The organism is Aldersonia sp. NBC_00410 (assembly GCF_026342035.1).
Classification (GTDB): Bacteria; Actinomycetota; Actinomycetes; order Mycobacteriales; family Mycobacteriaceae; genus Aldersonia.
In genome coordinates this window covers 56,839-287,524 of the sequence record NZ_JAPENM010000007.1, presented here as the reverse complement: position 1 = coordinate 287,524, position 230,686 = coordinate 56,839, and the positions used below count along the sequence as shown (strand labels likewise).

Sequence of the window (230,686 nt, the reverse complement as noted above, 5' to 3'; positions counted from 1 at the left end):
GGCTATCGCGACCGGGGCCAGGTGCCCGAGCCGTCGTACCAGGATCCGCGCTACGACGGCTCCTACGCACCACCCGCGCAGCCGGGCGCCGGGTACGGCGGAGACGCCTATTCGCAGCAGCCCGGTTACGCCTATCCCGGCTACAACGCCGGGTACGAGCGCCGCGACTACAACTACAGCCGCGGGTACGACCGCGGCGGCTATTCCTCGGTCTACACCGCGACGCTGCAACTCGACGACGGCAGCGGACGGATGTATCAGCTACGTGAGGGCAGCAACGTGGTCGGGCGCGGCCAGGACGCACACTTCCGGCTACCCGATACCGGCGTCTCACGCCGCCACTTCGAGATCCGCTGGGACGGCCAGGTCGCCATGCTCGGCGACCTCGGATCCACCAACGGGACCTCGGTCAACGGCGCTACCGTGCAGGACTGGCAACTGGCCGACGGCGACGTGATCCGTGCCGGGCATTCCGACATCATCGTGCGGATCGTCTGATTGCCGCCGCCGGTCGGCGCGCGCCTTCGTGCTGCCTCGCGGACCGAAATTTGACCATATTGTCGTGGGACCGCGCCGCCGCGGCGCCCTCAACTTGTCGTGATCGCGATCCCGCAGACCCTATGATGCTGCCAGCACATACACGCTCGGCGAGAATGTGCTTGTTAACCGTCGATATCGGGGTCGACGCGGGAGGAGGTGTACCGCTGCTGTGCAGGGTTTGATCTTGCAGCTCACACGGGCGGGCTTCCTCATCCTCCTCTGGCTGTTCGTGTGGGCGGTGCTGCGCACGCTACGCAGCGACATCTACGCAGCCAGCGGCATGCGCGTGCCCGTCCGGACATCGCGCAGCGCCTCGATGTGGTCGTCGCTGAACCGGCAGAAGGACGCCCGCTACCTCGTGGTTACCCAGGGCTCGCTCGCCGGTACCCGCATCTCGCTGGGCACTCAGCCAGTGCTGATCGGTCGCGCCGACGACTCCACCCTCGTCCTCACCGACGACTACGCCTCGACCCGACACGCCCGGCTCTCGCCACGCGGTTCCGACTGGTACGTCGAGGACCTCGGGTCGACGAACGGCACCTACCTGGACCGCGCGAAAGTGACGACCGCCGTCCGAGTTCCACTCGGCACCCCGGTCCGGGTCGGCAAAACGGTAATCGAGCTTCGGTCGTGACCCTCGTACTCAGGTACGCCGCGCGCAGTGACCGCGGCCTCGTCCGCGCGAACAACGAAGACTCCGTGTATGCGGGCGCCCGGCTGCTCGCCCTCGCCGACGGGATGGGTGGCCACGCCGCGGGCGAGGTCGCCTCGCAGTTGATGATCGCCGCGCTCGCCCATCTCGACGACGACGAACCGGGCGACGATCTGCTGCGCAAGCTCGAGTCGGCCACCTACGAAGGCAATGCCGCGATCGCCGAGCACGTCGAAGCCGAGCCGGAACTCGACGGCATGGGCACGACGCTCACCGCGATACTGTTCGCCGGCCGCAAGCTCGGCCTGGTGCATATCGGCGACTCGCGCGCCTACCTGATGCGCGACGACCAGCTCGCCCAGATCACCCGCGACGACACCTTCGTCCAGTCCCTCGTCGACGAGGGCCGGATCACCGCGGAACAGGCGCACTCCCATCCGCAGCGCTCACTGATCATGCGTGCACTCACCGGCAACGACGTCGAACCGACGCTCACCGTGCGCGAAGCCCGTGCGGGCGACCGGTACCTGCTGTGCTCGGACGGGCTCTCCGACGTGGTCAGTGACGAAACGATCGCGAACGCCCTGCGCGAGGGCGGCCAGGACGAGTGCGCGGACCGGCTCATCGAACTCGCCCTGCGCAGCGGCGGCCCCGACAACGTGACCGTCGTGGTCGCCGACGTCATCGACCTCGACTACGGCCAAAGCCACCCGATCGTGGCGGGCGCCGCCTCCGACGACGAAGAGGAGCCCGGTCCGGCGCCGAACACCGCGGCCGGTCGAGCCGCGGCGCTGCGGCCGCCACCGGCCCAGGCGCCGAAACGCACACCGGTCGAGCCCGAGCCGGAGCCGCCCAAGAGCCACAAGCTGCGCTGGACGCTGGTCTCGCTCGGCGTCGTCGTGCTGCTCGCGATCGCGGCTGCATTCGGACTGAAGATGGTGCGCGGCAACTACTACGTCGGCGACGACGACAACCGCGTCGTGGTCCTACGCGGGATCCCGACCTCGCTGTTCGGCTACTCGTTGCAGGAGGTGCACCTCGTCGGCTGCGTCGACACCGACGGCCACCTCGTCCTCATCGACCCGGATAGCCGGCCGGCGTCGTGCCGCCTCCTGACCGTCGACGACCTGCAACCCACCGCACGCGAACAGGTGCTCTCCGGGCTCCCGTCCGGGGGGCTCGATGACGCGCGGGCCCAGATGGCTCGCCTCGTCGTCGGCGAACTCCTACCGCTGTGTCCGTCCGCGACCAGCACACCGACGACCTCCACCCCGCCGCCTGCGCCGGTCCCGACGACCGGTGAACCGGCGCCGGTACCACCGGCGCCGAGCACAGAAACCGTTCCGCCCGCGCCCCCGGCGACACCCACGCCGACACCCACGCTCGTTCCCGGCCAAAACTGCAGGGAAGCGAACTGATGGCGGACTCGCAATCTCCGTCCACGGGCTCCATACCCAGTCCGCCCGGCGGTTTCGCCCCCGCCCCACGCCCTTCCACCCGCCGCAACGCGGAACTGATGCTCCTCGTATTCGCCGTCCTGATGACCACGCTGTCGCTGGTGCTGGTCGAGGCCAGCCAGGAGCAGGAGCTCACCTGGGACCTGGTCAAATACGCCTCGGCATACGCCGCGCTGTTCGCCGTCGCGCACCTCGCGGTGCGTCGATTCGCGCCGTTCGCCGATCCGCTGCTGCTGCCGATCGTCGCGCTGCTCAACGGGCTCGGGCTGGTGCTCATCCACCGCCTCGACCTGGCCGAGGCGCAGAACGCCCGCTACAACGCCCTGCCGATCCCGTCGCCGGACGCGAACCAGCAGGTGTTGTGGACCGCGCTGGCGCTGATCTGCTTCCTGGCGGTGCTGATCCTGCTCACCGACTACCGGCTGCTCGCGCGCTACGGCTACACCCTCGGTCTGACCGGCCTCGTCCTGCTGGCCATCCCGGCGATGCTGCCCGGCAGCCTGTCCGAAACCAACGGCGCGAAGATCTGGATCCGGTTGCCCGGCTTCAGCGTGCAGCCGGGTGAGTTCGCGAAGATCCTGCTGATCATCTTCTTCGCCTCGGTCCTCGTCGCGCAGCGCGAACTGTTCACCACCGCAGGCAAACACGTGCTCGGCATGGACTTTCCACGGGCCCGCGACCTCGGCCCGATCCTGGTCGCCTGGATCGTCTCGATCGGCGTCCTCGTCTTCGAAAAGGACCTCGGCACGTCCCTGCTGATCTTCGGCACGGTGCTGGTGATGCTCTACATCGCTACCGAACGGATCGGCTGGCTGGTCATCGGCGGCGGGCTGTTGGCGATCGGGTTCTTCTTCGCCTACCAGGCGTTCGGGCACGTGCGGATCCGCGTCGAAACGTGGCTGCACCCGTTCGACGACTACAACAGCACCGGCTATCAGATCTCGCAGTCGCTGTTCGGGCTCGCGACCGGAGGCGTCGCAGGAACCGGCCTGGGCAGCGGCCGGCCGGGCCAGGTGCCGTTCGCCAAAACCGACTTCATCGTCGCCACCATCGGTGAGGAACTCGGCCTGATCGGGCTCGCGGCGGTGCTGATGCTCTACACCGTGCTGATCGTGCGGGGGCTGCGAACTGCCCTCGCCGTGCGCGACAGTTTCGGAAAGCTGCTCGCCGCGGGCCTGTCGTTCACCGTCGCCATCCAGCTGTTCGTGGTCGTCGGCGGCGTCACCAAGCTCATCCCGCTCACCGGCCTCACCACACCGTTCATCTCCTACGGCGGCTCCTCGCTGCTGGCGAACTACATCCTGCTCGCGCTGCTGATCAAGATCTCCGACGCCGCGCGCGCCCCCGCACCGCCGAAGAAGAAAGCACCCGGACCCATCGCCGACGCCCCGACCGAAATGTTGAGGCGAACGTGAACAAACCCCTTCGCCGCGTCGCCATCGCCGTCATGGTCATGGTCGTCGCGCTGCTCGCCAATGCCACCTACGTGCAGGTCATCAAGGCCGACGACCTGCGCGCCGATCCACGCAATTCGCGGGTGCTGCTCGACGAGTACTCCCGCCAGCGCGGGCAGATCTCGGCCGGCGGGCAGATCCTGGCCGTCTCCGTCCCCACCGACGACCGGTACAAGTACCTGCGCACCTATCCGACGAACCCGGTCTCGCCGAGCAGCCCGCTCGCGTACGCCCCGGCCACCGGCTTCTACTCGCTGCAGTACGGCAGCACCGGTCTCGAACGCGCCGAGGACCCGGTCCTCAACGGTTCGGACAACCGGCTGTTCGGGCGCCGGTTCTTCGACCTGTTCTCCGGCCGCGACCCGCGCGGCGGCAACGTCGTCACCACCCTCAACCCCGCGATGCAGCAGGTCGCCTACGACGAACTGACCGCCAAGGGCTACACCGGCTCGGTGGTCGCCATCGAGCCGAGCACGGGCAATATCCTGGCGATGGTGTCGACCCCGAGCTACGACCCGAACCTGCTGTCGAGCCATGACGGTGCCGCGACAACGCAGGCCTGGGATGAGCTCAGCAGCGACCCGGACATGCCGCTGCTCAACCGCGCGATTTCGCAGACCTACCCGCCCGGTTCGACGTTCAAGGTGGTCGTGACCGCCGCCGCGCTGTCCACCGGCGGCAGCCCGGATGAGCAGCTGACCGCGGCACCGACGATCACACTGCCCAACACCTCCACCACCCTGGAGAACTACAACGGCAGCACCTGCGGTGGCGGGGCGACGGCGTCGCTGCGCGAGGCATTCGCACGATCCTGCAACACGGCGTTCGTCGATCTCGGCATCAAGACCGGGGCCTCCGCGCTGTCCGAACAGGCACTCGGGTTCGGCATCGGCGCGTCACCGAGCGGGATCCCGCTGCCGGTGGCGGGTAGCACCGTCGGGTCCATGCCCGACGACGCGGCGCTCGGTCAATCCAGCATCGGGCAGCGCGACGTCGCGCTCTCCCCGTTGCAGAACGCGGTGATCGCCGCGACCGTCGCCAACGGCGGCACCCGGATGGAACCGCATCTGGTGGCGCAGCTGCAGAGCCCCGACCTGACCGCGCTCGCGACCACCACACCGGTCGCCGTCGGCCAGGCGATCCGGCCGGAGGTGGCGTCCACCCTCACCGACCTGATGATCGGCTCGGAGAACAATACGGCCGGGGGTGGCAAGATCCCCGGGGTACAGATCGCGTCGAAAACCGGCACCGCCGAGCATGGGACCGATCCCCGCAACACCCCGCCGCACGCGTGGTACATCGCGTTCGCGCCGGCACAGAACCCGAAGATCGCGCTCGCCGTCCTCGTCGAGAACGGTGGTGACCGCGCGCTCGCGGCAACCGGCGGTTCGGTGGCCGCCCCGATCGGGCGCGCGGTGATCGCGGCCGGATTGCAGGGCGGGTGACATGGCTCCCATCCGGGTAACGAAACGAACACGACCGCGGCGGACGATGCCAATATCAGCGCCGCCAATTTCGACCAGCCGAGCAACAACCCAACCAAGACCGGATACCGACGAGCGGGAGGCGAACAAGTGCTGAACAACGGCGCAGTAATCGCCGACCGCTACCGGCTGCAGCGGTTGATCGCGACCGGCGGCATGGGCCAGGTGTGGGAGGCCACCGACAACCGGCTCGACCGGCGCGTCGCGGTCAAGGTGCTCAAGACCGAGTTCTCGAACGACCCGACGTTCCGGGAACGGTTCCGCGCGGAGGCGCGCACGACCGCCCAGCTGAACCACTCCGGGATCGCGGGCATCTACGACTACGGCGAGACCATCGACCCGCAGGGCGCCGAAACCGCCTACCTGGTGATGGAACTCGTGCGCGGCGAGCCGCTCAACGCGGTGCTCGGCCGGGTCGGCCGACTCTCGATCCCGCATGCGCTCGACATGCTCGAGCAGACCGGTCGGGCACTCGCCGTGGCGCACGAAGCCGGCGTGGTGCATCGCGACGTCAAGCCGGGCAACATCCTCATCACCCCCACCGGCCAGGTGAAGATCACCGACTTCGGCATCGCCAAGGCCGTCGACTCGTCCCCGGTCACCCAGACCGGCATGGTCATGGGCACCGCCCAGTACATCGCCCCCGAGCAGGCCCTCGGCCAGGAAGCGACCGCCGCCAGCGACATCTACTCGCTCGGTGTGGTCGGCTACGAGGCCCTCGCCGGGCAGCGGCCGTTCGTCGGCGACGGTCCGGTCACGGTCGCGATGAAGCATGTCCGCGATGCGCCTGCGCCGATGCCCGAGGACGTGCCCGCGAACATCCGCGAGCTCATCGACATCACGCTGACCAAGGACCCGTCCACCCGGTACTCCGACGGTGCCGAATTCGCCGACGCGGTGGCCGCTGTCCGGGCCGGCCATCGCCCGCCGGCCCCCGGCGGCACTCCCTCGCGGGTGCTGCCACCGGTCGCCAGTACCGCGTTGATGACCGGCCAGACCAATGGATACGCAGCGGAACCGTTCGACGACGACCGGGCCGGCATGACCCCGACCCAGAAGGCCCTTGCCTGGACCGCGGGTGGGTTACTGCTCGCCGCGCTGCTCGTGACGATGTTCCTCGTCCTCGACAACGGCAGCGGTGACCCGACAGCGCCGAGCACGTCCGTCGTGGCACCCCCGACGACCGCCCGGCCGACAACCGCGCAGCAGTTCACCACGACCACCGTCGAGCCCGAACCAACGACCACCACAGAGCCCGAACCGACGACGACCACGCCCGAGCCCACCACAACGACGGTCGAACCGACCACCACGACGTCGAGCGTCCGTGAGGAATCGACGACCACGCGGACGCTCTTCCCGCAGCTGCCGGGCATTCCGACGGTGCCCGGCGCCGCGTACGACGACGAAGTGACCACGACCGAAACCACGACGACGACCACGACGACGACCACGCCGCCCGCGGGACATCGATGACGACCCCGCGCAAGCTCTCCGCCCGCTACGAATTGGGCGAGATCCTGGGCTTCGGCGGGATGTCGGAGGTGCACAAGGCGCGCGACCTACGGCTCGACCGTGACGTGGCGGTCAAGGTGCTGCGCGCCGACCTGGCCCGCGATCCCACCTTCTACCTGCGGTTTCGTCGCGAAGCGCAGAACGCTGCCGCGCTGAATCACCCCGCGATCGTCGCGGTGTTCGACACCGGCGAAGCCGAAACCGGCACCGGTCCGCTGCCGTTCATCGTGATGGAATTCGTCGACGGCGTGACGCTTCGCGACATGGTCCGGCAGAAGGGCCCGATGCCGCCGCGCCGCGCGATGGAGATCATCGCCGACGTGTGCGCCGCCCTCGACTTCAGTCACCGCAAGGGCATCGTGCACCGCGACATGAAGCCGGCCAACATCATGCTCAACCGCGCCGGCGCGGTGAAGGTGATGGACTTCGGTATCGCGCGGGCGATCGCGGACAGCTCGAGCCCGATGACGCAGACCGCGGCCGTGATCGGCACCGCGCAGTACCTCTCGCCCGAGCAGGCCCAGGGCACCGCGGTCGATGCCCGCTCCGACGTCTACTCGGTCGGGTGCGTGCTCTACGAGATCCTCACCGGCGAACCCCCGTTCACCGGCGACTCGCCGGTGGCGGTGGTGTACCAGCACGTCCGCGAGGATCCACGGCTGCCGTCCCTGGTGCACTCCACCGTGCCGCGCGAACTCGACTCGGTCGTGCTCAAGGCGATGAGCAAGAATCCCGCGAACCGCTATCAGAGCGCCGCAGAGATGCGCAGCGACCTCATCCGGGTGCTCGGCGGGCAGAAGCCGGCCGCGCCGATGGTGATGAACGACGAGGACCGCACCACGATCCTCGGGGGGGACACTCCACCGCCGCGCCGCCCGCGCGAGAGCGAGGATGGCGAGGGCGACGAAGGTAAGCACGGCAAACGCCGCCGATACACGATGCTGGCGCTGATCGCGGTCGCCGTGCTCGCCATCGCCGGCGCGGTGCTGTGGCAATCGAGAGGTTCGGTCGACCAGCTCGAGGTGCCCGATCTCACCGGCGCACCCTCCGAACAGGCCCAGTCGCAACTGCAGGACCTCGGTTTCCGCGTCGAAATCCAGCAGAAACCCGATAGCGAGGTGGAAACGGGCATGGTCATCGCCACCCGCCCGCTGGCCGGATCCCGCGCGGACGCGGGCAGCACCGTGATCCTCGAGGTCTCCACCGGACCCAAGCAGGTTCAGGTGCCGAAGCTGACCGGACTCGACCGCGATCAGGCCGCCGCCGCGCTGGAAACCGTCGGATTGCAGCTCGACGACAACGTCGAGCGGCGACCGTCGAGCCCCGTCGATCTGGACAAGGTGATCGACCAGCGCCCGACCCCGGGCGTGAATCTGGACGCCGACAGCCCCGTCGCCATCACGCTCGGCACCGGGCCGGAACAGGTGCGGGTACCCAACGTCGTCGGGCAGAGCATCGAGGTCGCGCAGCCCAATCTCGAGGGCGCGGGCTTCAAGGTGCTCGTCCAGACGACGGTCTCGCAGCGGCCTGCCGGCGAGGTGCTCTCGACCAGCCCGGCCGGCGGCTCCGAGACCGACAAGGGCACCACGGTGACCGTGCGGGTGTCCGACGGCGATCGGATCAGGATGCCGGACCTCGTCGGTCAGACGGTTTCGCAGGCGTTGGCCACCCTGCGCGGCGTGGGCTGGTCGGGCTCGGCGAGCGACCTGCAGCAGACCCCGGAGCGCACCCTCGATCCGGCAGGGGTCGGCAAGGTGCTGACTCAGGCGCAGCCGCCCGGATCCGACGTCGGGCGAAGCGCCGTCATCATGGTCGGCGTCGGCACACTCGGAATTCCGGGCTGAGCCACCCGCTCAGTAGTTGGCGAGCGCGTTCATCTCGGCCTCGAGCGTGCGCACCAACGCATCCGAAGGCCGCTGCCCGCAGACCGCGAGCCAGTTCGCCAGCATCCGGTGCCCGCCCTGGGTCAGCACCGACTCGGGGTGGAACTGCACCCCGTGGATCGGTAGCTCGCGGTGTCGCATCGCCATCACGATGCCGCTCTCGGTGCGGCCGGTGACCTCGAGTTCCGCGGGGATCGTCTCCGGCAGCACCGTCAGCGAGTGGTAGCGAGTCGCGACGAACGGGTCTGGCAATCCGGCCAACACGCCCAGCCCGTCGTGATGCACCCGGCTCGTCTTGCCGTGCAGCAGTTCCGGCGCCCGGTCGACGGTGCCACCGAACACCGCGCCGATGGCCTGGTGACCGAGGCACACGCCGAGCAGCGGCGTCGTGGTCCTCGCACACGCCGACACCAGGTCCATGCTGGCGCCTGCGCGCTGCGGCGTCCCCGGCCCGGGACTGATCAGCACGCCGTCGAATTCTGCCGCGACCGACTCGGGATCGGCGAGCTCGGGCACGTCGTTGCGCCAGACCACGGCGTCCGTGCCGAGCTGGCCCAGGTACTGCACCAGGTTGAACACGAAGCTGTCGTAGTTGTCGACAACGAGAATCCGCATAGACCAAGGGTAGGCGACCCGCGATCTTCGCTTACTGTCCCGCTAGCGCACCGGCTGTCGCTTCGAGCCGGACGCTAGCGCGCCGGCTGTCGCTTCGAGCCGGACGCTAGCGCGCCGGCTGTGCAAACCGCACCGGGCTCGGGTCGGTCTCGGCCGGGACGGTGAGGTCGTCGCGCACCTCGACGGCGAAGCCGAGACCGTACTTTGCCACGTACTGCCGGAACGTGCGCACGCCCGGCTCGGCATCGAGCGCGGCGAGCAGCTTGGTGGGGTCACCGAGCGCAATGAGCCGGTACGGCGGGCTGTAGGTCCGTCCGTGCAGCAACAACGTATTGCCGATGCACCGCGGTGCCGAAGTCCCGACAATCCGCTGGTCCTGCATTCCGATCGCGCTCGCGCCGCCCGCCCACAGCGCGTTGAGCGCGCTTTGCACGTCCTGCTGATGCACCACGAGATCGTCCGGTGTCGCGTCGGCCGGATAGTTTCCGCCCGTGTCGCGGGCGGCGTCGGTGAGCGTCACCACGACGCCGGTGCCGTGTTGCTCCGCGAGCAGCGCGCTGGCCGTGAGGTCGTCCGATTGGGCAAGTAGATCGGCAACCTCGCGATCCGAGGTGGCCACGTCGCGTTGCATTTGCGCCACCCGATCGGCGAGGGCGTCCCGCTCTCGTAGCGCACTGTCCGAGTCGGTCTGCGCGGCGCGCACCAGATCCGACAACCGGCCCGAGTCGCTGCTGCGCAACTCGTTGCCGTGCGAGGCGGTCCGGGTGATCGCGAGCAGCAGTCCGGCCACCACGAGCACCACAAGTACGAGCACTTTCCAGGCGCGCGAGCCGTGCGCCGACCGACCGGTTTCAATCGCACTCGGATCCCCGTCGCGAGCTTCCGGACGGGCCGTCATAGCAGCTACGTTAGCCTTTGAGGGCACGCCGCGATGTGATCGATAGCCCCGCGACCCGTGCCGGGGGACCGCGCGCACGACCGCGTCGCAGCGCTCGAGCAGCCGAAAGGGTGAAGGACGTCATGCCGAAGTCGAAAGTCCGGAAGAAGCCGGACTACAACAACAACGCCGCCAGCCGCACGCCGGTGAAGGTGAAGGCCGGCCCGTCGCCGGTGTGGTACGTCGCGATCATGCTCGGCTTCATGCTGGCCGGCCTGATCTGGTTGATCGTCTACTACCTCGCGGCCGAGCAGATCAGCTGGTTGAACGATCTGGGTGCCTGGAACTTCGCCATCGGCTTCGGTCTCATGGTGATTGGCCTGGTCATGACCATGCGGTGGCGTTGAGCGAGCTCGCGAACCCCAGCCGAATTACACATCTGTCATTCATGCACACTGTGGACTCCGCCTGTGGATAACGCCCATGTCGGGTGATTTCGCACCCGCCGATTCCACAGGTGACCGGCCACCGAGTTGGTCCACGCCGACCACCGCACTCGTCGCGGTACTTGTCGGCGGCGTCGCCCTCTCGGCGGCAGCGCTGCTGGTGGACAACGAACCGGCCGGGCGGCTGCTGATCGGGCTGGCCGCGTTCGGTCTGCTCGTGATCGCCGCCCTGGGGTTTCGTCAGCGGCCACGCCTTGCTGTGGTCGGGGACCGGCCGGCCCGGCTGGCGGTGCGCCGACTGAGTGGCACCGAGAGTTACGAAGCAGGCCAGATCGAGCGGGCACGCGTCGTGCGCTATCCGCGGCTCGGTCGGCGGGTGCCGATGCTCGAACTGGAGGTGCGCCCCGCCGGCGAAACCGCACTCACCGATGGCGCGGCGACCGACACCCGGCTACTGATCTACGGCCGCTGGGACCTCGGAACGGCCCCGGAAGATGTGCTCGACGAGCTGCGGCGGTACGGTCTCGCGCGCCGCGACTAGCTGCGGGTCCCACGTGTGTGATTTCTTCCACACTGTGGATGACAGCTGTGGATAGTTCGCCTGACTACCGACCTTTGCCAAGGCTGGTCATAGACCCAGGTTCTCGCGGATCGTCGCGATCCGAATCACGATCACGATGACGGCGAGCAGCGCCACGGCGCCGAGCGAGGCCCAGCCGATCGCACGCTGACTCGCCGGGCTCCCGCCGGGGTGCAGCCAGCCGGGAACGAAGAGCAGGCCGAGGGCCGCGGCGGTGCCTGCTGCCAGCCCACCCAGGTGGCCCCACAGCGAGATGCCCGGCGTCGCGACGCTGATGACCACGTTGATGACGATGATCGCGACGATCGGTCCCGGGTTCTGACGCAACCGCCACAGCACGATGCCAAGGGCACCGAACAGGCCGAAGATCGCACCCGACGCGCCTGCGGTGACTGCGTTCAACTCGAATGTCATGACCGCGGCGGATCCGCCCAGGATGCTGATGAAGTACACCGCGAGGTACCGGGAGCGGCCGAGCACCCGCTCGACATCACGCCCCACCACCCACAGCGCGAACATATTGACCGCGAGATGCAGCGGTCCGTAATGCAGAAAGCCGCTGCCGACCAGCCGGACAAGCTGGCCGTCGGCGACCGCGGGCGGCCACAGCGCCCAGGCCCGGAACAGCGCCGACCCGCGATCGTTGTCGACGGGGCTGCCTGCCTGGAGCGCCGTGACCGCGAAAACCACGACGTTGATCGCGATCAGCGCGTAGGTGATGACGGGGGTGAACCCGGTCGACATGCTTGCGCCGGCCACCGTGCGAGGTTGCCGGATGGTGCGCGCGCCCGAGCGGACGCAATCCACACACTGGTAGCCGACGGCTGCTTCACGCAGGCACTCCGGGCAGGCCGGACGCCCGCACCGGACACAGGTCAGTGCGGTGGGGCGATCCGGGTGCCGGACGCAACGCGGCATGGGCGGCCCGCCGGGCGGGTAGCCGCCTGGTTGAGTCATTGCGAAACCGTCGTCAGGGAACGAGGAGTCAGGAAATCGTGATGCTGTTGATCACGACCTCGTCCTTCGGCCGGTCGCGACCGTCGACCGAGGTGGTGGCGATCGCGTCGACCACCTTCTGCGACTCCGGGTCGACGACCTCGCCGAAGATCGTGTGTCGCCGGTTCAGGTGCGGGGTTTGCCCGACGGTGATGAAGAACTGCGAACCGTTGGTGCCCGGTCCCGCGTTCGCCATCGCGAGCAGGTAGGGGCGATCGAACTGCAGTTCCGGATGGAACTCGTCATCGAACTGGTAGCCCGGGCCACCTGCGCCGGTTCCGGTCGGGTCGCCACCCTGGATCATGAATCCGGAGATGACCCGGTGGAACACCGCGCCGTCGTAGAACGGGCCGTCGGTGGTGCCGGCGGCATTCTTGGTCGAGTAGTCCTTCGAACCATCGGCGAGGCCGACGAAGTTCGCGACGGTCTTCGGCGCGTGGTTGCCGAACAGAGCGATCTGAATATCGCCGTGGTTGGTGTGCAGCGTTGCCGTAGCGGTCTTGTTGGGGGAAGTCACGCCTTCATCGTGCCATTCCGCCTATCCCGCGCTGCGCCCGATCGGCAGAACCCGCCTCGCCGGGCGTGCTTGGTTTGTGGCGCGCCCGGCTGTGGAAAGGTGGAGACATGGCGCGCAGCAAAGACAAGAACGAGAGATCGTCGGCCGGCAGCTACGCGAGCGCGCTCGGGCGCGCGGGGTCGGGCGCAGTCGATGTCGGCCGCGGCGCGGGCACGTTGGCCCTCCTCGCGACGCGCGACGCCGTGGTCCTCGGTCGCGCAGGCCTCAACAAGACGCTGGCCGTCCGGACCGCCCGCGTCGCCACCCGGCCGGTCCGCAGCACGAAGACCCGCAATCGGCTGATCGCCGGCGGCGTCCTGGTGACGCTGCTCGCCGCCGGCGGGTTCGCGTTCCGCTGGCTGCGCAGCCAGAACGAGCAGCCAGAGCCTGCCGCGGCGCCGCCGTCGGTGCACGACGTGTCGACCAACGGCTCGGCGCCGGCTCGCACCGATGCCACAGCCAAGGGCGCTCAGCCCCGGTAGCTCCAGTTCCCGGTCACTGCACCGAGATCACGATCCGTACTCGTTCTCCGGTCCATTCACGTGCCCTCGGGCACGATGGAGACATGTCCCGCCCGCCCGGTGTCCCGTCGCGCGCATGATGATGCACGCGATCCATCATGTCGGCGCCGTCCTGGCGGCGATCCTCACGATGGGCGCGTTGCTGGGCCGCTCCTGGCAGTACCGCTGCCCGCACGTCGCGGTGCTGCTGTGGCAGGCGGCGGTGGTGTCGTTCGGCATCGGCATGGTCGGCCTGCTACTCGCGGCGGGTCTTTCCCCCGAGCTCGGCGCGCCGGCACCGGCGCTCCGATCGCTGTGGCTGCACGGCACACCGTCGATGCATCCGCTGCGCTGGCTGGCGGTGGTGGCCGGTGTCGCGCTCGCCTGCTGGATCGCCTTCACGGTGGTGGCGTTGGCCTGGGATACCACCCGTCGGCGCATGCGGGTGCGCTCGCTGCTCGCCCTCGTCGGCACCCACGACGCCGCGGTGGACGGCGTCGAAGTGCTGCAGCACCCGGATCTCACGGCCTACTGCGTGCCCGGCTGGCATCCCCGCGTCGTGGTCAGTTCCGGAACGATCGCCACCTTGCGCGCCCCCGAACTGCGCTCGGTGCTCGCCCACGAACGAGCGCATGCACGAGAGCGCCATGATCTGGCGCTGCTGCCAATGGTCGCGGCGTCGCGCACGCTCGGACACTCCCGCCTTGGTCGCGCCATCCGCGCGGAGGTGACGCTGCTGGTGGAGATGTGCGCCGACGAGTCCGCCGCCCGCGAGTGCGGGCGCACCGAACTGGCCCGCGCGCTACGCCGCTTCGGCGACCGGGCCAACAGCGCACCGGGCGGAGCGCTCGGCGCCACGGCGGGGGTGCAGTCGCGCTGCGCCCGTCTCGAGGACCCGCCTGCGCCGCTGCCCGGCATTGCCATCGCGGCGCTGCTGGCGATCGCAGACGCACTGGTCGTGCTGCCGACCGTGTTGCTGCTCGTGCAGCCCTGACCGTTGCTGCGGAGCACAGCTCCGAGCTGCTGCGGAGCACAGCTCCGAGCTGCTGCGGAGCACAGCTCCGAGCTGTTGCGGAGCACAGCTCCGAGCTGTTGCGGAGCACAGCTCCGAGGTCTCAGTCCCGACCGGATGCCAGCTTGGACGGCCACCAGATGAACTTGCCGATATCCGCCGACAGCGCGGGCACCAGCACGCTACGCACGAGGAGGGTGTCGAGCAGCACGCCGAAGGCCACCGCGAACCCGACCTCGGCGAGGAATACCAGCGGCAGTGTGCCGAGCACCGCGAAGGTCGCGGCGAGCACGCATCCCGCGGAGGTGATGACGCCGCCGGTCACCGCGAGGCCCCGGCGGATTCCGTCCCGAGTACCGAACCCGAACGTCTCTTCCCGCACCCGGGTCATCAGGAAGATGTTGTAGTCGATGCCCAGCGCGACCAGGAAGACGAACACGAAGAGCGGAAACGATTGATCGGATCCGGCGAACCCGAAGATGTGCTCGAAGACGAAGGCGCTCACGCCCAGTGCCGCCGCGAAGGACAGCACGACCGACGCGATCAGCAGAATCGGCGCGATCAACGCGCGCAGCAGCAGCGCGAGTACCAGGAAGATCACCGCGAGCACGATCGGAATGATCAGGTTGCGGTCATGAATGGCTGCGGATTGCACGTCCACCGTCTCGGCAGTGCTACCACCGACCAGGACGTCCGCGTTCGGCAGCGCGTGCAACTCCGTGCGGAGGCGCTCGATGGTCTCCGTCGCCTCGGGCGAGTCGTACGGGTCCACCAGGATCGCGTTGACGATAGTCCGGCCGTCGATCGGCTGGACCTGCAACTGCGGCGGCAGGCATCCCGGTGCAGACCCCTCCGGCGGCGCGCCGCCGAACTGCTTGGCCAGGTCGGCGAGCTTCGCAATGTCGGGCTGGATGCATACCGAGCCAGCCGAGTTGGATACGCCCGGATCGCCCTCGGCGACGCGGACAACGTCGTCGACGGCGGCGGCATTGGTGACGATCACGGCTGGTGCGCCGGCGCCGCGATCGAAGTTTGCGTCGTAAAGCTGCTGCCCGACGATGGCTTCGGGCTCGTTGGTGAAGCTCTCCATCGAGGTCAGCCCGCTGGTGTCGAGCATCGAGATGCCGAGTGCGCCGATGAACAGCACCACGGTGGCACCGATCCAGGCCGGTCGGCGCCGATTCACGACCGTGTTGGCGATCCGGCCCCAATAACCGTGCGTGGCTAGGTCGGCCACGTGGTCGGTGCGCGGGATGCGCGGCCAGAACACCCAGCGTCCCACCGCGGCCAGGGCAACCGGCAGGAACGTCATCATCACCAGCACCGTGCACGCAATACCGATGGCCGCAACCGGGCCGAGGCCCTTGTTCGAGTTCAGCTCGGAGAAGGTCAGGCAGAGCAGACCAACCATGACGGTGAGCCCGGATGCGAAAATCGCTGCTGCGCAGCCCTTCCACGCCGCGATCATTGCGTCGAACCGATTGTCGAATTCGTGCAGTTCCTCCCGGTATCGCGCCACGAGCAGCAGCGCGTAGTCGGTGCCGGCGCCGATCACAAGCACCGAGAGGATGCCCTGGCTTTGCCCGTTGAGGGTGATCACGTCGTGCTTGGCGAGGTAGTAGATCACCATCGACGCGATACCGAGGGCGAGTACCGCGGACAGCAACGGGAAGATCCACAACACCGGCGAGCGGTACACCACCAGCAGAATCAAGATCACGACGCCGAGCGCCGCGAGTAGCAGTGGCCCGTCAATGGCGCTGAAGACTTCGATGAAAGCGGCGAGCAGGCCGGCGGGGCCCGCTGGGTACACGCCGAGGCCGTTGTCCTGGCTTACCGCCTGCGTCGCTGCGTCCAACACGGCGGTTTCGGTGGCCGACAGTTCGTCGCCGGTGGTCTCGACCCCGCTCTGTTTGCCGATCAGCGGCACAAGCAGTGAGGCAGTGGTGTTGTCGGCGGAGAATTGTGGGCGCAGCACCCCGGACGCGTCGACGCCCGGCACCGCCATCACCGCCTCCTGCGCCGCGGCGATATCCGCGCGGTCGGCCTCGGTCAGTCCCGAATCACGGTTGAAGACAACGAAACCCGGAACGTTCCGGATCGTGAGGAACTTGTCGGCCTCGGTACTGGCCTTGGTCGACTCCGCCGAGCCCGGTAGGAACGCCGCATTGTCGTTCTTCGACACCTCGGAAAGCTTGGCCTGGAACGAACCGCCGAAGCCACCGAGGAAGAAGACCACGATGGCCACGGCGAGTGCGGTGAATACCGGCCAGCCGCGGCGCGGTCGCGGCGGCTGAGAGCTGTCTCGGCTCGTGCTGTCGACATCGGTGGCTGCGCGGTCCATCGGTGATCTCCCTCGGGTGGTTTGCCGAAAGCCTAGTTCCGTAGCGGGACATCTGGGTTACCCAACCGCCTCGAGCAGAGCGGCCGAATAGCTCAGCGGCTCACTGCCTTCTGGTACCGCTTGATCGCAAGTGGCACGAAGACCACCAGGATCAGCGCCGTCCATAGCAGCGAGGCGAGGATGGCGTTCTGCATCGGCCACGCGTCCGGCACAGGCATCGCAGGGCTGGTATTGCCCATCAGTTCGCGGGTGGCCTGAGTGACTGCCGAAACCGGGTTCCAATTCGCAATGGTCTGCAGCACCGGTGGTAGCTGGCTGGTGTCGACGAAGGTGTTGGCGACGAAGGTGAGCGGGAAGATCACCATGAAGCTCGCGTTGTTGTACACCTCCGGCGTCCGGATCCACAGGCCCACCACCGCCATCACCCACGAGAGCGCGTAGGCAAAGACCAGCAGGAGCGCGAAGCCGCCCAGCGCCTCGAGCGCCGAGGAGTTGATCCGCCACCCGACCAGCAGGCCCGTCAACGACATAACGACGAGGCTGATGACATTGATCAGAACGTCGCTCGAGGTCCGTCCGACCAGTACCGCGGACGGTGCCATTGGCAGCGACCGAAAACGGTCGATGATGCCCTTCTGCATGTCCTCGGCGAGACCGAGGCCCGTCCAGGTGGCGCCGAAGATCACCGTCTGGGTGAAGATGCCCGCGATCAAGTATTCGCGATACGACATTCCGGGGATCTCGATCGAACTGCCGAAGATGTAGGCGAACAGCAGCACGAACATCACCGGCGACAGCAGGGTGAAGACGATGAGGTCCGGGACGCGCTTGATCTTGATCAGGTTGCGTTTGGCGATCGTGGTGCCGTCGGTCGCGGCCATCAGCACGGCGTTCATCGGGTCAGCTCCTTTTCGCGCGAAGTGGCGGCCTCGCCGTCCGATTCCTCGGCCTCCTCGGTACTGCGCCCGGTGAGCGAAAGGAATACGTCGTCGAGGGTGGGCCGGCGCAGGCCGACGTCGTGCAGCTTGATGCCCCGGTCGTTGAGCAGGCCGATGGCGGACACGAGGTCGGCCGATCCCCCGCCGATCGGCACGGTCACGCGTCTGGTTCCGATGTCGGTCTGGATGTCGCCGCAGGCGATCCGGACGAGCGCCTCCCGTGCGGTCTCGAGTTCGGCCGCGTCGGAGACGACGAGTTCGATTCTTTCGCCGCCGACCCGCGCCTTCAGTTCGTCGGCGGTGCCGCGGGCGATGATCGTGCCGCGGTCGATGACGACGATCGAATCCGCCAGCCGTTCGGCCTCCTCCATGTACTGCGTCGTGAGCAGCAACGTCGTGCCGCCTGCGACGAGTGCGGAGATCACTTCCCAGAGGTCGAGCCGGGCGCGCGGGTCCAGACCCGTGGTCGGCTCGTCGAGGAAGAGCACCCGTGGATTGGCGACCAGGGCGCCGGCCAGATCGAGGCGACGGCGCATGCCACCGGAGTAGCCCTTCACCGGGCGATCCCCGGCCTCGACGAGGTCGAACTGTTCGAGCAGCTCGCGGGCGCGGGCCTTACTGCGTTTGACACCCATGTGGTACAGGCGTCCCACCATTTCCAGGTTCTCGAACCCGGTCAGGTACTCGTCGACCGCGGCGTACTGGCCGGACGCTCCGATGTGTTCGCGCAGGGTGCGGGGGTTGGCCACGACGTCGATGCCGGCGACAGTGGCGTGACCGGAATCGGGCACGATCAACGTGGTCAGCACCCGGACGGTGGTGGTCTTGCCGGCGCCGTTCGGGCCGAGCATCGCCAGCACCGAACCCTCCGGCACCGCGAGATCGATCCCGTCGAGCGCAGTTACGTCGCCGTATCGCTTGACCAGGCCTTCGGCGAAGATTGCGTCGGTCATGCCTCGTTCCTCCCGTTCGGGATGCGGACTATGTCTCAAATGCCGTTGTGGTCTCAATGCCTTTGTGGTCTCAATACTGTTCGGATCAGAAGCCGCCGTGGATCAAAGCCGTTGTGGAAGAGACTGCCCGGCAATGCGGTCAATCACTGTCCGCGTTCCGCGCGAATGTCGGATTCGCCGGTTTCCTCTTCGTCAAGCCTCTACTGGAACGTCGAATTGGGCCACTCCTTTTCGACATCTTCCCCTCGGCCACCGACAACCAATTGGACAAATGTGCCCGCCGTGCGGCAGAGGCCGCACGACTCACAGCCAAGGCGAACTGGCCGAATGACAGGACAAACCAGGCAACGTCACGCATCATGGTGGGATCACCGAACTTGGTGCCGGTGGAGTGGGCTGAAACGGGGATCGGACCTGTTTCATCGCTGTGTCTCGGGTCGCCCAGCGAGCACGCGGACGACCATGGCGAGCATCGTGACTGCCTGCTCGTCCCGACCCCGGGCTGCGCCGATCTCCGCACCGGCCGCTCCCGGCTCCCCCACCCCACCTTCCTCCCGAGGTGACCTGCATGCCTTTCCTTCCTCCACGCGTTCTCGGCGGACTGCTCGCCGCCGTCGCGCTCACCGTTCCCGTGGCCTGTAGCGACGATGATTCCGGCACCGAAGCTGCGCCGAACACCTTCTACGGCCCCTCCGAGGACCTCGGCGATGGCACGGTCAGGACTTTCACGACCGTGGACGCCGAGGGAAATCCCACCACCGTCGGTGTGCGATTCTCGGCCGCGAGTATGGACAACCTGACCACCGCGGTCATCACCGATCCGACTGCGCCACCGCCGCCGGGAACGATGATGATGATCGACTTCCCCGATCAAGCGTCCGGCACGGTGTTCAACCACGTGATGGTCGACTGGAACGCGCAGGGCCATCCGCCGGTCGGGGTGTTCGATAAACCGCATTTCGACGTGCACTTCTACATGACCGATATGGCCTCGGTGATGGCGATCAACCCGACGAATCCGGACTTCGCCGCCGAGGCCGCGAATCTTCCTCCGCAACAATATGTCCCGCAGGACTATGTGCCCGACCCCGATGGACCGGTTCCGGTGATGGGAGTGCACATGTTCGACAGCACCGAGGCCGTTGTACCGGGCCAGTACGACTTCACCGAGGTGCTGATCAACGGAGCCTGGAACGGCAACTACACCTTTATCGAACCGATGATCACCCGCGATTACCTGATGACCAAGCCGACCGTGCACGAGGAACTCAAGCAGCCCGAGGCGTTCCAGAAGTCGGGCTACTACCCGACGACCTACGACATCACCTTCGATGAGGAGAACCAGGAGTACGTCATCGCGCTGGGTGGTCTCACCGCGCAAACCGCCTCCTGATCAGTCCGGCAGGAGAGGCACGCTCATCCCCTGATCGCGGCCGAGCAGGGCCGCGCGGGTCACCACTGCCGACCCGAACCGGTCGCGCAGGTCATCCAGCGTGGTGTCGAGTTGGCCGCCGGCATACGGGTCGAACGGCAGCACGAGCTGCACGGCGGTGTCATCGTCGAGGTTGCTCAGCGTCAGCCCGATCAGGGTGATTCCCTTCGTGTGGATGAGCGGCATAGCGTCGGCGAGCAGCCGCCTGGCCGCGATGCGGATCGTTTCCGTGTTCGCAGTCGGCTCGGCGAGCGTGTGCGAGCGGGTCGCGCGGGTGAAATCGTCGAACCGCAACCGCAACACCACGGTTCGGCATACCCGGTGGGCGGCCCTGATACGTTTGCCGAGCCGGTCCGCGGTCCCGTCGAGCATCGCCTCGATTTCGGCGTCCGCACGAAATCGGCGTCCGAGCGCGCGCTGTGACCCGATCGAGCGGCGCCGTCGTCCGGTCTCCACCCGGCGCGGATCCTGGGCCCACGCCAACGCGTACAGGTGTCGGGCCGAGCCGCGGCCGAGGATCGAGACCAGACCGCGCTCACCGAGATGGGCCAGCTGACCGACGGTTGTGATGCCGTGATCGCGCAGCTTCGCGGACGTGACCACACCGACGCCCCACAGTCTTTCCACCGGTAGCGGGTGCAGGAAGTCGAGTTCGCCGCCGGGTGGAACCTCGAGCAGCCCATCGGGTTTCGCGACGGCGCTGGCGACCTTGGCGACGAACTTGGAACAGGCGACCCCGACCGTGATCGGCAGCCCGACCTGTTCGCGGATGTCGTTGCGCAGTTTTGCCGCGATGTCGACGGGATGCCCGGCGATGCGGCGTAACCCGCCCACATCGAGGAACGCTTCGTCGATCGAGATGCCTTCGACGATCGGCGTGGTCTGCTCGAAGACCTCGAATACCGCCTTGCTCGCCTCGGAGTAAGCGGCCATTCGCGGCCGGACGACGACTGCCTGGGGACACAGCTCGAGCGCCTGCCTACCTCCCATCGGGGTGCGCACGCCGTAGGCCTTCGCCTCGTAGCTCGCGGCGAGCACGACTCCGCCGCCGACGATCACCGGCCGGCCACGCAGGCTTGGGTCGTCCCGCTGCTCCACCGAGGCGTAGAACGAGTCGAGGTCGGCATGCAGAATCGTCGCCTCCCCACGCGCGAGGATTCGCTCCCGCCGCTCGCGTGGCTGTCGAACCGGCGGTTCTGCACTCTCGGACACGAACATATGTTCGCATCGGGGTCCGACATGATGGAAGCGCGTTACCGCGTAGGTCGTGACTCCGGGTCTGACTGACGCCCTACTGGGCTGACTTCAAACCTGATCTGTCCGGCCTGCGTTGTGCGCGTCTCGAGGCGTCGTTCCCGAAAGTGGCTGCGATGATGGCCGGCGCCAAGACCGACGTCTTGGCGTTCGCCGCGTTCCCGCGGGCGCATTGGCAGAAGATCTGGTCGAACAATCCGATCGAGCGATTGAACAAGGAAATCAAGCGTCGCGACGATGTCGTGGAAATCTTCCCGAACCCGGCCGCGTTTCTGCCTGGCGACCGCGGTCGTGATCGAAGCCCACGACGAATGGCAAGTGACCCGCCGTTACCTCTCCGAGGTCTCCATAGCCGAACTCGAGAAAGTCATCGCCGCCAAACAACGAGCTGCCGAACCGGTCCGCGGCCAGCGCCAGATCGCCTAGCATTCACCACGACTCGTTGATCACCGGCGTGGTCCACGCCGATCCGAAGTCCACCACTCAGCGGGGCGCTGTCCAGCCCGCGGAACCCTGATTGCACGTGTGAAACATATGGACTCCTGATTGAATTCGTGTTGCAATATCCCCGTACCCGAAAAGTAACCGACCCCAGACGGAGAGAACCTTGTCTCAGAGAACCTTCACGTTTGAAAAGTTCGCTTTTGGCAGCGTTGGGAACGACGTGGGCAGTGCCATTGTTAATCAGGGCAACTCTTCGGGAATCCTGACCCCGTTGGGGCTGTTCCTCCCCGGGTCTGGTTCCTTCGGATTCTAGGTAGGTCGGGACAATTTGTGATGTCAATGGAAGTTGTCCCGGTCGGTATTGGTAAGCCTCTGTGACGGGCGAAGGCCTCCGGTTGTGAAGTGAAGCTGTCGAGAATCCGCTTCATCAAGCAGGAGGCCTTCGTGGCCCACGCTAACGCTGGGTTGACGCAGCGCGCTCGTTTGAACGCTTACTCAGCTCATCGCCGAGCAGGGTTGGACTACCGACCTGCGCCCGGCCCGGCAAGGCAAGAACATCACAATCACCGCCGCTGCCAATCACTTCGGGATCTGGCCCACCGTGATCTCCCGCGCAGCGCCTCGCTATTCGGCTCGACCGGTGTAGAACGCCTCGACCACGCGCTGCGTCGTCAGCTGCCCTGTGATCCAGCCGTACTCGACGGACCACTGGCTCGCCGATTCATCGATACCGCCGCCCTCCGGCGGACCCCAGATCGCCGCATCGCCGGCCGCGTCACAGCTGTAGTAGCCGACGTAGTCGGGATGGGATTCCGGCGCGGACCAAGCACCGCCGACGCGCAGCCGGCATTTGTCGCCGTTGTCGAGCACGAGCCCGATCGGACGCGGGTCCGCCGGTGCAGTGACGGCCGCGATGGCACCGGCGACGGCGTACTCGACGACGGTGTTCGAGAACGGATCGATAAGGCAGAGGGCTTGGCCCGGATCGTCGGCGGCGAAGCAGGTGTCCGCGGCGGCCGCGTTGGGTGTGCACCGAACGATGTCGTCGCTGACGGCGCTCGGCGACGACTCCGGGTACGAGCAGTCGATGGATCCGCCGGTCCTGCCGGGGTCCACCCGCCAGCCGCGCGCAGGAAATCCATCGGCGTCCACCGGCTCGAGCACTGTGGTGCGCGTATCTCGTTCGTGGGCATCGGATTTCGTGCCGTCTTCGGCCACCCCGATTGCGGTTCCGGTGATCACGCGGTCGCCCATTCCGCACCCCGTCAGGCCGGTTGCCAGCAGAGCCAGCACCGCCACGATCGCTCTGCGCATATCCGTGTTTACCACTTGGGTCTCGATGAGTTGGGTTGACAGGCCTGCGACACCGCGCGATACTGAACTTGATGGTTCAGTATAACGATCTCAACGCCTCGTTCGCAGCGCTCGCCGATCCCACCCGACGCGGGATCCTCGAGCATCTGCAGCGGGGACCGGCGTCGATCACCGATCTCGCCGCCCGCTTCGACATGACGCTGACCGGCATGAAGAAGCACGTCAAGCTCCTCGAGGAGGCCGGCATGGTCGAGAGCGAGAAGCAGGGACGGGTGCGGTACTGCCGGCTCGGCGCCAACCCGCTCGACCGCGAGGCGGCGTGGATTCGCGACTACCGGGTCGTCGTACAGGAGCGACTGGATCATCTCGAAAAGTTCCTCGACCGAACGGAGCCAAGCCAATGACCTCGAACAGCGTGACCTCGAACAGCACAACCACGAACAAGGCGGAACTGACCACCCCCGGCGATCGGGACTTCCACGTCGAGCGCACTTTTGCCGCGTCCCGCGACCGCGTCTGGGCTGCCTACACCGAGCCCGAACTGCTCGCGCAGTGGTGGGGCCGTGGCAACCCGCTCGACATCGAAAAGTGGGAGTTCGAGACGGGCGGCCATTGGCGCTTCGTCGAACACCACGACGGCGGCACCGACGGATTCGAGGGCCGTTTCGGCGATATCGACCCGAAGGAACTGATCGAGTTCACCTTCGAATGGGACGGGATGCCCGCGCACCCGTGCCTGGAGACCACACGGTTCGTTGATCTCGGCGACGGACGCACCCAGGTCGTGATCGATGATGTGTTCTTCCTCGCCGAGGAACGCGACGCCATGCTTTCCACCGGAATGGAGGGCGGGATGAACGAGTCCTACGCCGCACTCGACGCCCTGCTCGCGCGAGGGTGACTTGGTCGGTGACCTCCTGGTGACCTCGCGGCCGCTCGCGGAGTACCGGGCGATGTTCGCGCTCACCGACGACGACCTGCGCCGGTCCATGCTCGACTGCGCGGGCGGAGCCGCGTCGTTCACCGCGGAGGTTCGCGGCCTGGGTGGGCAGGCCACCGCGTGCGACCCGTCCTACGCCACCGGCGCCGATGCACTCGCCGAGCTCACGGCTCGGGAAACCCGGCGCGGCAACGACTACGTTCGGGCGCACGCCGATGAGTACGTCTGGACCCATTTCACCGACCCCGACGACCATCTCGCGCAGCGCGCCGACGCGGGCCGGCGGTTCGTCGCCGATTACACCGCCCACCGGGAGCGCTACGTACACGGGTGGTTACCGGAACTTCCCTTCGCGGACAACGCATTCGAGTTGGTTCTGTGCTCGCACTTGCTGTTCAGCTACGCCGACCGGCTCCCGTTCGAGTTCCACCGGGCGGCAATCGCAGAGTTGTCCCGGGTGGCCGAGCGGCAGGTGCGGATCTTCCCGCTCCTGGCGATGGGGCTTCAGCGTTACGAACGACTCGGGGAGCTGCGGGCCGCACTCGCCACAGCGGGCATCGGCACCGAAATTCGTTCGGTCGACTACGAATTCCAGCGTGGTGCCGACGCCATGTTGGTCTGTCGGCCGATCGGGTGCTGAGCCTGCTCAGCCGAAAGCGTAGGAGCTCAACGGGAATCGCTCCGCCTCGCGGAATGCGTTGATCGTCGAGGTGGGTCGCAGGATGACGGCCTCGCCGTGCTTATTGAAGTAATAGCTGCGCGAGGTCTGGCACGACCCGAGGTTGAACACCGAGTCGCCGAGACGCTCGGTCATCCGGTCGAGGAACTCCGCATTGGCGTGCTCGGTCACTTCGAACGTGCCGGCCGCACGGCGTTGCAGTTCGCCGAGCAGTCGGGCAATATGCCGCATCTGCGATTCGATGGTGGTGAAGTAGGACAGCCCACTATAGGAATACGGGCTCGCGAGGGTGAGGAAGTTCGGGAAGTACGGCACCGTGACGCCCTCGAAGGCCTGGAACCGATTGTCACGCCACCACTTTCCGAGATTGCGCCCGTCGCGTCCGATCACCTCGATCGCCGGAAAGTTCACGTCCCACAGATTGAATCCGGTGGCCAGGATCAACGTGTCGATATCGGTGCGCTCCCCGTCCGCGGTGACGACCGCGTCCGGTTCCACCCGATCGATGGTGCCGGTCTCGAGCCGGACGTGCGGTTTGTTGAAAGTGCGAAAGTAGTCGTTCGAGAATGTCGGTCGCTTGCAACCGAAGTCGTAGTCGGGCGTGAGTTTGCGGCGCAGTTCCGGATCACGGACCTGACTCCGCAGGTGTGCCCGGGCGAGCGTGGCCGCACCCTTGTTGAACAGTTTCGCCTGGCGGTAATGCAGCACGCCGGTGACCATCATCGCCTCGAGCAGGCTGGTGTTGACCAACCGTGCTACCCGCTGGGTCAACGGTATTCGCGCGAACATCCGCTGAACAGGGCTCGGGATCGGGCCATCGATCTTCGGCACGACGTAGATGGGTGTTCGTTGGAATACCGTCAGCTCGTCGACGAGTTTCGCGACTTGCGGGACCAGTTGCACCGCAGTCGCGCCGGTGCCGATCAACGCCGCGCGCTTGCCGTGCAGGTCGATGGTGTCGTCCCAGGCCGCGGTATGGATGATCGTGCCGGCGAAGGTATCGATCCCAGGGATGTCCGGGGTGTGCGGCTGCGACAGGAACCCCGTCGCGGTGAGCAGGAAGCGTGCGTTGATCGATTCGCCGCCCTCGACCGATACCACCCAGTGCTCAGCGTCGGCATCCCAGCGCGCGCCCGCTACCGCCGTCGAGAACCGCATGTGCCGACGCAGGTCGTAGGTTTCGGCGACGTGCTCGGCGTAGCGCTTGAGTTCGGCGCCCGGTGCATACAACCGCGACCAGTACGGGTTGGGCTCGAAAGAGTACGAGTACGTCATCGACGCGATGTCCACGGCCAAGCCGGGGTATTTGTTGACGTGCCAGGTCCCGCCGAGATCGGCTTCCCGCTCGACGATCACGAAATCGTCGATACCGAGCCGCTGCAACGCGATCGCCGCGCCCATGCCGCCGAACCCGGCTCCGACGATCACCGCGTCGTGCCGAGTGGAAGTAAGTGTGACGTTTGGTTGCATCATTCTCCCCCTAAAAAGGGAGGCTAGCACCGTCACGGGCCGCTGCCCAGGGTGTTCCGGCCACGAAGGTGGCCATCCTGGCATGGCCGATTCGCAGACAAAACGCCCTATCCGAGTCCGTTCATGAAACGAGATTCGGATAGGGCGCGTCTGTGGAGCCTAGGGGAATCGAACCCCTAACCCCTGCCTTGCAAAGGCAGTGCTCTGCCAATTGAGCTAAGGCCCCTCGAGCCGGTCGAAAGCGATCCGCTCAACCGGTTGTTGCATCGTGCCAGACATCTGCCCCAGTACGCCGCGCGCGTAGCTTCAGCAATCCAGCGGCCACCACACCGACAACGGTGACCACGACGATAAACCTCACTCGCCCAACTTTACTGGTGCGGTCCGGATGCTGCGTCACCGGGGGTTCAGAGATTTTGGTGGGCCTAGGAGGACTTGAACCTCCGACCTCTTCGTTATCAGCGAAGCGCTCTAACCGCCTGAGCTATAGGCCCGTACCGAGTCCCGGTGGCGTGTTCCACCACCCTGGACCGAGGCACGAGATTACCGCACCGGAGTGCGAAGAACCAAAACTGGTCAGTCCGGGTCGGCGAGGGTCACCTGGATCCCGCCGACGAGGTCGGAACACTGGTTGTAGATGAACGACCCGATGGTCGCCAACGCGGTCAGCAGCACCGCGTTGATCAGGCCGACGGCCGCTGCGTATCCGAAGACCTGACCTGCGGAAACGAGCCCACCCGAAGAGCCGTCGGAGACGATGTCGGTGAAGGCGTTGTTCAGCCGCTCCCACACGCCCATGCCGTCGAGCACGACGTAGAGCAGCCCGACCGCGACCATCCAGACCAGAAACAGCGCGGCGGATATGACCAACGACACCTGCAACGTGGTCCACGGGTCGATGCGCCGCAGTTGGACAGTCGCGCGCAGCGGGTCGGGACTGGTCGCCGCAGCCGTTGCCGTGGGCCGGGCGGTCTCGCGCGGCACCGGCTCCGGCTCTGCCGCCATCGGGTGGCGGGCGGTCGACAGGTCGGGCATGTCCTTGGCCAGCTTGGGGCGAACCAGGTTCCGGGTGGGTCCGTCGATCACCGCGGCCTTGGTGCGGTTGACCTGCTTCTGCGCGGCGCGCTCGACGTCGCTCGGTGCGCGCCCCGGTTGAGCCGGACGCGCTGGACGCGTGGTGTCGGACGTGCCATTACTGGCCGATGGGGCTGCCGCTCCCTGCCCCGGCTGCTCCTGCCCGGATGTGGGACGGCCGATGACCGGCGCCCGACCGGGCCGGTGCAGGTTGGTTTGCGGCTCGCGCTGCCACGGCGGCGTCGCGGCGGGTCGCGGGGCCGGCTCCGGCCGGCCGACCTGCGGCATGGCCTCGGTGGGCGGCTGCGCCTCGCGTTCGGGTTGCTGGGGCCCCGCGGTGGTGTCGGTCGTCACCGGCCGTGGCTGCGGCGGGCGCGAACCCGACGGTGCCCCGCGGTTCTGTGCCCGGCGCTGTTCGTCACTCGGCTGGTTCGGAGTGCTCACTTGGACTCCTTGGCTGGGTCGTCGCCGGCGTCGGCGACCTCGTCGGGCTCGTCGGCGTTACGAGCTATCGCGAGCAGAGTGTCACCCTCTCCGAGATTCATCAAACGCACACCCTTGGTCTGTCGGCCGGCCTTGCGGACCTGCTTCGCGGCGGTGCGGATAACACCACCACCCGAGGTGATCGCATAGAGCTCGTCTTCATCGTCGACGATCACCGCACCAACCAGGTTGCCACGCCTCGAGTCGTACTGAATCGTCAACACGCCCTTACCGCCGCGTCCCTGCGCCGTGTACTCGCCGATCGCGGTGCGCTTGGCATACCCGCCGGCAGTCGCGACCAGCAGATACGTATCTGCCCGGACGACGTTCAGCGAAAGCAGCTCGTCGTCCTCGTTGAACCGCATGCCCTGTACGCCCGAGGTGGCCCGGCCCATCGGCCGCAGGACCTCGTCGGTCGCGGAGAACCGGATCGACTGCCCCTTGGCCGAGACCAACAGCAGGTCTTCCTCTGCGGAGCACAGCACGGCACCGACCAGTTCGTCATCCCCGCGCAGATTGATCGCGACGATGCCGCCCGACCGGTTCGAGTCGAAATCGGTGAGCTTGGACTTTTTCACCAGGCCGTTTCGGGTCGCGAGCACCAGGTACGGCGCGTCCTCGTAGGTCTTGATCTTGATGACGCCCTGGATACGCTCATCGGGCTGGAAGGCGAGCAGGTTCGCCACGTGCTGTCCACGCGCGGTGCGACTCGCCTCCGGCAGCTCGTAGGCCTTTGCCCGGTAAACGCGGCCCTTGGTGGTGAAGAACAGCAGCCAGTCGTGGGTGGAGCTGACGAAGAAGTGGCTGACGATGTCGTCCTGCTTGAGACCCGCGCCCTGCACTCCCTTGCCGCCCCGCTTCTGCGAGCGGTACAGATCGGTCCTGGTGCGCTTCGCGTAGCCGGTCTCGGTGATGGTGACGACGACGTCCTCACGAGCGATCAGATCCTCGTCGGCGACATCACCGTCCGCCGGGACGATCCGGGTGCGGCGGTCGTCGCCGAACTTCTCGACAACCTCCTTCAGCTCATCGCGCACGATCGCGCGCTGGCGTTCCGGTTTTTCCAGGATGTCCTTGAGGTCGGCGATCTCGGCCTCGATCTTGGCCAACTCGTCGACGATCTTCTGCCGCTCCAGCGCGGACAACCGGCGCAGCTGCATATCGAGGATCGCGGTGGCCTGAATCTCGTCGATGTCGAGCAGGTCCATCAGCCCGGTCCGTGCGGACTCGGTGTCGGGCGAGCGGCGGATCAACGCGATGACCTCGTCGAGCGCGTCGAGCGCCTTGACCAGGCCGCGCAGGATGTGGGCCCGCTCCTCGGCCTTGCGCAGCAGGTAGCGGGTGCGTCGGATGACGACGTCCAACTGGTGCTCGACGTAGAGCCGGATCATTTGGTCCAGCCGCAGTGTGCGCGGCACGCCGTCGACGATCGAGAGCATGTTCGCGCCGAAGCTGGTCTGCAGCTGGGTGTGCTTGTAAAGGTTGTTCAGCACCACCTTCGCGACCGCGTCGCGCTTGACCGTGACGACGATGCGCATCCCGGCGCGGTCCGAGGACTCGTCGTGGATGTCGGAGATACCGGCGATCTTGCCGTCCTTGACCTGCTCGGCGATCGCATTGATGAAGTTGTCGGTGTTGACCTGGTACGGCAGCTCGGTAATGACGATGGTGGTGCGTCCGCGGCTGTCCTCTTCGATCTCGACGACGCCGCGCATCCGGATGGAGCCGCGACCGGTGGTGTACGCGTCGTGAATGCCCTGGCTTCCGACAATCAGCCCGTAGGTGGGGAAGTCCGGGCCCTTGACCCGCTCCATGCACGCCGCCAGGGTGGCTTCCTCATCGGCCTCGTGATTGTCCAGCGCCCAATAGATCGCCTCGGCGAGTTCGGTGAGGTTGTGCGGTGGAATATTCGTCGCCATACCGACCGCGATGCCGTTGGACCCGTTCATCAACAGGTTCGGCACCCGGCTCGGCAGCACCGTCGGCTCTTGCGAGCGACCGTCGTAGTTGGCAATGAAATCGACTGTCTCGTGGTCGATTTCGCGCAGCATCTCCATCGCGAGCGGAGTCAACCGGCATTCCGTGTACCGCATGGCTGCTGCGCCGTCGTTGCCGCGGGAACCGAAGTTGCCCTGGCCGTCGACGAGCGGATACCGCAGCGACCACGGCTGGGCCATCCGGACCAGGGTGTCGTAGATCGACGCGTCGCCGTGCGGGTGGTAGTTACCCATCGTCTCGGCGACCGGGCGGGCGGACTTCACATAGCCGCGGTCGGGGCGATAGCCGTTGTCGTACATTGCGTAGAGCACCCGGCGGTGCACCGGCTTGAGCCCGTCACGGACGTTGGGCAGCGCACGGCCGACGATCACGCTCATCGCGTAATCGATGTAGCTGTTCTGCATTTCGTTCTGGATGTCGACAGGCTCGATGCGATCGCCCGGGGGGCCCCCAACCGGCGGCAGCGTGGTGTCGGTCATGAATTCTCCTTACCCGCGGGGGCGGAGCCTTCCCGCGGGGATGAAATCGGTGGGCGGAGCCCTCCATGCTTGTCGGGGGGTCCTTGGGGGGCGGAGCCCCCCAAGTGTTCAGACGTCGAGGAAGCGAACGTCCTTGGCATTGCGGGTGATGAAGCTGCGTCGGGCCTCCACGTCCTCACCCATCAGGACCGAGAACAGTTCGTCGGCGGCCGCGGCGTCGTCGAGCGTCACCTGACGCAGCACCCGGACTGCGGGGTCCATCGTGGTCTCCCACAGCTCCTTGGCGTTCATCTCGCCGAGACCCTTGTAGCGCTGCACGCCGTCGTCCTTATTGATCTTCTTGCCTGCGGCGAAGCCGGCTTCGAGCAGGCCGTCGCGTTCACGGTCGGAGTAGGCGAACTCCGGTTCCGTGCGTTGCCATTTGAGCTTGTACAGCGGCGGCTGCGCGAGGTACACGTGACCGTGCTCGACGAGCGGGCGCATGAATCGGAACAGCAGCGTGAGCAGCAGCGTCGAAATGTGCTGACCATCCACGTCGGCGTCGGCCATCAGCACGATCTTGTGATAGCGCAGCTTGGTGATGTCGAACTCGTCGTGGATGCCGGTGCCGAACGCGGTGATGATCGACTGGACCTCGTTGTTCTTGAGCACCCGGTCGATACGTGCCTTCTCGACGTTGATGATCTTTCCGCGCAGCGGCAGGATCGCCTGATACATCGAGTCGCGGCCCGATTTGGCCGAGCCGCCGGCCGAGTCGCCCTCCACGATGTAGATCTCGGACTTGCTCGGCTCCTTCGAGCGGCAGTCGGCCAGCTTGCCGGGCAACCCACCGAGATCGGTCGCGCTCTTGCGCCGGACCAGTTCGCGCGCCTTGCGCGCCGCCATCCGGGCCTGCGCCGAGGACACCGCCTTGTTCACGATGGTCTTCGCGTCCGCAGGATTCGCCTCGAACCAGTGCGCAAGATGCTCGTTGCAGGAGCGCTGCACGAACGACTTGACTTCGGTATTGCCCAGCTTGGTCTTGGTTTGCCCCTCGAACTGCGGCTCGGACACCTTGACGCTCACGATCGCCGCGAGCCCTTCGCGGATGTCGTCGCCGGTGAGCTTGCCGTCCTTCTCCTTGAGCAGCTTCTTCTCGAGCGCGTACTTGTTGACCACTGTTGTCAGGGCTGCACGGAAGCCTTCTTCGTGCGTGCCGCCCTCGTGCGTGTTGATCGTGTTGGCGAAGGTGTGCACCGACTCCGAGTAGCCGGAGTTCCACTGCATGGCCACCTCGAGTTCGTGGCCGGTGCCCTTGCCGGTGAAGCCGACCACCGAGTTGTGGATGGGCGACTTGGTGCGGTTGATGTGCCGGACGAAGTCCTCGAGGCCACCCGGGTAATGGTAGGTCCGAAACTTCACCTTGTGCGGCTTGGCCTCGGCCTCCTGCTCCTCTTCGGCATGGGTTTTCGGCGCCTCGGCCGTCTCGCTGACCACCTCTTCGGTGACGTCGTCCTGCGCGACCCGCTCATCGGTGAAGGTGATCGTCAGCCCGCGGTTGAGGAAGGCCATCTCCTGCAGCCGGCGCGACACGGTCTCGAAGTTGTAGACGGTGGTCTCGAACACGTTCGGATCGGCCCAGAATCGCACCGTGGTGCCGGTGCGCTTCGTCGCCTCGCCCTGGATCAACGTGCCGGGGACCGCGTCCTTGTATTCCTGCGTCCAGTGGTAGCCGTCGTTGTCGATCTCCACCTCGAGCCGGGTCGACAGCGCGTTCACCACCGAGATACCGACACCGTGCAGACCACCCGAGACGGCATAGGAGTCCGAGTCGAACTTGCCACCGGCGTGCAGTTGGGTCATCACGACCTCGACCGTGGGCACGCCCGAGGCATGCATTCCGGTCGGAATGCCACGTCCGTCGTCCACGACCTGGACACCACCGTCGGCGAGCAACGTCACGTCCACCTGCGTGGCGTGGCCCGCCATCGCCTCGTCGACCGAGTTGTCGACTACTTCCCAGACCAGGTGGTGTAAGCCGCGCTCACCGGTGGAACCGATGTACATGCCGGGGCGCTTGCGAACCGCTTCGAGACCCTCGAGAACCGTGATGGACGACGCGCCGTATTCACCCTTCGACCCGTCCTTCTTGCCAGACTTCTGCGCAGCCACTCTCCCCGGTTCTCCTTCTCGACTCGTCCACTTCCCGGCGCCATCGGCACACGACGATCCACGGCGCTCACACGCAGGAAGTTCGGCTCGGCGCCGGTACTCTCCATCTTACTGGTACGTAGGGGTGGTAGCGGCACCTTGACACCCCAAGAAGGTGCCTGACTGCCACACAGACGCGATTTCACGCACGTGGCCGGGACAAGATGTGGGTAAATCGCGCTACCCGCACATCAGCTGGCAACCCGCGCCGGTTGGCTCAGCCGTAGGTATCGCGCGGCCCGCGGCCCGAGACGTGCCGTTCACCCTTGCGCCAACTCGGCGTCGCCGGACCGGTAATGCGCAGCCCGGTCACCAGTCCGTCGCCGACCGCTGCGGCAATCCTCGCCAGAATCTGTGATTGCAACATCCGCAACTGCGTCGCCCAGGCCGTCGACTCCGCGGACACGTGCAGTACTCGCTCGCGTAGCGCGGTGGGAACGCAGTGGCTGGCGACGTCGTCTCCGACCACTGCCGACCACCGACCGAAGACCGTGCCTTCGGCGAACTTGTCCGACCAGCCAGAACTGCGTGCTATCGTCGAGGCGAGATTGCCCAGTGGCTGCGGATCGCGATTATCCGGACCCGGACCCGACCAGCCGCGCGAGCGCCGCACCGGCGCCGCGCGTGCACGCCGGGGCGAGGCATTGCCACGGCCGACGGCCTTGCCGTTCGCGCGGGCCTGCGCCCTGGCCTCCTCGAGCGCACGCCGGGCGATATCGCTGCCCGACGGCGCGGAAGCAGCCGAATCAACAGCCGGATCCTCATCTGCGGAGTTCACCGGGTCACTTCCTCCCGTTCGGATCCTCCATCTGATACGGCACCGTGGTCAGGAGCACCGTCGGTCGCACCGACGAGCCTGGACACACGACCCGTCGCGGTGGCCTCGGCCTCGACACCGATCCGTTTCGCCTCGAGCTCCGCCGGCACATCCTCGGGCACGGCGGCGGTCATCAAAACCTGTTCCGCGCCCACCGCGACGGTAGCCAGAGCGCTACGCCGGCGCCGGTCCAATTCCGCGAACACGTCATCGAGCAACAGTACGGGCTCGGCACCCTCGGTACGCAGCAACTCGAACGACGCGAGTCGCAAAGCCAGTGCGAAAGACCAGGATTCGCCGTGACTGGCGAACCCTTTCGCCCCGGTATCGCCGAGTACCAGCTCGAGATCGTCGCGGTGCGGACCGACGAGGCACACGCCGCGCTCGAGTTCGCGGGGCCGGGCCGCAGCGAGTTCCTGCAGGAACACCGCCTCGAGGAGATCCCGATCGTCGACGGCGGGTTCATGCCCCGGGTCGAGAAACTCCGGCGGCAACGCGGCACCCAGACTGCTGCGGTATCGCACGGTCGCCGACCGGGACTCGGGTGCGATCGAGCGGTACGCGGCGCCTATTTGCGGCTCGAGATCCCCGACCAGCCGCAGCCGCTCGAGCAGCAATTCGGCACCGTGCGCAGCCAGATGCCCGTCCCAGACATCCAGCGTGCTCAGCTCCGTGCCGCCATCGCCGCGGGACCGGCTCGAGCGGCCCGCCGATTTGAGTAGCGCACCGCGCTGCCGCAGGACCCGGTCGTAATCGGCACGTACAGCGGCCAGCCGCGGCCGCCGGGTGGTGGCGAGTTCGTCGAGGAACCGTCGCCGCTCGGCCGGGTCACCACGGACGAGCGCGAGATCCTCCGGGGCGAACAACACGGTCCGCAGAATGCCGAGGATCTCCCGCGGCCGCCGCGCCGGTGATCGGTTGATCCGCGCGCGATTACCGGATCCGCTGTTCAACTCCACCTCGACGGTCAGTTCTCGACCCTCGTTGACCACGGTTGCACCGATCCGGGATTGAACACATCCCTGCCGGATCAGCGGCGCGTCGGCGGCCACTCGATGGCTCGACAGGGCGGCCAGATAGCCGAGCGCCTCGAGCAGATTCGTCTTGCCATTTCCGTTGGCGCCCACGAACACCGTTCGTCCCGGTTCGAGGGCAACATCGAGCTCCGGCCAGGACCGGAAATCCGCGAGCGACAGCCTGCGTACGAACACCGGCCTCAGCCGGGTAGCCGAACCGGCATGAGCAGGTAGGTGTAATCACGATCCGGCGCCGGGAAACTGCCGCCGGCGTCGGGGGTCAGCTCGCCGTCCTCGGGAGCCGACTGCAGCACCGCGGGACGGCTGGGTGTGGTGAACCCGAACGACACCCGCGCGGTGTGCAGTGCGGACAGTCCGTCGTTCAAATACCCCGGGTTGAACGCGATGGTGAGCGGCTCGCCGAAGAACTGCGCCTCGAGCCGTTCCTCGGCCTTACCCGCGTCGTCGCCGCCGGCGGTGAGCCGCAGCCCGTCGGCGGTGAACTCGAGCCGAACCTGTGCGCCACGCTCGGCGACCAGAGCGACACGCTTGATCGCGTCGACCAGCGGGGCCACCTCGACGATTGCCATCGCGGTGTGTTCCTTCGGCAGCAGTTGACGAAACTTCGGGAACTCCGCGTCGAGCAGTCTGGTCGTGGTGCGCCGCCCCTCGTTGACGATGCCGAGCAGACCGTCGCTGCCAATCGACGAACCACTGCCGAGGGCCAACTCGACCGCCGAATCGGAGCTTCCGACAAGTGTTTTCGCGGTCTCGGACAGGGTGCGCGCCGGGATGAGCAGAGCAGCCGACACATCATCGCGGGCCGGATCCCAACTCAGCTTGCGCACCGCAAGGCGGAAGCGGTCGGTAGCGGCGAGTACGACATCGGCGCCCTCGATTTCCACCCGGATGCCGGTGAGCATCGGCAGCGTGTCGTCGCGGCCGGCGGCGACGGAGACCTGGCCGACGGCTTCGGCGAACAGCTCTTGCCCGATGCCACCGGTGCGTTCGGGCAGCGCAGGCAACTGCGGGTAATCCTCGACCGGCATGGTCGGCAGCGAGAACTTCGCACTGCCACAAGTGATCAGGACGCGCGCACCGTCCACCGCGACGTCGACCGGCTTGGCGGGCAGCGACTTGGTGATGTCGGCGAGCAGCCGGCCCGAGACCAGGACCGCACCCGGTCCGGCGACCTCGGCGGCGAGGCGCATCTGCGCCGAAACCTCGTAGTCGAAGCCGGAAACCGACAGGCCTTCCTCGTCGGCGACCAGCAGCACCCCACCGAGCACCGGGACCGGCGGGCGAGACGGAAGGCTGCGCGCCACCCAGGCCACCGCATCCGCGAAATCCTCTCGAGCAACCCGAAACTTCATGCTCGCAGAGTCCATCGGTCGAGGATTCCTCTCGGTCTGGTGTGTGGTTGGCACGCCATCTGGGTAGTCCGGCGATAGCTGCGCTGGACGCGGCACGCCAGGAAGTCTGTCACGCGGCAGACCAACACGCTATGCGTTCGGGCGGGTTGTGCAAAACCGTCCACGCGAGTCTGCGGACGGTCGGTGTGACGAGGATTGGCTGTGCATCGAGGATTGTTCACAGGGCTGTTTTCAATGAGGTTCTCTTAGACAAGACTCACCGTCGTAGTAATAGGTCCTGTGGATTCTGTGGACTGACATCGATTGCGCTGCTCGAGGTGCGTGTCGGCTTGGTGATGGTTTCGTAACAAACTCGAGGACTAATCGTTGTTGTTGTGTATTTCTCGAGGTTACTCGCGGTTTTCCTCGAGTCCATCCCCAATCTGTCCACCTTTTCCACACAGTTATCCACAGGTGTGAATGGCATAGAAATCCCGCCCCGGTGGGCCTCCGGAGCGGGATCGGTTGGGGAGGGTCAGCGTTTCGAGCGCTGCTTGATTCGTGCCGTCAGTTCCTGCACCTGGTCGTACACGCGCCGGCGCTCGGTCATTTCCTTGCGGATCTTCTTGTCGGCATACATCACCGTGGTGTGGTCGCGGCCGAACGTTTGACCGATCTTGGGCAACGACAGGTCGGTGAGCTCGCGGCACAGGTACATCGCGATCTGCCGGGCCTGTGCGAGCGGACGGGCCTTACCGGGGCCACACAGGTCCTCGATCGAGATCTGAAAGTACTCCGCGGTCACGGCCATGATCGTGGCCGCACTGATCTCCACGGTCGACGTGTCCGGAATGAGATCGCGCAACACGATCTCCGCGAGCGTCAGATCCAGCGGTGCACCGTTGAGCGAGGCGAATGCCGTGACCCGGATGAGCGCGCCCTCGAGCTCGCGAATGTTGCGCTCGATCCGGCTCGCGATCAGCTCGAGCACATCGAAGGGAACGTCGAGCCGGTCCATCCGGGCTTTCTTGCCGAGGATGGCGATGCGCGTCTCGAGTTCGGGTGGCTGCACGTCGGTGATCAAGCCCCATTCGAATCGGGTGCGCAGTCGTTCCTCGAGGGTGGTCAGCTGCTTGGGCGGCCGGTCCGAGGACACCACGATCTGCTTGTTCGAATTGTGCAGCGTGTTGAAGGTGTGGAAGAACTCCTCCTGGATGCCTTCCTTGCCTTCGATGAACTGGATGTCGTCGACGAGCAGCACATCGGTCTCGCGATAGCGCCGCTTGAATGCGACCTTGCGGTCGTCACGGAGGCTGTTGATGAAGTCGTTGGTGAATTCCTCGGTGGAGACATACTTCACCCGCATCCCAGGAAACAGCCGCTGCGCATAGTGGCCCGCGGCGTGCAGGAGATGCGTCTTGCCGAGGCCCGACGCACCCCAGACGAACAGTGGGTTGTAGGCCCGTGCCGGGGCTTCGGCGATCGCGACCGCCGCGGCATGCGCAAATCGGTTCGACGCACCGATGACGAAGGTGTCGAAGGTGTACTTGCTGTTCAGGCTGGCCGCGCCGCGATCCGCGGTCTGCGCGGAGGTCGGCGGCTTGCTGAAATACGCCGGCCACGGCTCCTGGACACTGACGATGTCTGTTTCGTCGTCGTCGATGTCGGAGGTCGACGCGGACGCGGCGGACAGTCGGCGCCGTTCCCAATCGGTGGGCGCGGCGAGACCGTCGTCGGGCCCACCGAAGCCAGTGTCGTACGGGCTGCCACCAATGTGCGGGTCGGCGCCGTTGGGCTGGGTCTGGTTGGGTGCGGTCTCGCCCGGAGGCTGCCGACCGTTGGAGCCGTCGGCGCCGTTGAGCGGACGGTAGGAAGCGGCATCGCCGGGTGGTGGGTAGGAGCCGGTACCGGTGGGGTCGGCGCCGTTGGCCGCAGGGTCGGTCTCCGCCGGGTCGGCGGGGGCGACGCGGACGCCGAGGCCTTCGACACTCGAGCCGAGTTGTCGGCCGAGCGAGCGCAGGATCGGTTCACGCAGATCGCGCTCGATCGCCTCCTGCGCCAGCACCGAGGGAACGGACAGCAGCGCAAAACCCTCGACCAGGGACAGCGGTTTGGCCAGGTGCAGCCAGCCACGTTGTGCGCCGGTAACGGGAGAGATGGTGCCGTCGGATGATCCCTTGGTCAGCTCGGCGACGACATCCGGCCATACGTTGGACAGGGCCGGTCGATCGTCTTCCACAGCGCATCCTCCCGGGTCGATCCGCGCGGGATCCCACGCACGTCATCGTTGTCGCTATATCGAGCTTCGCGGCGCGCCGTTGCGCTCGCGACTTCCCCGCCCGGCACAGACGTTTCTGCCGTGGTCATTCCGCAGGCTGCGCGCTCCTGCGGTCGCCCAGGGAACACGAATGATGCCACCTCGACCGTGTCTCCACACAATTATCCACAGATGTGGAAAACGACAGCGCTGTCAGTCGGGGCCGGATTGGGCCCCTTGAACCGACCGCTGCCTGCGGAAATGGTGATGCTGATGTCACGCTTTGAAAATCGGGCCCGCGAGCGGTACCCGAACTCGGGTCAGCAAAGGTACGTACAGTGCCGTTTGACTCCTCGGCGTCGCCGGCGACCGTTACGGTCTCGAGCGCTTCGCGAGAAGATCGTGTCCTGCGGCACACGCATGCAAGCGAACGTAGCAGCGGCACCCGCGATGCGTTGGAAAATCACGGATCGGGTCGAGAAGAGTTCGGCCGGTCGGCCGGGGGTCGGCGCGGAGGCGAGTTTGACCGTGGCTACTGCGTTTCAGTATCCTTCTACGGTCGCCCTTCGATGAGGTGGCCGTTCAGTGCTGACCACGATCGCCGACACAGTCGCGAAGCCGATGCAGCCGTCCGGGCCGAACCGTCGATGGCGGCCAACGATTTCGTCCACCAGCAAGGGTGCCGTCAGGCGCCGATTATCGAGGAGTGTTCACCGTGGCCAAGGGCAAGCGGACGTTCCAGCCGAACAACCGTCGTCGGGCGCGGGTTCATGGCTTCCGTCTCCGGATGCGTACCCGTGCGGGTCGCGCCATCGTCTCTGCGCGTCGCCGCAAGGGCCGCGGCACGCTGACTGCCTGACAAGGCTTCTCGCAAGCTCGGACGCTCGGGTGCTTCCTGAGCCGTATCGGTTGCATCATCACGCAGACTTCTCCCGGACGGTGCGCCGCGGCCAACGGACCGGGAGACGTGATCTCGTCGTGCACGGATTCGATTGTGGAGCCGACGTGTCTGTTTCGCAGCTCCGCTCCGGAGGCCCCCGCTTCGGGTTGATCGTCAGCAAGTCGGTGGGGTCTGCGGTCGTTCGTCACCGCGTGGCCCGCCGACTCCGCCATATTTGCGCCGAGGTCCGGCCCGGTGTCTCCGCCGATGTCGACGTCGTGATTCGCGCGCTGCCCGGATCGGCGCACGCCTCCTCCGATGAGCTGGCCCGACAGCTGCGCAGCGGTCTGGCCAAACTTCGCCTGCTCGAGCCGGGTGTCCTGACATGAGCGCGACCTCGATTGCCGCCGCCGTGCGTGGCCTCCCGGCGCGTACGGTGATATTTGCGATCGAGCTGTACCGAAACTTCGTCTCTCCGTTGCGGCTTCCGACATGTCGGTTCACCCCGACGTGTAGCGAGTACGCGGTGACGGCACTGCACGAATGGGGCCTGGTGCGGGGGTTGTTCCTGACCACCGTTCGGTTGGTCAAATGCGCGCCCTGGCATTCTGGTGGGTGGGATCCGGTTCCCGAACGCGTGGACCGGTCGCAACACCGTCAGTCCGGTGCCTCGCAGAACGCACTCGGCTCGTGCGCCCACACGGGCGTGAATGAACAGAGGAGAACCTAGCGCTGTGCTGGATTTCATCTACTACCCGGTCTCTTGGATCCTGAAGTTCTGGCACATAGTGTTCGGGGCCGTGCCGGGGCTGGGCCCGGACAGCGGCATCGCGTGGGCACTGTCCGTGGTGTTCCTCGTGTTCACGCTGCGCGTGGTTCTCTACTGGCCGTTCGTCAAACAGGTCCGCACGACGCGGCAGATGCAGGAGTTGCAGCCGCAGATCAAGGCGCTGCAGAAGAAGTACGGTTCGGACCGGCAGCGCATGGCGCTCGAGATGCAGAAGCTGCAGCGCGAACACGGCTTCAACCCGATCATGGGCTGTCTCCCGGTGCTGGCGCAGGCACCGGTGTTCATCGGTCTGTTCCACGTGCTGCGCTCGTTCAACCGCACCGGGCATGGGATCGGCCAGCTGGGCATGTCGATCGAGGAGAACGCGAACACGCCGAACTACGCGTTCAGCGTGACCGATGTGCAGTCCTTCCTCGACGCACGGCTGTTCGGTGCCCCGATTTCCGCGGCGATCACCACGCCGAAGGCTCAGCTCATCGCGTTCGGTTTGCCGATCCCGAGCGTCTGGACCATTGCTGTCGTTGCGGTTCCACTGATGGTGATCGCGTCGTTGGCCACGCACTTCAACTCGCGAGCCTCGGTGGCGCGGCAGAGTGCCGCCGCCTCGGCCAACCCGCAGGCCGCGATCATGAACAAGCTGGCGCTGTGGGTGTTCCCACTCGGCGTGCTCGTCGGTGGTCCGTTCCTGATGATCGCGATCCTGCTGTACTGGGTCGCCAACAACATCTGGACCTACGGGCAGCAGCACCTCGTGTTCGGCAGGATCGACCGCGAGGAAGAGGCCAAGAAGCAGGAAGCGCTCGAGCGCCGTGCTTCCAATGCGCCGAAACCCGGCGCCCGACCGACGCAGACGAAAAAGGGTTCCGCTACAGCGGACGAGGACGTGAGTGCCTCGAGCGACGGGGCCGCGGCCGGTGAGGCGAGTGCCTCGAGCGACGGGGCGGCAGCCGCCAAGAAAACGTCACCGAAGAAGGCGCCGGCAAAGGGCGCCCAGGGGCAACGCAAGTCGGGTGGTCAGGCCCGGCCGGGCAACCGCGGGCGGGCGAACCAGAAGAAACGTCGCTGAGCCGCGTCGCCGTGCGGCGGCGGGTGAGGCGTGACGAGAGAAGACGGCTATGACCGAGCAGACCATGACAGACGACGGAGGCGATGAGGCTGTGATTTCGACGGCGGATATGGCGGCGGAGGACGTCGAGTCGGCGGGTGTCGACACCGACGCGAGTGTCGCTGGTGACACCGAGACCGACGCAAGTGTCGGGACGGATATCGACGCGGAAGAAGATCAGGAGGGCGACGCCGAAGACGCGTTGATCGAGGAAGGCGAGATCGCCGGCGACTACCTCGAGCAACTCCTGGATGTCCTCGACTTCGACGGCGACATCGACCTCGATGTCGAGGGTGACCGGGCCGTGGTGAGCATCGACGGTGGCAGCGACCTGACAAAGCTCGTCGGCCGCAAGGGCGAGGTGCTCGACGCATTGCAGGAGCTCACCCGCCTGGCCGTGCAGCAGACCACCGGGGATCGCAGTCGGCTGATGCTGGATGTCGCGGGCTGGCGCGCGAAGCGGCGCGAGGATCTCACTGCGATCGGCCGGGAAGCGGCGGAGCGCGTGCTCGCCGGCGGCGACCGTGAGGTTCTCTCGCCGATGACGCCGTTCGAGCGCAAGATCGTGCACGACGCGGTCGCCGCCGTCGATGGTGTGTCCAGTGAGAGCGAAGGCGCGGAACCGTCGCGTCGAGTCGTTGTCATTCGCGACTGACTGTTATCCCATCCGCTACCCGCGAGTTGTTTCATTCGCCGACGAAGCGTGGCGTGTCATTCGCGGCCCGCGAGTGGAAGTATGAGGAGGCCCCCGGCGGAAGTCCGGGGGCCTTTTCAGTGCTTTCGGGGAAGTCCGGGGGCAGTTCAGTGCTCCCAACGCCGAATTACCCTGATGTGATTTGCGGGGGCCGGTGGGGATGGACGGAGGATGTTTCACGTGGAACCAGACGCAGCGGACCGGCGGCCCCCAGCGAGCGCGACCGCAGTCTTCGGCGATCGCCTCGAGTTGGCGCAACAGTATTGGGACGCCCTGGCGACGGACGGTGTGGTTCGCGGGTTGATCGGTCCTCGGGAGGTTCCCCGGTTGTGGGAGCGTCACATTCTCAACTGTGCAGTCGTGGCAGAGTTGCTGGGCGAGGGCGAAACGGTTGTGGATGTGGGCAGCGGTGCCGGACTGCCCGGTATTCCCCTGGCCATCGCGCGCCCGGACCTTCGGGTGACTCTGGTCGAGCCGTTGCTGCGGCGGACCAAGTTCCTCGTCGAGTTCATCGAAGCGGCGGGGCTGCCCATCGTGGTGGTCCGCGGCCGCGCGGAGCAGCCAGGTGTCGTCAAGGAAGCCGGCGGGGCGGATGCGGCCGTTTCTCGGGCGGTCGCCCCTCTCGGAAAGCTCGCGAAGTGGTGTCTTCCGTTGGTGCACGATCATGGACGGATGCTTGCGCTGAAAGGATCTTCTGCGAGTGAGGAACTCGCGCGCGAGGCTGCTTCCCTAACAGACGCGGGTGCTGGCAAGCTAGAGATACTCGAGTGCGGAGGTGACGTTGTGCCAACGCCGACCATTGTTGTTCGCGCGGAGAGGCTCCCCCGTAGACACCATCGACGGTGACCCAACCGGTCGAGATCAAGATCGTGCTGTGTTCTATCTCGAAGGAGTGATTGATGCCCGACGGTCCCACGGCCGACGTTTCACGTGAAACGAGCGCACCAGGTCCCGAGGAGGGGGCAGAACACGACGACTTCGCGGCCGAATACGGGGACGATCCCTACGACGGCCTTTCCCTCAACGACACCCCGATCGGCGCCGCCGCGCACCGGGCCAGTCAGGTCCTCCACCCGGATTCGGCGACGGACCTACCGAAGCCGACTACTCGCCGGGTGATCACGATCGCCAACCAGAAGGGTGGCGTTGGCAAGACCACCACGGCCGTCAACCTCGCCGCGGCATTGGCGCTGCAGGGGCTCACTGCTCTCGTCATCGATCTCGACCCGCAGGGCAACGCCAGCACGGCACTCGGTGTGGATCACCGCGCGGGCGTCGCCTCGAGCTACGAAATGCTGCTCGGCGAGATCGGGATGGGCGAGGCGATTCAGCAGAGTCCGCACAACGAACGGCTGTTGTGCATTCCAGCCACCATCGACCTCGCCGGTGCAGAGATCGAACTGGTCTCCATGGTGGCGCGGGAAGGCCGACTGAAAACCGCACTCTCCGCCGAGGTCCTCGACGCCCGCGGCGTGGACTTCGTCCTCATCGACTGCCCCCCTTCGCTCGGCCTGCTCACCGTCAACGCGCTCGTCGCGGCAAACGAGGTGTTGATCCCGATCCAATGCGAGTACTACGCCCTCGAGGGCGTAGGGCAGCTACTGCGAAATATCGATTTGGTGCAGTCGCACCTGAACCGCGACCTCCACGTCTCGACCGTGATCCTGACGATGTACGACGGGCGGACCAAGCTCGCCGATCAGGTGGCGGCCGAGGTGCGTGGACACTTCGGCGATATCGTGCTGCGCTCGGTGATCCCGCGCAGCGTGAAGGTCTCCGAGGCACCCGGGTTCGGTACGACGGTGCTTGACTACGACCCCGGTTCACGTGGAGCGATGAGCTATCTCGACGCGGGCCGGGAGTTGGCCGCGCGAACTGCCACAAGTGGTGTGGCGGCAGAGACCGGTGTGGCCGGGCAGTCAGGTGTGGCAGTGGAAAGGGCGTACTGATCGATGAGTCAAACGCGCAAAGGTGGACTCGGCCGTGGACTAGCGGCGCTGATCCCGACTGGTCCGGAATCGCACAGCGGACTGGGCAGAGCGGCGGCGGATGTGGTCATCGGTGTCGAGCGGCACGGTGACCGCTCCGCGGCGGGTAGCACGCTCGTCACGTCCGGCCGGCGGACGAGCTCCGGTGCCGCCGGCGAAGCGGACCTCTCCCCCACCGGTGCCGTGTACCGGGAGATTCCGCCGAACCAGATCGAACCCAACCCGCGTCAGCCACGCCAGGTCTTCGACGAGGAATCGCTCGCCGAGTTGGTGCATTCGATCCGCGAATTCGGCCTCATGCAGCCGATCGTGGTTCGCCGAACGGGTGCCGAGTCGTACCAGATCGTCATGGGCGAACGGCGTTGGCGCGCAGCCCAGGAAGCCGGGCTCTCGGCGATTCCCGCCATCGTTCGGGAGACAACCGACGGCTCGATGCTGCGCGACGCGCTGCTCGAGAACATTCATCGGGTACAGCTCAACCCGCTGGAAGAGGCTGCTGCCTATCAGCAGTTGCTCGAGGAGTTCGAGGTCACCCACGAGGAACTCGCGACCCGACTCGGTCGCTCGCGGCCGGTGGTAACCAACATGATTCGGCTGTTGAAGCTGCCGATCCCGGTGCAACGCCGGGTGGCGGCCGGTGTGTTGTCCGCCGGACACGCGCGGGCACTGCTGTCGCTCGAGGCCGGTGCCGACGCGCAGGAGGCACTGGCAGCGCGCATCGTGGCCGAGGGAATGTCCGTGCGTGCAACCGAGGAGGCGGTGACGCTGGCCAACCGCGCCGACGACACCGACTCGCCAACTCCCGCACGCAGACGACAGATTCAGATGCCTGGTCTCCAGGACGTGGCCGAGCGGCTGTCGAATTCCTTCGATACGCGCGTGACCGTGAGCCTCGGGAAGCGGAAGGGGAAGATTGTGGTGGAGTTCGGGTCGGTCGACGACCTGCAACGAATTATCGCCCTGATGGAGCAAGATCCGCCGAATCTATGAGTGTTTATCCAGGTCCCGACACCCACGGCAATAACGTCACTGTGACAGATCGCTCGAAGGTGTTGTGGCACAAGCCGAGTCGCCGCGGGGCCGCAATCGTGACCGGAGCGTGAGTAGAGCCGTGTCCCTCAGCGTTTCAGCACTGACCCTCGACGGGGTGGACAACCTTCCGATGCATTCTCGGCGATGTCTGTTCTGGGAAGTCGAGCCGAATGTCGCGAATGGCCAGAATGTCTCGGATCCGGTATTCGAAAAGGAAGCCTGGCTGTCCATGGTCATGCTCGAGTGGGGGTCGTGCGGACAGCTCGCGATGAGCGACGGCCGGCCGGCGGGTTGTGCGATCTACTCACCGCCGGGCTCAGTGCCACGAGCGAATCACTTTCCCACCTCGCCGGTGAGCTCGGATGCGGTGCTACTCACCACCCTTCGCCTCGAGGGAGTGGGTGGCACCGGGGCGGCGTTGCACGGCAACGACGCCGACGAGTTGTCACGTCTGCTCGTGCAGGCGGTCATTGCGGATTTGGTGCGCCGGGGTGTGCGCGCCCTCGAGGCATTCGGTAACCGTTCCGACGGTGTGGCAATCGAAACCGCTCCGGATGGCCCGCTCGCGACGGCATCGCGGGAGTGCTCGCCGGAGACCTGCATGATCGGCGCCGACTTCCTCGAGGAGGTGGGATTCGAAGTGGTTGCACCGCACCACCTCTATCCGAGGCTGCGGCTCGAGCTCGACACCGATCACGGATGGAAGGCCGATGTCGAGCACGCACTCGATCAGCTACTCGCCGCGGCCGCCCTCACCGAAGAACGAGTGATGGTCGGATCCTGCTGAAGGGCGGTTATCCCCGAACGGCTCAGCCGCGGTTGATTGCGGCGAGTTCCTCGGCGAGTAGTTCGGCGAATGTGTATGTTCCCGTGGGCTGGTCGTCCTGACCGAGCAGGTACAGCCGCTTGACCGAGATGAGGATCGCCTCGGCGATCACGTCGCGGTAGCGCGGATTGGTCAGGATCTGCGCGTCGTACTCGTTGGTGAGATAACCGATGTCTACCTGGATCGTCGGCATCTTGGTGAGGCGCAGTAGATCCCAAGTGCGGCCGTGCGTGCGGCAGTCCTGCAAGGAAGTTCGAGCCACAACTTCGCGCTGAACGAATCCGGCAAGCACCTGACCGATCATCGAGGCCGAGCCGTGCGAGTTGCCGAAATGGAAGCCGGCGACGCCGTTGGCCAGCGGACTGGCGCTGCGCGCACAACGCAGCGAGATCATCAGGTCGGCATCGAAACCGTTTGCGGTGGAGGCTCGTTCGACGTCATTCGGGTTGGCGTCCCACGGCCGCGAGAGGAACGTCTCCATCCCGGTGGCGGCCATCCGGCCCTCGAGCCGGCTCGCGAGATCCCACAGGATCTCCGACTCGTACATGTCACCGAATTCGGTCGGCACCGAAAGGCCCTTGTCCGGGCCGCCGAGCCCGGGATCGATGACGATCCGCTTGCCGGTGAGCTGCGGGCCGGATCGGTGGACCAACTCCTCTTCCGAAATCCGGTGGGGATTACCGCCGGTGACGCGAGGCCCGAGCAGTTCGAGCGAGCGCAATGTGTCCGGGCCGCAGATGCCGTCCGCGGCCAGACCGATTTCGCGTTGGAAGGCACTGAGCGCGTCGTGGGTGACCGAGCCGAAGAAGCCGTCGATCCGGTCGACATAGAAACCGAGATCCTGCAGGCGTCGTTGCAGCGTGGCGACGTCGTCCCCGTACAGCGGAGCTGACAGCTGGTAGATCAGGGTGCGGGCACCGAGTCGATAGGAGGCTTCCTTGAGAGCGCGGTAGGTCGCGGGACCGACGATGCCGTCTACGAGCAGCCCGCGTTGCTGCTGGAAAGCCCGCACGGCGCTGTCGAGCACGTCATCGAAGAGGGCATCGGTTGCGCGCCAGTAGTCCCCGTTGCCGGTCGCGCCGCCACCGTCGTCGAGGAGACCAAGACCGGACAACGCGCCGCAGACTTCGGCAACGGCGGGGCCTCGATCGCCGCGGCGGAGTCGGTGCATGGGGAGAGCCTTCCTCGACATTGCGGATAGCGAACGGCGGTGCCATTGAACCCGTCGCCGCACGGCACAGGGAAAGATTCTCGCAGAATCGCGCGGATTCCGGAGAATCCGCGCGACTGCGGCGCGGCAATGTTTCCGGTGAACCGACTGACGGTTTCCGGTGAACTCGCTAGAGAATGTCCTCGAGCTCGCGCAACAGGGCTGCCTTGCCCTTGGCACCGACGATTTGCTTCGCAGGCTTGCCCTCGGCGAACAGGATCATGGTCGGGATCGACATGATCTGGTAGTCGCGCGCGATGCTCGGGTTGGCGTCGATGTCGAGCTTCGCGACGGTCAGCTTGGCGGAATGGTCGGCCGCGATCTCTTCGAGGACTGGGGCGACCATCTTGCAGGGACCGCACCAGGTGGCCCAGAAGTCGACGAGCACCGGCTTCTCGCTGGCCAGGACGTCCTGGGCGAACGAGTCGTCGGTCACCGTGATGGTCGCGGATTCGGAGGTCTTGCTATCGGCCACCTTGTGTCTCCTGTTGTTTTCGAATGGTGAGTATGGGGAACGGGATCAGACCCGCACCGAGTCGGCCTCGGCATGGCGAACGGTATTGGCGGTGATATCGCCTCGATCGGAGAGCCAACGCTCTGCGTCGATGGCCGCGGCACAACCGGTGCCTGCGGCGGTGATCGCCTGCCGATAGGTGTGGTCGACGAGGTCACCGGCCGCGAAGACGCCATCGACCGTGGTCGCGGTGGTGGGCGCCTGCACTCGGACGTAACCGGCGTCGTCGATCTCGACCTGGCCCTTGACCAGTTCGCTGCGCGGGTCATGGCCGATCGCGACGAACATGCCGGTCACCTCGAGCGTGCTGCGCTCTCCGGTGCGGGTGTCCTCGAGCTCGACGCCGGTGACGCTGTTCTCGCCGATCACCCTCGTGACGGTGGCGTTGGTGACAAAGCGGATCTTCTCGTTGGCGCGGGCGCGCTCGAGCATGATGCGGGAGGCGCGGAACTCCTCGCGACGATGCACGATCGTCACGCTGCGGGCGAACTTGGTGAGGAAGGTGGCCTCCTCCATCGCCGAGTCCCCACCGCCGATGACGGCGATGTCCTGATCCTTGAAGAAGAAGCCGTCGCAGGTCGCGCAGGCGCTCACGCCGCGGCCGAGCAGCGTCTGCTCGCCGTCGATGCCGAGGTACCGTGCGGCCGCACCCATGGCCAGGATGATCGCGTGCGCTGCGTACTCCTCGCCGGCGACGGTGACGGTCTTGATATCACCGGACAGATCGATGGCCTCCACGTCTTCGGTGCGGATATCCGCACCGAACCGCTTGGCCTGCTCGCGCATCTCTTCCATCAGATCGGGGCCCATGATGCCCGCGCGGAAACCGGGGAAGTTCTCCACCTCGGTGGTGGTCATCAGTGCGCCGCCGAACTGGGTCCCTTCGAACACCAGCGGCTTCAACTCGGCACGCGCGGCGTACACGGCTGCCGTATATCCGGCCGGTCCCGAGCCGACGATGATCAGTTCGTGAACAGGGTTGGTCATACGAGCCTCTCGATGGTTTTGCACGTCAGGGTGTGCTGCTAAGTCTCGGTTCGGTCAACACCAGAGTAAGGCGTGTTGTTCCCCGAGTGGGTACCGGCGTGCGGCCGATCACGCGTGCGTCGTGCCACGGTTTGGCCGTGATGGACGAGGTCAGCGCAGTTCGGAGCGGGCGAGCACGCGCGGATCGTTCGCGCTGCACTCGTTATCGAGAATAAGGGCGGTGATCGAGCCGGAGCGGATACCCCCGACGAGCACGAGTACACCGGCCCGGCCCTGATAGTCGGTGTCGATCGAACCGAGCACGGCACCGGATTCGCCGGCCGCGCCGAGGCATCCCGCAAGGGTCGTCCGATCGCCCAGGCGACCGGCGACCGTATTGCGTCCGAGTGCGGCGAGCATGGTCTCGTGCGAAAGAGCGGGCGTTGCGGTGCCCGCGGGCGGGGCCGCGATGATCGGCGCCGGATCGTGCTCGGACCCGGTCGACAGCACTCCCACGGTGACGATCAGTGGGATCAGGACCGCCGCAGCGGCCGCGGCACCGATTGCCCAGCGGCGCGACGGCCGGCCGGGCGGATTCTTCCTGGTGGAACGGGCGTAGGCGAGCTGGTCGCCCGTGCACATTTCGAGGATGGAGTCGAGTCGCGCCACAATGTCCGCCGGTGCCGGCGCCACGTCGTCATCGTCGTCGATATGGCGCAGCCGCTCGGATACGTCATCGAGGGCGTCGAGCAACCGAAGCGCGTCCGGATCCGCTTTGACGAGAGGCCAAAGCTCCTGCTCGACCTCGGATGGCAGGTTGTGGGCGTGCAGGTCGGCCAGAACATGATCGGGAATCGGGCGCCGAGGCAGCGACACGCTCACGATCACCCCTCTCCGGCGCAGAACGCCCAATTTTCCCTTCAATTTCTAGGACGCGCAATGATCCGGTGCGGTTCCGGAAAATCAGGAGCGATTTTGCGGATCGCGCAGCGGCTCGAGAATGCCGGCCAGTTTCAGGCGGGCGCGCGCACAGCGGCTCTTCACCGTGCCCGCGGGCACGTCGAGCAGGCGCGCCGTCTCGGCGACCGAGAAACCCTCGATGTCCACCGCCACGATTGCGGCCCGCTGATCGGGCGGCAGCATAAACAAGGCTCGGTGGACCACGAGCGACAACTCGAGATCGGCGATCGGATCACGGTCGTCGCGCGGCTCGTCCCCATCGGCGAGCGGCACGGTCGGGCGGACCTTGTTGCGCCGGATCCGATCCAGGCAGGCATTGACCACGATCCGGTGCAGCCAACTGCGCACCGCGGCGTCCGCGCGGAACGAAGCGGCAGTGCGGTGCGCAGACAACAACGCCTCCTGCAGCGCGTCGCCCGCGTCCTCGCGTGAATACGACGTGCGCAATGCGGTCTGCCACAGATGGTCGTAATGGCGGCGCATCAACTCCGCGAACGCGTGTGGATCACCGGAGACGTGTGCGGCAAGGAGTTCGGCGTCGGTCCGCGCGGGCCCGGGAAGATCGGATTCCGCGGTCCGCGGACTCGAGACACGGCGCGACACAGCGCCCAGCGCATGCTCATGCGGCGACACGGTCCCCCCTCCGAGCGCCGCGACGATTACCCCCCAATTGGCATCTGTCGTCGAGGCGGTTCCGGTTCGAACGGACCGCCACATGTCGGCGCGGGCCGATCCTACCGACAACGGGGAGCAGCGAGCAAATTGGCAGTTAACTTGTGGCGGTAAATCCCATGTCCGCGATGCCCGACTGGAACTGTCCACCGCTCGAAGCGAGCGAGGTGATCCACACCAGCACGTACCGGGTCGGCTGGCCGGAGTCGACCGGAATCTGGGTGAGGCCGTTGCCGAGTGTCGCCGTGCCGATGACCTGAGTCTGGTCGAGTGTCGGCGACCGACTCGGCGCCGAGCGAACCTCCACCTTCGTTCCGGGAGTCGGTGAGTTGATCCACACCCCGCTCAGTTTCGAGGCGGTGGGCAAGGTAGCGACGAGACCGACACCGCTCTTGAGGGTCGGGAACTGCTGGAAGTAGGTATCGGTACGCCACACCGTTGCGGCGTTGTTGTCCAGCGTGAGACGTGCAGTGGCAGGACTGTCCGGCGTGCCCTGCGGCGAGAACACCGAGACCTCGCTGGCAGGGACCGGAACGCCCGAGGGTGGGGACGTCTCGCCCGCTGCGGGCGCACCCCCCGCCGGCGCGGGCGCGGTCGCGCTGGTGGTGAGGCCGAGCGCGTTGTCGTCGAAGGTGTCGCTCGACCCGCCGCCGGTCAGCGTGTTCGCCAACCACCAGCCGATCAGCCCGAGTATCAGCACGGCGAGCAGGCCAAGACCGGCCAGTACCAGCAACAGTCGGCTGGACGGACCCTGGTCTTCGGTGCCCGCCGGATCGGCCAGCGTATGACCGGTTTTTGCGCCGGCCGGACGCTGGCCCAAGCGCAGCGCCGGAATCAGATCCGTCTTCTGGTCGACGACGGACGCCTGCTCGAGCACGTGCGCCACGGTCGCGGCGGTACTGACACCGCGGTTGGTGGCCAGTGCGCGCATCGCGACCGCGGAGATCTCGAACGGAACCTCGGGCCGCACCTCGCGGGGCTCGACGGGGTTGCCGTCCGCGCTGCGCTCCGCCTGGCGAAGGCCGCCGATCGTGGAGGGAGCAGGCGGTGCGGCGGTGCCGGTCACCGCCTGCGCTTGCTCGATCGGCCAGCGATCGGTGATCAGCGCATACAACGCCGCGCCGAGACCACGGACATCCGAGGGTGCGGTCGAGTCGGCCAGCGTGGCGGGGAAGGCGAGCACCGCATCGCCCGCCGCGCTGATCCGGATCCGGTCGGGATGGTCGATCGACAGTGCACCGCCGCTGCGATGCGCGAACTCGGCCGCCGCGGCGAGGGTATGGACGGCGCGTGCGGCTCCGATCGGCGACGGCGAGGTCTCGGCCATTTCGCGCAGCGATCGGCCCGGGGTCCACTCGGCCACGACGATGCCGCCCGAAGAACCGCGAACAACATCGAGCACTCGCGCGAGACCGGGCGAGTTGATCCGGCCGAGCCGCAGCGTGCGCGACAGGATCGCCTGCGGTCCGTCATTGCCCTGGTTGTGGCCCGACTTCTGCTCGGCATCGACGAAGGTGAGGGCAACGGCCCGGTCGAGCTTGGTGTCGTGCGCCTGCCAGAAGCGCAGTCCGCGAGCGCCGCCGTGCGGGGCGAGCAGGCGATACCGCCCACCAGCCACCGACGCGCCGGGAACCAGCTTCGGTCCGCGCGGTGGCAGCGCAGCGCGTCCACCGGGCACCCGGACCGGCGGCATCGCGGGCGAGCTGACCGGGATCGAGCCGGTGTCGGTCAGCGGGTCGCCCCGCCGAGGATCGGCAGATTGTTGCCGCCGAGGATCGGCAGATTGTTGCCGCCGAGGATCGGCAGGTCGCTGCCGCTGATCGGCTTGCCCCTGCGGCGCCGGGTCGTCCGCACGCCCGGTGCTCGAGGGGCCGCTGCCGCGTCCGGTGTTCGAGGGGCCGCTGCCGCGGCCGGTGTTCGAAGGGCCGCTGCCGCGGCCGGTCGCCATGATGTCGGTGGAAGCGTTGGCCGTGGCGTCCGAGTCCGAATTACCGGCACTACCGCCGGAATTCGCGTCGTCACTCACCCTTGCTCCTTCTCGCGTCGCCGACCATCCGCGCCCATGGGGACCCGCATGGGAACTGTCTTGTCGAACAGGGTACGGGAACCCCCGATCCCGAGATGGCATCGAAGCACCGGTGCCGAACACCGGTAGAACCATCGTCTCCGCGTCCATGAACGGGTCGTATGCGCGGCTTCGGGCATAAGCGGCGAACTCGTCGGTGTCGGATACGGCATCGGTGGGCGCGCCCGCCTCGTCGTCGCGGCCGCGGCGGAGGAAGCGGCGTTCGATCGCGACAGTCACGGCCACCACCTCGGGCACGCGGGCGACCCGCAGGATGGCAAAGGTGACCGACAGCATGAGGATTCCGTCGAACGCGACCCGCAGCGCCGAACCCGGACCGTGCAGCTGTTCGGAGAGCACTTCCAGCCCGATCAACCGGTCCACCACCAGCATCAGCGCACCGCCGACGATCGAGGCGACCAGCACCAGCCATACGGTCTTGCCGACATTCGCCATCTGCAAGTTGCCCAGGCTGCGGTGCAGCAGATAACCACCGATCGCGGCGCCGACCGCGAAGCTGATGCCGTTGGCGACCCCGAGCAGGCTCACCACCTGGTCGTCGTTGGTGGCCACCACCGGCGCGAGCGCGGACAACGCGATCTTGACCGCGGTGATTCCGATGATGATCCAGGTCGGTGTCCACGCCTGCTCACGCGCATAGAACACCCGCAGGTGAATCAGGACGAGCGCGTACGGAATCAGCGTGAACGCCGACCAGCTCACCGCATGGCCGAGCCGCTCGGCATCGGCGGACCCGAAGTTGCCGTAGCCGTAGAGCGCCTGACCGACCTGCGTCCCGCACAGCGTGAGGAACGTGACGACCGGGACGAGCGTGAGCATGGTGAGTCGGGTCGCGACCGAGAGATCATCGACCACGGCCGGGGTGTCCTCGGCAGCGGCATTGCGGCTGAGCCGCGGCATGATCGCGGTGAGCACGGTGACACCGAGGACGCCGTAGGGCAGCTGCAGCAGAAGCCACGCGTTGTTGTAGATCGCCGGTCCGGCAGCGTCCGCGTGCGAGGAGACCCTGGTCGCGAACACGAACCCAAGCTGGCTGATCAAGACGTAGAGCACGATCGCGACGGCCATCCCGCCGAATTGCCGCAGCCGGGCGTCGAATCCCCACAGCGGCCGCAGGCTGATCCCGGCGCGACGGATGGCCGGCAGCAGGCTCAATGCCTGCGTGATCACGCCGGCGAGCACGCCGAGGCCGAGGACGAGCAGCTTCGGGTCGCTCATCCGCACCGGGTCGAGCGAGATCTCCCCCGGCATGGTCAGGTAGATGCCGAGCACGGCCAGAACGACCACGTTGTTCAGCACCGGCGCCCAGGCGCCGGGCTTGAAGACCTGGCGGGTATTGAGGATCGCCGTGAGCAGCGCGGACAGGCCGTAGAACAGGATCGCGGGCAGCAGCAGGAACGACAACGCCGTGGTGAGTGACGTGTCCACCTTGCCATCGCTGGACAGATAGACGTGCGTCGTCAGCAGCGGCGCCGCGGCCGTGGCGAGCAGCGCCGCGACCGCGAGCAACGTCAGCGCCGCGGTGAACAGCCTGCGCACGAACGCGGCACCGCCGTCCGGATCCTCGCGCTCGGCGCGGACCAGCACCGGCACGACGATCGCGGTGAGCACGGCGCCGAGTACCAGCTCGGCGATCATGTTCGGGATCTGGCTGGCGACGGTGAACGAGCTGGCGACCGCGCCGCCAAGCACGGTGAGCAGCAGCAACTGCTTGAGAAAGCCGGTCATCCGGCTGATCAGTGTCGCGAATGCGATCGATCCGGTGGCGGCGAGTAGTCCGCTCGGACTGTCGGTCGGGGTTGCCGCGGGTTCGTCAGGTGCGGCGGCGGGTGCCGAAGGAGGTGGCGCGGCTGGCTGGGGTTGTGCGGGCGGGGGTTCTGCGGGCGGGGGTTCTGCGGGCGGGGGGCCCGGATAATCGAGCTTGGAGTGCCGACCGCCCGAGCCTGGAGCGCCCATCGGCGCGTTGCGCGGCGGTGCGGCTGCCGGGGGTGGGCCGGTGGGCGGCGCGGTTCGGAGTGGGCGGGCCCCGACCGCAGCGTTGCCGGCGGGGACGAGCGGTTGTCGTGCACGCCCGGGACGGCGCACCGGCCAGGCGACACGTTCCCACGGCGCCGGCGGCGGACGTAGTTGGCGGCTCTGCTGGCCCGGTTCGATCCAGTTCATCGGCGCTCGTAATCGTCGTCGGCGGGATCGGGTTGCCCACGGAAGCGATGCCACAGGCGGCGCCCGGCAAGCAGCAACAGTAACCCGCCCGCGCATCCGGTGACGATCGACAACGCCGGTCCGTAGGCGTTCGACCGCACCGACACCGTGGTCGGCGATCCGAGCGGATGACCGGCAGGCGTGGTCAGTGTGACGTCCACCGCCAGGTTGATCGACTCGCTCGCTTTCGCCGGAACCTGCAGCGTGCGGCTGCCGCTTGCGGGCAGCTGCTGCTCTCCGATATCGGTCACCGACATCGCGGCGGGCGCGTCGATCTTCACCTTGACCCGGATCCCGACCGGCAGGTCGTTGCGCGCGACCAGAAGTAGCGGACTCTGCTCCGAGGCCAGCGTGTAAACCCCGCCCGGCGCGAGCACGGTGACATCGGCGAAGAGATCGTCCAGCGCCCGCGTCGTTGCGGTGATCCGCTGGTCGGCGGCCTGCTGGGCGGTCGCGCGGTTGTCCCGGCGGCCGGACAGGCTGGTGGCGCGCAGGAGATCCTCGCGCAGCGGGGCGAGGAACAGCCGGGGCGTGAGTTCGCGCTGCGGATCCTCTACCAGGGCAGCGCCGAGCGCGTCGATACGGTCGGCCTGCTCGATGACCGCGCCGCGGGTCGAATCGGGTACCGCGTCTCGCACGGCCTGTGCGAGATAGTTGGTTTCGAACGGCTCCGGGCCGACGCCCTGGCCGAGCAGCGTGGTCAGCGGACGTGGGTTGGCCAGATTTGTCTGCAGCAGCAGCGACGCCTCCGCGAGCAGTGCGTCTGCCTCGGTGCGGTCCGCGGTCCAGCGCTGTGGCGGGGCGAACAGCACCGATCGCGGGTGGTTGGGCTGCGGGTTGAGCGCCGTCCAGGTCATCGCCCCGAGCGCGTCCTGTAATCGGGCGGTGCGGGAATCGCCGTCGAGGGCGTAGCGCATCCGTGCCGGGGTGAAGGACGGGGTCTGCGGGTTGGCTCCGACCGCCGCGAGCGCGGTCGCGGCGTAGACGTCGAACGGTGCGGAATGCAGCGGCGGGCCGGAGTTCGATCCATCGGTTTCGGCGGCCGCAACTCCGCCCGATTCGGCGCCCGTCGCGGTCAGTTCGACGAGGTCCGGTGGCACGGCCGGCTCGTCCGATCTGCTCACCGCGTTGCTCGCCAACAACGCAGTGCCGGCGTGCCGGTCCTGCAGCATGGCGGCCGCGTCGTCGTCGATGCTGCCCGAATCCGGCCACACGACGCCGCGGACGGATGGGGCGCCGAGCACGTCGTCCACGATGTCGGGTGCGGCATCGAGCGCAGCGGTCTGCAGCGCGTCGGAGCCGATCGCCTGCAGGCCGACGACGTCGACCTGCGCAAACGGCACTGCGACCGTGCACAGGCTGCCGGCCAGCGCGCGGACCCGGTCGAGCCACTGTGCGGCGGCAGCGGCCCCGGTGCCCTCGTGCGTCGGGGCCTGGGGGTCGGCGGGGTCGTCGGTGACGAGATAGCCGCGGGTCATGCTGCGCACGGTGACGAGCAGGTCCGGATCGACCGCCAGGCAGATGCCGTCCGCGAGGCGACGGCCCATCTCGGAGTTCGGGCCGGTGGCGTACTCGAGGGCCGAGACCAACCCGTCGAGCCGCCCGCCCGCGGCGAGCGAGGTGGCCAGATCGTCGTCCACGAGTCGGACCGGCTGGTCCAGCGAGCCCGGTTGTCCGGCGGCGAGGCGCGGGCGATCCGCGAGCGGCCACAGCATCGTCATCGCCACCGGAGCCGCCGTCGGCGCCGTGACCGCTCGGGTCGCGTCGGGATCGGGCGAGGTCGGCATCGGTGGCAGGCCCAGGACCGGCAGCAGGAAGCGGGCGTCGTCGAGCCGGGCGGCGTCGCCGTATTCGGGGGTGCCGTTGACGTTGAGTAGCAGTGGATAGACGCCGGGCTGCTGAATATCGAGATCGGGCGTGCCTTCCGCCCCGGCGCGCAGCGGCATGGTTAGCCGGAATTGCTTGCTCCGCCCGACGTCGAGATGGTCGGTGACGGTGACGAACTCACCGGCGACCGGAAAGCTCGCTTGGTCGAGCTGCAGCGTGGTCCGAAGCCCGGAGGCCTGCGTGATCGCATCGCCGCGCTGGATCCGCACGTCCACGTCGCTGACCGGGCGATCGCCGACATTGCGGACGGTCGCCTCCACCACGAAGTAGGGCGAGCTCGCTGCGGTGACGGTGGTCGGCGCGACCGAATCGATCGTCAGCGAGAGGAATTCCGGAGCGGCGTCGTCCTCGGGCGCATTCTCGCTCCCTGCGGACTGCGCACTATTCGCGCCGGATGAGGGGCTACCGCCGGTGCCGGATTCGATGTCGACGTTCGGCTGGCGGTGCTGCGATGGTGCCGCGAGTGCGACCCCGGCGCCCGAACCGCCGATCAGTGCGGCCGCCACGAGCATCAGCGCGGACCGCAGGACCAATCCACGCGTCATTCGTTGCCAACACCCCGCTGCGGCGCCGACGATCGGCGCTCGCTCGTGCGGGCTTCGTCCTCGACGCTGGGACTGTTCGTGGCGAAGTCGTCGATCAGCTTGCCTGCGACCTCGGCGAGCCGGCGTTCGTCGGCGTAGGCGAGGCGGGAATCGAGTTCCGTGAGCGGTACCCACGCGACTTCGGTCACCTCGAGGTCCGCGTCGGACAGCTCACCGCCGACATAGCGGAGCAGATAATGGTGCACGGTCTTGTGCACGCGCCTGCCTTCGGTGACGAACCAGTAGTCGATGCTGCCCAGCGAGGCGAGCACGCGGCCCTGGATCCCGGTCTCCTCGGCGACCTCCCGCATCGCGGTCTCCTCCGCGGTTTCGCCGTTCTCGATATGGCCTTTCGGCATCGACCACAGCAATCGGCCGCGGCGGTCGATCCGGCCGATGAGCGCGGCACAGACCTTGTCGCGTGGGCCGTCGAGTCCCTCCAGCACGAGGCCGCCTGCCGAGGTCTCCCGCACGGTACGAAGCTGGGGCTTCTGACCTCCGCCGACCGAACCGCGACGCCGCGCGTGGCGGCGCCGGTTGTTCGCACGTTCGGCCGGAGACACCCGATCAATCCTAGCTGCCCTGGTGGTGGCGCCCCGGGACGCCACACCCGCGCTCGGCGCCGCGCCCCTCGACGGCCAAGTATGCTGGCCACCCGTGGTTGCGCCCTCCGCCCCGATCGACGACGAGCGTCGTACTCGGCTCCTTGCTTCCGCCGCGATCACGTTGCGCCGGCTGTCCGATGTGCTGACCCCGCTCGGTGAACTGTTCGCCGGCCGCGGCTACGAGCTGTATCTCGTCGGTGGCAGCGTCCGCGACGCCGTGCTCGGCCGGCTCGGCACCGATCTCGACTTCACCACCGACGCTCGGCCCGACGAAGTGCTCGCCTTGCTGCGCGGCTGGGCGGACAACCTGTGGGACACCGGCGGTCTCGCGTTCGGCACGGTCAGTGGCGCCAAGGGCGAGCACCAGATCGAGATCACGACCTTCCGCAGCGACGCCTACGACCGGGTGAGCCGCAATCCGGAGGTCCGATTCGGTGACACGCTCGAGCACGACCTGGTGCGCCGCGATTTCACCGTCAATGCGATGGCGGTCCGGCTCGGTAGCGGCGGGACGCAGGAATTCGTCGATCCGCTCGGCGGCATGGAGGCCCTGCTGGCGGGCGTGCTCGATACCCCCGCGGCCCCCGAGGACAGTTTCAATGACGACCCGCTCCGGATGCTGCGCGCGGCGCGGTTCGTCTCGCAGCTCGGCTTCGAGCTCGCGCCTCGGGTCGTCGAGGCGATCGCCGCGATGGCCGGCGAACTCGACCGCATCACCGCGGAGCGGATCCACACCGAGCTCGACAAGCTGATTCTCGGAGCGCACGCGGTGGACGGCGTCGAGGTGCTCTGCCGCACCGGGTTGGCGGCGCAGGTGCTGCCCGAGGTGCCCGCGATGGAGCTCGAGATCGACGAGCATCACCAGCACAAGGACGTCTACCGGCATTCGCTGACGGTGTTGCAGCAGGCCATCGATCTGGAGGACGGCGGCCCGGCCGACGACCCGTCGAAGGTGCCGAGCCCCGACCTGGTGCTGCGCTGGGCGGCGCTGCTGCACGACATCGGCAAGCCGGACACCAAACGCAACGAGGTCGGCGGCGGCGTCAGCTTCCATCACCATGAGGTGGTCGGCGCGAAGTTGGTGCGCCGCCGGATGCGCGCCCTGAAGTATCCGAAGCAGGTCGTCGACGATGTCGCCCAGCTGGTGTTTTTGCATCTGCGCTTCCACGGCTACGGCACCGGACAGTGGACCGACTCGGCGGTGCGCCGCTACATCACGGATGCGGGGCCGCTGCTCCCCCGCCTGCACAAACTGGTGCGAGCGGACTGCACCACCCGAAACAAGCGCCGGGCCGCCGCGCTGCAGGCCACCTACGACGATCTGGAGTTGCGGATCGCCCGGCTGCAGCAGGCCGAGGACCTGGCCAAGGTCCGTCCCGATCTGGACGGCAACGCGATCATGGAGCTGCTCGGAATAGCAGCGGGGCCACAGGTCGGGCAGGCCTGGCGGTTCCTCAAGGAGCTCCGGCTCGACCGGGGTCCGCTGGATCGCGACGAGGCAGAGGCCGCGTTGCTCGAGTGGTGGCAAAACCAGGACAACTGACCAACTCGCGGCCTTACGGCTTGACAGTACTTGCCAGTAGTGAGAGATTTGCAACACGTTTCTCTCACTCTATCGGCAAGGAGGCCGAGCAGTATGAGCGTTGCCGAGTTCCGCACCCCCGCGGCGGAGTCGTCCGTCGATCACCCGGCGCAGGGAGCCGAGCCGCGGCGCCGTGCCATCCAGCCGGGCACCAGGCTGTGGGAGGAGATCGGGCTCGTCACCTTCTCGCTCACCGGTGGCACCGCCTTCCTTTTGCAGACGATGGACCCGACCATCGGCACCGTCGTCGGTGAGCACTCGACTTTCCGCACCGACGCGGTCGGTCGCGCCACCCGCAGCCTCGCGTCCGTGATGACGTGGGTGTACGGCGGGGAGGAAGCCCTCGTCGAAGCGGATCGGCTGCGCACGATGCACGCCACCCTGAACTCCACCGACGAGCAGGGCGTCCGGCACAAGGCGCTGTCCTCGGGCCCATGGGCCTGGGTGCTGCTGACCGGCTCCTACGCCTTCACCGAGGGTGCCCGCTACTTCTCCCGCCGGCCGCTCACCGATCAGGAGAAGGAAGACTATTACCAGGAAAATCTGCAGATCATGCGGAACCTGTACGTCGCGGAGAAGGAGATTCCGCAGACCTATGCCGAGTTCCAGCGCAAGTTCGAGCAGATCGTCGACGAGCGCCTTGTCGCGCACCCGACCGCCTACGACTTCCTGAAGAGCATTGCCGTCGTCCCGCCGCCGCCGAAGCTGCCGCGGGTGTTCCGTCCGGCGTGGCGGGCCGTCACCGGTCCGGTGGGCAAACTGCAGTACTTCGTCACCGTGGGCACCACCCCCGAGCGGGCCCGCGAAAAGCTCGGCTTGGAGTGGAACGAGAAGGACGAACGCAATCTGCGCCGCATCGGCTGGGTCGTCGCGCGCCTCGTGCCGCGCCTGCCGGAGCGGCTGCGCTACCTGCCGATCGCCTACGAGGCACGCAAGGTCGAGCGCGACAAGCAGCGGCTGCACAAGATGCTCGAGTTCCGCCCCATGTAAGTCGACCCCGATGTAGGTCGACGCTGTCCGTGCTACCGAGGAGCTAGACAGTGCAGATAGCGATCGTGTTGTACCCCGGGGTGACGGCGCTGGACGCGATCGGCCCCTACGAGGTGCTGCGCATGTTGCCCGATGCGGATCTCCGGTTCGTCTGGCACGAACCGGGTCCGATCGTCGCGGACAGTGGCGTGCTGGTGCTCGGCGCCACCCACTCGCTGGACGAGACGCCTACCCCGGACATCGTGCTCGTGCCGGGGTCCGGCACCGCGTTCGCGACGGTGGCCACCGACGAGCGGCTGCTCGCCTGGCTGCGACAGGTCCACCGGTCCACGACCTGGACCGTCTCGGTGTGCTCGGGTGCGCTCGTGCTCGGCGGCGCCGGACTCTTGGATGGCCTGTCCGCCACGACGCACTGGCTCGCGCAGCCGGCGCTGATTCCGCTCGGTGCGAAACCGCAACGCTCCGAACGGATCGTGTGCGAAGGAAAGATCGTCACGGCTGCCGGGGCGTCGGCGGGCATCGATCTCGCGCTCTGGCTCGCCGGTGAGATCGCCGGACGCGAACACGCCGAGATGATTCAGCTGACCATCGAGTACGACCCTCGCCCACCTTTCGACGCGGGGCATCCGAGCAAGGCGTCCAAACGAGTCGTCGCGAAGGCGACCACCGAGTCGATGCGGGTCGGTGCCAACCGCGCGCACGCGGTGGCGATTCCGAAGCTGTTGTGGAGCAGTACGATCCGGCGCGTTCGTGCCCGCCGCTGACCTGCTGTGCTGCGGTGTCGGCCGATAGAGCCGGCGCAGGCGGCGTTCAACGAAATGCTCGACCGGATCGACCGGATGGTGGGGCTGATCGAGCTCGCGGTCGGCCCGCTGCTCGCCGTCGAGTCCGGGGTGCCGCGCTACCAGATGGCCAGGCCGGTTCCCGCGGCAATCGCGTTGCGTACCTGCGCGAGGTCGACAGTGCCCGACAGCGACGCCAGGTCGAGGGTGAAACGCACGGTGTCGCCGATCCGGATTGCCCGCACGACCCGGCCGTCGTTCGGCAGTGCAGGCAGCGGCATCGTCCGGGCGGTGAGCAGCGCCGACGGAATCGTCAGCCCCATCCAGGTCGCACGCTTGACTCCGATTCGGAGCAGATCGTTGCGCACGGACGCATCGACGAGCGCGACGAGCCGACGGCGGGTGTGCTCGGCGCGGATCAACCCGGAGTCGTCGACGCTGAGCCTCCATTGCAAACCGTGCCCGTTGAGTCCCGCGATCAGCTCGGCGAGCGGTATTTCGCCGTCGAGGTCGACCTGTTCGGTCTCGAATCGGGTGGCCAGGCTGGGAATGAGCCGAATACCGTGCGCGGTCATGGTGAGGCTGGTGAAGGCGTAGCCGTTCCAGTCCACCGCGGTGAGGTCGGTGTCCGCGCGAAACGATGCCCCGGTGCGCTTGACCCGCAGTGAATCCAGCTGCGCGGACACCGGTTGCCCACGCAGCATCAGGTCGATGCGATGACCGCCGAACCGCCGTGCCACGCCCTCGGAAAGGACGCTGACCAGTACGTCCGGCAACAATGCGGTAGCCGCTCCGGCGCCCAGGGTGGCGACCGGATCGGCCCATTCGGCAGTCTTGGCGAACCATTGGTCCAGCCAGGACCGGCCAAGTCCGGGGGCCTTCACGGCCGCGGACATCGATACGAAGTACCAGTCATGATCGGTGACGACCTTACTTGCCGGGCGGCCCGACGGTGCTTGCGGCCGGACACGTGTCGATTACGAGCGGGTGAATCTCGGAACCGGTGCCGGTGGCACCGCGTCTACCCCGTTATGGAGCTCGAGTACTCGTTCGGCACGGGCGCGGCCGATCCGGTGGCCTGGTTGTCGCCGGTGGATATCGATCTTGGCGAACCCGGCGGGCCGGACGCCGTCGTCGTGGACTTCGACGGTGACGGCCATCGCGACGACGCCATGTGGGACTCGGACGGTGACGGTGTCGCCGATATCGCTGCGCTCGACCTCGACGACGACGGCACCGTGGAACGATATTTCGCGGATTCGGACGGCTCCGGCGTCTGGGGGCACGAGGTGACTGCCCCCGGCTCGGCTCATCCGCATCCGGAGCGGGTCGGACCGGCGCGGGCCGGTACCGAGCGAACCGACGCCGTGTCGCATGAAAACGTCTTTGTCCCAGTCGATTTCGATTCCGACGGTGCGTCCGACGATGCCGTGCTCGATGTCGATCATGACGGCTGCTCCGACGGTGTGCTGATCGGTGCGACCGAGCACGCGGGGTATGCCGCGCTACTGGTGTCACCGACCGTGGCAGTAGTGGACAGGGATGGCGACGGACGGCTCGACGGGGTCGGTCGGCCGGACGAGCCGGGTCTGCTCGGCTGAGCCGAACCGGTTCATCCCACCGGTTTCATCCGGGGGTGCTGCGGCGCGCGTTGAGCGGAATGGCGACGAGTGCGGCGAGGTAGAAGCCGGCTGCCGCGAGGGCAACGCCGCGAGCCCGACCGTCGTCGGGCACGACGAGCGCGGCGCCCGCAAGAGCCGCGACGAAGGCAACGTTGAAGATCGTGTCCTGCAGCGCAAACACCTGTCCCCGTTGCTCATCGGCGATATCGAGCTGCATTGCCGCGTCGCCGGTCAGCTTGATCGTCTGACCGGCCAGGCCCAGGAGCAGGGCCCCGGCAAGCAATGCGGGTTCCGACAGTCGCGCGACGAGCAGAATCTGCACCACGGTTGCCCCGGCCAGCGCCATGCGCACCAACGATGTCCGGCCGGACCTCGGCAGCACCAGTGGCACCAGGACCGCGGCACCGAGCATCCCGACGCCCGCCGCCGCGATCGCCGCGCCGAAGCCGGTCAACCCGGTCGTCACGCCCCCGCCTGTCACATTCGCGGTCGACCGCAGCACCAGGACCATCAGGAGCGTGTCGACGCCGAACACCATTCGGTGCGCGAGGATGCCGATCATCGGGGTGGTCACTCCCGGGGTCCGCCACACCGCGCCGACCCCGCCACGCAGCCCGCCGGCCACAGCCCGCAGGGCACCGCGGACCGTGGCCCGCTCGTCTGCGTTGCCCGCGCCGAGCGATCGCGCGGGGAAGCGTTTCGCGGCGACCGCGCCGACCACCGAGCCGACGGTGCTGCACAGGACCGCGACGGCGGCCGCGCTATCGTCGGTGCCGAGTAGCGCGAGCAGTAGCACGCTTACCCCGGCGCCGAGGGCAGCGAAAGCCGTTGCCGTGGTGGCAAATACGGAGTTGGTCGGGACCAGCCAGCCGAGCGGAACGACATGCGGTAGCGCCGCCGACACCCCGGCGAGCACGAATCGACTGACTCCGACGACCGCGAGCGCCAGCACGAGCAGGACTCCCGACCCGCCGCCGGTGAACAGCCAGATCGCCGTGCCGACGATCAGCACCAGCCGCACCAGGTTGGCCCAGAACAGCACCGCACGGCGATCCCAGCGGTCGAGCAGCGCGCCGGCGAACGGCCCGAGCATCGAGTAGGGCAGCAGCAGCACCGCGAATCCGGCCGCGATCGCGAACGGATCGGTTTCCCGTTCCGGGTTGAACAGGATCGCGCCGCTGAGGGCGGCCTGGAACAGTCCGTCGCCGAACTGGCCGGCGAAGCGGATGGTGGACAGCTTGCCGAGCCCGGGATTCGCCGCGATCGCGGTGGCGATCGTCCGACGCGCTGTCACACCGCAGACGCTAGTTCACGCTGCTCTGGCGACCTGCTGCCACCACTGCACAGTTTCGGCGGCGGCATCGGCAAGCGGGGTCGGTGCGAGACCGAGCAAGCGTTCGCTGTGCGTCGTGTCGAGTACGAACGGATGCGCAAATTGGTAAGCGGTTTCGGCGAGTTCGCGGGTTTCGCCGTGCACCAACCCGACCGCCTCGAGTGCCCACGCCGGGATCGCCGAACTCTTCGGGGCGGTCACGCCGGCGGCGTCGGCGAAGGTTGCGATCAGCTGCCGCTGGGTAACGGCAGGTGCGGTGGGGGCAAGCAGGAAGCTGTTCCACAGCTCGCGAAAGGCTGCGGCGGCAATCATCGCGGCGGCCAGGTCTGGCACGTAGGTGAACGAATGCGGTTGATCGAGGCTGCCGATCACGCGCATGGTCTTGCCGTCGAGGATGGTCGGCACCATCCGCTCACCCGCATGCGCGCCGCGCACCCGTGGGCCGAAGAAATCCGAGGCGGCGACGCTCACCGTCGGCGTGGCGGAGGCCTCCCGCGCGCGCAGCAGTTCGGCACGGACACCGAGCTTTCCGGTGCTCGCGGTGCGCGGGGTCGCTTCTGTCATCGGTCCGTCGACCTTGCCGAAGGAGTACAGGCTCTCCGGGAAGACGACGACCGCGCCGATGCGTCCGGCGGCTGCGAGCACCGTCTGTTCGGTGGCGGGCAACTCGGCGCGCCAGGCCTTCGCCGAGTAGGCCGACCCATGCGTGCAGTGATAGACCGCGACGGAGTCCTCGAGCGCGGGCGCCAGCGCCGCCGGGTCGGCGACATCGACACGCATGCGCTCGACGAGCGGGTGGTCGGGTCCGCTGCCCGAGCGAGTCAGCACGCGCACCCGATGCCCGCGCTCGGCGAGCTGTTCGGCGACGGTCCAGCCGACCGGTCCGGCTCCGGTGACGGTGTGCAGTTCTGTCATGGTGTCCTCCTCGAAACGAAATGTGAGCACTGCTCTCGGTTGGGTCTCAGCTTGCGCGCGGCGACCGCCGTTGTCAAGAGCACTGCTCACTTTTGTTGACAGTGCTCTCCAACGCAGGGATGCTGACCTCCATGACCGAGACACCGCGCGATCGAGCGCGCGCGCAGACGATGGCCGATATCAGTCGGATCGGGCGCGCTCACCTGGCCGAACATGGCGCGGCGGGGCTCTCGCTCCGGGCAGTCGCACGGGATCTGGGCGTCGTGTCGTCGGCGGTTTATCGCTATGTGCGCAGCCGGGACGAGCTGCTGACACTGCTGGTGGTCGACGGATACAACGAGCTCGGCGACGAGGTGGATGCCGCACTGGCCACCATGCCGGAGCACGAGTTCGGGGCCCAATTCCGCGCGGTCGGCCGGACGGTGCGCGACTGGGCGCTGCGTGAACCGGCTCGGTATGCGCTGCTCTTCGGTAGCCCGGTGCCCGGGTACGCCGCGCCGCCGGAACAGACTACCGGCCCGGGCACCCGGGTCATCGTCGCGTTGGTCGGGATCTACGACCGGGCGTGGCGGGCAGGTGCTGTGCAGCTACCTGCCGACGCGCACGCGCCGGCCACACTGGCCGCGAGCCTGGACCGGATCCGCGTCGACCTCGACATCACCGCGCCCGACGAAATGATCACCCGCGGCGTGTTCGCCTGGTCGGCGATTTTCGGCGCAGTGAGCTTCGATGTCTTCGGGCAGTACGGTCCGGGCACCTTCGACGACACCGCAGCGTTGTTCGAACATCACCTCGATGTCCTGGTGCGCGCCCTCGGTATTGGCTGACGATTCCGCGAGCGTCTTCGTGCACGAACCCGGGTCAACGGTGCCATTATGAATCCGTGGCACATGCGGAAGAACCCGAAGATCGCACCGCCCGAGGCGAACGTTGGGACCGCGGTGAGGGGTTGACGGCAGATCAGGCCGTCCGCCCGGGAAGCCTGCTGGTCTCGTCGGCCGAACTGGTCGAACCTTCCTTTCGACGCACCGTCGTCTACGTCATCGAACACAACGACGCCGGCAGTCTCGGTGTTGTGCTGAACCGGCCCAGCGACACCGCTGTGCGCAATGTGCTGCCGCAGTGGTCCGAGCTCGCGGCTCGTCCCAAGTCGCTGTTCGTGGGCGGCCCGGTGAAACGGGACGCGGCACTATGCCTGGCCACCATCCGGATCGGCGCCGACATCACCGACGTCCCTGGGTTGCGTCGCGTCGACGGCCGCGTCGCAATGGTCGATCTGGATTCCGACCCCGAGCAGCTCGCTCCCTACATCGTGGGTGTCCGGGTGTTCGCCGGCTATTCGGGCTGGACCCTCGGGCAGCTCGAGGGTGAACTCGAACGCGACGACTGGATCGTGTTGTCCGCCTTACCCACCGATCTGATCGGACCGCCACGGGTCGATCTCTGGGCAAACGTGCTGCGGCGTCAGCCGCTCCCCCTGGCGTTGCTCGCCACGCACCCGATCGAGGTGGAAAGGAACTAAGCGCATGCTCGCAGCTGTTGTCCATTCATTCAACGAACCACTCGTCGTCGAGGAGATTCCACGACCGACGCCGGGAACACTCGAGGCGCTGGTGCGTGTCGAATACTCCGGTGTCTGCCACACGGACCTGCACGCCGCGCATGGGGATTGGCCGGTCAAGCCGTCGCCGCCGTTCGTACCCGGCCATGAGGGGGTCGGGACGGTCACCGAGGTGGGCGACGGGGTCACCCGGCTGAAGGTTGGCGACAAGGTCGGCAACGCCTGGTTGTGGAGCGCGTGCGGTGAATGCGAGTACTGCGAGACCGGCTGGGAGACGCTCTGCGAAGCCCAGAAGAACGGCGGCTACTCGGTGGACGGATCGTTCGGGCAGTACATGCTCGTCGATTCGCGGTACGCGCCGATCATTCCCGAGGGCGTCGAGATGAGCGCGGTCGGACCGATCCTGTGTGCGGGCGTGACGGTCTACAAGGGCCTGAAGGTGACCGACACCAAACCCGGCGAGTGGGTGCTCATTTCCGGGATCGGCGGTCTCGGCCACATTGCCGTGCAATACGGGATCGCGATGGGCCGGCGGGTCGCCGCGATCGACGTCGATGACGCCAAACTCGACCTCGCCGCCAAGCACGGTGCGGAGGTGACGGTGAACGCAGCCACCTCTGCCGACCCGGCGGCGGAACTGAAGGAGAAGACCGGCGGCGGAGTGCACGGTGCGCTCGTGACGGCGGTCAACGCGCACGCCTTCCCGCAGGCGGTGGGAGGGCTGCGGCGCGGCGGCACGGTGTCGCTGGTCGGTCTGCCGCCCGAGCATTTCCCGCTCGACATCTTCACCACGGTGTTGTTCGGTCTCACGGTTCGCGGCTCGATTGTCGGCACCCGCAAGGACATGACCGAGGCGCTGGATTTCTATGCGCGCGGGAAGATTTCGCCGACCTACAGCACCCGCCGACTCCACGAGATCAACGACATCTTCGGGGAGATGGAAAAGGGGCAGATCGACGGTCGCGTTGTCCTCGACATGGCGAAGTAGCGCGCGAAGACTATTAGTGGGCGAAGGCCTGGGCCGACGAATGCCCACCCTCACCCTTGCGCAGCGCCGCGAGTGAGTCGGCGAATGCCTCGCACAGCAGCCGGCCGAGGTCGGCGCTGAATCCTTCGCGCACGACGATCCGCAGCACCGCGACATCGGTCGCGTTTTCGGGCATCGTGTACGCGGGAACCTGCCAGTCCCGGGCCCGCAGTTCGTGCGAGACGTCGAACACCGTGAAGCCGGTCCCCTCGCGCAAGGCCAGCGAGATCACCGGAATCGCGGAGCCGTCCGTGATCACCTCGATCTCCGGAATCTCGGCGAGCGCGCCACTGATCCGGACGGCGGTGTCGCGCAAGGCTTCCATGATCGCGGTGTAGCCGCCGCGCCCGAGCCGGAGGAAGTTGTAGTACTGACCGACCACCTGATTGCCCGGCCGGGAGAAGTTGAGCGTGAACGTCGGCATGTCGCCGCCGAGATAGTTCACCCGGAACACCAGTTCTTCCGGGAGTTGCTCCTTGTCCCGCCACACCACGAAACCGATTCCGGGATAGGTCAGCCCGTATTTGTGCCCGCTGACATTGATCGAGGCGACGCGAGGCAGCCGGAAATCCCATTCGAGTTCGGGATTCAGGAACGGCACCACGAACCCACCGCTGGCTGCGTCCACATGTACCGGTACATCCGGACCGCCGCTCGCGGCGAGCTCGTCCAGCGTTGCGGCGACCTCCGCGACCGGCTCGAGCTCGCCGGTGAAGGTGGTACCGAGGATCGCGACCACGCCAATGGTGTTCTCGTCCACCGCATCCCGCACCTGCTCCGGGGTGATCGAGTAGCGGCCCTTCGCCATCGGCAGATAGCGCGGCTCCACCTCGAAGTAGCGGCAGAATTTCTCCCACACCACCTGAACATTGCTGCCCAGCACCAGATTCGGCGTACCCGAACCGGCGCCGCGGGCACGCCAACGCCACTTCAACGCGAGTCCGGCGAGCATGACCGCCTCGCTCGAACCGATCGTGGAAACCCCGGTCGCCGAGTTCGGATCGACCGGGTCGAGCCCGGGGGCGTTGAACAGGTCGGCCACCATGTTCACGCAGCGGGACTCGATCGCCGCGGTCGCGGGGTACTCGTCCTTGTCGATCATGTTCTTGTCGAACGTCTCGGCCATCAGCTTTTCGGCGTGCCGGTCCATCCACGTGGTGACGAAGGTGGCGAGGTTCAGCCTCGAACTCCCGTCCAGCATCAGTTCGTCGTGAATGAACTGATAGGCCTGATCGGGATCCATCTCCGACTCCGGTAGCCGCAACGCCGGCACCGGATTTGTCGCGAGCCTGCCCGTGTAGGCAGGAGCCAGAACACCGTCGGGATGCACGAGTCGTTTCACGAGGTAGAGGCTAGCCCGCCCCGCCCGATGGTGCGTGGCGATCCGTCGAGTTGCCGACGCTTGTTCACCCGGCGCACCCGCAGGTAGTTGCGCTGTAAACATTCCGCGGCCCGCGCACCATTACTCCAGTAGAGGCAGGTGAACCGTCCCATCGCGTGTCTCGTTGACGAGTTGGAGGTGAACGGTGCGCACGGACGATGCCGGTCTTTTACAGGCCTTGTACGACCAGCACGCTTCGGTGTTGTGGCGCTATACCTTCAGCTTGGTCGGAGATGCCGGACGTGCGGAGGACATCGTGCAGGAGACACTGCTGCGGGCCTGGCAGCACCCGACGGTGCTGGACCAGTCGAGTGGATCGGCGCGCGGGTGGCTGTTCACCGTCGCCCGCAATCTCGCCTTCGACGAACATCGCAGCGCACGCAGCCGCCGCGAGATCCGGATGGACGCGCCGCCCGAGCAGCCGAGCGCCGACCAGACCGAGCGCGCCGTGGACACCTGGGTGGTCTCCGACGCGCTCGCCACGCTGACCCAGGACCACCGCGACGTGATCGTGCGGTCGTACTACGGCGGGCTCTCCACGGCGCAGATTGCGACCCAGCTCGATATTCCCGAGGGCACCGTGAAGTCCCGGATGCACTACGGAATGCGCGCATTGCGGGCCACGCTGCAGGAGATGGGAGTGTCGAAATGAGACGCGGTGCAGATGGGTTCGGCATCGACGCCGATACCTCATCGACAGGCTCCGATGAATTCGCGACTTGGGACGCGGCGTATGTGCTCGGCGCGCTGACACCGGCCGACCGCCGCCGCTACGAGGGGCATCTGGATGACTGCCCTGCGTGCCGCGCCGCGGTGGGCGAACTGGCCGGACTGCCGGGCATGCTGGCCTTGGTGCCGCGGCAGACGGCGCTCGAAATGCTCGACGACGCCTCGAGTGGCCCGGCAGTGGGCACTACCCCCACCGTGGCCACGGCGCGCAGCACACCTCCGCCGCCGGATGCCTTGATGCACGATCTGGTGGGCCGGACGCGCCGGGAGCGTCGCCGGCGCCGCATGATCGCGATCGGGACCGCGGTCGCGGCCGCCGCCGCCGCGGTGGCCATCGCCGTTCCGCTGGTCGTGGCCGGGAACTCCGAGGACAGTCCGACCGGGACCGCCACGCAACCGGAGGTGGTCGCCTCGCGCACGATGGATCCGCTGGTGTCCACCCCGCTTTCGGCCAACGTCGACCTCATCGACGACGGCGCCGGGGGTTCGCAGGTCAACATGGAATGCCGGTACGCCCCGGGCGGCACGTCGTACACCGGCGAGTACTCGATGTGGATCACCACCAATAGCGGCGTCCAGTCCCATCTGGCCACCTGGACCGCCCAACCCGGCGACGTGATCGAGGCCAGTGCGGCCGTCGACGTGCCGCCCGCCGACATCCAGCAGGTCGACATCCGTGCGACCACCACAAACCAGGTGCTGCTGTCCACCGTCCTGTGAGGACGGCCCGACGGCCGATAAGTCACGCCCGGACTCCGGGCGCAGTGAACCACACCGGTCCCCGTGTCGTATCCACGGACGGGGCGAGCAGAGCCGAATTCAGTTGGAGGAGGTGCCGTGGAATCGACCACGAACAATAACCGCCCACCGCGGGTCGTGGACTATCTCGTGGCGGCGATCGCCACGCTCGGCGTCCGGCACGTCTTCGGTGTCGACGGGGCCAATATCGAGGATGTCTACGACGCGCTGTTCGACGCCGGCCTCGCCGATCCCGACAGCCCGGTAGGGGTGGTCGCCAAGCACGAGTTCGCCGCGGCGACGATGGCCGATGGGTACGCACGCAGCACCTCGGGGATCGGGGTCGTGGTCGCCACTTCGGGTGGTGGCGCGATGAATCTCGTTGCCGGACTTGCAGAGTCGTTCGCCTCCCGAGTTCCGGTGCTTGCGCTCGTCGGGCAGCCGCCGACCACGCTGGAGGGTCAGGGCGCGTTCCAGGACACCAGTGGGCGAGCGGGCACCTTCGATCTCGAGCAGACGCTCGCCACGATGACCCGGTACTGCGCGCGGGTGCATCGCCCCGGCGACATCGCCGAGCATCTCGCCCGCGCGGTGGCGGCGGCACAGCGCGGCGGACCAGCGGTCCTGTTGTTGCCCAAAGATGTTCAGCAGGCGGAATATCGTCCCAGCGCGCCGTTCCGGGCGGCGAAAGCCGCCCACCTGCACGATCTGCATGGCGTCGGCCTGGTCCGCGACACGCTCGCAGCGGGGCACCGCGCGGGCAAGGTCGTGATCATCGCCGGCGATCAAGTGGCTCGCGACGACGCACGCTCCGAGCTGCGACAGCTCGCGGCCGCGCTGGACGCCTCGGTCGGCGTGGCACCCGATGCCAAGGATGTGTACGGCCAGCACGAGCCGGGTTATCGCGGCGTGGCCGGGATCATGGGACATCCCGATCTGCACGAGGCGCTGCGGCACGCGGCGGTGTGTCTGCTCGTCGGCACCAGGATGCCGGTGACCACGCGCGGCGGCCTCGACGAACTGCTCGCCGGCACCGTGGTCACCAGCATTGGGGCCGAGCCGCCGCATATCCGATCCACCCACGCGGTCAGCACCGATCTCGCCGCCGACCTGGCGGAGCTGTCCGCCGCGCTGGCGGACGGGTCGAGCCGGGAGCCGGCCCGTCCGCCGTCAGCGCCGGAGGTGCTGGCGGTCCCGACGGCATCGGGGCCGGGGCTGCGGTACCGCGACGCCGTCGAGGCGATCGCCGCGACGCTGCCGCCGGAGGCGGACGTGTTCGCCGATGCCGGCAACACCGGTGCCGCCGTCGTGCACCATCTGCCGGTTCCGCCGGGCGGACGGTTCGTGGTGGCGCTCGGTATGGGCGGGATGGGCTACGCGTTCGGCGCCGGTATCGGTTCGGCGTTCGCCCGTAGCGCGGGCACCGGCCGGCGCACCTACGTGATCGCCGGTGACGGTGCCTTCTACATGCACGGTATGGAAATCCACACCGCGATCGAACACGACCTGCCGATCACGTTCGTCGTGTTCAACAACAACGCACACGCCATGTGCGTCACCCGCGAGCAGTTGTTCTACCGGGATCGATACAGCTTCAACAGGTTCCGGCCCACTCATATCGGTGAAGGGATTGCCGCGATGTTCCCCGACCTACCCGCCTGCACGGCCGGGACACGCGGCGAGCTCGACCGCGCGTTGCGTGCCGCCGCCGAGTCCCGCGGACCGACCTTCATCGAGGTCGATTGCGACCCCGACGAGATGCCCCCGTTCGCACCGTTTCTGGCTGTGCGCAACGCCGGCTGACCTGCACACCAACCACCAGCAACCCCGAACCCAGGAGAACCCACCGTGACCACCTCCACCGCACTACCCGCACTGACCGACATCCCCCAGGTTCTGCCCGGCGTGATCCGGATCGAGAACGCCGACAAGGACGTTGCCAAGGAGATCATCTTCGACCGGACGCGTTCGGTCTACCCACACGACCAGATGTTCGGCGAGTTCTGCCCGATCAACGCCTACATCGCCGCACCACCGCGCGAGGTGTACGAATACCTTTCGGACACAAGAAGTTTGGAGGAGTGGACCTATAGCCTGCGCGGATTCGTCGAAACCGACGAGCCGGGCCTCTGGGAGTCGTTCGACCGGGTCGGTGGACAGACCAAATGCTACTGCCGCACCGTCGCCAACCCGGACGCGATGACCGTCGACTATCACTGTGCCTGGGATCAGGGCAAGCACCTCTGGATGATCTACCTGATGCGCGTCGTCGATGCACAACTGGTGCTGAACAAGCCCGGCAGCGTGGTGACGTGGGTGAACTGCAAGCACCCGTTCTACGACGAGAACCCCTACCCGGAGACCGCTCCGCCGCAACGGCCGGTGTGGGTGGGCGACGGCTGGGATCTGTTCTACGCCGGCCATCAGATGGAGATGGACAACCTCAAGGCGATCTGCGAGTACCGCGCGGACAACGGCCTGCCGATCAAGCCCGACTGGATGAAGTGAGCGAGAGCCGAATGAACGAGACCAACATGCCCACCATCAGCCTGCTGGACGTGGCGAGCTACCTGCCCGAAAACCGCGTCCCGACGGAGTATTTCACGCAGTTTTCCCGGTCCGAGCGAATGGCGAAGAACGTCATGTTCCGCTCACCGAAGAACCGCCATCACGTCGCGCGCGACGAGACGGCGGTGGACATGGTCGAACGCGCCGCGGCGGGACTGCGCGAACGCCACGGCACCGACACCCTCGCCAACGTCGACGTGCTGCTCACGCACGTGCAGTTGCCCGACAATCCGGTGCTCGGCTGTGGACCCGAGGTCGCCCGGCGGCTCGGTATTCGGCCGGATTGGGTTGTGGACGTGCACAACAGCGGGTGCGCCTCGTTCGTGCACATGATGGCGCTCGCGCAGAAGATCCTGCAGACCACCGATGCCAAGACGGCGATGATCGCGGCGGTGCAAAATGCCGCCGGACCGTCGATGACGCAGAGCGAGATCCGCAAGCTTGCGTTCGCGCCGGTGCCGGGCGACGGCTGCGGCGTCGGTCTGCTGGTGAAGTCGGAGGACGCGCCGATCCTCGGCACGCACTGCCGCACCTATCCGGAGTACGCGGGTGACATGACCTTCGAGGGGGTCGGAGTGCCGGCGGGCGAACCGATTCGTAAATACTGGGAGCCCGGTATCGGCCAGCCCACCATCGGATTCACCGAGTCGAAGATCGCGAAGGTCTTCACCCGCGGCAACCAGCTCGTCCCGGAGGCCGGCTACGCCATGCTGAAGCAGATCGACGCGAAGAGCGGTGACGTCGACCTGCTCGTCACCAATCAGCCGAACCGGTTGTTCCTGCGGAACTGGCACGACGCGCTCGAGATCCCGGCCGAGAAGCACCCGGACACCTTCGACGAGTGCGGAAACCTGTTCGGAGCGGGCATCCCGGTGACGCTGGATACCGAGAACCGGGCGGGCCGGATCCCGAACGGTGCGCTGGTGTTGATGTCGGCGTTCGCGCATGCCGGCGATTTTGCCGGGGCCGCGGCAGTGCGATGGGGAGCCAACGCGGCATGAGCACAGGCACGTTCGACGACACTCGGCCGTACACCAAACCGGTGCAGCAACGGTACGAGCTGGGGTTGAGCGAAAACCCCTACCCGCCACTGCCACCGGTGCTCGATGAGCTGAACCGGATGATGGCGCAGGTGAATCGGTACCCGGAGTTCCTGCCCGAGCAGCTGCCGCGGGTGATCGGGAATCGGATCGGGGTCGGGCCGGAACAGATAGTGGTCGGTGGGGGCGCGACCGGAGTGGCGATGCAGATCATGCAGGCGCTGATCGGATCCGGTGAGGACATGGTGTTCGCCACCCCCACCTTCGACGGCTACCCGATCATGGCCGGGATCGCCGGGGTGCGGGCCACCACCGTCGCCCTCGACGGGTTGGGGCGCCAGGATCTGTGGGCGATGGTCCGGGCGATCGGGCCGCGGACCCGGGTCGCGGTGGTGTGTCGCCCGCACAATCCCACCGGGACGCTGGTCTCGGCAAGCGAACTGCAAGCGTTCCTTGCCGCGGTACCGCGCCGAGTGGTGGTGGTGCTCGACGAGGCCTATGTGGAGTTCCTGCACCCATCGGACACCCTCGACGTGGTCCGCCTGATCCGGCGCTACCCGAATGTGCTTGTGCTGCGTACCTTCTCGAAGGCCTATGGGCTTGCGGGCTTGCGGATCGGCTACGCGGTGGCGGCGCGGGAGCTCGCGGCCCGGATCCGGCGCTGGCAGATCCCATTCGGGATGAACGCGGCGGCGGTGGCCGCGGTGCGTGCCTCCTACGCGGCCGAGGCCGAACTGCGCGAGCGGGTCCGTGCCATCACCACCGAACGCGAACAGCTCGCCGCCACCCTGCGCAGGCTCGGTGTCGTGGTGCCCGAAAGCCACGCCAACTTCCTGTATCTGGACGGGCCAGAGATCGCACCCGCGCTGCGGCGGGCCGGGATCGTCGCGAAGAGCTATCCGAACGGGAGTGCGCGGATCGCGGTCGGCGATCCGGACGCCGGGCGTGCGGTGGTCGCGGCGCTGCTGGAGGAACAGCTCGCCGGGCCGGGCAAGTAGGACCTGCGGTGCGGCGCGCGCTCAGCCGCGCTGCTGGGCCGCAAAAGAGTTGAGTGCGCCGGCAATGGCGTCGGCACGCTCGGAGGTGATGGTCAGCGTCAGGCCGGACGCGGTGCCGATCTCCACCGCGGGCCCGGTCTTGGTGATCACGCCGTAGCGGCCGGGTCCCTTGGCCCGCAGGCCCCAGCCACCGAAATCCTTGAACGCCGCGACGTGGGTGAGCCGCGCGCCGGTGATCTCCTGGAGGTTGAGCTCGAACGAGGTCAGGCCGAAATTGCGCACCCGCACGCCGGCACCGTCCACAGTTATGTCGAAACGCAGCCCGGCCAGGATGAGCACGATGACCGGCAGCGCGATCCACAGCGGCCAGCTGGTGCCGACCGTGGCACAGGCAAGGAGCGCACACCCGATGCCGAGCGCGGCGATGACGACGAGCCCGACCACACCGAAGCCGCCGACGATCTTGATCGGTTGCGCCGGGCCGCGGGGCAACCGGGGGTCCGGCGGGTCGAGCGCGGGCACCCGGATGCGGTAGTCGCGCAGCAGGGCCGCCCCGACCGCGCCGATCGCGAATCCATTGACAATGCCGAGCGCGATCGCGGCGCTCGGTAGCTGGATGTCCTCGCCCGCGACGGCGTCGAGCTGCACCGCCAGGATCGCGACCTGCAGTGTGCTGAGCAGACCGGTCACGGTCAGGCCGGCGACCAGCATGATCCGGCGCCACGTCAGCAACGCCTGCGCGAGCGCCGAGAACGCGGAACAGCCGCCACCGACGAACACAATGGCCAGCGCGAATACCCAGCTGGAGGTCATCGGCTCCGAGTAGTCCTCGGGCCCGGCGCTGCCCCAATGCACGACGATCCGCTCCGGCAGCCGGGATTCCCACAGCAGGGTGAGCAGAAGTCCGCCGGCCGCGGCGAGCAGTGGGAGGACGAGACCGAACGCCACTCCCCAGGGATCGAAGACGCGTCGGGTGGTCACGGGTGTGCAGTCAAGCACAGCATGGACGGCTCGCCGTCGGCCACACGTTCGGTTTGGCGGATCCGGGCTCAGGACGGCTGGCAGGTGTCCTTGAGCGAGCACGCGCCGCAGGAGTTTCCGCAGGCGCCGGCGCCGGCGGAGGCGGTGATCGCCTCGGCGGCGCGATTGCCCAGTGCACTGCCGTTTCCCGCGTTGACGACGGCGCAGACCACCGCGACGACGACGCCGACGGTGGCCAGGATGCCGTCGAAGGCCAGCGCGGCACCGCCACCCACGGCGAGCAGGATGCCCGCGGTGATGGTGGTCGGGGCGGCAATCCGGTTCGCAGCCCGGAAGGCTTCCTCGCTGCGCATGGTGTGCGGCGTGCGGATGCCGACCCAGCGGTTCCGCGGTAGCCGTCCGATCAGGGCCGCGACACCGCATCCGATGGCGGCGACGGACAGGATGAACAAGACAACTGCGACGACGAGCACCGAACCAGGATACGGGGCGCCGCGCAGGCGGCCGAATCGCAGGTGACCATATCGGGTGCAGGTCACACCGCCCCGCCGCCTACCCTGGATACACGAAACTCCCCGCCGAGCAGAGAGACGCGTCGTGCCGAATCCCGAGATGCCCGACTCCACCGTTGTGAGTGACGAGCCGCAGCATCGCTACAACGCGCAACTCGCCGGGCAGATCGAACGCCGGTGGCAGGAGCGCTGGCGCGAGCGCGGGACGTTCGAGGCGCCCAACCCGGTGGGTCCGCTCGCTCCCGCGGACCCGGCTGAAGTACCAGCCGACAAGCTGTTCGTGCAGGACATGTTCCCCTATCCCTCCGGTGCCGGGCTGCACGTCGGGCATCCGCTCGGCTATATCGCCACCGACGTCTTCGCCCGCTTCCATCGCATGCGCGGCCGCAACGTGCTGCACACCCTCGGCTACGACGCGTTCGGCTTGCCGGCCGAGCAGTACGCCGTGCAGACCGGCACGCACCCGCGGATCACGACCGAGGCGAATATCGCGAACATGCAGCGCCAGCTGCAGCGCCTGGGCCTCGGCCACGACCAGCGTCGCTCGGTGGCGACCACCGATCCGGACTTCTACCACTGGACGCAGTGGATCTTCCTGCAGATCTACAACGCCTGGTACGACACCGACCTGAACCGGGCCCGCCGGATCGACGAGCTCGAAGCCGAGTTCGCGGCAGGCACGCGCGCACTACCGGACGGCCGTTCGTGGGACGACCTCGCCGTCGCCGACCGTCGCGCGGTGATCGATTCGTACCGGCTTGTGCAGCAGTCGGTTTCGCTGGTCAACTGGTGCCCCGGGCTGGGCACCGTGCTGGCCAACGAGGAGGTCACCGCCGAGGGCCGCAGCGACCGCGGCAACTTCCCGGTGTTCCGCAAGCAGCTCAAGCAGTGGATGATGCGGATCACCGCCTATGCCGACCGCCTGGTCGACGATCTGGACCACCTGGACTGGCCGGAAAAGGTCAAGACCATGCAGCGCAACTGGATCGGGCGCTCGCACGGTGCGCAGGTGCGGTTCGTCGCCGACGGACACGAGGTCGAGGTGTTCACGACTCGCCCCGACACCCTGTTCGGTGCGACGTACGTCGTGCTCGCACCGGAGCACGAGTTGGTCGACCGGATCGCGGCCGCGCAGTGGCCGGCCGATGTCGATGAGCGCTGGACCTACGGCGCGCCGAGCCCGATCGAGGCAATCGCGGCTTACCGCAAGGACATTGCGGCAAAGTCCGATCTGGAGCGGCAGGAGAACAAGGAGAAGACCGGCGTCTTCCTCGGCGCGTATGCCACGAACCCGGTCAATGGCGCACAGGTCCCTGTGTTCGTCGCCGACTATGTGCTGAGCGGATACGGCACCGGCGCGATCATGGCCGTGCCGGGACACGATCAGCGCGACTGGGAGTTCGCCACCGCGTTCGGCCTACCGATCATCGAGGTCATCTCGGGCGGCGACGTCACCGAGTCGGCGTATTCGGGCGACGGGGCGCTGGTGAACTCCGGCTATCTCGACGGTCTCGGTGTCGACGCCGCCAAGGCGAAGGTGATCGAGCATCTGGAGGCCGACGGGCACGGCACCGGCACCATCCAGTACAAGCTGCGCGACTGGTTGTTCGCGCGACAGCGGTACTGGGGTGAACCGTTCCCGATCGTCTACGACGCCTCGGGTGCGCCGATCGCGCTGCCGGAAACCGAACTGCCGGTGCTGCTTCCCGATGTCGAGGAGTTCGCGCCAGTGTCGTTCGACCCGGACGACGCGGCCTCGGAGCCGTCCCCGCCGTTGGCGAAGGCGAGTGATTGGGTCGATGTCGAACTCGACCTCGGCGACGGCCTGCAGCACTACACCCGCGACACCAACGTGATGCCGCAGTGGGCGGGCAGCTGCTGGTACCAGCTGCGCTACATCGACCCGCACAATCCGGATACGTTCTGCGCCAAGGAGAACGAGGCGTATTGGATGGGGCCGCGGCCGGAGCTGCACGGACCCAACGATCCCGGTGGTCTCGACCTGTACGTCGGCGGCGTCGAGCATGCCGTGCTGCACCTGCTGTATTCGCGGTTCTGGCACAAGGTCCTGTTCGATCTGGGCTTCGTGAGTTCCTGGGAGCCGTACCGCCGGCTGTACAACCAGGGCTATATCCAGGCCTTCGCCTACACCGATTCGCGTGGCTCCTACGTGCCCGCGGAGGAGGTCGTTGAGCAGGATGGCAGGTTCTTCTACAACGGCGCCGAGGTGTTCCAGGAGTACGGCAAGATCGGCAAGTCGCTGAAGAACGCGGTGTCGCCGGACGAGATGTACGACCTGTACGGGGCGGACACGTTCCGGTTCTACGAGATGTCGATGGGTCCGCTGGATCAGTCGCGGCCGTGGGCGACCAAGGACGTTGTCGGCGCGCACCGGTTCCTGCAACGGATCTGGCGGATCGTCGTCGACGAGGAATCGGGCGCGCTGCGGGTCGGCGACGCCGAGCCGTCGGACGAGACGCTGCGCGTGCTGCACAAGACGATCGACGGCGTCACCGCGGATTACACGGCGCTGCGGGACAATACGGCCGGCGCCAAGCTGATCGAGCTGAACAATCACCTCACCAAGCAGTACCCCGACGGTGCGCCGCGGGCCGCGGTGGAACCGCTCGTGCTGATGCTCGCGCCGCTCGCCCCGCACCTTGCCGAGGAGCTGTGGGGACGACTCGGGCACACGACGTCGCTGGCGCACGGACCGTTCCCGGTCGCGGACCCGAAGTATCTCGTGGCCGACACCGTGGAGTACCCGATTCAGGTGAACGGCAAGGTGCGCAGCAAGATCACCGTCCCGGCCGACGCCACCGCAGACGAGGTGGAGGCCCTCGCTCTCGCGGACGAGAAGATCGCCGCCCTGCTCGCAGGCAAGGCGCCGCGCAAGGTGATCGTCGTGCCCGGCCGGATGGTCAACGTCGTCGCCTGATCTGCCCGCGGCCCCTTCTCGGCGAAACTGGAACGTGTTACATTTCGCCGAGAGGAGGCCCACAACCATGCCATCAGCTGACCAGATCCGCACCGTCGTCGAGCAGTACGTGAAGCTCGTAGGCGCAGGCGCAACCGAGGAAATCGTCAACCTGTACGCGCCCGATGCGGTCGTCGAAGACCCGATCGGCACCGAGCCGCGGCACGGGCACCAGGCGATTCGCGAGTTCTACCAGATCCTCGAGCCGCTCGAAAAGGAAACCGAGCTGCTGACGACCCGGATCGGTGGCAATGTCGCCGCGTTCTGGTTCCGCCTGTCCACGAAGGCCGGCGAGCAGACCATGAACCTGGCCCCGATCGACATCATGGAGTTCGACGAGGACGCCAAGATCACCAGCATGAAGGCGGTCTGGAGCGCGGAGGACTTGGAGCTGGTCTGACCGTGCAGGTCAGCGGCCCGCCGGGCCTTCGTTGTGCAGCGGTCATACGCGCGGAATCGAGTAGTGCACTACGCGCGTCATGACCGCCGCGCCGCTCTAGCGTCGCGGACATGGCAATCACCGTGCTCAGCGACCTTGCGATCGACGCGCGTCTTAGGTACTACCGGCTCTCGAGTGGCGCTATCGGCTGGAATCCGGGTGTCAATGTCCTGCTGCCCACTGGCTACGACGGCGACCAAAAGCGCTACCCGGTCCTCTACCTCATGCACGGCGGAAACGAGGATTTTCGAACCTTCGACATGGTGCACGACATTCGTGCGCTGACCGTCGGCAAACCCATCATCATCGTGATGCCCGACGGTGGACGGGCCGGCTGGTACTCCGACCCGGTCTCGTTCAATCCGGTTTTCGGCCTGCGCAACTGGGAAACGTTTCACATAACCGAGCTGATCCCGTGGATAACCGACACCTTTCGGACCTTCGACAACTGCGATGGCCGTGCCGTTGCGGGCTTCTCGATGGGTGGCTTCGGCGCACTGAAGTACATGGCGAAGTATCCCGGCCTGTTCGCTTCGGTCAGCGCACACTCCGGGCCCGCCAGTCTGCGCCGCAATTTCGGGGTCGTCGCCAATTGGGCGAACGCAACGTCCTCGGTCCTCGAACTCGGCGGCGGCATGGTCTACGGCATGCCATGGGACGGTGCACGAATCACGGCCGACGATCCGGTCGACAACATCGGTTCCTACCAAGGCAAGCGAATCTTCCTGGTCGCCGGCGACAGTCCGAACCCGTTCGACGTATTCAGCCTCCTCAACGAGCTCGAAGTCCGCGGCGGACAGGACGACTTCGTCGCCAAGCTCGGGGCGGCGGGCATCGCACCCGTCGTTCGCCGGGTGCCCGGGGGGCACGAATTTCGTCACGAACTATTCAAAGACGACCTCGACGGCATCATCGACCACCTCACTGCGGCGGCCTGATTCGGTGGGTTTATCCCAGGATCATCGATCAGGAATCGAGAAGCATCGCCGATCCCACTGCTCCTACCGTGGACCGCATGACAACGACAATCGAGTACATCACCCTCGAAGTGGCCGATATCGATTCGGCGAAGCGGTTCTACGACAGGGCTTTCGGCCTGGGCGATCTGCTCCGGTTCCGTGCGTCGACCGCACCGACATCCGGGTTTCGCGGCTGCGTGCTCTCACTCGTCGTCGCCGATTCGGCGGTCGTCGACTCGTTCCTTGGGCCGGCTATCGAGGCCGGGGCGAAGGAGATCAAGCCCGCCAAGAAGTCGTTCTGGGGCTACGGCGGGGTGATCGAGGCACCGGACGGAACGATCTGGAAGGTCGCCACGTCGAAGAAGAAGCCCACCGGCGCACCGCTGCGGGTCACCGACGACGTCGTCCTCCTTCTGGGCGCCGACGACGTGGCGGCGAGCAAACAGTTCTACATCGAGCACGGTTTCGAGGTGGCAAAGAGCTACGGCCGCAAGTACGTCCAGTTCACGCAGCCGGCCCAGGGGATCACACTCGGCCTTTACGGGCGCAAGGGCCTGGCGAAGGACGCCGGTGTCGATATCGAGGGAAGCGGCTCGCACCGACTCGTCATAGGCGCCGGGAACTCGGCGACCACCGATCCCGACGGCTTCGGCTTCCAGGCTGCGACCTCGCCGAACTGATCGGCCCGCCTGCCCTCACGCGCATATGCCGTACGGCAGCAGATCGAGATGGTCTCCCAGCCATGCGGCAACTCGGTCGAGGATCGCGATACCGTCGGCGAAGTTCCCCGACTCCGGCTCGACGGCCACCGTCACCGCACTCTGCCCCTGCGGTGCGCTGAGGACGGCGAGCTGCCGCACCAGGTATTTGCCGTCCTCGCCCGGCCCCCAGCCGGCCTTCGACACGGCGCCGTCGATTCGCGCGAGTCCCCATTGCTGGTCCGGGATCAACGTGGCCATCCGCGCGGTGACCGCGTCGGCTCCGGGCAGGCACGGCAGGTGTGCGGTGAACAGCGCCTGCGCGGCCAGGCTCCATTCGGTCTGACCGAACGCGGTGAACTCCGGGCGGACCCGTTCGGACTGGACGTGTGTGGTGCTGTCCCCCGACTCGGCGAGTACCGCTCCGACGGCCTGCGCGGCGGTCGGCGGATCCCCGAGCAGCGACCAAAGACCCTCGGCTGCAGCATTATCGGACGCCATGATGGCCGAATCCGCGAGTGATGCGGCCGATTCACCGTTGGCGCGAAGCGCCGCGAGTGCGAGCGGAACCTTGATCGTCGACCAGGCGACACCAGTGCTCCACGCCCCCGCCACGGTCGCTGTCGAGCCACCGACCGGCGCGACCGCGATGCCCACCACCCCCGGCAGCGACGGCTCCAGCTGAGCGAAGCCGTCCACCACCGGTTGTGACACGAACGCACTCGTGGACGGCGTGGCGGGCGGTGTCGCCACGGCGGTCGTGGGCGGCACCGGCTCCGGATCGGTGGTGCACCCCGTCAACGCAAGCAATGCGGCAATCGTTGCGAAAAGCCAAACCCGCGTAGCGTTTCGGTCAGTACAGATGGACGACCGCACCATTTCCCCCGGTGCAGGTGACCAACCGTCCCGACGGTGCGCACGACATCGTGTACGACTGTCCGGTCACCGGGCTGATCGCGACGACCTGCCGCGGTTGCGAACTCGGCGGGCCACCGGCGTTGTACGCGTTGCGGACCTCCTCGGCGAACGGACATGAGGTGACCGTGTTGCCGATCGCCGACTTGGTGAGCGCTCCGCCGCCCGACCCGGCGCACGGGGTTGCACCGGCAGGCAAGGCCGCGGGTGGTGCACTGCTCGGTGTGGGCGCCGTCGCGGTCGCTCGGTTGGGCTGCGCGGACTGTGTGGTCGTCGTCTGTGCGGTGTTGTCGTTGTCATTGTTGGTTCCGGTGAAGAGCAGCCACACGACCACGCCCGTGAGCGCCAGCAGTGCGACGACGAGAGCGCCGATCAGCACCGGGAACACCACCGAGCGGCGCCGTGGTGGTTCGGCGTAGACCGGCGGCTGGGACTGCGGGGGTGGCGATGGCGGCCACGCCGCGGTCGGTGGCTCGGGGGCCGCGGACCAGGCGTGCGGCTCCGGTTCCATCGGCGGGGGCGGTGGGGGCGGTGGGGGCGGGACAGACGCCGACGGTGCCGGCAGCGCATGGCGGGCGGCCCGCGCGAAATCACCGGCGGTGGGGAACCGATCGCCCGGAGCGGTCGCCACACCGCGCTCGATGACCTGCCCGAACGCCGACGTCCCGCCTGCGGGCGAGGCCGGACCCGGCGGTTTACCGGTGATCGCCTCGTGCAGCACACACGCCAGCGCGTACACATCGGCGCTCGGCGTGGCCGCGGCTCCGGGCGTGTACTCGGGAGGTGGGTATGCCGGTGTGCCGGTGCTCGCGCCCGACCCGTCGGGCAGCAGACCGAAATCCGTCACCTGCCAGAAGCCACTGCGGGTGAGCAGCAGGTTCGCCGGTTTCACGTCGCCGTGCACGAGACCTGCGGCATGCGCGGCGTCGAGCGCGGTGGCCACCTGCTCGATCGCTGCGACCGCCTGCTCGACCGACATCGGCCCCTGGGTGGCGAGCAGCCGACGCAGGTCGTGACCCTCGACCCGCTCCATCTCCAGGAAGAGCACGTCGTCGCCGATCGCACCCCAATCGTGAATCGGCACCACGTGCGGCTCCGGGAGTCGGGCCGCGATGTCATTTGCCCGGTGGAACTGCCCGCGGTAGGCGGGGTCGGCAGCGAGGTCCGGCGACATCAGCTTGACCGCGACCACCTGCTCGGTCGCGACATCGCCTGCCTCGTACACCGTGCCGAGCCGCCCGGTGCCGAGCAGTTCGCGGAGCTGATAGTTTCCGACCCGGGAGCCGACGCGTTCCGCGGGTGACTCGTCGTCCATCGGCACTCCTCCGCGCTGGTTGGGGAACCAGGTTAATCGACCGGCGTGTCGGTTTCGCAGCGCGGCAGCGGCGGATTCAGGCGATGGCCCGCCTGGCATAGGCACGAACGTCGGCGTCGACGTCGGAGCCGGCCGATTCCAGCGCAGCGCGCACGCTCGGATCGTGGCGCCACTGCGCGAGCGTGAGCACCGCCGCCTTGCGCACGTCGAGGTGCGGATCGCCCAGCGCGTCCGTCAGCGGATCCGCCGCGAGACCGACGACCGAGCCGGCGAATCCGCGGGCGGCGCCCTGGCGTACCTGCCAGGCCGACTCGCGCAGCGCCGCGGCCAGCGCCGCGGCATCCTCGTCGGCACAACCGACCCCGGCGAACGCGGCGAAGGCGGCCGCGCGCACAAGCGGATCGCGGTCCAGGGTGAGCCCGCGAATCGACTCGACCCCACCGCGTCCGATCGTGGCCAGCCCCTGCGCCACCGCGATGCGAACTTCGCGATTCTCGTCATCGGCGATCGCAGCCAACGACTCCCAGTCGTCGAGCGACACCAGCGCGCGGGCCCCCTCGATGCGGACGCGATGATCCGGATCGACGGTCGCCTTCGCGAACAGGCCCGGGGTACCGGCGTGCAGCGCGCGCAGCACGTCGATGACCACCGCCCGTACCACCGGATCGGCGGCGTCGGCGTGCTCGGCCAGTCCCCCTGCCGAGGGCAGCACCTCGACGAGTTCACGCAGCGCCTCGGCGGCACGCAGCCGCACCACCGGGTCCGAATCCTGTAGTGCCGCAACCAGTGGTTGGGCCCAGCCGTCCGGGGTGCCCTCGGTCAGCACGGAGACCGCGGTCGCGCGGACACCGGGGTCCGGGTCGCCGAGATAGGGCGCCAACTCGGCCAGGATCGGCGAATCGAGTGCGAGCAGGGCGACGATGCGTGGTGACGGTGGCGGCACCGATGCACCCGCCGGCCGCACTCGCGCAGGTGCTTCCGGCGCGCGCCCACTGTGCACGTGCGGTGTCTCGACCGGAATGGGGTGCTGCTCCCCCGACGGGAGATCGTCGAGGCCGGGTACCGGCACGAAATACGGCGCCACCGGGCGCTTCAGGAACTCCATCGACCCGTCCGCACCGCGACGCAGGTTGAGGTGGTAGCGCCATTCCTCGTCGTTGCGCTCGGGTAGGTCGGCCCGGTCGTGGTAGAGCCCCCACCGAGACTCGGTGCGGGTCAGGGACGATCGGGCCGCCATCTCCGCGCAGTCGCGAATGAACGTCACCTCGGCGCAGCGCATCAGCTCGTGCGGTGTCGCGGCGCCCATCTCGCCGATCTCGTCGCGCATCCGATCGAACGTCTCCACCGCAATGGCGAGCTTGTTGGCCGTCTTCGGCGGCGCGACATAGTCGTTGACGAACCGGCGCAACTTGTATTCGACCTGTGGCTGCGGCGGCCCGGCCGGGTTGCGCAGCGGACGGTAGATCAGCTCGTGCGCATCGGCGAGCTGATCGGCCGGCAGATCGTCCGGCGCGGCAAGATCGGCAACTGTCGACGCGGCGTGCTCGCCGGCCAGATCGCCGTATACGAACGCACCGATCATGTAGTTGTGCGGCACGCAGGCGAGATCCCCGGCGGCGTACAGGCCGGGCACCGTCGTCCGCGCATGCTCGTCCACCCACACGCCGGACGCAGAATGCCCACTGCACAAGCCGATCTCGGAGATATGCATCTCGATGTCATGGGTTCGGTAGTCGTGTCCGCGGTTGCTGTGGAACGTGCCCCGGGTCGGCCGCTCCGTGGTGTGCAGAATGCCCTCCAGCGTGTCGAGGGTCTCCGGCGGCAGATGCGACACCTTCAAATAGATTGGACCACGGGCTGATTCGATCTCCTGTTTGACCTCGGCCATCATCTGACCGGACCAGTAATCGGAGTCGACGAACCGCTCACCGAGCGCGTTGACCTGGTAGCCGCCGAAAGGATTGGCGACGTAGGCGCATGCCGGACCGTTGTAATCCTTGATCAGCGGGTTGATCTGAAAGCATTCGATCCCGCTCAGTTCCGCCCCGGCGTGATAGGCCATCGCGTAGCCGTCACCCGCGTTCGTCGGATTCTCGTAGGTGCCGTAGAGATAGCCCGACGCGGGCAGGCCGAGGCGCCCGCACGGGCCGGTCGCGAGAATCACCGTCTTCGCACCGACCGCTACGTATTCACCGGTGCGGGTATTCAGCGCCGCGGCACCTACGGCCCGGCCGTCTCGGGTCAGCACGCGTACCGGCATGAGCCGGTTCTCGATCCGGATCCGCTCGCGCATCTTGCGTTGCCGCAAAACGCGATACAGCGCCTTCTTCACGTCCTTGCCTTCGGGCATGGGCAGCACATACGAACCCGAGCGATGCACCCGGCGCACGGCGTACTCGCCGTACTCGTCCTTCTCGAACTTGACGCCGTAGCGCTCGAGTCGTTGCACCATCGCGAAGCCGCGCGTGGCGGTCTGATAGATGGTGCGCTGGTTGACGATTCCGTCGTTGGCCCGGGTGATCTCGGCGACGTAGTCCTCGGGTTCGGCCTTGCCGGGAATGACCGCGTTGTTGACGCCGTCCATGCCCATCGCCAGCGCGCCGGAGTGGCGCACGTGCGCCTTCTCCAGCAGCAGCACATCCGCGCCGTGCTCTGCCGCGGTGAGTGCGGCCATGGTGCCCGCGGTGCCGCCACCGATGACGAGCACGTCGCAATCCATGCGGACCGTGTCGGCGAGGTCGGGGATGTGCATTCAGTTCTCCAGAGCAGCAAGTAGTTCGCGTCGCACGGCGGTCCGGTCGAGCACCGTGCGCGGGGTGGGGACATCGAGCACGGCACGCAGTGGGTGACCCGCGCGCCCGAGGACGGCGACCCGGTCACCGAGCAGCAGTGCCTCGTCGACGTCGTGGGTCACGAACACGACGGTGGTCGGATGCGCGCGCCAGGTGTCGATCAATAGCCGCTGCATGGTCGCGCGGGTCTGGGTGTCGAGTGCGCCGAACGGCTCGTCCATCATCGCGGCTCGGGGCGCGCCGGCCAGCCCGCGAGCGAGCTGAACCCGCTGCCGCATCCCGCCGGACAGACTCTTCGGCAGGTAGTCACCGAAACCGGTGAGCCCGACCTCGTCGATCCAGCGCTCGGCGGCGGCACGGCGATCGTGGCGAGGGATCCCGCGCAGTTTCAGTGCCAGATCGATATTGGACCGAACGGTGCGCCACGGCAGCAGCGCATTGTCCTGGAAGACCACGGCCCGATCGCGAGAGGTGGTTGTCACGGGTTCCTCGTCGGCCAGCACCCGGCCCGCATCGGGTGCGAGCAGTCCGGCCAACGCACGCAGCACGGTCGACTTGCCACATCCGGACGGTCCGGTGAGGACGAGGATTTCACCGGGCCGGACGTCCAGGCTCAGGTCCCGAACCACGGGTTCGCCGGTGTAGGACAGCGTGACCCGGTCGAGTTGCAGACGCAGCCCGGTGCTGAGGGCGGTGGTCATCGAGTGGCCTCCTGGACTCGCGGCAGCCATCGGGTCGCTCGCCGGCCGACGAGTTCGACCGCGGCGGAAGTGAGGAAGCCGAGGATGCCGATGGTGATGATGCCGACGAACACCCCCGGATAGTCGACGATGGTGTAGGCCTGCCAGGTGCGGTACCCGACACCGAGTCGGCCGGAGATCATTTCGGCGGAGATGACGCAGATCCACGCGACGCCCATGCCGACGGACAGGCCGCCGAACACGCCAGGCAGGCTGCCGGGCAGCACGACGCGGAACAGCACGTCCCAACGGCCGCCGCCGAGTGTCCGCACCGAGTCCTCCCACAGTGTCGGCAGTGCGTGCACGGCGTGCCGGGTGCTGACCATGATCGGGAAGAACGCGGCGAGGAAGGTGATGAAGACGATGCCTGCCTCATCGGACGGGAACACCAGGATTGCCACCGGGACGACCGCGATGGCCGGGATCGGTCGGGCCAACTCGGCGAGCGGGCCGAACGTGTCGGCGAACAGACCCGACCTGGCCAATGCGATACCCGCGGAGATGCCCACCACGGCAGCGATTCCGAAGCCGGTGAGGATCCGGATCAGCGACTGGCCGAGATCCATCCAGTACAGGTCGGTACCGAGCTGCTGCCCGAACGCGTCGAGCACGTCGGTAACCGTCGGCAGTGTGTCGAACCGCAGCCAGAGGCGCACATCGTTGGCGGTCAGCAACTGCCACGCGACGATTGCCGTGGCGACCGAAGTCAGCCGGATGGCGCGCGAGCGCCAGACCGAACGACCGGACCTGCGGCGCAGCGGCTCCACCGGAGCGGTCTGTACCGCCCCGTCGGCGCCGGTGAGCGTCGCGGTCATGGCCGGACCTCCGCGACGGCCTGGTCGTAGCCGACGATGGTCCCGCCGGGATGCTGCGTCAGGTACCGCTGCGCCGCCGCCTCGGTCGTGAAGGGCACGAACTGTGCCTTTGGTCGCTCCGCAGGCTCCGCTCCTGTCTCCGTGTCCTTGACCCAGACCGCCTTGTCCGCGAACCAGCGGGTGCCGAGCTCGGCATCGAGGACGTAGGCCGCGCGCTCCGTCTTCCCCGCCGTCCGAGCAGTCTTCACCGCACTCAGCAGCGCGGTCGGATTCTCGACGGGCTGGGTGGTGTCCGCGCCGTCGAGCCACAGCTCGTTTCCGGAACCGGTGGTGAGGTTGCCGGTCTCGGCGACCGCTGCCGCGTAGTCGTCGCCACGCTCCGCGAACACCTTCTGCAGCGGCTCGTCGTTCACGAACGTATCGATGTTCAGCTCGGCGAAATCGCCGATCGACTTCAGGTACTGCACATCGCCTTTGAAGGCTTCGATCAGGCTCGGCTTGAGCGTGGTGTCGAAAGATGTGCCGCCGGGGCCGTTGTAGAGGTAGACCACCTCGGGCGGCAGACCCGAACCGTCGGCGACGAGTTGCGCTGCCTCGAGCGGCTTCTCGTGGATGAACTCGGTGGCGTCCGCCTGTGCCTGCAGAAACGCGTCGAGCACCTCGGGATGCTGGGCGGTGTAGTCCTCGCGGGCCACGACACCGTGGAAGGTGGGCACGTTCAGCTCGGCGCCGTCGTAGAGCAGCTTCGCCTTGTCCTGGAAGACGAGCAATCCCGGCCAGGCGACGAACTGCGAAAGAGCGGCGACCTGACCGGATTCCAGGGCGGAGGCACCGACCTGTGGTTGCTGGTTGAGCACCTCGACGCCGTTGGCGGGGTCGATACCGTTGCGGCTCAATGCCTGCACCAGCGTGCCGTGGCCGGCGGAGCCGACACTGGCCGAGACCTTCTGCCCGGCCAGGTCACTTAATTGCCGCGCCGGTGAGTTCGGTGCGACGACAACCATATTGAGTGCGCCTTTGGGGTTGTACCCGGTGACGGAGACGAACTCGGTCTTCGAGCGCTCGTTGGCCTGCGTGCGGGAACCGTTGATGAGCAGCGGGTAGTCGCCCATCGAGCCGATGTCGATCTTCTCCGCGACCATCTGCGCTGTGATCGGGGCGCCGGTGTCGTAGTCCTGCCACTCCACCTGATATTTCGGGCCACCGTCGTCGGTGAGCTGCTGCAGCCGTTGCTCCAGGTAACCCTGCGCCTTCAGCAGCGTTCCTGCGGTGACGGTGTTGATGGTCTTGGACTGGTAGCCGACGACGACCCGGACGGAATCGGCGGAACCGGTGTCCTCCAGCGAGCAACCGGCCAGCGCGAGGGACGCGATCAATGCAAGGGGGACAACGCTTTTTAGGGCAGTGTGTTTCATGGTTTCCTCGGTGCCTTCAGCGAATCAGATACGGCATGTTGACGGTGACCGCACCGGTCGGGCACCGCGCGGCGCACGGCCCGCAGTACCAGCACTCGTCGACGTGCATGAACGCCTTGCCGTTGTCCGGGTTGATGGCCAGCGAGTCGAGCGGGCAGATATCCACGCAGAGCGTGCAGCCTTCGATGCACAGTGACTCGTCGATCGTGACGGGGACGTCGGCGCGCTGGTTGACCAGTGCCATCAGGTGAGCTCCCAACTCGTGGTGTCGCGAATAAGACTGCTGCGCATGGTGACTCGGTCGCCGCGCATGCGGATGTATTCGAGGTCGACGGGGCGGTTGTCATCGAGGCGGGTGAGTCGCTCCAGCAGCAGCAGCGCGGCGCCGTCGGGCACGAGCAGTGTGGCCGCCGAATGCGCGTCCGCGGTGATGGCCTCCATCGCCAGGTCGGCCGACCCGAGCGGGCCTCCGCTGATCTCCTCGATGAGCGTGAAGATGTCGTTGTGCTCGAGGTCGCGGGTGATGATCTCGTTGCCGATATCGGGCGCGAGATAGGTGAGGTCCAGGCTGAGCGGCAGGTCGCCGAGATAGCGCAAGCGTTCGACGAAGATCGCTTCCTCGCCGGGCGCGAGCTCGAGCCGCCGCGCGACCGCGGGCGGTGGCGTGACCGGACCGGCGGAGCGCACCTCGTTGCGGACCTCGCCGTATCCCTTCAGCGTCTCCTTCAGGCCGGTGAGCGCGTCCAGGCCGTGATCGACCTTGCGTTGCGCGACATGGGTGCCGACCTTGGGTGCCCGGTCGATCAGCCCCTCGTCCTTGAGCAGTGCCAGGGCGTCGCGCACGGTGTTGCGCGAGGCCGCGAATTCGGCAGCGAGGTGCTGCTCGGACGGCAGCGTCCGATCGAATGCGCCGGCATGGATTTGCTGCCGGAGTACGTCCGCCACCTGCCGCGCGCGATCCGCGCGCGGCCGCCGGATGGGCGTGGGTTCGACCGCCACCGTGCCTCCGTTGTAGTCACTGACCAGGACGAATAGCACGGTAGTGGCGAATTTCGGAGGGCTGGAGCGGCCGCGAGCGAGGCAGGGGTGCGGTCGACGCTTTGCGCCGGTCGGTGTGGGCGCCCAGCTGCGGAAAAGGAGCCGTGACGCGGCTTTGCGCCACCCGTGCCCGGCCCGGAGAGAGTTCGAATCAGGGTGATCGGAAAGCGCTGTTCGGGTTCGGCTCCCCCACCCCGCGCGCGGATGGACAATCGGCGGGTGGCCGCACAAACGCGGGTGGGGACCCAACTCGGCACGTATCACCTGAGGTCGCTGCTGGGCAGCGGCGGGATGGGCGATGTGTACGAGGCCTACGACACCGTGAAGCAACGTGTTGTCGCCTTGAAGCTGTTGCCCGACGATCTTGCCCGGGATGCAGCTTTCGTCCAGCGATTTCGACGGGAGGCGCAGAGCGCGGCGGTGTTGACCGAGCCGCACGTGATCCCCATCCATGATTGGGGCGAGATCGGCGGCATGCTCTACATCGACATGCGCCTCGTCCTGGGCCAGAGTCTGCGGGCACTGCTGGACAAGGCAGGGCGGCTACAACCGGACCGGGCGGTGCTGATCATCAGTCAGGTCGCGGCGGCACTCGACGCCGCGCACGAGACCGGTCTGGTGCACCGCGATATCAAGCCGGAGAACATCCTCGTCGTCGGTGACGGGAGCGACTTCGCCTACCTGGTCGATTTCGGCATCGCGACCGGCGCCCGCGACCTATCGCTCACCGCGCAGGGGAGCACGCTCGGAACGTATGCCTATATGGCGCCCGAGCGATTCGACGACACCCCTGTCACCGGCCGAGCCGACACCTACTCGCTGGCCTGCGTCCTGCACGAGGCCCTCACCGGATCGCGTCCGTACCCGGCTTCGTCGCCCAGCGCGGTAATGCGGGCCCACCTCGAAATGCCGGCGCCACGACCCAGCACGCTCGCGCGGGGTGTGCCGCCCGGCTTCGACACCGTGATCGCCCGCGGGATGGCGAAGCGTCCGGCCGATCGATATCCGACTAGTGGCGAGTTCGCCCGCGCGGCCCAATCTGCGTTGACCGGGGCGCATCCGGAGTCGGCGGGAGCACTTACCCGCCGGCTCGAGGAGACGGCCGTGCTGCCGCCCGCTGGTGCGATGTTGCCGCCCGCCGTCGCGGTCGGATATCAGCAGCCGCTTCCCACGAAGCATTCCAGCACGATTCCGGTGTTGTTGACGCTGCTCATCGTCGTTGTGATCGCGCTCGGCGGCATCGTTACGTGGCTCTTGCTGCAGCGTGCCGACTCTGCGGACCGGGCGACTGGTCCGACGACCGGTCTTGTGGCGCCCGCCGTGCGCGCACCGACGGTGGAAGTCCCTCCGTCGCAAGTTCGGACCACCACCACCCCAAGAGTGCCTCCACTGATCGGGTCGGTCGCGGGAGCCGACGAACAGGGCTTCCTGTCCCCGGCCTCGGCACGGTGCAACTCGACGGACCCCGCGATGGCGATTGGCCGGACAACGAAATCGCTGGTGGTTGTCTGCCTGACCGGTGGCGGGAGGTACTACTACAAGGGCGTGCGAGTGAGTGACGGACTGAGCATCGAGCTCGACGATGCGGTCTCGATCGGCTCCGGGTTCACCGTGACCAACCCGGTGGACGGAACGCGGTACGTCGTTACTCGGTCGTCGCTCACGATCGTGGACGGCGACGGCGGGGTGTTGGCCACCGAGCCGATGGTCGAATACGCGAGTCGCTGATTGCTCAGGACCGATACGGGCGCAGCACGATCTCCGTGGGGTGCGCGTCCCGCGGCGTCTCGACGGCATTGCGCACCGCGCGCGCGACCGTCTGCGGAGTGAGGAACTGCGTCGGGTCGTACTCGGTCCCCTCGCCTGCGACGATCTCGCGCTGCATGTCGGTGTCGATCCGGCCCGGGTGCACCGAGGTCACCCGCAGCACCGGTTCCTCGCCGCGCAGCGCATCCCCGAAAGCGCGCAACGCGAACTTGCTCGCGGCGTAGGACGCCCAGCCCGGGTTTGCGCGCAGCCCGGCGCCGGAGTTGATCAGCACGACATGGCCGTGCGCCGCACGCAGCGCGGGCAGCAGCAGCCGGGTCAGCTCCGCGACTGCAATCACGTTGGCTTCCAACGTCGTTCGCCACTGTTGCACCGACGACTCGGCGATCGGCGCGATATCGGCGATACCGGCGTTGTGCACCAGTACGTCGAGGCGGTCGATGTCGGCAGTCAGCCGTGCAACCTCCGCATAGTCGGTGAGCTCCACGGCAAACGGACGCGCGCCCGGCAGCTCGGCGAGAATCTTCGCGAGCGAGTCGGTGCTGCGCGCGCCGAGCAGCAGGTCATGGCTGGGCGCGAGGTCGCGGGCGATCGCAGCACCGAGCCCGCGGCCGGCGCCGGTGATGAGAGCAAGGGGACGCATGGCACCCGAGCGTAGCGAGGCTCAGTGCACCCGAGCGGAGCGAGCCTCAGTGCACCCGAGCGGAGCGAGCCTCAGTGCACCGCCGCGTCATGCCGACTACCCAACCGCACCGGTAAGCGTTCGTAGCCGAACAGATTCACCAGCCCCCGCCGCTGCGGCTCCCCGGCCAGACTCAGATCCGGGTACGCCTCGAACAACGCGCGCAGCGCCGTGGTGCCCTCGATCCGGGCCAGTGCCGCGCCGATGCAGGCGTGAATACCGGAGGCGAACGCCAGGTGATCGCGGGCGTTCACCCGTCCTATGTCGAAGGTGTCGGGATCGGTGAAGACGTTCGGGTCACGGTTCGCGCCGCCCAGCAGCAGCACAACCATTTCCCCCTCGCGCACCCGATGACCGGCGATCTCCACATCGCGCAGCGCGGTGCGCGCCGTCATCTGCACCGGGCTCTCGTACCGCAGGATCTCCTCGACGGCGCCGGGCCACAGGTCGGGTTCGGCGCGCAGCCGGGCCAACTGCTCGGGATGGCGCGACAACGCGACGATGCCGTTGCCGATCAGATTCACCGTCGTCTCGAATCCGGCCCCGACGAGCAGTGCCCCGTTTGCGGCGAGTTCGCGCGGGGTGAGGCTGTCGTCGGTGGCCAGCCGGCTGAACGCAGTCTCGCTCGCTTCGCCGGCGCGGATCTGGCGGAACCGCTCGTTGATGTAGCCGTCGATATCGCGGAGGCCGTTGATGGCGTTGCGATAGGTCCGCCAGCCGATCCCGACATCGAGCAACGGCGCACCGCACCGGCCCCACTGCAGCAATTGGGCATGACTGTCGCTCGGCAGGCCGATGATCTCGGCAATGATCGCCACGGGAAGTTCGGCGGCGAAGTCGGCGATCAGGTCGGGCCGATCATGCGCGGCAAGACCATCGACGAGTTCGGTGGTCAATTCGTTCACACGCTCGCGCAGCGTCTCGATGGCACGCGGGGTGAAGCTTTGCGCGACCAATTGCCGGTACCGGGTGTGATCGGGCGGATTGACGATGACCATCGCGGGCGGTTCCACCGGGTTGGCCACCCCGGGATCGGTCCGGGCGAGCAGCGCCCGCAGTGGACGGGGCAGGTCCATATCGGCCGGCGCAGTCACGCCGAAATTGCGGTCGCGCAATAGTTCTCGGCACACGCCGTGATCGGCGCTGGCCCAGGCGAACGGGCTGCGAACCAACGGACCCCTCGACCGCAGGTTCGCATACACGGGATACGGATCGATCGCGCGGCCGTGACTCGCAATGATCTGCCCCAACGGGTCGCCGCGTGACGCCCGCTGGGTCATGAACGCTCGCGGAATGCCATGCAGCGCGACCCAACGTGCCCACAATCCGATGCTCATTAGCCCTCCCCCGGCTGATTGAAGCACTAACATGAGCGGCGGACTTCGTTCGGCGGCTCGCCGAACCGGATTCCGACGCGCTGCGCCGAATACGGAATCCCGACGAGATCACCGCCAGAATCCTGCGCTCCGCGTTCGAGCAGTTCGAGCTCGTGGGGATCCGCCGCAGCACGATGGCGGATGTGGCACGTCGCAGCGGAGTCGGCCGGGCGACGCTTATCGAAGGTTTCCGACCAAGGAATCGCTCGTCGACACCCTCGTGCTCGCCGAGGCGCTGCGCACCGAGCCCGAAACGATTCTGCCCAGCCTCACCATCGAAGCCGGGGACATCCTCGACTTCGCAATCGAGCACGCCGCCAACAGTTGCGCGGCGACCTGTACGGGTCGGTGCCGACCACCCCGGACCAAGAACACCACGTCCGCACGGTCGCCGAACTGCACACGCGGCTCACCCTGTCGTTCATCGTTACGCCACATACCGGGATCGAGCTCGCGACAATGGACGAGGCGCGGACCTACGTGCGCCGATATCTGCTGCCGATGCTCACCGCACCGATCTGACGCCACCCGGAGGCGAACTGATGAAGAAGGTGAAGCCCATCCCGTTCCGGGACAAGAACGGCAAGCGTGCGTTCAACTCCTCGGGTGTGCTCGAAGCGGGACCGGGCCGGTTCGTCTTCATCGACAATAACGATCCGACCGCGCTTTTCGACTTGTTTCTCGATGATGAGGGCGGGCACGAGCGGATTCGGCGACGGCCGATCGTGGGCATGGCGAAGGGTCTACTGAGCGACCCCGAGGGCCTCACCTGGCTGGACCGCGCAACGGGGACACTGCTCGTCGCATCATCCCTGTGCCGCGGAAACGACGGGCTGGTGCGGGTTCGCTACCGCGCCGATGGCGATCTGCCGGCCGAGGCGATACCTGGTTTTCGCGACTGGCTGATCACGCGCGTACCCGAACTGGCCGACGCGGCAATGCGCGACCCCGACGATGGTGGGCTGAATATCGAAGGTGCCGTGTGGGATCCGACGACTCGCGCGTTGTTGCTGGGTCTGCGCGGGCCGGCGAACCCGGGAAGGGTCACGCTGATCCGAATTCCCGTGCGTGCCGATGCGAAACCGTGGACGACCGCTGCCCTTGGCCCGCCGGCGAGGATGCACCTGCGGGTGCCGGACTCCAAGCACCGCCTCGGCATTCGTGATATCAGCAACGCAGCAAGCGCCGGCTTCCTGTTGCTGCTCGGCCGCTCGCTCAGCCACGGCGACGAACCATTCCACCTGTGCACCTGGAACGGGCGCAGCGACACACTCGAGCTACTCGACATCAAGTTCCACAAATCCGCCAAACCCGAAGGCTTGACGACCTTTACGAGCGGTGATGGGCGGCGAATTCTTGTGGTGGACGACTGTGGCGGGTACGCGATACTCGACGCGATCAGCTGAAGAACAGTTTCGACCCGCCGCCCTCCTGGTGAACCCGCGGGTGCCCCGACGGCGTCGGGTCGGTACCGAACAAGGCGCCGAGCCCGGTCCGCACACTTACCAGGCTGAAATATCCACTGTGCGAGAACTCGTCGCGCGCGTCGATCGGCGCCACCCGAAACTCCTCGGCATGCTCGGCATTGTTCGGCGGGCAGGTATAGAGCAGCTGGTGGCCCTGGCTCGACGAGATCGAACCCGCGTGCAGCAATCGCCCGAATGCTTTGCTTGTCAACGACTTTCCCGTATCCAGGTCGCCGAAGCTCCACAGGTCGGAATCGTCGGGAGCGGGCGGGCGCGGCCGATGGGTGACCTCGAAGTTTGTCGGGTTGGGCGCGTCCCGGGGGATGGTGTCGCTCTTGCCGGCGTGCAGGACGTCGTTGGTGGCGTCGTCGCGGATGTAGGCCCCCTTCCCGTCGGGCAGGCCGGCGATGAGGAAACCGGCGGAGGCGGCCAGCCGCAGTTGTTTACGTACCGCGGCGATCTCGGCCGATGCGTTGGGCACACCAAACCCGTTGAGCAGCGACTCGGCCTTCTCGAACATCGGCCGCAGCACGGCGTCCTGACTGTCGCGGTCCAACACGGTGTCCCGATAGGTCGCGATCCGGTCGAGCACCTGCTTGCGGCGGGTGGGGTCATTGCGAATCATCTCGGCGACGAGTCCGTCCGTGCCGAGGTAGAAGTGCCGTTGCGGCTGCAGCGTCTGGTCGATACCCCAGGGGATCGTCTTGAAGTTGATGGTGTCCACGCCGGGCGCCGCGACGGCGTCCACGTCGTTGTAGATGTAGGTGTTGTTCGTGTTGCGCGAGTAGCCGTCCCAGTGTTTGAGCAGGAAGTCCATCGCGTAGATGCCGATGAACTGGTCCAGGTCGAATACGTCGGCGGCACCGGCGAGCCCGTTCGCCGCGATGTGGTCGATGGCGAATCTGAGGTCTGCCTTGTCACCGAACTTGGACAGGTCTTCTACCCCGATGAGATCGAAGCGTTTGTCGACGAAATCGTCGGTGTGCTCGAGCTCGTAGAGGTTTCCGTTCATGTTGCCGGCGAAGTTGCGCTCGATATAGCGCGGCATGATCGGCTCGGCGCTCACGTAGATACCCGGGCTGTTCACGCCGATCAGCCCGGCGCCGATCGGGGTTCCGTTGACGAACACGCGGGCGTAGTTGCAGCGCGAATTGGGCAGGCCCGCACGCTCGTACAACCGGTATCCGATCGTCTGCCGGACATAGGACGGATCCTGGATCGAGTTGTTCAGGGTGAGGTATTGCGTGCCGATGAGTGCCTCGGCAGTGGGCACATTCGACTTTCGGAACTTGCCGAAGTCGATGTGCAGGCAGGGCTTCGCACTGTTGATCGAGCCGCAGAACGACTTCTTCTTGATCCCCACGTGGCGGAAGGACGTGCGTGCCGGAAAGTCGGTGCCGGAGATCTCCACGGACTCGGCCTCGCGCCACTCGTACCGGCTGCCGCCGCGCCAGTCGAAATTGCACGGCCCACCCTTGGGCTGTTCGTTGCGCACCGCATCCCAGTCCTGCGGTGCCATGGTGATCCGCACCGTGAGCACGTTGTCGAGGGCGTAGAGCGAGTCGAGTGCGAGTTGCTGCTCGGTGGTCATGACAATCAGTGTCGAGGTTCGATGCCGGTTACGCCCGAGTAGGCCGCTACTCGTTTTGCCTTCCCCACGGCCCAGCCGACGCAGTGCTGGGCCGCGGCACCCGACCCCAACGAGCGGATCCGGCGACTACGCCGCAAAATGGGGGCGATGAACGATCCAGGCTTCACTCCGACGCAGCTCGCGGCCCGTGCCGCGTACCTGCTGCGCGGCAACGACCTGGGCACTATGACCAGCGCCGCGCCGCGGCTGTACCCGCACATGTGGAGCTGGGACGCCGCGTTCGTTGCCGTCGGGCTGGCACCGCTGAGCGTCGAGCGGGCCGTGATCGAGCTGGATACGCTGCTGTCCGCGCAGTGGCGCAACGGGATGATCCCGCACATCGTGTTCGCCAACGGGGTCGACGGATACTTCCCCGGCCCGGCGCGCTGGCAGTGCCGGGAGCTGGCGGCGCACGCCCCGGCGGGCCCGGACACCTCGGGTATCACCCAGCCACCGGTGCATGCGATCGCGATGCAGCGCATCCTCGACCACTCGCGCCGACACGGTCGCAGTACCCGCGCGGTGGCCGAAGAGTTCCTCAACCGGCGCTGGCCGGACCTGGTCCGCTGGCACCGCTGGCTCGCGCATGCACGCGACCCGAAGGAGGACGGCCGGATCACGCTCTACCACGGCTGGGAATCCGGGATGGACAACTCGCCGCGGTGGGACCGCGCGTACGGCCAGGTGGTCCCCGGTGACCTGCCCGCGTACAAGCGCGAGGACACCGCCATCGTCACCGACTCGTCGCAGCGGCCGAGCGACATCGAGTACGACCGCTACCTCTGGCTGCTCGAGGAGATGCGCCGGGCGCGCTACGACGATTACGCGCTTGCGGCTTCCATGAGTTTCGCGGTGCAGGACGTGTTCGTCAGTGCCATCTTCGCGCTCGCCTGCGAGGTGCTCGCGATCATCGGCGAAGACTATTCGATGCCGAACGCGGATGTCCGCGACCTGCATTCCTGGGCCGACCGGTTCCGCAAGGGCGTTGTGGCGACAACCAACCAAAGATCAGGAGCAGCAAGGGATTACGACGTCCGCAACGACCTGTGGATCCCGACCGACACGCTGGCGATGTTCGCACCCCTGCTGTGTGGCGGGCTCCCGCGCGACACCGAACGCAACCTGTTGCGGATCTTCGAGGGCCCACGATTCTGCGGGCACCCCGACCTGCGGTACGCGCTGCCGCCGTCCACCTCGCCGGTGTCGAGCGCGTTCCGCTCCAAGGAATACTGGCGCGGACCGGTGTGGCCGGTGATGAGTTGGCTGTTCTCCTGGGCCTTTTCGCGCCGCGGTTGGGCCGAACGCTCCCTCATGCTGCGCGAGGAGAGCTTGCGGCAGGCCGGCGACGGCAGCTTCGCCGAGTACTACGAGCCGTTCACCGGTGAGCCACTCGGGAGCATGCAACAGTCGTGGACCGCGGCGTCGGTGCTGGACTGGCTGGGGTAGTCGGAGCTTTCGATGAAGCGGCGATCTGTGTGCCCGGTGAATACCATCGAAGGTATGCAGACGCAGGATGACGGTATCCCCGACCTCGGGTGGATTTCGGACAAGTTGGGCGAGCCGAATGCCGATTTGGAGGACAAGGACGCGTTGAGCGCGGTCCTGAACAGCGACTGCGACTGAGCTGGCCGGGAGCCTTCCGTGCACCAGAACCTGTCCGAGGGTCGCGATAGTGTTCGAACATGCATTCGGAGATGGCTACCGCGGGCGTGCTGGACGAGCTCGATGCTGCGGTGTTCGCTGTCTCGGATCTGGACTTCGGCGCCTTGCCGAATCACGAGCGGCTCGAGATTCTGCGCAGGCTCGAGTCGGTGGCCCGCAAACAGTCGAGCGCAATGTATGAGCTGCTGAACGGATTGCGGGAACAGTGGATCCCGGCCGAGTTCGGCTGCGAGCACACGCATCAAGTGGTGGCGGATGCGTTGCGGATCAACCGGAGCGAGGCGAAGAAGCGGTTCGCCACCGCCGAACAGTTGGCGATACGGTCCTCGTTCACCGGTGAGCCGCTTGCACCGGAGCTACCCGCGGTGGCCGCCGGGGTGCGCGACGGTGTGCTCGGGGATGGTCATGTGCAGGTGATACGCTCGTTTCTGCAGCACCTTCCCGCTGCGATCGACGCCGGGACGCAGGAGCAGGCCGAAGCCCAGCTCGCGGGCTTCGCGGCCACGATGCGCCCGGACGAGTTGAGGAAGATCGCGGATCGGCTCGCCGCCTACCTCAATCCCGATGGCGAGTTCAGCGATGAGGACCGCGCCCGCAAGCGCGGGATCTGGCTCGGGGAACAGGGCCCGGATCTGATGAGCAGCATCAAAGGACTGATCGATCCCGAATTGCGGGCGCACCTGGAACCGATCCTCGCCAAGCTCGCCGCACCTGGGATGTGCAACCCGCAGGACGAAACACCCACTGTTGACGGTGAACCGAACGAGGATGAAGCCAAGCGCGATACCCGTTCGATGGGGCAGCGCCAGCACGATGCGGTGAAGGCGATGTGCCGCGGGCTGCTCGCGTCCGGGGAGTTGGGGCAGCATCGCGGGCTACCGGTCACTGCGGTCGTCTCGACGACCGTGAGTGAGCTGACCGATCTTGCCGGGCCGGCCGCGACCGCGGGTGGATCGTTGGTTCCGATTCGGGACCTGATCCGCATGGCCGCCCACGCGTTTCACTATCTGGTGGTCTTCGATGTCGAGGGCCGCGTGGTGCACCTGGCGCGGTCCAAGCGGATCGCGTCACCGGATCAGCGGATCGTGCTGCACGCTCGCGATATCGGTTGCTCCCACCCCGGCTGCACCGTTCCCGGCTACCTGGCCGAGGCGCATCACATCCGAGAGTGGGCCGACGGTGGGCCGACCGATATCGATAACCTGACCTTCGTCTGCCCCGCCCATCACAAACTTGCCGGCCAGGGCGCGGACCAGTGGCACACGACCGCTGGTCCGCGCTCGCACACCCGCTGGCACCCACCCGCCCACGTCGACCCGCGAGAACGCCCACGTATCAACAGGTTCCACCACCCCAGCGGGATCCTTGTCGGCGAAGCGAGCGGGGACCCACCGTGAGGCTCCGCGCGCACCAGCAGCTACAGCACCTGCGACAGGAACTGTTGCAACCGCTCGGTTTCGGGTGCGTCGAATAGTGCTGCAGGCGGCCCGGTTTCGACCACCTGCCCGTGATCCATGAACAGCACGGTGTCCGAAACGCTGCGGGAAAAGCCCATTTCGTGGGTCACCACGATCATCGACATACCGCCGGACGCGAGATCGGCCATCAACGCGAGTACGCCCTTCACCAGTTCCGGGTCCAGTGCGGACGTCGCCTCGTCGAAGAACATGATCTCCGGCTCCATCGCGAGCGCCCGCGCGATCGCGACCCGCTGCTGCTGGCCACCGGACAGATTGCCCGGTCGCACATCGGCCTTCTCCCGCAGGCCCACCGTGTCGAGCTGCCGCAGCGCTACCTCGCGGGCCGCGTCCTTGGACAACCCGCGCAGCTTTCGCGGGCCGAGCGCGATATTCTCCGCAACGGTCTTGTGCGGGAACAGGTTGAAATGCTGGAACACCATGCCGATGCGCTGGCGCAGCTTGTCGGGATTGTCCTTCAACACGGATTGTCCGTCGATCAGGATGTCGCCCTGCTGTGGCTCGTGCAGGCGGTTGAGGACGCGCAGCAAGGTGGACTTGCCCGAGCCGGACGGGCCGATCACCGACGTCGTCTTGCCCGCGTCCACATGGATGTTCACCCCGCGCAGCACCTTGTTCGCACCGAAGGCCAGGTGAATATCGGTGCCGGTCAGCGAAACCGAGTTCGCCGCGACCGTGGTCGCATCTGGTGTGCTCATCACCTACCCCCGCTCCACGACGATGGCCTGTTCGACCGGGTCGAGCGTGCCGGACCGATCTTCCCGTCCGGTTCGCAGCCGATTGTCGATGTAGTTCACCAAATGCGTGAGCGGGATGGTCAGCAGCAGATAGAACAAGCCGGCCGCCACCAGCGGCGACAGGTTGCCGGTCTGCGCGTTGAGATCCCGCCCGACAGCGAACAGCTCGCGTTGACTGGCCAGCAGGCCGAGGAAGTAGATCAGCGAGGAGTCCTTGATCAGCGAAATGAACTGGTTCATCAGGGCGGGCAGGACGCGGCGCACGCCCTGCGGAATCACGACCAGCCGCATCGACGAGCGGTAGCTGAACCCGATCGCGCGGGCGGCCTCGAGCTGCCCGGCCTCCACGCTCTGGATACCGGACCGGAAGATCTCACCGATGTAGGCGGCGGCGAGCAGCGCCAGCGCGGCCGCGCCGAGCCAGTACGGGTTGTTGTTGGTCAGATTCCGGACCACCGGCCCGACGCCGAGCCCGACGAGCAGGATGATCACTACAGCGGGCAGGCCGCGGAAAATGTCGGTGTAGACACGCGCCGGCCAGCGCAGCCAACGGGTTCGCGAAATACCCGCGACCGCGAGCAGCATGCCCAGGATCGTGCCGATCACCCCGGACACCAGGGCGAGAATGATGGTGTTCGGCAGGCCGGTCTTCACCAGATCGGGAATGGCGTCGCGGTACAGCTGCCAGTCGAAGAACGTGTCACCCAACTGCTGCAACGTCGATTTCGGTTCGACGGCAGCGGGTTCGTCGCCGGTGTCCTGTTGGGCGGCGAGCGCGGCAAAATCCGGTAGCTCCGGCAGCGGCGCCGCACGACTGCCCGGCTTCCAGCCGGGCGGCAGCTCGCGTGGGACCCAGGCCGAGTACAGCTTCGCCCACGTGCCGTCGGCGATCACCGCGTCCAGCCCGGAGTTGAGTGCGTCGATCAGCGCCTGGTTCTCGCGATTCACCGCCCAGCCGACGTAGTTGTTGAGGCTGAACGTGTTCTGCACGATCGAGGTGGCGTCACCGGGCTTGATCGCGCCCTCGGCTTGCTGCGAGGGTGCTACCCACGCATCGATCTGCCCGCTCTTGAGGTTCGCGTAGGCGGTGTTGTAGTCCGGGAACTTCACCGGATCCAGATGCAACGTGTTGACCACATAGTCGTCCTGCACGGTGCCCTGCACGACGCCGATGCGCGTTCCGGCGTTCAGGTCCGAAAAGCCTTTGATCGGACTGCCATTCGGGACGACCAGCGAGAAGTAGCCGAAGTCGTAGCCGTTGCTGAACCCGACGGTGCGGCGGCGTTCGTCGGTGGTGGTGATCGAGGACGAGCCGACGTCGAAGCGCCGATTCGCGACCTGCGAGAGCAGGCCGGCGAACTCGGTGCCGGAAAACTGAATCCGTAGACCGAGTTTCGCCGCGATCGCCTTCAAGAGTTCATTGTCGTAACCGGTGTAGTCGCCCTGGGAGTTGACGCAGATGCTCGGTGGCGCGTCGGACAGGGTGCCGACCGACAGGACGCCCGGCGTGATCAGGCCGAGCGCGTTGACGTCGATCTGGTCGAGCGGTTTCGTGGTTGGCGTCGTGTAGCGGTCCTCCCCCGCCTGCGTGCTGCCGGCGGCGAGGTTGGTCGGCGCGGCCGCGGATGCGCCGACTCCGGGCGGGGAACACAGATCGTTCGAAGACCCGGCCGTAGTGTCGTCGTCGCTCGAGCACGCGGCGAGCCCGAACGTGAGTATCGCTACCAAGATCAGCAACAGCACCGAACGGGTGCCGGCTTTCGGTGGCCGAACCATCCCCGAAGCCTATCGGCAACCACCCACGGCCGGACGGTCTCGGACACGCGCCGCCACGGCGACATCAAATTGACGTTGCACCGACGCCACAATGGTGCCAGTATGGCGTCATGAACTTGCAGAGCTACATCGACAACCTCCGCCACGAGCTGGCGGTCGCAGCAGAGGCGGGCGGTGACGAAGCCCGCGCCCTCGCCGATCGGCTCACCGGTCCGCTCGCGGCCGGCATCCGGGTGTCGCTGCTCGAGGCACTTTCGGACGCCGCAGCGGAGATCACTCAGGAGCTCGCCCCAGGTTCCGTGGAGGTGCGGCTGCGTGGTCGCGACCCGGAATTCGTGGTGACGCCATCGCCCATCGACGACGTTCGCGATTCCGGTCCGGAGCCGGCGACGCCGGTCCCGCCGATCGACAGCGACGAGGCGCAGTCGCGGATCAGCTTCCGCTTGCCCGACACGTTGAAGACCCGGATCGAGGAAGCCGCGGCACGAGAGGGCCTGTCGGTCAATGCCTGGCTCGTGCGCGTTGCCTCGACCGCAGTAGCAGGCGGCGCCGCGGGCAGCACGACCAAACGCGCCCCACGCAGTGGCGACCACTTTTCCGGCTGGGTCCGCTAACGCAGCTCGAATACCAACATCCCAACTCACCACAGCTTCGTTTGAGAACCAGAACAAGGAGATGTCATGGCAACCTTCGCCACGCCCGCTCGGATAGCGGCGACGATCGAAATCGGTCTCGGCGATGTGCATCTGATCGCCGGCGAACGCACCGACACGGTGGTCGACGTGCGGCCGAGTAATGCAACGAACGACAACGACAAGCGCGCCGCGGAGCAGACCAAAGTCGACTTCGCGAACGGCAAGCTCGTCGTGAAGGCACCGCGGAACTGGCTGCGGAACATCGGGACACGGGACGGCGGCTCGATCGACGTCACCATCGAACTGCCAACGGGCTCGCAGCTGTCCGGCGACGCCGGGGCGGCAACACTGCGGGCCGAGGGTGCGCTCGGCGTCGTGCGCTTCAAGTCGGGCGCCGGCGATATCCGGCTGGACCGGACCGGAGCGCTCGAACTGAAGACCGCGATGGGTGCGGTCGAGGTCCTCGAGGTGCATGGTGACGCCAACGTCACGACCGGATCCGGCGACATCCGGCTGCACGACATTGCCGGCAATGCGGTGCTGAAGAACGCCAACGGCGACTGCACGGTCGGCGTGGTGGCCGGTGCACTGCGGTGCAACACGGCGAACGGACGGATCGGCGTCGATCGTGCCGGCGGTGACGTCAGTGCGAAAACCGCGAACGGCACGATCCGGGTCGGGGAGCTGACCCGCGGATCGGTGACGCTCGGCACCGCGCTCGGTGATATCGAGATCGGTATCCGCCCGGGTACCGCCGCCCGCCTCGATGTGAATACGAAGTTCGGCCGCCTGCGCAACGAGCTCGACAGTGCCGCCGGCCCGGCCGCCACCGACTCGACGGTCGAAGTGCAGGCCCGAACGGCGGCGGGCGACATCGTCGTCCGGCGTTCGGAAGATCGCGTCGGCAAGACCGGCGCCGCAACCGAAACGGAGGAGTCATGACTGTTCCCGCGATCGTCGCCAACGGACTGCGAAAGTCCTTCGGCGACAACACCGTACTCGATGGTGTCGATCTCGAAGTCGAAGCCGGAACGGTCTTCGCATTGCTCGGGCCGAACGGTGCGGGCAAGACCACCAGCGTGCACATCCTGTCCACCCTTATCCGCTCGGACGCCGGCACGATCCGCGTCGCCGGTTGCGATCTCGACACCGACCCCGACGGGGTCCGCGCCGCGATCGCCGTCACCGGTCAGTTCGCGGCCGTGGACGGGCTGCTGACCGGGCGGGAGAATCTCGAGTTGATGGCCGACCTGTATCACCTCGACCGAACAGTGGGGCGGCAACGGATCGCAGAGTTGTTGCGCCGCTTCGATCTCGAGGACGCCGCGGGCAAACCGGCCGCCACCTACTCGGGCGGGATGCGTCGCCGCCTCGACCTCGCGATGAGCCTGGTCGGCGATCCCCGGATCATCTTCCTCGACGAGCCCACCACCGGACTCGATCCACGCAGCCGGCGCACGGTGTGGCAGATCGTGCGCGAGCTGGTCGCGGACGGCGTGACCATCTTTCTCACCACCCAGCAGCTGGAGGAAGCCGACCAGCTCGCCGACCGCATCGCGGTCCTGGACGGCGGCCGCATCATCGCCGAAGGAAGGCCGCGCGAGCTCAAGCGGATGATCCCGGGCGGACACGTCACGCTCCGCTTCACCGACGCTGACACCCTCGCGGCGGCCGAGCGCGCATTCGACGAATCACGCAGTGACGTCAATGAACTCGTGCTGGACGTGCCGAGTGACGGAAGTACCGCCGCGGTGCGCGACGTGCTCGATCGACTCGACGCGGTCGACGTGATCGCACAGTCGCTGGAGGTGCACACCCCCGATCTCGACGACGTCTTCCTCGCCCTCACGGGGCGTCCCGAACACCAGATCAGTGCGGAGTTCGCACAATGACCACGGCAACCCTTGCGGTACGCGATTCTGCAACGATGTTGCGCCGCAACCTGCGTCACATCCAACGCTATCCATCTCTCACGATCAATCTGGTCGGGCAGCCGATCCTGTTCCTGATCCTGTTCACCTTCGTCTTCGGCGGCACGATGGGTGACGGATTGCCCGGATCGGGAGGAGGCCGGGAGGCGTACCTCGCCTACATCACGCCGGCCATCCTGGTGATGGCGGTGGCCGGGGTTGCCACCGGCACCTCGATTTCGGTGGCCACCGACATGACCGAAGGTGTTGTGGCCCGGTTCAAGACCATGGCTATCGCGCGCGGATCGGTGCTCACCGGCCATGTGCTCGGCGCGATGATCCAAACGCTGTTCGTCGTCGTGGTGACCACCGCCGCGGCCATCGCACTCGGCTACCGCCCCGACGCCGATCTCCTCGGCTGGCTGGGCGCGTTGGCGGTGCTCGCGATGCTCGGCTTCGCAGTCACCTGGCTCGCGGTGATGTTCGGCGTGACCAGCAAGAGCGTGGAAACCGCGAGCAACTGGCCGTTGCTGCTGGTGCTCCTGCCCTTCCTGGGCAGCGGATTCGTGCCCACCGATTCCATGCCGACCGGGCTCCGCTGGTTCGCCGAGTACCAGCCCTTCACTCCGGTGATCGAAACGCTGCGCGCCTTCCTGGAAGGAACCCCGGTCGGCAACAACGGGATCCAAGCCGTCGCGTGGTGCGCCGGGTTTGCGCTACTCGGGTACCTCAGGGCCAGAAAGAGTTTCGCTGTCACTCGCAGTTGAGCAGTCACCGGCTCCCAACCATTCCCGCGTGCATTGTGTACGCGGGAATCGGTGCCCCCAGAATCTCCGCCTAGGTCTCCTGTACGGGCATCGCATTCGGCGGCACCGGATATGGAATCCCCCGATTCACAGTTCCCAGAATGACATTCGGCACACACTGCGCAATCTTGGGTGGGGGCACCGGGAAGGCCGTCGGGATCGCCGGGCGAGCCGCATCCGGGGCCACCGAGAAATTGAAGGTCGACGTCATATCGCCGGTCACGCCCCGGCGCCATGGCGTGAGGTTTGGCACGTCGACGCCGAACCGGGTTTCCAACAGCCGCAGTTGCGAAGTGTGGTCGAACACCTCGGAGGCGATCCGCCCGCCCCGGCTGTAGGGCGAAATCACCAGGCCGGGTACGCGATAGCCGAGTCCGATCGGTCCCGCGATACCGTCCGCCGAGCTCACGCCGGCCAGTGGCACCGTGAGGTATTCGCCCGGCGTTCCGGGCGGAGCGGTGGGCGGGGTGACGTGGTCGAAGAACCCGCCGCCCTCGTCGTAGCTGACGATCAGCGCGGTCTTCTCCCACACCGCCGGGTTCGACGTGAGAATGTCGAGCACCTGCATGATGCCGACCGCGCCGGCCGTGGGCGGGAGCGCCGGGTGCTCGCAGGTGAAGATCGACGGCACGATCCAGGACACCTGCGGCAGCGTGCCCGCTCGCACGTCGGCCTCGAAATTGTTCGGGAACACCGGTTCGATGCCGCGCGCGTACAGATTGGTGCCGGGGGTGTTGAACTGCTTGAAGCTGCCGAGCATTCCGTCGAGCACGACGCTGGACAGCGGCCCAACGTCCTTGTTCTGGTACACCTTCCAGCTGACACCTGCCTCCTCCAGGTTTTCCGGCATGGTGCGCCAGGTGTAGACGTTCTTCGGGATGAAGGTCGGCGTCTCGACCAGCGGCCCGCCGCCGCGCCCGTCCGGATCGAGGGTGGCGCTGATCCAGTACAGCCGGTTCGGGTCGGTCGGTCCGAGCACCGAGCAGTGGTAGCCGTCGCAGATCGTGAACGCGTCGGCCAGCGCATAGTGCACCGGAATATCGGCGCGGGTGTAGTACCCCATTGCGGCCGGCCCGTTGAGCGGACCTTCGTGCTCGATGTGCACCGGCATGTGCCGGTTGTTCGCGCCGGCGTTCCACACGGCGTGCATGCCGGCCCAGCTGTGGTCGGGGTCGTTGATGCATTCGCCGGACAGGTTGGTGCCGATCGTGGTGTCGAGCCGGAACGGGAGCAGGTAGCCGTCGGGGGTCGGTCCGACACCGGGGGCGTAGCCGTACTGTTGCCACGCGGGCGACGGATCGTCGAAGCCGCGCACCCCGCGCAACGTGCCGAAGTAGTGGTCGAACGTCCGGTTCTCCTGCATGAGGAAAACGAAGTGCTCGATATCGGCGAGCCCACCGGCGCCGCCCGGATCGGCCGCGTGCGCGCGCTCGATGATCGGACCGGCCCACGAGGCGAGTACCGCCGCGCCGCTCGCGAGCGCCGCGCGTTGCAGGAACTCCCGCCGATTCGAGCCGGTACCGGAAGCGTTGCCCATCCGTGCCCTTTCATTATCTTTGGCGAAGGACAACGATGCTAAATCGCGATCGTGGCCCGATCATGGCCATTGCCTGAATTCACAGGATTCGACCTGCGTTTTCTCCTGCGCATCGGGTGTGACCGCGGCTACATTGACTCGACATGGATCACCCCCGCGGCACTATTCGGTCACGATTACGGCGGGCGATAACGTCCGGCGCACCTCTAGCATTCGCTGCGCTGTTCGCCCTCTCCGGAGCGGGTACCGCCGCCGCCGACATCAACGGCCCCGATGTCGCATCGTGGCAGCACGACGACAGCAGCATCATCGACTGGTTCGCCGTGCGCAATTCCGGCCACGAGTTCGCGATGATCAAGGCCACGGAGGGACTCGACTACATCAATCCGTTCTTCGTGCCCGATACCGTCGCGGCGCGCCTCGCCGGTGTCGCGCGCGGTGCGTACCATTTCGCGCGTCCGCAGGCGTCGCCCGAAGCGCAGGCGGCATTCTTCGCCGCCACCGTCATCGGCGTGAACGGTCCGCCCGGCGATCTGCCGCCGATCCTCGACCTCGAGAACAGCGGCGGGTTGCCGCCCGCGGCGCTGATCGACTGGACGCACCGGTTCCTGAACACCGTGGAAGGCCTGACCAGGCGGGTGCCGATCATCTACACGTACCCGAACTTCTGGAAGACGGCGATGGCCAACACCAACCAGTTCATCCGGTACCCGCTGTGGATCGCGGACTACCGCGGCAATGCCCAACCCGAACTTGTCGGCGGGTGGCCGGTGTGGACGTTCTGGCAGTACACCGACCGCGGAGTCATCCCGGGGATCGCCGGCACCACCGACCTGAATTTCTACAGCGGCGCGATGGGTCCGCTCGACCTGTTCTCCAACAATCTGTCGAGCGGAAGCGGCAGCGCGGGTAGCTAGCCGGTGCGCACCCGGTCGGTCGAATCGCCGGCCGGGGCCGGCTGCCGCTGTTGGTCCCGTGCCACGGAGCGGACGATCTCGCCGCTGCGGATGGCTACGTTGGACAGCAGTGACGATGAGATGCCGTGCGTGTGTTCCGTGCCGCCCTGCAGGAAGATCCCGCCCGGCAGCGGCGTGGTCGTCACCAGTCGGTAGTCACGTGCGACCCGCGGGCCGTGCTCGTCGGTCACCACGACATCCGCGAGGTTGCCGAGGGTGGCGTGCAGATCCATCGGGTTGAAACCGGTCGCGCACACCACCGCGTCGCAGACGAGTTCCTCGGTCAGCCCGGTCGGTTCGTGCACCACGGTCACCGCGACGCCATCGGCAGACTCGTCCACCGCGATCGCGCTCGATGCGCCGTGCATGAACAGCCGACGCTCACCGCGCACCCGCTCGTCGTACTCGCGGGCGTACAGATCCTCGATCAGCGGGAGATCGACGGCCGAGTAGTTGGTGCCGCGGTGGTAGTTCATCAGCCGTCGGCGGAACTCCGGCGATGAGGCATGGAAATCGTCCACCGCTGTGGAGTCGAAGATCCGGTTCGCGTAGGGGCTGTCGTCCGACGGGCTGTAGCCGTACTTGGCGAATACCGCATGCACCGACGCGTTCGGGTAGTTGCTGTGCAGATACGACACCACCTCGGCCGCGCTCTGGCCCGCGCCGAGTACGACGAAATTCTGGTGCGTCGGCTCGGGCATGTTCGCCAGGTGGTCGAGGAAACGGTGGTTGTGGAACACCCGGCGCGACCCGGTCACCCCGTCGGGCAGTCGCTGGGCCAAACCCGTGGCGACGATGACGTTGCGTGCGCGCAGCACGCCGGAACGCTGTCCGCCGAGCAGGATTTCGAAGTGGTCGCCTGCGATCTCGATCGATTCGGCACGGGTGCCGTAGACGACGTCGGCGTCGACCGTGCGCGCGGCCCACGCGAGATAGTCCTGGAATTCGTAGCGGGTCGGGAAGAACGTCTGATGGTTGATGAAGTCCGGCAGCCGGCGCATCTCGGCGAGATAGTTCAGGAACGAGTACCGGCTTCGGACGTTGCGCTGGGTAGCCAGATCCTTGAGGAACGAGACCTGCATCGTGGTGCCGGGCAGCAGCATCCCGGGATGCCAGCCGAACTGTTCCTTGCTCTCCACGAATTTCGCGGCGAGCCGGTCCGAGGGAGCGCGCTCGGCGTTGAATTCCTCGAGCGCAATCGCCAGGGCGAGGTTGGAGGGGCCGAAGCCGATCCCGGCGACGTCGACGATTTCGGTGTGGGTCATGTCGAGGTTCTCCTGCGTCGTCATCGCAACCTCCCGCACCCACCGGTCTCCGTTACCACCCGGAGTTAAGTGAGGCTAACCTACCCATCGCCGGGCGCGCAAATCCTTCGCCGATCGGTCCGAGACCAGGTCGTGCGCGGCCCCACTCTGGATTGTTGGGGCTCCCCACGTGTTTTTTTGGGGGCGGATACCCCACCGACGAGCCGTAGTCCGTGCGCGGCGCTCAATGTCGGCGGCACCCATCTGGGCCTACCGCAAAGCAACCGAGACCGGAGCCTGACGGCTCCGGTCTCGGTTGCTGACGGGTCTGATGTGGCGTTCGCTCAGATGCCCATCGACTGGGCGAGGATCGGCCAGGAGTCGTGCAGGTCGTCCTCCCAGTAGCCCCACGAGTGAGTGCCGGTCGGCTTGAAGTTGAACGTGGCGGGGATGCCGAGCTGTCCGAGCCGGCCCGCCAGGTTGTGCGAGCACTGGTTGGTAGCCGCCTCGATGGCGCCGCCGACGATCATCTGGTTGGCCAGTGTGGGGACCGAGCCCTTGAGCGCCGGATTCTCGAGCGTGTCGTGCGGGCCCGGAAGTCCGTTGCCGGTGGACACGTAGATCGAGTAACCGCGCAGCTTGTCGGCTTGCACAAACGGGTCATTGGCCGCCCACATCGGGCCGTTCAGTGGGCCCCACATGTTCGTGACGTCGCTATTACCCCAGACGTCGACCACCGTTTTCACGAGCTCCTGGCCGACCGGGTCCGAGGTCTGAGCACATCCCGAGTACGCACCAATGCCCTTGTACAGCCCCGGTGCGGCGATCGCCAGGTTGAACACCGAGGTGCCCGACGTCGACAGCCCGGCGATTGCGTTGACCCGGGTCGTGTCGAGGGCCGCATCGATGAGTGGCGGAACTTCCTGCGTCAGGAACGTCGTCCATTTGTTCTTGCCCAGCGTCGGGTCCGTATTGACCCAGTCCGTGTAGTAGGTCCACTTGCCGGCGAGCGGGGTTACGACATTCACGTGCTTGTCGGCGAAGAAGCCGATGTAATCGGTCTGGTCACCCCAACTTGCACGGTCCTCACCGCCACCGCCGCCGTTGAGCAGGTACAGCGTTGGCGCGGGCTTGCTGGTATCCGCGGGCCGCAGCACGGCCAACGGGATGTCTCTGTCCATCGCGGTCGAATGCACCGTGACACGCAGCCCTTGCTTACCTCGATCTTTGATCGAGACAATCTTCGAGCCGTCCGCCGATGTCACGCTCGGTACCGCAGGCGCACCACCGGTCGGCTGAGCAGCGGCGACACCGGCAACTCCGGCGATCGGAACCATCAGCAGTGCGCTGGTAAGGACGAGTGCGCGCACTCCGAGGCGTCGGACCGCCCTCCTGGCTCTGGGCATGGACCATCAACCTTTCATTCGTGTCGGGGGAGCGGCACACACCTGTCCCCCAGGTCAGACGCACACGTTCGCCGTGGCGATCCGCGCGATACTGGACGTTTGACTAAATATCGGTCCTGTAACCGCAGCGTTACATGTGCAACGGTTCCGTTGGCTCCGAGCCCTCCGCTATGTGCGTGCCGGATTGACCACATCGACCGCGGCCAGCGCTGCGGCGATCCGCGGCAGCACCTCCGGCGCAGTCATCTGCCAATGCGTGCTGGGCACGACATCGTTGTGCACACTGCCCGTGACGTGCTCCGCCCATCCGTCCGCGGCCAGAGCACCGGTGGGATCGTCCGCGCCGGCCGTGAGGAACTGCACGTCGCCGTCGAATACTGCGGGCGTATGACCCGCGAGCAGGCCCATGTCGCGGACGGCGTTGTCGACCAACGTTCGAACGAGGTCTGTCGCGGTTTCGACATCCATGGCGTACTGCCGGGCCAATCCGGCCGCAGCCGCGTCCAAGGTTCCGGTATCCATACCGGGCTCGTCGAAGATCTCGTCGTGGTGCACGATGCCCATGCCGCCAAGCAGATCGCGCACAGACAGCGCGGAGACCGCCCCCGTCTCCGCGGCCCGGACATGACTGTCGATCATGACGAGGCGGGCCACATGCTCACCGGATTGCTGTAGCTGTACCGCAATCTCGTGCGCGAGGACACCGCCGAGCGACCAGCCGAGCAAATGGTAGGGCCCGCTCGGTGCGATCGCACGGATCTCGGTGACGTAGCGCCGCGCCAGCTCGCGAAGTGTGTCGGGTCGGAACTTCTTGTCCGACAACGCCGGAGTCTGAATTCCGTAGATCGGGCGGTCCCGGTCGACGAGTCTGGACAGGCCGCCGTAGCACCACGCGAGCCCGACGATGGGGTGCACGCAGAAGATCGGCGCTTCGTCGCCGCCCGTGCGAATCGGTAGCACGACGCCCAGCCCCATGCCTTCCGCGCCCACGTCTCCTCCGAGTCGCCGGGCGATCGACGCAGGGGTGGGTTCGGAGAAGAGCCACTGCAGCGGCATGTCGAGACCCGCCTCGCGCAGCGCGGCGACGACGCGCACCGCGGACAACGAGTTCCCACCCAGGTCGAAGAAGTTGTCGTCCGCGCCGATGGTCACCACGCCGAGCACGCTCTCGAACGCCGCCGCAATAGAACGCTCGGTCGGCGTTGTCGGAATCCGGAACACCGCAGCCTCGAACACCGGCGCCGGCAACGCCTTACGATCCAGCTTGCCCGACGGGTTGAGTGGGAGGGCCTCGAGCACCAGCATCGACTCGGGCACCATGTAGGACGGCAACACCCGACCCAACTCGGCACGCACCTGCTGTGGGTCGATCTCGACACCCGCGGACGGAACGACGTAGGCCACGAGCCGGTCACCCAGATCGTCGGCCCGCACGATCGCGACCGACTGCTCCACCCCGGCCAGGCCCAGCAGGGCGGTCTCGATCTCGCCGAGTTCGATGCGCTGGCCACGGAACTTCACCTGGAAGTCGGTGCGCCCCAGGTAAACAAGTTCGGCGGTAGGAGCGGAGCCTGCGGAGCGACCATCGGGCACCGCGGTCCACCGCACGAGGTCGCCGGTGCGGTACATGCGCCCACCCGCCGGCCCGTATGGGTTGGCGAGGAACCGCTCCGCGGACAGGTCGGCGCGCCCGAAGTAGCCGCGTGCCAACTGCACACCGGCCAGGTAGAGCTCACCGGCGACACCGTCGGGGACAGGACGCAGTCGGGCGTCGAGCACGAACACCTGCGCATTCGATTCCGGCACACCGATGGAGATCGCTTCCGCATTGGCGGGTACCTCGACCGCGGTGATCGACACCGCCGCTTCGGTCGGCCCGTACAGGTTGTGTACCCGCGCCGTCGACACGCCCGCGAACGCGTGCACCGTTTCCACCGGTAGCGCCTCACCGATGACGAACACATCGCGCAGCGTCCCCAACTGCTCGGGCCGCGCTTGGCGCGCGAACAGCGCCAGCATCGAGGGCACGAAGTCGGTCAGCGTCACACCCTGTTCGGCCACCACTCGGCACAGGTAGGCCGGATCTCGATGCCCCTCCGGCGTCGCGATCACCAGCCGAGCACCCGCGGTGAACGGCACGGTGTTGGCCCACAATGACAGATCGAACGTTGTCGGCACCTTGTGCAGATACACATCTTCGGGCCCGATGCCGTATTCGTGAACCATCCACTGCGCCTGGTGCACGATCGCGCGATGGCTGACCGCCACACCCTTCGGCCGGCCCGTCGACCCCGAGGTGTAGATGACATAGGCGGTGTTGTCCGGGTACAGCAGTCCCACCCGATCCGCATCGGTCAGCGGCGCGGGCGAGAACTCCGACAGGTCGAGGGTGTCGACCCGTGCCACCGGACGACCCGCGGAAACGAATTCATCTCCACCGGTCGCCAGCACGAGCGCCGGATCAGCCGAAGACATAACGTATTCCACGCGTTCGGCGGGTTGATCCGGGTCGACCGGCACGTACACCCCACCCGCGGTCACCACCGCATACACCGCGGTGATGAAGTCCAGGCCGCGGCGCATCGCCAGCGCAACGCGGATCTCCGGCCCGACACCCTGCGAAACCAACCAACGCGCAAGCCGATTCACCCGGGCACCGAACTCGCCATAAGTCAGCGACTCATCCTCGAACACCACCGCGACCGCATTCGGCGATGCCGCCACATGGCGCTCGAGCGATCCGAACACCAACCCGCCCGGCAATACCGCCGCCGTGTCATTGCGCCCGACCAACACGAGGTCCCGCTCGGCGCTGTCGAGGATCTCGATATCTCCGACCGCGGCAGTCGAATCGGTGACGATCGAGGCGAGCAGACGCTCGAAGCGCTGCGCGAATGCCGCCACGGTCGATTCGTCGAATACGTCGGTCGCGAACGTCAGCACACCGCCGAGACCGGCCGGGGCGCCGTCCTCGTCGTAACTGTCACCGATGATCAGGTGCAGGTCGAACTGGGACGTACCCATCTCCGCCTCGAGCCCCGACACGGTCAACCCCGGCAACTCGAACCGGGACCGCGCCAAGTTCTGAAACGACATACCAACCTGGAACAACGGATGTCGTGCCTGCGACCGTGCTGGATTGAGCACCTCCACCAACCGCTCGAACGGCACATCCGCGTTCCCGAACGCAGCGAGATCGGTCTCGCGCACCCGTGCCAACAACTCCGCGAACGACAGCACGGGAACGACCTGAGCACGGAATACCAGCGTGTTGACGAACATGCCGATCAGGTCGTCGAGCTCGCGCTCACCGCGACCCGCGATCGGAGTCCCGATCGCAATGTCCTCGTTCCCCGACAGGCGGGCCAGCAACACCGCCAACGCGGCATGCATCACCATGAACAGCGTCGCATCATGGGAGCGCGCCACTTCGACGAGCTCCGCGTGCAGCTGCGCGGACAACGCGATAGGCACCCGCCCGCCCCGGAACGACTGCACCGCCGGTCGCGGCCGATCCAGCGGCAGGTCCAGCTCCTCGGGCAGACCGGTCAACTGTGTTGTCCAGTAGTCGATCTGGCGTGCGACGAGCGATTCGGGATCGTTCTCGTCACCGAGTGCCTCGCGCTGCCACAGGGCGTAATCGGCGTACTGCACCGGCAGCGGCGCCCAGCCCGGCGCCTCACCCCGAGCCCGGGACTCGTAGGCCAGCATTACATCGCGGGTCAGCGGCGCCATCGACGAACCGTCGGACGACACGTGATGCACCACCACCACCAACATGAACTCACCCGGGGAATCGGAGATCTCGAGCAGGTGCACGCGCGCCGGGACCGCCTCGGTCACATCGAAACCGGCCACCGCCAAAGCGGTCACCCGGTCGATGGCGGTGTCGGCGGTTACCGTCTCGACCACCAGATCCACACCAGCATCGGCCGCCCGCAACACCAACTGCACCGGCGCGCCGTCGATCTCGGGGTAGATGGTGCGCAGCGACTCGTGCCGCGCCACCACATCGGTGACCGCCAATCGCAGTGCAGCAGTGTCGAGTGCACCCGACAACCGGATCGCCATCGGGATGTTGTAGGCCGGCGACTCCGGATCCATCCGGTTGAGGAACCACATCCGCGTCTGGGCCAACGACAACGGGATCCGCTCCGGGCGCTCCCGCGCCACCAGCGCGACCCGCGCCGCCCCGGTGTGCGACTCCACCGCCACCGCAAGATGTTCCACGGTGGAGGCCTCGAACAACACCCGCACCGGGATGGTCGCATCCAGGACCTGGCCCAGGCGAGAGGTGACCTGCATGCCCAACAGGCTGTTGCCGCCGAGGGCGAAGAAGTCATCGTCCAGACCGACCCGCTCGATCCCGAGGGCTTCGGCGAACACCCCCGCGACGGCCTGCTCGATCGGGGTGGTCGGGGCACGGAACACCGCGACCTCGAACACCGGTGCCGGCAACGCCTTGCGATCCAGCTTGCCCGACGGGTTCAGCGGGAACGAATCCAGGATCATGATCTGCTCGGGCACCATGTACGACGGCACCCGCGCGGCGACGAACCGGCGCAGCTGCTCCGCATCGGTGGAGGCATCGGCCACGACGTAGCCGACGAGGCGGTCGGTGATGACGTCGTTGTGCACGACCACGACCGACTGGGTGACGGCGTCGAAGGTGAGCAGTGCCGTCTCGATCTCGCCGAGTTCGATCCGCAGACCACGCAGCTTCACCTGGAAATCGGTACGGCCGAGATACTCGATTTCACCCGACCCGCTCCAGCGCACGAGGTCACCGGTGCGGTACATCCGCTCGCCGGCCTGGCCGTATGGGTTGGTGACGAACCGGTCCGCCGTCAGATCCGCCCGACCCAGATAGCCGCGGGCCAACTGCACACCGGCCAGGTACAACTCACCCGGCACCCCGACCGGCACCGGCCGCAACCGCGCATCGAGCACGAACACCTCGGTGTTGAACACTGGCGCACCGATCGGCACCGTGACGGTGTCCGCATCGGTGACTTCGTGGAACGTCACATCGACCGCGGCCTCGGTCGGGCCGTACAGGTTGTGCAACCCGGTCCCCGGGACCACCGTGCGCAACCGCTGCGCCACATCACCGGTCAACGCCTCACCCGAAGCGAACACCCGCGTCACCGACGGGCACGACCCCGCGGTCACCGCACCAACGAACGCCGCCATCATCGAGGGCACGAAATGCAGCGTCGTCACCGACTCGCGTTCGATCAGCCCCGCCAGATACACCGGATCCCGATGGCCATCCGGCGCCGCCACCACCAGACGCGCGCCCACACCGAAGGCCCAGAACAACTCCCACACCGACACATCGAAGGTGACCGGCGTCTTCCACAACACCACATCCGACTCGTTCAAGCGGTAGGCGGACTGCATCCACTCCAGGCGGTTCACGATCGCGGCGTGCGTCACCGCGACACCCTTCGGGCGACCCGTCGACCCCGACGTGTAAATCACATACGCCGTGTTACCCGCACGCAGCGGCGCCGTGCGTTCGGCATCGCCGATCCGTGCATCCGAGTACCCGCTCAGGTCGAGCGAGTCGACGAACAATGCAGGCCGATCACCCAGGTCCACGTCGTCGCCGGTCGTCGACAGAATCGCCACCGGATCAGCGGAATCGAGCACATAGGCGATCCGGTCGGCCGGATGATCCGGATCGACCGGGACGTAGGCACCACCCGCCGTCACAATGGCGTAGATCGCGGTCAACAAATCCGTGCCACGCCGCATCGCCACGGTAACCCGCGATTCCGGACCCACGCCCAGCGAGATCAGATGCCGCGCAAGCCGGTTCACCCGCCCAGCGAACTCGGCATACGACAGTTCCGCGCCTTCGAACACCACGGCGGCGGCATCCGGCGTGGCGGCCACGGTCTGCTCGAACCGGTCGAGCAGCAGTCCGTCGAACGCACCCACATTCGTGGCGTTCCAGTCCGAGACGACCAGCGCCCGTTCGGCCGGGGTCAGCAGTTCCACGTCGCCGACGGCCACGCTCGGGTCGGCGGTGACCGCGTCGAGCACCCGGACCAGGCGCTGCCCGAACCCGGCCACGGTGGCCTCGTCGAACAGATCCGTCGCATAGGTCAGCGTCCCGCCGTACCCGGCGCCGCCGGGATCCGCACCGAGGGTGACAAGAAGGTCGAACTTGGCTGTGTCCGTCGGGTTCTCGACACCCTCGATCGTGAGACCAGCGATCTCGAACCGGGTCTGCTCGAAATTCTGGAACGCCAGCATCACCTGGAACAGCGGATTGCGTGCCTGCGAACGCGCCGGGTCGATGATCTCGACGAGCCGTTCGAACGGCACATCCGCATGCCCGAACGCACCCAGATCGGTTTCCCGCGTCCGCGCCAGCAGGTCGGCGAACGACCCGCCCCCATCCACACCGGTGCGCAGCACCAGCGTGTTGACGAACATGCCGACCATGTCGTCGAGCTCGCGCGCACCACGACCCGCCACCGGGGTACCAATCGCAATATCGTTCATCCCGGACAGCCGCGACAGTGCCACCGCGAGCGCGGCATGCACGACCATGAACGGTGTCGCGTTCAAGCGGCGGCCGAGTTCTTCGATGCGCGCACCCAACTCGGCGTCGATCCCGAACCCGACCTCGGCGCCGGCGAACGACGCGATATGCGGGCGCGGGCGATCGGCCGGGAATGAGATCTCCTCCGGCAGGCCGGCAAGCTCACGAGTCCAGTAGGACAGCTGCTGCGAGATCACCGATTCCGGGTCGTCCTCGGAGCCGAGCACCTGCCGCTGCCACAACGCGTAGTCGGCGTACTGCACCGGTAGCGGTGCCCAGCCGGGCTCCGTGCCGCGGGCGCGTGCCTCGTAGGACACCATCACGTCGCGTGCGAGCGGACCGACCGACGCACCGTCACCGGAGATGTGGTGCATCACCACGGCGAGCAGATGCTCGTCGGCGGCGAGACGGAAAAGCGCTACCCGGAACGGGGTTTCGCGCGTGACGTCGAAGCCGCGCAACAGAAACTCACGGACCGCATCGATCGCACGGGCCGGATCCACCTCGACCGGCGTTGCATCGGGGGTCGCGTCCGCGCTCGGGAGGACCACCTGATGGCCGACGCCGTCCACCTCGGGGTAGATCGTGCGCAGCGTCTCCTGCCGCTCGACGAGATCGGTGACGGCACGCTGCAACGCATCGGTATCCACTGGGCCGGTGATGCGCAGCACGGCCGGGATGTTGTCCACCGCAGAACCGGGGTTGAGTCGGTTCAGGAACCACATCCGGGTCTGGGCCAACGACAACGGGATCTGCTCGGGGCGCGGTTGCGGCACCAACGCCACCCGACCGGTGTCGGTGTGCGACTCGACCGCTACCGCAAGGTGTTCCACGGTGGACGCCTCGAACAGGACGCGCACCGGAACCGTGGCATCCAATGACGCACCAAGACGCGAAACCACCTGCATCGCCAGCAGGCTGTTGCCACCGAGGGCGAAGAAGTCGTCGTCCAAGCCCACGCGGTCGAGGCCGAGGACCTCGGCGAACACCCCCGCGACGACCTGCTCGATCGGGGTGGTCGGGGCACGGAACACCGCGACCTCGAACACCGGCGCCGGCAACGCCTTACGGTCCAGCTTGCCCGACGGGTTGAGCGGGAACGAATCCAGGATCATGATCTGCTCGGGCACCATGTACGACGGCACCCGCGCAGCAACGAAAGCACGGATCTGCTCCGGATCGCTGGCGGCGTCGCCCACCACGTAGCCGACCAGGCGATCGGTGATGCCGTCGTTGTGGACGATGACGACGGATTGCGTCACGTCCTCGAAGGCGAGCAGGGCGGTCTCGATCTCACCGAGTTCGATCCGCAGACCACGCAGCTTCACCTGGAAATCGGTGCGGCCGAGGTAGTCGATTTCGCCTGACCCGTTCCACCGGACCAGGTCACCGGTGCGATACATCCGCTCGCCGGCCTGGCCGTATGGGTTGGTGACGAACCGATCCGCGGTCAGATCCGCCCGACCCAGGTAGCCACGGGCCAACTGCACACCGGCCAGGTACAACTCACCCGGCACCCCGACCGGCACCGGCCGCAACCGCGCATCGAGCACGAACACCTCGGTGTTGAACACCGGCGCACCGATCGGCACCGTGACGGTGTCCGCATCGGTGACTTCGTGGAACGTCACGTCGACCGCGGCCTCGGTCGGGCCGTACAGGTTGTGCAACCCGGTGCTCGGCACCACCGTGCGCAACCGCTGTGCCACATCACCGGTCAACGCCTCACCGGAAGCGAACACCCGCGTCACCGACGGCACCGACCCCGCCGTCACCGCACCAACAAAGGCCGCCATCATCGACGGCACGAAGTGCAGCGTCGTCACCGACTGCTCGGCGATCAAGCCTGCCAGATACACCGGATCCCGATGACCATCCGGCGCCGCAACCACCAGACGCGCACCCACACCGAAGGCCCAGAACAACTCCCACACCGACACGTCGAACGTGACCGGCGTCTTCCACAACACCGCATCTGCGCCACCGAGTGTGTACGCCGCCTGCATCCACTCCAAACGGTTCACGATCGCGGCGTGCGTCACCGCGACACCCTTCGGGCGACCCGTCGAACCCGACGTGTAAATCACATATGCCGTGTTGTCCGCGCGCAGCGACGCGACCCGATCCGCGTCCGTGATCGGATCCGCCGAGTACCCCGACACATCGAGGGTGTCCACGTAAAGCACAGTCCGATCGCCGGCATCGAATTCATCGCGCAGCGTCGTCAGCACGGCCACCGGATCCGCGGAATCGAGCACATACGCGATCCGGTCGGGCGGATGATCCGGATCCACCGGCACATACGCACCACCCGCCGTCACAATGGCGTAGATCGCGGTCAACAAATCCGTGCCACGCCGCATCGCCACGGTAACCCGCGACTCCGGACCCACGCCCAGCGAGATCAGATGCCGCGCAAGCCGGTTCACCCGCCCAGCGAACTCGGCATACGACAGTTCCGCGCCTTCGAACACCACGGCGGCGGCATCCGGCGTGGCGGCCACGGTCTGCTCGAACCGATCCAGCAGCAGTCCGTCGAACACACCCACACCAGTCGCGTTCCAGTCCGAGAGGAGCACGTCCCGCTCGGTGGGGTCGAGGATGTCGACATCCCCGACCGGGATGTCGGTGTTTGCGGTGACGGTCGCCAGTACCCGCAGGAGCCGGACGGCGAGTGTCTCGATCTCGGTGGTGCCGAACACGGCAAGGTCGTATTTGAAGTCGACCACGAGTTGGGTCTCGAGGTTGACCAGCACGGTGAGCGGGTAGTGCGAGCCGTCGAGGATGTCGACGCCGGTGACCTGCATCCCGTCGAGTGCGGAACCGGCCTCGCTCAGCGCGGCCTGATCGACCGGGTAGGACTCGAACACGAACAGCGTGTTGAACAACGCCGCCACGCCCGCGGCGTGGTGAATATCGGTCAGGCCGAGATAGTGATGCTCGAGCAGGCCGGCCTGCTCGAACTGCAACCGCGCCAGCAACTCCGACACCGTGGCGTCCGCCGCGATGCGGACCCGGACCGGGATGGTGTTGATGAACAAACCCACCATCGACTCGACCCCGGCCACCTCCGCCGGACGACCCGACACGGTCGCACCGAACACCACATCCGAGGACCCGGTCATCGCGCCGAGCAGGATCGCCCACGCCGCCTGCACCATCGTGTTGACCGTGACACCCAGCCCGGCCGCGACCTTGGCCAGGCGCGCTGTCTCGGCTTCGGACAACTCCACACCGACCTTGCCGGCACCCGACACGGCCGGGCGCGGGCCCGCGGACTCGAGCAGCGTCGGTCCCTCGACGTCTTCGAGCGCCTGCTTCCACGTAGCCAGCGACTGCTCGCGGTCCCGCTCGGCCAGCCACACCAGGAAGGTGCGGTAGTCGCGCACCCGCGGCAGCACCGACTGGTCGCCGCTGACTGCATAGAGCACCAGCAGGTCCCGCATCAACAGTGGCATCGACCAGCCGTCGAGCAGGATGTGGTGCACGGTCACACCGAGCTGCCACGCGTCGTGCCCGGTCCGGATCAGGGCGAACCGGATCAGTGGCGGACGGGTCATGTCGAACCCGTCGGCCTGGTCGGCGGCCAGTACCGCCCGCACCTGCTCGGCCCGCTCCCCCTCCGCGACACCGGTCACATCCAGCTCGCGCCACGGCACATCGACCCGGTCGAGCACCAGCTGTACCGCGGTCCCCGACGAGTCGGTGACGAACGCGGTCCGCAGGTTCGTGTACCGCTCGGTCAACGCCTGCGCCGCCGAACGCAACCGCTCGGCGTCGACATAGCCACCCAGGTGCAGCGTCGCCTGCATCGTGTAGATATCGGCGGCGTCGTCGGCGGTGAGCATGGCGTGGAACCGCATGCCGGACTGCAGCGGCGACAGCTGCCACACATCGGTCAGGTTGGGGTAGCGCTGTTCCCAGCCGTCGATGTCGGTCTGGCCCACCGCGACCAGCGGCAGATCGGACGGTGTCAGGCCACCGGCATTCGGCGCCGCACTGTGCTGCGCGAGCCCGCGCAACGCGTCGCTCCAGAGGTCCGCGAGTTCGGCCACGTCGGCGCGGTCGATCACCCCGCGCGGGAACGTGAATCCGGCACCGAGCACACCGTCCTCGCCGACGATCGCGTTGATGTCGATCACCGCATGCACCGGAATGCTCGACTCGACCTGCGAGGACAATTCCCCCAGCGCCGGTGAGAATCCCCACCCGATATCGGCGAGGGCGGCCGGCACCTCGGCCCCACCGACCCGGCCGAGATAGTTGAAGCTGACCTGGCCCTGCGGCAGCGTGTCGAGCACTGCACCAACGGGATTGAAGTGACGCAGCAGTCCGTAGCCCATGCCCCGATCGGGGATGGTGAGCAGCTGCTCCTTGACCGCCTTGATTGCCTCGCCCGCGGCCATGCCACCGGCGAAGGCGTCGGCGAGGTCGATCCCGGCCAGATCGGCGCGCACCGGGTAGGCACTGGTGAACCAGCCCACCGTCCGCGACAGGTCTGCGCCCGGAATCAGGGTTTCCTCGCGGCCGTGGCCTTCCATCCGGACCAGCGCCGAGGAAAGGTCGACACCTCGTTTGCGTCGCCACGTCACCAGCGCCATCGCCAATGCCGCCAACAGGCCGTCGTTCACACTGGCGCGGTACAACTCCGGCAGATCACGCAGCACGGCGTCGGCCACCTCGGCCGGGATCTCCACATCGACCCGGTCCACGGTGGACCCGATGTCTACTGTGGGATCCAGGGACCGCGAGCCGAGCAGCGGATCCGCGACGTCGAGCACCTCGCGCCACAGGTCCAGCTCTGTCGCGCGAGCAGGCGCGAGCGCCTCTTCGGCCAGGGCGTGGGTCCAGCGGCGCATCGACGTACCGACCGGCGCCAGCGCCACCGGATGACCCGCACTCAACTGCGACCACGCAATCGCCATGTCCGGCACCAGAATCCGCCACGACACACCATCGACCACGAAGTGATGGCCAACGATGTAGAGCACACCGTGCCGGTCGGCACCGAAGTCGAACCACAGGAACCGCACCAGGTCACCGGTCTGCGGGTCCAGTTCCCGCAGGGCCGCATCGGCGGCCTGCGACGCGATCGCGTTCAGCTCGGCGTCCTCGATATCCGCCGGCACCGGGTAATGCCGGAGCCAGTCCGCCACCTCGACCGACCCGACCGGACGGGCCTCGAACACCCACTCACCCGCATCATCTCGGTGCAGGGTGGCCCGCAGCATGTCGTGCGCATCCACCACCGCAGCAACGGTTTTGGTCAACAACTCGAGGTCCATCGACGCCGGAACCTGCACCGGCACCGCCTGATTAAATGTGCGGTAATCGCCGCCGCTCTCCAGGAACCCACGCATTACGGGCGTCAACGGCAGCCGTCCCACACCGCCACCGGGCAACTCGGGAAGCTGGACAATCTCGACCGTGTCGTCATCGAACACCGCGACCTCGGCCAAACCGGCCACCGTGCGCTGCTCGAACACATCCCGCGGGGAGAACCGGATCCCCCGCGCACGCGCCCGCGACACGAACTGGATCGAGACGATGCTGTCGCCACCCATGGCGAAGAACGAATCATCGACACTGACCGACGCCAGACCCAGGACCTCGGCCATCACCTCGGCAATTCCCTGCTCGAGCGGTGTCGTGGCGGCCCGGAATACCGCGGCCTCGAACACCGGCTCCGGCAACGCCTTACGATCCAGCTTCCCGATCGGAGTGAGCGGCACCTGCTCGATCACCACGAACGCCGAAGGCACCATATGCCCCGGCAACCGGTCCCCAACGAATCCCGCGAGGACGCTCGTATCGATCACCGCACCCGACGCGGGCTGCACATACGAGACCAGCACCGTGGCACCCGAATCCAACTGGCGACCCAACGTCACCGCGAACTGCACCGACTGGTGCGAGGCCAGTACCGCATCGATCTCACCGAGCTCGACCCGGAAACCACGGATCTTCACCTGGAAATCGCTACGACCGACGAACTCCAACGCACCATCACGACGCCACCGCACCAAATCGCCGGTGCGGTACATCAACTCACCGCCCGCAGTGAACGGATTCGCCACGAACCGTTCGGCGGTCAGACCCGCCCGATCGTGATACCCCCGCGCCAACGCGTCACCGCACAGGTACAGCTCACCCGCCGCACTCACCGGGACCGGCCGCAGCCGGGCATCGAGCACCAACGCCGACATCCCCGTGACCGGCGTACCGATCGTCACCGGACCAGCCGCCTCGAGCTCTGCGTAGGAGGAGATGATCGTGGTCTCGGTCGGGCCGTACCCGTTGAAATACCGGCGACCCGGCGCCCAGCGCGCCACCAACTCCGGCGTCGAGACGTCACCACCGACCGACACCACCGCGAACTCGGTCAACCCCGCCGGATCCATCGTGCCCAGCACCGCCGGGGTGATGATCGAATGCGTCACCCGCTCCGCGGCGAGCAACTCGGTCAACTCGACCCCACCGATCACCCCCGCCGGCACGATCACCAGCGTCGCACCTGACGAGAACGCCGCGGTCCATTCCAGCACCGACGGATCGAAACTCGGCGAACACACATGCAGGAAACGCGAATCCGCGCTCACCCCGTACAACCCGGTCGCGTATGCGGTGACACCGGCCAGGCCGGCATGGGTGACCGCGACACCTTTCGGGCGCCCCGTCGAACCCGAGGTGTAAATCATGTACGCCGTGTTCGACACGCGCACCGACGCGAGCCGATCCGCATCCGTCACCGCATCGGCGGAGTACTCCGCAAGGCCCCTGTCGGTTTCCGGCGCGTCCAGCTCGAGCCACTCGAAACCGTCGGCCGGCAGCGCGCGGACGAACTCGGACCCTGTGATACCCAGCAGAGCAGCCGAATCCGACAGCATGTACCCGACACGATCAGTCGGATACGTCGGATCCACCGGCACATACGCCGCACCGGTCTTCGCGACCGCCCACACCGCCAGCACCATGTCGTAGGAGCGCGGCAACGCCAGCGCCACAATGTTTTCCGGACCGATGCCGCGTCCGATCAGCAGTCGCGCCAACCGGTTCGACGACTCGTCCAGCTCCGCATAGGAATACGACCGGCCCTCGAATCGCACCGCGACCGCTTCCGGCGACGACACCACCGACGCCGTCAACAACTCCGGCAACAACCCGACCGGCATCGCCCCCGCACCCGCCACCCGGGTCAGTGCGGCAACCTCACCCGCATCGAGGATCTCGACATCCCCCACTAACACAGCGGGATTCGTGACGAATGCCTCGAACACCCGGACCAGGCGCCGACCGAAATCGGCCATCGACACCTCGTCGAAGAGTTCCGTCGCATAAGTCAGAGCGCCCGTCATCCCACCAGCACCGGACTCCGACAACGTGACCTGCAGATCGAATTTCGCGGTATCGATAGCGGCGTCGATCCCCGAGACCGTCAACCCTGGGAGATCGAACCGCGTCGCGCCCAGGTTCTGGAACGACAACGCCACCTGGAACAACGGATGCCGCGCCTGGGACCGAGCCGGGTTCAGTACCTCGACCAGCCGCTCGAACGGCACGTCCGCATGCCCGAACGCGCCGAGGTCGGTGTCGCGCACGCCCGCAAGCAGATCGGTGAACGACTCCCCACGGTCCACGCCGGTGCGCAGCACCAGGGTATTGACGAACATGCCGATCAGGTCATCGAGTTCACGCTCACCGCGACCCGCAATCGGCGTACCGATCGCCACATCGTTGGTCCCGGACAAGCGCGCGAGCAGCACTGCGAGCGCGGTATGCACGACCATGAACAGCGTCGCGTCGTGCGCCCGCGCCACCTCGACCAGCGCGGCATGCAGTTTGGCGGGCACCTCGAACCCGACCGTGGCACCACGGCCCGAGGCTACCGCCGGCCGCGGCCGATCGAACGGCAGCCCAAGCTCGTCGGGCACACCCACGAGTTGGGTTGTCCAGTAGTCGATCTGACCGGCGATCAGCGACTCGGGATCGTCCTCGGAGCCGAGCACCGCACGCTGCCATAACGCGAAGTCGGCGTACTGCACGGGCAACGGGGACCAGCCGGGCAGTTCGCCGCGGGTGCGGGATTCATAGGCCAGCATCACATCTCGCGCGAGCGGACCCACCGAGAATCCATCGGTGGCGATGTGATGCAGCACCATCACCAACACGAACACGTCGGTGGCGTCTGCGACGTCGGTGACATCGTTGACGTCTGCGACGTCGGTGATCCGGAACAACCGCGCCCGCACCGGCACCTGCTCGATCACGTCGAACCCGCGACCCACGAACCCGGCCACCGCGCCGAAGAGTTCCGCTTCGGTGACCGACACCGGCGCGAGATCCAATACGACCTGCTCGGGCGACAACACCTTCTGGTAGCCGACACCATCGATCTCCGGGTAAACCGTGCGCAGCGACTCGTGCCGCCCCATCACATCGGTCACCGCCGATTGCAGAGCAGCAGTGTCGAGTGCACCCGACAAGCGGATTGCCGTCGGGATGTTGTAGGCCGCCGACTCCGGATCCAACCGGTTCAAAAACCACATCCGCGACTGCGCCAACGACAACGGCACCCGCGCCGGGCGTGCCTGGGGCACCAACGCCACCCGCCCGGTGCCGGTGTGCGACTCGACTGCTACCGCAAGATGTTCCACGGTCGAGGCGTCGAACAACACCCGCACCGGGATGGTCGCATCCAGGACCTGGCCCAGGCGAGAAGTGACTTGCATGCCCAACAGGCTGTTGCCGCCGAGGGCGAAGAAATCGTCATCCAAGCCCACGCGCTCGAGGCCGAGGACCTCGGCGAACACCCCCGCGACGGCCTGCTCGATCGGGGTGGTCGGGGCACGGAACACCGCGACCTCGAACACCGGTGCCGGCAACGCTTTGCGATCCAGCTTGCCCGACGGGTTGAGCGGGAACGAATCCAGGATCATGATCTGCTCGGGCACCATGTACGAGGGCACCCGCGCCGCGACGAACCGGCGCAGCTGCTCCGCATCGGTGGCGGCATCGGCCACGACGTAGCCGACGAGGCGATCGGTGATGCCGTCGTAGTGGACCAGCACCACCGACTGCGTCACCCCGTCGAAGGCGAGCAGTGCGGCTTCGATCTCACCGAGCTCGATGCGCAGACCACGCAGCTTCACCTGGAAATCGGTGCGGCCCAGATAGTCGAGCTCACCTGACCCGTTCCACCGGACCAGGTCACCGGTGCGATACATCCGCTCGCCGGCCTGGCCGTACGGGTTGGTCACGAACCGGTCCGCCGTCAGATCCGCCCGACCCAGATAGCCGCGGGCCAACTGCACACCCGCCAGATACAACTCACCCGGCACCCCGACCGGGACCGGACGCAACCGGGCATCGAGCACGAACACCTCGGTGTTGAACACCGGCGCACCGATCGGCACGCTCACCGTGTCCGCGTCGGTCACCTCGTGGAACGTCACATCGACGGCGGCCTCGGTCGGGCCGTACAGGTTGTGCAACCCGGTGCTCGGCACCACCGTGCGCAACCGCTGCGCGACATCACCGGTCAACGCTTCACCCGAGGCGAACACCCGCCGCACCGACGGGCACGACCCCGCCGTCACCGCACCCACAAACGCCGCCATCATCGAGGGCACGAAATGCAGCGTCGTCACCGACTCGCGTTCGATCACACCGGCCAAATACACCGGGTCGCGGTGCCCGTCCGGCGCCGCAACCACCAGACGCGCACCCACACCCAATGCCCAGAACAACTCCCACACCGACACATCGAAGGTGACCGGCGTCTTCCACAACACCACATCCGAACCATCGAGTGTGTACGCCGCCTGCATCCACTCCAGACGGTTCACGATCGCGGCGTGCGTCACCGCGACACCCTTCGGGCGACCCGTCGACCCCGACGTGTAAATCACATACGCCGTGTTCTCCGCGCGCAGCGGCGCCACCCGATCCACATCAGTAACCCGCGCATCCGAGTACCCGCTCAGGTCGAGCGAGTCGACGAACAACACCGACCGGTCTCCCAGGTCCACGTCGTCGGTGGTGGTCGACAGAATCGCTACCGGATCAGCGGAATCGAGCACGTAGGCGATGCGGTCGGCCGGATGATCCGGATCCACCGGCACATACGCACCACCCGCAGCGACCACCGCATGAATCCCGACCAGCAGATCCACTCCCCGACCCATCGCCGTCGCGACACGCGACTCGGCTCCGACACCGAGCGAAATCAGATGCCGAGCAAGCCGGTTGACCCGACCAGCGAACTCCCCATACGTCAGCGCCGCACCCTCGAACACCACCGCAACCGCATCCGGAGACGCCGACACCGCCCGCTCGAAACTGTCACGCAGCAACCCCGACACACCCGGTACCGCCGTGTCGTTCCATTTCTGCAGGATTTTCGACTGCTCGGCGGCATCGAGCAACGCCACATCGCCCACCGCCACACGCGGATCGGCCACCATCGCGCCGAACACCCGGACCAGCCGCGCCGCGATGGTCGCGACGGTTCCTTCGTCGAAAAGATCACGCGCAAATGAGATCTCACCGGATATACCCGCGTGCTCGGACGATCCCGGAGTGTTCTCGGCGAGGCTGAACTGCAGGTCGAACTTCGCCGACTCGATACCGGCGTCGAGTCCCGACATCGACAGGCCGGGCAGCTCGAACGCCGTGTGGGCGAAGTTCTGGAACGTCAGCATCACCTGGAACAATGGATGTCTCGCTTGGGACCGTGCCGGGTTGAGCACCTCCACCAAACGTTCGAACGGCACGTCGGCATGCCCGAACGCCGCCACATCCGTCTCGCGCGTGCGTGCCAACAGATCCGTGAACGACTGGGCACCGTTGACGCCGGTGCGCAACACCAGGGTGTTGACGAACATGCCGATCAGGTCGTCGAGCTCGCGCTCACCGCGACCCGCGATCGGGGTGCCGATCGCCACATCGTCGCCACCGGAAAGGCGGGCCAGCAGCACCGCCAGGGCGGCGTGCACCACCATGAACAGCGTCGCCTCGTGCGTGCGGGCCAACTCCACCAAACCGGCGTGCAGTTCGGCAGGCACCTCGAACGGCACCCGCCCACCCCGATACGACGCCACCGTCGGCCGCGGCCGGTCCAATGGCAACCCCAGCTCGTCCGGCAGATCCGCGAGTTGGGTTGCCCAGTAGTCGATCTGGCGCGCAATCAGCGACTCGGGATCGTCCTCGGAGCCGAGGACCTGGCGCTGCCACAAGGCGAAGTCGGCGTACTGCACCAGCAGCGGGGACCAGCCCGGGGCCTCGCCCCGCGAGCGGGACTCGTAGGCGATCATCACATCCCGCGCCAATGGGCCCATCGACACGCCATCGGCGGTGATGTGGTGTGCGGCGACGACCAGGACGTGTTCGTTGCCGGCGACCGCGAACAGCTTCGCCCGAACCGCGGCCTCGCGGGTCACGTCGAATCCTCGGGACACGAACACCGAAATCGATTGCAGAAGTTCGTGTTCGGTGACGGTGACCGCCGCGAGATCCGTCACCACGTCCAGTACCGGCAGCACGACCTGCGCCGGGACCCCGTCGACCTCCGGGTAGATCGTGCGCAGCGACTCGTGCCGGCCCACCACATCGGCCACCGCCGATTGCAGTGCAGCAGTATCGAGTTCACCCGACAGCCGGATCGCCATCGGAATGTTGTACGCCGCCGACTCCGGATCCAGCCGGTTCAAAAACCACATCCGCGACTGCGCCAGCGACAACGGCACCCGCTCCGGCCGCGGACCCGCCACCAACGCCACCCGCCCCGCACCCGCATGCGACTCCACCGCCACCGCGAGGCGTTCCACCGTCGGCGCCTCGAAGATCACCCGCACCGGGATCGTGGTGTCCAATGCAGCACCCAGGCGGGACATCATCTGCGTCGCCACCACGCTGTTGCCGCCCAGAGCGAAGAAATCGTCGTCCAGACCGACCTGATCGATCCCGAGGACCTCGGCGAACACCCCCGCCACCACCTGCTCGATGGGTGTCGTCGGCGCCCGGAACACTGCCGCCTCGAACACCGGCTCAGGCAGAGCCTTGCGATCCAGTTTGCCGTTGGGGGTCAACGGAATCGCGTCGATGACCATGATCGATGAGGGCACCATGTGGGCTGGGAGGTTCCGAGCGACATGCTCGCGCACGGTATCGACGTCGACAACGGCGCCATCGACAGGCACGACGTAGCCGGCGAGCGTCACCACGCCCGTTCGCCCGGTGTGACCGACCGTCACCGCGAAATCGACTGACTCGTGAGTCTGTAGCGCCGCATCGATCTCACCGAGCTCGATGCGGAACCCACGCACCTTCACCTGGAAATCCGAGCGGCCCAGATAGTCGAGATCACCGGATTCGCTCCACCGCACGAGATCCCCGGTGCGATACATCCGCTCGCCTGCCACAAACGGGTTGGCCACGAACCGCTCCGCGGTCAACCCCCGCCGCTCGTGATAGCCACGCGCCAACATCGGACCCGACAGATACAACTCACCGACCGCCCCCACCGGCACCTGATGCAATCGCCCATCGAGCACCCAGGAAGCAGTGTTGCGAATCGCCTTCCCGATATTCACCCGACCACCGGCCACCAGCGGGGCACTGATGTTCGTGACCACCGTTGTCTCGGTCGGGCCGTAGCCGTTGACGAACCAACGACCCGGCGCCCACACCTCGACCAGCTCCGGCGGACAGGCCTCACCGCCCACCACCACGGTCTCCACCAGGTCGAGGGCAGTCGGGTCAACCGTCGCTAGTACGGTCGGCGTCATGAGCAGGTGCGTCACCGACTGCTCCCGCACAAAGCTCGCCAACTCGGCGCCGCCGACCAGGTCGATCGGAGCCACGACCAGAGTGGCCGCGGCACCGACTGCGAGCAGCATTTCCGCTACGGCGACGTCGAAGCTCGGCGAAGCGAAGTGCAGGACTCGCGACTGCGCCGTCGCCCGGTAGTACTCGCACTGACTCTCGCACAACGACGCGAGCCCACCGTGCGTGACCAGCACGCCCTTCGGCCGCCCGGTCGATCCCGATGTGTAGATCACATACGCGGGGTGCTCGGCGCGCAGCACCGCCACCCGGTCCGCATAGGTCACCGGATCCGAAGACTCCGCCGCAACACACGCCTCGATAGCGGGATCGTCGATGACGATCCATTCGGTCCGGTCACCGAGGACCGGCGCGAACGCCGTCGTGGTGAGACCGATGCCGGCGTTGGAGTCGGCCAACATGTACTCGATGCGCGCCTGCGGATAGTTCGGGTCCACCGGCACGTACGCCGCACCGGTCTTGGCCACTGCCCATACTGCGACCACCGATTCCAACGACCGACGAATCCCGATCGCCACCGCCGACTCCGGCCCAACACCCCGACCGATCAACAATCGCGCGAGACGCGACGACAACTCATCGAGTTCGGCATAACTCAGCGACCGATCGCCCGCCACCACCGCCACACCGGTCGGATTCGCCTCGACCGCGACCTCCAGCAACTGCGGCAGCAGCGGCACGCGCGAGCCGCGGGACGGCCGATCTGGGCGACGACGACGCGCGCGTGCACGCGGGGGGACGTTCGTCGGCTCCATCTAGTTGCTTCACCTTTGTTGATCGTGCGGTTGTGCCCGCGGGTCTACCCCTTCCAGCCCCGATTTTGTTACATCGGCCACGGATCGGGATCCGCATGTACGGTTTGCGGGCAGCCGACCAAACCAGGCGCATCGGCGGCGATTCCCGCGGTCAGCACGATGACCGAGAGGTCCTCGGCGGCCGCGATGTCGGCCTCGGCGAGTACACCAGCGGAGCTGAACACATGCGTCACCCACTCGTCGACGAGGACATCACCGACATCGTCCGCCGAGTCCGTCTCGGCGAACACCAGCGCTGCGCCGGCGCTCGCCGCGAGTAGAACCTCGAGCAATTGGTACCGCTCGTCCGCGAGAATTAGGTAGCTGCGCGATTCGTAGTTTATCTCGTACCGCTCGGCAGCACCGGCGAGGAAGCCGACGAGTTCGCCCTGGCTGAGTTCTCTGTCGTCGAACACGATCGCAGCGTTCTCGACGGTCAGCGGACCCGTGCGATCGCCGTAGCCGACCGGCCGCGCTTCACGCGCCGCGATCTTTTGCGCGGTGTCCTGGTCGTCGAGCACGACAGCGTTCGCCGACGCTGCCGGGGCGAACCGCGCACTGGTCACGACGACTCCCGTCGCGCCGTCCCCCGCGCGGATCGGATCGATCAGCCGCAGCGCGGCTGGATCGATTAGCCGCAGCGCGGCGCCGGTCTTCAACACCGCCCAGGTCGCCAGCGCCGCGTCCTCGGAGCGCGGCAGCGCCACCGTCACGACCCCGCCCGGCCCCGCGCCACGCCCGATCAGTTCGCGTGCGAGTTGCGAAGAACGCCCATCGAGGTCGGCATAGCTGATCTCGGTCTCGCCGCGCACCAACGCCGGCGCGCCCGGGTCCTGTCCGACAACGCTCGCCAGCACCATCGGGATCGTCCGGGTGACGCCCGATTTCTCGACGGGTGGCTCGGCCGCCGACGGCCCGGCGTTCATCGCATCCAGTTCGTCGCGGTCGACGAGTTGGATATCCCCCACCGGCAGAGCCGGATCGGCGACCATCGCCTCGAACACCCGGACCAGTCGCCGGCCGAACTCGACCATCGACACCTCGTCGAACAGGTCCGTGGCGTAGGTCAACGCACCCGCCAGCCCGCCGTCGGCGCCGTGCTCGGACACCGTGACCTGCAAATCGACCTTCGCCGTATCGACACCGGCGTCCAGCCCGGTCACTGTCAATCCCGGCAACTCGAACCGCGAGTCGACGTGGTTCTGGAACGCCAACGCCACCTGGAACAGTGGGTGCCGCGCCTGCGAGCGGGCCGGGTTGAGCACCTCCACCAACCGCTCGAACGGCACCTCCGCGTGCCCGAACGCGCCCACATCGGTCGCCCGCGCCTGCGCCAACACGTCGGCGACCGACGCGCCACCCTCGACCCGGGTCCGCAGCACCAGGGTGTTGACGAACATGCCGATCAGGTCGTCGAGTTCACGCTCACCGCGTCCCGCGATCGGGGTGCCGATCGCCACATCCTCGCCACCGGACAACCGGGCCAGCAGCACCGCCAGCGCGGCGTGCACCACCATGAACAACGTCGCATCATGCGCGCGCGCCAACTCCACCAACCGAGCGTGCAGGTCGGCATCGACCTCGAACCCGACTGTCGCACCGCGGCCCGACGCCAACGCCGGCCGCGGCCGATCCGGCGGCAAGCCCAACTCGTCCGGCAGATCGGCGAGCGCGCGTGCCCAGTAGTCGAGTTGACCGGCGATCAGCGACTCGGGGTCCTCCTCGGACCCCAAAACCTCGCGCTGCCACAACGCGAAGTCGGCGTACTGCACCGGCAAGGGGGACCAGCCCGGCACCTCGCCCCGGGTCCGCGACTCGTACGCGATCATCACATCGCGCGCCAACGGGCGCACCGAGAACCCGTCCCCGGCGATGTGATGCACCACGACCACCAACACGAACTCGTCGGTGACATCTGCGACGTCGGCGATCCGGAACAGCCGCGCCCGCACCGGCACCTCGACCGTCACATCGAACCCGCGACCCACCAATCCGGCCACCCCGGCGAGCACCTCGGCCTGCACCACCGACACCGGCACGAGATCCAGATGCGCCTCGGCAGCGGGCAGCACTCGCTGGAACCCGAGTCCGTCCACCTCCGGGTACACCGTGCGAAGGGACTCGTGCCGGCCCACCACATCGGTGACCGCGGCCTGCAATGCCGCCACATCCAACGCACCCGACAACCGGATCGCCATCGGAATGTTGTAGGCCGCCGATTCCGGATCGATGCGGTTCAGGAACCACATCCGCGACTGCGCCAACGACAACGGCACTCGCTCCGGGCGCGGACCCGCCACCAACGGCACCCGCGCCGCCCCGGTGTGCGACTCCACGGCCACCGCCAGGCGTTCCACTGTGGACGCCTCGAAGATCAGCCGCAGCGGGATCGTGGTGTCCAGCGCCGCACCCAGGCGAGACGTCACCTGCGTCGCCACCAGGCTGTTGCCACCCAGGGCGAAGAAGTCGTCATCCAACCCGACCCGCCGCGACCCATCTCCCGTCGCTTCGCTCGCCCCGATCCCGAGGACCTCGGCGAACACCCCCGCAACGGCCTCCTCGATCGGAGTCGTCGGGGCACGGAACACCGCCGCCTCGAACACCGGCTCCGGCAACGCTTTACGATCCAACTTTCCGATCGGGGTGAGTGGCACCTGCTCGATCACCACGAACGCTGTCGGCACCATATGCGCCGGCAGCCGGTTCCCAACGAACCCCGCCAATGCACCCGTATCGATCACCGCACCCGGCGCGGGCTGAACATAGGACACCAGCGCGGTCGCCCCCGATTCGAGGGTGCGCCCCAGCGTGACCGAGAACCGCACGGACTCGTGCCCGGCCAGGACCGCGTCGATCTCGCCGAGCTCGACGCGGAATCCACGGATCTTCACCTGGAAGTCGGTGCGTCCCATGAACTCGAGCTCGGCAGGAGGGGCACCCGCGGAGCGTGTCGCGGGCACCTCGCGACGCCAGCGCACCAGGTCACCGGTCCGGTACAGGCGCTGGCCCGGCTCGTACGGGTTCGCGACGAACCGTTCGGCCGTCAGGCTCGCCCGCGCCTGGTAGCCGCGTGCGAGCGCGTCACCGCATAGATACAGCTCACCCGCCGCACCGACCGGTACCGGACGCAACCGGGCATCGAGCACCAGCGCGGACATCCCCGCCACCGGGGTACCGATCGTCACCGGACCGGCAGCGTCCAACTCGGCGTAGGAGGAGATGATCGTGGTCTCGGTCGGGCCGTACCCGTTGAAGAACCGCCGCCCCGGCGCCCACCGCGCCACCAACTCCGGCGTGCACACGTCCCCACCGGTCTGCACCATCTTGAGCTCGGGCAATCCCGTCGGATCCATCGTGGCCAGCACCGCCGGGGTGATCATCGCGTGCGTCACCCGCTCCGCACCGAGCAACTCGGTCAACTCGACCCCACCGATCACTCCCGCAGGCACGATCACCAAAGTCGCACCGGTCGAGAAGGTCGCAGTCCACTCCAGCACCGACGGATCGAAACTCGGCGAGCACACATGCAGGAACCGTGAATCCGCGTCCACTCCGTACAACCCGGTCGCGTACTGCGTGAGCCCGGCCAGCCCGGCATGGGTGACCGCGACACCCTTCGGGCGCCCCGTCGAACCCGAGGTGTAAATCATGTACGCCGTGTTCGACACCCGCACGGGCGCAACCCGATCCGCATCCGTCACCCGGTTCGCGGAGAACTCCGCCAGCGCCTGGTCGGTGCCGGGTGCATCGAGCACCAGCCACTCCACCCCGCCGGGCAGACCCTGCACCTGGGCCGTACCCGTAATGCCCAGCAGTGCACCGGAATCGGCGAGCATGAACTCCACCCGATCGACCGGATAGCCCGGGTCCACCGGTACATAGGCCGCACCGGTCTTCGCGACCGCCCACACCGCCAGCACCATGCTGTAGGAGCGCGGGAGCGCCAACGCCACATAGTCTTCCGGACCCACGCCGCGACCGATCAGCAGCCGAGCCAACCGGTTCGACGACTCGTCCAGCTCCGCATACGAATACGACCGGCCCTCGAACCGCACCGCCGTCGCCCCCGGCTCCAGCGTCACGCCCGCAGTCAACAGGTTCGCCAACAACTCCGCCGGCATCGCCCCCGCGCCCGACACCCGGGTCAGCGACGCGACCTCGCCGGTATCGAGGATCTCGATATCCCCTATCGGCACAGCGGGATCGGTCACGAAGGCCTCGAACACCCGGACCAGGCGGGCCCCGAACTCGACCATCGACACCTCGTCGAACAGGTCCGTGGCGTAGGTCAGCGCGCCCGCCAACCCGCCACCGGCACCGTGCTCGAACACCGTGACCTGCAGATCGAACTTCGCGGTATCGATACCGGCGTCGAGCCCGGACACCGTCAACCCCGGCAGTTCGAACCGCGTCGCACCCAGGTTCTGGAACGCCAACGCCACCTGGAAGAGTGGGTGGCGCGCTTGGGAGCGGGCCGGGTTGAGCACCTCCACCAGCCGTTCGAACGGCACGTCCGCGTGCCCGAACGCGCCCACATCGGTGGCCCGAACCCGGCCCAGCAGGTCATCGACCGACGCTCCGGCCTCGACCGGCGTCCGCAACACCAGGGTGTTGACGAACATGCCGATCAGGTCGTCGAGCTCTCGCTCACCGCGACCCGCGATCGGCGTACCGATCGCCACATCGTCGCCACCGGACAACCGGGCCAGCAACACCGCCAGCGCGGCGTGCACCACCATGAACAGCGTCGCCTCATGCGCGCGGGCCAACTCCACCAACCCGGCATGCAGGTCGGCAGGGATTTCGAACCCGACCGTGGCACCCCGGCCCGACGCCACCGCCGGCCGCGACCGATCGAACGGCAGCCCCAGCTCGTCGGGCACACCCGCGAGTTCGGTTGCCCAGTAGTCGATCTGGCGCGCGATCAACGACTCGGGATCGTCCTCGGACCCCAACGCCTCGCGCTGCCACAACGCGAAGTCGGCGTACTGCACCGGCAACGGGGACCAGCCCGGCACCTCACCCCGGGTACGGGACTCATAAGCCAGCATCACATCGCGCGCCAACGGACCCATCGACACGCCATCGGTGGCGATGTGATGCGCGACGACGACCAGCACATGCTCGTTGCCGGCGACCGCGAACAGCGTCGCGCGGACCGCCGCCTGCCTGGTCACGTCGAACGGGCGGGTCACGAACGCCGAAATCGATTGCAGAAGGGCATCTTCGGTGACGGTCACCGCCGCGAGATCCACCCCGGCCTCGGCCACCGGCAGCACCACCTGCACCGCGACCCCGTCCACCTCGGGGTAGATGGTGCGCATCGACTCGTGCCGGCCCACCACATCGGTGACCGCAGCCTGCAGAGCATCGACGTTCAAATCGCCGGACAATCGGATCGCCATCGGCATGTTGTAGGCCGCCGATTCCGGATCCAACCGGTTCAAGAACCACATCCGTGTCTGTGCCAACGACAACGGGATATGCGTCGGGCGCGGTCCCGCCACCAATGCCACCCGCGCCGCCCCGGTGTGCGCCTGGACCGCCACCGCCAGGCGTTCCACAGTCGACGCCTCGAAGAGCACCCGCACCGGGATCGTGGTGTCCAGTGCCGCGCCCAGGCGCGACACCACCTGCGTCGCCACCAGGCTGTTGCCACCCAGGGCGAAGAAGTCGTCGTCCAACCCGGCCTGATCGATCCCGAGGACCTCGGCGAACACCCCCGCCACAGCCTGCTCGACCGGCGTGGTCGGGGCCCGGAACACCACGGCCTCGAACACCGGCGCCGGCAAAGCATTACGGTCCAGCTTGCCCGAGGGGTTGAGCGGGAACTCGTCGAGGACCAGCGCTTGGGCGGGGACCATATAGCTGGGAACCTTCGCGCGCACGGCTTGTAGTGCCATTGCCGGATCGACCGTGCCGGGTGTCAGGTAGGCCACCAGGCGATCTCCGGCGGTGGCATCGGTGTACATCAGCACGACCGCCTGCTCGACGCCGTCGGCGTCGAGTAATGCAGCCTCGATCTCACCGAGTTCGATGCGCTGACCACGCAGCTTCACCTGAAAATCGGTACGCCCCAGGTACTCCAATTCACCCGCAGGAGCGGAGCCTGCGGAGCGACCCTCGGGAATAGCCGCCCACCGGACCAGATCGCCTGTGCGGTAGAGCCGTTCACCGGCCCCGAACGGATTGGCCACGAACCGGTCGGCGGTCAACTCCGCCCGGCGGTGGTACCCGCGTGCGAGCTGCGCACCGGCCAGATACAACTCACCCGCAACACCCACCGGAACCGGGTGCAAACGCTCATCGAGCACATACACCTGTGTGTTCCACACCGGCGTCCCGATCGGCACCGTCGACGCCTCGCCCGAAGCGGCCCAGGCCGTCACCACCTCGGCTTCGGCCGGACCGTACCAGTTGTGCAACTCGGCGTCGCTGGCCTCACCGAAGCGCGCCACACTGTCGATCGGCAACGCCTCACCGGCCACGAACACCCGCCGCAGCGAAGACAACCCCGGCAGCGCCGGCATGAACGCGGCCAACATCGAGGGCACGAAATGCATCGTGGTAATCGATTCCGAGGCAATGATCTCCGCCAGGTACGCCGGATCACGATGACCGTCGGGAACCGCGACCACCAGCCGCGCACCGGTCTGCAACGTCCAGAACAACTCCCACACCGACACATCGAAGGTGAAGGGTGTCTTGAACAACACCGCATCGGTGTCATCGAGTTGATATTGATTCTGCGCCCACCACAACTGGTTCACCGTCGCCGCATGCGTCAGCGCGACACCTTTGGGGCGACCCGTCGACCCCGAGGTGTAGATCACATAGGCCGTGTTGTCCGCCCGCAGCGGCGTCACCCGATCCGCATCCGTCACCGGATCCGCGGAGTACCCGGACACTTCGAGTGCGTCCACCGCGATCACCGGCATCAGCGCCGAGGTGTCGAACCGATCGCTCGTCGTGGTCAGCACCGCCACTGGCGCAGCCGAATCCAACACGTACTCCACCCGCTGCACCGGCTGATCGGGATCGATCGGCACATAGGCGCCGCCCGCCGCGATCACCGCATGCACCGCAGTCACCATCTCGACGCTGCGCCGCATCGCGACCGCCACCACCCGCTCCGGGCCAACACCGATCGAAATTAGATACCGTGCAAGACGATTCACCCGACTCGCGAACTCGCCGTAGGTCAGCTGCGCACCATCGGACACCACCGCAACCGCATTCGGCGACACCGCCACCTGCCGATCGAACAAATCCGACAACCGCACCGACGGATCCACCGCGGCGGCCGTATCGTTCCACGACTCCACCACCCGCGACCGCTCCACACCATCGAGGATCTCCACATCACCCACCGGCGACGAGACATCCGCGACGACTCCCGTCAACACCCGGATGAGCCGGTCGGCAAGCGTCTCGATCTCGTTGGCGCTGAAGACGGCCAGGTCGTATTTGAGGTCGATGACCAGTTTCGCCGCGACGGACGCGACCAAGGTCAGTGGGTAGTGCGTTCCGTCCAGCACGTCGACGTCGGTGACCTGGAGCCCGTCGAGCGCGGAACCGGCTTCGCTCAGCGCGGCCCGGTCGACGGGGTAGGACTCGAACACGATCAGCGTGTTGAACAGCGCCGCCACACCGGCGGCCTGGTGAATGTCGGTCAGGCCGAGGTAGTGGTGTTCGAGCAGGTCGGCCTGCTCGGACTGCAGCCCCTGCAGCAACTCCGACACCGTGGCGTCCGCAGCGATGCGGACCCGGACCGGGACGGTGTTGATGAACATCCCGACCATCGACTCGACCCCGGCCACCTCGGCCGGGCGACCGGACACGGTCGCGCCGAACACCACATCGGACTGCCCGGTCATCCGGCCCAGCAGGATCGCCCACGCCGCCTGCACCATGGTGTTGACCGTGACCCCGAGCCGCCCCGCGGTCGCGGTGAGCCGCGCCGTCTCGGCTTCGCTCAGCTCGACACCAACCTTGGCGGCACCCGACGCGAGGCCCTGACGCCGTTCCGTCGGCTCGAGCAGCGTGGGTCCCTGCACCCCGTCGAGCGCGAGCGCCCAGGCGTCGAGGGAGTGTTGCCGGTTCCGCTCGGCCAGCCACACCAGGTAGTTGCGGTAGTCCCGGACTCGGGGTAGCACCGAAAGCTCACCGCTGACCGCGTAGAGCACCAGCAGGTCCCGCATCAGCAGTGGCATCGACCAGCCGTCGAGCAGGATGTGGTGCACGGTCACACCGAGCTGCCAGGCGTCGTGCCCGGTGCGGATCAGGGTGAACCGGATCAGTGGCGGACGGGTCATGTCGAACCCGTCGGCCTGGTCGGCGGCCAGCACGGTACGCGTCTGCTCGGCCCGCTCGCCCTCGGGCAGTCCGGTCACATCCAGCTCGCGCCACGGCACATCGACCCGGTCGAGCACCAGCTGCACCGCGGTCCCCGACGAGTCGGTGACGAACGCGGTCCGCAGGTTCGTGTACCGCTCGGTCAACGCCTGCGCCGCCGAACGCAACCGCTGCGCATCGACATAGCCACCCAGATGCAGCGTCGCTTGAATCGTGTACACATCGTCGGCGCGGTCGCCGTCCTCCGCGGCGGTGAGCAGCGCGTGGAACCGCAGACCCGACTGCAGCGGCGAAAGCTGCCACACATCGGTCAGGTTGGGGTAGCGCTGTTCCCAGCCGTCGATGTCGGTCTGGCCCACCGCGACGAGCGGCAGGTCCGACGGGGTCAGGCCACCGGCATTCGGCGCCGCACAATGGGCGGCCAGCCCGCGTAACGCGTCGCTCCACAGGTCCGCGAGTTCGGCCACGTCGGCGCGGTCGAGCACGCCACGCGGGAAGGTGAATCCGGCACTGAGGACTCCGGCGTCCGACACGATCGCGTTGATGTCGATCACCGAATGCACCGGAATGCTCGACTCGACCTGCGAGGACAATTCCCCCAGCGCCGGTGAGAGCCCCCACCCGATATCGGCGAGCGCGGCCGGCATCTCGGTGCCACCGGCCCGGCCGAGGTAGTTGAAGCTGACCTGGCCGTGCGGCAACGCCTCGAGGACCTCAGCGGATTCGCCACCGAGATGTCGCAGCAGCCCGTAGCCCATGCCCCGGTCGGGGATGGCGAGTAGCTGCTCCTTGACCGCTTTGATCGCCTCGCCCGCGGCCATGCCACCGGCGAAGGCGTCGGTGAGGTCGATCCCGGCCAGATCCGCGCGCACCGGGTAGGCGCTGGTGAACCAGCCGACGGTCCGCGACAGGTCGGCCCCCGGGATCAAGGTTTCTTCGCGGCCGTGGCCTTCCATCCGGACCAGCGCCGAGGAAAGGTCGATACCCCGTTTGCGTCGCCACGACACCAACGCCATCGCCAACGCCGCCAGCAACGCGTCGTTGACGCTCGCGTGGTACAGCTCGGGCAGATCCCGCAGCACCGCGTCGGTCACCTCGGCCGGGATCTCGACGCCGACCCGCTCCACGCTCGACCCGATATCGACCGCCGGATCAAGCGCCCGCGAACCCAGCATTGGATCCGCGACGTCGAGCACCGCGCGCCACATCTCGAGTTCCGCGACCCGGGCGGGCGCCACAGCCTCTTCGGCCAGGGCATGGGTCCAGCGTCGCATCGAGGTCCCCACCGGCGCCAACGCCACCGGCTGACCCGCCGTCAGTTGCGACCACGCGATCGCCATGTCCGGCACCAGAATCCGCCACGACACACCATCGACCACGAAATGATGACCCACGATGTAAAGCACACCGTGCCGGTCGGCACCGAAGTCGAACCACAGGAACCGCACCAGCTCACCGGTCTGCGGGTCCAGCTCGAGCAGCGCCGCATCGGCAGCCTTCGACGCGACCGCGTTCAGCTCGGCGTCCGCGATATCGGCCGGCACCGGGTAGTGACGGATCCAGTCCGCCACCTCGACCGACCCCACCGGACGTGCCTCGAAAACCCACTCACCCGCATCATCTCGGTGCAGCGTGGCCCGCAGCATGTCGTGCGCATCCACCACCGCAGCAATGGTTGCAGTCAACAAGTCGAGATCCATCGACGCCGGAACCTGCACCGGCACCGCCTGATTGAACGTGCGGTAATCCCCGCCACCGGCCAGGAACCCCGCCAGCACCGGCGTCAACGGGACTCGCCCGACACCAGCGCCCGGCAGCTCCGCCAGGTGCTCGGCCACCGCGGTGCCGTCGTCGAACGCCGCGACCTCGGCCAGACCGGCCACGGTCCGCTGCTCGAACACATCACGCGGGGTGAACCGGATTCCCCGGGCGCGGGCGCGGGACACGAACTGGATCGAGACGATGCTGTCGCCACCCAGGGCGAAGAACGAATCATCGACACTGACGCGCTCGACCCCGAGCACCTCGGCCATCACCGCAGCGATGGTCTCTTCCATCGGCGTGCTCGCCGCCCGGAACTCCGCGGCCTCGAACACCGGCTCCGGCAACGCCTTACGATCCAGCTTCCCGATCGGAGTGAGCGGCACCTGTTCGATCACCACGAACGCCGAAGGCACCATGTGCCCCGGCAACCGGTCCCCAACGAACCCGGCCAACACACTCGTATCGATCGCGGCGCCTGCGGCGGGCTGCACATACGAGACCAGCACCGTGGCACCCGAATCCAGCTGGCGACCCAACGTGACCGCGAACTGCACCGAATCATGGGTCGCGAGCACCGCATCGATCTCACCGAGCTCGACCCGGAAACCACGAATCTTCACCTGGAAGTCGGTGCGTCCCACGAACTCGAGTTCACCGTCGCGACGCCACCGCATCAGGTCACCGGTGCGGTACAGGCGCTGGCCCGGCTCGTACGGGTTCGCGACGAACCGGCCCGCGGTCAGACCCGCCCGCGCCTGGTAGCCGCGGGCCAGCGCATCGCCGGACAGGTATAGCTCACCCGCCGCACCCACTGGGACCGGACGTAGCCGGGCATCGAGCACCAGCGCCGACATCCCTGCGACCGGGGTGCCGATCGTCACCGGACGATCCGCAGCCAACTCGGCGTAGGAGGAGATGATCGTGGTTTCGGTCGGGCCGTACCCGTTGAAATACCGGCGCCCCGGCGCCCAGCGCGCCACCAACTCCGGCGTCGAGACGTCACCACCGACCGAGACGACCGCGAAGTCGGTCAACCCCGCCGGATCCATCGTGCCCAGCACCGCGGGGGTGATGATCGAATGCGTCACCCGCTCGGTAGCCAGCAACTCGGTCATCTCGACCCCGCCAATCACTCCCGCGGGCGCGATCACCAGGGTCGCGCCGTTCGAGAACGCCGCGGTCCATTCCAGCACCGACGGATCGAAACTCGGCGAGCACACATGCAGGAACCGCGAATCCGAGGTGACGCCGTACAACCCGGTCGCGTATGCGGTGACACCGGCCAGGCCGGCGTGGGTGACCGCGACACCCTTCGGGCGTCCCGTCGACCCCGAGGTGTAAATCATGTACGCCGTATTCGACACCCGCACCGACGCGAGCCGGTCCGCATCCGTCACCGCATCGGCGGAGAAACCGGCCAACGTCTGGTCGGTCCCGGGGGCATCCAGGACCAGCCACTGCACCCCACCGGGCAGCCCATCGACATACTCCGAGCCCGTAATACCCAACAACGCATCCGAATCCGACAGCATGTACTCGACACGATCGGCCGGATAGCCCGGGTCCACCGGCACGTACGCCGCACCGGTCTTCGCGACCGCCCACACCGCCAACACCATCGCGTAGGACCGCGGCAACGCCAACGCCACAAAGCTTTCCGGGCCCACACCGCGACCGATCAGCAAACGCGCCAACCGGTTCGACGACTCGTCCAGCTCCGCATACGAATACGACCGGCCCTCGAACCGCACCGCCACCGCATCCGGCGACGACGCCACCGACGCCGTCAACAACTCCGCGAACAACCCGGTCGGCATCGCGCCCGCACCGTGCACCCGGGTCAGCGACGCGACTTCACCACCATCGAGAATCTCGATATCCCCCACCGGCACAGCAGGATCCGTGACGAAGGATTCGAACACCCGGACCAGGCGGGCCCCGAACTCGACCATCGACACCTCGTCGAACAGGTCCGTTGCGTAGGTCAACACACCCGTCAACCCGCCGCCGGCACCGCGCTCGGACACCGTGACCTGCAGATCGAACTTCGCTATGTCCTCCCCGGCCCCCATACCGGTCACGGTCAACCCCGGCAGCTCGAACCGTGATTCGACGTGGTTCTGGAACGAGAGCGCCACCTGGAACAGTGGGTGCCGCGCTTGGGAGCGGGTCGGGTTGAGCACCTCCACCAGTCGCTCGAACGGCACATCCGCATGCCCGAACGCGCCGAGGTCGGTTTCCCGCACGCCCGCGAGCAGATCCGCGAACGACTCGCCACCGTCCACACCCGTGCGCAGCACCAGGGTGTTGACGAACATGCCGATCAGGTCGTCGAGTTCACGCTCACCACGACCCGCGATCGGGGTACCGATCGCGATGTCATCGGTCCCGGACACGCGTGCGAGCAGCACCGCCAACGCGGCGTGCACGACCATGAACAGCGTCGCATCGTGCGCGCGGGCCAACTCCACCAACCGAGCGTGCAGCTCGGCCGGGATATCGAACCCAACCGTGGCACCACGGTTCGACGCCACCGCCGGCCGCGGCCGATCCGTCGGCAGCCCGAGCTCGTCGGGCACGCCGGCGAGTTGGATTGCCCAGTAGTCGATCTGGCGCGCGATCAATGACCCGGGATCGTCCTCGGACCCCAACGCCTCGCGCTGCCACAACGCGAAGTCGGCGTACTGCACCGGCAACGGGGACCAGCCCGGCAGCTCACCTCGGGTGCGGGACCCGTAAGCCATCATCACATCGCGCGCCAACGGACCCACCGAGAAACCATCGGTGGCGATGTGATGTACGACGAGCACCAACACGAACTCATCGGCTACATCTGTGCCATCGGTGACGTCTGCGACGTCGGTGACCTCGGTGACCCGGAACAGTCTCGCCCGCACCGGCACCCGCTCGGTCAGATCGGCGAACCCGCGACCCACGAACCCGGCCACCTCGGCGAACACCTCGGGCTCGCGTACCGACATCTCGCCAAGCACCAAGCCGGCCTGCGCCACCGACAGCACCTGCTGGAACCCGATCCCGTCGACCTCGGGGTAGATGGTGCGCAGCGACTCGTGCCGGCCCACCACATCCCGCACCGCGGCCTGCAGGGCATCGACGTTCAACTCGCCCGACAGCCGGATCGCCATCGGAATGTTGTAGGCCGCCGACTCCGGATCCAACCGGTTCAGGAACCACATCCGCGACTGCGCCAACGACAACGGAATCCGCTCCGGCCGCGGACCCGCCACCAACGCCACTCGGCCCGCACCCGCATGCGATTCCACCGCCACCGCCAGGCGTTCCACTGTGGACGCCTCGAAGATCACCCGCACCGGGATCGTGGTGTCCAATGCGGCACCCAGGCGAGACGTCACCTGGGTCGCCACCAGGCTGTTGCCGCCCAGGGCGAAGAAGTCGTCGTCCAGACCCACCTGATCGATCCCGAGGATCTCGGCGAACACCCCCGCCACGGCCTGCTCGATAGGTGTCGTCGGTGCGCGGAACACTGCGGCCTCGAACACCGGCTCCGGCAACGCCTTACGGTCCAGTTTCCCGATCGGGGTGAGCGGCACTTCATCGATCACCACGAATGCCGACGGAACCATATGCCCTGGCAACCGCTCCCCGACGAATTCCGCCAACACGGCCGTGTCGATCACGGTGCCCGGCTCGGGCTGAACATAGGACACGAGCACCGGTGCACCGGAATCGAGCGTGCGCCCCAACGTGACCGCGAACCGCACCGATTCGTGCGCCGCCAGCGCCGCGTCGATCTCACCCAGCTCGACCCGGAAACCACGGATCTTCACCTGGAAGTCGCTGCGACCCACGAACTCCAACGCGCCATCACGACGCCACCGCACCAGATCACCAGTGCGGTACATCAATTCACCGTCCGCAGCGTATGGGCTCGCGACGAACCGGCCCGCGGTGAGACCCGACCGATCGTGGTACCCCCGCGCCAGCGCGTCACCACACACGTACAGCTCACCAGCCACACCGACCGGCACCAGACGCAACCGGGCATCGAGGACCAGGGCCGACGTCCCCGCGATCGGGGCGCCGATCGTGCTCGGGCCACCCGGCTCCAACCGCCCGATCGACGCCATCACCGTCGACTCGGTCGGGCCGTAGAAATTGAAAAACGCCCGACCCGACGCCCAGGTGTCCACCGCGGCCGCGGGCACCACGTCGCCACCACTCGAGATCACCTCGAGCGAATCCAGGCCCGATGGATCCATCGTGCCCAGCACCGCCGGGGTGATGAACATGTGCGTCACCCGCTCGGTGGCCAGCAGCTCGGTCAACTCGACCCCACCGAGCACCCGCGGCGGCACGATCACCAGGCAGGCCCCACGCGAGAACGCCGCGGTCCACTCCAGCACCGAAGCATCGAAACTCGGCGAGGCCGCATGTAGGAAACGTCCCGGCCCCGCCCCGTAGACCTCGCGGAACGACCGAACCAGTCCGCTGAGCCCGGCATGGGTGACGGCGACACCCTTCGGGCGCCCCGTCGAACCCGAGGTGTAGATGAAATAGGCCGTGTTACCCGGGCGGATCGGCGCGACCGGGACCGGCCGGGCCGCTGCGTACCCGGCCAACATCTGGTCGGTGTCCGATGCGTCGAGGACCAGCCACTCCACCGCGCCGGGCAGACCCTGCACATGTGCCGCACCGGTGATACCGAGCAGCGCACCGGAATCGGTGAGCATGAACGCCACTCGGTCGACCGGATAGCCCGGGTCCACCGGCATGTACGCCGCACCGGTCTTGGCGACCGCCCACACGGCCAGCACCATGTCGTAGGAGCGCGGCAACGCCAGCGCCACAGTGTCTTCCGGGCCGATACCGCGCCCGATCAGCAGTCGCGCCAACCGGTTCGACGACTCGTCCAGCTCCGCATACGTGTAGGAGCGGCCCTCGAACCGCACCGCCACCGCCCCCGGATCCCGCGTCACGGTCGTGGTCAGAATGTCTGTCCACAGCTCCACCGGCAACGCCTCCGCACCCGACACCCGGGTCAGCGACGCGACTTCACGGCCGTCGAGGATCTCGATATCCCCCACCGGCACAGCGGGATCGGTCACGAAGGCTTCGAACACCCGGACCAGGCGGGCCCCGAACTCGACCATCGACACCTCGTCGAACAGGTCCGTGGCGTAGGTCAACGCGCCCGCCAACCCGCCACCGGCACCGTGCTCGAACACCGTGACCTGCAGATCGAACTTCGCGGTATCGATACCGGCGTCGAGTCCGGTCACTGTCAACCCCGGCAACTCGAAGCGCGAGTCGACGTGATTCTGGAATGCCAACGCCACCTGGAACAGTGGGTGGCGCGCTTGGGAGCGGGCCGGGTTGAGCACCTCCACCAATCGCTCGAACGGCACGTCCGCATGCCCGAACGCGCCCACATCGGTGGCCCGCACTTGCTCCAGCAGGTCATCGACCGAGGCCCCGGCCTCGACCGGCGTGCGCAATACCAGGGTGTTGACGAACATGCCGATCAGGTCGTCGAGTTCACGCTCACCACGACCCGCGATCGGGGTACCGATCGCGATGTCATCGGTCCCGGACACGCGTGCGAGCAGCACCGCCAACGCGGCATGCACGACCATGAACAGCGTCGCATCGTGCGCGCGGGCCAACTCCACCAACCGAGCGTGCAGCTCGGCGTCGATCTCGAACCCGACCGTGGCACCACGGTTCGACGCCACCGCCGGCCGCGGCCGATCGAACGGCAGCCCCAGCTCGTCGGGAACACCCGCGAGTTGGGTTGCCCAGTAGGCGATCTGGCGCGCGATCAACGACCCGGGATTGTCCTCGGACCCCAACGCCTCGCGCTGCCACAACGCGAAGTCGGCGTACTGGATCGGCAACGGGGACCAGCCCGGCATCTCGCCCCGGGAACGGGACTCGTAAGCCAGCACCACATCGCGCGTCAACGGACCCACCGACACGCCGTCCCCGGCGATGTGATGTACGACGAGCACCAACACGAACTCATCGGCCACATCTGTGCCATCGATGCCATCTGTGACGTCGGTGACCCGGAACAACCGCGCCCGCACCGGCACCTCGACCGTCACATCGAACCCGCGACCTACAAACCCGGACAACTCGGTGAGCACCTCGGACTCGCGCACCGGCGTCTCGACCAGCTCCACCCCGGCCTGCGCCGCCGACAGCACCTGCTGGAACCCGAGCCCGTCGACCTCGGGGTAGATGGTGCGCAGCGACTCGTGCCGGCCCACTACATCGGCCACCGCCAGTTGCAGTGCAGCAACGTCGAGTTCACCTGAGAGTCGGATCGCCATCGGCATGTTGTAGGCCGCCGACTCCGGATCCAACCGGTTCAGGAACCACATCCGTGTCTGCGCCAACGACAACGGGATACGCTCCGGCCGCGGACCCGCCATCAACGCGACCCGCCCCGCACCCGCATGCGATTCCACCGCCACCGCGAGATGTTCCACCGTCGACGCCTCGAAGATCACTCGCACCGGCACCGTGGTGTCCAATGCAGCACCCAGGCGAGAAACCACCTGCGTCGCCACCAAGCTGTTGCCGCCCAGGGCGAAGAAGTCGTCGTCCAACCCGACCTGATGGATCCCGAGGACCTCGGCGAACACCCCCGCCACAACCTGCTCCACCGGCGTGGTCGGGGCGCGGAACACCGCCGCCTCGAACACCGGTTCGGGCAACGCCTTACGATCCAGCTTGCCCGACACGTTCAACGGGAGCGCCGCGAGCACCATCACCGATTCGGGAACCATGTACGTGGGCAGCAGTACCTTGACCGCCGCGCGCAACGCGTCCACATCGACATCGGTCCCCGCCACGCTCGGCACGACGTAGGCCACCAGCCGGTCACCCAGGTCGTCGGCCCGCACGAGCACGACGGCCTGACCCACCTGGTCCTGCGCCAGCAGCGCGGTCTCGATCTCACCGAGCTCGATGCGCTGGCCACGAATCTTCACCTGGAAGTCGGTGCGTCCCACATAGTCCAGCGCGCCATCACGGCGCCACCGCACCAGGTCACCCGTGCGGTACAGGCGCTGGCCCGGCTCGTACGGGTTCGCGACGAACCGTTCCGCGGTCAGACCCGCCCGCGCCTGGTAGCCGCGGGCCAGCGCGTCACCGGACAGGTACAGCTCACCCGCCGCACCCACCGGGACCGGACGCAGCCGGGCATCGAGCACCAGCGCCGACATCCCCGCCACCGGGGTACCGATCGTCACCGGACGATCCGCCTCGAGTTCGGCGTAGGAGGAGATGATCGTGGTTTCGGTCGGGCCGTACCCGTTGAAATACCGGCGCCCCGGCGCCCAGCGCGCCACCAACTCCGGCGTCGAGACGTCACCACCGACCGAGACGACCGCGAAGTCGGTCAACCCCGCCGGATCCATCGTGCCCAGCACCGCGGGGGTGATGATCGAATGCGTCACCCGCTCGGTAGCCAGCAACTCGGTCATCTCGACCCCGCCAATCACTCCCGCGGGCGCGATCACCAGGGTCGCGCCGTTCGAGAACGCCGCGGTCCATTCCAGCACCGACGGATCGAAACTCGGCGAGCACACATGCAGGAACCGCGAATCCGAGGTGACGCCGTACAACCCGGTCGCGTATGCGGTGACACCGGCCAGGCCGGCGTGGGTGACCGCGACACCCTTCGGGCGTCCCGTCGACCCCGAGGTGTAAATCATGTACGCGGTGTTGCCCGGACGAACCGGCGCCACCGGCACCGGCCGGGTCGCCTCGTGCTCGGCCAGCATCTGGTCGGTATCGGGTGTATCGAGGACCAGCCACGGCACTCTGCCGGGCAGGCCCTCCGCATGAGATGAGCCCGTAATACCCAGCAGCGCATCGGAATCCGACAGCAGGTACTCGATCCGATCGACCGGATAGCCCGGGTCCACCGGCACGTACGCTGCGCCGGCCTTGGCGACCGCCCACACCGCCAACACCATCGCGTAGGACCGCGGCAACGCCAACGCCACGATGTCTTCCGGGCCCACACCGCGACCGATCAGCAGACGCGCCAACCGGTTCGACGACTCGTCCAGCTCGGCATACGAATACGACCGGCCTTCGAACCGCACCGCCACCGCATCGGGCGACGACGCCACCGACGCCGTCAACAGCTCCGCGAACAACCCGGTCGGCATCGCGCCCGCGCCGTGCACCCGGGTCAGCGACGCGACTTCACCACCGTCGAGAATCTCGATATCCCCCACCGGCAACGCAGGATCGACCGCGAAGGCTTCGAACACCCGGACCAGGCGCCGACCGAAATCGACCATCGACACCTCGTCGAACAGGTCCGTGGCGTAGGTCAACGCACCCGCCAACCCGCCACCGGCACGGTGCTCGAACAACGTGACCTGCAGATCGAACTTCGCGGTATCGATACCGGCGTCGAGCTCGGACACGGTCAACCCTGGGAACTCGATCCGTGAGCCCGCCTGGTTCTGGAACGCCAACGCCACCTGGAACAGTGGGTGCCGCGCTTGGGAGCGGGCCGGGTTGAGCACCTCCACCAACCGCTCGAACGGCACATCCGCATGCCCGAACGCGCCCACATCCGTCTCGCGGACCTGAGCCAACAATTCCGTGAACGACTGACCACCGTCGACGGCGGTGCGCAGCACCAGGGTGTTGACGAACATGCCGATCAGGTCGTCGAGTTCACGCTCACCACGACCCGCGATCGGGGTACCGATCGCGATGTCATCGGTCCCCGACACGCGTGCGAGCAGCACCGCCAACGCGGCATGCGCGACCATGAACAGCGTCGCATCATGCGACCGCGCCAACTCCACCAACCCGGCGTGCAGCTGAGCCGGCACCTCGAATTCGACCGTGGCACCACGGTTCGACGCGACCGCGGGCCGCGGCCGATCCATCGGCAACCCCAGCTCGTCCGGGAGTCCCGCGAGTTGAGTTGCCCAGTAGTTGATCTGACGCGCTATCAGGGACTCGGGATCGTCTTCGGACCCCAACGCCTTGCGCTGCCACAACGCGAAATCCGGGTACTGAACCGGCAACGGCAACCAGCCCGGGACTTCGCTCCGTGTACGGGACTCATACGCAACCATCACATCCCGCGACAACGGCCCCATCGACACGCCGTCGGCGGCGATGTGATGCGCGGCGACAACGAGCACGTGTTCGCCGGCGGCCACCGCGAACAGCCTCGCCCGTACCGGCGCCTCGCGGGTCACGTCGAACGGGCGGGACATGAACCTCGAAATTGAGTGCAGCAGTGCGTTTTCGGTCAAGCTGACCGGTGTGAGATCCACGTCGGCCTCGGCTGCCGGCAGCACCACTTGCACCGCGACCCCGTCGACCTCGGGGTAATTGATGCGCAGCGACTCGTGCCGACCCACCACATCGATGACCGCCAGTTGCAGTGCAGCAATATCGAGTTCGCCCGAGAGTCGGATGGCCATCGGCATGTTGTAGGCCGCCGACTCCGAATCCAACCGGTTCAAAAACCACATCCGCGACTGCGCCAACGACAACGGGATACGCGTCGGGCGCTCGCGCGCCACCAACGCCACCCGTGCCTGGCCGGTATGCGCCTGGACCGCCGCCGCCAGGCGTGCCACCACGGGCGCCTCGAAGATCACGCGCAGGGGAATCGTGGTGTCCAGTGCCGCACCCAGGCGCGCGATCACCTGTGTTGCAACCAGCGAGTTGCCACCCAGGGCGAAGAAGTCATCGTCCAGACCGACCCGCTCGATCCCGAGGGCTTCGGCGAACACCCCCGCGACGGCTTGCTCGATCGGGGTGGTCGGGGCACGGAACACCGCTACCTCGAACACCGGTGCCGGCAACGCCTTACGGTCCAGCTTGCCCGACGGGTTCAGCGGGAACGAATCCAGGATCATGATCTGCTCGGGCACCATGTACGACGGCACCCGCGCCCCGACGAACCGGCGCAGCTGCTCCGCATCGGTCGCCGCGTCGGCGACGACGTAGCCGACCAGGCGGTCGGTGATGCCGTCGTTGTGCACGACCACGACCGACTGGGTTACGCCGTCGAAGGTGAGCAGTGCCGTCTCGATCTCGCCGAGTTCGATCCGCAGACCACGCAGCTTCACCTGGAAATCGGTACGACCGAGATACTCGATTTCACCCGACCCGGTCCAGCGGACCAGGTCGCCGGTGCGGTACATCCGCTCGCCGGCCCGGCCGTACGGGTTGGTGACGAACCGATCCGCCGTCAGATCCGCCCGACCCAGATAGCCACGTGCCAACTGCACACCCGCCAGATACAACTCACCCGGCACCCCGACCGGCACCGGCCGCAACCGCGCATCGAGCACGAACACCTCGGTGTTGAACACCGGCGCACCGATCGGCACCGTGACGGTGTCCGCATCGGTGACTTCGTGGAACGTCACGTCGACCGCGGCCTCGGTCGGACCGTACAAGTTGTGCAACCCCGTGCTCGGCACCACCGTGCGCAACCGCTGCGCCACATCACCGGTCAACGCCTCACCCGAAGCGAACACCCGCGTCACCGACGGGCACGACCCCGCCGTCACCGCACCAACGAACGCCGCCATCATCGACGGCACGAAATGCAGCGTCGTCACCGACTCGCGCTCGATCAGTCCCGCGAGGTAGGCCGGGTCGCGGTGCCCCTCCGGCGCCGCCACCACCAGACGCGCACCCACACCCAAGGCCCAGAACAACTCCCACACCGACACATCGAAGGTGACCGGCGTCTTCCACAACACCACATCCGACTCGTCCAACCGGTAAGCGGACTGCATCCACTCCAGGCGGTTCACGATCGCGGCGTGCGTCACCGCGACACCCTTCGGGCGACCCGTCGACCCCGACGTGTAAATCACATACGCCGTGTTACCCGCACGCAGCGGCGCCGTGCGTTCGGCATCGCCGATCGGCGCATCCGAGTACCCGCTCAGGTCGAGCGAGTCGACGAACAATGCAGGCCGATCACCCAGGTCCAGGTCGTCGCCGGTCGTCGACAGAATCGCCACCGGATCAGCGGAATCGAGCACATAGGCGATCCGGTCGGCCGGATGGTCCGGGTCGACCGGCACATACGCCGCGCCCGCGGCCACCACCGCGTGAATCGCGAGCAGGAGATCCACACCCCGGCCCATCGCCGTCGCGACCCGCGACTCCGGCCCCACACCAAGCGAAATCAAATGCCGCGCCAACCGGTTGACCCGCGCGGAAAGCTCGCCGTAGGTGAGCGACTCACCCTCGAACACCACCGCAACGGCATCTGGGGTGGCTCCAGCGGCCTGCTCGAAACCATCACGCAGCAACCCCGACACAACCGGTACCGCCGTGTCGTTCCATTTCTGCAGGATCTGTGACCGCTCGGCGGTATCGAGCAACGCCACATCCCCGACCGGCACACTCGGATCGGCCACCACCGCGCCGAGCACCCGGACCAGGCGCTCCGCGATGGTCGCTACGGTAGCTTCGTCGAAAAGATCACGGGCAAAAGAGATCTCACCCGACATTCCCGCGTGCTCGGACGATCCAGCCTCGCTCTCGGCGAGGCTGAACTGCAAGTCGAACTTCGCCGACTCGATACCGGTGTCGATCCCCGACACCGACAGCCCGGGCAGCTCGAACGCCGCGCTGGCGAAGTTTTGGAACGAGAGCAGCACCTGGAACAGTGGGTGCCGTGCCTGCGAGCGGGCCGGGTTGAGCACCTCCACCAAACGTTCGAACGGCACATCGGCATGTCCGAACGCACCCAGGTCCGTTTCCCGCACCCGCGCAAGCAGATCCGTAAACGACTCGGCACCGTCGATATCGGTCCGCAACACCAGGGTGTTGACGAACATGCCGATCAGGTCGTCGAGCTCTCGCTCACCGCGACCCGCGATCGGGGTGCCGACCGCGATATCGTCGCCACTGGACAACCGGGCCAGCAGCACCGCCAGCGCGGCGTGCACCACCATGAACAGGGTCGCCTCGTGCGTGCGGGCCAACTCCACCAACCCGGCGTGCAGTTCGGCAGGCACCTCGAACGGCACCCGCCCACCCCGATACGACGCCACCGCCGGCCGCGGCCGGTCCAACGGCAACCCCAGCTCGTCCGGCAGATCCGCGAGTTGGGTTGCCCAGTAGTCGATCTGGCACGCAATCAGCGACTCGGGATCGTCCTCGGACCCCAGCACCTCGCGCTGCCACAACGCGAAATCCGGGTACTGCACCGGCAACGGGGACCAGCCCGGGACCTCGCCCCGGGAACGGGACTCGTAGGCCAGCATCACATCGCGCACGAACGGGCGCATCGACACACCATCGGCGGTGATGTGGTGCGCGGCGACGACCAGGACATGCTCGTTTGCGGCGACCGCGAACAGCGTTGCCCGAACCGCCACCTGCACGGTCACGTCGAACGGCCGGGAAACGAACATCGAAATCGATTGCAGAAGGTCGTCCTCGGTCACGGCCACCGGTGCGAGATCCAGCGCGACGTCCCGCGCCGGCAGCACCACCTGCACCGCAACCCCGTCCACCTCGGGGTAGATGGTGCGTAGTGACTCGTGCCGGCCCACCACATCGTTGATCGCAGCCTGCAGCGCTTCGACGTTCAAATCGCCGGTCAGCCGGATCGCCATCGGCATGCTGTAGGCCAGCGACCCCGGATCCAACCGGTTCAAAAACCACATCCGCGACTGCGCCAACGACAACGGCACCCGCTCCGGGCGCAGACCCGCCACCAACGCGACCCGCGCATCGCCCGTATGCGACTCCACGACCGCCGCGAGGCGTTCCACTGTCGACGCCTCGAAGATCACCCGTAGCGGGATCGTGGTGTTCAACGCAGCACCCAAGCGCGACAGGACCTGTGTCGCCACCAGGCTGTTGCCACCCAGGGCGAAGAAATCATCGTCCAGACCGACCTGCTGCGACCCATCTCCCGTCGCTTCGCTCGCCCCGATCCCGAGGACCTCGGCGAACACCCCCGCCACGGCCCGCTCGACGGGCGTGGTCGGGGCCCGGAACGCTGCCGCCTCGAACACCGGCACCGGCAACGCCCTGCGGTCCAGCTTGCCCGAGGGGTTGAGCGGGAACTCGTCGAGGACCAGCGCTTGGGCGGGCACCATGTAGGCGGGAACCTTCGCGCGCACGGCTTGCAGTGCCGCTGCCGAATCGACCGAGCCGGGTGTCAGATACGCCACCAGGCGATCTCCGGCGGTGTCATCGGAGTGCAGCAGCACCACCGCATGCTCGACGCCGGCGGCGTCGAGCAGCGCAGCCTCGATCTCGCCGAGCTCGATCCGTTGACCCCGCAGCTTCACCTGAGAATCGCTGCGGCCCAGGTAGACCAGTTCGGGGTACTCGGCACTGGTCCAGCGCACCAGGTCACCAGTGCGGTAGAGCCGTTCGCCCGGCGCGTGCGGGTTGGGCACGAACCGGGCGGCGGTCAGGTCGGGGCGGCGATGGTAGCCGCGGGCAAGGGCGGGGCCCGCGATATACAACTCGCCGGTGATCCCGGGCGGGACCGGCCGCAGTCGCGAGTCGAGTACCAGGGCCGATATTCCGGGCAGCAGCCCACCCAGGCTGATCGTCGTCGGGTCGGTCAGCGGGGCGGTGAGGGTCGTGACGATGGTGGTTTCGGTGGGGCCGTAGCTGTTGTGGAACCGCGCTCGGGAACCGAAGCGGGCGACCAGATCGGGCGGGCACACATCCCCACCAACGACCACCGACTCGAGGTCGGGCAGGTCCGCATCCACGGTGGTGAGCACCGCTGGGGCGGTGACAATGTGGGTCACGGCCCGATCGCGCAGCAGCGCGGTCAGCTGCTCGCCACCGTAGATGTCGGGGTCCGCGACGATCAACGTCGCGCCGGCGGAGAAGGCGAGGATCATCTCGAAGACCGAGGCGTCGAAGCTGGCCGAGGAGAACCGCAGCACCCGCGATCCGGTGGTGGTGTGCAGTTCGGGGCGGGCGGCGGCGGTGAAGTTCCCGAGCCCGGTGTGGGTGACCGGCACACCCTTGGGCTGCCCGGTCGAACCGGACGTGTAGATGACATACGCCGGGTGCTCCGGGCGCAGCGGCAGCAGGCGATCCGCATCGGTGATCGGCGCGGACGAGCGGTCGGGCAGGTCCATCGAGTCGAGGCACAACCAGGTGGTGGCCGTGTCGGGCAGCGTGCCCGCGACGGCGCTGGTGGTGAGCCCGAGGACGGCACCGGAGTCGGTGAGCATGTGAGTGATCCGCTCACCGGGGTGATTGGGATCCACCGGTACGAACGCCGCGCCGGTCTTCGCGACAGCCCACACGGCGGCGATCGCGTCGACGCCACGCGGGAACGCGACGGCGACGAACACTTCCGGAGCCGCACCGCGCTCGATCAGCACTCGCGCCAGCCGGTTCGACCGCGCGTCCAACTCCCGATATGTAACCGACCGCGAGTCACACACCAGGGCGGTGCCATCCGGATTCGCCGCGACCCCGGCCGCGAGGATCTCGCCCAGTGTCACGATCGGCGGTGCGTCGCCACCGGAGGCGGGGACCAGCGCCGCGCGCTCTTCCGGCGCGAGCACGTCCACGCCATCAACCGCGGCGTCGGGATCGGCAGCGAGCAGCGCGTCGATCACGGCGAGGAAACGGTCGTAGTGTGCGCGCAGCTCGGACTCGGTGTAGCGGTTGGGGTTTGCTTCGAAATCGACCCGCGATCTGCCGTCCTCGCTCGGGTAGATGTTGACCGACAGATCCTCGACCGGACCGGTGGACAGCACGTTGAACCGGCCCGCGTACTCGCCGAGAACGACGTCGGACGGGAAGTTCATGATGTTGATGGCCGGTCCGTAGAACCCGCGCGCGGATCCGCTGCCGATATCCCGGCGCAAATCCTCCGCGCGGTAACGCTGATGACGCAGCGCACCGGTCAGTTCGAGCTGGGCGGCAGTGACCAGATCGCGCAGCGACGTCGTCGGCGTGACCGAAAATCGGAGCGGGACGACGTTGGACATCATGCCGCCGGAGCGGCGCAGCACCGCGCTCGTGCGGGCCGAGACCGGCAGGCTGAGGACCAGATCGGCGGTGTCGGTGAGCCGGGCGAGGAACGCGGTGAGCGCGGCGATCGTGATCGCGGTGTCGGCGGTATCGAGCGCTGCCGCGGCGTCGCGCAACGCCGCCGACACGCTATCGGGCAGCAGGCCGCCGACGACCCGGGACCGGCTGTCCATGGTGCCGGCACGCACCGCGAGGGTGCCGGGTGCGGGGAGATCCGCGACCTTCGCCAGCCAGTACGCGCGGTCCTTCTCGGCGCGAGTCGAGGCGCGGTACTCGTCCTCGGTGGCGTTGATGGCGGTCAGCTCGGCAATCCGGGCCTGCGCGGGATCTTCGTCGCGAATCGCGGCGGTGTAGCGCTCCGCGCTGCGGCTCAGCAGTTGGATCGCGCCGAACCCGTCGAGTGCGATGTGGTGGGCGCAGGAGTACCAGTAGTAGTGCTCGTCGCCGAGGCGCAGCACCGCGATGTTGATCAGCCGGTCGTTGAGCAGGTCGCGCGGGGCGGTGTAGTCGGCGAGCATCCACTCGCGCGCGGCGGTGGCCGGGTCCGGCGCGTCGCGCAGGTCGACCCGCGTGACGGCGTTGTCGAGGGCCGGGTCGACCACTTGGTGCGGCTCGCCGTCGATGTCCACCAGGCGGAGGATGGCGCTGCCGTATTCGCGGGCGGCATCCGAGCAGGCCCGGTCGAGCAGTTCGATGTCGAGCGGACCGCGGATCTCGATGTAGTTCGCGATGACGATCGGCGTTTCCGGCGCCAGATGCTGGGCGAACCAGATGCCGCGCTGCGCGGCGGTCAGCGGAAACGGTGGCGATGACCGATGGTGACCTTCGCGGCCCACATGGGTGAACCGGGTGGGGAGAGTATCAGTCATGAGCCTTCGCTGTCTTCACTCGTCGCGGCCTCTACCCGCTGGCAGACGAGGCCGACCTCCCCAATCGCGCCTGCAAGCTGGGCAGAGAAGGAAACGTTTGCATAACCGTCGGATCACAGTCAAGCAAAAGTTGGACACTCGACCTGTCCTATGTACGAGATGTTTATGTCAAATAGACGCATTTTGTTACGTTTCGGTGTCGCAGGTGAAGTGATCGAGCGTTGTCCGAGCCGAAACCGTAGAGAACAACTCCAGCACCTGGCCGCGGGAGGATCTCCACCAGCTGCCGCGGCAGAGCCTTGTGAACCGCCACGACCCGCTGCTGCCGACGCTCGGACAATCCCGGCCCATCACCAGCGCGCTGATCAGCGCGCGTCACTGCCCGGGCGGTGTCCCCCAAGGGCAACGCCCTGGTCATCGAGCGGCTGCGCACCGATGACCGCGTATAGCACGACGCGAACGGCGTCTTCCCGCACGGTGGCGGACACCGGACGAACGAGGCGTAACTTCCGACCGCCACACAGCCCGAGATCGTACGGTGCATTGGGAATGCGCCACCTCGATCGCCCGGCACCGGGGAGAGCTCATGGATTACACCGTCATCGGCACGTTGGCCGTCCTGATCATCGTTGTCGTCACGACGCTGGCGCCTCGGGTCGGAGTCGCGGCGCCCCTGCTGCTCGTCCTGGTCGGCGTGGCGATCAGTTTCCTGCCGTTCGTGCCCGCCATCGAGATCGAGTCCGAATGGGTCCTTGCCGGGATTCTTCCGCCGCTGCTGTACTCGGCGGCGGTCAACGTGCCGACGATGGACTTCCGCCGGGACTTCAGCACCATCTCCAGCCTGTCCGTGGTGCTCGTTGTGGTGTCTGCGGTGGTCGTCGGTGCGGTCATGGCGGCGCTGATCCCAGGCATCGGCTTGGCCACCGGGATCGCACTCGGTGCGATCGTCAGCCCGACCGACGCGGTCGCAACCTCGGTCGTGCGCAAGGCGGGCGTATCACCGCGCCTGGTCACCATGCTCGAGGGCGAGAGCATGCTCAACGATGCGTCCGCGCTCGTGTTGCTGCGGTCGGCGGTCGCTGCCACGGCGGGCGCCGTGTCGCTGTGGGGGGTGGCCGGTGATTTCGTCTACGCCGTGCTCCTCGCGGTGGTGATCGGATTCGTGGTCGGACATCTGAATCTGTTCGTCCGGCGCGTCGTGGCGCAGGCCACCGCCGGCGTGGCGATCTCGTTCGTCGTGCCGTTCGTCGCGTTCCTGCCCGCCGAGCATCTCGGTGCCTCCGGGTTGGTCGCCGCGGTGACGGCCGGCCTGGTCAGCGGGCACGGTGCGCCGCGGCATCTGCGGGCCGCCGACCGGTTGAACGAGCGGGCCGTCTGGCAGACGATCGAGTTGCTCCTGGAAAGCGGCGTGTTCCTGCTCATGGGACTCGAGCTCTCCGGGCTCGTCGAGGACGTGCGCGACGAACACGGGAGCCTGGTCGACGCCGCCGTGTTCGGCGCCGTCGCGGCGCTGGTCGTGATCGCGATTCGAACCGCGTTCGTAGCGGTCTCGGTGTGGGGGCTGGCGCGACGGGCAAAGCGCGGCCCGCGGGTGCGCGAACGGCTCGAGGAGTTTCGCGACACGCTGGACCAGGGTCGGGTTCCGTCGCGGCGCGGACCGGGCACGGAGCCCTCCCGAGGCAGGAGCGCTCGGGCCTATGCCGAGCGGATGCGGCGTGCCTCCAAGCGAACGACGCAGCGGATCTCCGACATCGATTACCTCACCGCCGAGGCCATCGGCTGGCGCGAGGGTGCGGTTCTGGTCTGGGCGGGCATGCGTGGGGCAGTGACGTTAGCTGCGGCGCAATCACTTCCGGAGGACACGCCGCAGCGTTCGACGATCGTGCTTGTCGCGTTCGTGGTCGCCGGGGGAACGCTGCTGGTCCAGGGCGGCACGCTGATGCGGCTCGTCCGCCTGCTCGGACTCACCGGGCGAGCGACCGACGCCGGTAGCGAGCACCGGGAATTGCGCGCCGCGCTGGAAGCGGCCGCACGGAACCGGCTCGCAGATCCGGAGTTGCGCCGGCCGGACGGAGATCCGTACGCGGAAGGCGTTCGCGCCCTGGCTGATCGGGCGGTCGCGCGCAAGGACGACGATGAGATCGACCCCGGCGCGCCGGGCGAGATGAGCGATCTGATGGTCGAACTCCTCGCCGCGCAACGGGAGGCGCTGCTCGAGATCCGCGACCTCGGCGCCTACAGTTCCGCGGCGCTCGACAACGCGTTGCGCATCCTCGACGCCCAAGAGGTCGGGATCGAGATCCGCAACGCCGCGACCCCGGATTGAGCTACGTTCTGATGGTCAGCCACATCGTGCTGTGCGGCTGCGACCTAACGTGCCGAGGAGGAGCCGAAGTGAAGCTTCACCAGCAGATCGCCGGTCGCACTTATGCATTCGACGGACTCGTCGAGGTCATGGCGAAGGCGACGCCGCTGCGTTCGGGCGATGAACTGGCCGGCTGCGCGGCCGAGTCGGACATCGAGCGTGCGGCCGCCGCCTGGGTCCTCGCCGACCTGCCGCTCGCGGTATTCCTCGAAGAGCTGCTCGTGCCGTACGAGATCGACGAAGTCACCCGATTGATCATCGACCGCCATGACAAGCAGGCGTTCGCCCCGATCGCGCACCTCACCGTCGGCGGTCTGCGGGACTGGCTGCTGGAGACGGCCGCCGCCGACGACGCGGCCGCGACGTTCGCCGCGACCGCACCCGGCCTCACGCCGGAAATGGTTGCCGCGGTGTCGAAGCTGATGCGCAACCAGGACCTCATCGCGGTCGCCCGGGCGGTCACCGTGACTTCGGCCTTCCGCACCACGATCGGCCTGCCCGGCCGGATCGCCACGCGGTTGCAGCCCAACCACCCGACCGACGATCCGCGCGGTATCGCCGCGGCCACCCTCGACGGACTGCTGCTCGGCTGTGGCGACGCCGTAGTCGGGATCAATCCCGCGAGCGATTCGCCGCGCGCGACGGCCGATCTGCTACACCTGCTCGACGATATTCGGCAGCGCTACGAGATTCCCATGCAGTCGTGCGTGCTCGCCCATGTGACGACCACGATGGAGCTGATCGAGAAAGGCGTGCCGGTCGATCTGGTGTTTCAGTCGATCGCCGGCACCGAGGGCGCGAACACGAGCTTCGGCGTCACGGTGCCGTTGCTGCGCGAGGCCGATGCGGCCGGCCGGGAGCAGCAGCGCGGCACCGTCGGCAACAACGTCATGTACTTCGAAACCGGCCAGGGCTCAGCGCTTTCGGCGGGTGCGCACCTCGGCACCGGTGGCAAGCCGGTGGACCAGCAGACGCTGGAGACCCGCGCCTACGCGATCGCCAGGGAGCTGGCTCCGCTGTTGATCAACACCGTCGTCGGGTTCATCGGGCCGGAATACCTCTACGACGGGAAGCAGATCATCCGCGCCGGTCTCGAGGACCACTTCTGCGGCAAGCTGCTCGGGCTGCCGATGGGTGTGGACGTCTGCTACACCAATCACGCGGAGGCCGACCAGAACGACATGGACACCCTGCTCACGCTGCTCGGCGTCGCAGGTGCCGCGTACGTCATCGCGGTGCCGGGCGCGGACGACATCATGCTCGGCTACCAGAGTCTGTCGTTCCACGACGCGCTCTACGTGCGCCAGGTGCTCGGGCTGCGTACCGCGCCCGAATTCGAAACATGGCTACAGCGACTCGGCATGGCCGACGACGCCGGCCGTATCCGGCCGATCGATGCGGCGGCCTCGCCGCTGCTGGCATTGGCGGATACCCGGTGAGCGACGGTGCCGCCGGGGAAGTCGAAGACGTCGGGGCCGTCCGGGACGTCTGGGCACCGCTGCGCGCAGCCACCCAGGCGCGCATCGGCCTTGGCCGCGCCGGCAGTGCCCTCTCGACCAGCGCGGTGTTGGAATTCCAGGCCGCACACGCGGCGGCCCGGGACGCGGTGCACGAACCGCTCGACGTCGACGCATTCGCCGCGCAGGTGGCCGCGGTCGGTCTCGGCGCGCCGATCGCGGTGACCAGTCGCGCCGCGGACCGAGCCGAGTACCTCAAACGGCCGGACCTGGGCCGGTTGCCCGGTGAATTCACCGACATCCCCACGAGCACAGCAGAGTTGGGATTCGTGCTCGCCGACGGCCTCTCCCCGCGGGCGCTGAGCGAGCACGGCGTGGGCATGCTCACGGCGCTTGTCGCCGAACTCGGGCACCTTCGAATCGCCCCACCGGTCATCGCGACACAGGCCCGAGTGGCGCTCGGCGACCACCTCGGCGAAGCGCTGGGCGTGCAGACCATCATCGTGGTGATCGGCGAACGCCCCGGCCTGTCGGTGGCCGACAGCCTCGGCATCTATCTCACGCACCTGCCGCGGCCGGGTCGCACGGATGCCGATCGGAACTGCATCTCGAACATCCACCCGCCCGACGGGCTTTCCTACGAGCGCGCGGCGCGGACCGCCGCAGCGCTGGTGGCAGGCGCACGACAGCTCGGCCGCTCGGGCGTGGCCTTGAAGGACACCTCCGGCGACGATCTCGTCGCATCGACCGCGGTCACGGTCGAGATCGAGCCCTGACGACAGCCGCTACCCGACGAACGGACTCAGGCGAGGCCGGTGACGGATTCCGGGTTGTGCTCGTCACGCCAGCGGATTGCCTCGACCACCTTGTCAAGGTGGTACTCCGGCCCGCCCACTCCTACCGTGAACAGGTTCACGCCCTGATCCAGGAACGCCTGCGCATTGGCGGCACCCGGCCAGGCCACCGAGCGCTCGATCTGCGCCGGGTTGCGGCCCACCGCATCGCAGTGGTCGGCCAGCACCTGCGACTTGTGCTGCAGCGCTTCGAGATCGGCGAAGCTGTGCCAGATGTGCGCGTACTCCGCAACAAGTCGCAACGTCTTTCGCTCGCCGCCACCGCCGATCAGGATCGGAATATGGCGGGTGGGAGCGGGATTCAGCTTGGTCAGCCGCGCGGAGATCCGGGCGAGGTTCTCGCCGAGCAGTTTCAGTCGGGTGCCGGGAGTGCCGAAATCGTATCCGTACTCCCGATAGTCCTTTTCGAACCAGCCGCCGCCGATGCCGAGGATCAGCCGCCCGCCGCTGATGTGGTCGACGGTGCGGGCCATGTCCGCGAGCAGATCGGGATTGCGGTAGCCACCGCCGGTGACCAGGGCGCCGATCTCCACTCGTTCGGTCTGTTCGGCGAAGGCACCGAGCATCGTCCAACATTCGAAATGGGCGCCGTCCGGGTCGCCGTAGAGCGGATAGAAATGGTCCCAGTTGAAGACGATGTCGACGCCGGCATCCTCGGCGCGCAGCACGGCGTCGCGAATGTTCTGGTAGTTCGGTGCCTGCTGCGGCTGCAGTTGGACGCCGATCCGGATCTGGTTGGTCATTGGGCTCTCTCTCGATCGCGGTTCCGAGCACCGAGGCTACTGAGCGAACCGGGTGTCGGCCATACTGCTTGGGCGGTGCGTCCCCCGTGCCGCGTGCACTACTCGATCGTCCGGCACGTTCGTGGCGGTGAAGGGAGGGGTTCGTTGTGGCATCAGTGACCTACGACCGTGCGACCAAGCTGTTTCCCGGCTCCACCGAGCCCGCGGTCGACCAGCTCGAACTGCAGATCGAGGACGGTGAGTTCCTCGTTCTCGTCGGCCCGTCGGGCTGCGGCAAGTCCACCTCGCTACGGATGCTCGCCGGTCTCGACTCGGTGGACCTCGGGCGCATCTACATCGGTGACCGCGATGTCACCGGCGCGGAGCCCAAGGACCGCGACATCGCGATGGTGTTCCAGAACTACGCGCTCTATCCGCATATGACGGTCGCGGAGAACATGGGGTTTGCGCTCAAGCTCGCCGGGACCGACAAGGACGAGAAGCATCGCCGCGTGCAGGAGGCGGCGAAGCTGCTCGACCTGGAGAATTACCTCGACCGCAAGCCCAAGGCGTTGTCGGGTGGGCAGCGTCAGCGGGTGGCGATGGGCCGGGCGATCGTGCGCCAGCCGCAGGTCTTCCTGATGGACGAGCCGCTGAGCAACCTCGACGCGAAGCTGCGGGTCCAGACGCGCACCCAGATTGCCCAGCTGCAGCGGCGACTCGGCGTCACCACCGTCTACGTCACCCACGACCAGGTGGAGGCGATGACGATGGGCGACCGGGTCGCGGTGCTGAAGGACGGCGTGCTGCAACAGTGCGCCACCCCGCAGGAGCTGTACCGCCGGCCCGCCAACGTGTTCGTCGCCGGTTTCATGGGGTCGCCGGCGATGAACCTGTTCACGCTGCCGATCAGCGACGACGCGGTCACCGTCGGCCGATGGCGGCTTCCGGTGCCGCGCAACGTGGCTACTGCAGCCGGCGGCGCGAGCGTGACGGTCGGGATCCGGCCCGAGCACTTCGAACTCGGTGGCGACGGACTCGAGATGGAGGTCGCGGTCGTCGAGGAACTCGGGTCCGACGCATTCGTGTACGGCCGGGTGACCGGCGCGAACGGCGAACAGGTCGTGGCGCGCGCGGACTGGCGCAACCCGCCCCCGAAGGGGAGCCGGGTGCAGCTGAGCGCGGACGCCGACCACGTGCACTTCTTCGGTACGGACGGCCGCCGAATCGCCTGACCGAGAGCTTCGCGGAGGCCGCATGACGATCCAGAACGCATCGGTGCAGATTCCGCTGTGGATCGATCTGGCCGCGGTCGGCGTCGGCGCCGTTCAGGGTGCGAGTTTCGCGGCGGTCGAGGACGAGCGCGTCGAATACGACGTGCTCGCCGGATTCGTCTTCGCCATCGTCGTCGGTCTCGGTGGCGGGATTCTGCGCGACGTGCTGCTCAATATCGTGCCCGCCGCGCTGGCGAACGGCTGGTACCTCATCACGGCGGTGATCGCCGCCGTGGCAGGCATGGTCTTGGCGTATGTGGTGCATCGGCAGCAGTTGCTGGTGAATGTTTTGGATGCGGCCGCGCTCGGGCTGTTCGTGGTGGTCGGTGTGGTGAAGGCGCACGACGCCGACCTCGGCGTGTCGGCGGGGATCCTGCTCGGCACGATCACCGGCGTCGGCGGCGGCATGCTTCGCGACCTGTTGGCCGCCCGCCCGGTCGAGGTGATCCAGCGAACCGCGCCGTACGCGGTGATCGCATTGGCCGGTGCCGCCACCTTCGAATTGCTGACCGCCGTCGGTGTTTCCGTGCCGGCGAGCGCGAGCGTCACCTTCGTGGTCATCCTGGTCGCGCGAATCGTCTCGCTGTTCACCGACTGGCGGACTCCGCCGCCGCCGGTGTGGCGGCAGCGAGCGCGTTAGCGCGCTTTGCGCGGGCGCCAGCCCCGGTTCAGCCGCACCCGTAACTGCTCGAGCCCGACCTCGTTGCCTGCGGCACTGCGGACCTGTACCTGCACCGGCGAATCCGTCGAATCTTCGACGACGAGCAGCGGCGAAACACCCTCCTGCAGGTACTTGTCGCCCCACTGCATCAGTGCGAGCACGGCCGGCAACAGATCGCGGCCCATCTCGGTGAGCGCGTATTCGTGCCGGGTGCGCTGCCCCGCTTCCCGGTAGGGCTGTTTGCGCAGTAGACCGGCGTCGGTGAGCCGGCGCAGCTGTTTCGCTGCCACCGCTTCGGTGACGCCGACGCGGGTCGCGAAGCCGTCGAACCGCGTGGTGCCGTAGTACGCCTCGCGCAGGATCAGGATCGCCGAGCGGGTACCGATGAGATCCATCGCCTTACCGATCGAGCACTCGTCGGTCTTCCACTTCGACAGATCGGTGAGCGGTTGCTCCATCACTGCGGGCATGTGCCGATCCTATCAATCTCTGACTTGACGAATATAAAGCTAGCTTCTAGCGTTCTGACTATAGTAAGACAAAGTCAGCGATGATGGGAAAGGGAGTTACCGATGAGGGACGCAGTGATCGTCGAAGCGGTACGCACGCCGATCGGGAAGGGCAAGGCGACGGGAGCACTGCACGACGTGCATCCGGTGGATCTGCTCGCGCACAGCATCGCGGCGGTGGTCGAGCGCAGCGGTATCGACCCCACACTGATCGACGACGTGATCGGCGGCGTGGTCAGCCAGGTCGGCGAGCAGGGCGTCAACATGACCAGGCGCGCGGCGCTGGCCGCGGGTCTACCCGAGTCGGTGCCTGCCACGACGGTGGACCGGCAATGTGGCAGCAGTCAGCAGGCGATCCACTTCGCGGCGCAGGGCGTGATCGCCGGCGCCTACGACGTGGTCATCGCGGCCGGCGTGGAATCGATGAGCCGGGTGCCGATGGGCGCGAGCGCCGTGGGCGCCGACGACATCTCCGGCGTGGGGTTTGCGCAGCGCTATCCTGACGGGTTGATCGGCCAAGGCATCAGCGCCGAATTGATCGCGGCACGTTGGCAATTGCCGCGCACCCGGCTCGACGAGTTCGCACTGAGCAGTCACGCACGCGCGGCGGATGCGACCAAGAACGGACTGTTCGAGGCCGAACTCGCTCCGATCGCGGGCCTGCACGCCGACGAGGGCATCCGCACCGGAGGCGACCTGGAGACGCTCGCGAAGCTGCGTCCGGCCTATTACGACCCGGCGCTCGCAGCGCGCTTCCCCGAGATCGGCTGGAGCATCACCGCGGCCAACGCGAGCCAGATCAGTGACGGCAGCGCCGCGGTGCTGATCATGAGCGGTGAGCGCGCCCGTGAACTCGGTTTGACGCCGCTGGCGCGGCTGCACAGTTTCGCCGTGGCCGGCGACGACCCGCTGCTCATGCTGACCGGGGTGATCCCGGCGACGCGAAAGGTATTGCAGCGGGCCGGACTCGGGATCGGCGATATCGACCTGGTGGAGATCAACGAGGCGTTCTCTCCGGTGGTGCTCGCCTGGGCGGACGAATTCGGCGCCGACCTGGACCGGGTGAACGTGCACGGCGGGGCGCTCGCGATCGGTCATCCGCTCGGCGCCAGCGGTGCCCGGCTGGCCACCACGCTCGTGCACGCGATGCGGGAGCGCGGCGCGCGCTACGGTCTGCAAACCATGTGTGAGGCCGGCGGATTGGCGAACGCAACGGTGTACGAACTGCTCTGAGCATCGGCTGCACCCCGATCCGGAGTCAGCCGACCCGCGCACCGCAGTCCGCGAGGGTGGCGCGCAGCAGCAACGCGGCCTCCGGCCCGATCACCCCGTCGACCAGTTCGAGATAGCGCGAACAGAACTCGGGTCCGTGCGCGGGGTGGTCGGGATCGGGATCGAGGTGATGCGCGAGTTCGTGCAGGACGACGAACTCGCGCAGTGCCCATGCGGTGTTGCGGGTGTGCAGCGGGACGGCCAGGGTCGCGGTCGCGAACTCGTAGTGCGCGGCCGCGGTGCCGGCGCGGGCGCGGATCCGGACCGGTTCCGTCGCCCGCGGCCAGCGGTCCCGAATCCAATTGAGTCCGAGCACTTTATCCGCGTAGGTCTGCACGGACTCGATCGAGGCGAACCTGCGCTCGATCGGAAGGGTGACCTGCGAGCCGAGCACTTCGATCGCGCGCAGACCGTGCTCGTCGGCGCGCTCGAAGACCGTGCGGACGAATTGGTCGGCTTCGTAAACCTTGGCGCGCTGTGTATCTCGCGCGGGGCTCACGGCGCTTTCGCGCTCACCGTTCGAGCTTCCCGCGGGGGCCCGCGATCTCGGGCGCGGTGCCGATCCGGGCGCTGCGCCCGGCCCGGTCGCCGGCGCGCCGCGCGTGTGCGGAAAAGCCCGCCGGGGCGCGCGCACCACGCCAGGTACCGCGTGCCTGTGACGACTCGTGGTAGAAGTCGCGCAGCTCGATCTCTTTGTCGCGCAGCGCAAGTGCCGTGCCCGCAGCCGGGGTGTCCTGCGCGAGCGCGGCTTGTTCGGTTTCCCTCTTGGTCTCGGCAAGGCGCTGGCCGATCCGTTCGGCGAACGCGGTCTGGAAGTTCAGTCGTGCGGTGACCCCGGCGACCGGGACCGTCGTCAGGTACTGCACGCGTCTGCGCCCGCGGGTCTCGGTCACCAACCGTTCGGTGACCTCACCGCGGTAACTGCCAGCCTTGATGTAGGCGTCGCTCGCCCGGACCATCTGCACGAGCAGGCTGGCGTAGAGCGCCTCGCAGGTGTCGATGTCGGTGTCGAAACCGTAGGCGTAGACCAGCGCCGACGATTGCGTGATGTCGCAGCGCACGTCGTTCGCCGCGGCGATCAGGAGGAACAGCTGCGCGTAGGTGCGCAGCCCCTTCTTTCCCGCTGCACCGATCGTTACCATCCGCTGCGTCGGTACCGGGCGGCGCTCCCGGTTGGCGACATGCGAGCGTGCCACCGCGAGATCGATCGAGGACTGGGTGGCCAGCCGCTGCGCCGCGGCCAGAAACGCCGCGGCCTCGTGCTCGTTGTCGGTCGATTCTGCCTGCCGCAGCAGACCGCCGATCCGGGCGAGGGTCTTCTCGGAACTCACGGGCGCCAGGTTACGGACCACCGCAGACATGTGCTCGGAGTTATCCACAGGTGTCGTGTGCGGGTGGCGCGCTGAGGATTTCTCGGACGTGACCCTTGGTCGAGTCCGCGCGTCACAGTATCTTGCGAGATGCGACGGGGCCCACACGCTCTCTCCCCGTTGTCGACCGTGGCCCGATCCAACGACCGGAAGAAATGCATATGTCACTGAGATCGTCCGTCCTCCCCAAGGCGGTGCTGGCGGCGGTGTCCGTCGCGCTGCTCACCGCCACCGCCTGCTCGAGCGATGACGACTCCTCCGGATCGTCGGCGGAGAGCGCGACCGCACGCGGCCCGATCACCTACGTGGAAGGCAAGGACACCACCGAGACCGGTGTGGTGCGCCAGCTGATCGACCAGTGGAACTCCACCCACCCGGACGAAGAGGTCACGCTCAAGGAAGAGCCGAGCGACGCCGATCAGGCGCACGACGACATGGTGCAGCACCTGCAGGCCAAGGAAAGCGATTACGACGTGCTCGCGCTCGACGTGATCTGGACGGCCGAGTTCGCAGCCAAGGGCTGGCTGCAGCCGTTGAAGGACGACTTCGCCGTCGACACCGCGGGTCTGCTCGAGCCGACCGTGGCCAGCGGCACCTACAACGGCACTCTGTACGCGGCACCGAAGAACACCAACGGCGGACTGCTGTTCTACCGCAAGGATCTGGTGCCGAACCCGCCGACCACGTGGGCGGAGATGATGGGTGACTGCGGGATCGCCAAGCAGAACAACATCGGCTGCTATTCGGGTCAGTTCGCCGCCTACGAGGGCCTCACGGTGAACACCTCCGAGGGGATCAACGCGAACGGCGGCGCGTTCGTCGGCCCGGACGGCCGGACTGCGACCGTGGACAGCCCGCAGGCGCGCGCCGGACTGCAATCGCTGGTCGACGGGTTCAAGGACGGCAACATTCCGGCCGAGGCGATCACCTTCAAGGAGCAGGACAGCCAGCAGGCGTTCGAGAGCGGCAAGCTGCTGTTCCTGCGCAACTGGCCGTACGTGTACGGCACCGCGGCCAAGGAAGGCTCGCAGGTGCAGGGCAAGTACGACGTGGCGCCATTGCCCGGTGTGAGCGGGGTCGGCACTTCGACCCTCGGCGGCTACAACGCCGCGATCAGCGCCTACTCCGACCACAAGGCGACCGCGCTCGACTTCATCAAGTACCTGACCAGTGAGCAGGCCCAGCGGATCATCGCCGGCGGTTCGCTGCCGCCCGTGCTCGGTTCGCTCTATGACGATCCGGAACTGATCGCCCAGATGCCGTACTTGCCTGCGCTGAAGCAGTCGATCGCCAATGCGGTGCCGCGGCCGGTCACGCCGTACTACCCGGCGGTGACGAAGGCGGTGCAGGACAATGCCTATGCTGCCCTCAAGGGTGAGAAGTCGGTCGATCAGGCGATCACCGATATGCAGGCCGGTATCGAGACCGCCGGTTCGAAATAAGTCCGCAACCGGTGGTCGTCGAACCGCTAGGGAGTAGCTAAAGGGAGAGTGCATGGCTGTTCCGACTGGCCAAGCCAGCGGGGCCGAGCCAACCGTGATCGCGGCCGGAGGTGACCCCTCCGGCCGCGATCACGCTGGCGGGCCGGTGCAACAGCGCCGGCTGATCGCGAACTGGCGCGCGTGGGCGTTGATCGCGCCGGTGTTGATCGCGTTGGCGCTGGTGATCGGCTATCCGGTCATGCGCGCGCTGTACATGTCCTTCCAGAAGGACCCCGGCCTCGACCCGGAGACCGGGATGTTCGTCGAGGGCGGCAGCGCGGGATTCTCGAACTACACGCACTGGCTGTTGCAGCAGTGCCCCTCGGTGACCGGCGAGATGGTCCCCTGCCCCCCCGGCACCCTGGGCTCGCAGTTCTGGACGGCGGTGTTCACCACGCTCGGGCTCTCGGTCGTCACCGTCACGCTCGAGGTCGTGATCGGGCTCGGCATGGCGCTGGTCATGGCGCGGGCGTTCCGCGGCCGCGGTCTGCTCCGCGCGGCGGTGCTGATCCCGTGGGCGATCCCGACCGCGGTGACCGCGAAGCTGTGGTCCTTCATCTTCGCCACCGAGGGCATCGCGAACAAGATCCTCGGCACGCACATCCTATGGACCTCCGATGTATGGGCGGCCCGGTTCGCGGTGGTCATCTCCGACGTCTGGAAGACCACGCCGTTCGTCGCGCTGCTGATTCTGGCCGGGCTGCAAGTGATTCCGGGCGACGTGTTCGAGGCCGCCCGGATGGACGGCGCATCCGCGTGGCAACGGTTCTTGCACATCACGCTGCCGTTGGTGAAACCGGCGCTGATGGTGGCGATTCTGTTCCGCACGATGGACGCGCTGCGCATGTACGACCTGCCCGCGATCCTGATCGGCAACAACGAAGCCACCCGGACGATCTCGATGCTCGTGGTCGATCAGACCAGAGAGGGCTTCAATAGCGCGTCGGCGCTCTCGACCCTCACCTTCCTGATGATCTTCGCGATCGCGTTCATCCTCGTCCGGTTCCTCGGCGCGAACGCGGTGCGCACCCAGGAGGACCAGCGCACCGGAAAGGCGGTGCGGTGATGACCCATCGGGCCCCGGAATTGACCGAACCTCCGGTCGTGCACCGCCCCACCACGATCGAGCGGCTGCGGTCCAAACGCATCTATGTCGGCGTCGCGGCGATCCTGATCTGGGGACTCGCCCCGTTCTACTGGATGGTCGTCACGGCGTTGCGCGACCCGTTGTACACGTTCGACACCACGCCCTGGCCGACGCACGTCACGCTGGACAACTTCCGTGATGCGCTGTCCACCAGCAGCGGCAACAACTTCGTCCGCGCGCTCGTCAACAGCCTGATCATCGGCGGGCTGTCGACGCTGATCGCGGTGGTGCTCGGCATCTTCGCTGCATACGCGCTGGCGCGCATGGATTTCCGCGGCAAGTACCTCGTCGTCGGGATCATCCTCGGCGCGTCGATGTTCCCCGTGGTCTCGCTGGTGACGCCGCTGTTCCAGCTGTTCACCGATATCGGCTGGATGGGCAAGTACCAGGCCCTGATCATCCCGAACATTTCCTTCGTGCTGCCGCTGACCGTCTACACGCTGACCTCGTTCTTCGGCGAGCTGCCGTGGGAGCTGGAGGAAGCCGCGCGCATCGACGGCGCGAGTCGGGCACAGGCATTCCGGATGGTGATGCTGCCCCTGGCCGCGCCGGCGATCTTCACCACCGCGATCCTCGGGTTCATCGCGGCGGTCAACGAGTACCTGCTGGCCAGCCTGCTCTCGACCGACCGGACCGAACCGGTCACGGTGGCGATCGCACGTTTCTCCGGGAACGACCCGCATGTGGTGCCGTACACCGCGATCATGGCGGCGGGCACGATCGTGGCGGTCCCGCTCGTTGTGATGGTGCTGCTGTTCCAGCGCCGGATTATTTCCGGTCTTACGGCGGGTGGGGTGAAGAGTTGACCGGACCGGCTCGGCGCGCGTCCAATCTCGCACGCCAGCAGAAGCTCGAGATGCTGATCGGCATCTTCGGGTGCCTCACCGTGCTCGCGTTCGTTGCCGCGGTGGTCGGTATCGTGCGTGACGACCCGAGCGTCGCGACGTCGCTCGTCGTGCTCGGCGCGGCGGCGGCGTCGGGTCTCGCCATTCGAGCCCGACTGCGGGCATAGTCGAAGACGGGGCATAGTCGAAGACGGGGGCCGAGTCGACACGGGGACACGGGCGACACGGCGCCCGAGTGCCGCAGGTACGGCCGGCTCGACGAACGGCCGACGCAATCCAGAGGGAGCGACGCAGTGAACTTCGCGGTAGTGCAGCGACCGCAGATGCTGATCGCCGGTACCGTGCTGCGCAGTCCGGCGCTGATCGTCATCGAACCCGCGCGCAAGGTTCGGCTCGAGTCGGTGTGGAAACGCACCCTCGACAGCAATCCACCTGGCACACCCGCCACTGCCTATCTCGACTACGAGTCGGACCTGGATTCCTACGTGACCCAGATCGTCGGATACCGGTGCCGCGACCTCGGGGATCTGCGCGCCGGTGACGTGCTGGCCCGTATTCCCGGCGGCTCGTTCGCCAAGTTCACCGCCAGCCACTCCGACATCGCCACCGCGATCGAGATCGTCTGGCAGGCCGTGTGGGACGCCGAGGCGGCCGGCGAGATCGTGCGGTCCTACACCGGCGACTTCGAACGCTACCCAGACCACGGCACCGTGGTCGCCTACACGGCGCTCGCGAACGAGGAGCGGAGGCCACCGAAGTGAGCTTCGAAAAGGACGCCGAAGTGAGCTTCGAAAAGGATGCCGAAGTGAGCTTCGAAATAGTGACGCTGGAGGAATTTCTGGTGGCCGGCCTCACCGTCCCGCTCAGCGGGAACCGGGTCACCCGCCGCGACCTCGACCTGATCAACTTCACCTGGGACCGCTACCGCACTCGCGGCGGCGCGCGCCGGCGGGTGGCGGCATACATCGCGCAGGAGGAGAACAGTGTCGCAGTGCTCGGCTACGACCCGGTTTCGCTCGACGAGGTCGACCTGGGCGATGTGGTGACGCGCGTGCCGGCCGGCCGCTACGCCAAGTTCAGCGTCACCGGGCAGCCCTACGACCTCACCCGAACCGCGTGGGCAGATATCATCCGTGCGGAACGTGCCGGGCAGATCAAGCGCACCTACGTCGCCGATGTGGAGCGCTTCGACGACCCGAGCGCCATCGAGGTCTACATCTCCGTCGAATAGCAGCAGCTATGCCCGCCCGCTCAGCGGTTCCAGTGGCACCGACTGAACGGAACCGTTCAGTCGACTGGATCGACTGAACGTACCGTTCATTCGCCCGGGACCGCACCAGAAATTTCGGACCGCGCGAGCCGCTCCGCGCGCTCCTTGATCCCGATCAGCATTTTGCGTTCCATGACCAGCGAGCCCGGCTCCATCGGCACCATCCCGATCTTGTCCAGCAACCGGGGTAGCCGGAAGCGATTGCGGCTGATCAGTCGAGTGGTCCCGTCTGCACGGTCGCGAAGGGTGAACGCCCACACCCAGTTTCCATCCGCCGATTTCGTTGCGAACGCATGTCCCCCGTCCGCGATCTCGACCAGCATGCGGTTCGGGCCGAGTGCGATCTCCTCACCGATCCGGGGGCGCTGATACTCGTTGAGGACGTGGTCGGTGCTGTGCATGTGCAGGCCGAGCAGGTTCTCGATCCAGTCGTAGGTGTACGCGCCGCCGCGGGGATCGGGTCCCATTTGAGCGAGCCACGGATAGACGTGTTCCGGTCGCGCCGCGATGGTGATAGCGCGGGTCGACACGCCATCGGCTTTGGGCAGCAACTCGTCTCCGGGCAACGTCGCGGCGACCTCGTCGGCCGTGGCGCCCCAGTTGAGGATTGGCTGCCGGATGAACTGCCGGTAGCCGAGCGCCGCTGCTCCGACGGCGAGAATCCCCGCGGCGATTACGGTGGTGGGTCTCATACCGCAAGTGTGCGCCGGTCGCGTCCCGCCGAAAACCAACAGCGCCGCGCACCGAAACCGGTGCGCGGCGCTGTGTTGGAATCAGTCGAAACTAGGCGTCGATGATGAACGCCTCGAGCTCGATGCGGGCCTTGTCGTCGGCCATCTGCACCGGCGGGGACTTCATCAGGTATGCCGACGCGGGCAGGATCGGGCCACCGAGGCCACGGTCCTTGGCGATCTTCGCGGCGCGGATGGCGTCGATGATGATGCCTGCCGAGTTCGGCGAGTCCCAGACCTCGAGCTTGTACTCCAGGTTCAGCGGGGCATCACCGAAGGCGCGACCCTCGAGGCGGACGTAGGCCCACTTGCGGTCGTCGAGCCACTCCACGTAGTCCGAGGGACCGATGTGAACGTTGCGGTCGTGCACCTTGCCGGCAAGCGAGCCGGTGAGGTTCGACGTGACGGCCTGCGTCTTGGAGACCTTCTTGGACTCGAGACGCTCGCGCTCGAGCATGTTCTTGAAGTCCATGTTGCCGCCGACGTTCAGCTGGAACGTGCGGTCGAGCACGACGCCCCGGTCCTCGAACAGCTTCGCCATCACGCGGTGGGTGATGGTGGCACCGACCTGGGACTTGATGTCGTCACCGACGATCGGCACGCCGGCCGCGCGGAACTTCTCGGCCCACTCCGGGTCGGAGGCGATGAACACCGGCAGCGCGTTGACGAACGCAACACCGGCGTCGATCGCGCACTGCGCGTAGAACTTGTCGGCGTCGTCCGAGCCCACCGGCAGGTAGGAGACGAGGACATCGACCTCGGCGTCCTTGAGCGCCTGCACCATGTCGACCGGCTCGGCTTCGGAGACCTCGATGGTCTCCGAGTAGTACTTGCCGATGCCGTCGAGTGTCGGGCCGCGCTGCACCGTGATGCCGGTCGGCGGCACGTCGGCGATCTTGATGGTGTTGTTCTCGCTCGCGAGGATCGCGTCGGAAAGGTCGAATCCGACCTTCTTGGCGTCGACGTCGAAAGCGGCGACGAACTGCACGTCGCGCACGTGGTACTTGCCGAACTTCACATGCATCAGGCCGGGCACGGTCGTGGTCTCGTCCGCGTTCTTGTAGTAATGCACGCCTTGGACCAGGGAGGACGCGCAGTTACCCACGCCCACAATGGCCACGCGCACGGCGTTTGTTGTCTCACCCATGGTCGGGCTCTCCTTCGATCGGTGGTACTGCCTTACTTGACTGTTCGGCGGCGATCAGCTCGTTGAGCCAGCGCACCTCGCGCTCGCTGGACTCCAGACCGAGTTGGTGTAGCTGCCGGCTATAGCGGTCGAGTGACCCGCTCGCGCGCCCGATGGCTTCCCGGAGCCCTTCTCTGCGCTCCTCGACCTGACGTCGCCTGCCTTCCAGGATTCGCATCCGCGCTTCCGCGGGGGTGCGGCTGAAGAAGGCAAGGTGCACACCGAAGCCGTCGTCGGTGTAGTTCTGCGGACCGGTGTCCGCTACCAGCTCGGCAAAGCGCTTCTCGCCCTCCGGGGTGAGCTGATAGACCCGGCGGGCACGCCGCTTGACGGTGCCGGTCGGGCCGACATCCTCCGCGATCAGTCCATCCGCCTGCATGCGCCGCAGGGTGGGATAGAGCGATCCATAGGAGAAGGCCCGGAAGGCGCCCAGCAAGCCGGTGAGACGCTTGCGCAGCTCGTAACCATGCATCGGTGACTCGAGGAGCAGCCCGAGAATCGCGAGTTCGAGCACGGGCTTCACCTCCTCCGGATCACCGATGTGTCCGCCGATGCTGTTTGAAACTATATCGCACCGATATAGTTCTGCACACACATGCGCGATATAGCGGAGCAGAGTTGCACGCTGCACCGGCCGGTAAGTGCGCCGGGCGCGGAGCGACCAACCCGTCAGCGCTGGTACGGGTAGACCCGCAGCACGCCGCCGTCGAACCCGGCGTCCACGAAGCCCCCTTCGCCCGCCTCGTTCCCGGCATAGATCGAAATATGGGGCCCGGTGGACTCGGCCTCGAGCGAGGCGTGACTGATGGTGGCGTCCGCAACGCCGATCAGCTGTGGCAATTGGGCCATCAGCCCGACGATCGCGTCGACGTTGAGCGCCGCCAGGTCGATGGTCGGGTCGTCCGGCCTGCGGGTACTCGGCGGGCCGGACTCCTCGAACCCACCCCGGTAAATGAACGACTGCTCCCGATCGGGGGCGATCACCCGCGTCACAATTGCGTACTTGCCGCCCGGATACAGCGATGCGTCGACCGCGATCGTGTCGCCGAACCTGGCGCGGTACTCGTCGATGAACGAGCGGATGCCGGCAGCGGTGTCGAACACGGACGGCGGTGCCACGATCGGAACGACGTCCGTTGGGATCGGAGCGGGTGGCGGGGTCGGTTGCGTGGCGGCGGCGGGCGCTGCGGGTTCGTCGTCGTGCACCACAGACCAGATCAGCACGGTGATCGTGGCCAGGGCCACCAGCAGTCCGACGACGACCCAGCCGCCGCGGCGCGAGCTGCGCCGGACCGCCGGCGGCTCGGGTAGCTCGGTGCTCAGCTGCAGGTCGGAGATCAGTTCATGCAGTTCGCCGAGGCTTTTCGCGGCCCGCGCCCGCTCGGTTCGATCGTGGTGCTCGTCGTAGCCGAGCTGGCCATCGGCGTAGGCGCGCTCGAGCGCATCGATAGCGGTGGTGCGATCCAGGTCACGTGCCCGGGTCCGCAAGGCCGGCGTAATCGTCGGCAAGGCGCGCTACCCGCCTGGATTGAAGGGATAGACCGTACGGAACCGGCCGTCCGGATAGGCGGTGAGGTGGCCCGACTCGCCTAGGTCGTTGCTCGCGTGTACGGACATTTCTGGCCCCTGATCGGTGGACCTGATGATCGCGTAGATGGTGTCGACCCGGCTCAGGCCGAGGCTGGCCGGGGCACCCGCGATCACGCCGGCCACCTTCGACAGATCCAGCGTGGCCAGGTCGACCGGAGCGACTGCCGGGTCGCGGCTGCCGCTGTCCGTTGCCGTGCCGAAGCCGTCCTGGTTGTAACCGATGCTCTGCTGCGTGCGCGGTGCCGCCGGGTCTGCGCGGAAGACGACCGCATATTCCGGGTAGATGGTCAGCTCGTCCACCAGGGCGTCGCCGAACTCGTCGTGGATTGCACCGACGACGTCGGTCAACCCCGCCTGGGAAAGATACCCGGCCGGGCCGAAGTCGCCTGCCGACGCACCAGACGAATCGGAATCGGCATCGGCGCTGCAGCCGCGTACGACGACGGCAAGGAGCACCCCGAGCACCACCAGCGGCACGATGATCAACAGCCACGGCCTGCGCCGGGCGCCCGGTATGGCAGGCAACCCCGGTCGCACCGCCGCGAGTTCCGAGTCGCCCTGCAGATCGTCGATCAACTCGTGCAGCTCCCCGAGGGTGCGCGCGGTCATTGCGGTGCGGACGCGCTGCTCATGCTCGGCTTCGGCGAGCTGACCGTCGGCGAGTGCCGCGTCGAGCGTGCTACAGGTGTGCGTGCGGTCGTCGTCGCGCGCCCTGGTGCCGGCCGGGAGTCGGATGGCCACTCGAGGAACCCTCCTGTGCGTGGCGGGCGGGGGCGTAACTTGCCCGTCGAAAAAGCATATGGTCACTGCCGGTCGAATGTGCGGACTCTGTCGCAAGCCACCTGTCGGGGTGACGCGCTGCACGCCACCACTTGGGTGCGCACCGCCCCTTCGGGCACTGCCGCACGTACTCTGGAACGCGTGCGAATACAACGGCAGGTGGTGGACTATGCGCTGCAGCGCCGGTCTCTGCTTGCCGAGGTGTACGCGGGACGGGTCGGTGTCACGGAAGTCTGTGACGCGAACCCCTACCTGTTGCGGGCGGCGAAGTTCCACGGTCGCGGAAGCGATCTGATCTGCCCGATCTGCAGAAAAGAGCAGTTGACGCTCGTTTCGTGGGTCTTCGGCGACGGGCTCGGACCGGTTTCCGGTTCGGCGCGGACAGCCGAGGAACTCGTTCGGCTGGCGGCGACGCAGGAGGAGTTCTCCGTGCATGTCGTCGAGGTCTGCCGGACATGCAGTTGGAATCATTTGGTGCAGTCCTACGTTCTAGGACTGACCCCGGCACCGAAACAGCGGCGATCACGCCGCGCGGCGCCGAGCCGTCGCATCGCAACCGAATAGACACACACCCGGCGATCCGGCCTACCAGCCGGATCGCACGCTTGTGCTCAACCCTGGAGCGCGAGGTACCTGGACCTACGGAGATTTGGCAGTGACCTACCCCCACGACGACCAGCAAGGTGACCGTTCCGGCGGTCCCCGCCACGCCGGCGGCGACCGCCCGAGCGCGCAAACGGCTCCGTGGCGACAGGTGGGCGAGGGACCATCGGCGGAGCGCGGTGCCGCAGCCGGTACGCCACATCGCCGGGGCCGGTTCGACGACCCGACGATCCACATCCGCCGCCCTGCGGCCGCAGCCGGTGCCGACGCTCCCACGGCGCGGTATGGGGGAGCCGAGGCTCCCACGGCGCGGCAGGGGGGAGCCGACGCTCCCACGGCGCGACACGCCGCCCCCGGTGACCGTCCCGCTCCCCAGGATCGTCGCCCGGCGCAGGAACGCACCGCCGCCCAGGCTCGCTCCCGTGTGTCCGAGCCGGCCTTCGCCGGTGGTCAGACCAGCGCCCTGGCGTACTCGGCGACCCGCACGGGATCCGAGCGCCCGAACACCGCTTCCGGCACCCGTCCGCCCACCGGTCCACCACCCGGCGGCCGCGGCGGCGGATCGGGCGGCTCGGGTGGCGGCCATTCGCGTCGTCCGAAGGGGCGTTCGCGCTGGCGTACGGTCCGCCGGACGATGTATGTCCTCATCGCGCTCGGCCTGATCATTCCGATCGTGTCGTTCCTGGTCGCCTACTCGACCGTGCACGTGCCGAGCCCGGGTGACATCAAAACCAACCAGGTCGCGACGATCCTCGCCGCCGACGGCACATCTGTGCTGAGCACCGTGGTGCCGCCCGAGGGCAACCGCACCGACGTGACGGTCGACCAGATCCCCGTGCACGTGCGCAACGCCGTGCTGTCCGCCGAGGATCGCGACTTCTACTCGAACCCGGGCTTCTCCGTGTCCGGCTTCGCCCGCGCCGCGCGCGACAACGTCATGGGTAAGGACACCGCGGGTGGTGGCTCGACGATCACCCAGCAGTACGTGAAGAACGCGCTGGTCGGCAACGAGCACTCGATCACCCGCAAGATGCATGAGCTGGTGATCTCCTCGAAGATGGCCCGGCAGTGGAGCAAGGACGACATCCTCGCCGCCTATCTCAACACCATCTACTTCGGTCGCGGCGCGTACGGCATCGCGGCGGCGTCGAAGGCCTACTTCGACAAGCCGGTGGACCAGCTCAGCGTCGGCGAGGGCGCGGTGCTCGCGGCGTCCATCCAGCAGCCGTCGCTACTGGATCCGGAGACGAATCCGGAGGGCGCCCACGCCCGTTGGGACTACGTGCTCGACGGCATGGTCGGCGGTGGCAATCTGCTCGCCGCCGACCGGGCCGCGATGCAGTACCCACCGGTGATCCCGATCAGCCTGGTCGGCGCGCGGACCAACTCGAATGGCCCGGAGGGGTTGATCAAGAACCAGGTGCTTGGCGAACTCAGCGCGGCTGGGATCAGCGAGCAGCAGCTGAACACCGAGGGCCTACAGATCACCACCACGATCGATCCCAAGGCGCAGCAGGCCGCGGTCGACGCGGCGCGCAACAACATGCAAGGTGAGCCGGAGGAGTTGCGCACCGCCGTCGTGTCCGTCGACCCGCGCTCCGGCGCTGTCCGCGCCTATTACGGCGGACCGGACGGCAACGGCTACGACTTCGCCAACGCGGGCCTGCAGACCGGCTCGTCGTTCAAGGTTTTCGGTCTCGCCGCCAACCTCGACCAGGGCCGTCCGCTGTCGAAGATGTACGACAGCTCGCCGCTGTCCGTGCACGGCATCTCGATCTCCAATGTCGAGGGCGAGTCCTGCGGTACCTGCACCATCGCCGAGGCGCTGAAGCGTTCGCTCAACACGAGCTTCTACCGGATGGAACTCGACCTGAACAACGGCGCACAGGACATCGCCGACATCGCCCACAAGGCCGGTATCCCCGAGCAGATCCCGGGTGTCGGTCCGTCGCTCACCGAGCCGAACGGCGCCGGACCCAACAACGGCATCGTGCTCGGCCAGTACCAGTCGCGGCCACTCGACATGGCCTCGGCGTACGCGACGTTCGCAGCGTCCGGCGTTTACCACAAGCCGCACTTCGTGCAGAGGGTCGTCACGGCCGACGGGAAGGTGCTGCTCGACAACGGTCCATCGAACGGTGAGCAGACCATCGACAAGGCCGTTGCCGACAACGTCACCGCCGCGATGAAGCCGATCGCCGGCTACTCGCGCGGCCACAACCTGGCCGGCGGCCGGGCGTCGGCGGCGAAGACGGGTACCGCGCAGCTCGGCGACTCCGGCGAGAACAAGGACGCCTGGATGGTGGGCTATACGCCGTCGCTGTCCACCGCGGTGTGGGTCGGCACCGAGCAGGGCCTGCCGCTGCGCAACCTGTACGGCAGCCCGATCTACGGCTCCGCGCTGCCGTCGGACATCTGGAAGGACACGATGGACGGTGCGCTCGACGGCACCGACAACGAGAACTTCCCGAACCCGGAGCCGATCGGCGGCCAGGCCGGTGTGCCCAGCTACACCGCGCCGTACACGACACCGACCACGACTGCGGCTCCGCGTCCAACGCCGAATCTGCCCCAGCCGCCGGTGGCGATCGAGCCGAGCCAGCTCGAGATCGCGCCCGGTGTGACCATCCCGGTCCCCCGCCTGGTGCCGCGACCAGGGCAGGCCCAAACGACGCCGCAAGGTACGCAGCAGGGCAATGGCACGCAAGGGCAGGGCGGGACATCGCCGCAGACCGAGGACGACCCGTACATCGACGAGCAGTACCCGGGGGCCGTCACGACCACCGTCGCCCCGCCCGGTGGCACCGGAGCGACCGGTCGCGGTAACGGCATTCGCTAACGTCTATCCCCGTGACCGACGAACGCGGGGTGGTGTCGGCGGGGCCCCTTGCCGGGGACCGTCGCTCGGCCGACAACCGTGACCTGCCGAGCCGAAACGATGAACTGAGTGCGCAGCTATCGCGCACGATCGGCGGCCCGGTCGGTCGCCATGCCCTGATCGGGCGTACCGGGTTCTGGACCCCGATGCGGGTGATCCTGGCGTTCGCCGTGGTGTTCCTTGCGTTCGGTTGGTTCGCCAAGGCGCCGTGTATTCAGCAGGCGCCGAACGGTCCGGGCGGCACGCTCGGGCTGGACTGGAGCGGCAGCCGTCAGTACGTGGCGATGTGTTACTCCGACACCGTCCCGCTGTATGGTGCGGAGCGGCTGAACGAGGGCGCCTTCCCGTACAAGAAGTCCTGGTTGGAAGGTTCTCCGGGTCCGCTGCAGGAACGATTCATGGAGTATCCGGTGGTTTCCGGGCTCTACCAGTGGGCCTCGATGCGGGTCGCGAAGGCCTGGGACGCTGCGACTGCCTTGCCCGGCGGTTTGCAGGTCGCCATCTATTTCAATGTGGTCGCCTTTGGCCTGGCGCTGGCCTGGCTCCTGACGGTGTGGGCGACGGCGGTTCTCGCGGGTCGCCGCGTGTGGGACGCAGCGCTGGTCGCGTGCTCACCACTGGTCGTCGTGCACGTGTTCACCAATTTCGATCCGCTCGCGACGGCGTTCGCCGCCGGCGGCATGCTCGCGTGGGCGCGCAAACGTCCCGTGCTCGCCGGGATCCTGCTCGGTATCGGTGGCGCCACCAAGCTGTATCCCCTGTTTCTACTCGGTCCGCTGCTCGTGCTGTGTCTGCGGACCGGCAAGGTGCGCACCTGGGCGCAGACCTGCGGCGCTGCCGTGGCGACCTGGCTTGTGGTGAATCTGCCGATCCTGGTGCTGTATCCGCGTGGGTGGGCAGAGTTCTTCCGGCTCAATTCGACTCGGCACGCCGACCCGGACTCGATCTACAACGTGATCACTTCGTTCACCGGGTGGCCCGGTTTCGACGGCGTGCTGCGCGCGGGCGAGCACCCGGTGGTGCTGAATACCGTCTCGCTGCTGCTTTTCGCGGCGGTCTGTCTCGGGATCGGCTATGTCGCGTTGACCGCCGAGCGCCGGCCTCGGGTAGCGCAGTTGGCGTTTCTGATCGTCGCGGGCTTCCTGCTCACCAACAAGGTGTGGAGCCCGCAGTACTCGCTGTGGCTGGTGCCGCTCGCGGTGCTTGCGCTGCCGCACCGGCGGATCCTGTTGGCGTGGATGACGATCGACGCAGTGGTGTGGGTACCGCGGATGTACTACTACCTCGGTCAGCAGAACAAGGGCGTGCCCGAGCAATGGTTCACCGGGGCGGTGGTGCTGCGCGATCTCGCGGTGGTCGGTTTGTGTGTGCTGATCGTGCGGCAGATTTATCGACCGGGCGAGGATCTGGTGCGCCGTGGCGCCGACGACCCCGCCGGTGGTGTGCTCGATGGTGCTCCCGACCGGCCGCCGAACTGGTTGCCGGGGTGGTTGCGTCCGCAACGCACCGGGGCGTGGAGTGCGGTCGACGAAGCCGGTGGCGATGCCGGGCAACAGCCTGCGGAATGGGCGGGCTCGGATGAGTCAGGGCAGAATTCGCGCCTGTAGTCGCGCCCGTGCCGGCGGCCAGTCCTCGTCGGTCATCGCGAACAGCGCTGTGGTGCGCCAGCTTCCGTCGGCGCGACGCCGATGTTTGCGCAGCAGGCCCTCGAACTCGGCGCCGAGCTTCGCGATCGCGCCGCGCGACTGGGCGTTGAGTTCGTCGGTGTGCCACTCGACCCGCACCGCACCGAGCTCGTCGAAAGCGCGGCGCAGCAACAGGAATTTTGCCTCCGGGTTCACCGAGGTGCCTTGGGTGGCACGGGAGATCCACGTGTAGCCGATCGCGAGGCTGCGATACCGCGGTTCGATCTGGTAATAGGACGTGGTGCCGAGCACGGTGCCCGACTGTGGTTCGAGCTGGGCGTAGGCCAACCGGTTCGGGTCGTCGAGCGCGTCGGCGACGAACTGCTCGGCGTCGCCGAGTTCGCGGATGGCGACCGAGGTCCATTGGAACAGTGTCGGGTCGTCGGCCGCGGCGAGTAGGCCGGCGGCATGCTCGGGCCGAAGCGGTTCGAGCCGGACGTGCCTGCCCACGAGAATCGGTTGGGCGAGCCAGGATTCGGTCATCGGCCGCGCGCCGTAGCGACCAACGATCGTTCGGCCTGCGCCGGTTCGGGCGGAATGCTCTTGGGCCGCCTGGTGTCTGCGCGCAGGAAGGCGACGTACAGCGCGACCAACACGATGGCTTGGCCCCACACGCCGAATTCGACGATGAGCCGATTGCCGTCGGACGGTGCACCGACGGCGAGCGCGTTGAAGTAGCGGAACACACCGACGCCGAGCGCGAGATCGGTGACGACGAACGCGACGACGAGTCGCCACGGGACGACGAGCAGGACCAGGAACGGGATCAGCCACAGCGAGTATTGCGGCGAATGCACCTTGTGCAGCAGCACGAATGCGCACAGCATTGCGCCGCTGACCTGGACCCACGGATAGCTCCCGGTGCGCGTGAACCGGCGCCAGCCCAGCCACGCGGCGAGTGCGAACGCGGCGACGAGCAGGGCGGGCGAGGCGAGTGACACGGTGTGTTGGAACGCGGCCTCGCCGGTGGCGTCGCTCGAGTAGAGGTTTCGCAGGCCCCAGTACCAGATCGAATTGGTGGTGATGTCGGCTGTGCGCTGCTGCTGGAAGGTGAACGAGGCGAGCCAGCCGCGGAAGCCGGTGAGCGCGAACGGCAGGTTGATCGCGACGGCCGTGCCGACCGCGGACACCACGACCAGCACCGCACCGCGGACGTCGTAGCGGCCGGCCACGCTGCGCGGCAGGTCCCGTCCGGCGAGGCCGCCGGTGAGCACGAACAGCGCGAGCGGGAGGACGAACACACCCGGATACAGCTTGAGACAGAACCCGACGCCGAGCAGGACGGCGGCGAGCACGCCACGGGTGCGCAGCGACAGCCGTTCGGGCAGCGCGACGACGGCCACGGCGGCGACGGTGGTCAGCACCACCGGGAGCTCCCAGTTGTGGAAGGCATAGAGGACCAGCGCCGGTCCGATCGCCCACAGCAGCGCGGCGCGTCCGGCAAGGCGGGCCAGCAGCCACGCGGTGACCAGCGCGAACGGGGCGAGCAGCACTGCGGAGTTGAGCAGGAAGTCGGCATCGGTGTGGGCGCCCCGCGCGCCGAGCCACATCAGTAGGCCGCTGAGTACCGGGTATTCGACGGTGCCGCCGAACAGTTGCCCGTGCGCCGTGATGCCCCCGTCGATGTAGGGAAAGACGTGGTGGTCGATATCGCGGCCGACCCACAGATACTGAATGTCGGAGTAGCAGACCCGCGCATCTTTGATCCGGTCGAAGACGAGGCTGCGCCCGTCGGCGTCGAACGGTGGCCCGGCGCAGCGTGCCTTGTTCAAATAGCCGAGCAGCAGGGTGATCCCGCAGAGCGCAACGACGGCGGCGATCGTCTTGCGGTCGGCCGCAGCAACTCTGCGCATATGCCAAGGGTACGGCGGCGGGCCCCGCGGTGTTACCGCCTGCCGCTGCGAATCGGTTACATCGATGGACCTCTCGGCGACCGATTTCGCTGGTCAGGGCCCCCTCGTGTACCCTGCAAAGGTTGCTGACGCAACGACCCTCCTGCCACGGAGAGCCCGTGGCCGTTCACTAGTCCATAGGAGGTGATGAGGTCCCGTGCGTCATTACGAATTGATGGTCATTCTCGATCCGAACCTGGACGAGCGCACCGTCGCCCCGTCGCTGGATACGTTCCTCAACGTTGTTCGCCAGGATGGCGGCAAGGTTGACAAGGTCGATGTCTGGGGCAAGCGCCGTCTCGCATACGAAATCGCGAAGCACGCCGAAGGCATTTACGCGGTGGTCGATATCAACGCCACCCCGGCCACGGTCAGCGAGCTGGATCGCCAGCTCGGCCTGAACGAGTCGGTGCTTCGTACAAAGGTCCTGCGCAAGGACAAGTGAGCACCCGTTTCCGGCTACCGGTCGGTGCCACAGCCTAGGCTCGCTGCAACGGCTGTGACACCAATGGACAGCGCGGACAACGGACTGCACACTGCGGGAGGAACCACATGGCAGGCGAGACAATCATCACCGTCATCGGAAATTTGACGGCTGATCCCGAGCTCCGATTCACACCGGCCGGTGCGGCCGTGGCCAACTTCACGGTGGCCTCGACGCCACGCACCTTCGATCGCCAGACGAACGAGTGGAAGGACGGCGAAGCGCTGTTCCTTCGCTGCAGCATCTGGCGTGAGGCCGCGGAGAACGTCGCCGAAAGTCTCACTCGTGGTGCACGTGTGATCGTGAGCGGCCGGCTCAAGCAGCGGTCGTTCGAAACGCGTGAGGGTGAGAAGCGCACCGTGGTGGAGCTCGAGGTCGATGAGATCGGCCCGTCCCTGCGTTACGCCACAGCAAAGGTCAACAAGGTTGGCCGTGGCAGTGGCGGTGGCGGAGGGGGCTTCGGTTCCTCCGGGAGTGGATCGAGCGGCGGCGGTAGCCGTGGCGGCCAGCAGAACTCGGCGGGCGACGACCCGTGGGGCAGCGCGCCGCAGGCCGGTGCTTCGCACGACGACGAACCGCCGTTCTGACACCTGCCGTTCTGCTTCCCCGCTGTTCTGCTCCCACAGACAACTCGGATCGATCGAATACCTAGAAACACGGAGAAATGACATGCCTAAGGCGCCCGCGCGCGAAAAGGTACTGAAGAAGAAGGCCTGCGCTTTCTGCAAGGCGGAGAAATCCAAGACCGACAGCGCGCAGATCGACTACAAGGACACTGCGCTGCTGCGCAAGTTCGTCAGCGACCGCGGCAAGATCCGCGCCCGTCGCGTCACCGGTAACTGCGTCCAGCATCAGCGGGACATTGCGGTTGCGGTGAAGAACTCGCGTGAGGTTGCGCTGCTGCCCTACGTGTCGACGGCACGCTGAGACGGGAGGAGAGACGATGAAGCTCATTCTCACCGCTGACGTTGCTCACCTCGGTGGCCCCGGCGACACGGTCGAGGTCAAGGACGGCTACGGCCGCAACTTCCTGCTGCCCCGCGGCCTGGCGATCGTTGCCTCGCGTGGTGCGGAGAAGCAGGTCGAGGGCATCCGCCGCTCGCAGGAGGCCAGCCGGGTTCGTAACCTGGAGCACGCCAACGAGATCAAGCAGGCCATCGAGGGCCTCGGGTCCGTGTCGCTCACGGTGAAGACCGCAGGCGATTCGGGCAAGCTGTTCGGCTCGGTCACCCCGGCCGATGTCGTAGGTGCGCTCAAGTCGGCCGGTGGCCCGGCCGTCGACAAGCGCAGCGTCGAACTGCCGAAGGCGCACATCAAGGCCGTCGGCAAGCACGCCGTTGCAGTCCGGTTGCACCCCGACGTCACCGTCAAGTTCGACCTCGAGGTCGTCGCCGGCTGATACCGGTCCGAACTCGGATCTCTCGAAGGGACCCCGTGGATACGCTCCACGGGGTCCTTTTCGTGTACCGACCAGTCGGTTTGCTGGGCATTAGCTGAGGGTTGGATGGCGACCCCTCATCACGCCGGCCGTCGACAGCGAGGTCAGGCGGGGTTCCGTTATCGACTCGGGCGACTCCGTGAACGTTTCGTGACGTAGATCATACTTGCATTCACCGGCCGTTTACTCAACACGCCCGAACGGTAAACTTTCGCGACACGCCGAGAATATATTCATCCACAGGCATCCACACCTCTAGATGTGGTCCTACCTGCAGTTATGGGATCTCGAACAAGAGTTGTCCTCAGGTTCTCCACACCAGGTGCACACGCCTTATGGCAAGAATCCACAAACGATCCCCAAAATTATCCCCAGCTCGATTTGTCCCCGTCGATCGCGGTCCCTAGCCTCAGCGGGGCGCGTCTCGATTCGGGCTGATCGGGGATTTGCTACCGCCACCTTGTCGGTGGGTACCGGTAGAACTCAGCCAAGGCGGATGGCGCATCTGGGTGCCGGCGGAGAGGGGTCGAGAGCGCGTGGCTGTTGTCGATGATCTTGGACGACCCGGATACTCCGACGAGCCCGAGCCGTCCACGGGGGAAGACTTCGGTCGCCAACCACCTCAGGACATGGCCGCGGAGCAATCCGTGCTCGGCGGGATGCTGCTCAGCAAGGACGCGATCGCCGACGTCCTCGAGGTACTCCGGCCCGGCGACTTCTACCGTCCCGCGCATCAGAGCGTCTACGACGCGATCCTGGACCTGTACGCGCGCGGTGAGCCGGCCGACCCGGTCACCGTCTCGGCCGAACTCGACCGCCGCGGCGAGCTACGCCGCATCGGTGGTGCCCCCTACCTGGTCACCCTGACGCAGACCGTGCCCACCGCGGCCAATGCCGCGTTCTACGCGAATATCGTGGCGGAGAAGGCGATTCTGCGCCGTCTCGTGGAGGCTGGCACCCGCATCGTGCAGTACGGCTACGCCGGCGCGGACGGGCAGGACGTGAACGAGGTCGTCGATCGCGCGCAGGCCGAGGTGTACGAGGTCACCGAGCGTCGTACCTCCGAGGACTTCGTCCCCCTCGAAGAGCTGCTGCAGCCGACGATGGACGAGATCGACGCCATCGCCAGCCGCGGTGGCATGTCCGCGGGCGTGCCCACCGGATTCAGCGAGCTCGACGAGGTCACCAACGGCCTGCACCCGGGGCAGATGATCATCGTGGCGGCTCGGCCTGGGGTGGGTAAGGCGCTGGCGCTCGATACTCCGTTGCCCACCCCCACGGGCTGGACCACGATGGGCGAAGTCCTGGCCGGCGATGAACTGCTCGGGGCGGACGGCCGCCCGACGCGCGTGGTCGCGGCGACCGAGGTGATGACCGACCGGCCGTGCTACGAGGTCGAGTTCTCCGACGGGTCGGTGCTCGTCGCCGACGAGCAGCATCAGTGGCTCACGGAGACTCGCGCGTCGCGCCGATCCGCTCAACAGGCAGCGACCGGCTACAACCGATACCACCAGCGCACCTTCGCCGTGGTCCGCACAACGCGCGAGATTTCCGAGACGCTGCGGTGCGACACTGCGGATCGCCGCCTCAACCACTCCGTGACGAACGCGACAGCACTTCAACTACCGGATCGCGATCTGCTGATCCCGCCGTACACCCTTGGAGCCTGGCTGGGCGACGGCACCTCGTTTGCAGCGCAGCTCACCACCGCAGACCCCGAGATCATCGTCCGTCTCGAAGCGGAGGGAATCGTCGTGAAGCCCTCCGTCAGCGCAACTCTGCGCTACCACCTCGAGCTGCCCCAGCCCGAGCCGGTCGCTGCGCGTAACTGTGTGGTGTGCGGAAATGAATTCATCCCCTTCACGAGCGAAGTACGCACTTGCGGTCGCTCGTGTGGCGGAAAGGCGCGATTCATGTCGAATCCGGTACCCGCGCCGACCTGCCCACAGTGTGGTGGGAAGTCGATCGGGCTGCGCCTGTGCCAGCGGTGCCGCAACTCTGTTGGGTCGGTGCAGGCGCGTCTGCGCACAATCGGGGTGCTCGGGAACAAGCACATCCCCACCGAGTACCTGCGTGCGTCCGTGGCCCAGCGCCGCGCACTGCTCGCGGGCCTGCTCGACACGGATGGCACCGTGACGGCGGGAGGATCGGCGCAGTTCTCGGTCACAAGCCGACGACTCGCCATCGATGTCCGTGAGCTGATCGAAAGTCTGGGTTACCGCTGCCAACTCAGTACCAAGCGAGTGAAGGGGCGAACGGAATCAAGCTGCACCGCATACACATTGACCTTTACGACCGATGATGTTGTATTCGGGCTGCATCGAAAAGCTGTGCTTCACAAAGAGCGTCGCCGCGCAATCACATGCGCGCGTTCCGGCTCGCGGTACGTAGTTGACGTTCGTCGCATCGACAGCGTGCCGGTCCGCTGTGTCGAGGTGGACAACCCCGAACACCTGTATCTCGCCGGCCGCGCAATGATCCCGACGCACAACTCCACGCTCGGAATGGATTTCATGCGCTCGTGCTCGGTGAAGCACGGCCTCCCGAGCGTGATCTTCTCACTGGAGATGAGCCGCACCGAGATCGTGATGCGGCTGCTGTCGGCCGAGGCGAAGATCAAGCTCGGTGACATGCGTGCGGGCCGGATGAGCGACGACGACTGGACCCGGCTGGCGCGGCGGATGAGCGAGATCAGTGAGGCGCCACTGTTCGTCGACGACTCCCCCAACCTGACAATGATGGAGATCCGCGCCAAGGCCCGCCGGTTGAAGCAGCGCCACGGCCTGCGCCTCGTCGTGATCGACTACCTGCAGCTGATGACATCGGGCAAGAAGGTCGAGTCGCGGCAGCAGGAGGTCTCCGAATTCTCCCGCAGCCTAAAGCTTCTCGCGAAAGAACTCGAAGTCCCGGTGGTCGCCATCTGCCAGCTGAACCGCGGGCCCGAGCAGCGCACCGACAAGAAACCGATGGTCTCGGATCTGCGCGAATCGGGCAGCCTCGAGCAGGACGCCGACATGGTCATCCTGTTGCACCGCCCCGACGCCTTCGAACGCGACGACCCCCGCGGCGGCGAGGCCGACCTGATTCTCGGCAAGCACCGCAATGGCCCCACGGCCACGATTACCGTTGCGCACCAATTGCATTTGAGTCGGTTCGTGGATATGGCGCGCGGCTGAGTACGTTGCCGAAGACACGAAAACTTGAGACAAAAATCGGACATGTTGAGATGTTGAGACTGAAATCGGACATTTGCCGGAGCGTTGAGACACACCGAACCGGTCGGTCGGAATGGAACGCGCCGAACAGCGCTCTGCCGGGTCGCGCGTCGCGCCCCAACGTTTGCACCAAGCTAGGCCGGTTCATCACCGAACACGGTCACCGCGGCGGCCTTGGCTGGTTCCTCGACGCCCCCGGCTTCACCACGTTCAATCACACGCCCACGGCGAGACAGACCGTTCCGACGACGTGGTAGGAGCCTGAAGCCTCGCGGTTTCAGGGTTAGGGATTCAGCGATCTGCAGCCGGTAGTCATCATCTGGGATCAGGTCGTAACGGTTGAGGACCAGTCCGAGCGCAAGCACGGCTTCGTGCAGCGCGAACTGGCGGCCAATGCAGGCCCGCTGCCCGGTCCCGAAGGGCTTATATGCGTGCGGGGGCCGTGTCTTGGCCTGACCAGGGGCGAACCGGCCGGGATCGAACCGGTCCGGATCGGACCACACCAGGGGGTCGCGGTGCAGCAGCGGCAGCAGAACCAGCGCCCAGTCGCCCTGGTTCATCGCATATCGGCCACCGAGCATGGTGTCGGTGCGGGCGGCCCGCACGTAGCCGGGCGCAGTCGGCCACAACCGCAGCGCCTCGTCCAGCACCGCGCGTACGTACCTAAGTTTCGAGATGTCGGAGAAGGTGGGTTCGGGGTCCTCGCCGTCGCCCCACAGTGCGTCCACCTCCGCTCGCGCCCTCGCCAGGGCGTGCGGGTCCGAGGTGAGGTAGTACAGCGCGAACGACAAAGCACCGGAGGTGGTCTCGTGTCCGGCGATGATGAAGGTGATGACCTGCCGGCGGATGTTGATCGCGTCCAGACGGTCGCCGGTGTCAGGATGCGCAGTGGCCAGCATCTGGCCGAGCAGGTCGAGCGTTGCAGGAGCTGCGCCGGCACGGCGTGCCTGGACGACCTCGTCGACGATGTGCTCCATCAACGCGACGTCGGCCCGGTTTTGGCGGGCCGAGCCTACGAGAACCCGGCGCAGCGGTACCCACGGTGGGAGTAACGACAAGTTGGCATACCGCAGCGTGCGGGTCATGGCAGTGACGAACGGATGCGGCCGGTCGCGATCGAACGAGGCGAACCGATAGCCGAATCCGGTGCGCCCGATGGTCTCCAAAGTCAACCGCGTCATGTCGGTGGCGACGTCGACCCGTTGTCCGCGCTCGGCCGCCGTGTCCCAGCGTGTCAGCAGATCTCGGGCCACTTCCAGCATGATCGTGTGGTAGCCGAGCATCGCCTCACGGGTGAACGCCGGCGTCAGGATGTCATGTGCCAGCTGCCAATTCGGCTCGTCGGTCTCCGCGGTGAACAGCGCGTCACCGACGATGCGACGCAGCGGAGGCAGGTGAAATCCCACGTACTTGGCGAAGCGGGTGTCATCGCTCAACTCGGCGGCCAGGTCGGCCCCGCCCACGGTGACGATTTCACTGGCGAAGACCTTGCGGACCGAGATCGGTCCCAAATCGCGCACCTGCCCCAACACCGACTGGACTGGAGTGCGGGGATTCATGCCCAGCACATCGCCCAAGACCGGCAGGCGGCGCGGTGGATGGGGAATCGCAGTGGTGTCCACGGTGTACCTCCGGGCTAATGAATACAATTCAATAGTGCCCACAATGCCTGACTTATTGAAGTGATGTCAATAAGATCGCGACCATGCGGACACGGATGAACACCGAGCATCGGCGCGCGCAGCTGCTGGCGATCGGCGCCGAGCTGTTCGCTGGGCGGCCCCACGACGACGTATCGATCGAAGAAGTCGCAGATATCGCCCAAGTCTCCGCCGGGCTGCTATATCACTACTTCCCCAGCAAGCGGGCGTTCTTCGTCGCCGTCGTGGAGAACGAGAGCGCCAAGCTGCTGCACGCCGCCACCCCCGACCCCTCGCTGCCCCCGCTCGACCAGCTCAAAGCCGGTGTGGCCGTGTACATCGACTACGCCGAACGCCACCCCGACGGCTTCCGTGTCGCACATCGCGCGGCCCTGACCGACAACGACCTGCTCCGCATCCACGAGGGACGTGGCGCCGCCCACCGCGACCGCATCCTCACCGGCCTCGCCATGGTGACGACCGTGGACGACCAGACCCCCATAGCGGTTACCGGCTGGCTCGCTTTCGTCCCCGCCGCCATCCTCGCCTGGCTCGACGACCCGAAGATCACGCGCGAACAACTATGCGACCTCTGCGCCCGCGCTCTCTGGGCCGCAGTCGGCCTTCAACCGATCGCCGAGTCCAGACCACGCCAGTAGACGGGCTGGCGGTGGACGAGGTCACCCGAGGCGACGACGGTCCGTTCGGCTCGGTCACCCAACCGACCAAGTGGGTCCCGAACTAATGACCACAGTGGGGCCGAAACACTTGACGACACCGAGGTCGTCACAGTGGCCCTGCTGGCCACCTACGCCAACTGGTTGGCGACACAACTTGCAGCGATCTGGGGCGCCGGTCGAAGGTTGGTGCCGGGCGCGGCCGGCGCCACGTCGCATCTGCCGCCGAGGAGGGCCTCGTCAACTTCCTTCTGGTGTCGCTGGCACCGGCGATGATCGCAGCCAGCATCATTCTCATCGTCGGCGTCGTGCGCAGAAGCATTATTCGCGCGAGTTCGCCGAGTTTTTCAGCGCCCCAACCCCATAACCCGATCCACCACCCCGCTGTGTCGCATTGTTTACGGGGTTGACGGAACGGTGCCGGTCTCCCGACACCGGGGAGGTCTCGAAGCCAACTTCCGGCCTTCGAGTGTAGGCGCGCTGTCTTGATTGTCGGCTCTCACCTCCGCGAACGTGTTGGACGATCAGGGTCCACCCTGTGCTGGATCGAGCCGCGATGATCAACGACTGCCCGATAGACTCCCGGTCGTGATGGAGATCGGCAGCCGGTCGCGCAATCAGCCCGCGCCGCCGTTCGTGGTGCTTGAGGCCCTCACTCAGCCGCATCGTGACCCTCGCCGCCCCTGGCTGGAGCTACGCGACGACGAGCAGGAACCACGGATCGTGGAAACGGCGGTTCCGGACCGGGTCCTCTGGGCGTCGTTGTGGGTGAAGGTTCCCGACGCGCTCGTGCAGTTCGATCTCTCTGGTGCAGATGGCGGCACGGATCTTCGCTGGACCCTCTTGATCCGGCCCCCCGCGCCGGCAATGCCCACGATCGTCGCCATGCGCAAGCGACTCGACATTCTCATCAACCATAAGCTGCGCTCCAACTTCGGGCAGTAACCGTCGGGCCGGCCGCCGGGAATCTCGTTTCGCTACCCACTCCCCCAATACCGACGGTGACCGTGCCCAGAGCGTCGTAGGCGAGTAGCCGCTGTCGCGGACCCCGATTGAGAGGCGATTCTCATCGGCGAAACTCGACGGTAGGGTCCGTAGGAAATGCAGCGGTGGGTGAGACAAACACTCGTGCAACCGTCGTGAGACGCGGGCTAAATGCCGAGGTCAGCCGTACGAGGGAGTTCAGCGAAGTGCGAGACCCTACACGTGCCCGCGCGCACGAACACCGATGGCGGCCGGTGTGGGGTCGTGGTCGCTGTCAGATGGTGGCCACCAGGAGGTCCTCGCCGCTCGACGGGCGAGGGCCATCGGTCCTGCCGGCGAAGTAGCGCTCTCCGAGCGAAGTGCCCGTGACGTGCCGGGTGTTCTCGAGGCCCGCTTCGCGGGCGAGTGTCTCGATTTCTGATGGGGTGTAGAAGCTGATGAATGGCGTTCCGGAGGCCTTGGCCCCCGCTTCGCTGGTTTTCAGCCCGGAGCGGTCGGTATCGTCGACCAATTCGGTAGGCAGCAGGAAGGTCATCGCCAGCGTCGACCCGGAAGCGAGCTGCGCGACCTGACGCAGCATCGCTGCGGTGGCGTCCTTGGTCAGATAGTGGGAGACGCCCGTCGAGACGACGACCGCCGGGCGGCCTGGATCGAATCCCCCGTCGGACAGCTTCTGCCACCAGCTCTCACTTGCCTCGAAATCGACTGGCACAAGGTGCAACCAGTCGGGAATGCCGTATCCGAGTTCGTTGAGGCGCCTGCGCTTCCACTTCTGCGGGCCGGGTTGATCGACTTCGAACACCTGCAATTGCGCGGCGATGTCCGACCTGCGTTGGGCGAAAGTATCCAGACCGGCGCCCAGGATGACGTACTGCGTCACTCCGCGCGCCACCTGCTCGATCACCAGATCTTCGACGAATCGGGCTCGGTCCACAATGGCCGCACGGAATCCACTGGTCGCCTGCGCATCCATGTCGGGCCGGCCGCGCCAGTCGGCGTCGGGTGCAATGAGTTGCAGGCCGATCTTGTCCTCGAATACGTGCGGGGGCGGGTCTACCAGCACATGCATCGCACGCCACAGCGCGACGCGTTCGGCCGTGCTCTCCGGTGCGTCGGTACGTTCAGTCGCGATGATGATCTCCCTCGTGCTGTGTGCGGCGGGAGTCAAGACTACGCAATGAACGCGACGCGTCGCACGTCAGACCAGTGGTCGACCCAGCCGGCAACGGAGGCGAACATCCCAGAGCAACAAGCGAAATGGCAACTGTGAGAGCCAGAGCGGCGTGCGACGTTCGCGTTCGACGTGGTGTTCGAGGTAGTCGTCGAACCACGCCTGATCGGCGTCGGTCCAGCGCACTCCCAGCGCGTCGCGAAACTCTTGCGGCAGGTATCCGATGGTGCGCCGATATTTGACCGGACCGAACCGTTTCGCGATGAGCGGGTGTGCGTAGCCGAAGTTGGCGATCCCGATCAGGAACTCCCGTACTTCTTCGTCGATCTCGATCTTCGCGACCTGTTCGTCCCAGTAGGCAGCGAATGCCGAACGGTCCGCGGGCCACAGCTCGGCCGGCATCTGCAGGGTAGTGCCGCACACCTTTCCTTGCTGGTAGAACGCTTCTCGTTCGGCACCGACGAGCCGCCCGTGCACCCGCTCGTAGATGTCTTCCCAGCCGAAGTAGAGGCACGCCGCGACCCACAGTTGCAGCTCCGGGTTCATCGCGTTGTATTCGACCGGGCTCTCGTCATCGGAACGGACCTGCGCGTGCTGCCGATTGACCGCCTGCCGATAACGTCGCCGGTCATCCGCGGTACCCATTGCCGCCACGGCCAGGTAGGCCGCAGTGGTCCTGGCCCGCTTGATCGGATGCCGATCGAGCCGACCGTTCTCGACCTTGCTATGCGCCACTCCGTAGCCGACTGCCGGATTCGCAAGCTGCATCACGACATTCGCCGTTGACATGGTCCGCCCCATCGACAGCAGTGATTTCGCGAAGAAGCTGCTGTCGATCCGGTCCAGCTCGGCCCGCGACATTCGTTGCCTGCTTTGAGTCATTGCATAGCTCCAATCTGGGTACGTCTGTAATCAGATTACCGGGTTGCGGAATCGGCGCAACGGTGCGGGAGGGAAACGTCATCGCGCGGCCTCGAGGTGCGCGCGCGACCCGTGGGATACTGCGTGCGATGACAGAGTTGAACAACCGACTCTACGGCGGCGTCGGTACCGACGAGCGAGTGGCTCAGCGCCGGCAGCAGTTACTGCAAGCGGGTCTCGAGATTCTCGGCAATCCGCAAGGTGACGCCGACCTGACGTTGCGGACAATCTGTGCCGAGGCCCGGCTTGCGCAACGCTACTTCTACGAAAGCTTCACGGACAAGGACGAATTCGCTGCGGCCGTCTTCGACTGGGCCCTGAATCGAGTGATCACCGAAACGGAGGGGGCGCTGGCGAGCGCCACGTTCCGGAACGGCACGCGAGTGGGTTTGTCCGAACTGGTGAAAGTGATCGCCAACGACAGGCGCATCGGCGAACTCTTGTTCAGCCGGCACCAGGTCAACGCAGTGATCGTCGCCAAACGGTTCGAATCGACGGCCACGTTCGTCGCGCTGTTCAGTACTCAACTGCTCCGCGATTTCCGGCGCGACCAGGTGGGCAGAACGCCGCTGCTCTCCCATTTCGTGGTCGGCGGTGTCGCGCAGACCCTCGGTGCCTGGCTCAATGGTGATGTCGAGCTGTCCCGGCAGGAGCTCATCGACGAACTCGTCGACATGTTGGCTGCTCATGGTGTCGGCCGGCAGGATTCCTAGGCCGGCCTGGGATCGCAACGCCTGCGACGCAGATCAGCCCGCGGCGAGTACCCGCCGGCCCAGTGCCGCAAGGCTATCCGCAATACCGTCGCGAGTGGCGACATCGGTGATGATGCCTTGTTCATCGATCATCGCGGGAGTCACCGGCAGCTGGACGCACGCCTCCGCGACGATTGCGGCACCGGTGTAGTCGAGCACCAGCCGCAACGAAGCGTGTGCGTTCGCTGCGTTTGTCCCACTGGCGGAGACGTTGATCCAGGCCGTGGGCTTGTCGCAGATCTCGACGCCGCCGACGGTCCAGTCGAGCAAATTCTTGAACGACCCGGGCAGCGCCCCCGCGTACTCGGGAGTGCAGATCAGCAGTGCACTCGCGCCGTCGATCTGCCGACGTAGGTCGACCACCGCCGGTGGCAACGGGTCGCCGTCGTCGTCCGGATTGAAATGCGGCAAGTCCTTCATGCCTTTGTAGGGAACGCCGCGGAAGCCATTCGGGATGAGCGTGTTGGCAGTGCGCAGCAGGGCCGAGTTGCTCGACTTTCCGCGCAGGCTTCCCGATATCAGCAGGAACTCGGACATGGTGCTCACTCCTTCGGGTGCGAACGCGCCTGCCTCAATCATTCCCTCGCCATCGGCGGCCGCGTATGCATGGGTGGAACCGATGGGCGGGGATAGGCAGGGATAGGCAGGACGTCGCTGGTCCGGCGCGGGGGGACCCACAATCACGGCCGTTACTCGAGCGTGGAATCTTGGAGTGGTGACCACGAACCTGCTGATCAGCGACGCCAAGCATGTCCGCACCCTGACTCTCAACCGGCCCGAGGCGCTGAACGCGTTCGACGAGGCGCTCTACGACGCGACGGCCGACGCGCTGGCCGCCGCCGCTGCCGACCCCGACGTCTCGGTCGTCGTCCTGACCGGCACCGGGCGCGCGTTCAGCGCGGGCACGGACCTCAACGACCTGCAGGCTCGCGTCACCGACCCGGACTTCACCGAGGGCACGCGCGGTTTCATCGGACTGGTCGACGAACTCGCCGCGTTCCCCAAACCACTGATCTGCGCCATCAACGGATTGGGTTTGGGCATCGGAACCACGGTGATCGGTTTCGCCGATCTGGTGTTCATGGCTTCGACCGCCCGGTTGAAGTGCCCGTTCACCAGCCTGGGGGTTGCACCCGAAGCGGCCTCGTCCTATCTGCTCCCGGCGCTCATCGGACGGCAGAACGCGGCGTGGCTGCTGCTGTCCTCGGAGTGGATCACTGCAGCGGACGCCCTGCAGATGGGCCTCGTCTGGCGGGTGTGTGAACCCGACGACCTCGTGGCAGAAGCGACGCGGCACGCCGAAGTGCTCGCCGCGCGGCCGCTGTCGAGCCTGATCGCGGTGAAATCGACGATGACCGCGCCGCACCGTGCCGAAGTCGCAGCCGCCCGGGAACGCGAAAATGCCTACTTTGCCGAGCTTTTGGGCACGACCGCGAACAGTGATGCATTGGCGTCGTTCACCGGCGGCGCGTCCGCCGGTTCCGCGGAAGCAGGTAGTACGGCCTGAATTCTGCCTCAGTCGGCGAAATCGGTACTGCGCGTGACGTGATCCCACTCTTCGATGTCCCCTTGCAGGGCGTCGAGCGCGCTTCGGACGACCACGGCGGCATCGGTGCCGAGCGGCAACAGGTACGGCGCATCGCCGGATTCGACGACCTTGATCAGGGCAGCCGCCGCCTTGGCGGGATCGCCGTTCTGCGTGCCGTGCACGGTGTCGTTTTCCTTGCGCCGCTTCCCAGCGGTCTCGGCATAGTCGGCGATGGGCGTCCCGGACTGCGTGAGTGACCGACCGGCGAAATCAGTGCGGAAAGCGCCGGGTTCGACGGTCATCGCCGTGATGCCCAGCGGGCCCACTTCCCTCCGCAGCGAGAGTGTCAATGCCTCGATCGCCGCCTTGACCGCCGAGTAATAACCGGAACCCGCCGGCGACATGCGCGCGCCGATGGACGAAATGTTTATGATCGTGCCGGATCGTCGCGCGCGCATTCCGGGAAGCACTGCCTTGATGGTGCGCACCGTGCCGAACACGTGGGTGTCGAAGAGTAGTTGTACGGGGCCATCCTCACCCTCTTCGACGGCGGCCCGGTAGCCGTAGCCCGCGTTGTTGACAAGGACATCGACGGCGCCGAACCGCTCCTCCGCAGCGGTGACGGCGGCGCTCACCTGGGTGTCGTCGGTGACGTCGAGCGCGGCGGCAAGCGCAGTGTCCGGATAGCGGTCGGTCAGATCCTTGACGGCAGTGGCATTGCGGGCCGTGACGACCGCATTGTCGCCGTGCGCGAGCACACCTTCGGCGAGTGCGCGCCCGAGGCCGGTCGAGCAGCCGGTGATGAGCCAGGTGGTCATGATCGGTTCCCTTCGTTGGATGAAGTACTGACCGACACGATCGCCAGATTGACCACGGTGTCGATCCGAGTGGTGTTCGTTTAGAGCGGCGACGCGGGTAGCAGTCCGAATGCGACGGCAAGGTTGTGGATCGCGTCGGGTGCGCCCGACACGACGATCGCCTTGTCCGCCAGGGCATCCGCCAGCGCGACTTCTTCGTTGTTCAGCGCGATGAGGGTGGTGCTGTCGGTGGTGAACACCGCGCGCGGACCCTCCGCGGGTTTGGCCAGGATCTCGATGTGGCGGTCGGCAATGCGCACCTGGAAGTGCTCGTTGTCCAGGACGAGTCCGTAGACCCCGTCGGCATCGACCGACGCGTCCGGTTCGTAGCGTGCGGCAAGTCCGAGCGCCAGTGATTCGGCATCGATGCGCTGGCCTTCCGTCGGCGGGCCGAGTCGCTTCGAACCCCATCGGATCAGGCTGAGGAGCGCAGGTCGTAGCCCTTCCCCGTCGGGCGTGAGTTGGTAGACGGTCGAGGCCGCTGGTGGTGGCAGTGTGGCCTTCTCGATCACCCCGGCGCTGTCGAGTTCGCGAAGGCGTTGGCTGAGCAGTCCGGTTCCGATGCCGGGCAGGCGTTCGAGCAGGTCGGTGAACCGCTTTGGGCCTACCAGTAGGTCGCGGACGATCAGTACCGTCCAGCGCTCACCGAGCAGATCGAGGGCTGCGGCAAGCCCGCAGTACTGCTGGTAGGACCTCTTCGCCATGGTGCCAGTTTACAAACCAATTCTCTTTACTTCAAAAAACGTATGTAGTAACTTCCTATTTATGAATGACGGACAGCTTGTCGCGACGGCCGGGGTCGTCGTCGGCGCGGGCATACCTTCATTGCCGACGTCTCGGCGGCGGACCGGTCGAGGCGGACTCGCGCGCTCGCGCCGGCCGAAATGGCATCTGCTGCATTGGTTGCGGCGTCCATGGTCGGGCAAGGCGCGCCTCGCTGCCGACCGGGCTGACGCGCCACCCGCCGCGGGCCGGATGCCGGTCCGACCACGCCGGGCGAGGTGGTCCGATCCGCGCCGCGATCCGAGCCTCGAGCAATCGTTGATGGCACGGGAGATGTTCCGGCTATGACGCGGACAACCCGAATCCGGGCCACCGGATCCAATGTCGCAGGCGTGCGCCGCGCCCTGTTGACCGGTGTGGTCTACATCGAACTCACGCCACGCGAAGCCACCGCTGTCAACCGCTCTTCGCGAGCTGCGCAGCGATGATGCCGGCCGCCTTGCTTTCGCCGTCCTCGTCGACCAGCAACTGCGAAACATGCTGTGCACGTTCGGCATAGCGAGGATCGTGCAGCGCGGTGGTGATCGCGTCCGTCAGGTCCTCGACAGTGAGGGTGGTGCGCCGCAGAGGTGCGGTGGCAGCGCCGAGAGCGTGCAGGCGCCGCGCCCAGAACGGTTGGTCCATGATGCCCGTGACGGGGATCGAGGGGACCCCGGCGCGCAGGGCGGCGGCCGTGGTACCCGCGCCGCAGTGCTGAACCACTGCGGCCATCTGGGGAAACAGCCACGCGTGTGGGATATCGCCGACGGTGATGATGTCGGTGCCATCGCCGTATAGGTGCGCCCACCCGGACTGGACCATGCCGCGCACACCGGCCTTACGCAGGGCGGCAACGATCATCGCCGACAACTCCTCGCTGCGTGCGGTGGCGGTGCTGCCGAGGCCGACGAACACCGGCGGCGGTCCGGCCTGCAGGAAGTCGACAACCTCTGATGGCGGCTGCCAGGCCGGGTCGTCGACGGGCCACCAATATCCGGTGACATCGAGTCCGGCTCGCCAGTCGGCGGGGCGCGGCACCACGTGCTGGGAGAATCCGTAGAGGACCGGCCAGGTTTCGTCGCGGCGGCGCTGGTAGGTGCGCCGGGATTGCGGTGCAAGGTCCAATGTCGCACGGAGGCTGTCGATCAGGGGCGTGTAGACCTTTTCGCCCACACCGCCCAGCCGCCAGGCCATCCGGTTTCCCCAGGACCCAAAGGATCGCGCCGTGAGTGGAGGCGGCGCGAATTCTTCTGTTGCACTGACGGGTTGGAAGAACGCCCCGATGCTGGGGATGTCGAGCGCCTCGGCAACGTGATAGCCGAGCAGGGAGCCGATCGGGCCTTCGAACAGCAACAGATCGGCATCTGCTGCCGTGGTGGCCATGGCTTCACCCACGCCGGTCAGGTCGTCGCGCATTTGGGCAAGCACGTCCTTGGACGGGCGCATCCGCGCGCCATCCACGACGGCCTGGCCGTAGGCGGATTCGCGGGTGGCTTGCTCGGTGTCCTTGGGCAGCAGCCGAAACTCCAGCCCCGCGGCGGTGACCATCTGCTCGTACGGATGCTGCGCCGCGACGGCGACATCGCCGCCGATGCGCTCGCGCAACCGGACGCCGAGGCCGGTCAACGGCGCGACATCGCCGCGGGTGCCGAATGCTGCGATCACGATCTGTGTCATGACTTCCTCCAGGTGGCTATGACGAACGTGTCGCCAGATCGAACGTGGTCACCAGTTCCTCGCCGTAGCCGAGGACGTCGTAGCCGGGGTCGCGGGCCAGCTCCCACACGGCGCCGTCGAGGGCGGCGCGAAGAGCGTTCTTCATGAATACCGGCGACATTGGTCGGAACTGTCCGCTGCGCACACCGTCGGCGAAGATCGACTCCGGATCCAGCGCCACCAACTCGACCGCCTCGGGCGGGGGTGCGGCCGTCGCGGCCTGGTCCAAACGCAAACCGTCCGCCGTGCGAAACCCCGTGACGATCTCCAGCATGGCGGTGGCCGCGACCGGGTTTTGGTTGATGAACGCGACATTCGAGCGGATGTATGCCGCCAGCCTGTCCGCCGGCGAGGTTGCCGCGGCGATGGCGGGCGCCATCTGCGCGGCCGCGGTGCCGAACACCGCCCCCACGACCGCTTCGATGATGTCGTTCTTGGTTTTGAAGTGATAGAGCACAACACTTTTCGCCACTCCGATGTGGTCGGCAATCCTGGCGACCGACGCCTGGGCGTAGCCACCCTCGGCGATCACCCGCATTGCCCCCGCGACGATCTGCGCGCGTCGGGCGTGCTCGGTGAAGGTCGAGCTGTCTGACCGCATGGTCAGATATTAGACCGATCGGTCAGCACATGCCAAATCTATTGAAGCCCACGCTTCCCGCTGCGGCAGTGTGCTGGATACCGTTGCGTGTACGGTAAGCAGCACTATTGCTGTCGGAAAGGTATGGCGGATGACCAAAGTGATGCAGGGCGTTCGTGTCCTCGAAGTCGCCCAGTTCACGTTCGTGCCCGCGGCGGGAGCAATCCTCGCCGACTGGGGTGCCGACGTCATCAAGATCGAGCATCCGGAGCGCGGTGACACCCAGCGGGGCTTCATCAACATGGGTGGGTTCCACCTCGACCCCGACCGGCATCCGCTGATCGAGCATCCCAACCGCGGCAAGCGCAGCGTCGGGATCGACGTGTCCACCCCGGGTGGCCAGGAGATGCTCTACGAGATCGCCAAGACGGCGGACGTATTCCTGACCAACTACTTGCCCGGCCAACGTCAAAAGAACAAGTTCGACGTCGAGCACATTCGTGCGGTGAATCCGAACATCATCTATGCCCGCGGTAGCGCGTACGGGGACAAGGGGCCGGAGCGGACAACCGGTGGGTTCGACGGCACCGCATTCTGGACGCGCAGCGGGGTGGGCCACGCTCTGACGCCCGAGGAAATGGGTGGTGCACTGTCGCAGGGCATTCCGGCATTCGGTGACTCGATCGGCGGGATGAATATCGCGGGCGGGATCTCCGCAGCCCTGTTCCACCGTGAACGCACCGGCGAGGCCATCGAGCTCGATGTGTCCCTGCTCAGCACCGCGTGGTGGGCGGCAGGCGCGAGCGTCACGCAGGGGATGGAAACCGGTGAGACGATGCGCTCACTGATGCCGAATTCGACCAGGCCATCGGTCAATCCGTTCATGGGCAACTATGAGACCTCCGACGGCGGCACCATCAACCTGTGCATCGTGAGCCCGACCGGCTACATTCGCGACGCGTTCGAGCATCTCGGACTGTCCGACGCGGCCGACGATCCACGTTTCGCCGATGTGCTGCCGCTGATCGAAAACGCCGACGCCGCAGTAAAGCTCATCACGGAAGCGATCCGTAGCAAGCCGTTCGAGTATTGGCGCCAGCACCTCAAGACGATGCGCGGCCAGTGGGCGCCGTTCCAGAGCCTGGTGGATCTGGCGACCGACGAGCAGGCGATCGCCAACGACATGATCGTGGAAGTCGAGGCCGGCGACGGCGGCAAACCGTTCAAGGTGGTGCGCGGCCCGGTGCAGTTCAACCACGAGCCGCTGGAAACGACGCGTGCTCCGCAGGCGTCCGAGCACACCGAGCTGGTGCTGCTGGAACTCGGTGTCGACTGGGACCGCATATCGGAGTTGAAGGAGTCCGGAGCGATCGCGTAGCCCGGGCACCTCACCCGATAGCCATACCGTCGCCCGGACAGTACGTTCAGGGCATGGATCCTGTCCTCGTCACCGGTGCATTCGGACAAATCGGTAAGCGCTGCACCGAAATTCTGCTCAGTCGCGGCCGCACCGTCATCGCCTCGGACCTGCGCAACGACACCTCCGCCGCCGCTGCGGAAGAACTTGCCGGGCAGGGGCATCCGGGTCGCCTGATCACGGCGTATGCCGACCTGCTCGACGCCGAAGAAATCCGGGCCATGGTCACCGAGCACAAGCCGCAGGCGATCGTGCACCTGGCGGGGATGTTCTCGCCGGCCTCGTACCGCAACCCGCGACTGGCCCGCAAGATCAACGTGACCGGCACCGAGAACATCGTGAAAGCCGCGCAGACACTGGACGAGGCTCCGTTGCTGTTGCTGGCCTCGAGTGCCGCCGTGTACGGGTCCCGGAATCCGTACAAGTATCCCGAGCTGATCACCCCACAGACCCCGCCCAATCCCATCGACCAATATGGCGAGGACAAGGTGCTCGCGGAGGGGGTCATCCGGGACAGCGGACTGCCCTATGCCGTGCTCCGACTGGCCGGGGTCATTTCGCCGGACGGCCTGGCCACCGCCGACTCCGGCCATCTGGTTCTCGTGCGTTCGATGCCCCGGGACAATCGCATCCATACCGTCGATGCCCGTGATGTGGCGCTGGCCTTCGCCAATGCCGTCGACCGCGCGGACAGCGTCAACGGCAAGGTGCTGCTCATCGCCGGTGACGAGTCGCATCGGCACCTGAACCGGGACCTAGAGGACGACATGATGACCGCACTCGGCATCGGGCGGCTCGGTCCGTCGGCGAGCCTGCCGGGCGATCCGGACGACGACCGCGGCTGGAGTTTCACCGGCTGGTTCGATACCACCGAGTCCCAAGCGCTACTGGATTTTCAGCGCTACACCTGGCCGGAAACGGTGCGCTTGATCACCGAGTCGCAAGGGCGCCTCCGCCCGGTCCTGCAGGTCCTCGGCCCGGTATTGCGTCCGGGTATGCGCCTCGCGCTCGCGGTCCAGCGACGGATCGAGAAGCGTGGCAAGTACGCCGACCCATGGGAGTTGATCGGCAGGAAGTTCGGCCCGGACGTGCTCGCGCCCACCGACTTCTAGCCACACCGCACAACGGCCGCTAGCCGGCGCCGAGACTGTGACGACCGCGAATCGTTACGCGAGTGGCATGCCACCCCACGTGCATAGTTGGACACTTCACGTATATTGTGGCAAGTCTGTGACCCGCAAGCAGCCCCCTCCAACGTCGGAGTAGCTATGAGCAGTGATTCTGCCGAGCCTAAGCGCAGGTCAGGCGTGCGCTCCTATGCCAAGTGGGTCAGAAAGGCCCGGCCCGCGGATTATCTGATCGAGCTCAGCGCGGCACCATCGGCCATTCCCGTCATCGGCCGCACCCTCGCGCCGCTCGGCGGGATCGCGGCACTCGGTGTCTGGGGCGCGCGCTATCTGCCGGACACGCTGTCCATGCGAGCGCGGGACCGGAAGGGCGCGGACAGCGCCGATCGGCGGCGGGATGAACGCGCGCAGGCGTCCGACCTGGCGATTGCGGCACTACAGGGCATCGTCGCTCCCGACGAACTCGCCCAGCCATGGCCGGTACCCAACCCCAAGGCGCCGTTCCGGGAGGCCGCGGGGCAGCGTCGGTACGTCTACCGCACCGCCGTCTCCTACGGCGACAACCCGTACCAACTGCTCGACGTCTGGCGCCGCGAACGACTGCCGATCAAGCCGGCGCCGGTGCTGCTCTACGTGCCCGGTGGCGCGTGGGTTGTCGGGAGCCGGATCCTGCAGGGGCATGCGCTGATGTCACACCTCGCCGAGCAGGGCTGGATCTGCCTGGGCATGCAGTACCGAACGAGTCCGCAGCATCGCTGGCCCCGCCATATCGAGGACGTGAAGGCGGCGATCGCATGGGCGCGCGCCAACGTCGCCAAGTACGGCGGTGATCCGGATTTCGTCGCCATCGCCGGCTGTTCGGCGGGCGGGCACCTGGCGTCCCTTGCGGGGCTGACGCCGAACGATCCGCAGTGGCAGCGCGAATTGCCCGCGGACTCCGACACCTCGGTGGACGCCGTCGTCAGTCTGTACGGACGATACGACTGGGTGGATCGGTCGACGGTCGAGCGGGTGCGATTCATGCGGTTCCTCGAGCGCGTCGTCGTGAAGCGCTCGCAGTCGCGCTATCCCGATCTCTACCGCGACGCCTCACCAATCACCCGGATCAACTCCGACGCCCCGCCGTTCCTCGTGGTGCACGGCAGTCGGGACGGCCTGATCCCGGTCGGTGAGGCGCGCGCCTTCGCCGAGAAGTTGCGTTCGGTTTCGAGCAGCCAGGTGAGCTATGTCGAACTCCCCGGCGCTGGGCACGGATTCGACCTCACCGACGGCCCCCGCACCGGTGCGGTGAACACGGCAATCGGGTTGTTCCTCAACAGCATTGCGCGTAATCGACGCCTTTCGAACGCCGGTGAAGTGAGCTGAGCGGGCTCACCCGATTACGGGGAACCGCCGAGCGTCGGAGAGTCGATCCAGCGCGTCCTGCATAACGGAACGCACGTGTCGGTCGACCTTGTCGATATCGGGGTCGGGTCCGAACTGCTCGACGACGTCGATCGGGTCGAGCACCTCGACAGTGATCTTGGTCGGTAGCGGCATGTTCAGCGGGATCAGCATGCTGAGCCCGAACGGAAAGCCCACGCTGACCGGCAGGATGTTCATCCTGGCCTTGGTCAGGCGCAATTGCTTCGCCAGCCAGTTGCCCCGGGTCAAGAAGAGTTGGCTCTCCTGCCCGCCGATCGACACGGTCGGCACGATCGGCGCGCCGGCTTCCAGTGCCGTCCGCACATAGCCCGTCCGGCCGTCGAAATCGATGGTGTTGGCCGTGAACGTGGGCCGGTACGAGTCGTAATCGCCGCCGGGAAATACCAGCACGACGGCGCCGCTACGCAGTGCCGCGGAAGCGTTGTCGCGGCTCGCGTGAATCACGCCGAGGCGGTGAAACAAGGAGGACGTGGGTCCGAGCAGAACGCCGTAGTGCGCAAGCGTGTAAAGCGGGCGATCGTAGCCGAAGTGTTCATAGAACTCCGGTGCGAACACGAGCACGTCCGGTGTCAGCATCCCGCCCGAGTGATTGGACACCACCAACGCGCCACCCTCGGCGGGGATCTTCTCCAGCCCCCGCACCTCCGAGCGGAACCACCGCTTGACCACCGGGCCCGCCCAGTACTTCATCTGCTGGGTGACTACGGGATCCCACAGGCGTATCTCCGGAGCAGTCATTCCTGTCCTCTCGCTACAGACGTCCTCGGCTGTCTACACGCTGTACCCAAAACGGCGCGTTGCAACCGCCGAATGCGGCGGATCTACTCGGCGGAAGCGACTCCCCGCACCACCGTCTTACGTGCCAAGCCCTTAACGAACTCCCACGTCGCTTGGCTCGTCCTGCATTGCGGTCGAACCCGCTGCTTCATTGGGCAGCTCGTCGAGGCGGACGCCCTCGATATCGACGTTCGGTAGCACGCGGTCGAGCCAGCCCGGCAGATACCACGCATGCTTGCCGACCAGGCCCATCAACGCCGGGACGATGGTCAACCGCACGAGGAACGCATCGAAAATAATCGCTGCGGACAGCGCGAAACCCATTGTCTTGGTGGTGGTATCGGGCAGCATCATGAACGCGGCGAACACCGAGATCATCACCAGTGCAGCCGAGCAGACCACGCGCGCGCCATGGTGGAAGCCCACCACGATTGCGGCTCTTGCACTTTCGCTCGTCTGTGGTCCGCGCACGTACTCCTCACGCATGCGGGTGCCGAGGAAGATCTGGTAGTCCTGGGTGAGGCCGAACACGATCGCGATGAGGTAGACCGGCACGATGCTGGCCAATGGTTTCGGATGTTCGATGACGCCGAACCACCCCTGTTGGAAGACGGCGACCGTGATGCCGAATGTTGCCGCGATCGACAGCATGAAACCGACGGTCGCGATCAGCGGGACCAGCAGCGAGCGGAATACCAGCATCAGCACGAGGAAGCTCATCCCCACCACGAGCGCGAGATAGGGCAGCAGAGCCTTGTGGATCACGTCGCCGAGGTCCACGAGTATCGCCGTCTCGCCGGCGACGCCGACAGTGATGCCCGTGCCCGGATCCAGGGCGCGGATGGCGTGCACGAGATCGCGGGTCGGCACTTCGGCCGGGCCGCTCGCGGGCACGACGTAGATCAGCGCACCAGTTTTGTCTGCATTGACCTGCGGTGGCGCGACCATGCCGACATCGGGGAGCGCCGCAACATCATTCGCCAGCTCCTGGTACACGGAGGTGGGTTGCGCTGCACCGCCCGCGTCCACCGCGACGACGAGCGGTCCGCGCAGTCCCGGGCCGAAACCCTCATCCAGCCAGGCGATTGCGGTCCGCTGGTCGGCGCTCGCCACATCCAAACCGACCTCGAGGTCGAGGGCAGGCAACGCGATGATCGCCAACATTGCGACCGGGACGGCCAGCGAGACGATCGGGTGCGCGAGAACCCAACGCGCCCAACGACTGCCATTGTTCGGCTTGTCCTGCGACATATCGCTCGCGTGCAGGCCCGGGATGCGCAGCGCGAACGCGCGCCGGCCGAGCAGGCCGAGCAGCGCCGGTAGCAATGTGATCGCGGCCAACACCGCGATTACCACTGCCACTGCGGCGGTGACGCCGAGCATGGTCATCATCGGATTGCCCACCACACGCAGTCCGACGAGCGCAATGAACACGGTCGACCCGGCAAAGACGACGGACGTCCCCGCTGTGCCGCCCGCCCGCGCGGCGGCCAGGCTCAGGTCGTCGGTCCGAGTCAGCTCGTCGCGATAGCGCGACACAATGAACAGCGAATAGTCGATCGAGACGGCGATGCCGATCATCGTCGCCAGCAGGATCGAGGAGGCATCCATCTGGAACAGGGCCGTCGCGCCGGTCAGCAGCAAGACGGTGACGCCGATGCCGAACAGTGCCGTCACGATCGGCAGCACCGCCGCGACAACGGAGGCGAACGCGATGATCATCACGATCAGCGCGACGCCGAATCCGATCCCCTCGGCCGTGGCGCCGTCGGCGCGTTGCCCGTTGTACAACGTGCCGGTCGCTTCGGCAGGCAGTCCGTTGGTCGCGCTGTGCGCAAGCACCTCACGGAACGCCGCGAGGTCGGACTTGTCGATGTCGTCGAATTTCGCGTTCCAGGTGAGCGGAAGATAGGCGATTGTGCGATCGGCGCTGACCTGGTGGGTGAGCAGCGGTATGGCTACCGGGTTCAGCAGCCGCTCGGGTGCCGCGAGCCGATCGACGCCACGGAGTTCGTTCACCAGCGCGTCGATGCGCGCCGAGTTGACCGGATCGTCGAGCGTGGTCCCCGCCGGCGCGTGCACGAGGACCCGCGCGGTAGCGGTGTCGCCACTCCCACGCAACTCCGGGAACTTGTCGTCGAGAATCTGTTGTGCGGTTGCACTCCCGGTGCCCGGCACGGAGTAGTCGGTGACGAAGGGCTTGGCCGCGAGGGTCAGGGAGCCGGCGGCGATCAGCAGCGCGACCCACAACCCGATCACTGCCAGCCGGTGCCGAAACGCGTAATGACCGACTCGATAGAGGAACCTCGCCACGGGCCTACATCTTCTCCATGTCGAGAGTTGTAATCGAATCTCTGACAAAAGTCAATGACGGATATCAGTGGGCTACTCTGAATGGTAGAAAGGTTGTCGATGACAGTCAGAGAGAGGGCCACCCAGCGGGAGGTCAAGCGTCAGCAGACGCGCGAGCGACTCTTCGATGCCGCAGTCGCCGAATTCACCCGCGTCGGCATCGCGGAGGCCGACGTGCGCGAAATCGTCTCGGCGGCCGGTGTCGCACACGGCACCTTCTACTTCCACTTCCCCACGAAAGAGCACGTCCTGCTCGAGCTCGAACGGCGGGAAGAGGTGCGGATGGCCGCGGAGCTGGCGAAGTCGCTGACGGGGTCCGACGACCTCGAGGCCGTGCTGAACGAGACGGTCGCCGTTGTGGAAAGCGTGGAACGGCGGCTCGGCAGCAGGTTGTTCAGAGACTTTCTGGCGCTCCATTTCTCGACCAGCCGCCCACCTGCGGAGGAGTGGGCCGACCATCCCGTGCTTGTCGCGGTAGTCGACGAGATCGAGCGCGCCTGTCAGCGTGGCGAAACGAACGGCAGGACCGACTCGTTCAACCTCGGCGTTTTCTTCCTGCTCGGCCTGTACGCCCTGCTGATCACGATTTCGGAGGACAAGTCACTACGTACCCCGATCCTCGAGCAATTCGTCGCCACTTCGCTGCACGGGATGGTCGCACCCTGATTGTGTGTCCTCGATCAGTCCTGTGCGCCGGCAACCGCCTTCGCACTGGCCGCGAACTCGGCGAAGCTGGTGCCGCTCTTCTCCCGGTGCGACAGGGCCTGAATGGAAACGTCGTGTCCTTCCGCGGACTTGCGTAACGCGCCCACCGTGGCCTGCTCCTTGGGCACATCCTTGAACGGGTCGAACGAGTACCAGCGCATCGCGTTCTCGTGCGTCATCTTGTTGATCTCGTCGTCGGGCACGTTGTAGGTATCGAAGACCGCGTGCAACTGCTCCGGCGCGCCGGGCCACATCGAATCGCTGTGCGGGTAGTCCATTTCCCAACAGATGTTGTCCACGCCGATGTCGTAGCGATCCTTCACGCCGATCGGGTCGGAGATGAAGCAGGTCAGGAAGTGCTCGCGGAACACCTCGGAGGGCTTCTTACCGCCGAAGTCCTGCTTGGTCCAGGTGGAGTGCATCTCGTAGGTGCGATCCACCCGGTCGAGGAAGTACGGGATCCAGCCGGTCCCGCCCTCGGACAGCGCGATCTTCAGGTCTGGATAGTCCTTGATCGGCTTGGACCACAACAGATCCGCTGCGGCCTGCACGATGTTCATCGGCTGCAGGGTGATCATCACGTCCATCGGCGAGTCCGGCGCCGGGATCGACAATCGTCCCGAGGAGCCGATATGCACGCTCATCACGGTGTCGGTGTCGACCAGAGCCTTCCACAGCGGGGTCCAGTAGTCGTCGTGAAACGACGGGTAGCCAAGGGCGGCAGGGTTTTCGGTGAAGGTGAGGGAATGCACGCCCTTCTTCGAGACCCGGCGCACCTCCTGAGCGCACAACTCGGCGTCCCAGATCACCGGCAGGGCCATCGGAATGAAGCGCCCCGGGTGCGACGCGCACCACTCGTCGATATGCCAGTCGTTGTAGGCCTGCACCAGTGCCAGGGAGAAATCGGAGTCGTCGGTGGCGAACAGGCGGGCGGCAAAGCCCGGGAACGACGGGAAGTTCATCGTGGCGAGGACGCCACCGGCGCTCATGTCCTTGACCCGCTCGTTCGGATCCCAGCACCCGGGCCGGATCTCGTCGAGCCCCTGTGGCTCGAGGCCGTACTCCTCCTTCGGCCGGCCGGCGACCGCGTTCAGTGCCACGTTCGGGATGACCGTCTCGCGGAACTGCCAGGTATCGGAGCCGTCCGGGTTGTGCACCAACCGCGGCGCGTCATCGGCGTACTTGCTCGGCAGGTGGTTCTTGAACATGTCGGGCGGCTCGATGATGTGATCGTCGACGCTGATCAGGATCATGTCGTCTTTGTTCACGCGCGCATTCCTTCCGATGGTGCGCACCCCGTAGTGGGCCCGCCGGAATGCGCAGGGCTGCCGATAGCCGGGTCTCAAAATCGTGACATTCGCTGCGGATTATGTAAAGGCTGGGAGCGCGTCGGCCGGACTCAGACCGGGCAGTCCGAGCGGCCCGATCGGGGCGGCGCGAAGGACTCCAGGGCGTACCTGCGGTGGAACCGGGCCAGCTTCTCGTACTGCAGCCGGTTATAGGCCAGCGGGGCGAGCAGCACCCGGTCCGGGAGTACCCGCCACCCCAGCTGCATCGCCCGGGAGTACACGCGGAACTCCAGCTCATGGCGCCGCTCGAGCCGAAAACCGGTGAGCCGCTGCACGCCTGGATGCATCGCCTTGGACGAGCACACCTGAACGACGTGACCGACGGCGGGTCGAAGCGCAAACCACAATGGTGCCGACAGTATTCGCATGCCGTTCGGCAGCAGCAGGGTTGGCAACGGAAGCTTGGTGAGGCCGGCGAACTGTTCGATCAGGAACGGATTGGGTTCGAGCTTGGTCTCGACCATGCGGTCGTAGTAGGTGGTGGCGTCGGCGAAGGTGGCCGGCAGCTTTCCGGACCGTCCGGGTAGTTCGATACCGACAAATGCCTCGCGCATCACCTGGTACGCGGCCTCGCGTTCGGCGGGGCGCATCGTGATACCGGTGCAGAAGGTGAACGAGTTGAGTGCGACCAGAATCCCGCTGACCCCGATCCAGATCCAGTTCTCCGGGTCGAGAGCGCTGTAGCGGACGCCCTCGAAGTCTCCGCTGCCCCGGCCGTGCACGTCGCGGTGCCGCTGTTTGAGCGATTCCGCCTCGGCGGCGCGGTCGGCTGGATCGCCCCACAGTGCCAGCAGGGCCGAGAATCCGCTGCGGACACCTCGGTCGCTGAAGTTCTCGGCAAACCGCCCGGTGCGATCGACTGCCGCTGCCACTGCGGGGAGGGCGACCTGGTCGAATGCTGCGCCGCCGAAGAGCCCACCGAAGACGCTCGCCGTGTGCTTGCGAAATTCGGTGATGACCCACGGGCGCACGGCTGTGACGTCTGGAGTTCGCGTCGCTGCTCGACTCGCCATGCCCGGTCCCACCGTTGATAGGTTGGAGTCAACATACTATCAATCTGTCGCAATGGCGGTGGATATGATCGCGAGGCGTTGGATTCGGTTTTCTCGCCCGCCACGAACGTTCGCGGAACGTTCGAATTGATCACGGAACGGCGAATAAACAGATCTGGTCAAATTTTCTTCTGTGAACCGGGTCACCATTGTTTCAGATAGGAAAACTCCAGCTCACGCTGTATTTCGGATAATGCTGGCAGTATCAATTGCCGGCCTACTCAGAATTCTCTCAGGCTCCGTTTACCTTTAGTTCACCCGTAGATATCAATCTGTGATCTGTCACGAACAGACCGAAGTCTGGCAAGTACGAGAAAGTCGAGCCACGAATGCGGACCTACACCGCATGGGCGACGCTCGGGCTCGCTGCAACAGCCGGGGCTGTCATCGCCGCCGGGGCTGCATAAAAGCGAACAACTGGCCGGTCACCGAACCTGCCGTTGCCCACGTCGCAACATGCCGCCGGGGAGTCACCTCCCCCATTGCTCATCTACATCCATAGCCGAATACGCCGTGTCAACGAGTGCTACCGCGCTCGTGGCGAGTGCGCGCGTGTCCTGCTACGGCCTGCCCGGCCGAGACACGATCAGGAAACAGATCCCCATGTCCGCAATTTCGAAGTCGTTCCAGGGTGTCCGGACCCGTTTGTCGCTGCGCCACGACGCACCCGGTCCGGTCGGCCTCACCGCCGGCGCCGCCGCGCTCGCTGTTGTCGTCGCTGCCACCGTCGGGTCGATCTCCGCCGCCGACCCCGCCCCGTACGCACAGGCCGCTAACGTGGCCGCAGAAACGACCGCTGCCCCGGCCGCGCAAGCCGCGCCGTTCCCGGCGTCCGCGCCGCCCGTCGTCGTCCCGGCGATCGCGCCGGCACCCGCGCCGCCCGCGCCGCCCGCGCCGCCCGCGCCGCCCGTGCCGCCCGCCCCGGTTTACGAGAACAACCTCGACGGCTGGATTCATCAGGCGATGGACATCCTCAACGCGCACGGCATTCCGGCCAGCTACGAGGGTATCCGCCGCAACATCCTGCGGGAGTCCAGTGGCAACCCGGGGGCGATCAACCTGTACGACTCGAACGCCGCCGCCGGTATCCCGTCCAAGGGCCTGCTGCAGGTCATCGATCCGACCTTCGCGGCCTTCCACATCGACGGCACCGCGTTCGACGTCTGGGATCCGGTTGCCAACATCGTCGCGGCCTGCAACTACGCCGCACACAGGTACGGCTCGATGGACAACGTCAACTCGGCGTACTGATCGTTCAACTCCACCGGCAGGGACTCGGCCACGCGGTCGGGTCCCTGCCACCGTTTCGGCACCTTTGCGGCGTCCGCGCGGCGGTATAGCGTGGGCGGCCGGGTGGCAACAGCACCGAGCGCCGAAGGGGATTCGCATGGCAGCAAGCACCGACGTCTGGGAAGTCATGTCGACCGCGCGGACCATCCGGCGGTTCACCGACGAGCCCGTCGACGATGCGACGCTGACGCGCTGCCTACAGGCGGCCTCCTGGGCGCCCTCGGGAGCCAATGCCCAGGAGTGGCGGTTCATCGTGCTCAATTCCCCCGAACTTCGTGCGGTGGTCGCCAAATGCGCCGTGCATGCGCTCGAAGTGATCGAACCGGTGTACGGGATGAGCCGACCCGCCGACGACGACAACAGCCGCCGCGCCCGCAGCAACCGCGCCACCTACGAATTGCATGACCGTGCGGGTGAGCACACCTCGGTTCTGTTCGCACAGAAGCGCTTTCCCACTGCCTCCGAACTGCTGCTCGGCGGGTCGATCTTCCCGGCGATGCAGAACTTTCTGCTCGCCGCCCGTGCCCAGGGGCTGGGCGCCTGCCTGACCAGTTGGGCTTCCTACGGCGGCGAAGCGCTGATGCGGGAAGTCGTCGGCATTCCCGATGACTGGTTGCTCGCCGGGCACGTCGTAGTCGGGTGGCCGCGCGGCGGGCACGGACCGGTTCGCCGCCGCCCGCTCGCCGATGTGGTGCGGCTGAATCACTTTTCCTCGACCGCGTAGGAATTATGCAGTGGGCGAGCGAGTCTCGGTCGCGACACCCGACACGATGGCCGAGATGAACCGGTCGAGCTGTTCGGCACTGCGGACGGTGTGGTCGCCGCGGGCGAAGTTGAACAGGACGCCGTTGATGAAGGTCAGCACCGCAAAGGTCTGATCGTCGATGAGCGCTCGATCGGCCGCGGCGTCCGCCGGTTGCAGCGCCACGATGAACAGCCGGCCCATCTCCGTCATCTGCGCGATCGTCTGCCGGAACGTCTCGGCCATCGCCGGGTCACGGTTGGCGTGCATCAGCAGTTCGTAGCGCGCCTTGGTCCGGGTCAAGCCGGGCTCCGCTGCCGAACTCATCGTGACCGTGGCGAGCGTGGACACCCCGCCGTCGAGCAGCGCCGTTGACACGCCACCGGTCACGTAGGCCAGATCGGCGAGGTCGAGTTCGGCCACCCGCGCGGCGACAGCGTGCAACAGTGCCTCGCGGGTGCGGAAGTAGAACGACGTCGTGCCATCCGGCAGCGCGGCCTTGCGATCTACTTTGAGGTGGCTCAGGCCCCGTGCGCCGTCGGCAGCCAACAGTTCGATGGCAGCGTCGCACAGATCGCGGCGGCGCTGCTCGGCGTTGGGTTTCCTTCGCTGTCGAATGGAAGCAGTGTAATAGTCCGATCTCGGTCGGCAATCGGTCCTGCCCATCTCGCCGGTTGGCCGCGCTTTACAACAATCGCGACAAATGTAATCCTGTGGCCAGCGCTCGACGGGGACCACAAGGAGAGGACTGCCGTGCGAATCGAAGTCGACTATGGCCTGTGCGAGGCCAACGCCATCTGTGTGGGCATACTCCCGGACGTGTTCGACCTCAACGATGACGATGAGCTGAACGTGCTCGCGCCCGAGGTGACGCCGGACAACGAAGAGCTGGTCGCGGACGCGGTGCGGCAATGCCCGCGCCAGGCTATCGCGGTCGTGGACTGACCTTCGCAGGCCGGTAACGCTAGCCGAACAGAACCGCGCGGTTGACCAGGCGGTGCGGGTCGAATGCATCCTTGACCGTCCGCATCGCGGCGATATCCGCCGCGGTACGCGACAATCCGACGAAGTCGCGTTTGCGGCTGCCGACGCCGTGCTCGGAACTGACGTTGCCGCCGCATCCCGCGATCAGGGCCATCAACTCTTCCTGCAGCGCACGCTCGGCGGCGCCGGCTACCGCGGCGCGCAGCAGGTTCAGGTGCAGGTTGCCTTCGGCGATATGACCGAACAGCACCGGGATCGCCGCCGGGCAATGCCGCGTCAGCAGCGGCTCGACCTCGGCGGCGAACCGCGCCACCTCGGAAAGCGGTAGTGCCACATCGAACTTCAGCGGTGGACCGTAGACCCCGAGGATCTCGTTGTGTGCCTCGCGCACCTGCCACAGCCGTTGCCGCGCGCTCGGATCGATTCCGACCGCGGCCCGTTCGGCGACACCGAGGTGGCCCAAGGCATCGGCGAGACCTTCGGTTTGATCCACCTCGCCCGCGAGTTCGACCAGCAGCACCCATCGTCCGGGCACCGGAGCGGGCACCCCGAGATGTGCCGCGGCGACGGCGCACGCGCTCGCATCGATCAACTCGAGGGCCGCGATGGCATCCAGGTCTCGCAGGTGACGGGCGGCATCGACGAGCACGGCCAGATCGTCGAACCCGCACACCGCCGCCGCCCGATGTACCGGCGTCGGGTGCAGCCGCACATCGAGCGCGGTGATGACACCCAAGGTGCCTTCGGCGCCGACGAACAGCGCACTCATGTCGTAGCCGGTGTTGTCGCGGCGCACCCGAGAATGCCTGTGCAACAAGGTGCCATCCGGGAGGACGACCTCGATACCGAGGATCTGCTCGGCCATGTTTCCGTAGCGAACCGTGCGCAGCCCGCCGGCATTGGTCGACGCCATCCCGCCGACCGTCGCGCTGTCGCGGGATGCGAGATCCACCCCGAACAGCAGGCCGGCCTCGATCGCAACGCGCTGCAGCGCCGCCGCGGTGACACCGGCGCCGACCCGGACCCGGCGGTCCGCGCGGTCGACCGGACCGATCGTCGTCAGCCGCTCGGTGGACAGCAACACGTCGCCGTACTCGGGAACCGTGCCGGCGACCAGCGACGTCCGGCCACCCTGCACCGTGAGCGGCACGCGGGCCGTACCGCACAGCCGCACCACGTCGGCGGCCTCGGCGGCGCTCGCCGGGCGCACCAGTGCACCTGCGTTGCCGTGGTAGCGCCCGGTGTGGTCGACGCTGCGGCCGCGCAGGACGTGGGGATCGGTGCTGACATGCGTGGCGCCGACCGCCGCCGCCAACTGCTCGACGAACGCCCGGGTCAGTTCGGTCATCGACGAGTTCAGCGGGCCGGGCGGCTGCCGGACCGCGACCTGATACCGACGGCATGGCGCAGCTGGGCAAGAAACTCGTCGGCGTCGTCGCTGCGTACCACATAGTGCGACACCGCAACCCGCGTCGCGGTCGCTGCCGCGAGCGACGCGTCGGGTCCGGACAGCAGTCGCTCCAGCCGGCTGCGCATGATGGGCAGCACCCAGGTGAATCGGGAAAGGACCGCCTCGGGCTCGACATCGATCATCCGCACCCCCGAATAGGACCGCTGAAAATCGACGATGAACTGCAGCGCGGCGTCGAGGCGCGCGGTGCCGCGCAAGCCCGCGATCGCGTCGGCGATGCCGTTGTCGAACTTGTCGGTCTCGTAGCGCGAGAACGCGTCGATCAGCTCTTCCTTCGAGGCGAACCAGCGGTAGAGTGTCGGACGTGAAACCCCCGCCTGCGCAGCAACATCCGACAGGCTGAGCTTGCCGATTCCGCTTCGCACCAGTACCTCGGAGGTAGCTTCGAGGATGCGTCGACTGGTGTGCATCTGCACGGCGTCGGTGTCCGGTTCGCTTACCGAATGCTCGACTCTCGTGTCAGGTGGCGCCTCCGGGGCGGTCCCCGTTCGTTTTGGTGCCACTGTGTCCCGGCTTTCCTGTGTCGTCGCGGAAGGTGTGGATCTACGTCGAGGTCATGATGGTAGTGCCGGTCGACGTCACCGGCGCCGCATGAGCACCGACTGAGCAATGCTGCCCAGCGCACCTCGTTCGTCGAACAGCGTGCCGACCGTCGTGCCGATTCCGTCGGGTCCGTAGTTGGTCTCCGCGCGGATGCCGATCCATTCGGTTTCCGGGACGCGGTGCAGATGTACCACCAGGTCATTGTTGAGAAACGTCCACTTCCGGATGTCCAGGCTCGACCCGATCCCGTTGGCGTCGTCGGCGACGGCGAACAGCCGCTCCAGCGGCGTCATCGTCTCACCCTTGACGAGGTCGACGATCGGCTTGAGCCACGATTCGCCGACCCCGCCGCTGGTCGGCTCGGTCAGCCAGCGCCAGTCCAGGCTGTGCACGTAGTTGCGGTCCCAGTTGTCGCCGAGATTGTGGTTGCGGCCCTGCGACAGCGGGGGCAGGGGTGCTTCGGCGGCGTACACAACGTCCCTGGTGTCGATGGTCTGCAGGCGCCAGCCGGTGGCCCGCGCGACCGGGCGCGGGTTTCCGTCCGGGCCGGGTGCGAGCAGTTCCGCGACGAGGAGTTCGATCCGGCGCCCGGGTCGGACCACCTCGGCCCGCACCCACAGTTGGTCGGTGACCGGAACCGGTCCGAGCAGGTCGATCGCGACCCGGCTCAGCCGGGTGTCCTCGCGCGCCGCACAGCGCTCCAGCGCCCGCACGAGCAGTGCCGACGGCGGCGCGCCGTGCTGAATGGCCGCCGTCCAGGTGCTGATCGTGAAGTCGGTCGCCCGGAACTTCTCCCCGATCGGATCATCGGCGTCGATCAGCTCGTAGTACGAATCACTCACTGCCCAGCCTTCTTTCGATTCACGGCACGCCTGCACCCGGCACGTCGACGGTCACCGCGTCGAGTCGGGCGTCGGTGGTGCCTACCAGTCGCTCGGGGTAGGCCTCGGTGGTCGACAGCAGGAACAGGGTGCGGCGCTCGGGACCGCCGAGCGCGCATGCGATGGCGACTCGGTCGCCGATGTCGATCCGATCGGTGACGGTGCCGCCGGCGACGATGCGCTCGAACCGGTTGGCCAGCGTCATCGCCGCCCAGACGCCGCCCTCTGCGTCGAGGGCGATGCCGTCCGGCGGCCCGGACAGTTCGTCGGCGAAGACCCGGCGGTCGCCGAGCCCACCATCCGCAGCGATCGTGAATGCAGTGAGCCTGCGGCCGATCGACTCGGCGACGATGAGCGTGTCGCCATTCGGTGTGATGACCATTCCGTTGGGAAAGTCCAGGTCGCCGGCCACGATCGCGTGGCTGCCGTCCGGGTCGATGCGTGCGAGCACGCCACCGGCGCGGGCCTGCGAGCCCACGTACGCGCGCCCGTGCCGGTCGACCACCATGTCGCCGAGGGCGGCGGGCACAGCATCGGCGAGATCCGCGACGGTGGTCACTGACTCACCGTCGTAACACAGCAGACGGCGCGCCTCGGTCGAGGCGATCAGCAGGCTGCCGTCCGGGCGGAAGCCCAGCCCCGAGGGGCGGTGCCCCGGCAGTGGCAGCGTCGTGACCGCCCCGGTGAGCGTCACGGTGTGCACGTTCTCGCCGAGCATGTCCGAGAACCACAGCAGGCCCTCGAACCAGCGCGGTCCCTCACCGAAGCAGAAGCCGTGCGCCAGCGGTACGGGTCTCATCGGGCTCCATCCAGCAAAACGGGTGCTTTACAAAACACCGGCTAAGTGTCACGCTCGTCGGGTGGCAATGTCAACGACTTCCACACTTTGCGATGTGGGGTCCGACGCTCGCGCAACGTATGCCGGCCGGGAGTGACAATGCGGAAATTCCATGCACACACACTGCTGTATCTGCACGAGACGATCGCACTCGGTTCGGGACGCAGCGATCGGTTCGTCGAGGTGTTCGACGATGTCTACCGGCCCATGATGACCGAACTGGGGGCACGCCTGTTCGCGATCTGGGAGAGCACGCCCTACAACGGCCACTGGCCGCAGGTCACTGTCATCTGGGAGATCGACGCCTTCGCCGACTATGCGCGCATCGGCCGCGCACAGGCCCGCGGTGGCAGCCAGGAGGCAGCGGCGGCGAAGTGGTCACTCTTTCTGGCCGAGATCGGCGCCTCCGGCGAGGGACGGATCATGTACCCCGGGCCGAGCAACAAAACCCTGGCGCAGTTGCGGGAATCGGATTTCACTGCAGGACTGGTGATCCAGGAGATCATGCAGACCAAGCCCGGTCGGCAGGACGACTACGTCCGCGAGCTCGAGCGCCTCTACGTGCCGTGGTCGGAAAGCACCGGGAAGCGCTGGCTCGGATCGTTCACCACGACGTTCCGCTACAACGAGGTCATCCACTACTGGGCGCTCGACGGCGACTGGGACTGCTTCGCCGAGCACTACCCGTCGTGGCAGGGCTCTCCGCCCGCCGAGATCGTGACCTGGATGAGCGTTGCGCCCGCGTTGCGGGATGGCTGGGAAGATTCGATTCTGCAGGCGCTACCTCCCTCGCCGCTGCAGTGAAAGGTGGTTTGATGAACGACTCCACCATGAAAAGTATGGCCATTGAAGACTTTTCGTACAGCCCGTTCGACCCTGCGGTGATGGCCGATCCGCTGCCGTACTACCGCGTGCTCCGCGATCGACACCCGGTCTACTACATGCCGGAGTGGGACACCTACGCGTTGTCCCGGTTCGACGACATCTGGCACGTGCTCGAAGTCGGTGACGGTACCTTCGTCGCCTCGGAGGGCACCCTGCCGCCGGCCTCGACGCTGGCCGGCCACAACAACGGGCCGGTGCCCGATCCACCCCTGCACCCCATGCCATTCCATGCCATGTTCGACTCGCCGATCTACGACGGCATCCGCAAGGCACACGGCGCACCGCTGCGCCCGCGCGCGGTGACGAAGCTGGAAGAGCGGATCCGCACGCTCGCCAACGAGCGACTCGACGTCCTGCTCGCGCGTGGGAGTTTCGACCTCACCCAGGACTACGGCGGTATTGTCGCCGCGTCGATCGTCTGTGAATTGCTCGGGCTGCCAGTGGATCTTGCTGCGGATGTGTTGGCAACGGTCAATGCAGGCAGCCTCGCCAAGCCGAAGAACGGCGTGGACACCTCGACAGCGCGGCCCGGCTACCTGGAGTACCTGGTGCCGGTGGTGCAGCAGCGGCGGGCCGACCGCTCCGACGGTCCCTCGCCGATCGTGGACGGGCTGCTCGACTACCGGCTGCCCGACGGCAGCGCGTTCGACGACGTGGAGGCGGCGACCCAGCTGCTCGGCATCTTCATCGGCGGCACCGAGACCGTGCCGAAGATCGTCGCGCACGGCCTGTGGGAGCTGCTCAACCGACCCGATCAGCTCGCCGCGGTGCGCGCCGACCCCGCCTCGAATGTGCCTGCGGCGCGCGAGGAAATGATCCGCTTCTGCGCCCCGGCGCAATGGTTTGCACGGACCGCACGCAGGCCGTTCACATTGCACGACAACACGATCGAGCCAGGCCAACGCATCATCACGCTGCTCGCATCGGCGAACCGGGACGAGCGGGAATTCCCGAACCCGGACGAGTTCGTTTGGGACCGGCCGAATACCCGGCAACTCTCCTTCGGCCGCGGGCAGCATTTCTGTATCGGCTTCCACCTTGCCCGGCTCGAGATCGCCGTCCTGGTCGGTGAATGGCTCGAGCGTGTGCCGGACTACCGCATCGACGAAGGTGCAGCCCTTCGCCCGCCATCGAGTTTCCAATGGGGCTGGAACAGCGTCCCGGTGGAGGTGTGACATGTGGTCGTATCGCCTTGTCGCGCCATACACCTTCGAACGGACGAACCTGCCCGACACCACAGCGGACGTGCTGCGTGACGGGCAGGTACTGCTGCGGTTCCGCGCGGCCGGCGTGTGCGGCAGCGACCTACCCGGATTTCGCGGAACGCGCGGCCGGCTGCCCGGCGACACCGGCCGCAATGGCGCCGAAATGCCCGGCTTCCCGATTCACGAGATCGTCGGAGAAGTCCTCGTCAGCCGGCACCCCGAGCATCGGCCGGGCGACCATGTCGTCGGCTGGGCCTCCGGCTTCGACGGACTGCAGGAACTGGTCGTCGCCGACGGCGCGGGGTTGGTGTCCTACGATGTGTCGCTCGCGCCGCAGCATGCCGCCGCGCTGCAACCGCTCGCCTGCGTGCTGTACGCGCTCGAGCAACTACCCGACCTCACCGGCCGCGATGTGGCGGTGATCGGGCAGGGCTCGATCGGCCTGTTGTTCTCCTATGCCGCGAAAGCCCAAGGTGCACGGCATGTCACCGGTGTCGACCCGGTCGACCGCAGTGACGTGGCGAAGCTGTTCGGCGTCGACAACGCGGTGCGCGCAACCAGCGATCGTTGGGTGAGCCACCTGGCTCCGCAGGAGCGTCCGGACGTCGTCATCGAAGCCGTCGGCCATCAGGTCGCGACCCTGAACCATGCGATCGAGGCCGCCGCGCCCGGCGGCACGGTGTTTTATTTCGGTGTGCCGGACGACGACAGCTACCCGATCAGCATGCGAACGATGTTGCGCAACAACCTCACTCTGACGTCCGGCATCACCCTCGACCGGGCCAGGGTGCTTCGGTGCGCCGATGAGTTCGCGCGTGCACATCCCGGCCTGCTCGCGGACTACGTCACCCACACCTTCGGTGTCGGTGAAGTCCAAGGCGCATTCGAGCTCGCCGCCCGGCCGGTGCCCGATCGCGTGAAGATCGCGATCGTCGCGTGACTGCGGCGAGTCGCCTGCGGGACCGTCTCGCACCCGGCCGCCCGATCTGGGGCGGCTGGGTGACCGGGCCGTCGTGGCAAGGGCCCGAGGAGTTCGCGCGGGCCGGCTACGACTACGTCGGAATCGACACGCAGCACGGCTATCTCGACGATGCGGATGTCGCCCGACTACTGCGCCGGCTCGAGCATGTCCCGATCGCCACCGCGGTGCGGCTACCCTCGGCCAACCCCGCGGCCATCGGGCGCGTGCTCGATGCCGGCGCCGACGCCGTCATCGTCGCGATGGTGGAAACGGCCGAGCAGGCCGCCGAGGCCGTCGCTGCGACCCGATACGCCCCACACGGCGTGCGCAGCTTCGGACCGCTGCGCTCGGACCTGGGTTACGACATCGCGACGCTCGAGTCACGCGTGGACGTGTTCGCGATGATCGAGACGACCCGCGGCGTCGCGGCGGCCGACGAGATCTGTGCCGTGTCGGGACTGTCGGGCATCTACGCCGGACCGGCCGATCTGGCCATCACACTCGGTGCCGATCCGATTCGGGCTTTGCACGAACCGGCGGTCCGGGAGGCGATGGCGGCTATCGCACGGGCGGCGACCGCGGCGGGTTTGATCCCCGGTGCCCACGCGGGCAGCGGCACCACGGGAAATACGTTGGCGGAATGGGGATATCGCATGCTCACACTTGCACCCGAATCCCAGGCATTGCGCCGTGGCGCGGCGGCGCACCTGGCAGAGGCCAACGGTGTCGCCCCGACGGTTCCGGCGGCGGCAGGTGGTTACCGGTGAGCAGCGGACCGAACTCGACCATGCTCGTCCCCGAACTGGAAATGCTGCGCGATACCCCGCAGGAGGGTGCCAAGTGACATCGAAGGATGCGGTCGCGCTGGTAACCGGGGCGGCGCGCGGGCAGGGCGAAGCCATCGTCGGTCGCCTGCTCGCGGACGGCTACTGGGTCGCCGCATGCGACCACCGGCTCGAGGAATTGAAGGAAAGCCTTGCCGTGCACGGTGACTCCCCGGTTATCGCAGTCGAGCTCGATGTCACGAACGAAGCGCATTGGGAGTCGGCGGTGGCCTCGGCGGTCGGCGAGTTCGGTTCGCTGAGCGCGCTGATCAACAACGCGGGCTTGCTGCATCGGGCCGCCATCGGCGACGAGACGGTCGCCGGGTTCGAGAGCAGCTGGCGAACGAACTGTCTCGGTCCGTTCCTCGGCATCCGAGCGGCGCTCGACGAACTGCGCCGCGCCGAAGGCGCCGCGATCGTCAACACCTGCAGCACGAGCGCGGTGCGGCCGTTCCCGAACCACGCCGCGTACGGCTCGTCGAAGTGGGCCCTGCGCGGGCTGACGCAGATCACCGCAGCGGAACTGGCACCAATGGGGATTCGGGTGAACGCGATACTGCCGGGCCCGGTCGCGACGCCGATGCTCGACGAATCGGTGCGTGCCGGGTTGGCCGCCCGCTCGATCTCCGGGCGAATCGGCCAACCGATCGAGCTCGCCGACGCGGTCGCGTTCCTCATCTCCGAACGGGCGTCCTTCATCACCGGAGCGGAACTGGTCGTCGACGGCGGCCAGTGCCTCCAGATCGGGTGACGCCGGCCCGTCGACCACCCTTTCACCAGCCAGCCATATATCGATCCGGAGGTCCGAATGAACAACCAGCGTCGCAGGCCGCTGTCGGTCGGCATCATCGGCGCCGGACCCGGCGGCCTCGCGTTGGGAATCTTTCTGCGCAAGGCGGGGTTTCGTGATTTCACCATCTTCGACCGAGAGGATGGCGTCGGCGGCACCTGGCGAATCAACCGTTACCCCGGCCTCGCTTGCGACGTGAAATCGCACCTGTACTCCTACTCGTTCGACCTGAATGCGAACTGGTCGCGGCTGTGGTCGGACCAACCGGAGATCCTGGCGTACTTCGAGCGGTGCGCTCAGCGCTACCGCCTCGCGCCGAACCTGCGGCTGCACACCGAGATCACCGCCGCGCACTGGGACGCCGCTACCGAGACCTGGGAGTTGACGACCAGCACCGGGGATCGGCATCGATTCGACATCGTGGTCTCGGCGGTCGGCCTGTTCACCCAGCCGGTGCTGCCGGACTTGGTCGAGGAGCAGCCGTTCACCGGCGTCGTCATGCACTCGTCGCGGTGGGACGATTCGGTGCCGATCGCGGGCTCGCGCGTCGCGGTGCTCGGTACCGGTTCGACTGCCGCACAGCTTATCCCGGAGGTAGCCAAGCAGGCCCAGCAGGTGTACTCGGTGCAACGGTCGCCGACGTGGATCCTGCCGAAGCCGGACCGTCCCTACACCGAGCGTGAGCGGCGAACATTCCGGTACGTCCCGTTCGCGAAGAAGTTCTATCGGACCCGGCTGTGGTTGCGCAGCGAATCCAACATCGCGGTGATCGAGGACGGCAGCGACAAGACGCAGTTGTTCAAGGCTGTCGCCGAGAACATGCTGAAGGCGGCTGTCCCCGACGAGGATCTGCGCAGTCGATTGACCCCCGAGCATCCGCTCGGTTGTAAGCGGTTGGTGTTTTCCTCCGAGTTCCTGCCCGCGTTGACCCAGCCCAATGTCGAGGTGGTGTCGAGTCCGGCGCGGTCGCTGCGCGCCCGCTCCCTGGTCACCGACGACGGCACGGAACGGGAGGTGGATGTGGTGGTGTGCGCGACCGGATACGCCGCCGCCGACTACCTCGGCGAGATCGACGTCGTCGGCGAGGATGGGGCCCGCCTGCACGACGTTTGGCGCGACGGTGCGCACGCCTACCTCGGCATGACCGTGCCTGCCTTTCCGAACTTCTTCATGCTGTACGGACCGAACACGAATGTCGGATCCAACAGCGTGATCTTCGTGCTCGAGGCGCAGGCCCGCTATGTCGTTCGGGCGCTGCGACATATGCGTCGCCGGCGTAAGTCCTATGTCGCGGTGCGGCCCGAGGCGATGGCCGAATTCACCCGCAAGATCGACCGGTGGATGGTCGGCACGGTGTGGACTACGCGGTGCAGCAACTATTTTCGTGCAGCGAACGGCCGGGTGGTCACTCAGTGGCCGCGCAGCGCCCGTGACTTCTGGAGTATGACGAGACGGTTCCGTGCCGCGGACTATCTCCTCGACGGCCCGACGGAGAGTGGGCGGGCCGGAAGCGGCCGGGCGTCCGGGCTTGCGCAGGAACCTTCGACAGCGACGGGATAGCGAACCATGGATAGGACCGACCTCGAGTTGCGCCTCGACCCCGCGCTGCGGCATCTGCTCGCCGCCCGGACGAATCTGTCGCCGGAACTACTTCCGGTAGTGCGGGAGTCGCTGAATGAGCGCAGAAGGGCGACCGTCGCGGCGGTCGACACCACCGGTGTCGATATCGCCGAGGACACCGTCGAACGTATCGACTCGGACCCGATCGCGGTCCGGATATATCGGGGCGGGACGGGCCACGCCCCGGGTGTGGTCTATCTGCATTCCGGCGCGTTCGTTCTCGGCAACCTCGATACCGATCATCGACAGTGCGTCGAACTGGCCCGCCGTGCCGCGTGCACGGTCGTATCGGTCGATTACCGTCTCGCGCCGGAGCATCCGTTCCCCGCCGCATTCGACGACGCCCTCGCCGCGCTAGGCTGGGTCGCCGAGAACGCGGACCGGCTCAGGATCGACCCGGAACGGCTGGCAGTGGCGGGGAGCAGCGCGGGCGGTGCGCTCGCCGCCGGGCTGGCGCAGCTGTCCCTCGACGGCGCCGCGCCTCGGCTGGTGTACCAGTTGCTCCACCAGCCGGTCCTCGATGATCGGCCGATGCCATCCAAGCAGGATTTCAGCACAACACCTGGATTCGACGGTCCCGCAACCGAACTGATGTGGCAGCACTATCTGCACGACACCAAGGCGACCGCCGCATCGGTGCCGGGTCGCCGCGACGGCATCGAGGGTCTGCCCGCCGCGTTCATCTCGTGTTCGGAACTGGATCCGTTGCGCGACGAGGCGGTCGACTACGCCGTGCGGCTGTTGCTCGGCGGAGTTCCCACCGATCTGCATGTCTTTGCCGGCACCTGCCACGGCTTCGATTCGCTGGTCCCCGAGTGGGAAACCAGCGCGCGATTGTTCGCGCTGCAGGGCGCGGCACTGCGCGCTGCATTGCATGCGGAGCCGGTGCAGCTGTCGCAGACCTCGAGCAGGCGCGGGGCCTAGCCCCCCGTCGCGCGGCCGCTCAGTACGGCGGCTCCTCGTCGTCGGTGGGGTCAGGTATTTGCTGCCAAGCCAGCGGGCCGGAGCCGACCGGTGCGGTGAGCGTGGCAGTGGGTGCGCTGGTGAGCCCGGCCGCGGGCGTGGTGACGAGGTTGTGGCCGTAGCTGCTGCGCCAGGCCACCTGCCCGCCCGGTGCCATCTGGGCGTGCCAGAGTTTCATCGTTTTGAGTTGATGGTGAAACGCGCAGAGGCACTGCAGGTTCGACCGCACCGTCCAACCACCGCGATCGGGACGGTGATAGTCGAACTCGACGACATGGTCGAGTTGGCACTGGGCCGCGGGCGTGCGGCAACCCGGGAACCGGCAGTGCCGGTCCCGAGCCCGCACCACGGCGGTGGTGGCGGCGTCGGGGCGGTATTCGAACGCGCCCGGTGGTGGATGATGGTGTCCGCCGTGCCCGGTGCAGGCCGCGGCGTCGAAAATCCGGTCGAGTTCGGCCGCGCCGTGACCGATGGCAGCGACGGTCCCGAACGGCGGCGGCGCGGGTGGGGCCGGTGTGCGGGGCGCGGGCACAACCGCACCGGGGCGCCGGGAGCCACGGGCACGGAAGGTACTGGTGCACAAACGGTCCTGCGTCGGCGTCCGCCCACTCATGGAGTCACTCAGGCTGCCCGGTGCCGGATCGGCAATGAGCCCTTCATCGGTGGCGATCTCGTGCAGCTCGGTGAGCATCCCCTGCCACGTCGCGTCCGCCGCGAGCTGTCGCGCCAACTCGGGATCGACCGGCCCATACCCGGGCAAATACGCCGGCTCCGAACGCAAACCGAGCAAGCTCGCGACGTCGATCCCGATCTGCACCAACGGAGTCCGTCGACGCAGTGATACCGGCGCGATTACCGCGGCGCAGTCCGAGCGCCCGCACTCGCAGCCCAGCCGATTCTCCCCGTGCACGAGCGCCAGGAACGCATCCACCATCCGGTACTGCCGATTGCGCCGGTCCTGCCCGCACACCGTGCCCGCAACCTCGGTGACGCGTTGCCACGCCGCCTCGGCCTCCACCGGGGACAGATCCACCTCGAGGCGCGCGAGCGGACCGACCCGCCGTTTGCGGATACGGCGGTCGCGTTCGGCCTCCTCGCGGCGGGCGGCGACCTCCGCGGGCGCGACCCGGATCAGAATGGTGTCGACCTCGCCCGCCAACGGCCCGGGCGAAAGCACCCGCGCCGCGGCAAGCATGTCCGGCTCCGCCAACGCGACCGTGCCGGGTGTGAAACCGAGAGTGTCGTGCACGATGCGACGCACCCGCGCGAAATCCAGCTCACCCGCGGCGAACGCCGCTCGCACCAACGGCAACCGCAGCCGCAGCTCCATCCCGACCACCGCGAAACCCTCGGCGACCGCCTTCGAACACCCCAACCGGACCGCGATCTCGGCCAACGCGTTATTGCCGCAATCCACGAAACCGTCCCGGCCCAGCTCGGCGTCGCGTTCGACCCAGGTCTCCCACAATCGCCCGGCCAGCACCACCTTCCGGTACGCCGCACAATTCTCCGCCACCGCGGCAGCAGCCAACTCGTCGAGCACCGCACCATCGTCGAGCACAGCACCATCATCAAGCACAGCGGCATCGACAAGACCAACAGTTGAGCTCCCCCCGAGCGTCATACCACCACGCTAGTCGAACATACGTGCGACAGCAAGACCCTCGCGTACCTCTTGTCCAAGATGCGGAAACTAAAGGACCACAACCAGTTTCGTAGCGGGACCGCCGGACTCTCCGTGGCGTTCGAGCTGATCGAGGCCGCCTGACGCTCGCCCATCCACAACGATTTGACACTAACTCGTGTGACATCGCGATGAGTTTTGCACCGCCGGTGCAGTCTGATCTGCATGGGCAGACTCATCTATGGCTTCAACGTGTCGGTGGACGGGTACATCGCCGATGCACAAGGCAACATCGACTGGGCCGATCCGAGCGAAGAACTGCATCAGTACTGGAACGACTTCGAGCGGGAGACCGCCCTGTCGTTCTACGGGCGGCGGCTCTACGAACTGATGTCCGCGTACTGGCCGACTGCCGACAAGGCCCCGGACGCCACCCCGCTGATCGTCGACTTCGCCCGCATCTGGCGCGACATGCCCAAGGTCGTGTTCTCACACACCCTGGAGTCCGTCGACTGGAACTCCCGTCTGGAACGCGGCGACCCGGTCGAGGTGGTGACGAAGCTGAAAGCCGAAACCGACGGCAGGCTGGAGGTGGCCGGCGCGACGCTGGCCGCACCGATCGTGCAGGCCGGACTGGTGGACGAATACCGGATCGTGGTCTCGCCCACCGCCGTGGGCGGCGGCACCCCGTTCTTCCCGACGCTGCCATCATGGATATCGCTGCGACTGTTGGAGAACCGCACCTTCCCGGGTGGCACCGTCCTGCTGCGCTACGAGGCGAAACGCGACTGATCGGACACACGCAGCCAGGCGAGGAGTCACTGGCGCAGTAGTTGCACCCCTCGTCCGTCCAGTTCGTCAGCGACTGTGGATGATCTCCCCGTCATCGTCAACAGCAGCGCCTCGCCTGTGCCACGCACCTCCGGGCCGCGGCCGGCCGACCAATCCATGTCCGTGGCTACCAGTCGCAGGCCACGCGTGCGCCGCGCGCCGCCGATCACCGGGCTCATCCGGGCGTAGTCCAACGATGCTCGAAGCCGGTCCTGTGGAATCGACCGGAAGGATCCCAGTGGTCGGCGAACGTCTTGTTGGTGGATGAGGCACTCGATGAGCGCCACACGACCGCCGTAGAGTGCGCCTGCCCCCGATGGTTCGGCGCCCCGGCGCATCAGCTCAACGATCTGCTGGGGCCGCTGGCCGGCAAAGCGCTCCATCGGGTTTGCGTTGAGCCGATTGATGTCCCCGCGATGGCGGACCATCTCGATCAACAAGCGAGGCCGGGTTTGATCGAGATAAGCGATCGTGTGCACGACCACATCCCGCACGGTCCATCCTTGACACAGGCTGGCCATGCTCCATTGCCGCGGTGTCAACGTGTCCAAGAAATCAGCGAACTCTGCCCGCTCCTGACGGGCGAGCATGCGAACGGTCGACATACCGCGTTGTTCTAACCGCGCCCGACGCCGACCAGCGCGTCCAACTCCCGCGCGATCGCGTCGTGATAGGCATCGATATGCGCCGGGTTGACCGTCCGGAACCAGCCGTCCGGAAACGGTGCGTGCTTGTAGGTTTCGATGGTCATCGATCGGGTGAACAACGTGACGCCTGCACCCGGCTCGGTGAAATGGTAGGTAATCGTCATCCGGCCCTCGCGGCCGCCATTACCATCGGCGTCGTGCCCGAGGCGGCCGACCGAGTTGAACACGAACATCCGTGGCCGGATCGCAATCGCGCAGTGCCACGTGAAGATTCGGCTACCATCCGGGCCGGCCTCCACCCACGTGTCGCCCACCTTCAGTGGCACCTCGGGGAGATTGCCGACGTGGACGCTGCCCGGATAGGTCTTCGTCCAGTTCGCCGGGTTGGTGACGAAATCGTAGATCGTCTCGGCCGGGTACGTGAATGCGGTGGCCGAACTCGTGGTGACGGTTCCCAACGTCGCTTCCTTTCGCGCTCACGCGTCCTGCGGTGACTGATGACGGACCGAAATACCGTTCGCCAGCAGCCCTTTTCGAAGTGCTGTGACGGTGCCGAGATCTTCGAGCGCTGCAACGGTCCGGCCCAGTCCGGTCAGCGCGATGGTTTCGTCCTGCATGCCGCCGAGACCTGCGGTGATCAGGGCCGCGACGTAGGCGTAAGCCGCGGCCTGCCGGTAGCGAAACCACAGTTCCTCCTGCCCGATCTCCGGCCCGCCCGCCCTGGACAGGGCGTGTCGGTACCGGTCGAGCAGGTCCCGTTCGTTGGCGGTGCGGTCTGCGGTCGTCATGCCGGTCACCAGCGTGTACGCGAGGTCCCGGGTCGGATGGCCGCGTCGCACTGCCTGCCAGTCCAGCAGTCCGACCCGGCCGTCGCGAACGAAGGTGTTGCCCGGATGAGCGTCGCCGTGCAGCACGGTGTGCGGTGCTTGGTCGATCAGGCGCGCGACCGCGGGGTAGTTGTCGATGATGAACCGGCCTGCCTCCACCGCTATCCCGGTGTGCCCGGACAGCCGCCGCACCGACCGGCGCATCATCGACCCGACCAGTGGCACACTCGGATCCGCTGATCCGGCGTGGAGCCAGCCGAGCGGGACGCGGGCATTGCCGACGTCGGGCAGCCGGCCCCAGAACGTGCCATGCAGGTGGGCGAGCAAGTCGACCAACTGTGCCGCCCGCTCGGGTGTGAGCGGGTGGACGGTATCGGGAAACTCGCAATCGCCGGCGGTGAGATCTTCCAGCACGATGACGAATCGTCCTGTCGGAGAGTCGAATGCGGAGCCGTAGAGCCGAGGAATGCCGGTGAGTTCACCGGCGAGTTCGGCGTAGAAACGCACCTCGGTCTCCGCGAGCCGGCCGAGTTCGCCGATCAAGCGGTTGGGGACCGTGTCCGCAGCCATCTTCACGAACACCGTTGGTGGTACGCCATCGCCGGTGAGGGCGAGCAGCGCGCGCGAGGTGGTGCCATTTGTCCCACCGATCCGGGTCACCGAGGCGACCGGGCGGTTCATGATCCGAGACAATGTCGCCGCGTCCAGGTCGTCGATCTTCCGGGGAAAATCTCGCGCGCCGCGGACGATTGCGTCGGTCGCCACCCGCGCCGCACCGCGGCCCAGGTGCATAGCGACACCGATCAATGGTTTCACCCGTGCGGCGACATGCGATCCGCTTGGTCCGGGCACTGTGTTCGAACTCAATCCAGTCACCTTTCGACGCGAATCCAACCTTTACAGATCGTGCTGCAAATGTCACGCTAGCGAATAGTGAATCCCGCTCCGCGTTTCGGTGCGGGCGAACCGCGGAAGGTGACGCTGTGACGATTTCGAAGGTGGATTTCGATCCGTTTTCCGAGGACTACTTCAACGATCCGCACGAGACCTACCGCCGCCTTCGCGACGAAGCGCCCGTCTACTACAGCGACCAATACAATTTTTACGCGCTGAGTCGGCACGCGGATGTCGCGGTCGCGTTCAAGGACTTCGAGACCTTTTCTTCCGCCGACGGCATCACCCTCGCGGACTTCCAGGAAGACCGGCCCCCGCAAACCCCATCGATCATCATGATGGATCCGCCCGACCACCGACAGTTGCGCAGCCTGGTCAACAAGGTGTTCACCCCGCGTGCGATCGGGGCGCAGGAGCCTTTGGTGCGCCAGTTGATCGGTCATTACCTGTCGCAGGTCGATCCGGCGGGGTTCGACGCCGTGGCGGATTTCTCGGCGCTGTTTCCGGTGGAGGTCATCACCACCATGCTCGGCGTTCCTGCGGAGCACAGTCAGAATATTCGGGAGTGGCTGGATATCAGCTTGCAGCGTGCGCCGGGTGAACTGGGCGTGAGCCAGGCCGGCCTCGACGCGATGATACAAACCGCGATGGTCTACTTCGGCGTCATCGCGGACCGTCGCGCAGATCCGCGCGACGACATGATTTCTCGTTTGATCGCGACCGAGGTCGAGCGTGACGATGGTGGGTCGAAGACCCTCGACGACATCGAGATCGCGGGCTTCGCCACGCTGCTCGGTGGCGCCGGTGCGGAAACGGTGACCAAACTCGTCGGCGCCGCCGTGGTCCTGTTCGCGCGCCACCCGGAGCAATGGGCCCAGTTGCGCGCGGATCGATCGGCCATTCCGGCCGCCGTCGAGGAGGTGCTGCGCTACGCAGCGCCCGCGCAGTACGCCATGCGCTCGACCCGCCGTGACGTGGAGCTGCACGGCATCACGATTCCGGCCGGGAGCACGATCATGCTGATCGAGGCGTCGGCCAACCGCGACGAGCGGGCGTTCACCGACGCCGACCGATTCGATATCAATCGTGACCGCTCGCAGGCACAGAACCTCGGGTTCGGCTACGGCATCCACAGTTGCCTCGGAGCGGCGCTTGCCCGGATGGAAAGCGCGATCGCGTTCGAGCACCTGCTCGATTTCATGCCGGAGTACGAGGTGGATTTCGACAA

Annotated in this window: 172 protein-coding genes, 2 tRNA genes and 3 pseudogenes (2 of these 177 running past the window's edge); 93 read left to right on the top strand and 84 right to left on the bottom strand. The window is 67.0% G+C overall.

The features are described from left to right. From OG921_RS17920 to pknB, 7 genes are all read left to right on the top strand, one after another. On the top strand, positions 1-498 hold the final stretch of the coding sequence (locus OG921_RS17920; protein ID WP_266113846.1) for an FhaA domain-containing protein. 1,026 nt of this gene lie to the left of the window's left edge; the window shows 498 of its 1,524 coding nt (coding positions 1,027-1,524); its start codon lies beyond the left edge, outside the window; it ends in the stop codon at positions 496-498. Between the two features lie 211 nt (positions 499-709). Continuing rightward, positions 710-1,174 (top strand): FHA domain-containing protein, encoded by a 465-nt coding sequence (locus OG921_RS17915; protein ID WP_266113845.1) that lies wholly within the window; start codon positions 710-712, stop codon positions 1,172-1,174. Next, the gene (locus OG921_RS17910; protein ID WP_266113844.1) at positions 1,171-2,610 is read left to right on the top strand and encodes a PP2C family serine/threonine-protein phosphatase; all 1,440 of its coding nucleotides are present in this window, start codon (positions 1,171-1,173) and stop codon (positions 2,608-2,610) included. The genes OG921_RS17915 and OG921_RS17910 overlap by 4 nt, the downstream gene beginning before the upstream one ends. Continuing rightward, complete coding sequence (locus OG921_RS17905) at positions 2,610-4,064, top strand: FtsW/RodA/SpoVE family cell cycle protein (protein WP_323182812.1); 1,455 nt, start codon at positions 2,610-2,612, stop codon at positions 4,062-4,064. The genes OG921_RS17910 and OG921_RS17905 overlap by 1 nt, the downstream gene beginning before the upstream one ends. After that, positions 4,061-5,548, top strand: a complete 1,488-nt coding sequence (locus OG921_RS17900) for a penicillin-binding protein 2 (RefSeq protein ID WP_266113842.1) — start codon at positions 4,061-4,063, stop codon at positions 5,546-5,548. Before OG921_RS17905 ends, OG921_RS17900 begins: the two co-directional genes overlap by 4 nt. 129 nt (positions 5,549-5,677) lie before the next feature. After that, a complete protein-coding gene (locus tag OG921_RS17895) occupies positions 5,678-7,063 on the top strand; it encodes a serine/threonine-protein kinase (protein WP_266113841.1) in 1,386 nt (461 codons plus the stop codon). After that, complete coding sequence (gene pknB, locus OG921_RS17890) at positions 7,060-8,946, top strand: Stk1 family PASTA domain-containing Ser/Thr kinase (protein ID WP_266113840.1); 1,887 nt, start codon at positions 7,060-7,062, stop codon at positions 8,944-8,946. Before OG921_RS17895 ends, pknB begins: the two co-directional genes overlap by 4 nt. 9 nt (positions 8,947-8,955) lie before the next feature. On the opposite strand, the gene OG921_RS17885 is transcribed toward pknB, so the two are convergent. Together OG921_RS17885 and OG921_RS17880 are read right to left on the bottom strand one after the other, a co-directional pair. Then, the gene (locus tag OG921_RS17885; RefSeq protein WP_266113839.1) at positions 8,956-9,600 is read right to left on the bottom strand and encodes an aminodeoxychorismate/anthranilate synthase component II; all 645 of its coding nucleotides are present in this window, start codon (positions 9,598-9,600) and stop codon (positions 8,956-8,958) included. A 106-nt stretch (positions 9,601-9,706) separates the two neighbouring features. Beyond that, positions 9,707-10,498: a DUF881 domain-containing protein gene (locus tag OG921_RS17880; RefSeq protein WP_266113838.1), complete on the bottom strand. Its 792-nt coding sequence runs from the start codon at positions 10,496-10,498 to the stop codon at positions 9,707-9,709. Positions 10,499-10,620: 122 nt separating this feature from the next. Between OG921_RS17880 and crgA the strand changes: the two genes are divergently transcribed. Both crgA and OG921_RS17870 read left to right on the top strand, forming a co-directional pair. Then, the gene (crgA, locus tag OG921_RS17875; protein WP_266113837.1) at positions 10,621-10,884 is read left to right on the top strand and encodes a cell division protein CrgA; all 264 of its coding nucleotides are present in this window, start codon (positions 10,621-10,623) and stop codon (positions 10,882-10,884) included. 76 nt (positions 10,885-10,960) lie between these two features. After that, complete coding sequence (locus tag OG921_RS17870) at positions 10,961-11,464, top strand: PH domain-containing protein (RefSeq protein ID WP_266113836.1); 504 nt, start codon at positions 10,961-10,963, stop codon at positions 11,462-11,464. A gap of 87 nt (positions 11,465-11,551) precedes the next feature. Here OG921_RS17870 and OG921_RS17865 read toward each other — a convergent pair whose 3' ends face one another. Next, the gene (locus OG921_RS17865; RefSeq protein WP_266113835.1) at positions 11,552-12,460 is read right to left on the bottom strand and encodes a rhomboid family intramembrane serine protease; all 909 of its coding nucleotides are present in this window, start codon (positions 12,458-12,460) and stop codon (positions 11,552-11,554) included. A gap of 28 nt (positions 12,461-12,488) precedes the next feature. Continuing rightward, on the bottom strand, positions 12,489-13,016 hold the full coding sequence (locus OG921_RS17860) for a peptidylprolyl isomerase (RefSeq protein ID WP_266113834.1): 528 nt from the start codon (positions 13,014-13,016) through the stop codon (positions 12,489-12,491). Between the two features lie 107 nt (positions 13,017-13,123). Between OG921_RS17860 and OG921_RS17855 the strand changes: the two genes are divergently transcribed. Further along, entirely contained in the window at positions 13,124-13,537 is a 414-nt protein-coding gene (locus OG921_RS17855; protein WP_266113833.1) for a hypothetical protein, read from the top strand. 115 nt (positions 13,538-13,652) lie between these two features. After that, positions 13,653-14,549: a M56 family metallopeptidase gene (locus OG921_RS17850; protein ID WP_266113832.1), complete on the top strand. Its 897-nt coding sequence runs from the start codon at positions 13,653-13,655 to the stop codon at positions 14,547-14,549. A 121-nt stretch (positions 14,550-14,670) separates the two neighbouring features. On the opposite strand, the gene OG921_RS17845 is transcribed toward OG921_RS17850, so the two are convergent. The 4 genes from OG921_RS17845 to OG921_RS17830 form a co-directional block, all read right to left on the bottom strand. Then, positions 14,671-16,911, bottom strand: a complete 2,241-nt coding sequence (locus tag OG921_RS17845) for an MMPL family transporter (RefSeq protein WP_266113831.1) — start codon at positions 16,909-16,911, stop codon at positions 14,671-14,673. 92 nt (positions 16,912-17,003) lie between these two features. Then, positions 17,004-17,807: an ABC transporter permease gene (locus OG921_RS17840; protein WP_266113830.1), complete on the bottom strand. Its 804-nt coding sequence runs from the start codon at positions 17,805-17,807 to the stop codon at positions 17,004-17,006. Beyond that, positions 17,804-18,802, bottom strand: coding sequence for an ATP-binding cassette domain-containing protein (locus tag OG921_RS17835; RefSeq protein ID WP_266113829.1), 999 nt, complete (start codon positions 18,800-18,802; stop codon positions 17,804-17,806). The genes OG921_RS17840 and OG921_RS17835 overlap by 4 nt, the downstream gene beginning before the upstream one ends. Before the next feature lie 419 nt (positions 18,803-19,221). Then, positions 19,222-19,344, bottom strand: coding sequence for a hypothetical protein (locus tag OG921_RS17830; RefSeq protein WP_266113828.1), 123 nt, complete (start codon positions 19,342-19,344; stop codon positions 19,222-19,224). 26 nt (positions 19,345-19,370) lie between these two features. Between OG921_RS17830 and OG921_RS17825 the strand changes: the two genes are divergently transcribed. After that, complete coding sequence (locus OG921_RS17825) at positions 19,371-20,195, top strand: DUF5602 domain-containing protein (RefSeq protein ID WP_266113827.1); 825 nt, start codon at positions 19,371-19,373, stop codon at positions 20,193-20,195. On the opposite strand, the gene dinB is transcribed toward OG921_RS17825, so the two are convergent. Next, positions 20,196-21,452: a DNA polymerase IV gene (gene dinB / locus OG921_RS17820; RefSeq protein WP_266113826.1), complete on the bottom strand. Its 1,257-nt coding sequence runs from the start codon at positions 21,450-21,452 to the stop codon at positions 20,196-20,198. It lies immediately after the preceding gene. 131 nt (positions 21,453-21,583) lie between these two features. On the opposite strand from dinB, the pseudogene OG921_RS17815 reads away from it, so the two are divergent. Next, positions 21,584-21,914, top strand: a pseudogene (locus tag OG921_RS17815) (transposase); the annotation flags it as partial. A 642-nt stretch (positions 21,915-22,556) separates the two neighbouring features. Here the strand turns inward: OG921_RS17815 and OG921_RS17810 are convergent. Continuing rightward, complete coding sequence (locus OG921_RS17810; RefSeq protein WP_266113825.1) at positions 22,557-23,246, bottom strand: hypothetical protein; 690 nt, start codon at positions 23,244-23,246, stop codon at positions 22,557-22,559. 71 nt (positions 23,247-23,317) lie between these two features. On the opposite strand from OG921_RS17810, the gene OG921_RS17805 reads away from it, so the two are divergent. From OG921_RS17805 to OG921_RS17795, 3 genes are read left to right on the top strand one after another with little or no spacing between them, the layout of a single operon-like run. Further along, on the top strand, positions 23,318-23,650 hold the full coding sequence (locus tag OG921_RS17805) for a helix-turn-helix transcriptional regulator (RefSeq protein ID WP_266113824.1): 333 nt from the start codon (positions 23,318-23,320) through the stop codon (positions 23,648-23,650). Then, on the top strand, positions 23,647-24,147 hold the full coding sequence (locus OG921_RS17800) for an SRPBCC family protein (RefSeq protein WP_266113823.1): 501 nt from the start codon (positions 23,647-23,649) through the stop codon (positions 24,145-24,147). The genes OG921_RS17805 and OG921_RS17800 overlap by 4 nt, the downstream gene beginning before the upstream one ends. A gap of 19 nt (positions 24,148-24,166) precedes the next feature. After that, positions 24,167-24,826, top strand: a complete 660-nt coding sequence (locus OG921_RS17795) for a hypothetical protein (RefSeq protein ID WP_266113822.1) — start codon at positions 24,167-24,169, stop codon at positions 24,824-24,826. Positions 24,827-24,832: 6 nt separating this feature from the next. Here the strand turns inward: OG921_RS17795 and OG921_RS17790 are convergent, their stop codons facing one another. The 10 genes from OG921_RS17790 to dnaA all read right to left on the bottom strand — a co-directional run bounded on the left by OG921_RS17790 (position 24,833) and on the right by dnaA (position 37,983). Beyond that, on the bottom strand, positions 24,833-26,338 hold the full coding sequence (locus tag OG921_RS17790) for an NAD(P)/FAD-dependent oxidoreductase (RefSeq protein ID WP_266113821.1): 1,506 nt from the start codon (positions 26,336-26,338) through the stop codon (positions 24,833-24,835). A gap of 150 nt (positions 26,339-26,488) precedes the next feature. Beyond that, positions 26,489-26,561: transfer RNA gene (locus OG921_RS17785), tRNA-Ala, on the bottom strand. Positions 26,562-26,752: 191 nt separating this feature from the next. Continuing rightward, positions 26,753-26,829, bottom strand: a tRNA-Ile gene (locus OG921_RS17780). A gap of 82 nt (positions 26,830-26,911) precedes the next feature. After that, on the bottom strand, positions 26,912-27,853 hold the full coding sequence (locus tag OG921_RS17775; protein WP_266113820.1) for a DUF3566 domain-containing protein: 942 nt from the start codon (positions 27,851-27,853) through the stop codon (positions 26,912-26,914). Further along, on the bottom strand, positions 27,850-30,369 hold the full coding sequence (gyrA, locus tag OG921_RS17770; protein WP_266113819.1) for a DNA gyrase subunit A: 2,520 nt from the start codon (positions 30,367-30,369) through the stop codon (positions 27,850-27,852). The genes OG921_RS17775 and gyrA overlap by 4 nt, the downstream gene beginning before the upstream one ends. A 108-nt stretch (positions 30,370-30,477) precedes the next feature. Then, the gene (gyrB, locus tag OG921_RS17765; protein ID WP_266113818.1) at positions 30,478-32,520 is read right to left on the bottom strand and encodes a DNA topoisomerase (ATP-hydrolyzing) subunit B; all 2,043 of its coding nucleotides are present in this window, start codon (positions 32,518-32,520) and stop codon (positions 30,478-30,480) included. A gap of 256 nt (positions 32,521-32,776) precedes the next feature. Further along, the gene (locus OG921_RS17760; RefSeq protein ID WP_266113817.1) at positions 32,777-33,337 is read right to left on the bottom strand and encodes a DUF721 family protein; all 561 of its coding nucleotides are present in this window, start codon (positions 33,335-33,337) and stop codon (positions 32,777-32,779) included. Beyond that, on the bottom strand, positions 33,334-34,587 hold the full coding sequence (gene recF / locus OG921_RS17755; protein ID WP_266113816.1) for a DNA replication/repair protein RecF: 1,254 nt from the start codon (positions 34,585-34,587) through the stop codon (positions 33,334-33,336). The genes OG921_RS17760 and recF overlap by 4 nt, the downstream gene beginning before the upstream one ends. A 5-nt stretch (positions 34,588-34,592) precedes the next feature. Beyond that, a complete protein-coding gene (gene dnaN, locus OG921_RS17750) occupies positions 34,593-35,780 on the bottom strand; it encodes a DNA polymerase III subunit beta (protein ID WP_266113815.1) in 1,188 nt (395 codons plus the stop codon). A 499-nt stretch (positions 35,781-36,279) separates the two neighbouring features. Beyond that, complete coding sequence (dnaA, locus tag OG921_RS17745; protein ID WP_266113814.1) at positions 36,280-37,983, bottom strand: chromosomal replication initiator protein DnaA; 1,704 nt, start codon at positions 37,981-37,983, stop codon at positions 36,280-36,282. Positions 37,984-38,716: 733 nt separating this feature from the next. Here dnaA and rpmH point away from each other — a divergent pair. The 9 genes from rpmH to OG921_RS17700 all read left to right on the top strand — a co-directional run bounded on the left by rpmH (position 38,717) and on the right by OG921_RS17700 (position 45,277). Continuing rightward, on the top strand, positions 38,717-38,860 hold the full coding sequence (rpmH, locus tag OG921_RS17740) for a 50S ribosomal protein L34 (protein WP_058854877.1): 144 nt from the start codon (positions 38,717-38,719) through the stop codon (positions 38,858-38,860). 29 nt (positions 38,861-38,889) lie between these two features. Next, the gene (gene rnpA, locus OG921_RS17735; RefSeq protein WP_266113813.1) at positions 38,890-39,270 is read left to right on the top strand and encodes a ribonuclease P protein component; all 381 of its coding nucleotides are present in this window, start codon (positions 38,890-38,892) and stop codon (positions 39,268-39,270) included. Next, entirely contained in the window at positions 39,267-39,611 is a 345-nt protein-coding gene (gene yidD / locus OG921_RS17730) for a membrane protein insertion efficiency factor YidD (RefSeq protein ID WP_266113812.1), read from the top strand. The genes rnpA and yidD overlap by 4 nt, the downstream gene beginning before the upstream one ends. A gap of 4 nt (positions 39,612-39,615) precedes the next feature. Continuing rightward, positions 39,616-40,737: a membrane protein insertase YidC gene (yidC, locus tag OG921_RS17725; protein WP_266113811.1), complete on the top strand. Its 1,122-nt coding sequence runs from the start codon at positions 39,616-39,618 to the stop codon at positions 40,735-40,737. Positions 40,738-40,786: 49 nt separating this feature from the next. Then, a complete protein-coding gene (locus OG921_RS17720; protein WP_266113810.1) occupies positions 40,787-41,431 on the top strand; it encodes a protein jag in 645 nt (214 codons plus the stop codon). Positions 41,432-41,641: 210 nt separating this feature from the next. Then, positions 41,642-42,316, top strand: a complete 675-nt coding sequence (rsmG, locus tag OG921_RS17715) for a 16S rRNA (guanine(527)-N(7))-methyltransferase RsmG (RefSeq protein WP_266113809.1) — start codon at positions 41,642-41,644, stop codon at positions 42,314-42,316. Positions 42,317-42,369: 53 nt separating this feature from the next. After that, positions 42,370-43,419, top strand: a complete 1,050-nt coding sequence (locus OG921_RS17710; protein WP_266113808.1) for a ParA family protein — start codon at positions 42,370-42,372, stop codon at positions 43,417-43,419. A 3-nt stretch (positions 43,420-43,422) separates the two neighbouring features. Next, positions 43,423-44,448, top strand: a complete 1,026-nt coding sequence (locus OG921_RS17705) for a ParB/RepB/Spo0J family partition protein (protein WP_266113807.1) — start codon at positions 43,423-43,425, stop codon at positions 44,446-44,448. 121 nt (positions 44,449-44,569) lie between these two features. Beyond that, on the top strand, positions 44,570-45,277 hold the full coding sequence (locus tag OG921_RS17700) for a GNAT family N-acetyltransferase (RefSeq protein WP_266113806.1): 708 nt from the start codon (positions 44,570-44,572) through the stop codon (positions 45,275-45,277). Between the two features lie 22 nt (positions 45,278-45,299). Here OG921_RS17700 and OG921_RS17695 read toward each other — a convergent pair whose 3' ends face one another. From OG921_RS17695 to OG921_RS17660, 8 genes are all read right to left on the bottom strand, one after another. Beyond that, positions 45,300-46,487, bottom strand: coding sequence for an N-acetylmuramoyl-L-alanine amidase (locus tag OG921_RS17695; RefSeq protein ID WP_266113805.1), 1,188 nt, complete (start codon positions 46,485-46,487; stop codon positions 45,300-45,302). Positions 46,488-46,656: 169 nt separating this feature from the next. Continuing rightward, complete coding sequence (gene trxA / locus OG921_RS17690; RefSeq protein ID WP_266113804.1) at positions 46,657-47,001, bottom strand: thioredoxin; 345 nt, start codon at positions 46,999-47,001, stop codon at positions 46,657-46,659. A 45-nt stretch (positions 47,002-47,046) separates the two neighbouring features. Next, entirely contained in the window at positions 47,047-48,027 is a 981-nt protein-coding gene (trxB, locus tag OG921_RS17685; protein ID WP_266113803.1) for a thioredoxin-disulfide reductase, read from the bottom strand. A 150-nt stretch (positions 48,028-48,177) separates the two neighbouring features. After that, positions 48,178-48,888 carry a hypothetical protein gene (locus OG921_RS17680; protein ID WP_266113802.1) on the bottom strand — a complete coding sequence of 237 codons (711 nt, stop codon included), beginning with the start codon at positions 48,886-48,888 and terminating at the stop codon, positions 48,178-48,180. 81 nt (positions 48,889-48,969) lie between these two features. Continuing rightward, positions 48,970-49,569, bottom strand: coding sequence for an RNA polymerase sigma factor SigM (gene sigM / locus OG921_RS17675; protein ID WP_266113801.1), 600 nt, complete (start codon positions 49,567-49,569; stop codon positions 48,970-48,972). A gap of 166 nt (positions 49,570-49,735) precedes the next feature. Next, a complete protein-coding gene (locus tag OG921_RS17670) occupies positions 49,736-53,452 on the bottom strand; it encodes a lipid II flippase MurJ (protein WP_266113800.1) in 3,717 nt (1,238 codons plus the stop codon). Between the two features lie 431 nt (positions 53,453-53,883). Beyond that, the gene (locus OG921_RS17665; protein WP_266113799.1) at positions 53,884-56,358 is read right to left on the bottom strand and encodes a DUF6049 family protein; all 2,475 of its coding nucleotides are present in this window, start codon (positions 56,356-56,358) and stop codon (positions 53,884-53,886) included. Continuing rightward, positions 56,355-56,960, bottom strand: coding sequence for an NUDIX hydrolase (locus tag OG921_RS17660; RefSeq protein WP_266113798.1), 606 nt, complete (start codon positions 56,958-56,960; stop codon positions 56,355-56,357). The genes OG921_RS17665 and OG921_RS17660 overlap by 4 nt, the downstream gene beginning before the upstream one ends. A gap of 94 nt (positions 56,961-57,054) precedes the next feature. Here OG921_RS17660 and OG921_RS17655 point away from each other — a divergent pair, with 94 nt between their 5' ends. From OG921_RS17655 to OG921_RS17645, 3 genes are all read left to right on the top strand, one after another. Further along, positions 57,055-58,545 (top strand): CCA tRNA nucleotidyltransferase, encoded by a 1,491-nt coding sequence (locus tag OG921_RS17655; protein WP_266113797.1) that lies wholly within the window; start codon positions 57,055-57,057, stop codon positions 58,543-58,545. Positions 58,546-58,638: 93 nt separating this feature from the next. Further along, a complete protein-coding gene (locus tag OG921_RS17650) occupies positions 58,639-59,574 on the top strand; it encodes an oxygenase MpaB family protein (protein WP_266113796.1) in 936 nt (311 codons plus the stop codon). 50 nt (positions 59,575-59,624) lie between these two features. Continuing rightward, positions 59,625-60,338 carry a DJ-1/PfpI family protein gene (locus tag OG921_RS17645; protein ID WP_266113795.1) on the top strand — a complete coding sequence of 238 codons (714 nt, stop codon included), beginning with the start codon at positions 59,625-59,627 and terminating at the stop codon, positions 60,336-60,338. Positions 60,339-60,475: 137 nt separating this feature from the next. On the opposite strand, the gene OG921_RS17640 is transcribed toward OG921_RS17645, so the two are convergent. Then, a complete protein-coding gene (locus OG921_RS17640; RefSeq protein WP_266113794.1) occupies positions 60,476-61,252 on the bottom strand; it encodes a hypothetical protein in 777 nt (258 codons plus the stop codon). Between the two features lie 135 nt (positions 61,253-61,387). Between OG921_RS17640 and OG921_RS17635 the strand changes: the two genes are divergently transcribed. Then, the gene (locus OG921_RS17635) at positions 61,388-61,957 is read left to right on the top strand and encodes a pullulanase (protein ID WP_266113793.1); all 570 of its coding nucleotides are present in this window, start codon (positions 61,388-61,390) and stop codon (positions 61,955-61,957) included. Positions 61,958-61,982: 25 nt separating this feature from the next. Here OG921_RS17635 and OG921_RS17630 read toward each other — a convergent pair whose 3' ends face one another. Both OG921_RS17630 and OG921_RS17625 read right to left on the bottom strand, forming a co-directional pair. Then, positions 61,983-63,272: a hypothetical protein gene (locus tag OG921_RS17630; RefSeq protein ID WP_266113792.1), complete on the bottom strand. Its 1,290-nt coding sequence runs from the start codon at positions 63,270-63,272 to the stop codon at positions 61,983-61,985. 15 nt (positions 63,273-63,287) lie between these two features. After that, positions 63,288-64,226 (bottom strand): NAD-dependent epimerase/dehydratase family protein, encoded by a 939-nt coding sequence (locus tag OG921_RS17625; RefSeq protein WP_266113791.1) that lies wholly within the window; start codon positions 64,224-64,226, stop codon positions 63,288-63,290. A 131-nt stretch (positions 64,227-64,357) separates the two neighbouring features. Here OG921_RS17625 and OG921_RS17620 point away from each other — a divergent pair, with 131 nt between their 5' ends. From OG921_RS17620 to adhP, 3 genes are read left to right on the top strand one after another with little or no spacing between them, the layout of a single operon-like run. Further along, positions 64,358-65,053: a TetR/AcrR family transcriptional regulator gene (locus OG921_RS17620; RefSeq protein ID WP_266113790.1), complete on the top strand. Its 696-nt coding sequence runs from the start codon at positions 64,358-64,360 to the stop codon at positions 65,051-65,053. Between the two features lie 56 nt (positions 65,054-65,109). After that, entirely contained in the window at positions 65,110-65,748 is a 639-nt protein-coding gene (locus tag OG921_RS17615) for a YqgE/AlgH family protein (RefSeq protein WP_266113789.1), read from the top strand. A 4-nt stretch (positions 65,749-65,752) separates the two neighbouring features. Further along, positions 65,753-66,775 (top strand): alcohol dehydrogenase AdhP, encoded by a 1,023-nt coding sequence (gene adhP, locus OG921_RS17610; protein WP_266113788.1) that lies wholly within the window; start codon positions 65,753-65,755, stop codon positions 66,773-66,775. Between the two features lie 13 nt (positions 66,776-66,788). Here the strand turns inward: adhP and OG921_RS17605 are convergent, their stop codons facing one another. Next, the gene (locus OG921_RS17605) at positions 66,789-68,156 is read right to left on the bottom strand and encodes a glutamate decarboxylase (protein WP_266113786.1); all 1,368 of its coding nucleotides are present in this window, start codon (positions 68,154-68,156) and stop codon (positions 66,789-66,791) included. A 184-nt stretch (positions 68,157-68,340) separates the two neighbouring features. On the opposite strand from OG921_RS17605, the gene OG921_RS17600 reads away from it, so the two are divergent. The 6 genes from OG921_RS17600 (at position 68,341) to OG921_RS17575 (ending at position 74,268) form a co-directional block, all read left to right on the top strand. Beyond that, entirely contained in the window at positions 68,341-68,847 is a 507-nt protein-coding gene (locus OG921_RS17600) for a sigma-70 family RNA polymerase sigma factor (protein ID WP_266113785.1), read from the top strand. Beyond that, on the top strand, positions 68,844-69,644 hold the full coding sequence (locus OG921_RS17595) for an anti-sigma factor (protein ID WP_266113784.1): 801 nt from the start codon (positions 68,844-68,846) through the stop codon (positions 69,642-69,644). Before OG921_RS17600 ends, OG921_RS17595 begins: the two co-directional genes overlap by 4 nt. A 117-nt stretch (positions 69,645-69,761) precedes the next feature. Beyond that, the gene (locus OG921_RS17590) at positions 69,762-71,465 is read left to right on the top strand and encodes a thiamine pyrophosphate-binding protein (protein ID WP_266113783.1); all 1,704 of its coding nucleotides are present in this window, start codon (positions 69,762-69,764) and stop codon (positions 71,463-71,465) included. Between the two features lie 45 nt (positions 71,466-71,510). Further along, positions 71,511-72,170 carry an SRPBCC family protein gene (locus OG921_RS17585; protein ID WP_266113782.1) on the top strand — a complete coding sequence of 220 codons (660 nt, stop codon included), beginning with the start codon at positions 71,511-71,513 and terminating at the stop codon, positions 72,168-72,170. A 26-nt stretch (positions 72,171-72,196) separates the two neighbouring features. Continuing rightward, positions 72,197-73,231: a 3-oxoacyl-ACP synthase III family protein gene (locus OG921_RS17580; protein WP_266113947.1), complete on the top strand. Its 1,035-nt coding sequence runs from the start codon at positions 72,197-72,199 to the stop codon at positions 73,229-73,231. Continuing rightward, positions 73,228-74,268, top strand: coding sequence for an aminotransferase class I/II-fold pyridoxal phosphate-dependent enzyme (locus OG921_RS17575; RefSeq protein WP_266113781.1), 1,041 nt, complete (start codon positions 73,228-73,230; stop codon positions 74,266-74,268). The genes OG921_RS17580 and OG921_RS17575 overlap by 4 nt, the downstream gene beginning before the upstream one ends. Positions 74,269-74,289: 21 nt before the next feature. Here OG921_RS17575 and OG921_RS17570 read toward each other — a convergent pair whose 3' ends face one another. Both OG921_RS17570 and OG921_RS17565 read right to left on the bottom strand, forming a co-directional pair. Further along, positions 74,290-75,249: a DUF1648 domain-containing protein gene (locus tag OG921_RS17570; protein WP_266113780.1), complete on the bottom strand. Its 960-nt coding sequence runs from the start codon at positions 75,247-75,249 to the stop codon at positions 74,290-74,292. Positions 75,250-75,317: 68 nt separating this feature from the next. After that, positions 75,318-75,722, bottom strand: a complete 405-nt coding sequence (locus OG921_RS17565; RefSeq protein WP_266113779.1) for an SdpI family protein — start codon at positions 75,720-75,722, stop codon at positions 75,318-75,320. Positions 75,723-75,861: 139 nt separating this feature from the next. Between OG921_RS17565 and leuS the strand changes: the two genes are divergently transcribed. From leuS to OG921_RS17545, 4 genes and pseudogenes are all read left to right on the top strand, one after another. After that, a complete protein-coding gene (gene leuS, locus OG921_RS17560) occupies positions 75,862-78,699 on the top strand; it encodes a leucine--tRNA ligase (protein WP_266113778.1) in 2,838 nt (945 codons plus the stop codon). 67 nt (positions 78,700-78,766) lie between these two features. Further along, the gene (locus OG921_RS17555; RefSeq protein WP_266113777.1) at positions 78,767-79,138 is read left to right on the top strand and encodes a nuclear transport factor 2 family protein; all 372 of its coding nucleotides are present in this window, start codon (positions 78,767-78,769) and stop codon (positions 79,136-79,138) included. Between the two features lie 143 nt (positions 79,139-79,281). Then, a pseudogene (locus OG921_RS17550) lies at positions 79,282-80,115 on the top strand (alpha/beta hydrolase); the annotation flags it as partial. 77 nt (positions 80,116-80,192) lie between these two features. Then, complete coding sequence (locus tag OG921_RS17545) at positions 80,193-80,816, top strand: glyoxalase (protein ID WP_266113776.1); 624 nt, start codon at positions 80,193-80,195, stop codon at positions 80,814-80,816. Between the two features lie 15 nt (positions 80,817-80,831). Here the strand turns inward: OG921_RS17545 and OG921_RS17540 are convergent, their stop codons facing one another. The 8 genes from OG921_RS17540 to OG921_RS17505 form a co-directional block, all read right to left on the bottom strand. Beyond that, complete coding sequence (locus OG921_RS17540; protein WP_266113775.1) at positions 80,832-81,644, bottom strand: hypothetical protein; 813 nt, start codon at positions 81,642-81,644, stop codon at positions 80,832-80,834. 43 nt (positions 81,645-81,687) lie between these two features. Next, the gene (locus OG921_RS17535; protein WP_266113774.1) at positions 81,688-83,064 is read right to left on the bottom strand and encodes a serine/threonine-protein kinase; all 1,377 of its coding nucleotides are present in this window, start codon (positions 83,062-83,064) and stop codon (positions 81,688-81,690) included. A gap of 76 nt (positions 83,065-83,140) precedes the next feature. Next, positions 83,141-85,816 carry a fumarate reductase/succinate dehydrogenase flavoprotein subunit gene (locus OG921_RS17530; RefSeq protein WP_266113773.1) on the bottom strand — a complete coding sequence of 892 codons (2,676 nt, stop codon included), beginning with the start codon at positions 85,814-85,816 and terminating at the stop codon, positions 83,141-83,143. Then, positions 85,817-86,557, bottom strand: coding sequence for an ABC transporter ATP-binding protein (locus OG921_RS17525; RefSeq protein WP_266113772.1), 741 nt, complete (start codon positions 86,555-86,557; stop codon positions 85,817-85,819). Then, a complete protein-coding gene (locus tag OG921_RS17520) occupies positions 86,554-87,411 on the bottom strand; it encodes an ABC transporter permease (protein ID WP_266113771.1) in 858 nt (285 codons plus the stop codon). Before OG921_RS17520 ends, OG921_RS17525 begins: the two co-directional genes overlap by 4 nt. Further along, the gene (locus OG921_RS17515; protein ID WP_266113770.1) at positions 87,408-88,826 is read right to left on the bottom strand and encodes an ABC transporter substrate-binding protein; all 1,419 of its coding nucleotides are present in this window, start codon (positions 88,824-88,826) and stop codon (positions 87,408-87,410) included. The genes OG921_RS17520 and OG921_RS17515 overlap by 4 nt, the downstream gene beginning before the upstream one ends. A 16-nt stretch (positions 88,827-88,842) precedes the next feature. Next, positions 88,843-89,070, bottom strand: coding sequence for a ferredoxin family protein (locus tag OG921_RS17510; RefSeq protein ID WP_266113769.1), 228 nt, complete (start codon positions 89,068-89,070; stop codon positions 88,843-88,845). After that, positions 89,070-89,825, bottom strand: coding sequence for a GntR family transcriptional regulator (locus tag OG921_RS17505; protein WP_266113768.1), 756 nt, complete (start codon positions 89,823-89,825; stop codon positions 89,070-89,072). The genes OG921_RS17510 and OG921_RS17505 overlap by 1 nt, the downstream gene beginning before the upstream one ends. A gap of 258 nt (positions 89,826-90,083) precedes the next feature. Here OG921_RS17505 and OG921_RS17500 point away from each other — a divergent pair, with 258 nt between their 5' ends. Continuing rightward, positions 90,084-91,592, top strand: a complete 1,509-nt coding sequence (locus OG921_RS17500; RefSeq protein ID WP_266113767.1) for a serine/threonine-protein kinase — start codon at positions 90,084-90,086, stop codon at positions 91,590-91,592. Positions 91,593-91,596: 4 nt separating this feature from the next. On the opposite strand, the gene OG921_RS17495 is transcribed toward OG921_RS17500, so the two are convergent. Further along, positions 91,597-92,274, bottom strand: a complete 678-nt coding sequence (locus OG921_RS17495) for an SDR family oxidoreductase (protein WP_266113766.1) — start codon at positions 92,272-92,274, stop codon at positions 91,597-91,599. Between the two features lie 71 nt (positions 92,275-92,345). Further along, positions 92,346-93,650 carry a cytochrome P450 gene (locus OG921_RS17490; RefSeq protein WP_266113765.1) on the bottom strand — a complete coding sequence of 435 codons (1,305 nt, stop codon included), beginning with the start codon at positions 93,648-93,650 and terminating at the stop codon, positions 92,346-92,348. Between the two features lie 80 nt (positions 93,651-93,730). Here OG921_RS17490 and OG921_RS26640 point away from each other — a divergent pair. Continuing rightward, a pseudogene (locus OG921_RS26640) lies at positions 93,731-94,211 on the top strand (helix-turn-helix domain-containing protein). 20 nt (positions 94,212-94,231) lie between these two features. Next, positions 94,232-95,095 carry a hypothetical protein gene (locus OG921_RS17480; protein ID WP_266113763.1) on the top strand — a complete coding sequence of 288 codons (864 nt, stop codon included), beginning with the start codon at positions 94,232-94,234 and terminating at the stop codon, positions 95,093-95,095. Here the strand turns inward: OG921_RS17480 and OG921_RS17475 are convergent. Next, the gene (locus tag OG921_RS17475; RefSeq protein ID WP_266113762.1) at positions 95,088-96,746 is read right to left on the bottom strand and encodes a CotH kinase family protein; all 1,659 of its coding nucleotides are present in this window, start codon (positions 96,744-96,746) and stop codon (positions 95,088-95,090) included. The genes OG921_RS17480 and OG921_RS17475 overlap by 8 nt on opposite strands. Positions 96,747-96,893: 147 nt before the next feature. On the opposite strand from OG921_RS17475, the gene OG921_RS17470 reads away from it, so the two are divergent. From OG921_RS17470 to OG921_RS17460, 3 genes are read left to right on the top strand one after another with little or no spacing between them, the layout of a single operon-like run. After that, positions 96,894-98,231, top strand: a complete 1,338-nt coding sequence (locus OG921_RS17470) for a glycogen debranching protein (protein ID WP_266113761.1) — start codon at positions 96,894-96,896, stop codon at positions 98,229-98,231. Positions 98,232-98,285: 54 nt separating this feature from the next. Next, a complete protein-coding gene (locus OG921_RS17465) occupies positions 98,286-98,408 on the top strand; it encodes a hypothetical protein (RefSeq protein ID WP_266113760.1) in 123 nt (40 codons plus the stop codon). A gap of 59 nt (positions 98,409-98,467) precedes the next feature. Next, complete coding sequence (locus OG921_RS17460; protein ID WP_266113759.1) at positions 98,468-99,844, top strand: HNH endonuclease signature motif containing protein; 1,377 nt, start codon at positions 98,468-98,470, stop codon at positions 99,842-99,844. A 20-nt stretch (positions 99,845-99,864) separates the two neighbouring features. On the opposite strand, the gene OG921_RS17455 is transcribed toward OG921_RS17460, so the two are convergent. Together OG921_RS17455 and OG921_RS17450 are read right to left on the bottom strand one after the other, a co-directional pair. Next, a complete protein-coding gene (locus OG921_RS17455) occupies positions 99,865-100,623 on the bottom strand; it encodes an amino acid ABC transporter ATP-binding protein (RefSeq protein ID WP_266113758.1) in 759 nt (252 codons plus the stop codon). Positions 100,624-100,626: 3 nt separating this feature from the next. Next, positions 100,627-102,438, bottom strand: coding sequence for an ABC transporter substrate-binding protein/permease (locus OG921_RS17450; protein ID WP_266113757.1), 1,812 nt, complete (start codon positions 102,436-102,438; stop codon positions 100,627-100,629). Between the two features lie 110 nt (positions 102,439-102,548). Here OG921_RS17450 and OG921_RS17445 point away from each other — a divergent pair, with 110 nt between their 5' ends. The 4 genes from OG921_RS17445 to OG921_RS17430 all read left to right on the top strand — a co-directional run bounded on the left by OG921_RS17445 (position 102,549) and on the right by OG921_RS17430 (position 105,750). Further along, entirely contained in the window at positions 102,549-103,052 is a 504-nt protein-coding gene (locus OG921_RS17445) for a hypothetical protein (protein ID WP_266113756.1), read from the top strand. 66 nt (positions 103,053-103,118) lie between these two features. Continuing rightward, entirely contained in the window at positions 103,119-104,015 is an 897-nt protein-coding gene (locus OG921_RS17440; protein ID WP_266113755.1) for a DUF4097 family beta strand repeat-containing protein, read from the top strand. Then, entirely contained in the window at positions 104,012-104,965 is a 954-nt protein-coding gene (locus tag OG921_RS17435) for an ATP-binding cassette domain-containing protein (RefSeq protein ID WP_266113754.1), read from the top strand. Before OG921_RS17440 ends, OG921_RS17435 begins: the two co-directional genes overlap by 4 nt. Further along, a complete protein-coding gene (locus OG921_RS17430; RefSeq protein WP_266113753.1) occupies positions 104,962-105,750 on the top strand; it encodes an ABC transporter permease in 789 nt (262 codons plus the stop codon). The genes OG921_RS17435 and OG921_RS17430 overlap by 4 nt, the downstream gene beginning before the upstream one ends. A gap of 70 nt (positions 105,751-105,820) precedes the next feature. Here OG921_RS17430 and OG921_RS17425 read toward each other — a convergent pair whose 3' ends face one another. Further along, positions 105,821-107,326 carry a phospholipase C gene (locus OG921_RS17425; RefSeq protein WP_266113752.1) on the bottom strand — a complete coding sequence of 502 codons (1,506 nt, stop codon included), beginning with the start codon at positions 107,324-107,326 and terminating at the stop codon, positions 105,821-105,823. Positions 107,327-107,469: 143 nt separating this feature from the next. Here OG921_RS17425 and OG921_RS17420 point away from each other — a divergent pair, with 143 nt between their 5' ends. After that, the gene (locus OG921_RS17420) at positions 107,470-108,243 is read left to right on the top strand and encodes a glycoside hydrolase family 25 protein (protein WP_266113751.1); all 774 of its coding nucleotides are present in this window, start codon (positions 107,470-107,472) and stop codon (positions 108,241-108,243) included. Here the strand turns inward: OG921_RS17420 and OG921_RS17415 are convergent. The 4 genes from OG921_RS17415 to OG921_RS17400 form a co-directional block, all read right to left on the bottom strand. After that, entirely contained in the window at positions 108,240-109,571 is a 1,332-nt protein-coding gene (locus OG921_RS17415) for a lysine N(6)-hydroxylase/L-ornithine N(5)-oxygenase family protein (protein WP_266113750.1), read from the bottom strand. The two genes, OG921_RS17420 and OG921_RS17415, sit on opposite strands and share 4 nt — an antisense overlap. 299 nt (positions 109,572-109,870) lie before the next feature. Further along, positions 109,871-110,932 (bottom strand): alpha/beta hydrolase family protein, encoded by a 1,062-nt coding sequence (locus OG921_RS17410; RefSeq protein WP_266113749.1) that lies wholly within the window; start codon positions 110,930-110,932, stop codon positions 109,871-109,873. Between the two features lie 168 nt (positions 110,933-111,100). Then, positions 111,101-131,086, bottom strand: coding sequence for a non-ribosomal peptide synthetase (locus tag OG921_RS17405; RefSeq protein WP_266113748.1), 19,986 nt, complete (start codon positions 131,084-131,086; stop codon positions 111,101-111,103). 68 nt (positions 131,087-131,154) lie between these two features. Continuing rightward, positions 131,155-157,137 (bottom strand): non-ribosomal peptide synthase/polyketide synthase, encoded by a 25,983-nt coding sequence (locus OG921_RS17400; RefSeq protein WP_266113747.1) that lies wholly within the window; start codon positions 157,135-157,137, stop codon positions 131,155-131,157. A 586-nt stretch (positions 157,138-157,723) separates the two neighbouring features. On the opposite strand from OG921_RS17400, the gene OG921_RS17395 reads away from it, so the two are divergent. The 3 genes from OG921_RS17395 (at position 157,724) to eutC (ending at position 161,735) form a co-directional block, all read left to right on the top strand. Further along, positions 157,724-159,463 carry a sodium:proton antiporter gene (locus OG921_RS17395; RefSeq protein WP_266113746.1) on the top strand — a complete coding sequence of 580 codons (1,740 nt, stop codon included), beginning with the start codon at positions 157,724-157,726 and terminating at the stop codon, positions 159,461-159,463. Between the two features lie 68 nt (positions 159,464-159,531). Next, positions 159,532-160,941, top strand: coding sequence for an ethanolamine ammonia-lyase subunit EutB (locus OG921_RS17390; RefSeq protein ID WP_266113745.1), 1,410 nt, complete (start codon positions 159,532-159,534; stop codon positions 160,939-160,941). Then, the gene (gene eutC / locus OG921_RS17385) at positions 160,938-161,735 is read left to right on the top strand and encodes an ethanolamine ammonia-lyase subunit EutC (RefSeq protein WP_266113744.1); all 798 of its coding nucleotides are present in this window, start codon (positions 160,938-160,940) and stop codon (positions 161,733-161,735) included. Before OG921_RS17390 ends, eutC begins: the two co-directional genes overlap by 4 nt. A gap of 26 nt (positions 161,736-161,761) precedes the next feature. Here eutC and OG921_RS17380 read toward each other — a convergent pair whose 3' ends face one another. After that, positions 161,762-162,556, bottom strand: a complete 795-nt coding sequence (locus OG921_RS17380; protein ID WP_266113743.1) for an LLM class F420-dependent oxidoreductase — start codon at positions 162,554-162,556, stop codon at positions 161,762-161,764. A 146-nt stretch (positions 162,557-162,702) separates the two neighbouring features. Here OG921_RS17380 and OG921_RS17375 point away from each other — a divergent pair, with 146 nt between their 5' ends. After that, positions 162,703-163,770: an ABC transporter ATP-binding protein gene (locus OG921_RS17375; protein ID WP_266113742.1), complete on the top strand. Its 1,068-nt coding sequence runs from the start codon at positions 162,703-162,705 to the stop codon at positions 163,768-163,770. A 22-nt stretch (positions 163,771-163,792) separates the two neighbouring features. Continuing rightward, positions 163,793-164,449: a trimeric intracellular cation channel family protein gene (locus tag OG921_RS17370; protein ID WP_266113741.1), complete on the top strand. Its 657-nt coding sequence runs from the start codon at positions 163,793-163,795 to the stop codon at positions 164,447-164,449. Here the strand turns inward: OG921_RS17370 and OG921_RS17365 are convergent. Beyond that, positions 164,446-164,940: a helix-turn-helix domain-containing protein gene (locus tag OG921_RS17365; protein WP_266113740.1), complete on the bottom strand. Its 495-nt coding sequence runs from the start codon at positions 164,938-164,940 to the stop codon at positions 164,446-164,448. The two genes, OG921_RS17370 and OG921_RS17365, sit on opposite strands and share 4 nt — an antisense overlap. Positions 164,941-165,042: 102 nt before the next feature. Between OG921_RS17365 and OG921_RS17360 the strand changes: the two genes are divergently transcribed. Further along, positions 165,043-166,212 carry a thiolase family protein gene (locus OG921_RS17360; protein ID WP_266113739.1) on the top strand — a complete coding sequence of 390 codons (1,170 nt, stop codon included), beginning with the start codon at positions 165,043-165,045 and terminating at the stop codon, positions 166,210-166,212. 25 nt (positions 166,213-166,237) lie between these two features. On the opposite strand, the gene OG921_RS17355 is transcribed toward OG921_RS17360, so the two are convergent. Then, positions 166,238-166,750: a TIGR04338 family metallohydrolase gene (locus OG921_RS17355; protein ID WP_266113738.1), complete on the bottom strand. Its 513-nt coding sequence runs from the start codon at positions 166,748-166,750 to the stop codon at positions 166,238-166,240. Positions 166,751-166,763: 13 nt separating this feature from the next. Then, positions 166,764-167,582, bottom strand: a complete 819-nt coding sequence (locus tag OG921_RS17350; protein ID WP_266113737.1) for a DUF2786 domain-containing protein — start codon at positions 167,580-167,582, stop codon at positions 166,764-166,766. Positions 167,583-167,782: 200 nt separating this feature from the next. On the opposite strand from OG921_RS17350, the gene OG921_RS17345 reads away from it, so the two are divergent. The 6 genes from OG921_RS17345 to OG921_RS17320 all read left to right on the top strand — a co-directional run bounded on the left by OG921_RS17345 (position 167,783) and on the right by OG921_RS17320 (position 172,325). Next, positions 167,783-169,063: an ABC transporter substrate-binding protein gene (locus OG921_RS17345; protein WP_266113736.1), complete on the top strand. Its 1,281-nt coding sequence runs from the start codon at positions 167,783-167,785 to the stop codon at positions 169,061-169,063. Between the two features lie 52 nt (positions 169,064-169,115). Further along, positions 169,116-170,168 (top strand): carbohydrate ABC transporter permease, encoded by a 1,053-nt coding sequence (locus OG921_RS17340; RefSeq protein ID WP_266113735.1) that lies wholly within the window; start codon positions 169,116-169,118, stop codon positions 170,166-170,168. Next, positions 170,168-171,055 (top strand): carbohydrate ABC transporter permease, encoded by an 888-nt coding sequence (locus OG921_RS17335; RefSeq protein ID WP_266113734.1) that lies wholly within the window; start codon positions 170,168-170,170, stop codon positions 171,053-171,055. Before OG921_RS17340 ends, OG921_RS17335 begins: the two co-directional genes overlap by 1 nt. Beyond that, positions 171,052-171,261, top strand: coding sequence for a hypothetical protein (locus OG921_RS17330; protein ID WP_266113956.1), 210 nt, complete (start codon positions 171,052-171,054; stop codon positions 171,259-171,261). The genes OG921_RS17335 and OG921_RS17330 overlap by 4 nt, the downstream gene beginning before the upstream one ends. Before the next feature lie 126 nt (positions 171,262-171,387). Further along, positions 171,388-171,855, top strand: coding sequence for an effector binding domain-containing protein (locus tag OG921_RS17325; protein ID WP_266113733.1), 468 nt, complete (start codon positions 171,388-171,390; stop codon positions 171,853-171,855). Next, on the top strand, positions 171,852-172,325 hold the full coding sequence (locus tag OG921_RS17320) for a GyrI-like domain-containing protein (protein ID WP_266113732.1): 474 nt from the start codon (positions 171,852-171,854) through the stop codon (positions 172,323-172,325). The genes OG921_RS17325 and OG921_RS17320 overlap by 4 nt, the downstream gene beginning before the upstream one ends. Positions 172,326-172,411: 86 nt before the next feature. Here the strand turns inward: OG921_RS17320 and OG921_RS17315 are convergent, their stop codons facing one another. The 5 genes from OG921_RS17315 to OG921_RS17295 all read right to left on the bottom strand — a co-directional run bounded on the left by OG921_RS17315 (position 172,412) and on the right by OG921_RS17295 (position 176,612). Then, a complete protein-coding gene (locus OG921_RS17315; RefSeq protein ID WP_266113730.1) occupies positions 172,412-173,056 on the bottom strand; it encodes an SRPBCC family protein in 645 nt (214 codons plus the stop codon). A gap of 91 nt (positions 173,057-173,147) precedes the next feature. Continuing rightward, positions 173,148-174,242: an inositol-3-phosphate synthase gene (locus OG921_RS17310; RefSeq protein ID WP_266113729.1), complete on the bottom strand. Its 1,095-nt coding sequence runs from the start codon at positions 174,240-174,242 to the stop codon at positions 173,148-173,150. After that, positions 174,235-174,795 carry a PadR family transcriptional regulator gene (locus tag OG921_RS17305; RefSeq protein ID WP_266113728.1) on the bottom strand — a complete coding sequence of 187 codons (561 nt, stop codon included), beginning with the start codon at positions 174,793-174,795 and terminating at the stop codon, positions 174,235-174,237. Before OG921_RS17305 ends, OG921_RS17310 begins: the two co-directional genes overlap by 8 nt. Before the next feature lie 155 nt (positions 174,796-174,950). Continuing rightward, on the bottom strand, positions 174,951-175,769 hold the full coding sequence (locus OG921_RS17300; RefSeq protein ID WP_266113727.1) for a DUF1707 domain-containing protein: 819 nt from the start codon (positions 175,767-175,769) through the stop codon (positions 174,951-174,953). Positions 175,770-175,796: 27 nt separating this feature from the next. After that, positions 175,797-176,612, bottom strand: coding sequence for a DUF1707 domain-containing protein (locus tag OG921_RS17295; RefSeq protein ID WP_266113726.1), 816 nt, complete (start codon positions 176,610-176,612; stop codon positions 175,797-175,799). A gap of 180 nt (positions 176,613-176,792) precedes the next feature. Here OG921_RS17295 and OG921_RS17290 point away from each other — a divergent pair, with 180 nt between their 5' ends. From OG921_RS17290 to OG921_RS17280, 3 genes are all read left to right on the top strand, one after another. After that, positions 176,793-177,215 carry a DUF5318 domain-containing protein gene (locus OG921_RS17290; protein WP_266113725.1) on the top strand — a complete coding sequence of 141 codons (423 nt, stop codon included), beginning with the start codon at positions 176,793-176,795 and terminating at the stop codon, positions 177,213-177,215. A gap of 673 nt (positions 177,216-177,888) precedes the next feature. Continuing rightward, entirely contained in the window at positions 177,889-180,093 is a 2,205-nt protein-coding gene (locus OG921_RS17285; RefSeq protein WP_266113946.1) for a transglycosylase domain-containing protein, read from the top strand. 11 nt (positions 180,094-180,104) lie between these two features. Beyond that, positions 180,105-181,739, top strand: coding sequence for a glycosyltransferase family 87 protein (locus OG921_RS17280; protein WP_266113724.1), 1,635 nt, complete (start codon positions 180,105-180,107; stop codon positions 181,737-181,739). Here the strand turns inward: OG921_RS17280 and OG921_RS17275 are convergent. Beyond that, complete coding sequence (locus OG921_RS17275) at positions 181,716-182,300, bottom strand: GNAT family N-acetyltransferase (protein ID WP_266113723.1); 585 nt, start codon at positions 182,298-182,300, stop codon at positions 181,716-181,718. The two genes, OG921_RS17280 and OG921_RS17275, sit on opposite strands and share 24 nt — an antisense overlap. Next, positions 182,297-183,670, bottom strand: a complete 1,374-nt coding sequence (locus OG921_RS17270) for a glycosyltransferase family 87 protein (RefSeq protein ID WP_266113722.1) — start codon at positions 183,668-183,670, stop codon at positions 182,297-182,299. Before OG921_RS17270 ends, OG921_RS17275 begins: the two co-directional genes overlap by 4 nt. Before the next feature lie 196 nt (positions 183,671-183,866). On the opposite strand from OG921_RS17270, the gene rpsF reads away from it, so the two are divergent. From rpsF to dnaB, 5 genes are all read left to right on the top strand, one after another. Next, positions 183,867-184,154, top strand: a complete 288-nt coding sequence (rpsF, locus tag OG921_RS17265; protein WP_266113721.1) for a 30S ribosomal protein S6 — start codon at positions 183,867-183,869, stop codon at positions 184,152-184,154. A gap of 107 nt (positions 184,155-184,261) precedes the next feature. Continuing rightward, entirely contained in the window at positions 184,262-184,780 is a 519-nt protein-coding gene (locus OG921_RS17260; protein WP_266113720.1) for a single-stranded DNA-binding protein, read from the top strand. A gap of 82 nt (positions 184,781-184,862) precedes the next feature. Continuing rightward, complete coding sequence (gene rpsR / locus OG921_RS17255) at positions 184,863-185,120, top strand: 30S ribosomal protein S18 (RefSeq protein WP_266113719.1); 258 nt, start codon at positions 184,863-184,865, stop codon at positions 185,118-185,120. A 16-nt stretch (positions 185,121-185,136) separates the two neighbouring features. Next, positions 185,137-185,592, top strand: coding sequence for a 50S ribosomal protein L9 (rplI, locus tag OG921_RS17250; RefSeq protein WP_266113718.1), 456 nt, complete (start codon positions 185,137-185,139; stop codon positions 185,590-185,592). A gap of 575 nt (positions 185,593-186,167) precedes the next feature. Beyond that, positions 186,168-188,807, top strand: coding sequence for a replicative DNA helicase (dnaB, locus tag OG921_RS17245; RefSeq protein WP_266113717.1), 2,640 nt, complete (start codon positions 186,168-186,170; stop codon positions 188,805-188,807). Between the two features lie 173 nt (positions 188,808-188,980). Here the strand turns inward: dnaB and OG921_RS17240 are convergent, their stop codons facing one another. Further along, positions 188,981-190,468: a cytochrome P450 gene (locus OG921_RS17240; protein WP_266113716.1), complete on the bottom strand. Its 1,488-nt coding sequence runs from the start codon at positions 190,466-190,468 to the stop codon at positions 188,981-188,983. Positions 190,469-190,551: 83 nt separating this feature from the next. On the opposite strand from OG921_RS17240, the gene OG921_RS17235 reads away from it, so the two are divergent. Next, a complete protein-coding gene (locus OG921_RS17235) occupies positions 190,552-191,145 on the top strand; it encodes a TetR/AcrR family transcriptional regulator (protein ID WP_266113715.1) in 594 nt (197 codons plus the stop codon). Between the two features lie 609 nt (positions 191,146-191,754). Continuing rightward, positions 191,755-192,108 (top strand): hypothetical protein, encoded by a 354-nt coding sequence (locus tag OG921_RS17230; protein WP_266113945.1) that lies wholly within the window; start codon positions 191,755-191,757, stop codon positions 192,106-192,108. Between the two features lie 313 nt (positions 192,109-192,421). Here the strand turns inward: OG921_RS17230 and OG921_RS17225 are convergent, their stop codons facing one another. Together OG921_RS17225 and OG921_RS17220 are read right to left on the bottom strand one after the other, a co-directional pair. Beyond that, positions 192,422-193,315 carry a class I SAM-dependent methyltransferase gene (locus OG921_RS17225; RefSeq protein ID WP_266113714.1) on the bottom strand — a complete coding sequence of 298 codons (894 nt, stop codon included), beginning with the start codon at positions 193,313-193,315 and terminating at the stop codon, positions 192,422-192,424. Positions 193,316-193,345: 30 nt separating this feature from the next. Further along, positions 193,346-194,200 (bottom strand): oxygenase MpaB family protein, encoded by an 855-nt coding sequence (locus OG921_RS17220; RefSeq protein ID WP_266113713.1) that lies wholly within the window; start codon positions 194,198-194,200, stop codon positions 193,346-193,348. Between the two features lie 128 nt (positions 194,201-194,328). On the opposite strand from OG921_RS17220, the gene OG921_RS17215 reads away from it, so the two are divergent. Beyond that, on the top strand, positions 194,329-194,952 hold the full coding sequence (locus OG921_RS17215; protein ID WP_266113712.1) for a TetR/AcrR family transcriptional regulator: 624 nt from the start codon (positions 194,329-194,331) through the stop codon (positions 194,950-194,952). 33 nt (positions 194,953-194,985) lie between these two features. On the opposite strand, the gene OG921_RS17210 is transcribed toward OG921_RS17215, so the two are convergent. Beyond that, on the bottom strand, positions 194,986-195,528 hold the full coding sequence (locus tag OG921_RS17210) for an NADPH-dependent FMN reductase (RefSeq protein ID WP_266113710.1): 543 nt from the start codon (positions 195,526-195,528) through the stop codon (positions 194,986-194,988). 178 nt (positions 195,529-195,706) lie between these two features. Here OG921_RS17210 and OG921_RS17205 point away from each other — a divergent pair, with 178 nt between their 5' ends. After that, entirely contained in the window at positions 195,707-196,498 is a 792-nt protein-coding gene (locus OG921_RS17205) for an enoyl-CoA hydratase/isomerase family protein (RefSeq protein WP_266113709.1), read from the top strand. A gap of 8 nt (positions 196,499-196,506) precedes the next feature. On the opposite strand, the gene OG921_RS17200 is transcribed toward OG921_RS17205, so the two are convergent. The 4 genes from OG921_RS17200 to OG921_RS17185 form a co-directional block, all read right to left on the bottom strand. Then, positions 196,507-197,337, bottom strand: coding sequence for an oxidoreductase (locus OG921_RS17200; RefSeq protein ID WP_266113708.1), 831 nt, complete (start codon positions 197,335-197,337; stop codon positions 196,507-196,509). A gap of 80 nt (positions 197,338-197,417) precedes the next feature. Then, complete coding sequence (locus tag OG921_RS17195; protein WP_266113707.1) at positions 197,418-198,080, bottom strand: helix-turn-helix domain-containing protein; 663 nt, start codon at positions 198,078-198,080, stop codon at positions 197,418-197,420. Positions 198,081-198,555: 475 nt separating this feature from the next. Continuing rightward, positions 198,556-199,815 carry a glycosyltransferase gene (locus OG921_RS17190; protein ID WP_266113706.1) on the bottom strand — a complete coding sequence of 420 codons (1,260 nt, stop codon included), beginning with the start codon at positions 199,813-199,815 and terminating at the stop codon, positions 198,556-198,558. A 16-nt stretch (positions 199,816-199,831) separates the two neighbouring features. Next, a complete protein-coding gene (locus tag OG921_RS17185; RefSeq protein ID WP_266113704.1) occupies positions 199,832-200,455 on the bottom strand; it encodes a TetR/AcrR family transcriptional regulator in 624 nt (207 codons plus the stop codon). Between the two features lie 142 nt (positions 200,456-200,597). On the opposite strand from OG921_RS17185, the gene OG921_RS17180 reads away from it, so the two are divergent. The 3 genes from OG921_RS17180 to OG921_RS17170 all read left to right on the top strand — a co-directional run bounded on the left by OG921_RS17180 (position 200,598) and on the right by OG921_RS17170 (position 204,343). Continuing rightward, positions 200,598-201,812 carry a CaiB/BaiF CoA-transferase family protein gene (locus OG921_RS17180; RefSeq protein ID WP_266113944.1) on the top strand — a complete coding sequence of 405 codons (1,215 nt, stop codon included), beginning with the start codon at positions 200,598-200,600 and terminating at the stop codon, positions 201,810-201,812. A 53-nt stretch (positions 201,813-201,865) separates the two neighbouring features. Continuing rightward, positions 201,866-202,963 carry an NAD(P)-dependent oxidoreductase gene (locus OG921_RS17175; protein ID WP_266113703.1) on the top strand — a complete coding sequence of 366 codons (1,098 nt, stop codon included), beginning with the start codon at positions 201,866-201,868 and terminating at the stop codon, positions 202,961-202,963. Between the two features lie 156 nt (positions 202,964-203,119). Further along, a complete protein-coding gene (locus OG921_RS17170; protein WP_266113702.1) occupies positions 203,120-204,343 on the top strand; it encodes an alpha/beta hydrolase in 1,224 nt (407 codons plus the stop codon). A 6-nt stretch (positions 204,344-204,349) separates the two neighbouring features. Here OG921_RS17170 and OG921_RS17165 read toward each other — a convergent pair whose 3' ends face one another. Then, complete coding sequence (locus tag OG921_RS17165) at positions 204,350-205,141, bottom strand: lysophospholipid acyltransferase family protein (protein WP_266113701.1); 792 nt, start codon at positions 205,139-205,141, stop codon at positions 204,350-204,352. 132 nt (positions 205,142-205,273) lie between these two features. Beyond that, on the bottom strand, positions 205,274-207,493 hold the full coding sequence (locus OG921_RS17160) for an MMPL family transporter (protein ID WP_266113700.1): 2,220 nt from the start codon (positions 207,491-207,493) through the stop codon (positions 205,274-205,276). A gap of 99 nt (positions 207,494-207,592) precedes the next feature. On the opposite strand from OG921_RS17160, the gene OG921_RS17155 reads away from it, so the two are divergent. Further along, the gene (locus OG921_RS17155; protein ID WP_266113699.1) at positions 207,593-208,198 is read left to right on the top strand and encodes a TetR/AcrR family transcriptional regulator; all 606 of its coding nucleotides are present in this window, start codon (positions 207,593-207,595) and stop codon (positions 208,196-208,198) included. 14 nt (positions 208,199-208,212) lie between these two features. Here the strand turns inward: OG921_RS17155 and OG921_RS17150 are convergent, their stop codons facing one another. Both OG921_RS17150 and OG921_RS17145 read right to left on the bottom strand, forming a co-directional pair. Then, entirely contained in the window at positions 208,213-209,505 is a 1,293-nt protein-coding gene (locus OG921_RS17150) for an amidohydrolase family protein (RefSeq protein WP_266113698.1), read from the bottom strand. A gap of 131 nt (positions 209,506-209,636) precedes the next feature. Then, complete coding sequence (locus tag OG921_RS17145; protein WP_266113697.1) at positions 209,637-210,599, bottom strand: oxygenase MpaB family protein; 963 nt, start codon at positions 210,597-210,599, stop codon at positions 209,637-209,639. A 642-nt stretch (positions 210,600-211,241) separates the two neighbouring features. Between OG921_RS17145 and OG921_RS17140 the strand changes: the two genes are divergently transcribed. Both OG921_RS17140 and OG921_RS17135 read left to right on the top strand, forming a co-directional pair. Beyond that, a complete protein-coding gene (locus tag OG921_RS17140; protein ID WP_266113696.1) occupies positions 211,242-211,889 on the top strand; it encodes a transglycosylase SLT domain-containing protein in 648 nt (215 codons plus the stop codon). 136 nt (positions 211,890-212,025) lie between these two features. Beyond that, complete coding sequence (locus OG921_RS17135) at positions 212,026-212,652, top strand: nitroreductase family protein (protein WP_266113695.1); 627 nt, start codon at positions 212,026-212,028, stop codon at positions 212,650-212,652. A gap of 3 nt (positions 212,653-212,655) precedes the next feature. Here the strand turns inward: OG921_RS17135 and OG921_RS17130 are convergent, their stop codons facing one another. Further along, a complete protein-coding gene (locus OG921_RS17130; RefSeq protein ID WP_266113694.1) occupies positions 212,656-213,219 on the bottom strand; it encodes a TetR/AcrR family transcriptional regulator in 564 nt (187 codons plus the stop codon). Between the two features lie 204 nt (positions 213,220-213,423). Here OG921_RS17130 and OG921_RS17125 point away from each other — a divergent pair, with 204 nt between their 5' ends. Beyond that, positions 213,424-213,615 carry a ferredoxin gene (locus OG921_RS17125; RefSeq protein ID WP_266113693.1) on the top strand — a complete coding sequence of 64 codons (192 nt, stop codon included), beginning with the start codon at positions 213,424-213,426 and terminating at the stop codon, positions 213,613-213,615. Between the two features lie 19 nt (positions 213,616-213,634). On the opposite strand, the gene OG921_RS17120 is transcribed toward OG921_RS17125, so the two are convergent. The 4 genes from OG921_RS17120 to OG921_RS17105 form a co-directional block, all read right to left on the bottom strand. After that, positions 213,635-215,002: an FAD-binding oxidoreductase gene (locus OG921_RS17120; protein ID WP_266113692.1), complete on the bottom strand. Its 1,368-nt coding sequence runs from the start codon at positions 215,000-215,002 to the stop codon at positions 213,635-213,637. A gap of 8 nt (positions 215,003-215,010) precedes the next feature. Then, the gene (locus OG921_RS17115) at positions 215,011-215,535 is read right to left on the bottom strand and encodes a TetR/AcrR family transcriptional regulator (protein WP_266113691.1); all 525 of its coding nucleotides are present in this window, start codon (positions 215,533-215,535) and stop codon (positions 215,011-215,013) included. A 168-nt stretch (positions 215,536-215,703) separates the two neighbouring features. Beyond that, positions 215,704-216,510, bottom strand: a complete 807-nt coding sequence (locus OG921_RS17110) for a thioesterase family protein (RefSeq protein WP_266113690.1) — start codon at positions 216,508-216,510, stop codon at positions 215,704-215,706. Between the two features lie 19 nt (positions 216,511-216,529). Next, positions 216,530-217,348, bottom strand: coding sequence for an SMP-30/gluconolactonase/LRE family protein (locus OG921_RS17105; protein ID WP_266113689.1), 819 nt, complete (start codon positions 217,346-217,348; stop codon positions 216,530-216,532). Positions 217,349-217,486: 138 nt separating this feature from the next. Here OG921_RS17105 and OG921_RS17100 point away from each other — a divergent pair, with 138 nt between their 5' ends. The 7 genes from OG921_RS17100 (at position 217,487) to OG921_RS17070 (ending at position 224,596) form a co-directional block, all read left to right on the top strand. Beyond that, complete coding sequence (locus tag OG921_RS17100) at positions 217,487-218,191, top strand: NIPSNAP family protein (RefSeq protein WP_266113688.1); 705 nt, start codon at positions 217,487-217,489, stop codon at positions 218,189-218,191. Between the two features lie 35 nt (positions 218,192-218,226). Continuing rightward, positions 218,227-219,447 (top strand): cytochrome P450, encoded by a 1,221-nt coding sequence (locus tag OG921_RS17095; protein WP_266113943.1) that lies wholly within the window; start codon positions 218,227-218,229, stop codon positions 219,445-219,447. Position 219,448: 1 nt separating this feature from the next. Then, a complete protein-coding gene (locus OG921_RS17090; RefSeq protein ID WP_266113687.1) occupies positions 219,449-220,417 on the top strand; it encodes a zinc-binding dehydrogenase in 969 nt (322 codons plus the stop codon). After that, on the top strand, positions 220,414-221,205 hold the full coding sequence (locus OG921_RS17085) for an HpcH/HpaI aldolase/citrate lyase family protein (protein WP_266113686.1): 792 nt from the start codon (positions 220,414-220,416) through the stop codon (positions 221,203-221,205). Before OG921_RS17090 ends, OG921_RS17085 begins: the two co-directional genes overlap by 4 nt. A 73-nt stretch (positions 221,206-221,278) precedes the next feature. Further along, positions 221,279-222,013 (top strand): SDR family NAD(P)-dependent oxidoreductase, encoded by a 735-nt coding sequence (locus OG921_RS17080; RefSeq protein WP_266113685.1) that lies wholly within the window; start codon positions 221,279-221,281, stop codon positions 222,011-222,013. A 57-nt stretch (positions 222,014-222,070) separates the two neighbouring features. Next, on the top strand, positions 222,071-223,612 hold the full coding sequence (locus tag OG921_RS17075; RefSeq protein ID WP_266113684.1) for an NAD(P)/FAD-dependent oxidoreductase: 1,542 nt from the start codon (positions 222,071-222,073) through the stop codon (positions 223,610-223,612). Positions 223,613-223,618: 6 nt separating this feature from the next. Further along, complete coding sequence (locus tag OG921_RS17070) at positions 223,619-224,596, top strand: alpha/beta hydrolase (RefSeq protein ID WP_266113683.1); 978 nt, start codon at positions 223,619-223,621, stop codon at positions 224,594-224,596. A gap of 19 nt (positions 224,597-224,615) precedes the next feature. On the opposite strand, the gene OG921_RS17065 is transcribed toward OG921_RS17070, so the two are convergent. Then, positions 224,616-226,196, bottom strand: coding sequence for an HNH endonuclease signature motif containing protein (locus OG921_RS17065; RefSeq protein ID WP_266113682.1), 1,581 nt, complete (start codon positions 226,194-226,196; stop codon positions 224,616-224,618). 288 nt (positions 226,197-226,484) lie between these two features. Here OG921_RS17065 and OG921_RS17060 point away from each other — a divergent pair, with 288 nt between their 5' ends. Next, the gene (locus tag OG921_RS17060) at positions 226,485-227,051 is read left to right on the top strand and encodes a dihydrofolate reductase family protein (RefSeq protein ID WP_266113681.1); all 567 of its coding nucleotides are present in this window, start codon (positions 226,485-226,487) and stop codon (positions 227,049-227,051) included. Between the two features lie 26 nt (positions 227,052-227,077). Here OG921_RS17060 and OG921_RS17055 read toward each other — a convergent pair whose 3' ends face one another. Genes OG921_RS17055 through OG921_RS17045 form a run of 3 tightly spaced genes read right to left on the bottom strand, consistent with a single transcriptional unit; the run spans position 227,078 to position 229,356 of the window. Then, positions 227,078-227,680: a maleylpyruvate isomerase family mycothiol-dependent enzyme gene (locus tag OG921_RS17055; RefSeq protein ID WP_266113680.1), complete on the bottom strand. Its 603-nt coding sequence runs from the start codon at positions 227,678-227,680 to the stop codon at positions 227,078-227,080. Between the two features lie 26 nt (positions 227,681-227,706). Further along, on the bottom strand, positions 227,707-228,195 hold the full coding sequence (locus tag OG921_RS17050; protein ID WP_266113679.1) for an SRPBCC family protein: 489 nt from the start codon (positions 228,193-228,195) through the stop codon (positions 227,707-227,709). A gap of 18 nt (positions 228,196-228,213) precedes the next feature. Beyond that, positions 228,214-229,356, bottom strand: a complete 1,143-nt coding sequence (locus tag OG921_RS17045; RefSeq protein ID WP_266113942.1) for a phosphotransferase family protein — start codon at positions 229,354-229,356, stop codon at positions 228,214-228,216. Between the two features lie 191 nt (positions 229,357-229,547). On the opposite strand from OG921_RS17045, the gene OG921_RS17040 reads away from it, so the two are divergent. Continuing rightward, positions 229,548-230,686, top strand: the 5' portion of a protein-coding gene (locus tag OG921_RS17040; RefSeq protein ID WP_266113678.1) for a cytochrome P450. 67 nt of this gene lie beyond the right edge of the window; 1,139 of the gene's 1,206 nt are visible here — the first part of the coding sequence; the start codon lies at positions 229,548-229,550; its stop codon lies off the right edge, out of view.

Coding starts and splice junctions, on each gene's coding strand:
- OG921_RS17905 (WP_323182812.1), top strand. CDS start 2,610: ATGGCGGACTCGCAATCTCCGTCCACGGGCTCCATACCCAGTCCGCCC.
- pknB (WP_266113840.1), top strand. CDS start 7,060: ATGACGACCCCGCGCAAGCTCTCCGCCCGCTACGAATTGGGCGAGATC.
- OG921_RS17885 (WP_266113839.1), bottom strand. CDS start 9,600: ATGCGGATTCTCGTTGTCGACAACTACGACAGCTTCGTGTTCAACCTG.
- OG921_RS17880 (WP_266113838.1), bottom strand. CDS start 10,498: ATGACGGCCCGTCCGGAAGCTCGCGACGGGGATCCGAGTGCGATTGAA.
- crgA (WP_266113837.1), top strand. CDS start 10,621: ATGCCGAAGTCGAAAGTCCGGAAGAAGCCGGACTACAACAACAACGCC.
- OG921_RS17870 (WP_266113836.1), top strand. CDS start 10,961: ATGTCGGGTGATTTCGCACCCGCCGATTCCACAGGTGACCGGCCACCG.
- OG921_RS17865 (WP_266113835.1), bottom strand. CDS start 12,460: ATGACTCAACCAGGCGGCTACCCGCCCGGCGGGCCGCCCATGCCGCGT.
- OG921_RS17855 (WP_266113833.1), top strand. CDS start 13,124: ATGGCGCGCAGCAAAGACAAGAACGAGAGATCGTCGGCCGGCAGCTAC.
- OG921_RS17850 (WP_266113832.1), top strand. CDS start 13,653: ATGATGATGCACGCGATCCATCATGTCGGCGCCGTCCTGGCGGCGATC.
- OG921_RS17845 (WP_266113831.1), bottom strand. CDS start 16,911: ATGGACCGCGCAGCCACCGATGTCGACAGCACGAGCCGAGACAGCTCT.
- OG921_RS17840 (WP_266113830.1), bottom strand. CDS start 17,807: ATGAACGCCGTGCTGATGGCCGCGACCGACGGCACCACGATCGCCAAA.
- OG921_RS17835 (WP_266113829.1), bottom strand. CDS start 18,802: ATGACCGACGCAATCTTCGCCGAAGGCCTGGTCAAGCGATACGGCGAC.
- OG921_RS17825 (WP_266113827.1), top strand. CDS start 19,371: ATGCCTTTCCTTCCTCCACGCGTTCTCGGCGGACTGCTCGCCGCCGTC.
- dinB (WP_266113826.1), bottom strand. CDS start 21,452: ATGTTCGTGTCCGAGAGTGCAGAACCGCCGGTTCGACAGCCACGCGAG.
- OG921_RS17810 (WP_266113825.1), bottom strand. CDS start 23,246: ATGCGCAGAGCGATCGTGGCGGTGCTGGCTCTGCTGGCAACCGGCCTG.
- OG921_RS17805 (WP_266113824.1), top strand. CDS start 23,318: ATGGTTCAGTATAACGATCTCAACGCCTCGTTCGCAGCGCTCGCCGAT.
- OG921_RS17800 (WP_266113823.1), top strand. CDS start 23,647: ATGACCTCGAACAGCGTGACCTCGAACAGCACAACCACGAACAAGGCG.
- OG921_RS17790 (WP_266113821.1), bottom strand. CDS start 26,338: ATGATGCAACCAAACGTCACACTTACTTCCACTCGGCACGACGCGGTG.
- gyrA (WP_266113819.1), bottom strand. CDS start 30,369: ATGACCGACACCACGCTGCCGCCGGTTGGGGGCCCCCCGGGCGATCGC.
- dnaN (WP_266113815.1), bottom strand. CDS start 35,780: ATGGACTCTGCGAGCATGAAGTTTCGGGTTGCTCGAGAGGATTTCGCG.
- yidD (WP_266113812.1), top strand. CDS start 39,267: ATGAGCGCGACCTCGATTGCCGCCGCCGTGCGTGGCCTCCCGGCGCGT.
- OG921_RS17720 (WP_266113810.1), top strand. CDS start 40,787: ATGACCGAGCAGACCATGACAGACGACGGAGGCGATGAGGCTGTGATT.
- rsmG (WP_266113809.1), top strand. CDS start 41,642: ATGTTTCACGTGGAACCAGACGCAGCGGACCGGCGGCCCCCAGCGAGC.
- OG921_RS17710 (WP_266113808.1), top strand. CDS start 42,370: ATGCCCGACGGTCCCACGGCCGACGTTTCACGTGAAACGAGCGCACCA.
- OG921_RS17705 (WP_266113807.1), top strand. CDS start 43,423: ATGAGTCAAACGCGCAAAGGTGGACTCGGCCGTGGACTAGCGGCGCTG.
- OG921_RS17695 (WP_266113805.1), bottom strand. CDS start 46,487: ATGCACCGACTCCGCCGCGGCGATCGAGGCCCCGCCGTTGCCGAAGTC.
- trxB (WP_266113803.1), bottom strand. CDS start 48,027: ATGACCAACCCTGTTCACGAACTGATCATCGTCGGCTCGGGACCGGCC.
- OG921_RS17670 (WP_266113800.1), bottom strand. CDS start 53,452: ATGACCGGCTTTCTCAAGCAGTTGCTGCTGCTCACCGTGCTTGGCGGC.
- OG921_RS17665 (WP_266113799.1), bottom strand. CDS start 56,358: ATGACGCGTGGATTGGTCCTGCGGTCCGCGCTGATGCTCGTGGCGGCC.
- OG921_RS17650 (WP_266113796.1), top strand. CDS start 58,639: ATGAGCGTTGCCGAGTTCCGCACCCCCGCGGCGGAGTCGTCCGTCGAT.
- OG921_RS17640 (WP_266113794.1), bottom strand. CDS start 61,252: ATGTCCGCGGCCGTGAAGGCCCCCGGACTTGGCCGGTCCTGGCTGGAC.
- OG921_RS17635 (WP_266113793.1), top strand. CDS start 61,388: ATGGAGCTCGAGTACTCGTTCGGCACGGGCGCGGCCGATCCGGTGGCC.
- OG921_RS17625 (WP_266113791.1), bottom strand. CDS start 64,226: ATGACAGAACTGCACACCGTCACCGGAGCCGGACCGGTCGGCTGGACC.
- OG921_RS17620 (WP_266113790.1), top strand. CDS start 64,358: ATGACCGAGACACCGCGCGATCGAGCGCGCGCGCAGACGATGGCCGAT.
- adhP (WP_266113788.1), top strand. CDS start 65,753: ATGCTCGCAGCTGTTGTCCATTCATTCAACGAACCACTCGTCGTCGAG.
- OG921_RS17595 (WP_266113784.1), top strand. CDS start 68,844: ATGAGACGCGGTGCAGATGGGTTCGGCATCGACGCCGATACCTCATCG.
- OG921_RS17580 (WP_266113947.1), top strand. CDS start 72,197: ATGCCCACCATCAGCCTGCTGGACGTGGCGAGCTACCTGCCCGAAAAC.
- OG921_RS17575 (WP_266113781.1), top strand. CDS start 73,228: ATGAGCACAGGCACGTTCGACGACACTCGGCCGTACACCAAACCGGTG.
- leuS (WP_266113778.1), top strand. CDS start 75,862: ATGCCCGACTCCACCGTTGTGAGTGACGAGCCGCAGCATCGCTACAAC.
- OG921_RS17555 (WP_266113777.1), top strand. CDS start 78,767: ATGCCATCAGCTGACCAGATCCGCACCGTCGTCGAGCAGTACGTGAAG.
- OG921_RS17545 (WP_266113776.1), top strand. CDS start 80,193: ATGACAACGACAATCGAGTACATCACCCTCGAAGTGGCCGATATCGAT.
- OG921_RS17535 (WP_266113774.1), bottom strand. CDS start 83,064: ATGGACGACGAGTCACCCGCGGAACGCGTCGGCTCCCGGGTCGGAAAC.
- OG921_RS17530 (WP_266113773.1), bottom strand. CDS start 85,816: ATGCACATCCCCGACCTCGCCGACACGGTCCGCATGGATTGCGACGTG.
- OG921_RS17525 (WP_266113772.1), bottom strand. CDS start 86,557: ATGACCACCGCCCTCAGCACCGGGCTGCGTCTGCAACTCGACCGGGTC.
- OG921_RS17520 (WP_266113771.1), bottom strand. CDS start 87,411: ATGACCGCGACGCTCACCGGCGCCGACGGGGCGGTACAGACCGCTCCG.
- OG921_RS17515 (WP_266113770.1), bottom strand. CDS start 88,826: ATGAAACACACTGCCCTAAAAAGCGTTGTCCCCCTTGCATTGATCGCG.
- OG921_RS17510 (WP_266113769.1), bottom strand. CDS start 89,070: ATGGCACTGGTCAACCAGCGCGCCGACGTCCCCGTCACGATCGACGAG.
- OG921_RS17495 (WP_266113766.1), bottom strand. CDS start 92,274: ATGCGTCCCCTTGCTCTCATCACCGGCGCCGGCCGCGGGCTCGGTGCT.
- OG921_RS17490 (WP_266113765.1), bottom strand. CDS start 93,650: ATGAGCATCGGATTGTGGGCACGTTGGGTCGCGCTGCATGGCATTCCG.
- OG921_RS17480 (WP_266113763.1), top strand. CDS start 94,232: ATGAAGAAGGTGAAGCCCATCCCGTTCCGGGACAAGAACGGCAAGCGT.
- OG921_RS17475 (WP_266113762.1), bottom strand. CDS start 96,746: ATGACCACCGAGCAGCAACTCGCACTCGACTCGCTCTACGCCCTCGAC.
- OG921_RS17470 (WP_266113761.1), top strand. CDS start 96,894: ATGAACGATCCAGGCTTCACTCCGACGCAGCTCGCGGCCCGTGCCGCG.
- OG921_RS17465 (WP_266113760.1), top strand. CDS start 98,286: ATGCAGACGCAGGATGACGGTATCCCCGACCTCGGGTGGATTTCGGAC.
- OG921_RS17460 (WP_266113759.1), top strand. CDS start 98,468: ATGCATTCGGAGATGGCTACCGCGGGCGTGCTGGACGAGCTCGATGCT.
- OG921_RS17455 (WP_266113758.1), bottom strand. CDS start 100,623: ATGAGCACACCAGATGCGACCACGGTCGCGGCGAACTCGGTTTCGCTG.
- OG921_RS17450 (WP_266113757.1), bottom strand. CDS start 102,438: ATGGTTCGGCCACCGAAAGCCGGCACCCGTTCGGTGCTGTTGCTGATC.
- OG921_RS17445 (WP_266113756.1), top strand. CDS start 102,549: ATGAACTTGCAGAGCTACATCGACAACCTCCGCCACGAGCTGGCGGTC.
- OG921_RS17440 (WP_266113755.1), top strand. CDS start 103,119: ATGGCAACCTTCGCCACGCCCGCTCGGATAGCGGCGACGATCGAAATC.
- OG921_RS17435 (WP_266113754.1), top strand. CDS start 104,012: ATGACTGTTCCCGCGATCGTCGCCAACGGACTGCGAAAGTCCTTCGGC.
- OG921_RS17430 (WP_266113753.1), top strand. CDS start 104,962: ATGACCACGGCAACCCTTGCGGTACGCGATTCTGCAACGATGTTGCGC.
- OG921_RS17425 (WP_266113752.1), bottom strand. CDS start 107,326: ATGGGCAACGCTTCCGGTACCGGCTCGAATCGGCGGGAGTTCCTGCAA.
- OG921_RS17420 (WP_266113751.1), top strand. CDS start 107,470: ATGGATCACCCCCGCGGCACTATTCGGTCACGATTACGGCGGGCGATA.
- OG921_RS17415 (WP_266113750.1), bottom strand. CDS start 109,571: ATGACGACGCAGGAGAACCTCGACATGACCCACACCGAAATCGTCGAC.
- OG921_RS17410 (WP_266113749.1), bottom strand. CDS start 110,932: ATGCCCAGAGCCAGGAGGGCGGTCCGACGCCTCGGAGTGCGCGCACTC.
- OG921_RS17405 (WP_266113748.1), bottom strand. CDS start 131,086: ATGGAGCCGACGAACGTCCCCCCGCGTGCACGCGCGCGTCGTCGTCGC.
- OG921_RS17400 (WP_266113747.1), bottom strand. CDS start 157,137: ATGACTGATACTCTCCCCACCCGGTTCACCCATGTGGGCCGCGAAGGT.
- OG921_RS17395 (WP_266113746.1), top strand. CDS start 157,724: ATGGATTACACCGTCATCGGCACGTTGGCCGTCCTGATCATCGTTGTC.
- OG921_RS17380 (WP_266113743.1), bottom strand. CDS start 162,556: ATGACCAACCAGATCCGGATCGGCGTCCAACTGCAGCCGCAGCAGGCA.
- OG921_RS17370 (WP_266113741.1), top strand. CDS start 163,793: ATGACGATCCAGAACGCATCGGTGCAGATTCCGCTGTGGATCGATCTG.
- OG921_RS17365 (WP_266113740.1), bottom strand. CDS start 164,940: ATGCCCGCAGTGATGGAGCAACCGCTCACCGATCTGTCGAAGTGGAAG.
- OG921_RS17360 (WP_266113739.1), top strand. CDS start 165,043: ATGAGGGACGCAGTGATCGTCGAAGCGGTACGCACGCCGATCGGGAAG.
- OG921_RS17345 (WP_266113736.1), top strand. CDS start 167,783: ATGTCACTGAGATCGTCCGTCCTCCCCAAGGCGGTGCTGGCGGCGGTG.
- OG921_RS17340 (WP_266113735.1), top strand. CDS start 169,116: ATGGCTGTTCCGACTGGCCAAGCCAGCGGGGCCGAGCCAACCGTGATC.
- OG921_RS17335 (WP_266113734.1), top strand. CDS start 170,168: ATGACCCATCGGGCCCCGGAATTGACCGAACCTCCGGTCGTGCACCGC.
- OG921_RS17315 (WP_266113730.1), bottom strand. CDS start 173,056: ATGAGACCCACCACCGTAATCGCCGCGGGGATTCTCGCCGTCGGAGCA.
- OG921_RS17310 (WP_266113729.1), bottom strand. CDS start 174,242: ATGGGTGAGACAACAAACGCCGTGCGCGTGGCCATTGTGGGCGTGGGT.
- OG921_RS17285 (WP_266113946.1), top strand. CDS start 177,889: ATGTATGTCCTCATCGCGCTCGGCCTGATCATTCCGATCGTGTCGTTC.
- OG921_RS17275 (WP_266113723.1), bottom strand. CDS start 182,300: ATGACCGAATCCTGGCTCGCCCAACCGATTCTCGTGGGCAGGCACGTC.
- OG921_RS17270 (WP_266113722.1), bottom strand. CDS start 183,670: ATGCGCAGAGTTGCTGCGGCCGACCGCAAGACGATCGCCGCCGTCGTT.
- OG921_RS17260 (WP_266113720.1), top strand. CDS start 184,262: ATGGCAGGCGAGACAATCATCACCGTCATCGGAAATTTGACGGCTGAT.
- rpsR (WP_266113719.1), top strand. CDS start 184,863: ATGCCTAAGGCGCCCGCGCGCGAAAAGGTACTGAAGAAGAAGGCCTGC.
- rplI (WP_266113718.1), top strand. CDS start 185,137: ATGAAGCTCATTCTCACCGCTGACGTTGCTCACCTCGGTGGCCCCGGC.
- OG921_RS17235 (WP_266113715.1), top strand. CDS start 190,552: ATGCGGACACGGATGAACACCGAGCATCGGCGCGCGCAGCTGCTGGCG.
- OG921_RS17230 (WP_266113945.1), top strand. CDS start 191,755: ATGGAGATCGGCAGCCGGTCGCGCAATCAGCCCGCGCCGCCGTTCGTG.
- OG921_RS17220 (WP_266113713.1), bottom strand. CDS start 194,200: ATGACTCAAAGCAGGCAACGAATGTCGCGGGCCGAGCTGGACCGGATC.
- OG921_RS17215 (WP_266113712.1), top strand. CDS start 194,329: ATGACAGAGTTGAACAACCGACTCTACGGCGGCGTCGGTACCGACGAG.
- OG921_RS17210 (WP_266113710.1), bottom strand. CDS start 195,528: ATGTCCGAGTTCCTGCTGATATCGGGAAGCCTGCGCGGAAAGTCGAGC.
- OG921_RS17200 (WP_266113708.1), bottom strand. CDS start 197,337: ATGACCACCTGGCTCATCACCGGCTGCTCGACCGGCCTCGGGCGCGCA.
- OG921_RS17195 (WP_266113707.1), bottom strand. CDS start 198,080: ATGGCGAAGAGGTCCTACCAGCAGTACTGCGGGCTTGCCGCAGCCCTC.
- OG921_RS17190 (WP_266113706.1), bottom strand. CDS start 199,815: ATGACACAGATCGTGATCGCAGCATTCGGCACCCGCGGCGATGTCGCG.
- OG921_RS17185 (WP_266113704.1), bottom strand. CDS start 200,455: ATGCGGTCAGACAGCTCGACCTTCACCGAGCACGCCCGACGCGCGCAG.
- OG921_RS17180 (WP_266113944.1), top strand. CDS start 200,598: ATGCAGGGCGTTCGTGTCCTCGAAGTCGCCCAGTTCACGTTCGTGCCC.
- OG921_RS17175 (WP_266113703.1), top strand. CDS start 201,866: ATGGATCCTGTCCTCGTCACCGGTGCATTCGGACAAATCGGTAAGCGC.
- OG921_RS17170 (WP_266113702.1), top strand. CDS start 203,120: ATGAGCAGTGATTCTGCCGAGCCTAAGCGCAGGTCAGGCGTGCGCTCC.
- OG921_RS17165 (WP_266113701.1), bottom strand. CDS start 205,141: ATGACTGCTCCGGAGATACGCCTGTGGGATCCCGTAGTCACCCAGCAG.
- OG921_RS17155 (WP_266113699.1), top strand. CDS start 207,593: ATGACAGTCAGAGAGAGGGCCACCCAGCGGGAGGTCAAGCGTCAGCAG.
- OG921_RS17145 (WP_266113697.1), bottom strand. CDS start 210,599: ATGGCGAGTCGAGCAGCGACGCGAACTCCAGACGTCACAGCCGTGCGC.
- OG921_RS17140 (WP_266113696.1), top strand. CDS start 211,242: ATGTCCGCAATTTCGAAGTCGTTCCAGGGTGTCCGGACCCGTTTGTCG.
- OG921_RS17135 (WP_266113695.1), top strand. CDS start 212,026: ATGGCAGCAAGCACCGACGTCTGGGAAGTCATGTCGACCGCGCGGACC.
- OG921_RS17120 (WP_266113692.1), bottom strand. CDS start 215,002: ATGACCGAACTGACCCGGGCGTTCGTCGAGCAGTTGGCGGCGGCGGTC.
- OG921_RS17115 (WP_266113691.1), bottom strand. CDS start 215,535: ATGCACACCAGTCGACGCATCCTCGAAGCTACCTCCGAGGTACTGGTG.
- OG921_RS17105 (WP_266113689.1), bottom strand. CDS start 217,348: ATGAGACCCGTACCGCTGGCGCACGGCTTCTGCTTCGGTGAGGGACCG.
- OG921_RS17100 (WP_266113688.1), top strand. CDS start 217,487: ATGCGGAAATTCCATGCACACACACTGCTGTATCTGCACGAGACGATC.
- OG921_RS17095 (WP_266113943.1), top strand. CDS start 218,227: ATGGCCATTGAAGACTTTTCGTACAGCCCGTTCGACCCTGCGGTGATG.
- OG921_RS17090 (WP_266113687.1), top strand. CDS start 219,449: ATGTGGTCGTATCGCCTTGTCGCGCCATACACCTTCGAACGGACGAAC.
- OG921_RS17075 (WP_266113684.1), top strand. CDS start 222,071: ATGAACAACCAGCGTCGCAGGCCGCTGTCGGTCGGCATCATCGGCGCC.
- OG921_RS17070 (WP_266113683.1), top strand. CDS start 223,619: ATGGATAGGACCGACCTCGAGTTGCGCCTCGACCCCGCGCTGCGGCAT.
- OG921_RS17060 (WP_266113681.1), top strand. CDS start 226,485: ATGGGCAGACTCATCTATGGCTTCAACGTGTCGGTGGACGGGTACATC.
- OG921_RS17055 (WP_266113680.1), bottom strand. CDS start 227,680: ATGCTCGCCCGTCAGGAGCGGGCAGAGTTCGCTGATTTCTTGGACACG.
- OG921_RS17045 (WP_266113942.1), bottom strand. CDS start 229,356: ATGCACCTGGGCCGCGGTGCGGCGCGGGTGGCGACCGACGCAATCGTC.